This is a genomic window from Caballeronia sp. KNU42 (assembly GCF_053760385.1).
This window is the reverse complement of record NZ_CM132390.1, coordinates 1-230686: the sequence shown is the minus strand read 5'-3', so window position 1 is coordinate 230686 and position 230686 is coordinate 1. Positions and strand designations below refer to the sequence as shown.

Annotated in this window: 211 protein-coding genes (1 of these 211 cut by a window edge); 148 read left to right on the top strand and 63 right to left on the bottom strand. The window is 60.0% G+C overall.

Annotation, left to right across the window (positions count from 1 at the left end; all coding sequences use genetic code 11):
* Positions 1–780: the 3' portion of an SDR family NAD(P)-dependent oxidoreductase gene (locus ACSOSP_RS32495; protein WP_455314770.1), read on the top strand. It extends 3 nt beyond the left edge of the window; the window shows 780 of its 783 coding nt (coding positions 4–783); its start codon lies off the left edge, out of view; it ends in the stop codon at positions 778–780.
* 2 nt (positions 781–782) lie between these two features.
* Here the strand turns inward: ACSOSP_RS32495 and ACSOSP_RS32490 are convergent, their stop codons facing one another.
* A complete protein-coding gene (locus tag ACSOSP_RS32490; protein ID WP_455314769.1) occupies positions 783–1730 on the bottom strand; it encodes a LysR family transcriptional regulator in 948 nt (315 codons plus the stop codon).
* Between the two features lie 148 nt (positions 1731–1878).
* Here ACSOSP_RS32490 and rhaM point away from each other — a divergent pair, with 148 nt between their 5' ends.
* The 6 genes from rhaM (at position 1879) to rhaS (ending at position 7799) form a co-directional block, all read left to right on the top strand.
* Complete coding sequence (rhaM, locus tag ACSOSP_RS32485) at positions 1879–2193, top strand: L-rhamnose mutarotase (protein WP_455314768.1); 315 nt, start codon at positions 1879–1881, stop codon at positions 2191–2193.
* A 38-nt stretch (positions 2194–2231) separates the two neighbouring features.
* Positions 2232–3122, top strand: a complete 891-nt coding sequence (locus ACSOSP_RS32480) for an amidohydrolase family protein (protein WP_455314767.1) — start codon at positions 2232–2234, stop codon at positions 3120–3122.
* A gap of 10 nt (positions 3123–3132) precedes the next feature.
* Positions 3133–4656: a sugar ABC transporter ATP-binding protein gene (locus ACSOSP_RS32475; protein WP_455314766.1), complete on the top strand. Its 1524-nt coding sequence runs from the start codon at positions 3133–3135 to the stop codon at positions 4654–4656.
* Positions 4656–5696, top strand: a complete 1041-nt coding sequence (locus tag ACSOSP_RS32470; RefSeq protein ID WP_455315397.1) for an ABC transporter permease — start codon at positions 4656–4658, stop codon at positions 5694–5696. The genes ACSOSP_RS32475 and ACSOSP_RS32470 overlap by 1 nt, the downstream gene beginning before the upstream one ends.
* Positions 5689–6693: an ABC transporter permease gene (locus ACSOSP_RS32465; RefSeq protein WP_455314765.1), complete on the top strand. Its 1005-nt coding sequence runs from the start codon at positions 5689–5691 to the stop codon at positions 6691–6693. Before ACSOSP_RS32470 ends, ACSOSP_RS32465 begins: the two co-directional genes overlap by 8 nt.
* Positions 6694–6773: 80 nt before the next feature.
* On the top strand, positions 6774–7799 hold the full coding sequence (rhaS, locus tag ACSOSP_RS32460; RefSeq protein ID WP_455314764.1) for a rhamnose ABC transporter substrate-binding protein: 1026 nt from the start codon (positions 6774–6776) through the stop codon (positions 7797–7799).
* Positions 7800–7911: 112 nt separating this feature from the next.
* Here rhaS and ACSOSP_RS32455 read toward each other — a convergent pair whose 3' ends face one another.
* Together ACSOSP_RS32455 and ACSOSP_RS32450 are read right to left on the bottom strand one after the other, a co-directional pair.
* The gene (locus tag ACSOSP_RS32455) at positions 7912–8304 is read right to left on the bottom strand and encodes a RidA family protein (RefSeq protein WP_455314763.1); all 393 of its coding nucleotides are present in this window, start codon (positions 8302–8304) and stop codon (positions 7912–7914) included.
* Between the two features lie 338 nt (positions 8305–8642).
* Positions 8643–9245, bottom strand: coding sequence for a helix-turn-helix domain-containing protein (locus ACSOSP_RS32450; protein ID WP_158934667.1), 603 nt, complete (start codon positions 9243–9245; stop codon positions 8643–8645).
* 223 nt (positions 9246–9468) lie between these two features.
* On the opposite strand from ACSOSP_RS32450, the gene glnT reads away from it, so the two are divergent.
* Genes glnT through ACSOSP_RS32430 form a run of 4 tightly spaced genes read left to right on the top strand, consistent with a single transcriptional unit; the run spans position 9469 to position 13851 of the window.
* Positions 9469–10869 carry a type III glutamate--ammonia ligase gene (gene glnT / locus ACSOSP_RS32445; RefSeq protein ID WP_455314762.1) on the top strand — a complete coding sequence of 467 codons (1401 nt, stop codon included), beginning with the start codon at positions 9469–9471 and terminating at the stop codon, positions 10867–10869.
* Positions 10870–10880: 11 nt separating this feature from the next.
* Positions 10881–11789: an amidophosphoribosyltransferase gene (locus ACSOSP_RS32440; protein ID WP_455314761.1), complete on the top strand. Its 909-nt coding sequence runs from the start codon at positions 10881–10883 to the stop codon at positions 11787–11789.
* The gene (locus tag ACSOSP_RS32435) at positions 11777–12466 is read left to right on the top strand and encodes a GltB/FmdC/FwdC-like GXGXG domain-containing protein (RefSeq protein ID WP_455314760.1); all 690 of its coding nucleotides are present in this window, start codon (positions 11777–11779) and stop codon (positions 12464–12466) included. The genes ACSOSP_RS32440 and ACSOSP_RS32435 overlap by 13 nt, the downstream gene beginning before the upstream one ends.
* Before the next feature lie 26 nt (positions 12467–12492).
* Complete coding sequence (locus ACSOSP_RS32430; RefSeq protein WP_455314759.1) at positions 12493–13851, top strand: FMN-binding glutamate synthase family protein; 1359 nt, start codon at positions 12493–12495, stop codon at positions 13849–13851.
* Between the two features lie 9 nt (positions 13852–13860).
* Here ACSOSP_RS32430 and ACSOSP_RS32425 read toward each other — a convergent pair whose 3' ends face one another.
* Positions 13861–14766, bottom strand: a complete 906-nt coding sequence (locus ACSOSP_RS32425; protein WP_455314758.1) for a LysR family transcriptional regulator — start codon at positions 14764–14766, stop codon at positions 13861–13863.
* A 173-nt stretch (positions 14767–14939) separates the two neighbouring features.
* Between ACSOSP_RS32425 and ACSOSP_RS32420 the strand changes: the two genes are divergently transcribed.
* The 4 genes from ACSOSP_RS32420 (at position 14940) to ACSOSP_RS32405 (ending at position 19842) form a co-directional block, all read left to right on the top strand.
* On the top strand, positions 14940–16364 hold the full coding sequence (locus ACSOSP_RS32420; protein ID WP_455314757.1) for a M20 family metallopeptidase: 1425 nt from the start codon (positions 14940–14942) through the stop codon (positions 16362–16364).
* A complete protein-coding gene (locus ACSOSP_RS32415) occupies positions 16361–17647 on the top strand; it encodes an MFS transporter (RefSeq protein WP_455314756.1) in 1287 nt (428 codons plus the stop codon). The genes ACSOSP_RS32420 and ACSOSP_RS32415 overlap by 4 nt, the downstream gene beginning before the upstream one ends.
* 22 nt (positions 17648–17669) lie before the next feature.
* Complete coding sequence (locus tag ACSOSP_RS32410; RefSeq protein WP_455314755.1) at positions 17670–18752, top strand: serine hydrolase domain-containing protein; 1083 nt, start codon at positions 17670–17672, stop codon at positions 18750–18752.
* A 106-nt stretch (positions 18753–18858) separates the two neighbouring features.
* Positions 18859–19842, top strand: coding sequence for an alpha/beta hydrolase family protein (locus tag ACSOSP_RS32405; RefSeq protein WP_455314754.1), 984 nt, complete (start codon positions 18859–18861; stop codon positions 19840–19842).
* Positions 19843–19952: 110 nt separating this feature from the next.
* Here ACSOSP_RS32405 and ACSOSP_RS32400 read toward each other — a convergent pair whose 3' ends face one another.
* The 3 genes from ACSOSP_RS32400 to ACSOSP_RS32390 all read right to left on the bottom strand — a co-directional run bounded on the left by ACSOSP_RS32400 (position 19953) and on the right by ACSOSP_RS32390 (position 21524).
* The gene (locus tag ACSOSP_RS32400) at positions 19953–20240 is read right to left on the bottom strand and encodes a DUF1330 domain-containing protein (RefSeq protein ID WP_455314753.1); all 288 of its coding nucleotides are present in this window, start codon (positions 20238–20240) and stop codon (positions 19953–19955) included.
* A gap of 540 nt (positions 20241–20780) precedes the next feature.
* Positions 20781–21074 carry a hypothetical protein gene (locus ACSOSP_RS32395; RefSeq protein ID WP_455314752.1) on the bottom strand — a complete coding sequence of 98 codons (294 nt, stop codon included), beginning with the start codon at positions 21072–21074 and terminating at the stop codon, positions 20781–20783.
* A gap of 123 nt (positions 21075–21197) precedes the next feature.
* Positions 21198–21524 carry a hypothetical protein gene (locus ACSOSP_RS32390; RefSeq protein ID WP_455315439.1) on the bottom strand — a complete coding sequence of 109 codons (327 nt, stop codon included), beginning with the start codon at positions 21522–21524 and terminating at the stop codon, positions 21198–21200.
* Between ACSOSP_RS32390 and ACSOSP_RS32385 the strand changes: the two genes are divergently transcribed.
* Complete coding sequence (locus tag ACSOSP_RS32385; protein ID WP_455314751.1) at positions 21415–22926, top strand: sensor domain-containing diguanylate cyclase; 1512 nt, start codon at positions 21415–21417, stop codon at positions 22924–22926. The genes ACSOSP_RS32390 and ACSOSP_RS32385 overlap by 110 nt on opposite strands.
* A 378-nt stretch (positions 22927–23304) precedes the next feature.
* Here the strand turns inward: ACSOSP_RS32385 and ACSOSP_RS32380 are convergent, their stop codons facing one another.
* The 4 genes from ACSOSP_RS32380 to ACSOSP_RS32365 all read right to left on the bottom strand — a co-directional run bounded on the left by ACSOSP_RS32380 (position 23305) and on the right by ACSOSP_RS32365 (position 27809).
* Complete coding sequence (locus ACSOSP_RS32380; protein ID WP_455314750.1) at positions 23305–24834, bottom strand: serine hydrolase; 1530 nt, start codon at positions 24832–24834, stop codon at positions 23305–23307.
* Between the two features lie 485 nt (positions 24835–25319).
* A complete protein-coding gene (locus ACSOSP_RS32375) occupies positions 25320–25574 on the bottom strand; it encodes a hypothetical protein (protein ID WP_455314749.1) in 255 nt (84 codons plus the stop codon).
* Positions 25575–26042: 468 nt separating this feature from the next.
* Complete coding sequence (locus tag ACSOSP_RS32370) at positions 26043–26252, bottom strand: hypothetical protein (RefSeq protein WP_455314748.1); 210 nt, start codon at positions 26250–26252, stop codon at positions 26043–26045.
* Positions 26253–26918: 666 nt separating this feature from the next.
* Positions 26919–27809 carry a LysR substrate-binding domain-containing protein gene (locus ACSOSP_RS32365; protein WP_455314747.1) on the bottom strand — a complete coding sequence of 297 codons (891 nt, stop codon included), beginning with the start codon at positions 27807–27809 and terminating at the stop codon, positions 26919–26921.
* Between the two features lie 197 nt (positions 27810–28006).
* On the opposite strand from ACSOSP_RS32365, the gene argH reads away from it, so the two are divergent.
* From argH to hutH, 12 genes are all read left to right on the top strand, one after another.
* On the top strand, positions 28007–29434 hold the full coding sequence (argH, locus tag ACSOSP_RS32360; RefSeq protein WP_455314746.1) for an argininosuccinate lyase: 1428 nt from the start codon (positions 28007–28009) through the stop codon (positions 29432–29434).
* Positions 29428–30303 (top strand): amino acid ABC transporter permease, encoded by an 876-nt coding sequence (locus tag ACSOSP_RS32355; protein WP_455314745.1) that lies wholly within the window; start codon positions 29428–29430, stop codon positions 30301–30303. Before argH ends, ACSOSP_RS32355 begins: the two co-directional genes overlap by 7 nt.
* Before the next feature lie 29 nt (positions 30304–30332).
* On the top strand, positions 30333–31106 hold the full coding sequence (locus tag ACSOSP_RS32350) for an amino acid ABC transporter ATP-binding protein (RefSeq protein WP_455314744.1): 774 nt from the start codon (positions 30333–30335) through the stop codon (positions 31104–31106).
* Positions 31107–31170: 64 nt separating this feature from the next.
* A complete protein-coding gene (locus ACSOSP_RS32345; RefSeq protein ID WP_455314743.1) occupies positions 31171–31299 on the top strand; it encodes a hypothetical protein in 129 nt (42 codons plus the stop codon).
* A complete protein-coding gene (locus tag ACSOSP_RS32340; RefSeq protein WP_455314742.1) occupies positions 31286–32167 on the top strand; it encodes a polysaccharide deacetylase family protein in 882 nt (293 codons plus the stop codon). Before ACSOSP_RS32345 ends, ACSOSP_RS32340 begins: the two co-directional genes overlap by 14 nt.
* Complete coding sequence (locus ACSOSP_RS32335) at positions 32164–33072, top strand: polysaccharide deacetylase family protein (RefSeq protein WP_455314741.1); 909 nt, start codon at positions 32164–32166, stop codon at positions 33070–33072. The genes ACSOSP_RS32340 and ACSOSP_RS32335 overlap by 4 nt, the downstream gene beginning before the upstream one ends.
* Entirely contained in the window at positions 33069–34469 is a 1401-nt protein-coding gene (locus ACSOSP_RS32330; RefSeq protein WP_455314740.1) for an MmgE/PrpD family protein, read from the top strand. Before ACSOSP_RS32335 ends, ACSOSP_RS32330 begins: the two co-directional genes overlap by 4 nt.
* An 84-nt stretch (positions 34470–34553) precedes the next feature.
* Complete coding sequence (locus ACSOSP_RS32325; protein WP_455314739.1) at positions 34554–35411, top strand: ABC transporter substrate-binding protein; 858 nt, start codon at positions 34554–34556, stop codon at positions 35409–35411.
* Between the two features lie 77 nt (positions 35412–35488).
* Positions 35489–36184: a helix-turn-helix transcriptional regulator gene (locus ACSOSP_RS32320; protein ID WP_455314738.1), complete on the top strand. Its 696-nt coding sequence runs from the start codon at positions 35489–35491 to the stop codon at positions 36182–36184.
* A 269-nt stretch (positions 36185–36453) separates the two neighbouring features.
* Positions 36454–37305, top strand: coding sequence for a class I SAM-dependent methyltransferase (locus ACSOSP_RS32315; RefSeq protein WP_455314737.1), 852 nt, complete (start codon positions 36454–36456; stop codon positions 37303–37305).
* A 201-nt stretch (positions 37306–37506) separates the two neighbouring features.
* Entirely contained in the window at positions 37507–38145 is a 639-nt protein-coding gene (locus ACSOSP_RS32310) for a LysE family translocator (RefSeq protein WP_455314736.1), read from the top strand.
* A 387-nt stretch (positions 38146–38532) separates the two neighbouring features.
* Positions 38533–40062, top strand: a complete 1530-nt coding sequence (gene hutH / locus ACSOSP_RS32305) for a histidine ammonia-lyase (protein ID WP_455314735.1) — start codon at positions 38533–38535, stop codon at positions 40060–40062.
* Between the two features lie 40 nt (positions 40063–40102).
* Here the strand turns inward: hutH and hutC are convergent, their stop codons facing one another.
* From hutC to ACSOSP_RS32280, 5 genes are all read right to left on the bottom strand, one after another.
* Positions 40103–40864, bottom strand: coding sequence for a histidine utilization repressor (gene hutC, locus ACSOSP_RS32300; RefSeq protein ID WP_455314734.1), 762 nt, complete (start codon positions 40862–40864; stop codon positions 40103–40105).
* A gap of 18 nt (positions 40865–40882) precedes the next feature.
* The gene (locus ACSOSP_RS32295) at positions 40883–41776 is read right to left on the bottom strand and encodes an amino acid ABC transporter ATP-binding protein (protein WP_455314733.1); all 894 of its coding nucleotides are present in this window, start codon (positions 41774–41776) and stop codon (positions 40883–40885) included.
* A gap of 60 nt (positions 41777–41836) precedes the next feature.
* Positions 41837–42505 (bottom strand): amino acid ABC transporter permease, encoded by a 669-nt coding sequence (locus ACSOSP_RS32290; RefSeq protein WP_455314732.1) that lies wholly within the window; start codon positions 42503–42505, stop codon positions 41837–41839.
* A gap of 3 nt (positions 42506–42508) precedes the next feature.
* Positions 42509–43159 (bottom strand): amino acid ABC transporter permease, encoded by a 651-nt coding sequence (locus tag ACSOSP_RS32285; RefSeq protein WP_455314731.1) that lies wholly within the window; start codon positions 43157–43159, stop codon positions 42509–42511.
* A gap of 87 nt (positions 43160–43246) precedes the next feature.
* Complete coding sequence (locus tag ACSOSP_RS32280) at positions 43247–44074, bottom strand: transporter substrate-binding domain-containing protein (protein ID WP_455314730.1); 828 nt, start codon at positions 44072–44074, stop codon at positions 43247–43249.
* Between the two features lie 454 nt (positions 44075–44528).
* Between ACSOSP_RS32280 and ACSOSP_RS32275 the strand changes: the two genes are divergently transcribed.
* The 3 genes from ACSOSP_RS32275 to ACSOSP_RS32265 are packed head-to-tail and all read left to right on the top strand — an operon-like array spanning position 44529 to position 48050.
* The gene (locus ACSOSP_RS32275) at positions 44529–45500 is read left to right on the top strand and encodes an isopenicillin N synthase family dioxygenase (protein ID WP_455314729.1); all 972 of its coding nucleotides are present in this window, start codon (positions 44529–44531) and stop codon (positions 45498–45500) included.
* The gene (locus tag ACSOSP_RS32270) at positions 45493–46929 is read left to right on the top strand and encodes an FAD-binding oxidoreductase (protein ID WP_455314728.1); all 1437 of its coding nucleotides are present in this window, start codon (positions 45493–45495) and stop codon (positions 46927–46929) included. Before ACSOSP_RS32275 ends, ACSOSP_RS32270 begins: the two co-directional genes overlap by 8 nt.
* The gene (locus tag ACSOSP_RS32265; RefSeq protein ID WP_455314727.1) at positions 46926–48050 is read left to right on the top strand and encodes an aminotransferase class I/II-fold pyridoxal phosphate-dependent enzyme; all 1125 of its coding nucleotides are present in this window, start codon (positions 46926–46928) and stop codon (positions 48048–48050) included. The genes ACSOSP_RS32270 and ACSOSP_RS32265 overlap by 4 nt, the downstream gene beginning before the upstream one ends.
* A 60-nt stretch (positions 48051–48110) precedes the next feature.
* Here ACSOSP_RS32265 and ACSOSP_RS32260 read toward each other — a convergent pair whose 3' ends face one another.
* Positions 48111–49652, bottom strand: coding sequence for an amino acid permease (locus ACSOSP_RS32260; RefSeq protein WP_455314726.1), 1542 nt, complete (start codon positions 49650–49652; stop codon positions 48111–48113).
* Positions 49653–49711: 59 nt separating this feature from the next.
* Complete coding sequence (locus tag ACSOSP_RS32255; RefSeq protein ID WP_455314725.1) at positions 49712–50497, bottom strand: SDR family NAD(P)-dependent oxidoreductase; 786 nt, start codon at positions 50495–50497, stop codon at positions 49712–49714.
* Between the two features lie 289 nt (positions 50498–50786).
* Here ACSOSP_RS32255 and ACSOSP_RS32250 point away from each other — a divergent pair, with 289 nt between their 5' ends.
* The 4 genes from ACSOSP_RS32250 to ACSOSP_RS32235 all read left to right on the top strand — a co-directional run bounded on the left by ACSOSP_RS32250 (position 50787) and on the right by ACSOSP_RS32235 (position 55103).
* Positions 50787–51764, top strand: a complete 978-nt coding sequence (locus ACSOSP_RS32250; RefSeq protein WP_455314724.1) for a helix-turn-helix domain-containing protein — start codon at positions 50787–50789, stop codon at positions 51762–51764.
* Positions 51765–51855: 91 nt separating this feature from the next.
* Positions 51856–52932: an alpha/beta fold hydrolase gene (locus tag ACSOSP_RS32245; protein ID WP_455314723.1), complete on the top strand. Its 1077-nt coding sequence runs from the start codon at positions 51856–51858 to the stop codon at positions 52930–52932.
* Between the two features lie 68 nt (positions 52933–53000).
* Positions 53001–53627 (top strand): TetR/AcrR family transcriptional regulator, encoded by a 627-nt coding sequence (locus ACSOSP_RS32240; RefSeq protein WP_455314722.1) that lies wholly within the window; start codon positions 53001–53003, stop codon positions 53625–53627.
* A 30-nt stretch (positions 53628–53657) separates the two neighbouring features.
* Positions 53658–55103 (top strand): MFS transporter, encoded by a 1446-nt coding sequence (locus ACSOSP_RS32235; RefSeq protein ID WP_455314721.1) that lies wholly within the window; start codon positions 53658–53660, stop codon positions 55101–55103.
* A 33-nt stretch (positions 55104–55136) separates the two neighbouring features.
* Here the strand turns inward: ACSOSP_RS32235 and ACSOSP_RS32230 are convergent, their stop codons facing one another.
* Positions 55137–55910, bottom strand: coding sequence for an IclR family transcriptional regulator domain-containing protein (locus ACSOSP_RS32230; protein WP_455314720.1), 774 nt, complete (start codon positions 55908–55910; stop codon positions 55137–55139).
* A 137-nt stretch (positions 55911–56047) separates the two neighbouring features.
* Between ACSOSP_RS32230 and ACSOSP_RS32225 the strand changes: the two genes are divergently transcribed.
* The 16 genes from ACSOSP_RS32225 (at position 56048) to ACSOSP_RS32150 (ending at position 73685) form a co-directional block, all read left to right on the top strand.
* Positions 56048–56968, top strand: a complete 921-nt coding sequence (locus tag ACSOSP_RS32225; protein ID WP_455314719.1) for a shikimate dehydrogenase family protein — start codon at positions 56048–56050, stop codon at positions 56966–56968.
* A gap of 193 nt (positions 56969–57161) precedes the next feature.
* Entirely contained in the window at positions 57162–58469 is a 1308-nt protein-coding gene (shiA, locus tag ACSOSP_RS32220; protein WP_455314718.1) for a shikimate transporter, read from the top strand.
* A gap of 61 nt (positions 58470–58530) precedes the next feature.
* Entirely contained in the window at positions 58531–59361 is an 831-nt protein-coding gene (locus tag ACSOSP_RS32215) for a 3-keto-5-aminohexanoate cleavage protein (protein WP_455314717.1), read from the top strand.
* A 110-nt stretch (positions 59362–59471) separates the two neighbouring features.
* Complete coding sequence (locus ACSOSP_RS32210; protein ID WP_455314716.1) at positions 59472–61364, top strand: bifunctional sugar phosphate isomerase/epimerase/4-hydroxyphenylpyruvate dioxygenase family protein; 1893 nt, start codon at positions 59472–59474, stop codon at positions 61362–61364.
* 162 nt (positions 61365–61526) lie between these two features.
* Positions 61527–62645 carry a 4-hydroxyphenylpyruvate dioxygenase family protein gene (locus ACSOSP_RS32205; protein ID WP_455314715.1) on the top strand — a complete coding sequence of 373 codons (1119 nt, stop codon included), beginning with the start codon at positions 61527–61529 and terminating at the stop codon, positions 62643–62645.
* A gap of 31 nt (positions 62646–62676) precedes the next feature.
* Positions 62677–62892, top strand: coding sequence for a hypothetical protein (locus tag ACSOSP_RS32200; RefSeq protein WP_455314714.1), 216 nt, complete (start codon positions 62677–62679; stop codon positions 62890–62892).
* A 337-nt stretch (positions 62893–63229) separates the two neighbouring features.
* Positions 63230–64441, top strand: coding sequence for a porin (locus tag ACSOSP_RS32195; RefSeq protein ID WP_455314713.1), 1212 nt, complete (start codon positions 63230–63232; stop codon positions 64439–64441).
* 168 nt (positions 64442–64609) lie between these two features.
* Complete coding sequence (locus tag ACSOSP_RS32190) at positions 64610–65932, top strand: MFS transporter (protein WP_455314712.1); 1323 nt, start codon at positions 64610–64612, stop codon at positions 65930–65932.
* Positions 65933–65959: 27 nt separating this feature from the next.
* Positions 65960–66793, top strand: coding sequence for a shikimate dehydrogenase family protein (locus ACSOSP_RS32185; protein WP_455314711.1), 834 nt, complete (start codon positions 65960–65962; stop codon positions 66791–66793).
* A 12-nt stretch (positions 66794–66805) separates the two neighbouring features.
* Positions 66806–67261 carry a type II 3-dehydroquinate dehydratase gene (gene aroQ / locus ACSOSP_RS32180; protein ID WP_455314710.1) on the top strand — a complete coding sequence of 152 codons (456 nt, stop codon included), beginning with the start codon at positions 66806–66808 and terminating at the stop codon, positions 67259–67261.
* A gap of 465 nt (positions 67262–67726) precedes the next feature.
* Positions 67727–69076 carry an MFS transporter gene (locus tag ACSOSP_RS32175; protein WP_455314709.1) on the top strand — a complete coding sequence of 450 codons (1350 nt, stop codon included), beginning with the start codon at positions 67727–67729 and terminating at the stop codon, positions 69074–69076.
* Positions 69077–69772: 696 nt separating this feature from the next.
* Positions 69773–70606 (top strand): ABC transporter substrate-binding protein, encoded by an 834-nt coding sequence (locus ACSOSP_RS32170; RefSeq protein ID WP_031365050.1) that lies wholly within the window; start codon positions 69773–69775, stop codon positions 70604–70606.
* A 46-nt stretch (positions 70607–70652) separates the two neighbouring features.
* Positions 70653–71378, top strand: coding sequence for an amino acid ABC transporter permease (locus ACSOSP_RS32165; protein ID WP_455314708.1), 726 nt, complete (start codon positions 70653–70655; stop codon positions 71376–71378).
* Between the two features lie 2 nt (positions 71379–71380).
* On the top strand, positions 71381–72031 hold the full coding sequence (locus tag ACSOSP_RS32160) for an amino acid ABC transporter permease (RefSeq protein ID WP_165103612.1): 651 nt from the start codon (positions 71381–71383) through the stop codon (positions 72029–72031).
* The gene (locus ACSOSP_RS32155) at positions 72028–72780 is read left to right on the top strand and encodes an amino acid ABC transporter ATP-binding protein (RefSeq protein ID WP_455314707.1); all 753 of its coding nucleotides are present in this window, start codon (positions 72028–72030) and stop codon (positions 72778–72780) included. The genes ACSOSP_RS32160 and ACSOSP_RS32155 overlap by 4 nt, the downstream gene beginning before the upstream one ends.
* A 125-nt stretch (positions 72781–72905) precedes the next feature.
* Complete coding sequence (locus tag ACSOSP_RS32150) at positions 72906–73685, top strand: IclR family transcriptional regulator (protein WP_455314706.1); 780 nt, start codon at positions 72906–72908, stop codon at positions 73683–73685.
* An 8-nt stretch (positions 73686–73693) separates the two neighbouring features.
* On the opposite strand, the gene ACSOSP_RS32145 is transcribed toward ACSOSP_RS32150, so the two are convergent.
* Together ACSOSP_RS32145 and ACSOSP_RS32140 are read right to left on the bottom strand one after the other, a co-directional pair.
* Entirely contained in the window at positions 73694–74665 is a 972-nt protein-coding gene (locus ACSOSP_RS32145; protein WP_455314705.1) for a threonine/serine dehydratase, read from the bottom strand.
* Entirely contained in the window at positions 74662–75378 is a 717-nt protein-coding gene (locus ACSOSP_RS32140; RefSeq protein ID WP_455314704.1) for a helix-turn-helix transcriptional regulator, read from the bottom strand. The genes ACSOSP_RS32145 and ACSOSP_RS32140 overlap by 4 nt, the downstream gene beginning before the upstream one ends.
* 254 nt (positions 75379–75632) lie before the next feature.
* Between ACSOSP_RS32140 and ACSOSP_RS32135 the strand changes: the two genes are divergently transcribed.
* The 9 genes from ACSOSP_RS32135 (at position 75633) to ACSOSP_RS32095 (ending at position 86179) form a co-directional block, all read left to right on the top strand.
* On the top strand, positions 75633–76760 hold the full coding sequence (locus ACSOSP_RS32135) for an aminotransferase (protein ID WP_455314703.1): 1128 nt from the start codon (positions 75633–75635) through the stop codon (positions 76758–76760).
* Positions 76761–77069: 309 nt separating this feature from the next.
* On the top strand, positions 77070–77369 hold the full coding sequence (locus ACSOSP_RS32130; protein WP_455314702.1) for a superinfection immunity protein: 300 nt from the start codon (positions 77070–77072) through the stop codon (positions 77367–77369).
* A gap of 473 nt (positions 77370–77842) precedes the next feature.
* Positions 77843–79459 carry an efflux transporter outer membrane subunit gene (locus ACSOSP_RS32125; protein WP_455314701.1) on the top strand — a complete coding sequence of 539 codons (1617 nt, stop codon included), beginning with the start codon at positions 77843–77845 and terminating at the stop codon, positions 79457–79459.
* Between the two features lie 72 nt (positions 79460–79531).
* The gene (locus tag ACSOSP_RS32120) at positions 79532–80782 is read left to right on the top strand and encodes an efflux RND transporter periplasmic adaptor subunit (protein ID WP_455314700.1); all 1251 of its coding nucleotides are present in this window, start codon (positions 79532–79534) and stop codon (positions 80780–80782) included.
* Positions 80783–80792: 10 nt separating this feature from the next.
* A complete protein-coding gene (locus tag ACSOSP_RS32115; protein ID WP_455314699.1) occupies positions 80793–84128 on the top strand; it encodes an efflux RND transporter permease subunit in 3336 nt (1111 codons plus the stop codon).
* Between the two features lie 60 nt (positions 84129–84188).
* A complete protein-coding gene (locus ACSOSP_RS32110) occupies positions 84189–84320 on the top strand; it encodes a hypothetical protein (RefSeq protein WP_455314698.1) in 132 nt (43 codons plus the stop codon).
* A gap of 111 nt (positions 84321–84431) precedes the next feature.
* Complete coding sequence (locus ACSOSP_RS32105) at positions 84432–84842, top strand: cupin domain-containing protein (protein ID WP_455314697.1); 411 nt, start codon at positions 84432–84434, stop codon at positions 84840–84842.
* A 396-nt stretch (positions 84843–85238) separates the two neighbouring features.
* Positions 85239–85799 carry a c-type cytochrome gene (locus tag ACSOSP_RS32100; protein WP_455314696.1) on the top strand — a complete coding sequence of 187 codons (561 nt, stop codon included), beginning with the start codon at positions 85239–85241 and terminating at the stop codon, positions 85797–85799.
* 116 nt (positions 85800–85915) lie between these two features.
* A complete protein-coding gene (locus ACSOSP_RS32095; protein WP_455314695.1) occupies positions 85916–86179 on the top strand; it encodes a hypothetical protein in 264 nt (87 codons plus the stop codon).
* 79 nt (positions 86180–86258) lie between these two features.
* Here the strand turns inward: ACSOSP_RS32095 and ACSOSP_RS32090 are convergent, their stop codons facing one another.
* A complete protein-coding gene (locus ACSOSP_RS32090; protein WP_455314694.1) occupies positions 86259–87188 on the bottom strand; it encodes a LysR family transcriptional regulator in 930 nt (309 codons plus the stop codon).
* 362 nt (positions 87189–87550) lie between these two features.
* Here ACSOSP_RS32090 and ACSOSP_RS32085 point away from each other — a divergent pair, with 362 nt between their 5' ends.
* Together ACSOSP_RS32085 and ACSOSP_RS32080 are read left to right on the top strand one after the other, a co-directional pair.
* The gene (locus ACSOSP_RS32085) at positions 87551–87862 is read left to right on the top strand and encodes a DUF4148 domain-containing protein (protein WP_455314693.1); all 312 of its coding nucleotides are present in this window, start codon (positions 87551–87553) and stop codon (positions 87860–87862) included.
* A gap of 147 nt (positions 87863–88009) precedes the next feature.
* Positions 88010–88864: an SDR family NAD(P)-dependent oxidoreductase gene (locus ACSOSP_RS32080; protein WP_455314692.1), complete on the top strand. Its 855-nt coding sequence runs from the start codon at positions 88010–88012 to the stop codon at positions 88862–88864.
* 150 nt (positions 88865–89014) lie between these two features.
* Here the strand turns inward: ACSOSP_RS32080 and ACSOSP_RS32075 are convergent, their stop codons facing one another.
* Positions 89015–90070 carry an aldo/keto reductase gene (locus ACSOSP_RS32075; protein ID WP_455314691.1) on the bottom strand — a complete coding sequence of 352 codons (1056 nt, stop codon included), beginning with the start codon at positions 90068–90070 and terminating at the stop codon, positions 89015–89017.
* A 746-nt stretch (positions 90071–90816) separates the two neighbouring features.
* Between ACSOSP_RS32075 and ACSOSP_RS32070 the strand changes: the two genes are divergently transcribed.
* A complete protein-coding gene (locus ACSOSP_RS32070) occupies positions 90817–91137 on the top strand; it encodes a hypothetical protein (RefSeq protein WP_455314690.1) in 321 nt (106 codons plus the stop codon).
* 140 nt (positions 91138–91277) lie between these two features.
* Positions 91278–92669: a hypothetical protein gene (locus tag ACSOSP_RS32065; RefSeq protein ID WP_455314689.1), complete on the top strand. Its 1392-nt coding sequence runs from the start codon at positions 91278–91280 to the stop codon at positions 92667–92669.
* A gap of 447 nt (positions 92670–93116) precedes the next feature.
* On the opposite strand, the gene ACSOSP_RS32060 is transcribed toward ACSOSP_RS32065, so the two are convergent.
* Positions 93117–94001, bottom strand: a complete 885-nt coding sequence (locus ACSOSP_RS32060; RefSeq protein ID WP_455314688.1) for a cupin-like domain-containing protein — start codon at positions 93999–94001, stop codon at positions 93117–93119.
* Positions 94002–94846: 845 nt separating this feature from the next.
* Between ACSOSP_RS32060 and ACSOSP_RS32055 the strand changes: the two genes are divergently transcribed.
* From ACSOSP_RS32055 to ACSOSP_RS32025, 7 genes are all read left to right on the top strand, one after another.
* A complete protein-coding gene (locus ACSOSP_RS32055; protein WP_455314687.1) occupies positions 94847–95671 on the top strand; it encodes a helix-turn-helix domain-containing protein in 825 nt (274 codons plus the stop codon).
* A gap of 82 nt (positions 95672–95753) precedes the next feature.
* Positions 95754–97391, top strand: coding sequence for a hypothetical protein (locus ACSOSP_RS32050; RefSeq protein WP_455314686.1), 1638 nt, complete (start codon positions 95754–95756; stop codon positions 97389–97391).
* A gap of 247 nt (positions 97392–97638) precedes the next feature.
* Positions 97639–100047 (top strand): S53 family peptidase, encoded by a 2409-nt coding sequence (locus tag ACSOSP_RS32045; RefSeq protein WP_455314685.1) that lies wholly within the window; start codon positions 97639–97641, stop codon positions 100045–100047.
* Positions 100048–100143: 96 nt separating this feature from the next.
* Positions 100144–101715, top strand: coding sequence for a S53 family peptidase (locus tag ACSOSP_RS32040; protein ID WP_455314684.1), 1572 nt, complete (start codon positions 100144–100146; stop codon positions 101713–101715).
* 326 nt (positions 101716–102041) lie between these two features.
* Entirely contained in the window at positions 102042–102374 is a 333-nt protein-coding gene (locus ACSOSP_RS32035) for a helix-turn-helix domain-containing protein (protein WP_455314683.1), read from the top strand.
* Positions 102364–103626 carry a type II toxin-antitoxin system HipA family toxin gene (locus tag ACSOSP_RS32030; RefSeq protein WP_455314682.1) on the top strand — a complete coding sequence of 421 codons (1263 nt, stop codon included), beginning with the start codon at positions 102364–102366 and terminating at the stop codon, positions 103624–103626. The genes ACSOSP_RS32035 and ACSOSP_RS32030 overlap by 11 nt, the downstream gene beginning before the upstream one ends.
* Before the next feature lie 159 nt (positions 103627–103785).
* A complete protein-coding gene (locus tag ACSOSP_RS32025) occupies positions 103786–104250 on the top strand; it encodes a hypothetical protein (RefSeq protein ID WP_455314681.1) in 465 nt (154 codons plus the stop codon).
* Positions 104251–104351: 101 nt separating this feature from the next.
* On the opposite strand, the gene ACSOSP_RS32020 is transcribed toward ACSOSP_RS32025, so the two are convergent.
* Both ACSOSP_RS32020 and ACSOSP_RS32015 read right to left on the bottom strand, forming a co-directional pair.
* A complete protein-coding gene (locus ACSOSP_RS32020; protein WP_455314680.1) occupies positions 104352–105194 on the bottom strand; it encodes an EamA family transporter in 843 nt (280 codons plus the stop codon).
* Between the two features lie 293 nt (positions 105195–105487).
* Entirely contained in the window at positions 105488–105673 is a 186-nt protein-coding gene (locus ACSOSP_RS32015; RefSeq protein WP_455314679.1) for a hypothetical protein, read from the bottom strand.
* A gap of 79 nt (positions 105674–105752) precedes the next feature.
* On the opposite strand from ACSOSP_RS32015, the gene ACSOSP_RS32010 reads away from it, so the two are divergent.
* Both ACSOSP_RS32010 and ACSOSP_RS32005 read left to right on the top strand, forming a co-directional pair.
* Entirely contained in the window at positions 105753–106274 is a 522-nt protein-coding gene (locus ACSOSP_RS32010; protein WP_455314678.1) for a hypothetical protein, read from the top strand.
* A gap of 200 nt (positions 106275–106474) precedes the next feature.
* Positions 106475–107299, top strand: coding sequence for a TSUP family transporter (locus ACSOSP_RS32005; RefSeq protein WP_455314677.1), 825 nt, complete (start codon positions 106475–106477; stop codon positions 107297–107299).
* A 147-nt stretch (positions 107300–107446) separates the two neighbouring features.
* Here ACSOSP_RS32005 and ACSOSP_RS32000 read toward each other — a convergent pair whose 3' ends face one another.
* From ACSOSP_RS32000 to ACSOSP_RS31990, 3 genes are all read right to left on the bottom strand, one after another.
* Positions 107447–108448 (bottom strand): NADP-dependent oxidoreductase, encoded by a 1002-nt coding sequence (locus ACSOSP_RS32000; RefSeq protein WP_455315396.1) that lies wholly within the window; start codon positions 108446–108448, stop codon positions 107447–107449.
* A gap of 58 nt (positions 108449–108506) precedes the next feature.
* The gene (locus tag ACSOSP_RS31995; RefSeq protein WP_455314676.1) at positions 108507–109316 is read right to left on the bottom strand and encodes an oxidoreductase; all 810 of its coding nucleotides are present in this window, start codon (positions 109314–109316) and stop codon (positions 108507–108509) included.
* A gap of 121 nt (positions 109317–109437) precedes the next feature.
* Entirely contained in the window at positions 109438–110043 is a 606-nt protein-coding gene (locus ACSOSP_RS31990; protein ID WP_455315395.1) for a TetR/AcrR family transcriptional regulator, read from the bottom strand.
* Positions 110044–110229: 186 nt separating this feature from the next.
* Between ACSOSP_RS31990 and ACSOSP_RS31985 the strand changes: the two genes are divergently transcribed.
* Entirely contained in the window at positions 110230–110703 is a 474-nt protein-coding gene (locus tag ACSOSP_RS31985; protein WP_455314675.1) for a VOC family protein, read from the top strand.
* 38 nt (positions 110704–110741) lie between these two features.
* Here ACSOSP_RS31985 and ACSOSP_RS31980 read toward each other — a convergent pair whose 3' ends face one another.
* Positions 110742–112163 (bottom strand): TAXI family TRAP transporter solute-binding subunit, encoded by a 1422-nt coding sequence (locus ACSOSP_RS31980; protein WP_455314674.1) that lies wholly within the window; start codon positions 112161–112163, stop codon positions 110742–110744.
* A 477-nt stretch (positions 112164–112640) separates the two neighbouring features.
* Here ACSOSP_RS31980 and ACSOSP_RS31975 point away from each other — a divergent pair, with 477 nt between their 5' ends.
* From ACSOSP_RS31975 to ACSOSP_RS31965, 3 genes are read left to right on the top strand one after another with little or no spacing between them, the layout of a single operon-like run.
* A complete protein-coding gene (locus ACSOSP_RS31975; protein ID WP_455314673.1) occupies positions 112641–113852 on the top strand; it encodes a serine hydrolase domain-containing protein in 1212 nt (403 codons plus the stop codon).
* A 51-nt stretch (positions 113853–113903) separates the two neighbouring features.
* Positions 113904–115553 (top strand): D-alanyl-D-alanine carboxypeptidase/D-alanyl-D-alanine-endopeptidase, encoded by a 1650-nt coding sequence (locus tag ACSOSP_RS31970; protein ID WP_455314672.1) that lies wholly within the window; start codon positions 113904–113906, stop codon positions 115551–115553.
* A 45-nt stretch (positions 115554–115598) separates the two neighbouring features.
* Positions 115599–117224, top strand: coding sequence for a D-alanyl-D-alanine carboxypeptidase/D-alanyl-D-alanine-endopeptidase (locus ACSOSP_RS31965; protein WP_455314671.1), 1626 nt, complete (start codon positions 115599–115601; stop codon positions 117222–117224).
* Positions 117225–117227: 3 nt separating this feature from the next.
* Here the strand turns inward: ACSOSP_RS31965 and ACSOSP_RS31960 are convergent, their stop codons facing one another.
* On the bottom strand, positions 117228–118172 hold the full coding sequence (locus ACSOSP_RS31960) for a LysR substrate-binding domain-containing protein (protein WP_455314670.1): 945 nt from the start codon (positions 118170–118172) through the stop codon (positions 117228–117230).
* A 229-nt stretch (positions 118173–118401) separates the two neighbouring features.
* On the opposite strand from ACSOSP_RS31960, the gene ACSOSP_RS31955 reads away from it, so the two are divergent.
* The 5 genes from ACSOSP_RS31955 (at position 118402) to ACSOSP_RS31935 (ending at position 123981) form a co-directional block, all read left to right on the top strand.
* Positions 118402–119169: an SDR family NAD(P)-dependent oxidoreductase gene (locus tag ACSOSP_RS31955; protein WP_455314669.1), complete on the top strand. Its 768-nt coding sequence runs from the start codon at positions 118402–118404 to the stop codon at positions 119167–119169.
* Between the two features lie 42 nt (positions 119170–119211).
* Positions 119212–119829, top strand: coding sequence for a glutathione S-transferase family protein (locus ACSOSP_RS31950; RefSeq protein WP_455314668.1), 618 nt, complete (start codon positions 119212–119214; stop codon positions 119827–119829).
* Positions 119830–120112: 283 nt separating this feature from the next.
* The gene (locus ACSOSP_RS31945) at positions 120113–121501 is read left to right on the top strand and encodes an MFS transporter (protein WP_455314667.1); all 1389 of its coding nucleotides are present in this window, start codon (positions 120113–120115) and stop codon (positions 121499–121501) included.
* Between the two features lie 79 nt (positions 121502–121580).
* On the top strand, positions 121581–122564 hold the full coding sequence (locus ACSOSP_RS31940) for a LysR family transcriptional regulator (RefSeq protein ID WP_455314666.1): 984 nt from the start codon (positions 121581–121583) through the stop codon (positions 122562–122564).
* Positions 122557–123981 (top strand): aspartate ammonia-lyase, encoded by a 1425-nt coding sequence (locus tag ACSOSP_RS31935; protein WP_455314665.1) that lies wholly within the window; start codon positions 122557–122559, stop codon positions 123979–123981. The genes ACSOSP_RS31940 and ACSOSP_RS31935 overlap by 8 nt, the downstream gene beginning before the upstream one ends.
* A 30-nt stretch (positions 123982–124011) precedes the next feature.
* Here ACSOSP_RS31935 and ACSOSP_RS31930 read toward each other — a convergent pair whose 3' ends face one another.
* The 3 genes from ACSOSP_RS31930 to ACSOSP_RS31920 all read right to left on the bottom strand — a co-directional run bounded on the left by ACSOSP_RS31930 (position 124012) and on the right by ACSOSP_RS31920 (position 127639).
* On the bottom strand, positions 124012–125079 hold the full coding sequence (locus tag ACSOSP_RS31930; protein ID WP_455314664.1) for a threonine aldolase family protein: 1068 nt from the start codon (positions 125077–125079) through the stop codon (positions 124012–124014).
* Positions 125080–125091: 12 nt separating this feature from the next.
* Positions 125092–126126, bottom strand: a complete 1035-nt coding sequence (locus tag ACSOSP_RS31925) for a carbon-nitrogen hydrolase family protein (RefSeq protein WP_455314663.1) — start codon at positions 126124–126126, stop codon at positions 125092–125094.
* Positions 126127–126223: 97 nt separating this feature from the next.
* A complete protein-coding gene (locus tag ACSOSP_RS31920) occupies positions 126224–127639 on the bottom strand; it encodes an aminotransferase-like domain-containing protein (protein WP_455314662.1) in 1416 nt (471 codons plus the stop codon).
* Positions 127640–127992: 353 nt separating this feature from the next.
* On the opposite strand from ACSOSP_RS31920, the gene ACSOSP_RS31915 reads away from it, so the two are divergent.
* The 19 genes from ACSOSP_RS31915 to ACSOSP_RS31825 all read left to right on the top strand — a co-directional run bounded on the left by ACSOSP_RS31915 (position 127993) and on the right by ACSOSP_RS31825 (position 150189).
* Entirely contained in the window at positions 127993–128997 is a 1005-nt protein-coding gene (locus ACSOSP_RS31915; RefSeq protein WP_455314661.1) for a helix-turn-helix domain-containing protein, read from the top strand.
* A 288-nt stretch (positions 128998–129285) separates the two neighbouring features.
* Entirely contained in the window at positions 129286–130344 is a 1059-nt protein-coding gene (locus ACSOSP_RS31910; protein WP_455314660.1) for an ABC transporter substrate-binding protein, read from the top strand.
* 99 nt (positions 130345–130443) lie between these two features.
* On the top strand, positions 130444–131247 hold the full coding sequence (locus ACSOSP_RS31905; RefSeq protein WP_455314659.1) for an ATP-binding cassette domain-containing protein: 804 nt from the start codon (positions 130444–130446) through the stop codon (positions 131245–131247).
* A gap of 14 nt (positions 131248–131261) precedes the next feature.
* Positions 131262–132545, top strand: coding sequence for a sugar ABC transporter permease (locus ACSOSP_RS31900; RefSeq protein WP_455314658.1), 1284 nt, complete (start codon positions 131262–131264; stop codon positions 132543–132545).
* 24 nt (positions 132546–132569) lie between these two features.
* Positions 132570–133298: an SDR family oxidoreductase gene (locus ACSOSP_RS31895; RefSeq protein WP_455314657.1), complete on the top strand. Its 729-nt coding sequence runs from the start codon at positions 132570–132572 to the stop codon at positions 133296–133298.
* A gap of 63 nt (positions 133299–133361) precedes the next feature.
* Positions 133362–135002: an FGGY-family carbohydrate kinase gene (locus ACSOSP_RS31890; RefSeq protein ID WP_455314656.1), complete on the top strand. Its 1641-nt coding sequence runs from the start codon at positions 133362–133364 to the stop codon at positions 135000–135002.
* Positions 135003–135454: 452 nt separating this feature from the next.
* Complete coding sequence (locus tag ACSOSP_RS31885) at positions 135455–136498, top strand: NAD(P)-dependent alcohol dehydrogenase (protein WP_455314655.1); 1044 nt, start codon at positions 135455–135457, stop codon at positions 136496–136498.
* Positions 136499–136523: 25 nt separating this feature from the next.
* Positions 136524–136841 carry a hypothetical protein gene (locus ACSOSP_RS31880; protein WP_455314654.1) on the top strand — a complete coding sequence of 106 codons (318 nt, stop codon included), beginning with the start codon at positions 136524–136526 and terminating at the stop codon, positions 136839–136841.
* The gene (locus tag ACSOSP_RS31875) at positions 136838–137842 is read left to right on the top strand and encodes a CobW family GTP-binding protein (RefSeq protein WP_455314653.1); all 1005 of its coding nucleotides are present in this window, start codon (positions 136838–136840) and stop codon (positions 137840–137842) included. The genes ACSOSP_RS31880 and ACSOSP_RS31875 overlap by 4 nt, the downstream gene beginning before the upstream one ends.
* Entirely contained in the window at positions 137839–138939 is a 1101-nt protein-coding gene (locus ACSOSP_RS31870) for a WD40 repeat domain-containing protein (RefSeq protein WP_455314652.1), read from the top strand. The genes ACSOSP_RS31875 and ACSOSP_RS31870 overlap by 4 nt, the downstream gene beginning before the upstream one ends.
* Before the next feature lie 37 nt (positions 138940–138976).
* A complete protein-coding gene (locus tag ACSOSP_RS31865; RefSeq protein ID WP_455314651.1) occupies positions 138977–139180 on the top strand; it encodes a hypothetical protein in 204 nt (67 codons plus the stop codon).
* A gap of 539 nt (positions 139181–139719) precedes the next feature.
* Positions 139720–141390 carry an aromatic/alkene/methane monooxygenase hydroxylase/oxygenase subunit alpha gene (locus ACSOSP_RS31860; RefSeq protein ID WP_455314650.1) on the top strand — a complete coding sequence of 557 codons (1671 nt, stop codon included), beginning with the start codon at positions 139720–139722 and terminating at the stop codon, positions 141388–141390.
* Positions 141391–141481: 91 nt separating this feature from the next.
* Positions 141482–142543 carry an FAD-binding oxidoreductase gene (locus tag ACSOSP_RS31855; RefSeq protein WP_455314649.1) on the top strand — a complete coding sequence of 354 codons (1062 nt, stop codon included), beginning with the start codon at positions 141482–141484 and terminating at the stop codon, positions 142541–142543.
* Between the two features lie 62 nt (positions 142544–142605).
* The gene (locus ACSOSP_RS31850; protein WP_455314648.1) at positions 142606–143691 is read left to right on the top strand and encodes an aromatic/alkene monooxygenase hydroxylase subunit beta; all 1086 of its coding nucleotides are present in this window, start codon (positions 142606–142608) and stop codon (positions 143689–143691) included.
* Positions 143692–143746: 55 nt separating this feature from the next.
* Positions 143747–144100: an MmoB/DmpM family protein gene (locus ACSOSP_RS31845; protein WP_455314647.1), complete on the top strand. Its 354-nt coding sequence runs from the start codon at positions 143747–143749 to the stop codon at positions 144098–144100.
* An 82-nt stretch (positions 144101–144182) separates the two neighbouring features.
* On the top strand, positions 144183–145202 hold the full coding sequence (locus tag ACSOSP_RS31840) for an amidohydrolase family protein (RefSeq protein WP_455314646.1): 1020 nt from the start codon (positions 144183–144185) through the stop codon (positions 145200–145202).
* Between the two features lie 5 nt (positions 145203–145207).
* Positions 145208–145981, top strand: a complete 774-nt coding sequence (locus ACSOSP_RS31835; protein ID WP_455314645.1) for a metal-sulfur cluster assembly factor — start codon at positions 145208–145210, stop codon at positions 145979–145981.
* A gap of 44 nt (positions 145982–146025) precedes the next feature.
* The gene (gene groEL, locus ACSOSP_RS31830; RefSeq protein WP_455314644.1) at positions 146026–147663 is read left to right on the top strand and encodes a chaperonin GroEL; all 1638 of its coding nucleotides are present in this window, start codon (positions 146026–146028) and stop codon (positions 147661–147663) included.
* A 462-nt stretch (positions 147664–148125) separates the two neighbouring features.
* Positions 148126–150189: a sigma-54-dependent Fis family transcriptional regulator gene (locus ACSOSP_RS31825; RefSeq protein WP_455314643.1), complete on the top strand. Its 2064-nt coding sequence runs from the start codon at positions 148126–148128 to the stop codon at positions 150187–150189.
* Between the two features lie 264 nt (positions 150190–150453).
* Here ACSOSP_RS31825 and ACSOSP_RS31820 read toward each other — a convergent pair whose 3' ends face one another.
* Positions 150454–150741 carry a hypothetical protein gene (locus ACSOSP_RS31820; protein WP_455314642.1) on the bottom strand — a complete coding sequence of 96 codons (288 nt, stop codon included), beginning with the start codon at positions 150739–150741 and terminating at the stop codon, positions 150454–150456.
* On the bottom strand, positions 150741–151646 hold the full coding sequence (locus tag ACSOSP_RS31815; RefSeq protein WP_455314641.1) for a hypothetical protein: 906 nt from the start codon (positions 151644–151646) through the stop codon (positions 150741–150743). The genes ACSOSP_RS31820 and ACSOSP_RS31815 overlap by 1 nt, the downstream gene beginning before the upstream one ends.
* Positions 151647–151918: 272 nt before the next feature.
* Between ACSOSP_RS31815 and ACSOSP_RS31810 the strand changes: the two genes are divergently transcribed.
* The 14 genes from ACSOSP_RS31810 to ACSOSP_RS31745 all read left to right on the top strand — a co-directional run bounded on the left by ACSOSP_RS31810 (position 151919) and on the right by ACSOSP_RS31745 (position 164923).
* Positions 151919–153331, top strand: coding sequence for an MFS transporter (locus ACSOSP_RS31810; protein WP_455315394.1), 1413 nt, complete (start codon positions 151919–151921; stop codon positions 153329–153331).
* A gap of 48 nt (positions 153332–153379) precedes the next feature.
* Positions 153380–154177 (top strand): N-acyl homoserine lactonase family protein, encoded by a 798-nt coding sequence (locus ACSOSP_RS31805; RefSeq protein WP_455314640.1) that lies wholly within the window; start codon positions 153380–153382, stop codon positions 154175–154177.
* Between the two features lie 41 nt (positions 154178–154218).
* Positions 154219–154545, top strand: a complete 327-nt coding sequence (locus ACSOSP_RS31800; RefSeq protein ID WP_455314639.1) for an NIPSNAP family protein — start codon at positions 154219–154221, stop codon at positions 154543–154545.
* 129 nt (positions 154546–154674) lie between these two features.
* Positions 154675–155559, top strand: a complete 885-nt coding sequence (locus tag ACSOSP_RS31795) for an NAD(P)-dependent oxidoreductase (protein ID WP_455314638.1) — start codon at positions 154675–154677, stop codon at positions 155557–155559.
* A gap of 23 nt (positions 155560–155582) precedes the next feature.
* Entirely contained in the window at positions 155583–157013 is a 1431-nt protein-coding gene (locus tag ACSOSP_RS31790; RefSeq protein ID WP_455315393.1) for an aldehyde dehydrogenase family protein, read from the top strand.
* Between the two features lie 38 nt (positions 157014–157051).
* Positions 157052–157450, top strand: a complete 399-nt coding sequence (locus ACSOSP_RS31785; RefSeq protein WP_455314637.1) for a carboxymuconolactone decarboxylase family protein — start codon at positions 157052–157054, stop codon at positions 157448–157450.
* Positions 157451–157508: 58 nt separating this feature from the next.
* Positions 157509–158852, top strand: a complete 1344-nt coding sequence (locus tag ACSOSP_RS31780; RefSeq protein ID WP_455314636.1) for an MFS transporter — start codon at positions 157509–157511, stop codon at positions 158850–158852.
* 16 nt (positions 158853–158868) lie between these two features.
* Positions 158869–159786: an NAD(P)-dependent oxidoreductase gene (locus ACSOSP_RS31775; RefSeq protein WP_455314635.1), complete on the top strand. Its 918-nt coding sequence runs from the start codon at positions 158869–158871 to the stop codon at positions 159784–159786.
* Positions 159786–160175: a cupin domain-containing protein gene (locus ACSOSP_RS31770; RefSeq protein ID WP_455314634.1), complete on the top strand. Its 390-nt coding sequence runs from the start codon at positions 159786–159788 to the stop codon at positions 160173–160175. Before ACSOSP_RS31775 ends, ACSOSP_RS31770 begins: the two co-directional genes overlap by 1 nt.
* A 4-nt stretch (positions 160176–160179) precedes the next feature.
* Positions 160180–160953, top strand: a complete 774-nt coding sequence (locus ACSOSP_RS31765; RefSeq protein WP_455314633.1) for a carboxymuconolactone decarboxylase family protein — start codon at positions 160180–160182, stop codon at positions 160951–160953.
* A gap of 97 nt (positions 160954–161050) precedes the next feature.
* Positions 161051–161725: a GntR family transcriptional regulator gene (locus ACSOSP_RS31760; protein WP_455314632.1), complete on the top strand. Its 675-nt coding sequence runs from the start codon at positions 161051–161053 to the stop codon at positions 161723–161725.
* A gap of 84 nt (positions 161726–161809) precedes the next feature.
* The gene (locus tag ACSOSP_RS31755) at positions 161810–162589 is read left to right on the top strand and encodes an SDR family oxidoreductase (RefSeq protein WP_455314631.1); all 780 of its coding nucleotides are present in this window, start codon (positions 161810–161812) and stop codon (positions 162587–162589) included.
* A 34-nt stretch (positions 162590–162623) separates the two neighbouring features.
* A complete protein-coding gene (locus ACSOSP_RS31750) occupies positions 162624–163967 on the top strand; it encodes an MmgE/PrpD family protein (protein ID WP_455314630.1) in 1344 nt (447 codons plus the stop codon).
* Between the two features lie 56 nt (positions 163968–164023).
* Positions 164024–164923, top strand: coding sequence for an NAD(P)-dependent oxidoreductase (locus tag ACSOSP_RS31745; protein ID WP_455314629.1), 900 nt, complete (start codon positions 164024–164026; stop codon positions 164921–164923).
* A gap of 161 nt (positions 164924–165084) precedes the next feature.
* On the opposite strand, the gene ACSOSP_RS31740 is transcribed toward ACSOSP_RS31745, so the two are convergent.
* Complete coding sequence (locus tag ACSOSP_RS31740) at positions 165085–165258, bottom strand: hypothetical protein (protein ID WP_455314628.1); 174 nt, start codon at positions 165256–165258, stop codon at positions 165085–165087.
* 421 nt (positions 165259–165679) lie between these two features.
* Between ACSOSP_RS31740 and ACSOSP_RS31735 the strand changes: the two genes are divergently transcribed.
* Entirely contained in the window at positions 165680–167092 is a 1413-nt protein-coding gene (locus ACSOSP_RS31735) for an FAD-binding oxidoreductase (RefSeq protein WP_455314627.1), read from the top strand.
* A 13-nt stretch (positions 167093–167105) separates the two neighbouring features.
* On the opposite strand, the gene ACSOSP_RS31730 is transcribed toward ACSOSP_RS31735, so the two are convergent.
* A complete protein-coding gene (locus ACSOSP_RS31730; protein ID WP_455314626.1) occupies positions 167106–168356 on the bottom strand; it encodes a D-amino acid dehydrogenase in 1251 nt (416 codons plus the stop codon).
* A gap of 105 nt (positions 168357–168461) precedes the next feature.
* Complete coding sequence (locus ACSOSP_RS31725; RefSeq protein ID WP_455314625.1) at positions 168462–169364, bottom strand: LysR family transcriptional regulator; 903 nt, start codon at positions 169362–169364, stop codon at positions 168462–168464.
* A 249-nt stretch (positions 169365–169613) separates the two neighbouring features.
* Between ACSOSP_RS31725 and ACSOSP_RS31720 the strand changes: the two genes are divergently transcribed.
* From ACSOSP_RS31720 to ACSOSP_RS31710, 3 genes are read left to right on the top strand one after another with little or no spacing between them, the layout of a single operon-like run.
* On the top strand, positions 169614–170843 hold the full coding sequence (locus tag ACSOSP_RS31720; RefSeq protein WP_455314624.1) for an MFS transporter: 1230 nt from the start codon (positions 169614–169616) through the stop codon (positions 170841–170843).
* A gap of 17 nt (positions 170844–170860) precedes the next feature.
* Entirely contained in the window at positions 170861–172321 is a 1461-nt protein-coding gene (locus ACSOSP_RS31715) for a M81 family metallopeptidase (protein ID WP_455314623.1), read from the top strand.
* Positions 172322–172342: 21 nt separating this feature from the next.
* Positions 172343–173812: an N-acyl-D-amino-acid deacylase family protein gene (locus ACSOSP_RS31710; protein ID WP_455314622.1), complete on the top strand. Its 1470-nt coding sequence runs from the start codon at positions 172343–172345 to the stop codon at positions 173810–173812.
* A gap of 146 nt (positions 173813–173958) precedes the next feature.
* On the opposite strand, the gene ACSOSP_RS31705 is transcribed toward ACSOSP_RS31710, so the two are convergent.
* Complete coding sequence (locus ACSOSP_RS31705) at positions 173959–174195, bottom strand: tautomerase family protein (RefSeq protein WP_455314621.1); 237 nt, start codon at positions 174193–174195, stop codon at positions 173959–173961.
* A gap of 61 nt (positions 174196–174256) precedes the next feature.
* Positions 174257–174967, bottom strand: a complete 711-nt coding sequence (locus ACSOSP_RS31700) for an SDR family NAD(P)-dependent oxidoreductase (protein ID WP_031365145.1) — start codon at positions 174965–174967, stop codon at positions 174257–174259.
* A 345-nt stretch (positions 174968–175312) separates the two neighbouring features.
* Between ACSOSP_RS31700 and ACSOSP_RS31695 the strand changes: the two genes are divergently transcribed.
* Positions 175313–176224 (top strand): LysR substrate-binding domain-containing protein, encoded by a 912-nt coding sequence (locus tag ACSOSP_RS31695; RefSeq protein ID WP_455314620.1) that lies wholly within the window; start codon positions 175313–175315, stop codon positions 176222–176224.
* Between the two features lie 82 nt (positions 176225–176306).
* On the opposite strand, the gene ACSOSP_RS31690 is transcribed toward ACSOSP_RS31695, so the two are convergent.
* Positions 176307–176696, bottom strand: a complete 390-nt coding sequence (locus ACSOSP_RS31690) for a tautomerase family protein (RefSeq protein WP_455314619.1) — start codon at positions 176694–176696, stop codon at positions 176307–176309.
* A gap of 302 nt (positions 176697–176998) precedes the next feature.
* Here ACSOSP_RS31690 and ACSOSP_RS31685 point away from each other — a divergent pair, with 302 nt between their 5' ends.
* Positions 176999–178411, top strand: coding sequence for an MmgE/PrpD family protein (locus ACSOSP_RS31685; RefSeq protein WP_455314618.1), 1413 nt, complete (start codon positions 176999–177001; stop codon positions 178409–178411).
* Positions 178412–178477: 66 nt separating this feature from the next.
* Complete coding sequence (locus ACSOSP_RS31680; RefSeq protein ID WP_455314617.1) at positions 178478–178657, top strand: hypothetical protein; 180 nt, start codon at positions 178478–178480, stop codon at positions 178655–178657.
* Positions 178658–178754: 97 nt separating this feature from the next.
* Here ACSOSP_RS31680 and ACSOSP_RS31675 read toward each other — a convergent pair whose 3' ends face one another.
* Positions 178755–179546 (bottom strand): alpha/beta fold hydrolase, encoded by a 792-nt coding sequence (locus ACSOSP_RS31675; protein ID WP_455314616.1) that lies wholly within the window; start codon positions 179544–179546, stop codon positions 178755–178757.
* Between the two features lie 151 nt (positions 179547–179697).
* Between ACSOSP_RS31675 and ACSOSP_RS31670 the strand changes: the two genes are divergently transcribed.
* The 7 genes from ACSOSP_RS31670 (at position 179698) to ACSOSP_RS31640 (ending at position 185116) form a co-directional block, all read left to right on the top strand.
* Positions 179698–181179, top strand: coding sequence for an HD domain-containing phosphohydrolase (locus ACSOSP_RS31670; protein ID WP_455314615.1), 1482 nt, complete (start codon positions 179698–179700; stop codon positions 181177–181179).
* 184 nt (positions 181180–181363) lie between these two features.
* The gene (locus ACSOSP_RS31665) at positions 181364–181753 is read left to right on the top strand and encodes a thioredoxin family protein (RefSeq protein WP_455314614.1); all 390 of its coding nucleotides are present in this window, start codon (positions 181364–181366) and stop codon (positions 181751–181753) included.
* A complete protein-coding gene (locus ACSOSP_RS31660) occupies positions 181753–182481 on the top strand; it encodes a cytochrome c biogenesis CcdA family protein (RefSeq protein ID WP_455314613.1) in 729 nt (242 codons plus the stop codon). Before ACSOSP_RS31665 ends, ACSOSP_RS31660 begins: the two co-directional genes overlap by 1 nt.
* Before the next feature lie 211 nt (positions 182482–182692).
* Positions 182693–182971 (top strand): BufA1 family periplasmic bufferin-type metallophore, encoded by a 279-nt coding sequence (locus ACSOSP_RS31655; protein WP_455314612.1) that lies wholly within the window; start codon positions 182693–182695, stop codon positions 182969–182971.
* Between the two features lie 20 nt (positions 182972–182991).
* A complete protein-coding gene (gene bufB, locus ACSOSP_RS31650) occupies positions 182992–183846 on the top strand; it encodes an MNIO family bufferin maturase (RefSeq protein WP_455314611.1) in 855 nt (284 codons plus the stop codon).
* Positions 183843–184616 carry an HvfC/BufC family peptide modification chaperone gene (locus tag ACSOSP_RS31645; RefSeq protein WP_455314610.1) on the top strand — a complete coding sequence of 258 codons (774 nt, stop codon included), beginning with the start codon at positions 183843–183845 and terminating at the stop codon, positions 184614–184616. Before bufB ends, ACSOSP_RS31645 begins: the two co-directional genes overlap by 4 nt.
* 11 nt (positions 184617–184627) lie before the next feature.
* Entirely contained in the window at positions 184628–185116 is a 489-nt protein-coding gene (locus tag ACSOSP_RS31640; protein ID WP_455314609.1) for a DoxX family protein, read from the top strand.
* 142 nt (positions 185117–185258) lie between these two features.
* Here ACSOSP_RS31640 and ACSOSP_RS31635 read toward each other — a convergent pair whose 3' ends face one another.
* From ACSOSP_RS31635 to nadC, 5 genes are all read right to left on the bottom strand, one after another.
* On the bottom strand, positions 185259–186896 hold the full coding sequence (locus ACSOSP_RS31635; RefSeq protein ID WP_455314608.1) for a methyl-accepting chemotaxis protein: 1638 nt from the start codon (positions 186894–186896) through the stop codon (positions 185259–185261).
* Positions 186897–186996: 100 nt separating this feature from the next.
* Positions 186997–188274, bottom strand: coding sequence for an MFS transporter (locus ACSOSP_RS31630; protein WP_455314607.1), 1278 nt, complete (start codon positions 188272–188274; stop codon positions 186997–186999).
* 321 nt (positions 188275–188595) lie between these two features.
* Positions 188596–189957 carry an MFS transporter gene (locus ACSOSP_RS31625; RefSeq protein WP_455314606.1) on the bottom strand — a complete coding sequence of 454 codons (1362 nt, stop codon included), beginning with the start codon at positions 189955–189957 and terminating at the stop codon, positions 188596–188598.
* Between the two features lie 96 nt (positions 189958–190053).
* Entirely contained in the window at positions 190054–191859 is a 1806-nt protein-coding gene (gene phnN, locus ACSOSP_RS31620; protein WP_455314605.1) for a phosphonate metabolism protein/1,5-bisphosphokinase (PRPP-forming) PhnN, read from the bottom strand.
* Positions 191860–191866: 7 nt separating this feature from the next.
* Entirely contained in the window at positions 191867–192703 is an 837-nt protein-coding gene (gene nadC, locus ACSOSP_RS31615) for a carboxylating nicotinate-nucleotide diphosphorylase (protein ID WP_455314604.1), read from the bottom strand.
* A 604-nt stretch (positions 192704–193307) separates the two neighbouring features.
* Here nadC and ACSOSP_RS31610 point away from each other — a divergent pair.
* Entirely contained in the window at positions 193308–194855 is a 1548-nt protein-coding gene (locus ACSOSP_RS31610; RefSeq protein ID WP_455314603.1) for a methyl-accepting chemotaxis protein, read from the top strand.
* Positions 194856–194924: 69 nt separating this feature from the next.
* Here ACSOSP_RS31610 and ACSOSP_RS31605 read toward each other — a convergent pair whose 3' ends face one another.
* Positions 194925–195872, bottom strand: a complete 948-nt coding sequence (locus tag ACSOSP_RS31605) for a LysR family transcriptional regulator (protein ID WP_455314602.1) — start codon at positions 195870–195872, stop codon at positions 194925–194927.
* A gap of 299 nt (positions 195873–196171) precedes the next feature.
* Here ACSOSP_RS31605 and ACSOSP_RS31600 point away from each other — a divergent pair, with 299 nt between their 5' ends.
* A complete protein-coding gene (locus ACSOSP_RS31600) occupies positions 196172–198139 on the top strand; it encodes an oxidoreductase (protein WP_455314601.1) in 1968 nt (655 codons plus the stop codon).
* Between the two features lie 138 nt (positions 198140–198277).
* Entirely contained in the window at positions 198278–198775 is a 498-nt protein-coding gene (locus ACSOSP_RS31595; protein ID WP_455314600.1) for an Lrp/AsnC family transcriptional regulator, read from the top strand.
* Positions 198776–198822: 47 nt separating this feature from the next.
* On the opposite strand, the gene ACSOSP_RS31590 is transcribed toward ACSOSP_RS31595, so the two are convergent.
* Positions 198823–199887, bottom strand: coding sequence for a LacI family DNA-binding transcriptional regulator (locus ACSOSP_RS31590; RefSeq protein WP_455314599.1), 1065 nt, complete (start codon positions 199885–199887; stop codon positions 198823–198825).
* A gap of 265 nt (positions 199888–200152) precedes the next feature.
* Between ACSOSP_RS31590 and ACSOSP_RS31585 the strand changes: the two genes are divergently transcribed.
* From ACSOSP_RS31585 to ACSOSP_RS31565, 5 genes are all read left to right on the top strand, one after another.
* Complete coding sequence (locus ACSOSP_RS31585; protein WP_455314598.1) at positions 200153–201700, top strand: UxaA family hydrolase; 1548 nt, start codon at positions 200153–200155, stop codon at positions 201698–201700.
* Positions 201701–201730: 30 nt separating this feature from the next.
* Positions 201731–203074: an MFS transporter gene (locus ACSOSP_RS31580; RefSeq protein WP_455314597.1), complete on the top strand. Its 1344-nt coding sequence runs from the start codon at positions 201731–201733 to the stop codon at positions 203072–203074.
* On the top strand, positions 203043–203831 hold the full coding sequence (gene hpaI, locus ACSOSP_RS31575) for a 4-hydroxy-2-oxoheptanedioate aldolase (protein WP_455314596.1): 789 nt from the start codon (positions 203043–203045) through the stop codon (positions 203829–203831). The genes ACSOSP_RS31580 and hpaI overlap by 32 nt, the downstream gene beginning before the upstream one ends.
* Before the next feature lie 121 nt (positions 203832–203952).
* Complete coding sequence (locus ACSOSP_RS31570) at positions 203953–205221, top strand: MFS transporter (protein WP_455314595.1); 1269 nt, start codon at positions 203953–203955, stop codon at positions 205219–205221.
* A 16-nt stretch (positions 205222–205237) separates the two neighbouring features.
* Complete coding sequence (locus ACSOSP_RS31565) at positions 205238–206290, top strand: cyclase family protein (protein WP_455314594.1); 1053 nt, start codon at positions 205238–205240, stop codon at positions 206288–206290.
* Positions 206291–206319: 29 nt separating this feature from the next.
* On the opposite strand, the gene ACSOSP_RS31560 is transcribed toward ACSOSP_RS31565, so the two are convergent.
* Both ACSOSP_RS31560 and ACSOSP_RS31555 read right to left on the bottom strand, forming a co-directional pair.
* Positions 206320–207228, bottom strand: coding sequence for a cation diffusion facilitator family transporter (locus ACSOSP_RS31560; protein WP_455314593.1), 909 nt, complete (start codon positions 207226–207228; stop codon positions 206320–206322).
* Positions 207229–207504: 276 nt separating this feature from the next.
* Positions 207505–207741 (bottom strand): hypothetical protein, encoded by a 237-nt coding sequence (locus ACSOSP_RS31555; RefSeq protein ID WP_455314592.1) that lies wholly within the window; start codon positions 207739–207741, stop codon positions 207505–207507.
* A 473-nt stretch (positions 207742–208214) separates the two neighbouring features.
* Here ACSOSP_RS31555 and ACSOSP_RS31550 point away from each other — a divergent pair, with 473 nt between their 5' ends.
* Entirely contained in the window at positions 208215–208535 is a 321-nt protein-coding gene (locus ACSOSP_RS31550) for a hypothetical protein (protein WP_455314591.1), read from the top strand.
* Between the two features lie 157 nt (positions 208536–208692).
* Entirely contained in the window at positions 208693–209241 is a 549-nt protein-coding gene (locus ACSOSP_RS31545; protein ID WP_455314590.1) for a hypothetical protein, read from the top strand.
* A 139-nt stretch (positions 209242–209380) separates the two neighbouring features.
* Here ACSOSP_RS31545 and ACSOSP_RS31540 read toward each other — a convergent pair whose 3' ends face one another.
* From ACSOSP_RS31540 to ACSOSP_RS31520, 5 genes are all read right to left on the bottom strand, one after another.
* Positions 209381–210511 (bottom strand): porin, encoded by a 1131-nt coding sequence (locus tag ACSOSP_RS31540; RefSeq protein WP_455314589.1) that lies wholly within the window; start codon positions 210509–210511, stop codon positions 209381–209383.
* A 45-nt stretch (positions 210512–210556) separates the two neighbouring features.
* Complete coding sequence (locus tag ACSOSP_RS31535) at positions 210557–211102, bottom strand: hypothetical protein (RefSeq protein WP_455314588.1); 546 nt, start codon at positions 211100–211102, stop codon at positions 210557–210559.
* A gap of 97 nt (positions 211103–211199) precedes the next feature.
* The gene (locus ACSOSP_RS31530; RefSeq protein ID WP_455314587.1) at positions 211200–212543 is read right to left on the bottom strand and encodes an MFS transporter; all 1344 of its coding nucleotides are present in this window, start codon (positions 212541–212543) and stop codon (positions 211200–211202) included.
* Between the two features lie 119 nt (positions 212544–212662).
* Positions 212663–213022 (bottom strand): protocatechuate 3,4-dioxygenase, encoded by a 360-nt coding sequence (locus tag ACSOSP_RS31525; protein WP_455314586.1) that lies wholly within the window; start codon positions 213020–213022, stop codon positions 212663–212665.
* Positions 213019–213864 carry a gallate dioxygenase gene (locus ACSOSP_RS31520; protein WP_455314585.1) on the bottom strand — a complete coding sequence of 282 codons (846 nt, stop codon included), beginning with the start codon at positions 213862–213864 and terminating at the stop codon, positions 213019–213021. Before ACSOSP_RS31520 ends, ACSOSP_RS31525 begins: the two co-directional genes overlap by 4 nt.
* A gap of 406 nt (positions 213865–214270) precedes the next feature.
* Here ACSOSP_RS31520 and ACSOSP_RS31515 point away from each other — a divergent pair, with 406 nt between their 5' ends.
* Together ACSOSP_RS31515 and ACSOSP_RS31510 are read left to right on the top strand one after the other, a co-directional pair.
* Complete coding sequence (locus ACSOSP_RS31515; protein WP_455314584.1) at positions 214271–214972, top strand: GntR family transcriptional regulator; 702 nt, start codon at positions 214271–214273, stop codon at positions 214970–214972.
* 43 nt (positions 214973–215015) lie between these two features.
* A complete protein-coding gene (locus tag ACSOSP_RS31510) occupies positions 215016–216293 on the top strand; it encodes a LysR family transcriptional regulator (protein WP_455314583.1) in 1278 nt (425 codons plus the stop codon).
* Positions 216294–216312: 19 nt separating this feature from the next.
* On the opposite strand, the gene ACSOSP_RS31505 is transcribed toward ACSOSP_RS31510, so the two are convergent.
* The 3 genes from ACSOSP_RS31505 to ACSOSP_RS31495 form a co-directional block, all read right to left on the bottom strand.
* On the bottom strand, positions 216313–217164 hold the full coding sequence (locus tag ACSOSP_RS31505; protein WP_455314582.1) for a helix-turn-helix domain-containing protein: 852 nt from the start codon (positions 217162–217164) through the stop codon (positions 216313–216315).
* A gap of 273 nt (positions 217165–217437) precedes the next feature.
* On the bottom strand, positions 217438–217932 hold the full coding sequence (locus tag ACSOSP_RS31500; protein WP_455314581.1) for a carboxymuconolactone decarboxylase family protein: 495 nt from the start codon (positions 217930–217932) through the stop codon (positions 217438–217440).
* Positions 217933–218253: 321 nt separating this feature from the next.
* Entirely contained in the window at positions 218254–218679 is a 426-nt protein-coding gene (locus ACSOSP_RS31495) for a phasin family protein (RefSeq protein ID WP_455314580.1), read from the bottom strand.
* Positions 218680–218876: 197 nt separating this feature from the next.
* On the opposite strand from ACSOSP_RS31495, the gene ACSOSP_RS31490 reads away from it, so the two are divergent.
* On the top strand, positions 218877–219221 hold the full coding sequence (locus ACSOSP_RS31490; protein ID WP_455314579.1) for a hypothetical protein: 345 nt from the start codon (positions 218877–218879) through the stop codon (positions 219219–219221).
* Between the two features lie 224 nt (positions 219222–219445).
* A complete protein-coding gene (locus ACSOSP_RS31485; RefSeq protein ID WP_455314578.1) occupies positions 219446–220828 on the top strand; it encodes a sigma 54-interacting transcriptional regulator in 1383 nt (460 codons plus the stop codon).
* Positions 220829–220936: 108 nt separating this feature from the next.
* Here ACSOSP_RS31485 and ACSOSP_RS31480 read toward each other — a convergent pair whose 3' ends face one another.
* On the bottom strand, positions 220937–222220 hold the full coding sequence (locus ACSOSP_RS31480; RefSeq protein WP_455314577.1) for a tetratricopeptide repeat protein: 1284 nt from the start codon (positions 222218–222220) through the stop codon (positions 220937–220939).
* A 221-nt stretch (positions 222221–222441) separates the two neighbouring features.
* Between ACSOSP_RS31480 and ACSOSP_RS31475 the strand changes: the two genes are divergently transcribed.
* A complete protein-coding gene (locus ACSOSP_RS31475) occupies positions 222442–223221 on the top strand; it encodes an alpha/beta hydrolase (protein WP_455314576.1) in 780 nt (259 codons plus the stop codon).
* Between the two features lie 144 nt (positions 223222–223365).
* Here ACSOSP_RS31475 and gcvA read toward each other — a convergent pair whose 3' ends face one another.
* Positions 223366–224256, bottom strand: a complete 891-nt coding sequence (gcvA, locus tag ACSOSP_RS31470) for a transcriptional regulator GcvA (protein WP_455314575.1) — start codon at positions 224254–224256, stop codon at positions 223366–223368.
* Between the two features lie 657 nt (positions 224257–224913).
* Here gcvA and ACSOSP_RS31465 point away from each other — a divergent pair.
* The 3 genes from ACSOSP_RS31465 to ACSOSP_RS31455 all read left to right on the top strand — a co-directional run bounded on the left by ACSOSP_RS31465 (position 224914) and on the right by ACSOSP_RS31455 (position 229062).
* Entirely contained in the window at positions 224914–226599 is a 1686-nt protein-coding gene (locus ACSOSP_RS31465) for a SulP family inorganic anion transporter (protein WP_455314574.1), read from the top strand.
* Positions 226600–227141: 542 nt separating this feature from the next.
* Positions 227142–227333, top strand: coding sequence for a YqaE/Pmp3 family membrane protein (locus tag ACSOSP_RS31460; protein ID WP_455314573.1), 192 nt, complete (start codon positions 227142–227144; stop codon positions 227331–227333).
* Positions 227334–227907: 574 nt separating this feature from the next.
* Positions 227908–229062 (top strand): porin, encoded by a 1155-nt coding sequence (locus tag ACSOSP_RS31455; RefSeq protein WP_455314572.1) that lies wholly within the window; start codon positions 227908–227910, stop codon positions 229060–229062.
* A gap of 50 nt (positions 229063–229112) precedes the next feature.
* Here ACSOSP_RS31455 and ACSOSP_RS31450 read toward each other — a convergent pair whose 3' ends face one another.
* Complete coding sequence (locus ACSOSP_RS31450) at positions 229113–229835, bottom strand: hypothetical protein (RefSeq protein WP_455314571.1); 723 nt, start codon at positions 229833–229835, stop codon at positions 229113–229115.
* Between the two features lie 136 nt (positions 229836–229971).
* Between ACSOSP_RS31450 and ACSOSP_RS31445 the strand changes: the two genes are divergently transcribed.
* Entirely contained in the window at positions 229972–230307 is a 336-nt protein-coding gene (locus tag ACSOSP_RS31445) for a hypothetical protein (protein WP_455315438.1), read from the top strand.
* Positions 230308–230686: the final 379 nt, after the last annotated feature.

The following is a 230686-nucleotide window of genomic DNA, read 5'->3' as shown; positions in this document are numbered from 1 at the left end:
CTGCTCGACAAGAAGGTGGTGATTGTCACAGGCGGATCGCGAGGCATTGGCCGCGCGATCGCCGTGGCTTGCGCGAAGGAAGGCGCGGACGTCGTACTGAACTATTGGGGCGATAACGACCGCTCGTATGGACGTTTGTCGGCCGTGCAAGAAGTGGTCGGCGAGATAGAGACGCTGGGTAGGCGAGTGATCGCCGTCGAAGGAAACGTCGCGTTGCGTGAGACGGGGCTTGAACTCGTCAAGCAGGCAGTCGACGCATTCGGTCATGTGGACGTCCTTGCCAGCAACGCCGGCATCTGTCCATTTCACTCGTTCCTCGACATGCCGGCGTCGGTGTACGAAGCGACCATCGGCGTCAACCTGAACGGTGCGTTCTATGTGACGCAGGCCGTCGCGAACCAGATGAAGCTGCAAGGAACGGGAGGCTCGATCGTGGCAACCAGTTCGATCAGTGCGCTCGTTGGCGGCGGCATGCAGACGCATTACACGCCGACCAAGGCAGGTGTTCATTCACTGATGCAATCGTGTGCGATCGCGCTGGGACCTTATGGCATCCGCTGCAATTCGGTGATGCCCGGCACGATCGCGACCGACCTGAACGCAGAGGATCTCGCCGATACCGAGAAGCGTGCGTACTTCGAAAAGCGCATTCCGCTAGGACGCCTGGGCGAACCGGATGATGTCGCGCAGTGCGTGACATTTCTCGCATCGGATCGCGCGCGTTATGTGACGGGCGCATCGCTGCTGGTGGACGGCGGCCTGTTCGTCAACCTTCAGTGAACTCACTCAGTGAACGAACCGGCCGAGTACTTGCGTAGCAACGCGATGCAGTATTCGGCCGGCTCGCTGAGCGTTTCATGTTTGCGCCGTAATAAGCCGAAGCCTGAGAGGCTCTTGCCGATCTCGATGGGTAGTTCGATCAGCAACTGCGCTCGCAGGTAATCGCGGACGACGGACTCCGGCAGCATGGCGACGGCGTCGCTGTTTTGCAAAAGCTGAAGCGTGGCGAAGATCGATGCGCACTCGACCACGTTGGAGGGCGAAGCAAGCCCGGCCCGCGCAAGCTCTTCTTCGAACAACGCGCGCGCGGGGCTGGTGATCGGTTGCAGGATCCAGGGCCAGGAAATCAGCGCGTCGAGTGAGAGCGTGGTTTCATGGGCGAGCGGATGCGCTGCGCGCACGACCAGGCGCATGGCCTCGCGCGAGAGCGGTTCGAAGTCGAAGTCGTTGTGCTGGAGCGGCGTGGTGAGACGGCCGAGCGCAAGATCCACTTCGCGGCGGTGCAGCAATTGCACCACCTGGTCGCTGGTCTCGCCAAGAATGCGGACGTTGAGCAGAGGGCGTTCGCTTTTAAGTTCGGCAATGGCCATGGCGAGCACGTCAGGCGCTGCGCCCATGATTGCGCCGACGGTCAGTTGACCGTGGCCGCCGCGCCGCTTGCTTTCGAGGTCGGCGGCGAAGCGCGTGAGGTCGGCAAGCGAGCGGCGCGCATAGGCGAGCGTGGCGACACCGAGCGGCGTGGGCTGCATGCCGCGGGCGTTGCGCTCGAACAGGAGGAAGCCGAACGCTTCTTCTATGTCGCTCAGCATTCGGCTTGCGCTCGGCTGGGCAACGTTGATGGCTTCGGCGGCCTGGTGCAGGTTGCGGGCGTCGTCGAGGGCGACGAGCAGCGCGAGATGCTTGAATTTCAGGCGATTGACGAGGGCAATCTGGGAGACGTTCTGGTTCATCTGGCGTCCTCGTGCGTCCATTGTGCGATTCGGTTTTGCGATCGGCTGATCCTGACTTCGGATTGTCATGTTATCAGTCGGCGAATTATAGTCGTAACGCATAAGCCGGGATTCAACCGGTTTCAACACCTATAAAAGGCAAGCCGCAATGGAGACGATTGCGTTCAGGATGACCCTCAAACCGGGCCAACGCGATGAATACGAGCGGCGTCATCGCGACATATGGCCCGAGCTGGCCGAGGCGTTACGTCACGCCGGAATCCGCGACTACTGGATTTTCCTCGACGAAACCACGGGGCACCTCTTTGCCACGCTCAAGCGTGAGCGCGATCACACGATGGACGCGTTGCCCGATCTGCCCATCATGCGCAAATGGTGGGACAGCATGGCCGACCTGATGGAAACCAACCCCGACCGCTCGCCGGTGCAAACCGCGCTCGCGCCGGTCTTCCATCTACCCTGACGCGTTTGCTTTAGCCTTTGCGGCACGAGGACATATCCATGCAGGTTGTCGATCCGCACATTCACCTTTGGGATTTGAAGACGCATCACTATCCGTGGCTGGCGAACCCGGGTAAGTCGTTCGTCGGCGACGCACGCGAGCTGAAGCATGACTACCTGATCGGTGATTTGCTGCGCGATGCCGGTCCGCTCCAGGTGCTCAAGCTCGTACACGTGGACGCCAATCACGATCCCGCCGATCCGGTGGAAGAAACGCGCTGGCTGCAGCAGGTTGCCGACAACGAAGGCCACGGGTTGCCGAACGCGATCGTGGCGGGCGCGGATTTATCGGCGGATAACGCGCAGGAAGTGCTCGAAGGGCACGCCGCATTCGCCAATACGCGCGGCATTCGGCAGATACTCAACGTGCACGCGAATCCACTCTATGACTACGTGGGCCGGCACTACATGCGTGAACCGCAATGGCGCAAGAACTTCGCCTTGCTCAAGCGCTATTCGATGTCGTTCGACCTGCAGCTCTACCCGTCGCAGATGAAGGAAGCGGCTGAGCTTGCACAGGAACATCCTGACACGCAGTTCATCGTGAATCATGCCGGCATGTTCGTCGATCGGTCTTCAGTGGAGGGGTTTCGTGCATGGCGTGACGGCTTGCGTGCGTTGGCCGCATGTCCGAATGTGGCGGTGAAGATCAGCGGGCTCGCCATGTTCGATCATCAATGGAGCATCGAAAGTTTTCGGCCGTATGTGCTCGAGACCATCGATACGTTTGGTTGCGAGCGCGCGATGTTTGCATCGAACTTTCCAGTGGACCGCTTGTTCGCCACGTATGAAGGATTGTGGAACGCGTATGCGTCGATCGTGAAAGACCTGAGAGACATAGAAAAAGAAGCTCTTTTCAAAAGCAACGCAGAACGTATCTATCGCATCTGAAGGAGACAGTATGGGCAATAACAATCCGCCTCGGCTTGAGCTAAGGCACGCGAGCAAGTCGTTTGGCCGCGTGCGTGCGCTCGGCGACGGCAGCCTCGCGTTGTGGCCGGGTGAAGTGCATGCGTTGCTCGGCGAGAACGGCGCGGGCAAGTCGACGCTAGTCAAGCTGCTTGCCGGCGTGTATCAGCCGGACTCGGGCGAATTGCTGGTGGACGGACAGGCACGTACGTTTGCGAATCCCGCTGAGGCGCGTGACGCGGGTCTCGCCGTGATCTATCAGGAACCTACGTTGTTTGCGGATCTTTCCATCGCGGAAAACATCTACATGGGGCGTCAGCCGCGCGACCGGCTCGGCCGGATTCGCTATGACGAAATGAATCGCGAAGTGGATGCGCTGTTGCAATCGCTTGGCGTCAACTTGCGCGCGGAACGCCTGGTGCGCGGTTTGTCCATCGCGGATCAGCAAGTGGTTGAAATTGCGAAAGCGCTTTCGCTGAACGCGAATGTGCTCATCATGGACGAGCCGACTGCGGCGTTGTCGTTGACTGAAGTGGAACGTCTGTTCTCGATCGTGCGCGCATTGCGTGAACGCGATGCCGCCATTCTTTTCATCACGCACCGGCTGGACGAAGTGTTCGCGCTGACGCAGCGCCTCACCATCATGCGCGACGGCCTGAAGGTCTTCGACGGCATGACCGCCGACATGACCATCGACTCAATCGTCAGCAAGATGGTCGGACGCGACCTTGATACCTTCTATCCGAAAGCCGATGTTGCGCCCGGCGAGGTCCGTCTGTCAGTGCGTAATTTGACGCGCGATGGTGTGTTCAAGAACGTCTCGTTCGAAGTTCGCGCAGGCGAGATCGTGGCGCTCGCGGGGCTGGTTGGCGCAGGGCGCAGCGAAGTGGCGCGCGCGATCTTCGGCATCGACGCGGTCGATGGAGGAGAAGTGCATATCTCGGGCAAACCCTTGCAACTGGGCCGGCCGCAAGCGGCAGTGCGCGCAGGGCTCGCGCTGGTGCCCGAGGACCGCCGTGCGCAAGGTCTGGCGCTGGAGCTGAGCATTGCGCGCAACGCGTCGTTGACGGTGCTGGGACGTCTGGTCAAACATGGGTTGATCTCGTCACGCAGCGAGAATTCGCTCGCCGCCGACTGGGGCAAACGCCTGCGGCTCAAAGCGAGCGATCTGGACGCGCCCGTAGGTACGCTGTCGGGCGGCAACCAGCAAAAAGTCGTACTCGGAAAGTGGCTGGCGACAGGTCCCAAAGTGCTGATCATCGATGAACCGACCCGTGGTATCGACGTAGGCGCCAAGGCGGAGGTGTATCGAACGCTCGCCGAACTCGTGCGTGAAGGCATGGCAGTCCTGATGATTTCAAGCGAGCTGCCCGAAGTGCTCGGCATGGCCGATCGCATTCTTGTCATGCACGAAGGGCGCATCAGCGCCGACATCGCCCGCGCCGATGCAAACGAAGAACGCGTGATGAGCGCCGCACTCGGCGCATCGCCATCCATGTTGGGGAAGGCGGCATGATGACACGACATTCTCCCGCCATGCCCGCTGTGCACGAGCCCAAATCCAAACGCCGCAACCTGCTGGCGGACCTCGTTCGCAGCCGCGAGGCGACCTTATTTGTCGTCCTGATCGCGCTGATCGCGGCCACCGCCGCGGTGAAACCCGAGTTCCTGAACCTGCAGAATCTGCGCGACGTCCTGCTCAATGTATCGATCATCGGCTTGCTCACGGCGGGCATGACGGTGGTGATGCTGATGCGGCATATCGATCTGTCGGTAGCGTCCGTTGTCGGTGTCAGCGCGTATTCGGTCGGCAGTCTCTTCGTGATGTTTCCGCACATGCCGATCGCGGTGGCGATGCTCGCCGGCATAACCATCGGCCTGGCGATTGGTGCGGTGAACGGCACGCTGATCACGTTCGGGCGCGTGCCTTCGTTAGTGGCGACTTTGTCGACGCTGTATATCGTTCGCGGCGCCGATTACGCCTGGGTCCATGGCGGCCAGATCAATGCGACCAGCCTTCCCGATGCGTTCTCGCGCATCGCCACGGGTTCACTGCTTGGCTTGCCGAACCTGGTGCTGATAGCAGTAGTCGTGCTGTTCGCGATCGGCGTTTATCTGAAGCAATATCGCGGCGGGCGTGAGCATTACGCGATCGGGTCGAATCCCGAAGCCGCACGGCTTGCAGGTATTCGCGTAGAGCGTCGCGTGATGATCGGCTTCCTGTTGTCCGGCGCGATTGCGGGCCTCGCGGGCGTGCTGTGGCTGGCGCGTTTCGGTACGGTGGAGGCGAGCACCGCGAAGGGCATCGAACTACAGGTGGTGGCAGCCGCCGTGGTGGGCAGCGTGGCGATCACGGGCGGCGTGGGCACCATCCTTGGCGCGACGCTTGGCGCGCTCGTGCTTGGCGTGATCAACATTGCGCTGGTGGTGTTGCGCGTATCGCCGTTCTGGCAGCAGGCCATTCAGGGAGCGCTGATCGTTGCGGCGATCACGCTCGACACACTGCTGGCGCGCTCGGTCGCGCGCCGCATGATGAGGAAACGCGATCATGGCTAAACCCGATTCCGCACTTGCTTTGACCAAGCGTCGGCATCTCTCGTGGGAAACCATGCTGGTGGTGGTGCTCGTGCTGGGACTGATTCTCGGACGCGTGTTGTCGCCCGTGTTCCTCTCGAGCGCCAACCTCTCGAACATGCTGGCCGACTTCACCGAGATCGCGCTGATCGCCTTGCCGATGACGCTGATCATCGTCGCGGCTGAAATCGATTTGTCGGTGGCGTCGGTGCTCGGCGCGTCGAGTGCGCTGATGGGCGTGCTCTGGCACATGGGCCTGCCCATGCCGCTCGTGATTGCGATCGTGCTGGTTGCCGGAACGCTTGCGGGCCTGTTCAACGGGCTCGTGATCGTGCGCTTCAATCTCCCCTCGCTTGCTGTCACCATCGGCACCCTGGCTCTGTTTCGCGGCCTGGCGTACGTGCTGCTCGGCGACCAGGCTGTCGCAGATTTTCCCGCGTCCTATACGGCGTTCGGAATGGATACGATTGCCGCCTTCCTGCCCATGCCGTTTGTCCTTGTCGTCATTGGGGCGGTCGTTTTCACGGTGCTGCTGCAAGCGACACCGTTCGGACGCAGCCTCTACGCGATCGGTGCGAATCCGGTTGCCGCGCAGTTTTCCGGCATCGGCGTGGCGCGCACGAAACTCAAGCTCTTCATGCTGTCTGGCGCGATGAGCGCGCTCGCGGGCGTGGTCTATACGTTGCGCTTCACGAGCGCTCGCGGAGATAACGGCGAGGGGTTCGAGTTGTCGGTGATCGCAGCGGTGCTGTTCGGGGGCGTGAGCATCTTCGGTGGACGCGGGTCAATGATCGGCGTGCTGCTGTCGTTGCTGATCATCGGCGTGTTGCGCAACGCGTTGACGCTCTCGGATGTATCGAGCGAGACGCTGACCATTGTTACCGGTGGCTTGTTGTTGTCGTCAGTGCTGATTCCGAATCTTGTTGCACGTTGGCGTGTCATGCGTGAAAAACGCATGATGACGCAGACGCTTTCATGAAGCTTGGCTTTTTAAAACCAGCGTGAAGACTCCGGCCATTCATTGAACCGGAGCAGCGCGCGACATCAGGAGACACAAGCATGTTCAAACCCTTCAAGTCCATTCGCGGTCCGGCGCTATGCGCCGCGCTGATCGCGGTGTCCGCGGCGGCCATGATTCCGGCCGGCGCGAGTGCCGCGGATCTGAAAAAAGACCTGAAAATAGCGTTCCTGCCCAAGCAGATCAACAACCCCTACGAGGTGATTGCCGACGACGGCGGCCTGGCGGCAATCAAGGAGATGGGCGGTCAGGGCAAGGTGGTGGGGCCGTCGGATGCGGGCGCATCGTCACAGGTCCAGTACATCAACACGCTGATCACGCAACGCCAGGATGCAATCGTGATTGCCGCGAACGATGCCAATGCAGTCGTGCCATACCTGAAGAAAGCGATGGCGCAGGGCGTGAAGGTCGTGACCTTCGACTCGGATACCGCACCCGATGGCCGCCAGATCTTCGTCAATCAGGCGAACTCGGAAGGCATCGGCCGGGGGCAGGTGCAGTTGATGTCGAAGCTGATTGGCGGCGAGGGTGAGTTCGCGATCCTCTCGGCTACTCCAAACGCCACGAACCAGAACACCTGGATCAAGTGGATGGAGGAGGAGCTGAAGAAGCCGGAATATTCGAAGATGAAGCTGGTGAAGATCGCTTACGGTAACGACGACGACCAGAAATCGTTCGTCGAAACGCAGGGCTTGTTGCAAGCGTATCCGAACCTGAAGGGCATCATCTCCCCGACGACCGTGGGTATTGCGGCGGCGGCGCGTTATATCTCGACATCGCCGGCCAAGGGCAAGGTCGAGGTGACCGGGCTGGGCACGCCGAACCAGATGCGCGCGTTCATCAAGAACGGCACCGTGAAGGCGTTCCAGTTGTGGGATCCGGGTCAACTCGGCTACCTCGCGGCGTACGCGGCAGCTAACCTCGCTTCAGGCACGATCACGGGCAAGGAAGGCGACAGCTTCGACGCAGGCAAGCTGGGCAAGCGCACTGTGGGCAAGAGCGGCGAAGTCGTGCTTGGACCGCCGACCACGTTTGACTCTTCAAATATCGACAACTTCAATTTCTAGGGCGAAGTCGGCTGAAGAATCAAAGTGTTGTAGCGAAGGACAGCGTAGTTGAAGGCCGGTGCCCAATCCTGGATTGGGCACCGGCTTTTTTTCGCACTGTTGAACCAGGTATTCAAACGGCTGCGATGCAATCGATCTCGATGTCGAACTTCCCCGCCCATGCGGGAACGCAGACGAAGATTCGAGCTGGCGGGTCGTGGGGAAAGTAGCGTTCGTAGACGGCATTGATGGCCGCAAACTTCTCGACCGACGTGCAATACACATTGCACTTCAAAACGTTATCCAGCGACGACCCCGCTGTCTCGAGGCAAAGCTTCATTTGTTCGAGAACAATTTCGGCCTGACGCTCGACCGGCGCGTTGACGACCTCGCCCGTTTCAGGATCGAACGGAGGAAGGCCCGAGAGATACAACATATCGCCATGTCGCGTCATGACAGAGGCCGGCGCTTTCCAACTTTCCAGATACGACGAAAGCGGCTCGACGCGGATGATTTGCCTTTTCATTTGGAACGCTCCTGTGGTGGGGGCCGGAATGAAAGCAGATTAACCCCGACCAGGCGAACAACGTTTCAGCCCGTAATGAAACGAGCATTACGGGCAGAGCGTGTTGAGCCAATTTGCATAAGCGCTGGTAATGGACTTCATAAGGGGGCCACCCGGTGGCGTGCGTCGATGCACCAGACAAGGCACGCATCGCACCGCGTTAAGGCGGGCGCGCGTCCCGCACTGCCATCCAGAAGACATCCAATGCTTGCCGGATGGTTTCCTATCATGAACTTTTAGTTCTCAAAGGGAAACTTGGCACGATCGTTGCATTGCTATGCCGAGGAGTGTTCGAGCCTTCATTCCGCTGCGGCCGGCGGGTACAGGATGATCGACAGAAATTGAATCGGCATCTTGATGAGTTTCTCCGGACCGTGGGGAACATCGCCCTGGAACGTGAGGGTGTCGCCCGGATGGAGGACATAGGTTTGCTGGCCGTGCCGGTATTCAATCACGCCTTTCAGCATGTGGATGAACTCGGTGCCGGGATGCTCGAAGATCGGAAATCTTTCCGCTTCGTCATCCATCGTGATGAGAAACGGTTCGAAGATTTTCCTGGGGCCCTGGTCGTAGGCAAGCAGATGGTAGGTATGGCCGCGTTTCGTTCCCTTGCGGACCACTTCCATGCCGGCCCCTTTTTTGACGAACTGGGCGCCGCCGTCGGGAGTGTCGTAATTGCGAAACAGGGCCGACATTGATACGCCGAGAGCCTGGGCGATCCGGTTGAGAACATCGAGTCCGGTCGACGTCTGGGCATTTTCGATCTTCGAGAGCATGCCGCGACTGATGCCGGCCTGTTCGCAAACCTGGGCAATGGTCAAGCCATGGCGCTGGCGAAGTTCGCGAATGGTCGCGCCAAGGTAATGCTCAAGCGGATTCTTGCGGTCATCCTCGGTTTGCATCGCACGCCTCATGAGAAAACGGCAGGTTAGCAGATCAGTAGGGGCAGGGTTGCGTCAGATGTTTCATGGCATGAATTATTGTTGCATATCAATAAATTCATGCACATACTGCGAACTTGCTTGGCAGATTGCCGGGACGGGTGATTTTCGAGCGGGTCGTAGTCGGGCCATGCAAAAAGGGCATGGCTTTTTCAACCAACGATAGACGATGCAAGGAGTCACGATGAACCTGAACGATGGCGGCAACGCGCCCGTCGCGGAGCTTGGCACCGAGCTTGGCCACGTCCCGCGCTTTGAATCCGCGCAGGATGCGCAAAGCTGGCTCGTGCAACAAGGCGTGAAATACGTGCTGGCGCAGTTCGTCGATATTCACGGCGTGGCCAAGGCCAAGTCGGTGCCGGTTGCACACCTCAACAGCATCCTCACCGCGGGCGCCGGGTTCGCGGGTTTCGCGATCTGGGGCGTGGGCATCGAGCCGAACGGCCCGGACTTCATGGCGGTCGGCGATCTCTCTACCCTCACCACCGTGCCCTGGCAAAGCGGTACGGCGCGCATTGTCTGCGAGGGCCATGTCAAGGGCGAACCCTGGGCTTATGACGCGCGCGTGACGCTTAAAAAGCAGATAACCCGCCTGACAGATCGCGGATGGACCTTGTTTACAGGGCTTGAACCGGAGTTCTCCCTGCTCAAGCGGTCGGTGACGGGGGTTATCGAACCATGCGATGCAAGCGATACGCTCGCCAAACCCTGCTACGACTACAAGGGTTTGTCGCGTACCCGGGCGTTCCTGGAAAAGCTCACCGAGTCGATGCGCGCGGCGGGAATCGATGTCTATCAGATCGATCACGAGGACGCGAACGGTCAGTTCGAGATCAACTATACGTACACGGATTGCCTGACCTCCTGCGATCACTATGTGTTCTTCAAGATGGCGGCCTCCGAGATCGCGAACGAGATGGGCCTGATCTGCTCGTTCATGCCGAAGCCATTCGCGAACCGGCCGGGCAACGGCATGCATATGCACATGTCGATTGGCGACGGCGTGAGTAATCTTTTTTCAGACAAAAGCGATTCGTCGGGTATGGGCCTGTCGAAACTTGCCTATCAATTTACGGCCGGTTTGCTGGCCCACGCGCCGGCGCTCACGGCGCTGTGTAACCCGACCGTGAACTCATACAAGCGGCTGGTGGTTGGCCGTTCGCTGACGGGCGCAACCTGGGCGCCCGCATACATCAGCTATGGCGACAACAACCGCTCGACCATGGTGCGCGTGCCGGGCGAACGCATTGAACTACGCCTGCCCGATGGCGCGTGCAATCCGTATCTGGCGACGGCCGCAGTCATTGCAGCGGGTCTGGACGGCGTGGACCGCGAGCTGTCGCCCGGCGCACCGGCGAATGAAAACCTCTACGAGTGGTCGCCGGCGAAGCTGCGCGAGCATGGCATCGGCGTATTGCCGCAGAACCTCGAGCACGCGCTGGATGCACTCGAAAGCGACCGGCTGATCTGCGACGCGCTCGGTCCTGTCGCCGATGAATTCCTCAAGCTCAAGCGGATGGAATGGCTCGAATACATGCGGCATGTATCGGATTGGGAAATGAAAAGTTATCTGGAATTTTTCTGAGGAGAAGCACGATGTGCGGAATCGTAGGTTTGCTGGTGAAAACACCGGCACTGCGCGAGCAGCTTGGGGCATTGATGGTGCCAATGCTGATCGGCATGACCGAGCGCGGCCCGGACTCGGCCGGCCTGGCGGTGTTCAGCCAGCCGCTGGACGCGGCCAAGCGAAAACTCAGCCTGTATTCGGGGTTCACGCCCGAGGGCGACCGGTTCGACTGGAGCGGACTTGCCACCGTATTGAACGGCGTCATGAACGTGGATGCTGAAGTGGACGCGCAAGGCAATCACGCGGTCCTGACTTTGCGCGGTGATCCGGAGGCCGTGAAGGCGTGGTTGCGCGCAACGTTTCCGAAGGTGTACCTGCTCTCCACGGGACGTTCGATCGATCTATACAAGGACATTGGTACGCCCGCGCAGGTTGCGGCGCGTTATGACTTCGCGAACCTGAAGGGCTCGCATCTTGTGGGCCATACACGCATGGCCACCGAGTCGGCGGTGACACCCGATCGCGCGCATCCGTTCACGGCCGGCGAAGATTTTTGCCTGGTGCATAACGGCTCGCTGTCGAATCCCTATGGCGTGCGCCGCATGCTCGAACCGCAGGGCATTCACTTCGATACCGACAACGACACCGAAGCCGCGTGCCGTTTCCTCGAATGGCGGCTGCGCGAAGGCGATGAGTTGCCGGTCGCGCTGCAAAAGGGCTTCGAGGAGCTCGACGGTTTCTACACCTTCCTGATGGGGACATCGACGGAACTGGCCTTGATTCGTGATCCCTTTGCCTGCAAGCCGGCGGTCGTGGCCGAGACCGATGACTACGTCGCGATTGCATCGGAATTCCGGTCGCTCGCGCACTTGCCCGATATCAAGCATGCCAAAGTGTTTGAACCTGCACCCGAGGAGATGTATGTATGGAAAGCGTGATCTTTGACCTGGAGAGTGCGACTGTCCGCGAGGTCAACCAGTTTCTTCATGGCGCGCCCGAGACGCTCGAAGGGCTGCAGGTGACGGTCGCGTCGCCCAACGGTGCGCACAATCTGGCGGTCGGCGTGGATGCCTCGGTGCAGGTGCTGATCGACGGACACGCCGGCTACTACGCAGGCGGAATGAACAAACACGCGACGATTATCGTGGACGGCAGCGCAGGCACGGGCGTCGCGGAAAACATGATGAGCGGCAAGGTCCACGTGAAGGGTTTCGCGTCGAATGGCGCGGGGGCATCGGCGCATGGCGGCCTGCTCGTGATCGACGGCGACGCCGGCCTGCGTTGCGGAATCTCACTTAAAGGCGGCGACATTGTGGTCGGCGGCTCGGTCGGCAGCTTCTCGGCGTTCATGGCGCAGGCGGGCCGCATGGTGATCTGCGGCGACGCGGGTGATGCGCTGGGTGACTCGCTTTATGAAGCCGTGCTGTATGTACGTGGCTCGGTGAAGTCGCTAGGCGCCGACGCGCAGTACGAAGAGATGACCGACGCCGATGTCTCGGCCGTTCGCGATCTGCTGAAAGCCGCGGGACTGAATCACGATCCGATATCGTTCAAACGCATTGCATCGGCGCGCACCCTCTACCACTGGAACGCCGACGCGAACCAGGAATATTGACATTCCGTTCTTCAGAGAAGGTCCCCATGGAAGCCAAACCGGTTCATTTCGCCCGGCTGCAGCAAGAAGAGTCAGCAGGTTATGACCGCAGCACGATCGACTATATCCACACCGCGGCACAGCGCGGCCTCTACGAGATTCGCGGCCTTGGCGCGAAACGTAAAGTCCCGCACTTCGATGACCTGCTGTTTCTCGGCGCATCGCTTTCGCGTTATCCGCTCGAAGGCTATCGCGAGAAATGCGCGACAAGGACGGTGCTTGGAACGCGCTTTGCAAAGAAACCTGTCGTGCTGGATATCCCGATCACCATTGCAGGGATGAGTTTCGGCGCGCTCTCGGCTAACGTGAAAGAAGCGCTCGGGCAGGCTGCGACCGCGATGGGCACATCGACCACGACCGGCGATGGCGGCATGACGCAGGAAGAGCGCCGCTCGTCCAAGACGCTGGTCTATCAGTGCTTGCCATCGCGCTATGGCTGGAATCCCGACGACGTACGCCGCGCCGATGCGATTGAAGTGGTGATCGGGCAGGGCGCGAAGCCGGGCGGCGGCGGCATGCTGCTCGGGCAGAAGGTCAACCCGCGCGTGGCGGCCATGCGTACGCTCCCGGCCGGTATCGACCAGCGTTCGGCTAGCCGTCATCCTGACTGGACCGGTCCCGATGACCTCGCGATCAAGATCCAGGAACTGCGTGAGATCACGGATTGGGAAAAGCCGATCTACGTGAAGGTGGGCGCAACGCGCACGTTCAACGACGTGAAGCTTGCCGTCCATGCAGGCGCCGATGTGGTCGTGATCGACGGCATGCAAGGGGGCACGGCCGCGACCCAGACGTGCTTTATAGAGAACGTCGGCATTCCGACATTGGCGGCCGTCCGTCAGGCGGTGGACGCGCTTGAAGATCTCAACATGAAGGGGCAAGTGCAGTTGATCGTGTCGGGCGGGATTCGCACGGGCGCGGACATTGCAAAGGCGCTGGCAATGGGCGCGGACGCCGTGGCGATCGGGCAAGGCATGTTGATGGCGCTCGGCTGCAACAGCGATACGTATTTCCAGCACGGTGGCTTGCATTCGGCGGCGGCGGACTATGCGGCGCTGGGTACATCGGCGGGTTTTTGCCATCACTGCCACACAGGAAAATGCCCGGTCGGCGTCACGACCCAGGACACGTTGCTTGAACAGCGCGTGCAGCCGGAAGAAGGCTCACGCCGGGTGCGCAATTATCTTAAGACGCTGAACATGGAGCTGACGACAATCGCTCGGGCTTGCGGCAAGCAGAATGTCCATCATCTCGAGCCTGAGGATCTGGTTGCGTTGACGGTTGAAGCAGCGGCCATGGCGCGAGTGCCATTGGCCGGCACTTCATGGATTCCGGGTTTGACGTGAACCGCAACATCAGTCGAGACACGAAGGATCTTGAATCGCTGCGATCAGCAGTTCAAGAAACGCGTTCACGGCCTTGGGTAACGTACGCCCCGCCATGGTCTGAACCTGAAGTGTCCGCTGATGCAACTCGGGATTGCTGATGGCCACAGCCGCCAGATTGTCGACCTTGAGGCGGCTGCGCGCGGTCAGGTGACCGACCAGCGTGAACGCCTTCGTTCGCTGCACGAAGGTCTGCAGCGCGCTGCCATAGTTGCTGACGAACACGGCCTCGAAGGTGAGGCCTTCAAGGCTGCAGGCAATATCGAATAATTGTCTGACGGTTATGCCCTCTTCATAGGTCGCCAGCGGCCATGACTTCAGGTCGGCAAGCGAGACGGATTTGCGCCGCGCTAACGGATGGTCTTGCGCGACCAGCGCGAAGATCGGCGCACGCTGTGCGTAATGCACGTTGACGTCCTTTTCCGGCGCGATGCTGAAGCACACGGCAACGTCCGCGGTGCCGTCGCGTACCTGCTGCGTGGCGTGCGTCGGCGTATCCACATCGAGTTGGAAATGCGTGGCCGGCCACGTCTTCAGGAAGTGTACGAAGACCTGCGGCAAGAAATCCCGGGCAACCCCTTCGGAACTCGACACGCGGATCGTGGCGCGCCGATCCGTCGTCAGGCCGCGAATCTCCTCGGTCACCCGATCTTGCTCCATCAGGCTGCGATGCGCATGCGCGGCCAGCAGCCGGCCCGCCTCGCTCAGCACCATGCCTCGCGGCCGCCGCTCAAATAGCGGCACGCCCATCTCGTCCTCCAGCTTGGCAATCTGCCGGCTCAGTGCCGATACGGCGACGAACAGCCGCTCGGACGCTTTGCTTAGCGACCCGCTTCGGGCGACTTCCAGGAAATACCGCAGTGCGGTGGTTTGCATGATGCATGCCTCAAGAAGCTTTGGGAGCTTTGCCGTTTCGGCAACGGAATCTGCCAAATATTGTCATTGTCCATAAATATCGGCGGTATCAAGATCGGGTCATCGCTTTCCCTGACGAGAAGACCCAACCCCTGACCCAACACCCTTTGACGAGCTTCATCGGAGATCAATAAGTGACACGCGAGTCTGCTATTCAAGCTGCGGCCGATCTGTACGATTCCGGCATTTTTCTCGAAGACCTGCGTCGCCGCGTGGCGATGCGCACCGAAAGCCAGGAGCCTGAAAGCGGTCCGTTGCTCAGCGCGTATCTCAACGAGGAGATCGCCCCAGCGCTGGCCGAACTCGGCTTCACTTCCCGGCTGGTCGACAATCCCGCGAAGGGCGCGGGGCCGTTCCTGGTCGCTCATCGTCACGAAAGCGATGACGTGCCGACGGTCCTGACCTACGGGCATGGCGACGTCGTACGGGGCTACGACGCCCAGTGGCGCGATGGCATGTCGCCGTGGCAAGTCACCGTTGCCGGCGATCACTGGTATGGACGCGGCACCGCGGACAACAAAGGCCAGCACAGCATCAACCTGGCTGCGCTCAAGGCTGTACTTAACGCACGGGGCGGAAGGCTCGGCTTCAACCTGAAGCTGCTGGTCGAAACCGGCGAAGAGGTGGGCTCGCCCGGCTTACATGCCGTGTGCGAAATGCTTCGCGACGAATTGAGCGCTGACGTATTGATTGCGTCCGACGGGCCGCGTTTGGGCGCAGCTCACCCGACCGTCTTCCTCGGCTCCCGCGGGGTCGTGAATTTCAAGCTCGATATCAACCTGCGCGAAGGCGGCCATCATTCGGGCAACTGGGGCGGCCTGTTGCGCAATCCCGCCGTGGTGCTGGCCAGCGCGATTGCGTCGATGGTCGATGCCAACGGACGCATCCTCGTTGAAGGCCTCCGGCCACCGGAAGTGCCGCAAGCGGTGCGACGCGCGCTCGAGGGCATTACCGTCGGCGGCAATCCGGGCGAGCCGGAAGTCGACACGGGTTATGGCGAACCCGGCCTCACGCCGGCTGAACGCGTATTCGGCTGGAACAACATGGAGGTGCTGGCGTTCCGGACCGGCAATCCCGAGAAGCCCGTCAATGCGATCCCGCCGCACGCATTCGCGTACATGCAGATCCGCTTCGTGGTCGGAACGGACTGGAAGAATCTCGAGCAGATCGTGCGTCGTCACCTAGATGAGCGAGGCTTCGAGAGCGTCACCGTCGAGGTGGACCGGGGCACGCCCGCCACGCGCGTGGACCCCGACAACGCCTGGGTCCAATGGGCCGTGCGCTCGCTCAGGCAGACCACCGGCCGGGCGCCTGTGCTGCTGCCGAACCTGGGCGGCACGCTGCCCAATGATGTCTTCGCGGAGATCCTCGGCATGCCCACGTTATGGGTGCCGCATTCGTATCCCGGTTGCTCGCAGCATGCGCCCGATGAGCATTTGCTTGGGCCCGTTGTCCGAGAGGGGCTGCGCATCATGGCGGGGTTGTTCTGGGATCTCGGTCAACCCGCCCAACCCGGCGCGCTTGAGCGCCCCGCCTTCGATCGGAGGAGCGCCCGATGAGCACTGATTCCGCCACCACCGTTTTGCCGGCAGCACGGCAGCATGCCAGCATCTACAAGCTGATTGTCGCGACATCGATAGGCAACGCGCTCGAGTTCTACGATCTCGTGGTCTACGGTTACTTTGCATCGACGTTATCGAAACTGTTCTTTCCGACCACCGATAAAACCGTGTCGTTGCTGCTGACGCTCGGTACCTTTGCTTTGTCGTATCTTGCGCGGCCGGTGGGTGCGTTCGTGCTGGGGTCGTACAGCGACCGCCGGGGCCGCAAGGCGTCGCTAACACTTTCCATCGGGATGATGACGCTCGGCACCGGCATGGTCGCGCTGATGCCCGGCTACGCGACCATCGGCATTCTGGCGCCCATCGGCATCTTCGCGTCGCGGCTGCTGCAGGGGTTCTCGGCGGGCGGTGAGTTCGGCAGTTCGACGGCTTTCCTCACCGAGCATGCGCCCGCGCGCAGCGGCTTCATGGCGAGCTGGCAGTTCGCGAGCCAGGGAGCAAGCGTACTGGTTGCATCGGCGTTCGGCGCCGTGCTGACGAGCGCGCTGACGCCGGCGCAACTTGAAGGCTGGGGCTGGCGTATCCCATTTCTGTTCGGCATCCTGATCGGTCCGGTGGGTTGGTATATCCGCCGGCATGTCGATGAAACCCCGGAGTTCGAACGCACGGAACGCTCCGCTTCGCCCATTCGCGAAGTGATGGCTACACAGAAGGAACGCATGCTGATTTGTATTGGCTCGCTGGTGCTGACGACTACCGCCAACTACATGCTGCTCTATATGCCGACGTATGCAAGCAGGCAGCTTGGGCTCGCGCCGTCGTATGGATTTATCGCGACGCTGGCGGCGGGTTTCATTGTCATGGTGCTGACGCCGATGGTCGGCCATTGGTCCGACAAAGTAGGCCGCACTCGCATCATGCTGGGTGCAGGATCGGTGTTTTTCGTGACCATCTATCCGGCGTTCATGTTCATGAATGCGCATCCATCGCTCATCACATTGCTGGCTGCGGTCATGTGGGTCGCGGTACTCAAGGCCATCTATTTCGCGCCGATTCCCGCGTTGATGTCGGACCTGTTTCCGGTCCGCACGCGTACCACCGGCATGGCGGTGGGCTACAACGTGGGCACCACGGTCTTCGGCGGTTTCACCCCGCTCGCGGTAGCGTCGCTGATCGCGGTGACCGGCAATAACCTGGCGCCCGGCTTCTACCTGATGCTCGCGGCCATCATCAGTCTCTTCACGCTGCTGTGGGCGCGAACGCGCCTGAAAGTGCATTGAACCGTTGGACGAACTACCGGACATGACCGACATGAAGGATTTGCAGCAAGCCATACAGTTCTCGATAGATCATGAATCGCTCTGGGACCGCAATGTGGATGGTGCGTGGGGCGTGCACGTGAACGACCCGCCGCCGTGGAACCGGCTGCTGGGTCCCGTGCATGATCGCGGTCCGGTTTCCGGTGCGGTTTCTGTCGATGGCAAGGTTCTCACGACGTGGGGCGAGCCTGATCGAGCCGACCTGACGTTCAGCATTGCCAAGACCTACCTCGCGTTGCTGGCGGGCGTGGCGTTTGATCGCGGCTTGCTGCCGAATGTGAGCGAGCCGGTGCATATTCGCGTCCCCGGTATCGGTTTCGACGATGAGCACAATGCCCGCATCACCTGGGCGCATCTGCTTCAGCAGACGAGCGAATGGCGCGGCGAGTGTTTCGGGTTGTCGGACCAGGCGGACCACTTTCGCGCAGTGACGTTCGGCCGTGCGCCCGATGGCAAGAAGGGTGACCTGCGGCAGGTGCAGGCGCCTGGAACGTACTGGGAATACAACGATGTCCGCATCAACCAGTTCTCGCTGGCGCTGCTGCATTTGTTCGGCCGGCCGCTGCCGGAGGTGTTTCGCGAGGCGATCATGCAACCGCTTGGCGCCAGTGAAGATTGGCAATGGGTGGGATATGACAACGCCTGGATTGAACTCAACGGGCGACGCATGCAGTCGGTTCCGGGCGGGACGCACTGGGGCGGCGGGCTGTCGATCAGCGCGAACGATCAGCTGAAGGTGGCGCGTCTTTTTGTCGATGACGGGATAGTGGATGGGCGCCGGATCATCTCGCGTGAATGGCTCGCGCGCATGAAAACGCCTTGTGCGCTTGCGCCGTATTACGGTTATCTCGTGTGGCTCAATCACGAACGCCGCGTGTTTCCGAGCGTGCCTGCATCGAGCTATTTTGCAATTGGCGCGGGTAGCGCGTTCACGTGGATTGAACCGGAGCGCAAGATGGCGGTGGTGGTCCGCTGGCTGAATTCCGCTTACGCCGATGAGTTTTTCGGGCTGGTGTTGAAGGGGGTTGATGAGGTCGTGAGGGGTCGTGGGGCGTTGAACATTTAGCGATCGTGGCGAAGGGCGCGTGCAATCCGGGAAGATCGCCGTCGCACTTCGTCCACTGCTCACGCGGTATCGTACGATCTGGGCGACGACAACAGAGGAGATAGCCTTGAGACTCGTAGCCGTGATCGTTACCCTTTTTGCACTGCTCGCCGCGCCGGCTTTCGCCGCCGAGGTCGGCTTCCAGGAGGTCAAGATAGCGAATGGCGAGGAGCCACCGCTAACGGCCGGGATCTGGTATCCGACCAGCGCACCGGCGACGCCGCATTCCTTGGGAGATTCCACCCAGACCGTGGCGCCGAACGGTCCGGTTGCTGGCCGTCGCCTGCCGCTTATCGTGATGTCGCATGGCGGGGGCGGGTGGTACGACGGCCATTACGACACGGCGCTCGCCCTGGCTCATGCGGGTTTCGTGGTGGCGGCGGTGAGTCATGCCGGCGATACTTTCAATGACCAAAGCCGGGTCTTGCAGCTGTGGCGCCGTCCTGCCCAGCTTCGCCAACTGGTGGACTACATGCTCGGCGAATGGCCTTCGCATGCGCGGCTGGATGCGGCCCGCGTCGGCGCATTCGGCTTTTCCAACGGCGGATTCACGGTGCTCGTGGCCGCAGGGGGGACGCCGGACCTGTCGAAGATCGCACCGTATTGCGAGGCGCATCCGGATCATGACCTGTGCGAGGCGCTGAAGCATGCCGGCGTCGTTCCTCATGCCGGCTCGGAGATTCCTGCCGGCGCCTGGATCCATGATCCGCGGATCAAGGCCGTGGTCGTCGCCGCGCCGGCGTTCGGTTTCGCCTTCGGTCGCGCGGGATTAAGCCGCGTGCACGCCCCGGTCCAGCTCTGGCGAGCAGCCGATGATCGTCATCAGCCGAATCCCTACTATGAGGAGGCGGTACGCGACGACCTGCCTGAAGCGCCCGACTATCACGTGGTCGCCAATGCGGGTCACTATGACTTCCTGCCACCGTGCAATGCCCGCCTGTCGAAAAAAATGCCTGACGTCTGCAACAGTCAGCCAGGGTTCGATCGTGCGGCGTTCCATGAACAATTCAACGCCGACGTGGTACGGTTTTTCGAAGCAAAGCTGCGATAGAAAGCGCTCGTCTGTCATGGGCTGGCACCCGGAGGACAGACGCACACCTGCCGCGTCAGTTGCAAGCCGGTTCCGGCTGAGTTCAAGCGCCCGATCATCGCCGCTTTTCGTCACACGCCTTCGACGAGAACGGCGCGATACTTCGCGCCCTTGAACCGGTGCTGCGCGACCTCTTGATATGCCGGGCCGTCGTACCACGCACGCGCGGCCGCTGTCGACGGGAACTCCACGATCACAACGCCCTCAGGCGCGTCGCCCTCGAGGACCTGCTGAGGTCCGTAGGCTGCGAGAATCTTGACAGGATGACCTTTGAAGGTCTCGCCCACCTTGCTTTGGTAGATGTCGAGCTCACCCTGATCCTCGGTGCTTTCCTTTGTGAAGACAATATAAGTCGCCATGGCGTACGCTCCTGCAGTGGTGTGAAGGTGCACACGATAATGCCATGAAACCGGAGTGGACTTCGGTATGCAGCGTCGGCGCATGGTCGGCAATAGAACCGTCCAGTCCTCGGAAAGAGGTATTCGCGAGGCGATCGTAGCGGGCAGTTTTGAAGCGGGTAGTTTTGAATTGCCGCTTCTGACCCTGTATAGGGGCCTTCAACATTCTTCAAAGCGGTCGTTCGAGGTGACGGTACGCTGCGTAGTTCTGGAATAAACCGGTTTGGAATTGGATTGTCAGTTGCCCGAAGTACTCAATGCTCACAGCATTCCCAGTTACTAGCAGTCCGTGGAAGGCGCGGTGCGTGTCCAACATTTGGCGCGCCCCGATTCGGCCGCTCAGCGCCGCGCATACACGATACGAGGTTGGCGGGTCCTCTTGCACTCACCCGTGAAGAACCGCCAGCGTTCCTTTTGCCAATCCGTAAAGAGCGGTTACCCTCTCCCCACGAATCTGGCGGCGTTGACAATTTCGCGGCTGATCGCCATCGCCAACAACTGTTATTGACCGGCAGCCGGCGACACTACGCTCGGTCGCGCCAGCGAATTGTTGTTTGGCCAAACCGTGGGCGCAGGCGTCCCGCCATTCGCGCTATTTGACATCCCCGAGTTTGATGACGCAGCGGGCTTTCCACTGTCCGAGTTGGTCGTGCCTGGCGTGCCGTAGCCGCCTGCTGCACTGACCGGCGACGTTACGCTCGGTCGCGCCAGCGAGTTGTTGTTCTGTGCATAAGCGCCGCCTGACAACGTGAGTGCAGCGACGGCCGCGATTAATGTACTGGTTGCCTTGTTCATGACCCCGTCTCCTTGATTGAAATGCAATGTCGATGTAAACGATGCATTCGTATTGTAGGAAAGCGGTCGCTTTTGATTAAGCGCATTCTCCGCAAGGATGAATTTCTATTTTTGGGGTTATCCCTAGAGGTCGAAGAACGAAAACGGATGGTGGTGCAGAGCCACGATGACTGGGCGAGTGTCGCGACGGGTATTTAAAAAGGAGGTCTTTGGCTTTCCAGTAATATACTCAAATAATGATTTTGTCAGATCCCGCGCGGCGACAATCGGACTCATTTGAGGTTTGGTGCGCCGCGACGTTTGTTCAGACCGTGCGTATGAATTTGTCTCATGAGGCTCCATGCGTTCGTCACTGTCGCTTTCTGTGCGCCAATATGTTTCGTCAGCCGCTTCGCGGGCGTTGTCGCCATCTGGTGTGATCGTTTGCGGCGTTCTGCTGATGCTGTTCACGTGCAGCCTTTGCGCGTGGGTGCTTTTCGAGTCGCGTAGCGATGCCTACAACCACGCCGAGGAAAACGCACGGAACCTGATGCTGGTCATCGAGCGGGACATCGCCCGCAATGTCGAACTCTACGACCTTTCCTTGCAGGCGGTAGCGGACGGGGTGGTAGATCCACAGGTAATGGTCCTTTCCCCGAAGCTGCGAAGCGAAGTGTTGTTCGACCGCGCCGCTTCGGGCAAGTACCTTGGCTCCATCTTCGTGATCAATGAGCGCGGCGACATCATCATAGACTCGCGATTCATACCGGCGCGTACAGGAAACTTCGCTGACCGTGACTATTTCACGTTTCACCGCGATAACAGCAATGGCGGCCTCTACATCAGCAAACCCTACGCGTCACGGCTGCGAGACGGGGCGCTCACGATTGCCTTGAGTCGCCGGATTACGCGCGCAGACGGCTCCTTTGGTGGTGTCGTGGTCGGGACGTTGAGCATCGACTATTTTCGTGCCTTGCTGGACGGCCTTTCTGTAGGACAGCGCGGCACGGCGGCAGTCATCGAGACTAACGGATCCATGATCACCCGATTGCCCTACGACCCGGAGGTAGTTGGACGCAACATCCAGAGCGCCGCCGTGTTCATCCAGGCGATGGCGACCAACGAAGGTGCGTTCGCCGGCACGGCCTCTATCGACGGGATCCGTAGGCTCTACGTGTACAAGCACTTATCCGGACTGCCGATCATCGTTGATGTGGCGCCTGCAGAGAGCGACATATACGCTGAATGGCAACGTCGGGCAATCCGGCTCGGGATCGTGATGGCGGTGTTCAGCATGATCCTCGGAGCCGGATCATTGCTGCTGTCGCGGGAATTGCAGCGGCGACAGCTTGCGGAATCGAAACTGCAGCATCTGGCGCGCACGGACGCCCTTACGGGACTGAATAACCGGGGGACATTCGACGATACGCTGCAGAAAGAATGGCAACGGGCCAATCGCAGCGGCCTTCCGCTCTCGTTGCTGTTCGTCGACATCGATCAGTTCAAGGCGTACAACGACTACTATGGTCATCAGGCTGGAGACGAGGTGCTAAGAGCTGTTGCTCAATGCGTGGCTCTCTGCGTACGCCGCCCGGGCGACCACGTGGCCCGGTATGGCGGCGAAGAGTTCGTCGTGACCCTTCCAGATACCGACGCGGCTGGCGCCACGAACGTCGCGGAGACCATTCGGCACGCCGTATTCGACCTCAATATTGAACACGTCCAAAGCCGGTATGGCTGTGTCACCGCGAGCATCGGCGTGGTGACGTCCCAAGGGCGCGCGGTCCATGATGGCGCGGTTCTGGTGAAGATGGCTGACTCGGCTCTGTACGAAGCAAAGTCGACGGGCCGTAATCGGGTTTGCGAGGCGTAGGGAGCGTATGTTTGGGCCGGAGTCGGGGAGCATGGGAGCGCTGATAGATCGCGGTTGTCTAACCGTGTGTGGCGTTCGGCACGTTAGGCGATCAGTGCGTTTTCACCCGTCGTCTCGGTTAGTTTGAGACGTTCGATAGAGTCGGCTAGATCGTTGACACCCATTAGCGGGCTCGTTGTCAAGTGAGCGTCGAGCCACCGTGGTCGCCACTCGGATTCGGAAATTTGCGCACGTTGGGGAAGCTTCAGAAAACGGAAAATAAAGCACGATAGCAAGAGCGATCGTCGCTGTCCGACCCTCACCCGCCCTTCGAGTCCCCTGACAGCGGTCGTTCAAAATCGAACTACATTAAATCTCTGCAGCGCATCGCCTTCGCCACTATTGGGCGCGATCGAAATGCCCGTAGTCGGTCGTGAAGGCATTCGGCACCCTGCTGCCTGCAAAACTGGTGGCGTGCGGATCGCCTTCCTTGAAAGCAAATGTGAGGAGGCCCGGCGGTATATCGGGATTCTCGAACGTGATCAGGAACGAGTCGGCCGACCAATGCGTCAACCTCCCTGGATAGTCATGTGCGCCGATTTTCACTGCAAGGCTTTCGCCGTCGCGTATCACGGTAAGCGACTCGTACAGCGGACTGACAAAGTTGCCCGTGAAGGCATTGAGGTCGCGCGCGAGCGGCTTGGCATCGGCCGGAGGCTTGGGTACATCGAGAAGCGCAATCCAGCCTTGTTGCTGCTCGTGAATCTCCCTTTGCAAGTCCTGCCCTGACGGCGCGAGCACACGCTCGAGAAACTCCGCTCGGACGGCCTCCGGAAATACGGTCACCTGCTTGTTGGCAAAGATTGCGATGCCAAGGCCACGCTCCGGAATCAGTGTGACGATGGTGCGCATGCCGTTCAACGCGCCATTTTTCTCGATCACGCGCCAGCGAAGGAAGTGATAGCTCTCGCAGCCCAGCCCGGACGAGTCATTGGGATCGTTCAGCGGACCACCAACGCCTTGCACCATGCTCGCCGCGAAGATTTCCGTCACGGTTTCCTTGCTCAGAATCGGCTTGCCGTCGAGTGTGCCTTGCCCGAGCAACATCGTCATCCAGCGTCCGATGTCGCGGCCTGTCGAAACTATGGCGCCCGCACCGCTGAAGCGGTCGACGTTCTCGTACGGCATGATCGAGCCGTCGATGTTGTGAGCCGTGGCGCGATTATCGTCCTTGAAAAGTTCCGCCTGTACCGGACCACTACGCGTCATGCCGAGCGGCACGAGCATCGTGCTCGACAGCAATTGCGGTGGGCTCATCCCGGCAGCCCGCGCTGCGCTGTACTGCCCGAGAAAGATGCCGTAGTTCGAATAGGCCCACCGCGAGCGGAAGCTATGGTCGAATTGCTGGAAGCGCGCGCGGTGCAGCAGGTCGTCGGGGCCGTAGTCGAGTTGGGTGAGCAGGTCGTCTGTGTAGGCCGGCAGCCCGGTGCGATGTGCAAAAAAATCGCGCAATGTGACGTTCTGCGTGGCGTACGGTTCAGCGAGTACGGTGTCAGGCGAAAAAGTCCTGACAGGTGCGTCCCAGGAAACCACGCCCCGATCGACGAGTGCTCCAACCGACGTCGCGGCGATGAACTTGCTCATGGACGCGATCTGAAATCGCGTATCCCCGTCGACGGGCGCCGTTTCGCCACGACGACGCACGCCGTACCCCTTCAGGAACTCAGTGCCCTTGTCGCTCACCACGACGACAACCGCTCCGGGTACCCCATAGTCCTCAAGCGTCTTCTGTATGAACTGGTCGAACGTAAGCCCGTTCACTTCGCCAAGGGGAGCTTCCGCGTGGGCGGGCTGCAGCGGCGCCAGCGTCGACGCCAGGAGCAGCAGCATCGCGAACCAGCGCGATCGGATTACAGTTGTCGCGGTCATCGCCATCTCCCGAGTCGGCTGCGTTCTTCCTTACGTTGGCGGAACCTTTCGTCGTGTGACGATGCCGCGGCGTCAAGGTTGACATTAAATGTAGGAACTCGCGATCGTCGAAAAAATTAGGGTATTCCGCGATTCAGCAGCGCAGATCAATCGCAACACCGATCACCAATGCTCTGACTTGACGCTTCGTACAGGACTCTGCCTGTCTCGAGAACAGCAAAATTCGAATCGCTGCGCTTGCTCGCGCTCAAAAAAGCGCGACGAAGAGGCGTTCGACATTTGGCCTGTGGCCAATGGCCGTGGGGAGATGCACGATCCTTGTCGCTTGTTTAGCTCACGCGGTAACGTCTTTGAAGACGGAGCCGTTGCGATTATCGATCTGGCGGGCGGCGGACAGGCGGCTCCTGGCCGGACACGGTCCGATGTTTAATTTCCGTAGCCGACCCGTTTCAGACAATCGGACTCGCCGCAAGCGGCCACTCAACTTACTCGACGGCACGCTGTATGTGGCTGATCAAGGCCGCCAAGTCTGGGTTGTCGCCCCACATGTCGAGTTCTCGGGTTGCGATCAAACTCATCGTCAGCGGTCCCTGCTTCGGTTCCGATGGTTCTCCGATGACCTGTGCGCGACACCACAGAAGTTGACGATGAATGCTGTGCATGCTGGTACCCCCGCCGACCATCAATGCTTCAACATCGGACAAGGCCGAGTTAATTTTCTCTAGGAGTTCCGCGTTCATTGTTTTCGGTCACAGTCCCGGAGTGGCGTCACCCTTGACGGCTCCCGGTAACTAGTTCGAGATATTTTGGCGTATGGATGTGAAATTCCGCGGCTCCCAATATCCACCACTACCGTGGTACGTCTCCGCATGTAACCAGAACTCCTCGCCACAATGCAGACAGCGGAAATGATACTCGCTGTAATCGTCCCACGCGGCACCGTTCGCGAGTTCGCTAAAGGTGATAGAGCACAGCATCGAGTCGGCAACGACTTCGACGAGCGTCTTGTCCGCGATATTTTGTGCGGCAATCTGTATCGCATTCCGCAACTCGCGAGGATGGCGAATCGAATAACGCACGCATAGATCAGAGCATTGCTCACAGGTCACCCACATCTCCCTAGAAAATGGTTACGAGTCTGACTGAAAAGCGGGTACGAGTTCGGCTTGCACCGACTCTCGATTATCACGGCCCGATCGAGGTGCGAGTCAGCAAAAGTGAAAAGCGATGTCGCCGACCGTCTTTGCGTCAATGTCCTTGATCACCCCCGAAAGAAACGGAGTTAAGCCAACCAAAATAGCCTTCGTAGGGATATCAGGCTGATTCATCAGGTCCAGCAAGTGCTCAGTAGCCGCTGGGTCTGTGACATAGTCGTTGATCAGCCTAGTCAAATGATCGCGCAATTCGTCAATCGTCATCTTCGGACATACCAAAGGGTTGGATGATTCGCCGCTGCATGCGGGCCGAGACGCCTCACGGTACGCCGATTGTCGACGATCCTTGCTGCAAAGCCGAGCGCCCGCTCCTGGCCGGGCCTTGCCTCATGCACTAACCCGGTTTTCTGTTCCGCTGCATTTCAAACCCCAAGTTTCTTACTGATACCCGTTAGCGTGAGCGCTCGTCACACAGTTATCAAATCTAGACTTCCCAAGCGAAGAGGAAATCAAACCCGCGCCCACTTGCTTGCACGTTATTTCCCCGCCGTTAGCATTTTTAAGGGTCTGGTCTTGGACGGGCACTAAGGCACATCCGGCAAGGACGAGCGCAAGCACCCCGAAGAAACCGATCTTTTTCATTGTTGCGTCTCCTGTTTGCCTAAATGATCGCAGTCGCAGTTTGGCACCCTGTATATGACGGCCGAATCCATCCCAACTTGAATCGCACGCCTTTAGGGTGTGCCCTCAAGATTCGGATTTTTCCGTTCTCTATTCGTCCCCTAGTCGATTGGAATCGTACTGCTGCAGTTTCGCACGCCCAGCTTGTTGACGATCTAGCCTCCGACATCGGGTGCCTGAACCTGGCCGGCTCCTTCCAGCCGCCAACTGCTGACAAAGGTCCAACGTGTCCATCACCGAAGCATGGCCTCACCTCGACGCAATCCCCAACAGCCACGCAAGCAGCGGTTTCAATTTCTCGCGATACTCGTTACGCGGCGGATGCACGAGGTAATACCCTGAACCCGTTTCAAGCACGCGTTCGAACGGCGCCACGAGCGCGCCGCTCGCCAGGTTCTCCTGCACCAGGTTCAAGTCTCCCAGCGCCACGCCATGACCTCGCACCGCCGCGCCAAACGCGAGATCGAGCGTGTCGAACACTTGCTCGCGATACGTATGCGACGCCAGTTCATCGCTTTCCTGCTGCAGCCATAACATCCACCCGCGCCTGCCAAAACTGGAGTGCAGCAGCGTGTGTTGCTTCAGATCGGCAGGCCGCGTCAACGGATGCGGCCCATGCGCCGTCTGCGGCGAACACACCGGCGTCAATCGTTCGCGCATGAGGCGGGTCGCCTCGAGTCCTTCCCATCGTCCATTGCCGAAGAGGATCGCCGCGTCGAGCGTGCCTTCGCCGAAATTGGTCGGCAGGAACCAGGCGGTGTCGATGTTCAACTGCGTGCCCGGCACCTCCGCATAGAAGTCGGGAAGGCGCGGCAGCAGCCAGCGTGCAGCTAACGTGGGCGTGACTCGCAGCGTGATCGTCTGGCCGCCGGTGCTGATGATATGCATCGACCGGCGCGCCGTCGCAAGCAGCTCCTCCACGATAGGCACGAGCCGCTGGCACTCCGCCGTCGGCACCACCATCCGCGTGTGCCGCACGAATAATGCGCAGCCGAAATACTCCTCGATCTGCTGGATATGCCGGCTCACTGCGCTTTGGCTGAGGAACAACTGCTGCGATGCCGCCGTGAAATTACCGCATCGGGCGACCACCAGCAGCGACTGCAGCACATTGAACGGCGGATAGCGTTCGATTTTCATTTATGCAAGTTGTGCATGGTAACCATGAGATTTTACCGTTTGTCGCTTAAAAATTGGCGTTCATAAAATCGGCTCGAAAGTTAAGGCCTCTTGCTTGCTCGAAAGCGCAAGAAGCCTTCTGACGAGCAGGGCCCGCCTGGCGACATACCCTCTCAACAGGTGCGCATTCAAACCATCCACTTCCAGGGAGTTTTTGCATGACCCAACATTCAGACCGGCTGTGGGGTGGACGCTTCAAGACAGGCCCGGCGCCCGCACTGACCGCGCTGTCGCGCTCCGACCCGAGCTTCTTCCGGCTGGCGCCCTATGACCTCGCGGGCTCACGCGCGCATGCGCAGGAGCTCAGACGCGCCGAAATCCTGACGGCTGACGAACTGCAGCAACTGCTGGGCGAAATGGATCGGCTGGAAGCGCAATTCCTCGCAGGCGAGGTCAGCCCGACGCTCGACGATGAAGACGTGCATACCTTCCTCGAACGGGAACTGACGCAACGCCTGGGCGCAACCGGCGGCAAATTGCGCGCCGGCCGTTCGCGCAACGATCAGGCGGCGAACGACTTGCGCCTCTTTCTGCGCGACAGGGCGCGCACGCTGGCGCAAGCGGTCATCGATTTGCAGAATGCATTAATCGAACAGGCGAACGCGCACGTGCATAGCGTGAGCGCGGGGTTCACGCATTTGCAGCCGGCGCAACCGATCGTGTTCGCCCATCACTTGCTCGCGCATGCGCAGTCGATTTACCGCGATGTCGACCGGTTGCTGGACTGGGATCGCCGCAGTTCACGTTCGCCATTGGGTGCAGCGGCGCTGGCCGGATCGGCGATATGCAGGCGGCCGGAGTTGTCGGCGGCGGAACTCGGCTACGACGGTCCTTGTGAAAACTCCATCGATGCCGTCGCCTCGCGCGACCATGTTGCCGAGTTCGTGTTCATCGCGAGCATGTTGTCGGTGAACCTGTCGCGACTCTCGGAAGAAGTCATTCTCTGGACCTCGCGCCAGTTCGGCTGGGTCGTACTCGACGACGGTTATGCAACCGGCAGCTCGATCATGCCGCAGAAGAAGAACTCTGATATCGCCGAGCTGACCCGTGGCAAAGCGGGCCGCTTGATCGGCAATTTGAGCGGCTTGCTCGCTACGCTCAAGTCGCTGCCGCTCGCCTATAACCGCGATCTCGCGGAAGACAAGATCGCGGCGTTTGATTGCATCGATACCCTCGAACTCGTGCTGCCCGCCATGGCCGGCATGATCCGCACGATGCGCGTGAACGTGGATGAAATGCGCCGTCAGGCGCCGCTCGGATTCACGCTCGCCACCGAAGTTGCCGACTGGCTCGCGCTGCGCGGCGTGCCATTCAGCGAAGCGCACGAGATCACCGGCGCGTTGGTGCAGGTCTGCGAGGAGCAGGGCATTGAGCTCTCCGAAGTATCGGCATCAACGCTCGCAAAGGTCGACGCAAGGCTGGAACCCGCGGTGCTGGACCACGTGACCCTCGACGCAGCCGTGGCCGCGCGCAGCGGTTTCGGCGGCACTGCACCCGTGCGCGTGGCCGAGCAGATCACGCGTTTGCAGACGGCGCTCGATAAGCAATTGGCATGGGCCACTTCATACGGTGGACCGACATGCTGAGCGCTTCCCAGGACATCACACCGGGCGATGCGATCGAAGCAGATTCCACGCAACTGGAATACGTGCGTCGACGTCATTTTGGGCGATACATTGCGTCAGCCGTGATCCTCGCGATCGTGGTTTATATCGGGCTAGCGTTCGCGCATGGGCAGATCGAATGGCGTTATGTCGCGCGCTTCCTCACCGCTAAATCGATCCTCACCGGCCTCGCCAACACTATCGTCATGACGGTGCTTGCGATGGCGTTGGGCGTCGCTCTGGGTGTCGTCACCGCGATCATGCGGCTGTCGACCAATCCGGTGCTGCAGGCGCTCGCGCAAACCTACGTATGGTTGTTTCGCGGCACGCCGGTGATCCTGCAATTGCTGCTGTGGTTCAACCTCGCGCTGGTGTTTCCGTCGATAGGCATACCCGGTCTCTTCGAGTTTCGCACCGTCGATGTCATGACGCCTTTCCTCGCCGCGTTGCTTGGGCTCGGTATCAACCAGGGCGCGTATACATCGGAAGTGGTGCGCGCAGGGCTGCTCTCCGTCGACACTGGCCAGTACGAAGCGGCGAAGTCTATCGGCATGCCAAGGCTGCAGGCGCTGCGCCGCGTGATCCTGCCGCAGGCCATGCGCGTGATCGTGCCGCCTATCGGCAATGAACTGGTCGGCATGGTCAAGCTCACTTCGCTCGCGAGCGTGATCCAGTACGCGGAGATGCTGCACAACGCGGAGAACATCTACTATGCCAACGCCCGGGTGATCGAGCTGTTGATGGTCGCAGGCATCTGGTATCTCGTGGTGGTGACGGTGCTGTCGTTCATGCAGTCGCGCGTGGAGCGGTTTTACGCACGCGGCGCGGGCCGGCCGTCGGGCCGGCAATGAACCCGGCGATTGAAAAGGAAAGCCTTCCCATGAGTTCAATCGATGCAATCGTTCGCGCCGTCGACGTGCGCAAGTCCTACGGCGATTTCAAGGCGCTGCAAGGCATCACGCTCGACATTCCAAAGGGCGAAGTGCTGTGCGTGATCGGACCGTCGGGTTCGGGCAAGAGCACGTTCCTGCGCTGCATCAACCAGCTCGAAGAGATCAACGATGGCGCGTTGTGGGTCAACGGCGAACGAGTAGGTTACCGGCGCGTGGGCAACAAGCTGCATGCATTGTCGGAGAAGCAGGTCGCGCGTCAGCGGCTGGCGACGGGCATGGTGTTCCAGCGCTTCAACCTGTTCCCGCACAAGACCGTGCTGGAGAACGTAATTGAAGGGCCGGTTCAGGTGCTCAAGCGGCGTCGCTCCGAGGCGATCGAAGAGGCGCGTGCGCTGCTGGAAAGAGTAGGCCTTGCTCACAAGTGCGATGCGTTCCCGGTGGAACTATCGGGCGGGCAGCAGCAGCGCGTGGCCATAGCACGAGCGCTCGCCATGCATCCGCAACTCATGCTCTTCGATGAACCCACCTCCGCGCTCGACCCGGAACTCGTCGGCGAAGTGCTTGCCGTGATGCGCGACCTCGCGAAGAGCGGCATGACGATGATCGTGGTCACGCATGAACTCGGCTTCGCGCGTGAAGTGGCCAATCGCATTGTGTTCATGGATCAGGGGCAGGTGGTGGAGAGCGGCACGCCGGATCAGGTGCTGTTGAATCCCCAGCATCGACGCACCCAGGATTTCATTTCCGCCGTGCTGTCCTGATTTTTTTATATAGGGTTCCAGAGTGGCTGGAACCTAGTCTGATTTTTACCTTCAGCGAGTTTCCATGAATGTTTCCCTTCGCTTTCGCCAGCTTGCCGCGCTCGTTGCCGATAGTACCTATCAGAAGATCCCGGTGAAGTGGGGTCTGCAGGAACACGCAGTTCAAAAGGCGCTGATCGATGCCAGCAACTGACATTCAACAGGCTGCCCCGCGCTGGCCTGAGGGCAAGCGCTCCTGCGTCGCGCTGGCTTTCGACCTCGACGGCCCGACCGGTGACGCCATGCTCGACGGCTCGATCTGGAGCAACCCTTCATATTTCACGCTGGGCAGCTATGGCCCCTGGCGCGCGCTGGGACGCTTGCTAGACATGCTCGGCGACAAGAAGGTGCCAGCGACGTTCTTCGTGCCCGCATGGGTCATCGAAAACTGGCCGGAGCAGTGCGCCGCGATCGTGGCGCGCGGTCATGAAATCGGCTACCACGGCTATAAACATGAAGCCTTCTGGACGCTCGATGCCGACGGCCAGCGCGCGGTGATGGAGCGCTCGGCGCGAGTATTCGACGAGTACCTCGGCATGCGCCCGGTCGGCTTTCGCACGCCGTCGGGCGACTGGGGACCGGACACGATTCGCGTATTGATGGAAGCAGGCGTGCGTTATTCGAGTTCCATGCGTGGCGACGATCGTCCGTATCTGCTGCATGCACCGGGCATCGTCGAACCCATGGTCGAGATCCCCGGCCGCTGGGAAATGGACGATTACGCGTCGCTCGCGTATCACCGCAATCCGAATTTTCCGGCGAGCCTGGATCGCATTGCGAGCTACGACACGACGCTCGATAACTGGCGGCGCGAGTTCGATGGTTCACATCGCGACGGTCTTTGCCTGACGACGCTGTTTCATCCGAAGGTGTCGGGCAAGCCAGGCAGGATCGCGTTGCTGGAAAGCCTGATCGATCACATGCATGCGCAGGGCGGCGTGTGGTTCGCTACGTGTCGCGACGTCGCGCAATGGTGGCGTGACAACAATGTCTCACCGACCCCGCAGGAAGCTCGCAAATGAACTCTTTACGCTGGCCGCAGAACGCGCGATGCGCGGTCGTTGTCACAGTCGACTTCAACGACGAACACGGCATCCTTACGCAAGAGCCCCGGATCGCGGGGCGCGAGAAATCTCTATCGGTGTGGCGCTATGGGGCGAAGCGCGGGGTGGATCGCGTGCTCGATGCGCTCGAGGAATACGAGGTGCGTTCAAGCTGGTTCGTGCCCGGTCGCGTGGCTGAAACGCACGCGGATCTGGTGAAGCGCGTCAGTACGCAAAGGCATGAGATAGCCAACAGCGGGTACGTCTGCGAGGACTTCGATACGCTCACGCTCGACGCGCAAAAAGACGCGTTCAGCAAGGGACAAGATGCGCTCGCTCAAGTGCTCGGACGGCGTACGCAAGGGTTCCGTTCGTTCACCGGCAATTGGGCGCCGGGCTTCGCGGACTTCCTGCGCGATGAAGGCGTGACGTGGTCGTCATCATGGCGCGGCGACGACCTGCCGTACTTTCACCTGCCGGATACGGATACGGATGCGCCGCTCGCAGCGCCTCGTCTGGTCGAATTGCCGCTGCACTACGAGCTGGAAGACGAGCCGTACTTCGCTTATAACCTTTCGCCGGCGGTCCCGGTCGGGCAGCCGCGCATTCCTTCCTATCGCGAAGTGCTGCGGAACTGGAAGCATGACTTCGCGGCGTTTCATCGATTCGGATTGTGCTTCGTGCTGAGGCTGCATCCGGAGATTATCGGCACGGCGGGGCGCATCGACGTGCTGCGCGAACTGCTCGCCGATATCCGCTCACGTAACGACGTGTGGTTCGCTACAGGCTCGGAAATGGCTGCATGGTGGCAGCAGAACGTGGAAGCCAACGAGCCCGGGCATCCGGTCGAAGTGTATGCGCGGCATCGGCGGGAGGAAGTGTGAACGCTTTATCTTTATCGTCGTCCTTATCTCAGCGCCTGGCGACGTTCGTTGCCGAGACCCCCGCCGACTCGCTTCCCGCACCTGTCGCGCACAAGGCGAAGCGCCATATCCTCGATACCCTCGGTGCTTCGTTGGGCGGTGCGACAGGTGTAGAGGCTCGCAGCGCCCGCGCGGTGATGTCCATGGGCAGTAACGGTGACGTAACCGCATGGGGCACGTCACAGGTGTTCAACGCCCGCGATGCGGCCTTCGTCAACGGCGTGGCGGCGCACGCGCTTGAACTCGATGACGCCGGCGGCTGCGATCATTCCGGCGCGGTGGTGCTGCCCGCTGCATTCGCGGCTCTTGCGTGCACGCAGCGGCCCGTATCGGGCCGCGAGTTCCTGATGGCGGTCGTGCTCGGCTACGACGTCGGCCGTCGCGTGCTGGAAGCGTGCGGCGGTTATTCGCCTCATAACAACTACGGCTGGCATTCGACCATGACATGCGGTGTGTTCGGCGCGGCCGCCGCCAGCGCGCGCCTGCTCGGTCTCGATGCCGCGCAGACCGCGGCAGCGTTCGGCCACGCGGCAAGTTTCAGCGGTGGGTTATGGGGTTTTATCCACGATGCATCGCAGACCAAACGGATGCATACGGGTCGCGCAGCTGAAGGCGGCTTGCTCGCCGCGTTGCTCGCGCAGCAGGGCGTGAGTGGCCCGACGCAGGTGTTCGAGGACGTGTGGGGCGGTTTCTTCAACGCGTTTGCACGAGACACGCAAACGCCGGATGCGTTGCTGGCGGACCTGGGTGTTGTGTGGAAACTCATGCGTTGCTCGATCAAGCCGCACGCGGCATGCCGCAGCACCCACGCGGCCGTGGATGCCACGCTTGACCTGCTGCAAGGACGCGCGGTGGATCTCGACAAACTCGTTGGCGTGCACGTCAGGCTCAGCGCCTTCGTGAACCAGATGTGCGGCGGCCGTGACTTGGGCACGCTTGCTTCCGCTCAAATGAGTCTGCCTTACGCGATTGCCACCGTGCTGGTGAACGGCCATGCAGGAATCAGTGCCTATCTCGACGCGCAGCGTCACGACCCGCGCATCGCGGCCGCAATGCAACGCGTCACGCTCGAGATCGATCCGTCGATGTCCGACCTCGACGAGCCGGTCATCACGCTCGCATTGACCGATGCCGAACCGCGTTCGCAGCAGGTCAACGTGCCGCTTGGCGACCCGCGCAATCCGGTTTCCGATGCAGATCTCGCCGATAAATACCGCACGCTGGCCGCCATGACGATCCCGCAAGCGTCAGTGAACGCGCTTGAATTCGCCGTACTCGATCTGGACAGTCTCGCCGATGTGCGAACCCTGACGCAATGGCTGCAAGGCGACGCTGACACAAGACCCGTAGTGCGTTAATCGACAACACGATAACCCGCCCCCCCACCCCCCCGCCCCCCCGACCCTGACCTTCAACAAGACCGTTATAAAGGTGCGTCTTCCATGAATAAGCTCAACCCGATCCGTGCCGTTTCCAGCCTGATGGCGCTCTGCCTGTCGACGTTTCTCTTCGCGAGCGGCGCGCATGCGCAGGCCTTGCCCGATGCCATCGCCAAATCGAAAGTGATCAAGGTCGCGGTAAATTCCATCTATCCGCCGATGGAATACAAGGACCCGGAAAGCGGCGACCTGGTCGGCTTCGATATCGATCTGGGCAACGCGATCGCCAAGGAACTGGGCGTGAAACTGGACTGGCAGGAGTCGGCGTTCGAGCAGTTGTTGCCGTCGCTGGCAACGGGCCGTGTCGATATGATCCTGAGCGGGATGAGCGATGTCCCGGGCCGCCGTGACACTGCCGATTTTCTCGACTACCTGAATTCGGGCGCGCAGTTTTATATCATCGCGTCGCGTGCGAACGAGATCAGGCAAGCGGCGGATCTCTGCGGCAAGTCGGTTGGCACGAGCCGCAGTACGTCCTTCCCGGCCGACACGGCGGCATGGAGTGCACAAAATTGCGAGGCGGCCGGCAAGCCCGCCATTACGGTGTCCGGGACCGAAGATACCTCCGCTGCACGCATGCAGTTAAAGCAAGGGCGGATTATGGCGGGCGTGCAAGGCAGCGAGACGCTGCCGTATGCAATGAAGCTCGAACCGAATACCTACAAGCCTATTGGCGTGCCGTTCGCGACGTCGCCCGAAGCCATTGCGTTCGCGAAGTCGAATCCGAAGTTGCGCGATGCGGTGCTCGGGGCGTTGAATAAACTGATCGCGAACGGGACCTATGCGGCGATCGTCGCCAAGTGGAACCTGCAATCCAGCGCGGTCAAGCAGGTGACGATGAACGCAGCGCCGGTGCATTAATCCGGCAGTCAGCCATCGAAGGAAAGGGTGAAGTTCATGGTACGTTTAGCTCCTGTCGAATTTTGCCAGGAGCCAGGGTGTCCCGAACCGCTCGTTTATTGACCTTGCTGGAGAGGCTGCGCGCGAACCGTGTGCCGGTGACTGCGTCCGAACTCGCGTCGGACCTGGCCGTGTCCGAGCGCACGCTGTATCGCGACATCGCGACGCTGATTGAACAAGGCGCACCGATCCACGGCGAAGCGGGCATAGGGTATGTGCTCAGGCCGGGTTTGTTCCTGCCGCCGCTGATGTTGAGCGAGGACGAGATCGATGCCGTGGTGCTGGGTCTGCGCTATGTGGACCAGCGTGGCGATGACGTTTTGCGTAAGGCCGCCGCTCAGGCGCTAGCGAAGATCGATGCGGTATTGAACGCGTCGGGCAAGGATGCCATGCGTGCCCCGACGGTCCATTCCGGTCCTCCTGTGCAAGACTTCCCCGTCAATGCCGTGCCGCTCACGAGCCTGCGCGCGGCTATTCGTGGCCAGTGCAAACTGCGGATTGCTTATTTCGACGGGCAAGGCGAGCCGTCGGAGCGTGTGGTCTGGCCGGTCGTGCTGGGCTTTCTCGACAACGTCCGAATTCTTGGCGCGTGGTGCGAAAAGCGCCAGGATTTCCGTAGTTTTCGCACTGACAGGATCACGTCCGCCGATGAAACCGGCGAGCGGTATCCAGGGGCGAGAGCGGTGTTATTGAGCCGGTACCGGACGCATCTGGCGAAGTCGACGCCTTGGTAGTCGTGAAGGAGCCAGCTTCGTACGGTGACGCTGATCCGGTTGATCGATGATTGCTGTTCGTCAGGCGCAGATTGTGATGATCTGATTCAGTTGCTCGCAGACCGCCGAAAATACTTCATCTGAGACAGATACTCCGCCGAGAATAAAACGCTCCGTGGGGTCAGCGCGCCTGAGTGTGGTATGTCCTGTACTCGGCAATGCGCAGGCACGAGGACAATCCAGCAACAATCCTTGTCTCCCACGAATACGAGAACGAACGACAACAAAAAATGGCAAACGAATTTCACGAGAAAAACCGTCTTTCCTGGGACGCCGCCACGGTCGCGCATAACAGTCACAAGGGCGATCAGGTTGCATTTTTCCGCAACGGCGGTTCAACGCTGTTCCCTGAGGAAATCGAGTTGCTTGGCGGTGTAGATGGTCTGGACCTGCTTCATCTGCAATGCAATTCGGGGCAGGACACCTTGAGTCTTGCACGTTTGGGCGCCAACGTGACCGGTGTCGATATCTCGGACGAAGCCATTCGCTTCGCGCGAAACCTGTCCGCGCAAACAAACATCCCGGCGACATTCCACCGCGCCGACTTGCTGACCTATTTCGCCGAACAGGCCAGCATGCCGGGCCGGTTTGACCGCGTGTTTGCTTCCTATGGAACACTTGGCTGGCTCTCCGATATCGACGCATGGGCGCAAGGCGTGGCGCACTCCCTGAAGCCCGGCGGACGTTTCGTCCTCGTCGAATTCCATCCCTTCGCCATGATCTTCGATGAGCAATGGACAATGCGCTACGACTACTTCGACCAGACACCCATCGTTAGCGACGGCGTCAACGACTACGTCGCGCTGTCCGGCGAAGGACTGGCGCCTGACGGCTACGAGGTGGGCTTCGAGAGCTTCGTGAACCCGCATCCGAGCGTCGAGTTCTTTTGGGGAGTCGGAGACGTTGTTTCGGCGTTGGCCAAAAGTGGGCTGGTCATCGAGCAACTTCGCGAGTATCCGTACGCAAACGGGTGGAAGGGCTTTGACGGCATGCGCGACAGTGGCGGGCGGCGCATGGTGCCTCCGCAAGACATGGTGCGGTTGCCGCTGATGTATGGCATCGCGGCGAGAAGACCGGGGTAATGAACGAATGACGGGAGCGTTTTGGCACCGTGGCTTAGTCTTGGCGAACCCCGCATGCGCGTGGCGCCCGGTCTAAAGAGTTGCGCACGCAAGTCATGACCGGCACTTAACAATCCGCTTCATTTAGAAATATGGCGCCGGGCCGCCCGTGTTATTTTTCTGGAAAGTGCATCTTGTAACCCTACTTCCAGGAGAACGCCAATGACCGCCTTAGCCGCCGTTGCCGCCATACTTGCCGCGCTATTAATGGGGGCAATGAGCCCCGGTCCGAGCTTCGTGCTGGTTGCACGCAACGCGATTGGTCTTTCGCGCACGGACGGATTGGCAACCGCACTCGGCATGGGCGTGGGCGGCGTTTTCTTCAGCGGCATCGCGCTTGCCGGGCTCTATACGCTGCTGTCGGCGGTTGAGTGGCTGTATGTCGGCTTGAAGGTCGCCGGGGGGCTTTACCTGATCTATATCGCGTCGAAGATCTGGCGCGGAGCGTCCAGTCCGCTGGTCGTGGAAGACGGGAGCGTTGCGCTTAACGTTAATCCGCGCAAATCATTCTGGATTGGCCTCACGACGCAACTCAGCAACCCGAAGACTGCCATCTGGTACGGCAGTATCTTTGCCGCCCTGTTGCCGCAACATCCGCCGCTTTGGTGTTACCTCATCCTGCCCCCGATGATCTTCGCGATCGAAGCCGGGTGGTACACCGTTGTCGCCTTGTGTTTCTCCAGCCGCCGTCCGCGCGAGGTCTACCTGCGCGCGAAGAAATGGATCGATCGTATTGCGGCTGGCGCCATTACCGCGCTAGGCCTGCGATTGATCTTCACCGCGCATAAAGCGGGTATCTGACGGCAATGCAACAACAGCCACTGGCGAGCCCTCGTCGTGCGGGCACGTTGCGTGGCTGCTCATTCATGTCCGGTCAGCGGATCGCGCGCAGGGGTACGGGCTTTAGGTGATGCTGTGGTATAGACAGGATAAAGCGGTGGCTTCTTTAGGCTTCAGCTCCCATTCGTAGCCCTGAAATTTCAGGGTTAACCACAATATAGCCGACCTGTAAGCCCGATTATCCCAATACTTCCGCTTGTTTTTCAGAACGCGGCGCCTGCCATCTAAAACCATCGTTCCTCATCCGGACCCTAAAAAACCTCTTGTATATACCGATTTTGTTGTCCTAGACTCGAGGCTATTCTCTTGTATAGACAAGACGAAGGCCAAAGCTAAAAGGACGAATCGATGATCAAGCTCACTCCTGGCAATCTCACACTGCCCCAACTGCGCCGCATCGCGCGGGAACGCGTCCATCTGACGCTGGATCCTGCAAGCCACGCAGCTATCGATGCCTGTGCGAAAGCGGTGGAAGACATCGCTGCGAAGGGTCTGCCGGCCTACGGCATTAACACGGGTTTCGGGCGGCTGGCGAACACGCACATTCCCGCCGATCAGCTTGAGCTCCTGCAGCGCAACCTCGTGTTGTCTCACGCGGTAGGCGTAGGTGAGCCGATGTCGCCGCCCGTCGTTCGCCTGCTGATGGCGTTGAAACTGTCGAGCCTCGGGCGCGGCCACTCGGGGATCAGGCGCGTTGTCATGGACGCCATGATCACGTTATTCAACGCGGATATCCTGCCGGTCATTCCCGTGAAAGGTTCTGTGGGCGCATCGGGCGACCTCGCGCCGCTCGCGCATATGTCGGGCGTGTTGCTGGGCATTGGCGAGGTGTTTATCGAAGGCAAGCAGGTTCCTGCCGTCGATGGACTGAAAGCCGCCGGCCTCGCACCGCTGACGTTGCAGGCCAAGGAAGGTCTCGCGCTGCTCAATGGCACGCAGGCTTCAACGGCGCTCGCTCTGTACAACATGTTCGCGATCGAAGACTTGTACCGCACGGGACTGGTGTCGGGCGCGCTGTCGGTCGATGCCGCCGAAGGTTCAGTCAAGCCCTTCGACGCCCGCATCCACGCGCTGCGTGGACACGCCGGACAGATCGATGCGGCGGCTGCCTATCGCACGTTGCTGGAAGGTTCCGCTATCAACATCTCGCACGCAGGTTGCGACAAGGTGCAGGACCCGTACAGCCTGCGTTGCCAGCCGCAAGTCATGGGCGCGTGCCTCGACCAGATGCGTCACGCAGCCGATGTCCTGTTGATCGAAGCGAATGCTGTATCGGACAACCCGCTGATCTTCCCGGACACGGGTGAAGTGCTCTCAGGCGGCAACTTTCACGCGGAGCCCGTTGCTTTCGCCGCCGATAACCTCGCCATCGCTGCCGCCGAAATTGGCGCGTTGGCAGAGCGCCGGATCGCATTGCTGATCGATGCAACGCTCTCGGGTTTGCCACCGTTTCTCGTTCGCGATGGCGGCGTGAATTCGGGCTTCATGATCGCGCATGTGACGGCTGCCGCGCTCGCGTCGGAGAACAAGACCTACGCGCATCCGGCGTCCGTCGACTCGTTGCCGACATCGGCGAATCAGGAAGATCACGTCTCCATGGCGACGTTCGCGGCCCGCAAGCTTGGTTATATTGCGGAGAACGTGGCGCATATTCTCGCCATCGAATTGCTCGCGGCCGCACAAGGCGTCGACCTGCGCGCGCCGCATCAGACGAGTCCGCGTCTGCAACCGGTCATGCAATCGATTCGCGCGGACGTCGAACATTACGCGCTCGATCATTACTTCGCACCGGACATCGTGTCAGTGGCGAAGCAGGTGACAAGCGGAATGATTGCCGCATTCTGCCCGCTGCATTTCGCCTCGGAAGGGGTGGCTTAAACTCAAACTTACGCTCAAGCACGTGCGGTCGCAGCGGCAATCAACTCTGCCGCTGCATGTTGTCAGCGCTGAACCTGCATCCCAGCCGATACCGCGTCCCCGGATGCACGAAGCGCGCGAACGTCACCGCTACGTTATTCGCCCACGTCCGTCGCACGAGCGTCAGACACGGCTGGTCCGGGCCGATCTCAAGGAGTTTCGCATCCGCACGCGAGGGCAGCACGGCGTCGACGACGTGCTCGACCTCGTGCGCCGGCACGGTATTGAACAGATACTCCGAGGGCCGCACCGTCGCGAAATCCTGCTCGAGGAAAAGCGGCGCGACATCGGGGTTCACGTAACGATCTTCGAGCTGCACCGGCACGCCATTCTCGCGATGCACGCACACCACATGAAATACCGACGCGCCCGGCGCGAGTCCGAGTGCTGCCGATACATCACTGGCCGCAGCCTCACGCGCAGCATGCACGATCGCATAACCGTACTCGTGTCCGCGCGCGCGAATTTCATCGCCTATGTGCGCGATCATGAGCAAGGTGGACTGCGGTTTTTCTTCCGCGATAAACGTCCCCACGCCTGAGAAGCGCGTCAGCACGCCTTGCTCGGTGAGCTCGCGCAGCGCGCGATTGATCGTCATGCGCGATACGCCCAGCTCGCCCACCAGAGTCATCTCCGATGGAATCCGGTCGCCGGGTCGCCACTCGCCGGAGAGGATGCGCGTGCGGATATGTTCCTTCACACGCTCGTAGCGCGCGAGCGGCGCGGTGGCGGATGCCGGGTTCGAAAGGCTGGTTGTATTCATGTCTCGCTCATGTTCCGCTTATGTTGCTTGATATCCTGCCGATTCAGTACTCACGTGAACCGCACTCGCCGATGGTTCCTCCGGTTCCCGTCGCGCCCAGAAAGCGTTCCGGTCGAGATAGTTCTGGAGAAACTGTTTGAGCCTCGGCTGCTGTGCGTTGTGAAACACGTCCTCGGGAGATCCTTGCGCCTCGATTTTGCCATGATCGATGAAGACGACCGTATCCGCGACCTGCGCGGCGAAGCCCATTTCATGCGTGACGATCACCATCGTCATGCCGTCGTTCGCGAGGTTCTTCATCACTTGCAGCACTTCGCCGACCAGCTCGGGATCGAGCGCGGAGGTAGGTTCGTCGAACAGCATGATGTGCGGTTCCATCGCCAGCGCCCGCGCAATGGCCACACGTTGCTGCTGCCCGCCGGAGAGCCGCGCCGGATGATTGTCCGCGCGCTCGGCGAGACCGACCTTGTCGAGCATGGCCAGCGCCCGCTTGCGAGCCTCGGCCTTGGAGAGCTTGCGCACGCGCACCAGCGCCTCGGCCACGTTTTCAACGGCCGTCATATGAGGCCACAGGTTGAACTGCTGGAACACCATGCCCACGTTGCGCCGCACGCGATTGATCTCCGCCTGCGGCGCGCGCACGCGCCGGCCGTTGCGGTCGGTGACGTAGCCGATCAATTCGCCTTCGATATAGATCTCGCCCTCGCTGTATTCCTCGAGGAATGCAAGCGAACGCAGCAGGGTGCTTTTCCCCGAACCCGATGGTCCGATGATGCAGGTCACCTCCGACTTGCGCACGGCGAGCGAGACATCGTCCAGCACTTTCAGCGCGCCGAAATGCTTGCCGACATGCCGTGCATCGACAAGATATTCGGCGGGCGTCAGCGTGTTGCCAGAATTCGGTTTCTTCATGATTCAGCGCTCAGTTTGAGGGGAGCCAACGCGCGGTCAACGCATGAGTCAACGCATGAGTCAACGCGTGAGGAAGCGGCCTACGCGGATTTCGACCCACTGTCCGGCTCGCGACGCCACTTCGACGAGCACGAGATAACACACGCACAACGCGAGCAAGGTTTCGACGAACGCAAACCGCTCCGAGCCAATACCGGTCAGCACGAACGTCAGCTCCGGCACGGTGACGACCGACAGCACTGCGGTTTCCTTGCTCAGCACAATGATCAGGTTGGTCAGCGCCGGCACGATGATGACCAGCATCTGCGGCAACTGTACGCGCATGATGACCTGCAGCCGCGTGAAGCCGAGGCACTCGGCGGCTTCTATATGACCTCGCGGCACCGACGTAAAGCCGGAACGGAACGCTTCCGCGAAATACGCGCTGCCATAGAGCCCCAGTCCGACGATGCCGGCTGTCAGCGGTTCAAGCGAAAGCCCGAGTGAAGGCCCACCGTAATACAGCACGAAAAGCTGCACGAGAAACGGCGTTCCCCGGAACACTTCTATGTACGCACGCAAGAACCCGCGTATCCATTTGCCGCAGAAGATCTGCAGCAACGCGACGGCGAAACCGATCGCCATGCCGATCATCACGCCGCCGATCCACACGCCGATAGTTGTCGCAAACCCTTCGGTGAGGGCGGGCAGGGAGTCGGTCAGAACCGTGGGGTCGAATTGAATGGCCATGGCTTATGCGCGCTCCATGCGGCGTTCGGCGCGATGCCCGGCCAGCGACAACGCCCCGTTGATCACCAGGTACACCAGACCGGCGGCAACATATGCCTCCAGCGGGCGATACGTGCTCGCGGCAATGTTCTGCGCGGTGCGCGTGATATCGGCGACACCGACGACCGAGATCAGCGACGACGCCTTCACCAGCATCACCATCTCGTTGACGAGCGAGGGCATGGTCGTGCGTAGCGCCTGGGGCACCTCTATCCGCACGACGGCATGCAACCGCGATAAACCAAGCAACTGCGCGGCTTCAAGCTGCCCATGCGGAATGCCGATAAAACCACCCCGCAGGATCTCCGCGAGATAAGCGGCTTCGCACAAGGAAACGGCAGCGGCCGCGGCCACGAGCGGGGGCACGTTGATGCCGAGGAAGGGCAGGAAATAGTAGGTCAGAAGAAGCTGCACGAGCAGCGGCACGCCGCGAAAGAAGCCGACATAAGCACCTCCGAGCTTTGAGACGAAGAGGTTCTTCGAAAGCCGGGCGCTGCACACGGCGATGGCAATAATGAAGCCGACAACCAACCCCACGAGCGAAATCAGGACCGTGGCTTGCGCGGCCTTGATCAGATAGGGAAGAGCATCGAGCAACGCGTGAAGGCTGAACATGAGCTGTCCGGCAAGGATCAAGACAAGAAGCAAGGCGCTAAAGCCAAAGCGCCTTGCAGGGCATCAATGGTTCGCTGATCCAACCGTTCAATAGTTGGGCACCGGCATGGTGGTGGGCGTGTCCATGGCGACACCGAACCACTTCTTCTGCAGCGCAGCGAGACGGCCATCGCCGTGCATCTTGACGATCGACTGATTGATCGCATCGAGAAGCGGCTTGCTGTCCGCGTCCTTGCGGCCGAGGAAAGCGAAATACACCTTCGTGCCGAACGGTGGCTGAACGACCGCGAACGTGTCCGGACGCTGGCGCGCTACATACGCGATATTCGGCAGCGAATTGCCCACGGCGACAATCCGGCCGGCGGCAAGATCCGCATAGGCCTGGTTATTGTCGATGTACTCACGCACGCTGGTCTTGCCCGGCAGCGTGGCGACGTACTGCTTCAACTGGTCGAGTTGGGCGGTGGCCTTGCCGCCGCCGACAGTCTTGCCGGCGACGTCCGCGTTCGTCTTGATGCTGGTGTCGTTCGCGCGCTTGAGGAGAGCAACCGTGCCGTCGGCAATTGGCAGGGTGAACTCATAACGTTCCATGCGCGCCTTCGTGATGGTCACCGGACCGCTGACAATATCGAACTTGCCGGCTTCGAGTCCCGGCAACACGCTCGGCCACGGCAAGTCGATGGAGCGCACCTTCACGCCGAGGTCCTTCGAGAGCTCGGCGAAGAAATCCTTGTTGAAACCTTGTTGCTGTCCGTTTTCCAGGAAGTCGAACGGTGCGAACTGCATCTCGGTTCCGACCACCAGTTCACCGGCCTTCTTGACCTTCGCCAACTGGTCTTCCGCATGCGCCGAAACCGCCGTCGCGACCAGCGCGGCCACGAGCAGACGACCCTTCCACTTCGAGACAAAATTCATTGTTGGACTCCCTTAGTTAAAAGAACACCCAAGAACACCCGGCTTGGGGCAAAGGTGCGAACCGGTGCGCCGACCTGCTTGTGGTGCGATTCAGTATATACCGTCAATTTGCATTGCCAAGCGTGTCAAAAATACTTTTGACCGCACCATGTCGAGGCTTACGAACATCGCGCAAACGCCGGGTTGCACTTCGCTAATTGGCGGTATATACAGACACTTGATGTGGATTCTGACGGGCGCTGATGGCTTATCCGCAGACGCTTGCGGCCAGGTCCAGGCAGAGCGATGCCGGTCGTGACCGGTCGCCTGCAGAGATGGCATGGCGCCGCGCAGTGAAACGGTTTTTGGATTGGCCGCGCGCTTAGCGCCGGTTCGGCATGTTGTCCGCCGCAAACGTGCAGAGGCTCATTCGGCCCGCACGGTATAGACGGCGATAAAACTTCGGAGCACCTGGATGACCTCGACTTCTCACATCCCCGTCGTCGATCTGGCGGCCGTTCGTGCGCTGGATCCCGCTGGCTTGCGCGAGGCCGCCGCGGCGATCCGCGACGCGTGCACGAGCATCGGTTTTTTCTACATCAGCAATCACGGCGTGCCAACCGATGTACTCGAAGGCGCGGTGAAAGCGGCGCGCGAATTCTTTGCTTATCCGGCAGATGTGAAGCGGCGGGCCGCGGTGAATCATCGGCATCGCGGCTTTAATGCGCTAGGCGACGCCGTCATGTATCAGGCCACCAAACCTGACTACAAGGAATTTTTCAGCATTGGCCTGGAGTTGCCGGAAGACGATCCGAGCGTGCTGGCAGGCGAAGCGCTGCGTGGCCCGAACAACTGGCCTGACTTCATGCCTTCGCTGCAACCGGCGCTTTATGGGTACTACGAAGCGATTGGCGCATGCGGCGCGGATTTGTTGCGTGCGGTGGCGGTGAGCCTGGACATCGATGAAATGTTTTTCGTGAGCAAATACACGAAGCGCATGCAGCGCACGCAGATGGTCTATTACCCGCCGCAAGCGCCCAAGTCCGACGCGGATCAGTTCGGCGTCGCGCCGCACACGGACTACGGCTGCATCACGCTGCTGTGGCAGGACAACGTGGGCGGTTTGCAGGTGAAGGAGCTTGCAACCGATAGCTGGATCGACGCGCCGCCCATTCCGGGGACGCTGGTGGTGAACGTGGGTGACTTGCTTGCGCGCTGGTCGAACGATCGTTTTCGGTCGACGTTGCATCGCGTCATCAATGCATCCGGGCAGGAGCGATATTCGATCGCGACCTTCTACGATCCAACCTATGGCGCAAGCGTGGACCCGCGCGATCTGGGTCTTGAGGGCGTGCAGCCGTTGTACGAACCGGTGGCTGCGGGTGACTACATCCTGGGGCGGATCAACGATTCCATGGGTTATCGAAAGAAGCGCGCGAATGGCTGAGCAGACGATGAAGCACATAGTAGAGACGCTGATTGATGCGCTCGGCACGGAGTCCGTGCGATTTGGCGATGCCATTGAACCGCGCTATCTGGGCGACTGGAGTGGTCGCTCGCCGGTGCCGCCGGTGGCGGTAGTGCTGCCGCGTTCGACCGCCGAAGTGGCCACTGTGCTGCGCCTTTGCAACGAAGCGCGCCAAAGTGTTGTCCCGCAGGGCGGCATGACCGGGCTGGCGGGCGGCGCCATTCCTTGCGGCGGGGATATCTGCCTGTCGCTCGAACGGCTGGTTGGTATCGAAGAGCTCGATCGTGCGGCTGCGACCATGACGGTACTCGCTGGCACCACATTGCAAACCGTGCAGGACGCCGCGCAGGAAGCGGGTTTTGAATTTGCATTGGATCTTGGTGCGCGCGGCTCGTGTCAGATCGGCGGCAACCTCGCGACCAACGCAGGCGGCGTGCGCGTGCTGCAGTCGGGCACGGCGCGGGACCAGGTGCTCGGACTCGAAGCGGTGCTCGCTGATGGCAGCGTGCTCAGTTCATTGAACAAGATGGTCAAGAACAATACGGGCTACGACCTGCGCAACTTGTTCATCGGTTCGGAGGGAACGCTTGGGGTTATCACGCGGGCGGTATTGCGTTTGAAACCACGCCGCGCCGCGCGCAACACTGCGCTGTGCGCTTTGAAAGATTACGACGATGCGGTCGCGCTGCTGCGCTCACTGCAGGCCACGTTCGGCGATGAAATCGGCGCGTTCGAAATCATGTGGCCGGAGTTCTACGATTTCGGTGTAGGGCTGACACGCTCCCGGCAATCGCCGCTCGGTCAGGCGTATCCGCTCTATGCGTTGATCGAACAAGCCGGGTTCTCCGACGATCATGGCGAGCGGTTCGCCGCGGCGCTCAACACGCGGCTTGAAGCGGGCGTGGTGCTGGACGCGGTTGTCGCGCAGTCACAAGCGGAAACTCAAGCGCTGTGGGCGATTCGCGAGGCGACGGCCGAGTTGCCGGTGAAGATCGAGCCGATCAATTTCGATGTGAGCTTGCCGATAGGCGAGATCGGTCATTTCGTCGATGCCTGCCGCAAGGACTTCGCTGCACGCTGGCCGACGCATTACGGTTTGTATTTCGGCCACATAGGCGACTCGAACCTGCATGTCACGATCGATGCGCGATCAGTCCCCGGCGTGACGGTGGAAGAGGTCGACCTCGCGCTGTACGGCATGGTGCGCGACTACGGCGGGTCGATCTCTGCGGAACACGGGATCGGTGTGCTTAAACGGCCTTTTCTTGGCTATTCGCGCAGCCCCGCCGAACTTGCCTGCATGCAGGCGATCAAGCATGCCCTCGATCCGCACGGCATCCTCAATCCCGGCAAGGTGCTGCCTGCCGTGGGCGATCGAGACGCTCGAAACGAACAAGGAACTCCATGAGCGTGACTGCTTTTATAGAAAGCCTGCGTGCTGAAGTGCGCGGCCTGCCTGCTTACAACGCGGGGTTATCGGGGGAATTCGTGCGGGCGCATTATGGCGTCTCGCATGTCGCCAAGCTCGGCAGCAATGAAAATCCGCGCGGGGCGAGCGCGGCCGTGCTTGCGCATCTTGCCCAATTCACGACGGCCGGCACGCTTGCTCTTTATCCCGATCCTTCATGCAGCGCGTTGCGTGCGCTGATTGCTGAGAGGCTTGCCGTCGATCCGGAGCAGTTGCTGTTCGGCAACGGTTCCGAGGACTTGCTGGCGATTGCCGCCCATACGTTCCTTGGCGCCGGCGATGAAGTGGTCACGGGAATCCCGTCGTTTGGCTTGCACATCATCTATCCGCAAAGTGTTGGCGCGAAGGTTACGACCGTGCCGATGCGCTCCGACTTCGAATTCGATGTGGACGCGTTGATCGACGCAATTTCGCCGCGTACGCGCATGTTGATTATCAGTAATCCTAGTAATCCAGTGGGTTGCGCGATGGATACCGCTGAAATGCGCCGCCTGTTGAGTGCGGTTTCGCCGGGCACGCTGGTGTTGTGGGACGAGGCCTATTTCGAATACGCAGCCGACGAAGACGGTTACCCGGACAGTCTCGCTGTTCTGCGTGAATCAGGTTTGCCGTGGCTGTTGCTGCGCACTTTTTCGAAGGCTTACGGATTGGCCGCGTTACGGGTGGGCTACGGCGTGGCGTCGGCGCCTGAACTCGCGGGGCTGATGAATCGCGTGCGTACGCCATTCAATATCAATCAGATTGCGCAGCAGGCTGCGGCTGTGGCGTTCGGCGATCAGGAGCATGTTGCAGCGAGCGTGGCGGATGCTCGCTCCGGTCGCGAATGGATGCGCGCTGCATTAGTTGGCCTGGGTGTGAAGCCTGCGCGTTCGCGGGCGAACTTCCTGTTCTTCGATTGCGGCGAGGACGCGGCCAGGCTCGCTGGCCGGATGCTGGAAGATGGGGTGATTGTGAAGCCTTGGCGCGAGCAGGGTTATGAAACCTGCATGCGCGTCAGCGTTGGAAGCGCCTCGGATAACGCTTTGTTTATCCAGTCGTTTGAACGGCGACGGGGCGACTAGAGGGTTCGCATGGGTTCGCGCCGGCAGAACCTCAATCGGTTCACCGGCGCGCTCCACAACCTACTCCACGTTCTCTTCCAACTGCGCTTCAAGCCCGACAATCTTCTCCTGCCGCTCCTTCGACAGATTGCCTACTGGCGGCCCGGCGAAACTCTTGCGCACGCCTGCGCCGTACCAGATCAGCATCAGCACCGCGAGCAAGCCGACAATCACATAGATCACTTTTTCGTTCGGCGGCTGGATACCCACATAAGCCAAAATCAGCGCACCGATAACGGCCGCAACAGCAAACGGCTTCGACCAGATGCCCAACTGGAAGGGTCCTTTCTCGGTCCACGTCTTGCCTTCCGCGAAGATCCCGGCAGCTACCGGCATCGCATACGAGATGAACAGGAACACCGCGCTGCCTGCGCTCAACACCGAGAAGGCATCGCCGTACAACGTGATGACAATGGCCAGCACGGCAGACACCCAGATCGCCGTGCCCGGCGTCCGATGTGCATTCACCTTGCGCAGGAACTTCGACCCCGGCAGGCCGCCGTCACGAGCGAACGCGAACATCATTCGTGACGTCGATGTCACCGCGGCAAGTCCGCAAACATAGTTGATGAAGAACAGCAGCAACTCGATCACGATTCGCAGCGGTCCGGGGATCGGCGCGAGGATGGCTTCAAAGAATCCGGTGCCCTGCTTGATCGCCGCGCCAATGTCCGGCATCACCAGCACGAACGAGCAGACCAGCACATATCCAAACAACGTCGACCACAGAACCGACTTGACGATCCCGCGCGGCACGTTGCGCGCAGCATCGTGAGTTTCCTCCGATGTGTGCGCAGAGGCATCGAAACCGGTGATCGTATAGGCGGTCAGCAGCAGCCCCGAAAGGAACGCCATGGCCATGGTTTGCGCGGGCCATTGTCCGCCATCCACACCCGTGAAATTCTTGAAAGTCACGAGCCGCGCAAAATCCACCTTGACCGGCGAGTAGATCACCAGCGAAGCCACCAGGATCACTGTCACGACGAAGATCAGGTAGCCCGAGACATCGGTGATCTTGCTGGCGATCCGGATGCCACGATGATTCAGGAAAGCCTGTGACGCGGTAATCAATGTAAGAAATATGGTCTGATGCCACCAGCCTAGTGCCTCAGGCTTGACGCCGAACATCGGGGCGATGAGGGTGCGGAAGAACGGGTCCCACGTACCGAAGTTGATGGCCGCGACCACGAACACGAGTCCGAGCAGATTGAACCAGGCTGTAAGCCAGCCCCAGGTCTTGCCGCCCAGGATCGAACTCCAGTGATACAGGCCACCGGCCGTCGGATAAGACGACGCGATCTGCGCCATCGCGGCGGCAACCACGAGCGCGAAGACAGACCCGAGCGGCCAGCCCAGTCCGATCGACGCTCCGCCGGCCGCGCTGAGTCCAAGCTGGAACGAGGTGATTCCGCCAGAGAGGATGCAGATGAGCGAGAACGATACGGCGAAGTTGGAGAACGCCCCCATGCGGCGGGAGAGCTCCTGCGCATACCCCATTTTGTGCAGCAATGAAACGTCGCTATCCGCGCTCGCGGGCGGCGGAACTGCCGTATTGATGTCCATGATGACGGGTCCTTATGGCTGACGTTGCTGAATGAAGCCGCGCAAACAGAGTTGTAAACTCACGCGGCGGTAAAGCAGTTATCGACGTAGAGGTGCGCGCCGTTGATGAAACTGGCGTCGTCGCTGGCAAGAAAAAGCGCTGCCTTGGCGACTTCCTCGGGCGCGCACAGACGGCCCTGCTGAAGCGAGAGCGCTGCTTCGCTTGCATCGAAACCGTATTGCGCGAGCGCTGCGATTTCACGCTGCCCGTGCGGGGTATCGATGAAACCCGGGCACACCGCATTGCAACGAATCCCGCGCTCGCGATACTCCACGGCAATCGCCCGCGCGAACATCGCGCATGCGCCCTTGGTGGTGCAATACAGCACTTCGAGCGGTGTGGCCGCCGTCGACGAGATCGACGCCGTGCAGACAATCGAGCCGCCGCCCGCGCGAAGCATGTGCGGCAGCACGGCACGGGTCATCGTGAACATACTCTTGACATTGACGTCCATAAGCCATTGGTAGTCCTCGTCTGTGGTATCGAGGAACGGTTTGACGACAATGCTGCCTGCGTGATTGAACAGCACGTCGATCGTGCCGAAGCGCTCGGCGATCCGTGCCACGGCGGTTTCAACCTGATCGGTCTTTGCGACATCGGCCCTGAAGAACTCGGCCACGCCACCGCGCTCGCGAATCTGCGCGGCGACCTGCGTGCCGGCATCGGCGTTGATATCGACAATCGCGACCTGCGCGCCTTCCCTGGCGAACAACACGGAGGCAGCACCGCCGCAACCGGTGGCCCCCCCCGATACGATCGCGATCTTGCCCGCGAGTTTTCCGCCAGCAGACTCGAATTTGCCCATTCCTGACCTCTCGTTGTTTATGCTTTATTTAGGCTAGGCGCGACACAATTTACGCACTATCCAAAATTGGCAATGAAGCGGAATAGACGGCAGAAAATCTGCAAACGGCGTCATACGAACGCTCGAAGGCCGGCCGGGCAGGGTTTTCAGCGATGGGCGCAGGCATGCGCAACGCTTACCGTGGCGCACGATACAAGGCCGGCGGCGTCAGAATCAGGCGTAGGGATTTTTGCTCCGCCTTTTAATCGTTTACACTTTTTTGACGCGTACCGTCCGCCAGGGAGTTCTTATGCAAGCGGTCCAACCGGTGCGTCCGGCCGTCGATATCCATTGCTGCCGGAGCATTGACGAGCAGGCCGGGCTGCTCGAAAGCTGGAACCAGACCTACTGCCAGATCTCGCGGGGCGCTTTCGACGGCTCGGTCAGCTCCGTGCATGCGGGCGCCGTGCGAATTCTCGTTGAGCGCATGAACCGGACGGTGTACCAGCGCGGCTGCGTGGATGGTTCGCGGATCGCCGTGGGCATTCCGTTCCAGCTCGAAGGCCATGCGTTGTTGTGCGGGCAGGTGAGTCATCTTGACGGCTTGCATCTCTTCTCCGGTCCCGGAGGCTTTGAATTTCTATCGCCCGACAAGCATGTGGTCGTGAATCTGGAGATAGCGCCTCTGGAGTTGTCCGACCCGCTGCTTCGCCTCGCGATGGACAACGTTCAGCAAGCGCTTGGCAACCAGCCCGGCGTGCTCAACGCCGATCCGCTCCGTTTGCAGGCGTTCAGGGGCACGCTGGCGGCTCTCCTGGACGCGGTTACGTCCAGCCCATCGACGCTCGCCGACCCGAGCGTGTGCGCGAGTTTTGAACGTACTGTGATCGTGGGGCTATCCGGCTTGCTGGCCGATGTCGGCGATACCGACACGCGTACCGGAGCATCACGCAACTGGAAGCTGGTGGGCGCCGTGCGTGAACTGGTGGAAGCGTCGGCGGACTGCCCGCTGTCGGTTGCTGACCTGTGCTTGCGGCTGGGCGTCAGCCGGCGCACGGTCCAGTATGCATTCGATGAAATCCTCGGCACGAATCCGGCTTCGTACCTGCGAGCAGTGCGGCTCGATCGCGTCCGCAAGGACCTGCTGCTCGCCGGCTCCGTCACCGACGCGGCGACCCGTTGGGGCTTCTGGCACTTCGGCCATTTCTCCAACGACTATCGCGAGCAGTTTGGCGAATTGCCGTCGCAGACATTGCGGCGCTTGCGTAACGGGGCGGGGCGCGCTTAAGCGTTCGAGTTTGCCCCGACGTCGAAATACGCCTATGCCGGTGAGGATCGGCCTAAACTAAAAGATCAGATCTCAATCAAGCGAGGAGACCATGCGCTCCCTCCTGCTCGCACTTGCTTTGGCGTGTTTCGTCTCTCATGCCGGTGCGCAACAGCCTCCGTTATACGAACAATCCGGCGACTTCGTTGCTACCGGTTTTCACTTCGAAGACGGCTCTTCGCTGCCCCAGGTCAAGCTCCATTACGTCACGCTCGGCGTACCCCATTGCGACGGCAACGGGCACTTCACCAACGTCGTCTTGCTGCTGCACGGTACGACCGACACCGGCCGCGCATTCCTTACGGCAGCTATGCGCCAAGAACTGTTCGGCCCCGGCCAGCCGCTCGATATAAGCCGTTATTTCATCATCATTCCGGACGGGCTGGGTCGGGGCGGCTCAAGCAAACCCAGCGACGGGCTGCGGGCGAAGTTTCCAGAATACGGATACAACGACGTCGTTCAGGCGCAGTACCTGCTCGTCACGCAAGGACTGGGCATCGACCATGTGCGCCTGGTGCTTGGTACGTCGATGGGCGGAATGCAGACGTGGCTTTGGGGCGAACGCTACCCGGACATGATGGACGGCCTCATGCCGATCGCGAGCCAACCGGTTGCGCTCACGGGACGCAATGGTTTTTGGCGGCAAATGATTATCGACGCCATCCGTCGGGATCCCGAATGGAACGACGGCAACTACCTGCACCAGCCAATTCAATGGTTGCGCGCCATGCCGGTCTTTACGCTGATCACGAGGAACCCCGCACGCATGCAAGCGTTATCGCCTACTCCCGGCACCGCCCGATGGTCCTATGACGCCGCCGTCTACAGCGGCCGTCAGTACGACGCCAACGACGTGATGTACTGGTTCGAGTCTTCGTGGGACTACAACCCCGAAGCGGCGCTTGGGGCGATCAAGGCGCCACTCTTCGCCCTGAACTTTTCCGATGACCTGTTGAACCCGACCGATCTTGGAACCATGCAGCGTCTCGTACCGCAAGTACCGCATGGACACTTTGTCGAGATGCCCGAGAGCGAGCGCTCTTACGGCAATGAAACGATTGACCATCCCGAGGTGTGGAAAAGCTATGTCGCGGAGTTTCTCCAGAGCTTGCCGCCGCAGAAGCAGTGAAGTGGATCGAGCTTAGCTTCTCGGCAAATCATCTTGATTTATTGACCACGCAGTCATAAACTCACGGCATGAGTTCCTATTCCAGTCCGAAGAAGGCGGCATCTGCCATGCAGCGTGGGAGACCGCGCGAGTTCGACGTTGCTTCGGTGTCCGAGGCCGCCGGTCGCGTGTTCTGGGAGCGTGGCTATCACGCGACCTCGCTGGACGATCTTACCGAGGCAACGGGTCTGCTTCGCGGTAGTCTTTACAGCGCTTTTGGCGACAAGCGCGGCATGTTGCTGGCCGCGCTGGACTACTACGCCGAAGGGGCGGTGGCGAGGTTGTCAGAACGGTTGAATTCGGGTCTTCCTCCTCACGAAGCGTTACGTGAAGCCTTGCTTCACCATACCCGCGTGGTCTCCGCGCTGACCGGCATACCCGGCTGCTTCATTACCAATACCACCCTTGAGATGGTCCCTAGCGACCCCGACGTGACCTGGCGGATCGAGTCGATCATGCGGCGGATATCAACATTGCTCGCGGCGGCCGTCATTCGCGGACAAGCGGAAGGGGTCTTCAATCCGGGACTCAATGAAAAAGCGGTAGGTGACTTCCTGCTGTGCATGACGCAGGGCTTGAGGGTGCTCGGCAAGGTCGTGCATGAAGAGGAGCGGCTGACTGCAGCCGTCGATATCGCCATGCGCGCATTGAGCTGATTTTTTTATTTATTTATTGACTATATAGTCATGAAATCAGATAAATTTCTGCAGGATCCATCAGTCGGCATGCATTCGGTGTCGACCCGGTCGGGCGCTCTTGCTTTGCTCGTGCTCCTCACAGGCGCGTTCCTGTCACCGCTCGACTACTTCATCGTCAATCTCGCGTTGCCGGCCATTCGCTCAGGGCTGCACGCAAGTTCGGCGGAACTGCAATTGATCGTATCCGTGTATACGGCGGCGTTCGCTGTCTTCCTGGTGACGGGCGGGCGGCTGGGCGACATGTTCGGACGCAAGCGGATATTCATGCTCGGCATGGCGGGTTTTGTGGTGTCGTCGGCGTTGTGCGCGGGGGCGCCGAATGCCACAGTGTTGGTGATCGGGAGAATGCTTCAGGGCGCGTCGGCTTCGGTGATGGTGCCGCAGATCCTTGCCACCATCAGGACCGTATTCCCAAAGGAACAGCAAACGAAAGTCATGAGCTTGTACGGATTCATCTTCGGCTTCGCTTCAGTCGTGGGGCAGATAGGCGGCGGGGCGTTGATCACGCTCCGCCCGTTCGGGCTTGGCTGGCAATCGATCTTCCTGATCAACCTGCCTGTCGGATTGCTGGCTTTAATCGGCGCGTGGCGCTTCGTGCCGGAAAATCGTCCAGCCCGAAGCGCAGGTATCGATGCAGCGGGCCTCGTGCTTTTGTCGGTGTTCATGGCCCTCGTGATCTACCCGCTAACGCAAGGCCGGGAGGCCGGATGGCCTGCGTGGACGTTCATTTCACTTTCTGCAAGCGTGCCGGTTTTCGCCGTATTCCTGTTGCTGGAATACCGGCTGAAACTGAAGGGCGGGGATCCGCTTGTTGATCTTGAACTATTCAGGAATCCTGTTTTCTCAATCGGATTGGTGCTGGCTTTTTGCTTCTATTGCGACAGCGTTTTTTTCCTGACTTACGGTATCTATCTGCAGAACGGTTTGCGTTTTTCGTCGCTTGCCGCTGGCATTGCGATTTTTCCTTTCGGCGCAGGCTCCATCCTTGGACCCTTAATGTCGCCGCTATTGGTGCGACGAGTCGGCAACCGTATTCTCGTCATTGGCTTTGCGTTGCTCGCTATCGGATTTGCAATGACCGGCGGCGCGCTGTTTCAACGTGTTGACCCAGGGCCGCTGTTTTATACCGGTTTGCTGCTTGCCGGAATGGGGCACGGCATCGTGCTGCCGTCGGTGGTTCGGATCGTGATCGGGGAGGTCGGACCGGCGCAAGCCGGGCTTGCATCGAGTGTGGTCACGTCCATGTTGCAGATCGGGTCGGCGTTCGGCGCGACCGCTATCAGCGGGGCCTTCTTTTCGGTGCTGTCGACGGGAACATTGGCCGCGGATTATGCGCACGCATATCAGGTGAGCATTGCGATTGTGTCGGTGCTGTTCGCCGGCTGCGTCGGGCTTTCATTGGTATTGGCGAGGACGCGAACGAAACCCGCTTGAAATGCTGAACCGAGACCGCAGAAAGCGATTGCTCTAAAGCACATTCAGCATGGCCAATGCGGTCTCCTGCAAGTGATGCACTACGCGGTTAATCGCGGCCTCAGTCGTCTCCCTGCCCATCGGCATGTTCGTGCTCAACGCGGCGACCACCTCACCGTGCCGGTCCTTCATGGGCACTGCAATACCGCGCACGCCCACCTGCAACTGCTGTTCGATGACCGCAAACCCATCGGCCCGGGCTTGCCGGATTTTCTCCGCAAGACGCACCGTGTTCGTCAGCGTATGAGGCGTAAATGGCGTCAGCACGGTCGTGTTCAGCCATTGATGCACGGCTTCCTCGTCGGGCTTGTAAGCAAGCAGCACGACTCCCGGCGAAGTGAGCGGCGCAGGCACCCGGGCGCCCAGCACGAACCCCGTGGTCATGACTCGCGAGGTCCCGTTGCGTGCAATGAAGACCAGCTCCCATTCATCGAGCACGCTGATATAAACCGACTCATTGAGCGTCGCACTCAGTTGCTGCAAGTAGGGTTGCACGAGTTTCGGCAATCGCGCGGAATCGAAATACGACCAGCCGACCCGCAGCACGCGCGGCGTCAGCCCGAACAATTTGCCGTCGCTTTCTACATAACCAAGACTCTCCAGCGTCAGCAAATATCGACGCGCAGCGGTCCGGGTCATGCCCGTGCGGGCGCCTGCTTGCGTGGGGGTCATGCGCGCGTGCTCGCTGTCGAATGCCTCGAGCACCGCCAAGCCTTTTTCGAGCCCCGCGATCCAGTCGCGCTTATCTAACGGCGGTCGCTTGGTCATAAGCATTAACCCTCATTCCGTGCGATCAGTGAAGATAGGTGAGCGATTATCGCGCACATTGCGCAAACAGTGCTTAGTGTTCGCCAGGCAGATCCCTATCCTTCATTCCACTAGTTCAAGGAACGGAGAGGGACATCATGAGAATCACCGGCTCGACCCGGATTTTTTATTGCATTGCCGATCCGGTGGATCAGGTGCGTGCGCCGGAGGTCTTTAACGCTGTGTTTGCCCGGCATGAAGTCGACGCCGTGATGGTGCCCCTGCGCGTCACAGCGGGTCATCTTGCGGCTACGTTGCGTTGCCTCCTCGCGTCTCCATCAGTGGGTGGCGTATCGCTCTCCATCCCGCACAAGGCGGCAGCGGCGGCGACGGTGGACCACTGTTCCCGCGCTGCGCTGGCCGCCAATGCGGTGAATGCGGTCAGGCGCAATCCGGATGGCGAACTCGAAGGGGACCTGTTCGATGGCGTAGGTTTCACCCGCTCGATGGACCGTGCGGGCGTGGCTTACGCGGGCCGCCGGATCCTCATGCTGGGCGCAGGCGGCGCGGCTTCGGCGGTGGCGACTGCGCTCGCCGAAGCCGGCGTGGCCGAGCTCGCGCTCTTCGATCCCGACCACGGTAAAGCGCAGCATCTTGCCGCTGTGTTGAGGCGCGACTTCCATATCAAGGCTAGCGATGTGCCGACCAATGATCCTTACGATTATGACGTGGTCATCAACGCGTCCCCGCTTGGTTTGAAGGATAGCGACGCGCTTCCTGTCGATGTCGGGGCGATTCGAGCAGATGCGGTCGTTTGCGACATCCTGATGAAGAACCAGCCCACGCCGCTGTTGCGCGCGGCCCGCTCAAGGGGGCTGATTGCCGAACCCGGCTTCGACATGCTCATCCAGCAGACGCCGCTTTATCTTGAGTTTTTTGGTTATCCGGAGCTTGCCAAGTCCGTGCGTTCGGACGATGGCTATCTGCTGGACCTGATCACGCCGGATGCACTGCGTCGCCGTTCGGACGGCTCGGCAGATGCGCAAACCATCGCTCAAACGATCGACACTCCAGCTTAGTGCAAACCCCGAAAACGATCGTTAATCGCACATCGGCGTCCGATAATCGTTTTCATTTTCGCGGCAAGCATTGATTGGGCGTAGCCGCCGCCCTATGCTCCATTCACCGCAGCGCGCCATGCGCGCTTACTTGCCAAGCAACCTGCCGGACACGTCCTGCAGCTCAACATCAATACATATCAGAGACAAGGTTATGACTATCGCTATTCAGTCTTCGGACGTTGCAGCAGTCGACCGGGAGAAGAGCCGGGCACGCAAGGCGGCGCTTGGCAGTTTTGTCGGAGCAGTGGTCGACTGGTATGACTTCCTGCTCTACGGCATCATCGCCGCGATCGTTTTCAACACCGAATTTTTCCCGAAGGTCAGCCCTGCAATGGGCACACTGGCCGCGTTCGGAACCTTCGGCGTAGGCTTTTTGTTTCGCCCGCTGGGTGGCTTCGTGTTCGGTCACTACGGCGACCGCTTGGGCCGCAAGCGCATGCTTGTACTGACCGTGATGATGATGGGCCTCTCGACCGCGATGATCGGCTTGCTGCCCACGTTCGCGACCATCGGCTGGTGGGCGCCGGTCCTGCTCATAGCGTTGCGTGCGATCCAGGGCTTCGCGGTCGGCGGCGAATGGGGCGGTGCGGCGTTGATGGCGGTGGAGAGCGCGCCCGGCACAAAGAAAGCGTTCTATAGCAGCGGCGTGCAGGTCGGTTACGGCGTGGGTCTCGTGCTTGCAACGGGCATTGTCTCGATCCTCAGCCAGACCATGGACGACGCCACCTTCAAGACCTGGGGCTGGCGCATCCCGTTCGTGTTCAGCGTGGTGCTGGTCCTGATCGGACTGTGGGTGCGATCGAGCATGGAAGAGTCGCAGGAGTTCGTCAAGAAGGTGATCGAGAAGGGCAAGCAAAGCGCTCGCCTGCCGATCTTCGAAGCCTTGCGTCAGCATCCGAAGGCATTCTTGCTGATCATCGCGCTGCGCCTCGCTGAACTCTTCACGATGTACATCGTCACCGCCTTTGCTCTCAGCTATTCAACGACGAACCTCGGCATGCCGCGCCAGTTTTTCCTGAACGTCGGCTTGCTCGTCGGAGCGGTCAGCATCATCACCATTCCGTGTTTCGCGATGCTCGCCGACCGGTTTGGACGCCGCCGTATCTACATGATCGGCGCAGTGGTCGGCATGCTCAGCGCCATTCCATTCTTCCTCGCACTCGATGCACGCTCGACCGTCTGGATTGTGATCTTCTCGGTGATGCTGGCGAACATCGCGCATGACATGGTGGTCAGCGTCCAGCAACCCATGTTCACCGAACTCTTCGGCACTGAATATAGATACAGCGGCGCAGGCGTGGGTTATCAGGTGGCGAGTGTGGTCGGCGGTGGCTTCACGCCGTTCATTGCCGTGGCGCTGGTGAGCTTCGCGGGCGGTTCGTGGCATCCGGTTGCGGCTTACCTCGCTATTGGCTGCCTGATCTCCGTGCTGGTTGCAGGCGGCATGAAACGGACCTGAGAGCAGGGCTTTCAATCAGCACGCCGCACGGCAGCATCCCTCATTCAATGGAAGGTAAATCATGACTGATCCCTGCATCATCTCGGTTGCAATCACAGGCTCCGTGCCGCGCAAGAAAGACAATCCGGCCGTACCCATCTCGATCAGCGAGCAGGTGGAAAGCACACACGCTGCGTACGATGCGGGCGCATCGCTCGTGCATCTGCATGTGCGCGACGAGCAGGAGAATTCCAGCTCGGACCGCTCGCGATTCGAGGCGCTTCAGGATGGCATCCGGCAGCATTGCCCGGACATCATCATCCAGTTTTCCACCGGCGGACGCGGACGTTCTTTCGAGCAGCGCGGCGCGATGCTCGACCTGGCGCCGGACATGGCTTCGCTCGCCACGGGGTCGGTCAACTTCCCGACTACGGTCTACGAAAATCCGCCAGACTTCGTGCGCTCGCTCGCGAAGTCGATGCTCGATCACGGCGTCAAACCCGAGATAGAAATCTTCGACCTGGCCATGCTCTACAGCACCGTCGACCTGGTCAAGCAGGGGCTGCTGGCGTCTCCGGTTCATGTCCAGTTCGTGATGGGCGTGAAGAACGCGTTGCCGGCCAAGCGCGAAATTCTCGCGTTCGAGGTCGAGCGGCTGCGCGCCGAGTTACCCGATGCAACCTGGACCGCTGCAGGCATCGGCCGGCATCAGCTTGAGGTGAACCACTGGACGCTTGAGATGGGCGGTCATTGCCGGACCGGTCTTGAAGACAACATTCGCTGGGACAAGGACACGCTTGCGACCAGCAACGCGCAACTGGTGGCCCGCGTGGCCGCGCTGTGCGGTGAATATGGACGTCCGGTCGCCACCGCGGCGCAGGCCCGGGAACTGCTGCATCTGCCGGCGCTTTGATCTTTCGCCATCGACCGGCTTAGAGACCGGCTTAGAGACCGATATAGCGACAGGAATACGGCGGCGCCCCGCATACCGGCGGTGGCCCGCCTGTTGAAAGAGAACTTACGATGCTACGTTCAATTGCCACTGTCTCAATCAGCGGCACGCTGGTCGAGAAGCTCAAGGCTATCAGCCGCGCCGGGTTCGATGGCGTCGAGATCTTCGAAAATGACCTGCTGTACTTCGATGGCTCACCCGCCGACGTCAAGCATATCTGTGCCGACCTCGGGCTCCAGATCATGCTGTTCCAGCCCTTCCGGGACTTCGAGGGGGTATCGCCGGAGCGGCTGGTTCGCAACCTTGAACGCGCGCGGCGCAAGTTCGAACTGATGCACGAACTCGGCACCGATCGCGTGCTGGTCTGCAGCAATGCGTCGGCGGATTCAATTGGCGGTGATGCATTGCTCGTCGATCAGCTCGGTCAGTTTGCCGACCTCGCGCGTTCGGAAGGCGTGATGGCGGGTTATGAAGCGCTCGCCTGGGGGCGTCACGTCAACTCGTACAAACATGCATGGCGGCTGGTCGACACGCTCGATCATCCTAACCTTGGCTTGATTCTCGATAGCTTCCATACGCTTTCCATCGGCGATTCAGTCGATGAAATCGCCAGCATTCCGGCGGACCGGATCACGTTCGTGCAGATCGCGGATGCGCCGAAGATGGCAATGGATGTGCTTGAATGGAGCCGGCATTACCGTTGTTTCCCCGGGCAAGGCGATCTCGACGTGGCTGGCTTTGCGCGTCAGGTGCTGGCGTCTGGGTACGCGGGGCCGCTATCACTGGAAATATTCAACGATGGCTTTCGCGCAGCGCCCAATGCGGCGACGGCGGTCGACGGTTATCGCTCGCTGCTGTTCCTGGAGGAGCAATGCGCGGGCGCTTTAAAGGCCACGTCGCATGAGACGCTATTCGATCCGCCCGCAGCACCCGCGCACACTGGTTTTCAATTCCTCGAATTCGCCGTCGATCCGGCTGGTGGTTTAACGCTTGCCCAATGGCTCGAACGCCTGGGCTTTCGCGCGGCGGGACGGCATCGTTCAAAGGATGTCACGCTGTACGCCCAAGGCGACGCATGCATTCTTCTTAATGGCGAAACCGATTCCTTCGCTAGCGCGTTTCATCAGGCGCATGGCTTGTCGGTGTGCGCATCGGCGTATCGCGTCGAGAACGCCGCGCAAGCGTTCGAGCGTGCAGCCGCATTCGGCTATGCGCCTTTTTCGGGCAAGGTCGGCCCCAACGAGCGCGTGGTGCCGAGCGTGCAGGCGCCGGATAACAGCCTGCAATACTTCGTCGACGAGGCGCCAGGCGAGCCCACGCTCTACGAAACCGATTTCAACCTGACCGATACCGGCAAGCAGGACCGAGGCGATATCCTGCGCCGCATCGACCATGTGTGCCTGAACCTGCCGGCCGACACGCTGGATACGTGGGTGCTTTTTTTCAAGGCGACGTTTGGTTTCGATGCCGAGCCGTCAGTCCTCTTGCCGGACCCGTACGGCCTGGTGAGAAGCCGTGCGGTGCGCAGCCGGGACGGTTCCGTGAGGATCGTGCTCAACGCGTCGGCGGACCGGCATACGGCGGTGGTGGAGTCGCTATCGACCTACCGCGGTTCCGGGCTGAATCACGTTGCGTTCGCGACCGATGACATCTTCGCGGCCGTTGCGCAGCTGCGCGAGCGGGGCGTGCCGCTCCTGCACATTCCGCGCAACTACTACGACGATCTCGAGGCGCGCTACGATTTCGACCCGGCCCAGCTCGCGCAAATGCGCGACGGCGGCATCCTGTATGACCGCGACAACGCGGGCGGCGAGTTTTTCCAGGTCTATACGGAGCAATTCGCAGAGCGGTTTTTCCTGGAGGTCGTGCAACGCAAGGGCGCCTACGACGGTTATGGCGCGGTGAACGCGCCGGTTCGGCTCGCGGCGCACGCGCAGCGACGCCATCAGGAGGTCGCACAGTGAAGAACCGGCGCTCCGGGCTCATGAGACGGTACGAGACAGTTTGACGCGTTGATGCCAGAGACGATAATCTGTCTCGGCGTCAGAGCAGCCAAGCGGGCCGCGGCGAGCGGCGCATGGGTGTACAGACAGAGACAGACCGGACTTTCCCAGAGGTGACTTTCAATGACCATCGATGCTTCCCTGCCCGGCGCCGCCTCGGCGCAATCCCTGCAGGACAGCGACAATCCGCTGGGCGTCGCCGGGCTTGAATTCGTGGAATTCTCCAGTCCGGACCCGGCGCGGTTGCGGACGCTTTTCGAGCAGCTTGGCTTTACGCAAGTGGCTCGCCACGTCAGCAAAAACGTCACGCTGTTTCGCCAGGGCAGCATGAATTTCCTCATCAACGCCGACGATGATTCGTTTGCCGCGCGCTTCGCGGTCAATCACGGGGTGGGCATCTGCGCGATCGGGCTAAGGGTGTTCGATGCGCAGACTGCGCATGAGCGTGCCGTCGAATTCGGGGCGTGGGATTTCGAGGGCGAGCGCATTGGACCGAACGAATTGCTGATACCCGCGATCCAGGGTATCGGGGATTCGCATATTTACTTCGTGGACCATTGGGAAGGCCGGCAGGCGCCAGCCGAAAAGGCCCGGTCCATCTACGATATTGATTTTGCCTGGCTCGACCCGCAGGAAACACGCGCGGCGCTACATTCCAACGATGCGGGTTTAAGCAAGGTCGATCATTTCACGCAGACGGTTGGTGCGGGGCGGCTCGCGGACTGGCTCGAGTTTTATCTGCAGGTCCTTCATTTCAAGGAGATCCATGCGGTTCATCCGGACTGGAAGGTGGCGCAGGATCTGCCTGTCATCGTGTCGCCTTGCCAGACGTTGAGCATTCCCGTTTATGAGGAAGGGACTTACCGCACGAGCCTGATGCAGGACTATCTGCCGGATCATACGGGCGAGGGGGTCCAGCATATCGCGCTGGTCGCGAAGGATATCTTTGCGTCGGTCGATATCTTGCGGTCGCGGGGCATTCGTTTCGTGCAGCCGCCGGCGCGGTATTACGAGCAACTCGATGAACGTTTGCCCGGACATGGCCTGGACGTCGATGCGCTGCGTTCGAGGGGCATTCTGGTGGATGGGACGATTGCCAAAGATGGCAGTGCGCGGCTCTTCCTGCAAACCTTTATTCAACGCGATCGCGGCGATATGTTTTTTGAAATCGTGGAGAGGCGTGGCGACCACGGGTTTGGGGAAGGCAACTTGATTGCGCTTGGTAAAGCGCGGGAGGGTTAAGGATTGCACTCGCGCTCCTTAGAGCCGCGAGTTGAAACCGGTTCTGATGCGACCTGAATTTCCCCTCGACTTCCGGCTCCTCCCGCAACCCCACGCCATCGGCGCGCAGCGCCGCGGTGATTTCCTGTTCAAGTCCATGCACCGGCGCGGCCGGGCAAAAAAATCATCCGTTCTTTTCCAGACGATGAAGGGTGACCCGCTCCTTCCCGCACGGCGGACGACCCTTGTGAACCGCGACCGGGAATGATTCAAGCTGATGTCGCGTCACCGCAATGTCACATGCACGGTCTCAGTGCTAACCCCAATAATGCGCGATTATCGAACACCTGCGTTCGATAATCGATTTCTTTTTGGCGCAAAACATTGCCCACGATCGCACATCACTTTATCGTGAGGACGTGCTGATTCAACACCTCAAGCGCGGCACACATGCAGTCAGTAGCGAGCCTTATTTTTTGCTGAACCCATTCCTTTAGTACCAGAACTTTCCAACCGTCCTTGCCAGGCATCGGTATAGGTTAGGAAAGCTTAGTAAAAATGCCTGCAGCATTGATCCCAACCGAGCATCAAGGAGGAGACGTTAGATGAAGCAATCCAGACAAGCGGGAGCCGCGGTCGCCATCACGGTCGCAATGGCTACTTCCGCACATGCGCAAACCAGCGTGACGCTGTACGGTATTGTCGATAACTCCATGACTTACCAAAGCAGCCAGACGACCCTGGGCAAGACCTCGGGCGGTAGTTCGAACATCAAGATGTCCTCGGGCGTATGGGCGGGCAGCCGCTTCGGCCTGAAAGGCGCCGAGGATCTCGGCGGCGGCACCAAGGCGATCTTCCAACTCGAGTCGGGTTTCAACAGTGCGTCCGGCGCACAGCAGTACACCAACGCGGAATTCGGCCGGCTGGCATTCGTGGGCGCGACGAATCCCACCTACGGAACGTTGACGGCCGGACGCCAGTACACGTCGTACTACACGCTGCTCTCGCCGTATAGCCCGACCAACTGGCTGACCGGTTTCTATGGCGCTCACCCGGGCGACCTCGATCAGATGGACACCATCTATCGTGCGAACAACTCGCTGGTCTATACGTCGCCCAAGCTCTACGGATTCACGTTCAGCGGTTCGTATTCGTTCGCGGGCGTGCCGGGCAGCGTGAACCAGGGTTCGACATGGAGCGGCGCGGTCCAGTACACCAACGGGCCGTTCGGGATCGCGGCGGGCATCACGCGCCTGAATAACTCGACCCCGGGCGGCGGCGCGTTCGGCACGGACTCAACCACGAATTCGAACGGCCAATCAGGCGTGTCGGCGGTGACCAACGGATACCAGACGGCGCAGGCGCAGCAACGGATCGCTGTCGGCACGGGTTATACGTTCAACAGTGCGTGGGATATATCGGCGACGTACTCGAATGTGCAATACATTCCCGGTATTCACTCGCTGTTCCGCGATACCGCAATCTTCAACACGGGCGGCGCCGTGCTTCACTGGCACGCATCGCCTTCGCTCGATTTCGGCACCGGCTACAGTTATACGCGTGCGACGAGAGCGAATGGCATAGACAGCGTCGCTCAATATCACCAGTTCAATTTGTCACAGTATTACGCGTTGTCAAAACGGACCGGCCTGTATGCACTGCAAGCGTATCAGCGCGCGAAGGGCAAGACGCTGGGGACGCCGGGCGAGTCCAGCATCATCAATGCAACGGCTACGCTCGGCGATGGATTCCAGACGTCGCCTTCTTCGTCGCAAAGCCAGTTCGCGGCAGGCGTGGGTATCATCCACCGCTTCTGATTCGGGCGCTTGCCACGCGCATCGGGGCCCGGGTGTTTACCCGGGCCAGCCCCGGCGGAATTCAATGCTGTGCTAGGTTTATTCGCCAGGATCGCCACTCCAATAACACTGCTCGCGAAACACGTTCGCAGGGTGGGAATATCATTCCTTTGAGTCAGGAGACGCCTCATGCAAGACGTTCATAATTCTCCGGCGGTGCAAGCCGGCGCTGCGGTCCGCACGCGCTCGCGCACCCGCTTCGTGATCCTCGCGCTGCTCGCCGTGGGCACCATGATCAACTACCTGGACCGCACGGTGCTGGGTATTGCGGCGCCGACGATGACCAAGGAACTCGGTATCGACGCGGCCGTGATGGGGCTGGTCTTCTCGGCGTTCTCATGGACCTATGCGCTTGCCCAGATACCGGGCGGCGTCTTCCTCGACCGCTTCGGCAGCAAGGTCACGTATTTCCTCGCCTTGACGTTCTGGTCGCTCTTTACGTTGTTCCAAGGGTTCGCTGTCGGCCTCAAATCATTGCTGCTGTTTCGCTTTGGTCTGGGCGTCAGCGAGGCGCCCTGTTTTCCAGTGAACAGCCGCGTGGTTGCCACATGGTTCCCGCAACATGAGCGCGCCCGGGCGACCGGGATTTATACGGTCGGCGAATATCTCGGACTCGCATGTTTTGCGCCGGCGCTGTTCTGGATCATGGGCAACTTCGGCTGGCGCGCCTTGTTCATTGCGGTCGGCGTTCTCGGCATTACGTTTGCGATTGTGTGGTGGCTCTTTTATCGCGAGCCGCATGATTCAAAAACGGTGAATCAAGCCGAGCTCGACTACATTGCTGCCGGCGGCGGACTTGAGCCGGCCGGCGGCCAGCAGACGCTGGCGTTCTCGTGGAGCAACGTCGGCCAGTTGCTCAAGCGCCGCCAGATCGCGGGCGCATGCCTCGGCCAGTTCGCGGGCAACACCACGCTGGTCTTTTTCCTGACCTGGTTCCCGACCTACCTTGCCACCGAGCGCCACATGGGCTGGCTCAAGGTGGGTTTCTTCGCCGTCATGCCGTTCCTCGCGGCAGCGGTCGGCGTGATGTTCGGCGGCTGGGTGTCCGACCTTCTGCTCAAGCGAACCGGCTCGGCCAACATTGCCCGCAAGCTGCCGATCATCGTTGGTTTGCTGGGGGCATCCACCATCATCTCGGCGAACTTCGTCAGCAGCGACGCGCTGGTCATCACCATCCTCTCGATCGCGTTCTTTGGGCAAGGCATGGTCGGGCTCGGCTGGACGCTGATCTCGGACGTCGCGCCGAAGAACCTGATGGGCCTGACCGGCGGCATCTTCAACTTTTGCGCGAACCTGGCGGGCATCGTGACACCGCTGGTGATCGGCGTGATCGTGGCGAAGACCGGCTCGTTCTTCTACGCACTGGCTTACGTCGGGGCGGCCGCGCTGGTGGGCGCGCTCTCGTATGTGTTTATTGTCGGCGATGTACGCCGCGTGGAATTGACGGACTGAGCGACAAACTTCTTGAGGCATGCAGCCATGATTAGCGGAAAAACCACCCTGATTGCCCACCTCGGTTATCCGACGGAGGGATTCAAGGCGCCCATGATCTACAACCCCTGGTTCGAGCAGAACGGCATTGACGCAGTGGTGATGCCGATGGGCGTGAAGACCGAGGACTATGCGAGCGTGCTTCAATCGCTGTTCCGGTTGACCAACATTCGCGGCGCGCTGGTGACCATGCCGCATAAGGTCACGACTACGAGTCTCGTCGATGAAATGACGCCGACAGCTCGCATTGCCGGCGCGTGCAACGCCATTCTTCGGCGCCCCGATGGCACGCTGCTCGGCGATCAGTTCGACGGCGAGGGGTTCACGCGCGGCGTCGAACGCAAGGGCCGGTCACTGAAGGGGTCGCGTGCGTTCGTACTCGGCAGCGGCGGTGTGGGCTCGGCTATTGCGGCATCGCTGGCGGCGGCGGGCGTGGCGGACCTCGCCCTGTTCGATACCAACACCGCAGCAGTTGAAGCGCTCGCTGAGCGCTTGCGCAAGCACTATTCGCAGCTTGTGGTCACGACAGGGTCCAGGGACCCCGCAGGTTATGACGTGGTGGTGAATGCAACGCCGCTCGGCATGAACGAGGGCGACCCGCTGCCGTTCGACATCGACCGCATCTCGCCCAGCACGTTCGTTGGCGAAGTCGTCATGATGTCCGAATACACACCGTTGCTGCGCGCGGCCAAGGAGAAGGGCTGCACGGTGCAGGTCGGCACCGACATGCTCTTCGAAATGATTCCGGCCTACCTGGAATTCTTTGGTTTCGGCACGGCTACGCCCGAACAACTGCGCGCGGTTTCGCAGATCAAATATTGATGAGGTGATGTCATGAAGAAGGTGCTCGTTCTCAACGGACCCAACCTGAACCTGCTCGGTCAGCGCGAACCCACGCAGTATGGGTCCGACACCCTCGCCACGGTCGAGACGCTTTGCAAGGAAGCCGGCGAGCGGCTCGGAGTCGAGGTGGAGTGCCGGCAGTCGAATCACGAAGGTGTGCTGATCGACTGGATCCACGAGGCGGGCCGCGAGATCGCGGCGGGCAACATGCTCGGCGTCGTGATGAACCCGGGTGCTTTCACGCACACGTCGATCGCGTTGCACGACGCCATCAAGGGCGCGAGCGTTACGCTAATCGAGCTGCATATCTCTAACGTCCACGCGCGGGAATCGTTTCGTCACCACTCGTATATTTCGCCGGCGGCGCGTGGGATCATCGTCGGTCTGGGTGTCAAGGGTTATGCCCTTGCCATCGATGCGTTGGTGCAGGTGTCGGAAGTCAGGTAGACAGAGCAGGCTAGGTCGTCGCCGAGCCTCAATTCACTTATTCGTTTCGCGCGTCCCGCGCTTCTGACCGATCAATCTGGGCCCTTCCGGTTTGCACCGCGCAAACGAAGGGTCTTTCGTCTGACATTTCACTTTGACAATGCATCCTGCTGCACGGCTGATGATCCCATCCGGCACGTGCGCCCTGGCTCGCCCGGATTTTTCAATTGACAATTGAAGGTCGAATAAGGGTTAACGTAAATTCACTATTGGGAAACGGATTGTACAATTCGTAATTCCTGAAGCGCGGTGCGATGGTGCATCTGGCGTCGTCGGCCGCATGGCGCGGGTTTGCTGCCAAGCGTGAAATCACAGGTCAATGCGGCGTTGATCTTCTCCTTTAGAACCGAATCAGGCGGCATCGATACACCGCGCGAAGCGATTTGTTCGCCTGCTCCGGTGTGAGCGCACAAGCGAGGACCATTCATGAATTCCGACGTGATCGAAGTAGAGCGGGTGCTCGACGAAACACACCGGCCGATGTTCCACTTCGTGTTGCTTTTGCTGTGTGGCTTATGCCTCGTGATCGACGGTTTCGACGCCCAGGCGATGGGCTACGTGGCCCCGAGCGTTATCGGCGAATGGCATGTTTCGAAGGCGTCACTCGGTCCCGTGTTCAGCGCAAGTCTGTTAGGCATGCTGATTGGTGCGCTGGGTCTCTCGGTACTCGCCGACAAGATCGGGCGGCGGCCGGTATTGATCCTGTCGATGCTTTGCTTCGGCTTGCTGATGCTGGCAACCCCCTTCGTCACCACGATCCCCGAGTTGATTGCGGTGCGCTTTGTCACGGGTATCGGCCTGGGTTGCATCATGCCGAACGCCATGGCGCTCGTCGGTGAGTTTAGTCCGCAAGCGCATCGCGTGAAGCGGATGATGCTTGTTTCATGCGGATTTACGCTCGGGGCCGCGCTGGGCGGCTTTGTCAGCGCATGGCTGATCCCGAACTACGGCTGGCGCTCGGTGTTCTATCTGGGCGGCGTGGTGCCGCTTCTGCTTGTGGTCGCCATGACGATGACCTTGCCCGAGTCCCTGCAATTCCTGGTGCTGAAGGGTCACAAGGAACGTGCACGGGCATGGCTCGCTCGCTTCGATCCCACATTGCGGATTGGCGCAACGGCGGTCATCGTGGTCCGGGAAAAGAACACCGGTGGCGCGCCTGTTGCCGAGTTGTTCCGCGGGGGCCGTACTGCGGTGACGCTGATTTTGTGGTCGATCAGCTTCATGAACCTGATCGACCTGTACTTCCTGTCGAACTGGCTGCCGACCGTCATGCGCGATGCCGGCTATTCACCGGGAACCGCGGTGATTGTCGGTACGGCACTGCAGACGGGCGGCGTGCTCGGCACCTTGCTGCTTGGCTGGTTCATCGAGCGCTTTGGCTTTGTCCGGGTGCTGTTCGTATGCTTCTTCTTCGCGGCCATCTTCGTTGGCATGATCGGTACCGTGGCGCATGCATTGCCGTGGTTACTGATCGTCGTATTCGCGGGCGGCTTCTGCGTGGTCGGAGGCCAGCCGGCGGTCAATGCACTTGCCGGGCATTATTACCCGACGTCGGTGCGCTCGACGGGAATCGGCTGGAGCCTGGGCATCGGGCGTATTGGCTCGGTGATCGGGCCGCTGGTCGGCGGTCAATTGATCGCGCTGAACTGGTCCAATGCGTCGCTGTTTCATGCGGCGTCCGTGCCGGTATTGTGTTCCGCCTTGTTCGTGTTGCTGCTCGCGCTGAAGACCCGGAATATTGATTCGGCAACTTCCGGCGCGGCACGGACAGCTTGATAGACGGCTAGCCGTGCAGCTTTGGATGAGCCTGTCAAAGACTCAAGTCTCACGGCCGGCGCTTCGTTTGCCGCTCACGCGGCTTGCGAAGAAGTCCGCTTTGAGGCGCCACGTCTGCCTCTGAACCTGCGATCCAGGCGACGCTCCAAAAACCTCGAAGTACTTATCATATTGTCCAGAATAGAGTCGTCTGGTACTGGCGCTCGCCGGGATGAAACCGTTCTTCTTGTAGTTGTCGCCGTTCACACGCGTGGTCGTTGAGGCGCCGAGTTCTTCAACTGCGGCGAACCGAAACGACGCGCATCGCCCAGGCTGCGCAGGCCTCGTCACTCGAATTCCGTACGAACAATAACCCCCAGATATTCGCAACGGTTGTGGCGTTAAGCGAAATGCGATGCTGTATTTAGATGCTTAAAACCGTCGTTACGAATCAGCGGCATTCCCCATTGCCACGTGTTTTTTTCTGTGAAAGACTTCAGTCATCTGCTGTGCCGGACATGTTTCCGATATATCAGACAATCAATTTAATTCGCTTTATTCGGCCTGGCCGCGTTTTCACGCGAGGCAGGGCTGTGCGCAACATCGTTTTATGCAGGCCCATGCGCCGGCATGGTTAGGGCGTTGAATCCAGGATCCTCTCTGGCCGCCGCCGTTTGTCCCTGAACTGACATTTTCACTTTCAAGGCTGAGACCCAAATGAGACTTGTCAAAGAAAGCGCTCGTATCGCCTGTTTATTCGCGGTGGCCGGTCTGTTGACGCTGGCCGGTTGCACCAAGGTTGCCACGCCGGCTCAGGATGGCTCGGCTGAGTCCACGCTCAAGGCGGTCTTGCAGCGCGGCACGCTGCGCGTGGGCGACTGCCTGAGCTTCGCGCCCTTCGGTTTTTATAACAAGGATGGGGCGGCTGACGGTTACGACGTCGACCTGGCGAAAGAGCTGGCGAAGCAAATGGGCGTAAAGCTCGAAGTGGTGAATACAACGAGCGCCAACCGTATTCCGAACCTGCAGACCAGCAAGGTCGACGTGGTGTTCTGCAATTTCACGCGCAATCTGGAGCGGGCCAAGGAAATCAGCTTTACCAATCCCTACGTTGTGGCCAGCGAGGCGCTGCTGGTGAAGAAGAGCAGCGGCATCAAGTCGATCAAGGACATGTCCAACCGCACGATTGCCACCGTCAAGGGATCGACGAACGGCGACGAAGTACGCGCGCTGAACATGCAGGTGAAGATCCAGGAATTCGACAGTTCGCAGGCGGCCATTCTGGCAGTCAAGCAGGGCCAGGCCGACGCGATGATCGAAGACAACAACTTCCTCGCGTATCAGGCTTCGCTCGACCCTGAGCTGACCGTGACCGACGAAGCGCTGGTTCCGCTTGAATACAACGCGTTCGGCGTGAAGGCGGGCGATCAGGTCTGGCTCGATTACCTGAACCTGTTCCTGTTCCAGGTCAACGCGTCGAAGCAGAATGCCCAGCTCTACAAGAAGTGGTTCGGCGCCGATCCGCGTTTCCCGCTGAATCCGCAGTATTGAAGCGCTCACGCAGCATGCAACGCGCACAGCTTGCGATGGAGGAGCAATGAGCTATCAATGGGTGACCCTGTCGGGCTATCTGAACGATTTTGTCCGGGCGGCGTGGCTGACGCTTCAGGTCACGTTGCTGGCCTTCGTCGTCGCGATGCTGCTCGGTCTGCTGGCCGCGCTCGCCAGCACGTCGCGCGTCGCGGTGCTGCGCGCGATATCGAGTTGTTATATCGAGGTGATCCGCAACACGCCGGTGCTGCTGCAGATCTTCATTGTTTTCTTCGGCTTGCCGTCGATGGGCATTACGCTCGATGCTTATACGGCTGGTGTGATTGCGCTCGGCGTCAACGTTGGTGCGTACCTTGCTGAAGTGTTCCGGGCGGGGATTCAGTCGGTGCCGCGCGGTCAGTTGGAAGCGGCATCCATTCTCGGGCTGGAGCGTTCGCAGATCTTCATCGAGGTGATCATGCCGCAGGCCGCGCGCGCCGTCTATCCCGCGATCGTGAACAACCTGATCCAGCTTCTGCTCGGGACATCGCTGCTGTCGGCTATCGCATTGCCGGAGCTGACGGGCATGGCGACGGTGATCAACTCGCGCACGTTGCTGTATATCCAGACGTTCACGATCACGCTGATCGCATATCTGGTGCTGAGCAACTTCCTGTCGTGGGTTGCCGGGATGCTTGGGGCGCGGCTGTTTCATCCGCCGCTCGTGTTGGCAAAACGCGCGCGCCGGCCATTGTTCATCAGGCGTCGCGTAAGCCCTGGAACAGGAGAGTGACCATGACAAGCGACCTGTTGACGTCCAGCCTTCCCATCCTGCTTCAAGGCCTGCTGACAACGCTCATTCTTTCTGTAGCGGCCATCGTGGGCGGCACGCTTGTGGGGCTGCTGGCCGCCGTCCTACGTACTTTCGGACCCTGGGGTACGCCGCGGCTTGCCCGGCTTTATACCGAGCTGTTTCGTGGCACGCCGGTTCTGATCACGCTGATGTTCATCTATTTCGGCGTGTCGTACTTTGGTTACGCCATCGACGTATTCGCCGCCGGCGTAATAGGACTTAGCGTTTATCAGGGCGCCTATATTGCCGAGGTTTTCCGCTCCGGCATTGAATCGGTCCAGAAGGGGCAGTGGGAAGTCTCGCAGATCCTCGGACTGAGCAAGACGCAGGCGTTCTTCTCGGTGATCCTGCCGCAGACCGGAAAGATCGTGCTGCCGCCGCTGATCGGCCAGTATTTATCGCTCATCAAGGACACGTCGATTGTCAGCATGATCGGCATGTCGGAGTTGATGCATCAGGGCCAGGCGATTGTCGACCGGATCGGCAAGCCGGTGGAAATCTATGGCCTGGTTGCCGTGCTGTATTTCATTGTGTGCTTTCCCCTGTCGCGGTGGGTGCGCCGCCATGATCGAAGAAGGAGCCTGTTGTCATGAACACCGCCAGTTCGTCTAAACCCATCATCAACTTAAGCGGCGTCACCAAGTCGTTCGGCTCGACCCAGGTGCTCAAGCAGATCACGCTGGACGTGCACCAGGGCGAAGTGCTCGTGCTGATAGGCGCGTCGGGTTCCGGCAAGAGCACCGTGCTGCGAATCATGAGCGGCCTTGAAACCGCCGACGCCGGCGAGGTCTGGGTCAACGAAGTACCGCTCCACGACGCGCGCCGCGCACGCGAAATTCGTGGTCACGTGGGCATGGTGTTCCAGCAGTTCAATTTGTTCCCGCACAAGAATGCATTGGGCAATGTCTCGCTGGCCTTGATCAAGGCACGCAAGATGAACCCGGCGGACGCCCGCAAGCGCGCGATGGAGGCACTTGATCGCGTAGGTCTCGCCGACCGCGCCGATCATTACCCGAGCCAGTTGTCGGGCGGCCAGCAGCAACGGGTGGCTATTGCACGCGCGCTGGCCGTGGAGCCTGGCATCATGTTCTTCGACGAAGCCACTTCCGCGCTCGACCCGGAACTGGTCGGCGAGGTCACCGAGGTCATGCGCGGCCTTGCACGCGACGGCATGACCATGGTGGTCGTCACGCATGAAATGGGTTTCGCGCGCAAGACGGCGGACCGCGTGGTGTTCATGGACAAGGGCGTGATAGCAGAACAGGGCGCGCCTGAGCAGATCTTCGTGAACCCACAGAACGAGCGCACGCAGCAGTTCCTGCACCGGGTACTCGACCATTGAGCGTGGCCGGCGCACGCTCAGTATGCAAGTGCGGCATTCGAGTGCAATAAGCCAGCGTCCACGCGCTAAACTCGCGTCAGTCAAAAAACGAAAAAGCGAATCATATTGCCGACGGAGTTTGAGTCATGTCTGTACAGGAATCTTCAAGGGCGCGGGGAGTCGACCGGGTCGTCTCCATCCTCAAGCAACTGCATAGCGTGCGGCGTCCCATGACCATGCGCGAACTGATTGAAGCAACGGGTGCGCCGCGTTCGAGCATCTACGAACTGGTGACGATCCTGACCGAGGCCGGTTGGCTGGAAGCCGGTGCGGACGGCAGCGTGTTCTTCGGCCGGGAGATGCACTATTACGGGTCCGACTATGCGGTGCACAACGACCTGATCAGCCGGGCCCACCAGGCGATCCTCGGCCTGGTGCGCAGTCACGACGAGACCGCGCAGCTCTGCATGCTCGAGGGCAACAAGTACACCGTGGTGCTGTCGGAAAACAGTTCGCGTCCGTTCAACATCAGTTCGGATATAGGCGTGAAAGTCCCCATTCCGTGGACCGCCTCCGGCCGCTTGCTGCTCGGTCACTTGAGTGCGAGCGAGATTCGAGCATTGATTCCGGAAGAAGACTTCGTGCTCGACAACGGCAAGCGAATCGAAGTGCCGGAGTTCCTGGGCGACGTCGAGCGCGCCGCGCAACAAGGGTTTTTCTGCACGGAAGGCCTGTCCCACACGTTTCGATATTGCATGGCGGCGCCCGTGCGAGACAAGAACGGACAAGCGGTTGCGGCGCTGTGCTTCATGACGAGCCGCGACACCGACCCGAACAAGCGCGCGGCCATGCTCGAGGACCTCATCCGCTCGGCGAAAACTTTATCGCAGCCGTATTACGGTACGAGTTTCAGCGCGGCAGGTTGATCGCGGTGTCACTTAACGGCCTCGATGAATTTATCCAGCATGATGTTGCGTCCGCAAAGGATCACGGCTACCGCGCGGCCCTGATACCGGGAGCTGAGTTTCAGCATTGCCGCGAGTGCGACCCCGGCCGCGCCTTCCACCATCCAGCGGTCGGTTTGCGCAAGCAGTCTCATTGCTGCCATGATCTCTTTTTCCGTCACCAGCGCCGTGCCGGTAATGACTTTCCGGCCAATATCGAAGGTCACGGAGCCGGGTTCAACGCCACCTGCGGTGCCGTCTGAAATTGTTTCGCTTTCCTCAACGTCAATGATCTTTCCCGCTTTGAGCGAGCTATACAAAGCAGTCGAATTTTCAGGCCAGCAGCCGATCACGTCTGTTTGTGGAAGCAGCGTTTTAACCGCTGTGCCGATACCGGAAATCAGGCCACCGCCGCCGACAGAGGCGAACACCGCAGCCAGATCGGCGATCGTGCCGCTTGCCTGCTCATGCAACTCCATGCCGATCGTGCCCTGGCCGGCTATGACGTCCAGGTCGTTATAAGGCGACACGAACGCCATGCCCTTGAGCTTCGCTTGCCTCGCGGCTTCCAGTTCAACGGCCAGCGTTGTGTCGTTGAGCGTGACCACCTCGGCGCCCAGCGCACGAATGGCGTCAAGCTTGATTGCCGCTGCGGATGTGGATGCATAGACCGTGACGGGCACGCCCGCAAGCTTGCCCGCAAGCGCGACGCCCTGACCATGATTGCCGCTCGAGACCGTGAGCACGCCGTTGCGGCGGGCATCGGCATCCAGCAGACGCAGCTTGTTGGTCGCGCCGCGAAACTTGAACGAGCCGGTATGCTGCAGATGCTCGCACTTCAGGTACACGTCGCATCCGGTTTGCTTCGACAACATTGGACTGAACGCAAGCGGCGTCACGCCTACCTGCGGTCGAATAGCGCGATGCGCTTGCTCGATGCGCTGAAACAGATCATCCATCATTCGTTGCCCCTCAGTTCCTTCAGGTAATTGAACACCGTCGCGCGGCCGATCGACAGCACCTTCGCCACGTAGTTAGCCGCGCTCTTGCCCTTGAACGCACCTTCCTCATGCAACGCTTCTATGAGCGCGCGCTTGTGCTCGCGCGTCAGCATGGACAGCGCGAGCTTGCGTTCCTGCAGCCAGTGGTTAAGAAAGACATTCACGCGCTCCTGCCAGTCGTCCTGGAACAGCTTCTCGGGCTGCGGTTGCAGCGCCGTGCTTGAGAGGAGCAGGTCGAGCGCCTGTCTGGCCTGTTCCAGCGCTGCAATATGAAAATTGATGCACATGACACCGATCGCCCGGCCTTCGTCACCGCGCACGACGATGCTGACCGAACGAATCTTGCGGCCGTCCCAGCCCAGTTTTTCGTAGGGGCCGATCACGCTCTCGTCCGGATCGAACTCGATGTCGTCGAGCGATGATTCGTCGCCCAGTTCGCGTTTGGACTGGTTGTTCGCCACATGCACCACGGTTTGCGTGTTGAGATCGTGGATGACGACTTCCGTGTACGGCGGAAATAACAGGACGATGCCGTCGGCGATTGCACAGTAGCGAGCGAGCAACTCGGCTGACGGTTGCGGTTCGCTGCGTTTGATCCTGCGCTTGGACGGCGGGTTAGCTGTGAGCTCAGGGGCTCGTCCGGATGCGATTTTCAGATTGCGTGCTTTAGTCATTAGTCGATGTCGATGTCGATGTCGATGTCGATTCGTACGGCCAGTTCCTTCGCGTCGGGAATGTGGTGTCCTGAGCGTCTTGTTGTTTACCGAAATGTACTTATTAGTCTAAGATAGACTTTAAAATACAATCAGTCAAACGAAAAACGAACGGCGTCGTTGTTGGCCGAGTCAGCAGGCGTGACCTGGTCCGGCTGTGTTTTTCGCCCATCATGTCGGCTATCGTCAGAGGTAGCTGACCAACGGAGATTGCAATGAACATCAAGGACTTTCTGGTCGAGCGCTGGATGGACCGGTACGAGCATGAGGCGCGCTATAACCTCGCTGAAACCTGCGTGGAATCGCTGACGGTCGCGCAATTACTCGAACTGACCGGTAAGCGTGACAGCCTGCTTGACGAGCTTCTGCCGATGAAGCTGACCTACGGAGCGATCGAAGGATCCGACCGGTTGCGGGCGAATATTGCGGCTTTATATGAACGGCAGACGCCGAAGAATATTGTCGTGACGCACGGCGCAATTGGTGGCAATGCACTGGTGTACGAGACGTTGATCGAGCCCGGCGACCGTGTGATCGCGGTGTTGCCGACATACCAGCAGCACTACTCGATTCCCGAAAGCTACGGCGCCGACGTGCAGACCATGACGCTGCGCGAAGAGAATGGTTTCCTGCCGGATCTCGACGAGCTTCGCAAACTGGCAGGCACGAAGACGAAGCTCATCGCCATCAACAACCCGAACAACCCGACGGGCTCGCTGATGGATGAAGCCTTTCTCAAGGAAGTCGTGAGCATCGCTCAATCCTGCGGCGCATACCTCTTGTGCGATGAGGTTTATCGGGGCACGGACCAGGATGGCTCGGGGTTCACTGCGTCTGTCGCTGATCTTTATGAGCGGGGTATCAGTACCGGCAGCATGTCGAAGACATGGTCGCTGGCCGGATTGCGGCTGGGATGGATTGCCGGGCCGGTCGAACTGATTCGCGCGGTGTGTATTCATCGGGACTACAACACCATCAGCGTGGGGATGATCGACGATTATCTTGCGTCCATTGCGCTGGAGGCCAAGGACAAGATCCTTGCGCGTAGCCACGGAATTACGCGGACCAATCTCAACGTCCTCGACGACTGGATCGGCAAGGAGCCGCTGGTGTCGTATGTGAAGCCGAAGTCCGCGACGGTCTGTCTGCTCAAGTTTGACGTCGACATGTCGTCGATCGACTTTTGTACATCGCTTATAGAGGCGACGGGCGTGATGTTCACGCCGGGCAGTGCGTTCGATATGGAAGGATATATCCGGGTCGGTTTCGGCAACCCGCTCGATGTCCTTCAAGAGGGGTTGGTGAAGGTTTCCAGCTTCCTTAAGGATATCGAACGGCGGTAGTCATGCGTGGTGGTTAGCGGCGCGCACCCCGGCGCACTCCCCATTTATGGCGGAAACCGCAATCGCCGCAGCGCTTCTTAACCGGCCTGCTCGCGACGGTCGATCGTGGCCTCGCAGTCCGGTCACCGCCGCCCGTCACATCAAGCAGAACAACCCTCATTCAAAAATGGAATCAGGGATTCTTGCGTTCAAGCTAATAATGTTTTCGCTAATCACCTCTTTAAGTTAAATAGCGGCGATCGTAGTATTACCTATGGCTTTTGGATTAATGGCAGCTTTTTGATGTGACAAGTCGAGCAGGAGGTGAGGATGTTTCGCTACCTTTTAGAGGGCGTTGCGGTTACCGCTGCGGTCGTAGTGTATTTCCTGCCAGCTATCCTGGCTGACCGAAAGGGACGACGCAACGTCTTGTTGCTGGCGCTGCTGAACGCATTGTTTGGTTGGACGGTCGTGTGCTGGATCGCAGCGCTTTACTGGGCACTTCATCCCGATAGCCAAGCCCGGGTATTCCGCATCGTCCGGGCCAAGCGGCGCGCGCATGCGCAGGCCACAGTGGCCGCCATTGTCGATCGGGCGCATAGACGCGCGGATGCCGCGCATACGAGATGAAACGCCCGGGTATTGCTCAGACATTAGCCCGCATTAGTTAGGTATGGAAATTACATCGAACTTACGGTTTGAGCAAGGGCGTATTCAGGACGGGTTAAAGATTGCGCATCAAGGGCGCTAGCGCATTGGCGCGCAACCTCCTGACATTTGGCGCAGGAGCCGGCATGCATCGCGCGTGTCTGGTGGAAGCTTGCTCGACGAACTGCAAGTTGATTTTCCAAAGACTTGGGAGTTGATAGAACCCTGGGCTTTATTCCATTCTGCTGAAAGCCGTTAGTCAAAAAAGTAGAAATCGATCGTCATCCGGGTCTGTTTGCTGCCCAAATCTGCAAGGTCTGCGTCGTCTCGCTAGAATACGGTTCATCCCGTAGTCGGACTGCTAATCCGGTATGCAGAACGCGTCTGCATGGGACCGGAGAAAGCGCTAAAGAACCAAAGTAAGCGCGAACTCCGGTCGGCACAGGAGACTTCACTTGAAAGGTGATTGTCGGACCTTGCGCGGTTCTTACGTAAGCGATGCACGCTCCCGATCGTGGAGCGTGGTGAAGAGCGGCGTCGCGCTCATCTTCGCTACGTCCCTCGCTGCGTGCATGGTCGGCCCGGACTATCGCAAGCCCGAGGTCCAGGTGCCGGAAGGCTTCAAGGAAGGCGTCGACTGGCAGCGCGCCGAGGCGAATCCGCAAGCTGCGATCTCGAGCACATGGTGGCGCAGCTATGGCGATGACAAGCTCAACGGTCTCGTCGAACAGGCGTTGCAAGCCAACCAGTCGATCGCGTCGGCGGAAGCTGCCTACCGTGTCGCGCAGGCGACGGTGGAGGAAGACCGGGCGGGCCTGTTCCCGGTCGTCAAGGCAGGTCTGTCAGGTGCGCGTTCCGGGGGCAACATTGGCGCTTTAGCGGCAAGCACCGGCTCGTCATCTGCCGGAGCGGGCAACAGCGTCGCGGCTACCGGGAGCGTCAGTTGGGAACTGGACCTGTGGGGCCAGATACGGCGCCAGCTCGAGCAAGCGAAGGCGAACGCACAATCGTCTGATGCGCAGCTTGCCGGTGAGCGCATTTCGATCGCGGCGAGTGTCGCGAGCGACTACTTTCAACTGCGCCAGGCTGACTTCGACATCCATTCGCTGAAGGAGCAGCAGGACATCGACAGCCGGATTCTCGCGATGGTGCAAACCGCGTTCAGAGAGGGCCAGGCGTCCAACGACGACGTGCTCAACGCGCAGGAGAACCTCGAGACGATCATCGCCGACCTGCAGGTGACCGAAACGACACGCGAGCAGGACGAGCATGCGATTGCCGTTCTGACCGGTGTTCCGCCGGCGTCATTCAACATTGCGTCCGATCCGGACTATCCCTTCCTTACGCCTGCCGTGCCGCCGCCCCTGCCTTCACAACTGCTCGAGCGACGCTACGACGTGGTGAGTGCCGAGCGCACGGCGGCGGCGGCCAACGCGGGCATCGGCGTCGCCGAAGCCGCGTTCTATCCGTCCCTGACGCTCTCGGCCCAAGGTGGTTTCGCGCACAACACGCTGGCGCATCTGTTCACCGTGCCGAGCCGTTTCTGGACGCTCGGCCCCGAGCTTGCGGAAACGATCTTCGACGGCGGTGCACGCACGGCCGCGGTGCGCGGCGCGCGTGCGACCTACGACGAAGATGTCGCAAACTATCGTAATACGGTTCTGACGGCCTTCCAGAGCGTGGAGGACAACCTGTCTTCGATGAATCACCTGAGGGCGCAGGCAAACTCGTTCGCGAAGGTGTACGACAGCAACAGCCGGCTGTTCGCGAGCGAACAGGCGCAGTTCGATGCCGGCGCGGTCAGCCAGCAGAACTTGCTGACGCAACGGCTGACCTTGCTCGAGGCGAAGCAGAATCTGCGCGACACGCAGGCGCTGCTCGCCGAGAGTAACGTGCAACTCGTCAAGAACCTGGGTGGTGGCTGGCAGCGCGACGACGCCGAGGTCGCTCCGGCGCCCACTGCTGCTGCATCATCCGCTTTGTCGCCCGCTTCATCACCCGCTTCGTCGTCCGCTTCGTCGTCCGCTATGCAAACGCCAGCGCGGCCTGCCCCGGAGGCGGTCGCCGACTGACTTAAAAGCTATTCCATACAGTCCGGCACGCGGAGCCCGCGCGGACCGGTCTCAAGCAAGAACGGAGTCCTCATGAAGTCACGTTCTCAGCGCTCGGCGCTGTCGTATCTGTGTCTGATCGTACTCGCCGCCTGCTCGAAAAGTGCGCCGCCGCCTCCACCTGCGCAAGTGGCCGTGGTGAAGGCGCAATCGCAATCGGTCCCGCTGGAACGTCAGTTCGTCGGCCGGCTTTCGCCTTACTACAGCGCGAACGTAACGGCCCGCGTGTCGGGCGTGCTGCTGCGGCGCAACTACACCGAGGGTTCGCAGGTACGCGCGGGGCAGTTGCTGTTCGAGATCGATCCGGTCTTTTACCGCGCGCAGCTCAATAATGACCTCGCGTTGCTGGCCGAGGATCAGGCCACCTACGTCAACGATCACATCACAGCCTTGCGTAACCGCAAGCTGCTGCCGGTGGGATCGGTCTCGCAGCAAACCGTAGACAATTCCGATGCCGCCGAACGCAGCGCCGCCGCCAAGATCAAGGCCGACGAGGCGACCGTCGCGAGCGCACGGGTCTCGCTCAACTACACGCGGGTGACGGCGCCCATTGGCGGTATCGCCGGACAACAACAGGTGACGGCGGGCGCGGTGGTCGGCAGCAGCACGTCGGACACGGGTGGAAGCGGCACGCTGCTCACGACCGTCCAGCAAATCGATCCGATGTACGTGAACTTCACGATCAGCTCGGCTGATCTGGTGACGCTGCAGGACTCCCAGAGCGCAGGTTCAGTCGATCTCTCGCAGCAGAATCACACCACGGTGAAGATCTCGCTGCCTAATCGTGCGTCGTACGGCACTGCGGGCACGCTCGATTTCTCCGATGTATCGGTGAATGCCGCGACCGGCTCGGTCAATTTGCGTGCGCTCGTTGCGAACCCGCAGCGGCGTCTGCTGCCCGGCATGTATGTGACGCTGACGGTCAACTTCGGCACGCAGAAAAACGTTTTCTTGATCCCGCAGCAGGGCGTGCAGCGCGACACGGTCGGCGCGTACGTGCTGGTCGTGAACGCGGATAACAAGGTGGGGCGCAAGGACGTCGTGGCCACCGATAGCCTCGGCAACAACTGGATCGTGACGCAGGGGCTGACGGACGGTGACGAGATCATCGTGACGGGGGTGCAGATGGCGCGGGAGGGCACACAGGTGAAACCCGTCGCGTGGCAGCCGCCTGCGGCGGTGGCTTCCGCAGCACCCGCAGCTCCCATGCCGGTTGCAGTGTCGAGCCCCCCGGCCGCGCCGGTTGCCACTGCGTCAGCGGCTTCGGCCGGCCTGGCGAAGTAGGAGAGCGCACATGCCGAGTTTTTTCATCAACCGCCCCGTCTTCGCCTGGGTGATCGCGATCCTGATCTGTCTGTTCGGCATCATCTCTGTGCACGGCATGGGGATCGATTCGTACCCGGACATCGCGCCCCCGGAGGTGACGGTCACTGCGCAGTATCCAGGCGCAAGCGCCCGGACGATGGAGTCGACGGTGACCCAGGTGATCGAGCAGCAGCTCACGGGCATCGACAATCTGCTGTATTTCAGTTCGAACTCGAGCTCGAATGGCCAGACGCAGATCATCCTCACGTTCGCGACCGGCACCAACCCGGACATCGCCCAGGTGCAGGTGCAGAACAAGGTCACGCTCGCCCAGCCGCTGCTGCCAACTCAAGTCACGCAGCAAGGGGTGGTGGTGGCGAAGGCGAGCCCGGACATCCTGATGTTCGTCGCGCTGCAATCGGATAATCCGGCGATCGATGCAGGGCGTCTCTCCGATATCCTCGCGTCAGAGATCCAGCCAAACATCGGCCGTGTGAACGGGGTCGGCAATACCACGCTGCTGGGCTCCGAGTACGCGGTGCGCATCTGGCTCGACCCCAACAAGCTGCAGAGCTACGGCTTGTCGACGACGCAGGTGCTCAATGCCGTGAACTCGCAGAATGCGCAGTTCGCAGCCGGCTCGCTGGGCGCGGATCCGGCGGTGAAAGGGCAGGTGTTTACGGCGAACGTGACGGGCGACAGCCTCTTTTCGTCGATCAAGCAGTTCCAGGACATCATCATTGTCGCCAACAACAACGGCACCACGGTCAAGCTGAGTGACGTGGCGCGGGTGTCGTTCGGCTCGCAGACCTACGGCTTCGCGCCGGTCTATAACGGCAAGGCGGCGGGGGGGATGGCCGTGTTCCTGCTGCCGGGCGCCAATGCGCTCGCGGTCGCGAAGGCAGTCAAGGCCGAGATGGCGACGCTCGCGAAGGATCTGCCGGAAGGCGTCGTCTGGAGCGTGCCCTACGACACCACACCTTTCATTACCGCGTCGATCGTGGACGTGATCCGCACGCTCATCGAGGCGATCGTGCTGGTGTTCTTCGTGATGCTGATCTTCCTGCAGAACCTGCGGGCCACGATCATCCCGACGCTCGTGATTCCGGTGGCGCTGCTCGGGACCTTCATCGGGCTGTCGGCGCTGCACTACACGCTCAACCAGTTGACGCTGTTCGGCATGGTGCTGGCAATCGGCATCGTGGTGGACGACGCGATCGTCGTGATCGAAAACGTCGAACGCATCATGACCGAGGAGCATCTGGAGCCAAGGGCGGCGACTCGCAAGGCGATGGGCCAGATCACCGGCGCCATCATCGCGATCACGGTAGTGTTGTCCGCCGTGTTCATCCCGTCCGCGCTGCAGCCGGGCGCGACCGGCATCATCTACGCGCAGTTCGCGCTGACGATCGCGGTGTCGATGGGGTTCTCCGCGTTCCTCGCGATGTCGTTCACCCCTTCGCTGTGCGCGGCGATCCTGAAGCCCGAACACGCGACGAAGAAGAATGCGTTCTACCGCTGGTTCGACCGCACTTTCGACTGGACAACTAACAAATATATCGGCCATGCCGGCCGGGCCGTGACCCATGCACCGCGCTGGATGATCGGATTCGTGCTCGTGGTGGTGCTGACGGGTTTCCTGTATACGAAACTGCCGACCAGCTTCGTGCCTGACGAAGACCAGGGCTTCGTGCTCGCACTCATCAACCTGCCACCCGGCTCGACGCTGCAGAGCACGGATCACGTGATGACCGAGGTGCGCGACAAGCTCGCGAACAGTCCGTTCAGCAAGGAAATCGTGGGGATTTTCCAGCCGGAAGGTTTCAGCTTTGTCGGCACAAGCGAAAACGTCGGCATGTCGTTCATCAAGCTGGCGGACTGGAACAAGCGCCATGACACCGCGATGACACTGATTCCGAAGATCAACCAGACCCTGCATGGCATTTCCGATGCGCAGATCTTCGCGGTGAATCTGCCGACCATCCGCGGTCTTAGCCAGTTCGGCGGCATCGACATGTATCTGCAGGCGCGCGAAGGCCAGTCGCGCGCGGAACTCGCCCAGGCCACGGGCACGCTGCTCGGGGGAGCGACGAAGAGCCCGGTGCTGTTCGGGATCCGTCCCAACTCGCTGCCGAGCGCACCGCAACTCGATATCGCGGTGGACCGTACCCAGGCCCAGTCGATGGGCCTGTCGCTGACCGATGTGTACTCCACGCTCCAGATGGAGCTCGCGCCGTTTTACATCGACCAGTTCACTTACGGCGGGCGCGTGAAGCGCGTCTATATCCAGGCGGATGCGCCGTACCGGATGGGGCTCGACGCGCTCCAGCACCTGTATACGCCGAGCCTATTCACGAGCGGCACGAGCGGCACAAACTCTGGCACAACCGCGGGCCAGTCGTCATCGGGCAGCGCGAGCGCGTCGAACGGTTTCACTACAGCCGTCGACCCGTCGCCTGCGAATACGTCGATAAGCCCCTACAACATGGTGCCGCTCGCAAGCGTGGTGAATGCCAGATGGAGCTTTGGGCCGACGGTGCTGCCGCGCTACAACGGCTACTCCGCGATCGAGATCGTCGGCAACTCCGCACCGGGCTACTCGACGGGTCAGGCGATCGATGTGCTGCAGAACATTGTCGACCGGCAATTGCCGGCGGGATTCGCGGCGGACTGGACCGGGCAGTCGTTCCAGGAATTGCTGTCGGGCTCGTCGGCGATAACGCTGCTGTTGCTGTCGATCGTGGTGGTGTTCCTGTGTCTCGCCGCGTTGTATGAAAGCTGGTCGATTCCGGCCGCCGTGCTGCTCGTCGTGCCGCTGGGCATGCTTGGGATGCTCGTGTTCTGCCTATCGTTCGGTGTACCGAATGACATCTACTTCAAGATCGGTCTCGTGACCGTGATCGGACTCGCGGCGAAAAACGCGATCCTGATCGTCGAGTTCGCGGTGGAGGGGCAGCAACAAGGCATGACCCTGCGCGATGCCGTCCTGAGCGCAGCCCGGCTAAGACTGCGCCCGATCCTGATGACCTCGATGGCCTTCATCCTCGGCGTGTTCCCGCTTGTTGTCTCGTCGGGCGCAGGCGCCGCTTCGCGTCACGAGATTGGCACGGGCGTGATCGGCGGCATGTTGTTTGCGACGTTCCTCGGCCTGCTGCTGATTCCGGTGTTCTATGTGGTCGTACGGCGGCTGCTTGGCGACAAGCTCGACGAGGTATCGCACAAGATGCCCCATCACGACGACGACGCGGGCGGCCACGCCGGCGATGCGCCGGGCGGTGGCGGCGCGGGCGGCGCACGCCTTGGCGGGGAGGACACATCAGCCTAGCTGAGCGGCGCGCGCCGGATACGGCGCGCTTCAGTTAGTCATGCACCGGCGTAGCGGCAGATGAAGCGAAGACGGCGACAAGCGCTCGAAACGCTCGACCAGATTCTCGATGCGGCCGACCTGGATACGGTTCGCGTGTCAAATGTCGTGCATGCGTTTCTCGCCAGGGTGTTTTGTGTGACAGGGGATTGATCTCTACTGGTGCTGAATCTATTCAAGCTGTCCTGTTGAATAACCAGGGATGGCGCGACATCATCGAGATCGAGCGGCCTGTCCGGCACGCATCTGACGCAGAGGTAGAAAGTGTTCAATTTTTTCGACGTGAATGAAATCATCAAGGGGTTTCCCGACGAGGCGCTCAGCACCATCGTGGATACCTATCTCACCGACGAGCCCTCAGCAAGCTCGCGAATTTTTCGCGTCTACTATCCAATACCTCGGCACTACCATGAGACATGCGAGGAGCATCTCTATCTCCTGACCGGCAAAGTGAAATTTTCCATCGAGGACGAGGACCCACGCGTGCTCACGGCCGGCCAGCTGGTCACGTTTGAACGAAACACCGTGCACGCAATTACCGAGATTCTGGAGTCTCCCGCCGTATTTTTCACGGTTGATGCACCCCGGCGTGTGCCGTCCGATGTCGTGTACGTGAATCCGGAGGATGCAAGGATACGCCCTTTCGTGACGCAGCTGGACGATCTCGGTCACTAACTCGCCCATTCAGCGCCGGTGCAAATGCGGTCCGGCGCCAGCCATCTACAAGCTCGCGTTCAAGCATCCGTATTTCTTGCGAAAGGGCGGCAAGCGCAGCGTTGAACCATAGCGATTCCCGACGAAGTCACGTTGTTCGACGAAGGTGTGGAACTTTCCACCAAATTTTATCCGTTTTATATTAAGGAATACAAATTATGTATAGATACGCAATGCTTGCTCCGATCTCTATTCCTCGTGCACAACCCGGATGTACCTTCAGGTGCCTGATGAGTCGAGTCATCAACACATCCCTGGTACGTCGGATAACAAAACGGTAATGTTGTTGACGGTGTGGCGCAATGTCGAGATCGCATACTAAAGGCAACTTCCACTGCGGTTCGACGGGTGCATAACATGAGCGTATTGACGAAAAAATCACTTTCAGGACGTGGCAAGGCAGGCCTGGTGCTGATAGGGGGCGCTGTTGCGATTGTTGCTGGCGGACTGGCGTTCATGGAGTCGGGTATCTACGACGTTTCCGCCTCATCCGGACATAACGCCCTGGTCGCTTGGGTTTTGCATGAGACGTATACGCAATCCCTGCATCGGCACGCTAAAAATATAGTGGCGCCAGCCGACCTGGTTAGTGCAGGAAATGTTCGGGCAGGCGCGCGTCTTTACAACTCAACCTGCGTGTACTGCCATGGAGCGCCTGGTCGAGAGCTTAGTTCGATTGGACAGGGAATCCTGCCGCTTGCTCCGTCATTGCTCGATGCTCATCGACGGAATAATCCGAGGCTGATGTTCTGGGTCATCAAGAACGGCGTCAAGATGACTGGCATGCCTTCATTCGGAAAGACGCAGAGTGATCAGGCGATGTGGCAACTCGCTGCGTTCCTGTCAAAAGGGAGGGGAATATCTGCTCAAGACTACGATGCGTTGGCGATAATAGACAGCAGCGCTGAAACGAAATGATGAACGTTAATAAATTAAATGTCGGATTCCTGAATAAAATGGATCTGTGAGAGAAACTTGACACCGAGTGATCTACATCATCATCCGGTAATCAAAACGCACCTTGTCGACATACCATGAACGCTCGTATCGCACTACCTTTGCTGACGCTGGTCACCGCGTTGTCTGGTTTGCCGCCTGTCGAATGCAAGGCAGCAAGCATGTCAATGTCTGGCGGTATTGCCGGAGATGTTACTGTTGCGAGCAGCAGTGACTTTTTGTACGGAAACGGCCAGCACGCCGATAAGAGCGGCAAGCATCAACCGATTCATCCGCAACTGAAGCCCGACTATGCCTGTCAGAATTTGCACGTCAGGGAACCGACTTGTCCGCCAAGGTGAACGACGGTCTGCAGAGCACGGCAACAGCGCTCCAACGCTCGGCGAGGCAGGTGAGCTCGTCCTGAGCTGCAAGAAAAGATCATTGACTCTGATACTGAACCGGGACGCCGCGCTTTGAAATCAGCAGGTCCAGGAAGGTCTTGGTGACACGATGGGATGGTTGTCCGTTATGTCCCTTGAACGCGACAACGAGCTCCCAGCAAGGCGCGGCACTGTCGGATAGTTTGGCCACTGCGATCGGGCTTGCGCGCGCGTCCTTGGCGCGTGCGCGCGCGATTGATTCGGGTACGAGCGCTATGCCCAGGCCCTGGGCGACCAGATCCAGCAGCGTCGATATGTCATTCACTTCAAAAGCGGTCGTACGAGCGCCTGGAAGAGCCGCAAAGCCCCGGTCCAGGAGACGTCTCATTCCCCAGTCGGGCTTGAGGTCAACGAACGTTTCGTCCAGCAGGCTCAACATGTTGGTCGCCGGCCCATCAGCCAATGGATGGCTCGGCGAACAGACAACTACAACGTCCTCGCACGCCAGCATTTTTGTCACCATCCCGGCACCTGTTTCTCCGGGTTGGGTAAAAACGAGATCAAGCCGTCCTTCGTTTACCTCATGAAGCAAAGGCGTTGCACCATCCAGCAGCAACTGGACATCGATTCCAGGAAACCGGTTGCGAAATCGCCCTAGGGAGGCCGGCAAGTCAACGAACGGCGCGAGGCTCTGAATCGAGCCGATGCGCAACTGCCCACGAGCGAGGCCGTGCACCTGGGTGACTGCCAGGCGCGCTTCGCGGGCCGCTGCCAGCACGTGTGCCGCTTCCTTCAACAGAACCTTTCCGGCAGGCGTCAAATCAACTCGGCGCGTGCTGCGAACGAGCAATGGACCGCCGAGGTCATCTTCAAGCATGCGTATGGTTTGTGAAAGACCGGACTGCACGATGTTCAACCGTCGTGCCGCCCTGGTGAAGTGACGTTCTTCGGCTACGGCAATGAAACACTCAAGCTGCTTTAGATCCATTTACTTGTCCTGGATGTGCAGGGTTGGTGCGGTGGGTCGACCGTGCCAATCCAATTTTCATTTGGTTGATGCTCTCAGCCACGTCAGGAACGCGTGTCTGGATCGGTGCTTGCTTTACTGAGGATGACGTATCGTATTGCTAAAACTACGATTGTCTCGGCCAATGTCGTGCCGAGCAGATGAAAGGATCAGCCCCGTCCATATATTGTACGCGGCGTGGCGGATGTCGGCACAGCACAGACTCGGATAACAGATTTGTAATGGAAAAGTTGGGGTGAGGTCATGGTCGGATACGCACAATGCGAATCAGGTGCTGCTCATGGTGAGCAACACCATCCCACCGACATTGAAAGGCAGCCATCATGAAATCACTCATCTGTGCGGTATTTGCCGTCGCTGTTCTCGCCGCTCCCACGCTCTCGTTTGCACAGGCGAGCAACGCACCGGTTACGCGTGCGCAAGTCAAGGCCGATCTCGTGCAGGTCGAGCAGGCCGGCTATAACCCTGCGCGCAAAGACCTGAATTACCCAGCCGATATTCAAGCTGCCGAAGCGCGTATCCACACGTCATCGGCTGCCGACACATCCTATGGCGGGGTATCCAACGGGACAGCATTCGGATCACAAGCACCGGTAGCCGCGCTTCAGAGTCAGGCGCTGTACTCGCATCATTGATAACCGCTCTGGCAGCAAGGATCGCGATAATGAGTCGCGAAGACGGCAGGTGACTTCGGTGCAGGCTTTGAGGAATTGTTGCGAAGTTGAAGATCAGAGATAATCGACAGGGTAGGGTGCCAAGCACTCGTCCAGGAAGGATTATAGATGCCACACTTCGTTTTCACAGCCGGATCCGTCGCCGTTGTCACGGGTGGCGCTGCCGGTATCGGCCTCGCCGCCGCCAGGCGATTCGCGCAACTCGGACTTCGCGTGTGCATCGCGGATCTGGGCGAGGAGCGACTCGCGCATGCAGCGCAGGAAGTCGCTGTTCTGGCGGCCCATGGAGTGGACGATGTCATGGCCATCGAGACGGACGTCAGCCGCGTCGAAGACCTGCAACGACTGGAGGCAGCGGTTCGAGATCGCTTCGGCGGCACCGATATCCTCATGAACAACGCCGGGATTCAACCGGGCAGTTCCATGTTCGGTCCGGCCGCCAACTGGGAGCGGGTGCTCGATGTCAACCTGTGGGGAGCCATTCGCGGCACTCAGGTTTTTGTGCCTGGCATGATTGCGCGCGGCCGCCCGGGTCTGGTGATCAACACCGGCTCCAAGCAAGGTATCACCACGCCGCCCGGCGACCCGGCCTATAACGTGTCGAAAGCCGGGCTGAAGGCGTTCACCGAAGCGCTGCAGCACGAACTGCGCAACACGCCGGATTGCCGGCTGAGCGCTCATTTGCTGATCCCGGGTTTCGTGTTCACGAACCTTGCCGCTCATGGCCGCACCGAGAAGCCGGCCGGCGCCTGGACGGCTGAGCAAACCGTCGATTTCATGATCGAACGCCTGAGTGCCGGCGACTTCTACATTCTCTGCCCCGACAACGACGTGCCCCGCTCCCTCGACGAGCGACGCATCCTGTGGGCGGCGGGAGACGTTGTCGAGAACCGTCCGCCGCTGTCGCGCTGGCATTCGGATTACAAGCAGGCGTTCGAAGCGTTCAGCAAGAAAACCGACTGACTTGCTCCCGGATATGCGCTCGCCTGAGCACTTCGCTCACGGCGACGTCCGGGTTTTCGGCATTGAAAGATGGTGGGTCTTGGGCGCTCTCAACGGCAGCGCGCCCGATTGCGACAGAACGACTTCTTCGGGATGACCGTGAGGATCGGATTACGCCTTCAGATGCGGTCCCAGTAGCGAAAGGTCAGCGGCTCCAAGACGGTCGTGTGCGGTCTGCACCTGATGCCAGTACGGGTAGAGCAGAGGCGGCGCGCTTACCTTGTCGAGCCGCGCGCGCTGGTCGACGGTCAACGTCAGATTCGCCGCGCCGAGGTTGTCACGCAGTTGCGTTTCATTGCGTCCACCGATGATCACCGAGGCGACGGCAGGCCGTCCAAGTGTCCACGCGAGTGCAACCTGTGCGGCTGAGACTTTGTGCTCGCCGGCTATCCCGATGAGTACGTCGACGATCGACCACAGACGTTGCTCATCGCGGATCGGCGGCTCGGTCCATCCGGCGAGTTGTCGTGTGCTCTCGGGCGTCGCGTCGCGGCGGTGTTTGCCTGACAGCAAGCCGCCTGCCAGCGGACTCCAGACCAGGATGCCAAGTCCCTGATCGAGTGCGATTGGCGCAAGCTCATACTCCGCTTCGCGTGCTTCAAGCGTGTAGTGGATCTGCTGGCTCACGAAGCGCGGCAGACGCTCCCGCTCGCTCACGTGCAACGCTTTCATCAGGTGCCAGCCCGAGTAGTTCGAGCAGCCGACGTACCTGATCTTGCCGTGCCGGACCAGCAAGTCGAGCGCCTCAAGCGTCTCTTCAAGCGGCGTGAGCCCATCCCATTCATGAACCTGGTAGAGGTCGATCACATCGGTCCTGAGACGGCGCAGGCTCGCCTCGCACGCCTGGATCAAATGATGCCGCGACAAGCCCCGGTCATTCGGGCCGTCGCCCATCGGAAAGCGTGCCTTGGTGGCGATCAGCACGCCGCCCTTGCGTATTCCGCCGAGGGCCTCGCCGACGATTTCCTCCGACGCGCCATTCGAATAGACATCCGCCGTATCGATCAGGTTGACGCCCGCGTCGATGCACATGTCAATCTGCCTGCGCGCCTCGTCAAGGCCGACTTCGCCGACGTTCGCAAATTTGCCCTTGCCGCCCATCGTCATGGTGCCAAGCGTGATGGTCGACACCTTGAGGCCGGAACGACCGAGTTGACGATATTCCATGATGAAGCAATCTCCTGTGAAAGTTGCAGAGGAGTCGGGACCGGCGCGCGATCATTTCTCATCCGCCTGCGCGGGAAAATCTTGCCTGTTCCTGCGTTGACGCGCCCAACCGTCCGACGATATCGCAGAGTCACTGAGCATTCCAATGGGAATATCTGCTTAGATTAAGCGGCTTTCGTGATTAACGGTGTTTCAAGGCATGAGGGGCGCGGGCCACCGACGGCGGCGCAGTGCGGCTCTTGCGCTCAATGAGCACCACCATGGTTGCGGACATGCACATCAGCGCGGCAACGCCGAGCATCGGGACACGATGGGAGCCGGTGACATTGTGAAGCCAGCCGGTCGCATAAGGTCCGATCCCGCAGCTCGCTGCAGCCGGTACATCGGACCGCGTCCGCTTTTGAGGCTGGTTCGCATGAATCGCCAAACGTTTTTTTCGCCAGGCAGCACACGCTGCGTGTGGAATGACGAAAGAGTTCGACTATCGCGTCAAGCTGCACTAAAAACTCGCATCGCGTTTGCCTGCAAAGTTGCTGCCTGACCCGAGCGCCCCCTCGCGTCAGGAGACGTCGCGGGAGGCAGCTTAGACCGGCTCAATCAAGCGCGCCGCTCTTATATTCGACCGGTACCTCGCGATATGGCTTGCTTCCCTCGTTGCGCGCTTTGTGCGTTGCGAGGACCTTGGCGCCCGCATCGCGCAGGCCGCTTGCGCGAGCCACTGTACCTGGCAGCATCGCTCCATCGCGATGAAGCAATACGCCGCAGCTTCAACCAATCCGCATGCTGGCAGCGCGCCATGCTTCACAAGCATCCCCCTCTTTATTCTCAGCCAGCCGGACGCAGTCGAAAACGGCGCCGGCGGAAAGGCACTGTTGCCATTTTGGATAAATATCGCCTCGGGTAGCGGAAGACGTCCTTCGCACATGATCCTGGCGTTCGGTCAGCTCATGGTCGAGCTTGATTTCAACATGGGGCCGGTTGCCGTCGTTCTCCTCACGCGAGGACGCATGCACGCATGGCATGCCGCGCCTGCCGGCCTGGGCTTCAGACACGATAATGCCGTCTGACAGTAATGCACCGATGTAAGTACCACCCTTTCATCCCGTCCTGCTGTTGAAATGGACTGGCGCCTCCGACTGGCGCCTGCTTTGGGAAGCAGTCTTCTGCGAAGCCAAAGTTAACCATTCACATAGACAGGAATCCAAAAATGAAAGTCCAGCAAATCAACACGCAATCGAACGACCCCAGCTACGCCGGTGTTGCACAAAACGACGACCCGGGTATGCAGTCACAGGTATCGCCCGCGAAATTCGATACATCAAGTGCCGGTGATGCACAGCACAGCAACCATTCCGATGTGAGCTCCGTGCCGGACAGCGCACTGACTCCTCCCGCCCGGGGGGAGCCCGGCACCTCGGTTGAGCAGAAATCGCCCGGCATGGTGACGCATTGGCGGCGGGACGATCAAGGCAAGCCAGTCCTTCAAGAAGTCAATCCGGCGCAGAGGTCCGACGGCTCGCCCGGCAACGTTGCGACTGAGTTCAAGCTGGATCCCAACGGCAAACCTGTCCTCGTTAGTGCCCATCCGGTTGAGCGTCCTATGCACGACACCAGTCAGGACCGCACGGCGGGGGACGTCTTCTGGGACGGCTTCAAGGAAGGGGCCACTCACCCTGGACGATTCTTCGGCAAGCTTGCAGATGAGGCCACGGGCGATACGTCGGGCACTAACCAAAAGAGGGGCGAGGAGGCCGACAAGATTTTAGAAAAGACGCCGGTTGTCGGCACGGCGCTAACCATAACGGGTGGGATTGCCGGAGAACGCAATCCGGATGGGAGCCCAAAACTTGCGACCCCGGACGTTCAGCCGGATGTGCCTGAAAATACATTTGGGGGGCGTCTGGGCATTGGGCGGGCTGGGCAGGAGGCGGAGGTGCCTTTGACGAAAGCATCTCCATCTACGCAAGTGAAACCCGCAGCACGCGATGGTGCACCCGGTACGTCAAAAGAACCACAAACAGGTACTCCCCCTGCTCATGAACCGGGAACCAATGCACCAGTTACGAAAGGTGCGAAATTCGATGTGCCTGAGCAATACGCGCGCAAACCGAGCGGCGACTTGCACGCGGATCCGGACACCAAAGGTGTGTCCAGAGACGATAAGGGCCAAGCTTATATCGACGTGTCCGGCAAGACCTACCCGGTCAGGTACGACAAGGACAATGGCACGTTGCGCGTGTACAACCCCGATGATCCGGCGAAAGTTCAATATCCCGTCAAGCAGGACGAGCATGGGGACTGGCAGGTGCACAACGACGTCGGTCTCAAGGGCGGAGGGAGTACAACCGTCGTCCCGCACAATCTGCTGGCGCGGCGCACGGAGCTGGAAAATCAGCGACAACAACTGCAGCATGAGCAGCACGAGGTGCAAGAACAGATACGGCAATTTCCAGGTCCGCAGCATGCGGGCCGCTCGGGTATGGAACTGGCATACCTCGATCACGCGTTGCGGGGCCGTCTGGCTGACGTGAACAATCGACTGCAGAACGTGCAGCAGCAGTTGCAGGAGGTGCAACACGAGATACAACAATACAACTAGCCGACTAGTGGGAAGGGTGGCCGCACTTTCAAGCTGAACGGTCCCAACGGTCGGGCCGATGCCTGACCGTTTTATTATCGCAACAGCCACGATCTTCCGGCGCTATCCGGCTTCCTCAAATTTCGAGGCTACGTTATCGGATGCGGAACTTCTCTCTCAGCGGATGCAGGCGCTGGCTTCTTTTTGGTGGATTTGAAGAACGGTTGCGAAGTTGAAGATCAGAGATAATCAGCGGGGTAGGGTGCAAGGCACTCGTCCACTGAGGATCATTGATGACACACTTTGCTTTCACAGCCGGATCCGTCGCCGCTGTCGCGCTGGCATCCGGATTACAAGCAGGCGTTCGAAGCGTTCAGCAAGAAAACCGACTGACGTGCTCCCGGATATGCACGTCGCCTGAGCACCTCGCGCACGCAACGGCAGTTTTCACCGATGAACGGCTTCAGCCTATCGAGCGATCAGGGACTTTACCTGCCGCAGGCCTTTCATCGCGGCGAGCTTGGAGCGGTCAGCGAACTGCGAAGTCCCCGGCGGCCGGGGCTTTAGCCCAAGCTTGCGCAAATGATGGTTGGCGCGGTAAGTATCCCCATAGTGCTGCGGGAATTCCATGTTGAGGCTGAGCGAGATGGATACGTTGTCGTGGTTTTGCACCCAATGGGCAGCGTGGGTCGGGATATGCACCGCATCGCCGGGATAGAGCGTGAATTGCCGGGCGACCGTCTCGGCATGCGGTTTATAAGTACCCGCAGTAATCGAGACCGAGTAGTAGCGCTCGATCTCTTCCTCAGTGGTCACGGTGCGGTCCATGGGATCGCATACCCAAAGGTCCTTTGACCCCTGTAGCTGCACCAGGAAATTGACCTCGGAATCGAAGTGATAAGGCGTCTTGCGCCGCGGTGATGTGATGAACACCAGCATTTCGGCGTTGCTCAGGAGTCTTGAACCTTCGGGCCCGGCAACCTCGCGCACGAAGGCCTCGTATTCGTCGAGCAGCGCCTTGTAGGCTGGATTGGCCTCGACATGTTTGAGCACAAGCCATGCGCCCGCAGTTTCGATCCGGTCGATGATCTCGGAGATCGTCATGTCGGGGCTGGGCGTTGTTCCCCATTTGTCGGCAAGCGAGAGATCGCCGGCATCGACATATATGTCGTCCTTGCGCTTCGCCGCCTCCTCAGCCACCTTTGTCAGCGACTCAATGGAGAATAGCGGATGGCCAGCGAGCGGATGATGCGCCGCGAACGCCTCTTTATGAAGCGCACGCCGGCATTCCTCGAGCGGATCGACGGTGCCCCATTGCTTGGTAGCCTGAACAGAGGAGGAACGGGTCAACATGGATTTGCTCCGCACACATGAGATTAGCGCAGGAAAACGCAAGCGGTGAACACTCCGGTCCCGTTGGCCTCCGAGATCCATAGGTTCGCGCCGCCCGGCCCAAAAAACCATGCGAATACTACTTGATGAGCTGTGGGGCAACTGTGCGCAATCGCACCAACAGGCGGCGACCGGTTGACGGGACGTATATATATCTAACCGACGTCTCGTGCATGCAACAGGCAATGCACAAGATGCTTGCGCCGTATGCGCGAGCGTGAACCAACTCGTGCGCAGGCAGTGCCGTGCCGAATGCTTCTTCATGGCCGCCAGGTCGATACCGTCGAGCGGCCAATGCAACTGCTCAACCCCTGCTCGACGCGATGGCGTACCTCCGGAAGAGGGGTGATTTTCCTACCCAATGAGGGTATATCGAGGCCGCGATTTGCCTGATAGTACAGACACACCAAAACCCGTCGCAGATGATTCCCCGGACCGCAGTTTCAGGCCCGGGTTCCTTTCGGGTACCCAGTTAAAGCGGTTCTACATCGGCTTAATAATAAAAACGATTAACAGCCAGATTTAGCCCCGCTTTTAACTGCACCACAAATAAAGATTTAAACGCACACAGAGAGTGGCTTGGTGTCGATTGAAACGACATGAGTTCGTCCTTTCCTATCCGCGTGGAGAGTCACGGCGCACGCATTCGCTGGCGGGAAGACGTGCGCGCGAACAGGCCTTGAGAGACGCCCGGGCGCTGCCGAAAGCCGGGAATCCCCAAAGCATTGCCTCGATGAATGGAACGGCATGGACCTCCTGAAAGACGGCGACACACCGGTCAATAACAATTGAAAGGGACACTTAACATGCGCAATTCATTGAATACATCGAACGTGGCGTGCGGCCCCAGGTTTCTATGGGTCGACCTGAAGCAGAGCGCGGGCGTATCGCTGGTGGATTCGCTTGACCAGACTTTCGACGTACACCGCGTCCGCGAGTCAACGCAGGTTGACCACGCCATCGAAACTCACACGCCTGAGTTCCTGTGCTTCGAGTTCGACGAGCCGGACCCGCAAGGCATCGATGATTTGATGCGCATCGGCCAGGAGCATCCCGGCCTGCCCATTCTCGTGATTACGGACCGAAGCTCCGCGGCTGCCGCTATGTTGTCGCTCCAGCCTCCGGTCTGGGGTCTGCTGATAAAGCCGGCTGCGCCGGCAGAACTGCGCGGGGACATCCTGACGCTTCCATCGTCGGCGCGGGCGAACCGGCCGGAACCGATCCGCCATTCGGACGCCACGCGAGCGGACGTCGTACCGCTATCGCGCGCCGCGGAGCACCACAAGCAGGGCAGGACGCACCCGGCGATCGAATACGCTGCGCAACATCTCGATGGCGCGATCGCGTTGGGTCATGTCGCGGCCCTGTGCAACCTGGGTCCGTCACAGTTTTGCCGCGCCTTCAGGCTGGAGCATGGCGTGAGCTTCGGTCAGCATCTGCTGCGCTTGCGGATAGAACGGGCGTGCGATCGCCTGGGCGACCCGGACGCGCTCGTGAAGGAAGTGGCCTACTCGGTTGGATTCAACGATCTCTCGTACTTCACCCGGGCCTTCAGGCGCGAGATGGGCGTTTGCCCGAGCGCCTATCAGGCCGGCGCAAGATTGTCTTATCGGTTATCACGATCGTCCTAACGCCCGTCCATCAGAGCGCGCTACGCTCGATCTCATCGTGCGCGGCCGCCTGCAGACACCCGCCACCAGAGAGGAGACTGACATGGACAATCATTCGGACTCAAAAGGTTCGCCGAGCGGGCCGGCCAATGACACAAGCTACGATAGCGCAGCGCTTGCCAGGGTCTTGCGGGACGTCGAACGATGCGAAACGCTGATTGCACATGGGGCAAGAACGGCTGCGCCGGTGGAGGACGCCGACATCGAGATCGTGCGTGCGACGCGGCTTGCGGTTCAACAGAAGACCTTGAGCGCAGCTGACGAGGCGGACTTTCGTGCGGCGGTGGGCCGGATCGCCCGGGCCGTGCGGTATCCGGGCGCGCAGATTGCCGAGGACATGGACCGTTGCGGCGATATGGTCTCCTACGCAGGGCAGACGGGCAAGGTCATCCACGAGAGCGACGTCGCCTCCTTGTCGATCGCGCGTGCCGCGCAGCAGGACCTGCTCTGGAATGCGAGGACTGAAGCGCGCTTTTATGCCGGCATGAGCCGCATCGCCCGGTGCGTCGCGCCGGTGATGGCCGGTATGGCGGGCAAGCAAGCGCGCAAGGGCGCGCAGTTCGCGATCAGGATCTATACATGGTCGGCCTTCTCCCTTGCTTTGCTCGTGATATCGCTTTCGTGCCTGTTGTTCGTGGCCAATCAAATTTCCACGGATGTCTCGAAGGTCGTCGAGGCCAACGATTCGGCGGCGCTCACGATGCACAACCTGTTACAGGCTTATCGCGCGAGCATTATCGACGCGAAGGAGAAAAATCCGGAAGCCGTGGGGCAGTTGCAAAACTCCCAGGCCGCGTTGCAGATCAAGGAGTTGCTGCAGAAATTTGCGACCAACAACCGGCAACTCTATGCAGATGTGAAGCGGACCGAGGCAATCAGGAAGTTTCTGCTGGTCGGCGGTGCAGAGAGCCCCTACAAGCCGGTCTGCACCGGCTACTCGCAAACCGGCAAGCGAGCGGACACGTGGAATGTGAACCTGGAAAAGGTCTCCGGTCCGCGAGCGAACCCTGACGCCACGATGCAGACAACCAACTGGAATTGCGATCCCGACAGCCGGCGGCGCGCGCTCGAGGTCGACCTGCCGCTGCTCGCGACCGGGCCGATGGAGCAGGCGAATCAAGTGGACCAAGTGGATCAAGTGGGCATGCACAAGTCATGGCGTCCCGAAGAAGCGGTCGAACAGGGCTTTCAGAAGATCGCGGTCTACCAGGACATTCGCGCAATGGCGACCAATGACCGCGACGTCAATCTCGCTTTCGTGGGGGCCATCACGAGCTTCCTGCTGCCGGTGTTGTACGCATGGCTCGGCGCGTGCGCGGCAATACTCCGGCAATTGAGCGCGGAGTCATCGGCAAGCCTGTTCCATCCGCAACATTCGAAGGTCGCTTACCGGGCTCACATCACCACCGCTGTGATCGTCGGTATTTCCATCGGGCTGTTCAGCGAGCTCCTTCAGGGCGGCAAGGAGTTTTCACCGCTCGCCATCGCGTTCGTCGCCGGCTATGCGTCCGACAAGTTCTTCGCCTTCATCGACCGGATCGTGAGCGCGATCTTTCCCGCCCGCATTGCTGCGCGGCCCGAGACGCCGGTGGTGGGCCCTGCACTGAGCCCTGCGCCGAGCCTTGCGCCGACGAACGTCCCGCCACCCTCCGACCCCGCACCGTCCGGCGCGCACGCGTAACGGTGTCCCCTGCAAGACGGCCGGTGCGCGCACGCCACCGGTCGCGATACCTGAGTTGATACCAAACGCTACCTAACGCTACCTGAGCCGATCCCGATCCCGAGGTTGTCATTCCCAGAGATCCGGCTGGATTCCTGTCGGCCGGTCGTTGCCGGCCGATAGCGTCCTGGCCGCTGTTACCGGTGCATTCAAGTAAGAGAGAGCTTGCCCCGACGTACATCACGTCACCCATCTGAAGGAGCTTCAAATGATTCAAAACTCCGCAACGACGTTTGCCATCCCCCATTCCGAACACAAGCTGGTACCTGGCGCGGTGCCGATCGGCGCCGCCGACCCGAATGCAACGCTCCTTGTCAGCATCCGCGTGCGCCCGCAGGATGGCGCCGCACCATCGGCAGGCCTGGGAGACATGTCCGGCACGCCGCCCAGAGCCCGGCACTACATCTCCCGCGAAGCGTTTGCCGCCCGCTACGGCGCCGCCGCAGCGGACCTCGATAGCGTCGCGGCGTACGCCTCCGGTCATGGACTCAAGGTCGTGCAAAGCGATGCGGCGCGCAGGACCGTGGTCGTCTCCGGCACCGTGCAGGCGATCAACCAGGCTTTCTCGGTCGAGCTGCAGACTTTCCATACGGGCGCTGCGAGCTATCTCGGTCATGCAGGGCCCGCGAGCGTACCGGCCGCGCTCAGCGGCATCGTTGAAAGCGTGCATGGCCTCGACACGCGTCCGCTTGCGCAGCCCATGATGCGACCGGCGGCAAGCGGACAGGCGACAACCGCGCTCCTGCCGGCGCAAGTGGCAAAACTGTACGGGTTTCCTGCCGTTTCCGCGGCAGGCCAGACGGTCGGCATCCTGGAGTTCGGCGGCGGTTACCGCGAGAGCGACGTCCAGGCATGGTTCACGAACACCGCCAGCCTGCCTGTGCCGGCCGTATCGTCAGTCGGCATCGATGGCGCGGCCAATTCGCCGGGCGCCAGCGCGGACACCGAAGTGATCCTGGATATCGCCGTCGCGGGATCGGTCGCACCGGGAGCCAAACTTGTCGTGTATTTCGCGCCAAATACCGACCAGGGATGGGTGGACGCATTTTCGACGGCAATCCACGACGCGACCAACCGTCCTTCAGTACTGTCGATCAGTTGGGGCGGCAACGAAAGCGGCTGGCCGAACATCAGCGCGCTGACAAGCGTGATTGCCGAAGCGCAGGCGCTCGGTGTCACGCTCTTCGCTTCGTCCGGTGACAGCGGCTCGGAAAACCCGGCCGAAGTCAGCTATCCCGCGTCGGACCCAGGCATCACAGCATGCGGGGGCACGACGATCTCCAACGTGTCCGGCACCACGTTCACGCAGACAGCATGGTCGGGCAGCGGTGGCGGCATCAGCAATGTATTTCCGCCGCAGCCATGGCAGTCGTGGGCGAACGTACCCGCGTCGGTCAATCCCAAGGGACACACCGGCCGCGGCGTACCCGATGTCGCCGGAAACGCCGATCCGTCGAGCGGCTACCCGCTGCTGCTGAACGGCCAGTCTATCGGCGTGTGGGGCGGGACCAGCGCGGTCGCGCCGCTCTATGCGGGCCTGAGCGCGGTGCTGCACGCAACGCTCGGCGCACCGCTTGGATTCCTCAATCAAAACCTCTATACGAACGAGGGGCCGTATGTCTTCGACGACGTGACCTCGGGCACGAACGGATCGTATAACGCCGGGCCGGGCTGGGACGCGGTGACGGGTCTGGGCAGTATCAATGGCACGGCGCTCAATACGGCGCTGCTCGGCATCGGGCTGCCACCCGCGCTCGCTGTCTATGACAACAAGCTGTTCATGGCATGGAAGGGCATGGAATTCGACGACCGCATCTTCTTCACCACCGGCAATGGCGCGACGTGGGCGCCTCAAACGCTGGTGCCGGGTGTGGGAACAAGCGCCGGGGTCGCGCTCGCGGCATTCGGCAACCAGCTCTACATGGCATGGAAGGGCGAAGGGTTCGACCAGGGGATCTATTGGTCCAGCTTCAATGGCACGAGTTGGGCGCCGCAGAAGCAGGTCCCCGGAGTCGCCACCAGCTCGGGACCGCGCCTCGCGGTGGAGGGTAACGCGCTCTATATGGCATGGAAAGGCATGGAAGACGATCAGCGCCTGTGGTGGTCGAGTTTCAACGGTTCGGCGTGGGCTGCGCAGCAGGAGATCCCCGGTGTTGCAAGCAGCGTCGGCCCGGCGATCGTGATGTTCGGCAATCAGCTGTTCGCCGCCTGGAAGGGCGAATTCGGCGACCCAGGCCTCTACTACTCGACCTTCAATGGCAGCACCTGGGCGCCGCAGAAGCTGATCGCCGGCACCGGCAGCAGCGAAGGGCCGTCGCTCACCGTGTACGGCCGCCAGCTGTTCGCGACCTGGAAGGGCGAATTCAGCGACCAGACGCTTTGGTACGCAAGCTTCAACGGCACGAGCTGGACGCCGCAGAAACAGATCCCGGGTGTGCTTAGCAGTATCGGTCCGGGCGTTACCACGTTCGGCAACCGGGTGTTTGCCGCCTGGAAGGGGATGACGGGCGACCAGCGGATCTGGTGGTCGGCCTATAACGGCGCGAGCTGGGCTGCGCAGCAGGTAGTCCCGGGAGTTGGAACCAGTACCGACCTGCTCGTCGAGGCTGCAGCCTGACGAAGGGCGCGGCGAGCATGATTTTGCGCCGTCGTTTTGGCGGGGTGAGGGTTCTTGCTCACCTCGTTTTTTTGTTCACCCAAGGAGGTTTAAGCCATGGCAACACATGTACTCAGCGGTAGCGAAAGGGCGCCGTTCGACGGCGCACGGTCCGCCGGTCAGGCCAATCCGGCCGAGCGGCTTGAAGTGACGGTGCTCGTGCGGCGTCGTGCGGTCGATGCCTTCAAGGAGCGAGTCAAAAAGCTCGCGGCCGGCGACAGATCCGATGGTCACGTCAAACGAGAGGATTTCGCGAAACACTTCGAGGCCGATGCTGCCGACATCGCGGCTGTAAGGACTTTCGCAGCGCATCACGCACTCGCGGTCGTCGAGGAACACGCGGCGCGCCGGACCGTGATCCTGTCCGGCACGGTTGCGCAGTTCAATGCGGCGTTTGGAATCGACCTGCAGCAATTCGAGCACGCTGGCGGCTCGTATCGGGGGCGAACGGGATCGATCCAGATACCCGAAGAGCTGGCCGGCGTTGTCGAGGCGGTGCTGGGACTCGACAATCGCCCGCAGGCGCGGCCGCATTTCCGCAGCCGGCTGCCTCACGGCAACGTGCAATGGCGAGCATCAGCGGGCGCCACGACATCCTTCATGCCCACCCAGCTTGCTTCGTTGTACGATTTTCCGGCGGGAACCGGGCAAGGTGAATGTATCGCGCTCATTGAACTCGGCGGTGGATACCGCCCGGCTGATCTCAAGGCTTATTTCGCACAACTCGGTATTGCTGCGCCGAAGGTTTCCGCCATATCCGTCGACCACGGCAGGAATCATCCGACAGGAGACGCGAATGGACCGGATGGCGAAGTGATGCTCGATATAGAAGTAGCCGGTGCGATCGCCCCCGCCGCACATATCGCCGTCTATTTTGCGCCCAATACCGATGCCGGATTCCTTGATGCCGTGACGACCGCCATTCACGATACGACCAACAAGCCGTCGGTGATCTCGATCAGCTGGGGCGGGCCGGAGTCGTCGTGGACCCAGCAGGCGATGACGGCGTTCGACCAGGCGTTCCAGGCGGCTGCCGCGATGGGGATCACCGTGTGCGTCGCGTCGGGTGACAACGGGTCCAGCGATGGCCTCAACGATGGAGCGGATCACGTCGACTTTCCTGCCTCCAGCCCCTACGCGCTTGCATGCGGCGGAACCAGCGTGCACGCGACCAATGGAACCATCGAAAGCGAAACGGTCTGGAACGATGGCGCGAGCGGGGGGGCGAGTGGCGGTGGTGTCAGCAGTTTCTTCGCACTGCCTGCCTGGCAGGCGGGACAGCACGTCACACTGGCTCACGGATTGACCCAGCCGCTGAAGATGAGGGGCGTGCCGGATGTTTCAGGCGACGCGGATCCCGAGACCGGTTATGACGTGCGTGTTGATGGCAACGACATGGTTATCGGCGGAACGAGCGCGGTAGCGCCGCTGTGGGCCGGCCTGATCGCGCGGATCAACACCGGCACGGGCGGTCCCGTCGGCTACATCAATCCAAAGCTCTACAAGATCGCGGCCGATCTGAGCGATATCGCGCAGGGCAATAACGGAGACTTCTTCGCCTCGGTCGGATGGGATGCGTGCACCGGTCTCGGACGTCCAGTCGGGCAAAAGCTTGCAGCTGCACTCTGACGCCCGTTTCGGCTCCAAGCTGAACGCAGCCATCCGGGGCGTGAGCGAGCGCACTGGAACGCCCTTGCCAGGCGCTGGATCGGCTGCGTGTTTTCTCGACGCCTCTTCCCGACGCGCGGATTGATCGCGTCCACGGATGTGTGTTGGCCAGACAGGAGGTCACATTCGCACGGGGACGATGTGAATGTGGTCGCTAGTTTGCCTAAAATATTAGGCGTTGAAGTGATTTGTGCCTATTTAAATAAGCAAAATCGCCAGACGAGATTTGTGTTTTCCTGGAAATTTGCCTAATATACTAGGCATTATCAACTTTAATGCCTAGCAAAATGCGCAATTTTGTTGCACCGATCCACGCCGCCGAGCGGGTTGCCCAGTTGGGGCAGCGTATCCGGATTGCGCGGATCCGGCGCGGCTGGTCGGCAACGGACCTCGCCGGCAAGGCTGGCATCAATCGCAACACGCTCACCGCGCTGGAACTCGGTAAGCCAGGCACGGCGATCGGTGTCTGTTTTACCGTCCTGTGGGCGCTCGGTCTGGAGCAGGCACTCGACGCGCTCGCCGATCCTGACACTGACCTGCACGGCAAGGCGCTTGAAGCGTCGCGCCGCCCAACGCGTGCAGCCAAGCCCAGGAAGGTCAGGGACGACTATGACTTCTGAGCGCGAAGCGTACATCTACATCCAGCTTCCTGGCGCCCTGGAGACGGTGCCCGCGGCGCTGCTGAGGGTGCAGACGCTGTCCGATGGCACGCAGATTGGTCGTTTCCGCTATGGCGATCGCTACCTCCAGAGGCGAGAGGCGGTCTCGCTCGATCCATTCCAGTTGCCGCTCGCCAAACAGGTCTTCGAGTTCACCCAGCTCAAGGGTATCCCCGGTGCGGTGCGAGATGCCGGCCCGGATGCCTGGGGGCGGCGCGTGATCGAGCACAAGCTCGAACGCAGCGCGGCTGACCTCCAGGAAATCGACTACTTGCTGCATGGACCTCAGGACGGTGCGGGGTATTTGAGCTTCGGGCTGAAAGCCGAGCCGCCCGCGCCGAAGCGCCACTACAACCGCACGCATCAGCTGGCTGAACTGGTCGCGGCCACGCAGGCGATCGAGGAAGGGCGGCAGGTGGCCGCGCATCTGCTCGAACAACTCGATCCCGGCACCAGCATGGGCGGTGCCCGGCCGAAGGCCACGATCGAGGATGCGCAAAGCCTTTGGCTCGCCAAGTTTCCCTCGAGAGACGATCGCTTCAACCTGCAACAGGTCGAATTCGCGACGCTCGATCTTGCACGACGCTGCGGCCTGAACGTCACGCAGGCGCGGCTGCAAACGGTCGGCGACAGCGCTGTGCTCATGCTGCAGCGCTTCGACCGGGACCATACCGGTAAAGGTTATCTGCGCTTCGGGCTCGTCAGCGGGCTGACCGTGCTCGACTGCGGTGACAGTCACCTGGACCGTGAGCGCTGGTCCTACCCCCTGCTAGCCGATAACCTGCGCCGCTGGTCCGACAAGCCGGAAGCCGACTGCGCTGAATTGTTCAGGCGAATGGTTTTCAATGCCGCGGTGACCAATAACGACGATCACCCGCGCAACCATGCCTTGCTGCGCAGGCAGAAGGGATGGCGCTTATCGCCCGCCTACGACCTGGTGCCCGCGCCGGTGGTCAGCCTGGAGCGGCGTGACCTGGCGTTGAGCGTTGGCAGCTATGGCCGCACTGCCAGCATCTACAACCTGCTGTCGCAAGCGGGCCGCTTCGGGTTGTCCGTTCAAGCGGCGCACGCGGAGATCGATCGGATCGTCGAGGTGATCCGGAACTGGCGCGACACTTTCTTCGCCTGCGGGGTGTCGGCCAAAGACATCGGCTACATTGCTTCGGCCATGCTGCCTGATTGCTTCTTCTTTGAAATCCCGCCGGATGCATGAGGCGTTAGCATGAGGTGACGGCATGAAAGAGTGTCCGTCGTACACCGGGGAAACAGTTCGAACGCATTCCCGCCTCGGGCATTAAAATGGGTCGACCATTCTCCGTCGGCTTTCTCCGCGTGAGACTCCGTGGCAAATTGATCAAAAACTGGGAGAGATGTGGATATTTTCTATCATTGGAAGGACTTCGCGCTCGACGTGAAGGAAGGCCGCATTGGTACGCTCGGGTCTGATGGAGCTTTGCTCGAGCAATTGAAGGAACGCCTCCCTCGCAAGGTGTGGACGTTTGTGACGCCGAAGGGGAGGAAGGACAGGCTGCAACTCATCGGCTCGTTTTTAATCACTGATTCGAAGCCCGTTTCGTTCGTACCGAAATGGAAACACAACCTGTTTTACGATACGGCGTCGCCTCGATCGGTCCTTTATACCGATTCAGCCAGCCCGGAGAAAATCGATGAGGTGAGCGACTACTTCAATCGGCGATACAACACGACCGGCAAATTTAGTTTGCACGGAGAGAAGGGCATCCGGGAGATGGAAGCGGATGTCGTACGCGGTTTCGAAAATCTGGTGCAGGGCTATGCGACCGTGCAGGTCATGGAAGGATTGCACGGAATGCTCTGACTTTCACATCGGGCGCACCTGGATGGAGACGGTGCGGATAGAAGGTTCTCGTTGTCGGCAAGCGAGGCAACGCGTCGGGCGCGGATCGAAAGCGCGCCGGGTCAAAGCCCCAGGCAAACCGCCCCGGCCGCGACGATCACGCACGCGAGCCAGCGCTTGCCACTGACCGCTTCGCGCAGGAACACCCGCCCGATGAGCACAGCGAACACCACGCTGGTCTCGCGCAACGCCGACACCGAGCCCATTGCGCCCGACTGCAACGCCCAGATCACGATGCCATACGCCGCGATCGACACCAGGCCGCCAACGAGCGATGAACCGACCGCCATTGGCGCGGCCCGTACCGGGGTCCACAGCGCCGCGAGCCCGCGCATCGCGACGAACAGCACCGGCATCAGCCAGTAGAACAGGAACATCCACGCGGTGTAGGCGAGCGCCTGGCCGCCGGATAACCGTACGCCGATGCCGTCGATCACGGTATAGCACGCGATCGTCGCGCCTGTCGTCAGCGCGGCCAGCACACCCGCGCGCGACACGTGACGCCCCTGCAACGCGATCGCAATGATGCCGCCCGATATCATCATGATGCCGAGGACGTGCAAGGGGCTGATCCCCTCATGCGCGAAAAGCGCCGCGCCGAGCGTGACGAGCAGCGGCGAAGAGCCGCGCGCGATCGGGTACGCCTGTGCCAGATCGTTGCGGCGATACGACCGCACGAGGGTCACGTTGTAGACGATATGCACGAGCCCCGATGCAACGATGTACGGCCAGGCCGCATTAGCCGGCCGAGGCGTGAACAGGATCACGAGCGTGGCGAGCGCCGCGATGGCGATGCTCATCCACGTCATGGACAGGAACCGGTCGCGGTTGCCATGCAGCATTGCGTTCCAGCTGGCGTGGAGCAGGGCGGCAAAGAGGACGAGACCGCCGGTAAAACTGAGCATGCGGATTCCAGGCTGGAAGAGGTGTGGGAACTTATGCTCGCGGCGCGGGAGCTCCATCAACCGGCGCGATGCGTTTCCGTGTCCGCTTGCCGCTTACGACCGCTTAAGAGGAAATCGGCGGTGCGCTAAAAGGATATCTATCTTGTGGTTCGCTAACAAACCAGATTAATTGAGCAGTCGAGTTAGATAAACTCCTGTGAGATCGCAGTCCTCGTTCTCATGGGGATGACTGGCCGGTCGCCTACATTCGTGGCTCGGTTCAGATGGGTTAATGGAGCGAAACACGAATTAATTTAGTGATCCGAAGTGAATACGATGGCGAATCGCAAATGCATATGATCTTTTTTGCGCGCTGTCTTGCGTTGTGCCGCGAGGGTATCGGATAAGACGTAAGCAAACAACGCCGAATCTGTCTCTACGGCGCACTTGCGGCGCAAGCTCAACCCTGTACCCGTTACCGGCATGATCGGCTCGATCATTGAACGAGCTCGCGCTCTCAGTGCTATCGGTCCTGCATTTCCGGTGTAGAGTTATGCATCTTCGACTTGAGTCTCACCCATGTCCGAACCTACGCCCGATCAAGCCAGCCAGGAGACCGCCCGTCTCGTGCTTCAGATGGATGCAGCCATTTCGGCATTCAGGGCGGGGCAGAGGTCGGGCGTGCAAGGGCTCGATTCGGCGAGCCATTCGGCGGGCAGCTTCGTCACCCTCGTCTTGCCCTCAAACGGCAACATGCCACCAAGCGGCACGCGCCCGACAGAGCGTGGTGTGCCGCGTCGACCGAACCAGGTGGAACTTGCCGTGCTCACCGCGCTTGCCGACACTTACGGCGCGGAAATGCTGACCAATTCCTCCCTCGGCTACGTTTTGCGCCTCTTTGCGAAATACGGCGGCGTTGTGCTCGTGCAGCGGGTGCTGTTCGGTGAGTCGGCATCAGATCAGCAACTTTCAATGATGCTCACGGCGGCCCGCGTCGCGCTTACCCAAGTCTCGACGATCTTCCCGGATGTGTTCTTCGCGGACGCCAACGCTGTGATCGTGGGCTTCCGGCCGCGGCCGCCGGCTGGATTTTCCACGTAACGCGCAAGTAAATGAGCGGCGCATGCGCGTTCGGGCTTGGGCTTGGGCGTCAACGACACGGCCGTGCAACCTGCATGCTCGCGCCGCTCGCGAGTCAAATCACACAGGCAGTGAAGCCGTGCGCTTGGCGCTAAAATAAGCGCCTTCGACATGCGTCGCCTCGCCAACGCTAAACCCCACGATCCGGTCGTTCATATTGCATGGCGGCCAAGGCATCTCTCAACCTCACGGCGGCTCAAATCAATCTCACTGACGGCGTTCTCGGCGCCAGCCTTCATGCGCTCAATCTGCCCGAAATACTCGGAATCGTTGTCGCGTTGGTGCTTGGCGGTATGGTCAAAGGGATCGTCAGTATCGGCGTGCCGCTTGTCGCAATGCCTATCTTGAGTCAGTTCTTGCCGATCCAGCAGGCCGTGCTTCTTCTTTCGATGCCGATCATTCTCGGCAATATTCCGCAGGCGTTGGAAGGCGGCGAGATGCTGCCAACGGTTCGACGTATTGCGGCGCCTCTCATTGGCACGGTCCTGGGAAATATCGTGGGCGTGACGGTCTTGATTTCACTCGCACCGCATCGCGCGCAGGCGGCTGCCGGCGGCCTGTTGATGCTGGCAGCGCTTTTATTGCTTGCGGCGCCGAAACTCACGCTCTCGCCTGCGTTGGCCAGGCCCGCGGGTTTCGTGTTTGGGTTTGGCGCGGCCATGATGGAAAGTATCGCTTCGGTTCCCGGCCCTTTGCTTGCGATGTATTTGATCGCGACAGGCGCAATCGGCAAGGCATTTACGAAACAGATCGCGATCATTCTGGTCGTGTCGATCCTCACCCTGATCCTCACCTTCAGCGGAGGCGCTCATACGAGCCTGACGGACATCGCTATTTCGACCGCCGCAAGCGTTCCTGTCATTATCGGCATCATGCTTGTGCGACCGCTTCGCGACAAGCTGCCGCCCGGCGCATTCCGGATCCTGGTGCTGCTTTTTGTGCTTGCCGCTGCGTTTCAAATGATCTGGAAGTCACACGTCTTGTGAGATTCGGGTTTTAGGGACTGTCGACCTAGCGACCGAAAGTCTCTCAATGCCGGCGCAGGTACGACACTTTGTCGATCTGAATTGCGTCCATAATTTCTTCGAATTGGACGCAATGAGCTTTCAAGCCGACCTCTGGAAATCCGCCTTCTATCGGACCTTGATGACAACCTTGCCTTTTACACGTCCTGTTTCGACGTAAGTCAAAGCCTCTTTGGTTGACTCGAACGGGAACACCTGATCGATCACGGGCTTTATTGCACCTGCGTCGATGAGCTTGGCGATCTGGCTTAGTTGACCTCCGTCAGCACGCATGAAAACGAATGAGTAGCTGACGCCATGACGTTTCGCTGCTTTTCGAATGCGATAGCTCAGAAAGCGCATCACCGTTTTCAGGAACCAGGAGTCACCCATCGCTTTAGCAAAATCAGGATCAGGCGGACCGGCGATCCCGATGAGTTTGCCACCCGGCTTGAGCACTCGCAGCGACTTCTCCAAGGCTTTTCCGCCTTGCGTATCGAGCACCACGTCGTAGTCCTTGAGGATGGTGGAAAAATCGTCCTTCTTGTAGTCGATGACGATATCCGCACCAAGGCGCTTCACCAGTTCAATATTGCGTGCGCTCGTAGTCGTTGCGACAGTCGCGCCCACATGCTTTGCCAGTTGAATGGCAAACGTACCAACGCCGCCCGAGCCTGCATGGATCAGCACTTTCTGCCCGCTCTTGAGTTGCCCTTTTTCGATCAGCGCCTGCCAGGCAGTCAATCCCACGAGCGGGATTGAAGCCGCTTCCTCCATGGTGAGCGCAGTGGGCTTGAGGGCCACGGCATCTTCTTTGACCGCAATGAATTCCGCGAAAGTGCCGATGTGATCCTTGTGCGGCCGCGCATAGACCTCATCGCCCGGTTTGAATCGTCGTGCGCGCGATCCGGCACGAACAACAACCCCGGCCAGATCGTTGCCCAAGATCAGCGGCAAACGATACGGCAGAATGAGCTTGAACGCTCCGTCCCTGATCTTCGAATCGAGAGGGTTCACGCCAGCGGCGTGAATCTGGATCAATACGTCGTCCTCGCGTGGCTCCGGCATCGGCATATCGCCGGCTCGTATGCCATTCTTGCGTCCATATCGATCGATGACAAATGCCTTCATTACGGGTTCCTTATCAGTTTCTGGTTGCATCAAGTTGTTTCGCTGGCAGCATGCTCATCTACGTTGAGAGCCGCAGATCTTTGCGAATCCCGGCGTCGACCAGGCTGGCGGGCGCAAATCTGCGTAGCAATCGCAGACGGCCGGCGAGTCCACCGGCTGTGTAGCGGAGTTTCGGGCGAGCGGCAATGGCGGCCTGCAGGACGGACTCGGCCACAACCTCCGGACCGTCCGCGCCCTCGACTACCTCTTTCACTCGCTTATCCACGGCCGAGCGTACCTCGCGGTACTCGTCGAGAGGGGAGTCGGGCGCCATGAAGTTCGCGTCGAAAGGCGTCTTGATATATGCCGGTTCAATCACCGATACCCGGATGCCCAGTGTGCGCAACTCATGATCGAGCGACTCCGAATAGCCTGCGACGGCATGCTTGGTGGCGGAGTACAGCGCCATATACGGCATGGGCAGGAAACCGAGCACAGAGCCGATGTTGATGATGCGGCCGCTGCCCTGTCGCCGCATAGGGGGCAGCACGGCACGTGTCATGCGGATAATCCCGAAGAAGTTCGTATCGAAGATTGCCCGGGCCTGGTCGATCGAACTCTCTTCCGCCGCGGCAGGAGCGACGCCGAAACCAGCGTTGTTCACCAGCAGGTCGATGCGGCCGTGCAGGCGCAGTATCTCCTTGACGGCAGCTTCGACTGATTCGTCGCTAGTCACGTCAAGCGGCAGCATTTCGAACGTCCGCTGACCGGCTTGCGCACCGCGACGGCTGGTGCCGTAGACCGTGTATCCGGCCTTCGCAAGCCGCTTGGCCGTCGCTTCACCGATTCCTGACGAGGCGCCCGTGACGAGCGCTATTGCGGTTTCCATGATGTTCTTCCGATATTGATGGATGTCATGACGTGCCTGATCGAGTCTTATTTTTGCCGGAAATATGATGATAATCATATTTCTGATCCGACGAAAACGGCCACCGTGCTGGCAGACCCACTCAATCGATGGGCGCAAGCTTTTCCAATGCGGCTTCAAGAAAACTTTCCGACAGTTTGGCGTCGTCAACGGCGCGCGCCAGCACCATGGTGCCAACCATGGTGGCCACCATCACAAGCGCCCGTTCGTGCGCGCCCGGCTGGCCCCAGTCGGGCAATTGGCGCGCGACAACATCAATCATCTCCTTGATGCGGCGGGTGGCCGCGCGCCGCACGACGGGCGCCTGGCGCGGCATCTCCGAACCGAGCGCGGAGACCGGGCAGCCGGTCTCTATGCCTTCGCAATGCTCCTTCGACAGATACGCGCGCACCATTGACGGCAACGCCTGCTCGGGAGGCACGGAGGCTGCAATATGTTCCGAGAGGGCAACGGCTTCAGCACCGGCGCGGTCGGCAGCTTCGGCAAGCAATACCTCGCGCGACGGGAAGTGGGCGTAGAAGCCGCCATGCGTCAGCCCGGCCTCCTTCATGATGTCCGCCACTCCCGTGCCGTCGTACCCGCTGCGCCGAATGGCTCGCGCGGCAACCTCGACGATGCGCTCGTGCGTGATTTCCTTACGGCTAGCGGTTTTCCGCTTGATTGATGGATTTTTCATGATGACCATCATATAACAGTTCAGCGACATTTGGTGTGCGAAAAAATGTCGATGAGAATCTATGTCCGTCGGCATCGGCCAGGTAAAAGTGAAACTTTTCTTCTCCGCGTGTCGAATTTGATGGGCCTCCTTCGTCGTCTCCATGGCAGCATGCGGTTTGCCTGCGCATTTAGCCCAAACATTGACAGGAGATTTGCCATGACGATTCAAAAGATCACGCCTTTTCTCTGGTACTCCGAGGAAGCTGAAGAGGCCGCTGCGTTCTATGCGGGTATCTTTCCAGACTCGCGCGTCGTTCGGGTTACTGGCGTGCCGAGCGCCGGTTCCACGAAGGTGGTCGAGTTCGTCCTCTTTGGGCAGCCGTTCATCGCCATGAGCTCCGGACGGCCCGACCCGTTCAATCACTCGGTATCGCTAATGGTGAATTGTGACGGCCAGGAGGAACTCGACCGTTATTGGAACGGCCTTCTCGAGAACGGCGGTGCGCCCGATGCATGCGGCTGGCTGAGAGACCGCTTCGGCGTCTCGTGGCAGATCGTTCCAGCCGATCTCATCGCGATGATGGCTGACCCCGATCAGGCAAAGGCGGGGCGCGTTGCCGAGGCCATGATGAAAATGGTGAAGTTCGACATTGCCGCGCTGAAAGCCGCCTATTCGCGAGCGACGGATTGACGAAAGGCCAAACCATGGCCGCCCACGCTCACGCTGACTTATGCTCGCGAGTCGCCACCGCGCCGTAGCGCTGCGATCTGCGAGCGCACATAGCTGATGTGCTCGCGCAACTCGTAGAAATGATCGGCGTAGGCGACCGGCATCTGAAGTTTGTTGAGCCCCTTTTCGATTGCATCGAGCTTCTCGGTGAACTCGACATACTTCTGTTCAGACGGGTCGTCGAGCACGCTGCGCTCGAGTGCGATCAGCTCGCCGTAACGACGGTAGAAGCGCGACTTGACGCGCCACGCGTACAGCGGCGGCACGAAGCGAATCGCGGGTATCAGCACGACGACGATCGGCACGACCAGCACCAGCAGGCGGTCTACGAGGCTCGCTAGCCAGAACGGCATGGTCCGGTAGAGGAAGCTCTTGCCGGACTTGTAGTAGCGCACGGCATCGGGACTCAACGGAAAATCATGCGCAACGGGCGCCGGATACTCGCCGGCGGCGTGCAGCAGGCTGGCGCCGCCGTGAACGTCGCCGGCGGCCTCGACGATCAGATCCGACAGCGCCGGGTGCAGCGTATCGCGCGCGATCAGCTCTACTGTTGTCTCGACGGTGGCCGTGGGTTCGGCAGGCAGGTTGTCGGCCAGATCGAATGCGCCCATTGGCACTTCGAACTGGCTCAGGAACGGGAAGCTGCGCACGTAGGCTTTCGCCTGCGTGAAGCTGAAGAGCCGGATATCGGGCGTGCGGATCATTTTCTCCATCAGCGCGGGGCGCGCCGAATCGGCCGTCAGGAAGGCCACGTCGACTGTGCCCGCCAGCAAGGCGTTCACGGCGTCCTCGCCGACGAGCGGCAGCATCTGCGCGTTGCTTCCGGGCTCAACGCCGTTTGCCCTCAGCAGCAACAGTACGATCTGGCGCGTGCCGCTGCCTTCGCGGCCGATCGCGAGCCGCTTGCCCTTGAATTCCGAGAGCCGGGTGAGTTCGGGGCCGCGATAGAAAACGAAGAGCGGCCAATTGCTGACGCTGCCGAGCGACATCAGGCCTACCTGCCGCGTGTCGGGAGAGACGACGCTCTGGATGCTCGTCAGGCCGCTCTGCACGAAGCCGAGATCAACATGACTGGCGGGATCGGCGAGTCGCACGAGGTTCTCAAGCGTACCTGACGATGTCATCACGCGCAGCGTTACGCCGTTGCGCGCGAGGATCTCCTTGTACTTTTGCGCGGCAAACCAGAAGCGGCTGTATTCGGGACCCGCGGACATGGTCAGGGTAGTGGGTGGTGCGGGCTGGATGACGCGGATGGCCACCCAGATCACCACGGTGCCGACAATCACCGTTATGCCGAGAGAGACGGCCAGGTCGAGCCACGAGACGAAGAAATAATAGGCGGCGTGGCGGGACCCAGGCTCATCCAGGGGGGCTTCGTCCGGATGCTCCGGAGATCGTCTGGCGGGATCGTTGTTATCCATTTTTTTGCGCAGACTGCGAAGTTTCAGGAGATCGCGGCGGATTTTCAGGTTAGCGCAAGAGAAACCGGCGTTATCAAACTAGATAGTAATAAGCAACTCAACCTTTATGACAAATGGGATATGACAGGATTTGCACTCATCTTTTCGTCCTTCTATGGCAGCGGATATCACGAACCCCGCGAGCCGCCTGCGAGCCGTGCAGATTCCCAAGCGTGCGCAGTCAATATCCACTGACCATTCAGGAAGACGCCTCCTCACTCCTGCATCGTCGATCCAGAGGCGCATCTGTCCGGAACCTCATTTTTCCGCGGGAAGTAATAGGCATGCATTCTTGCAAAGCCTGTCCTATCATTTCTCCAGAGTAACCGATTACAACACGTCATTCGCCTGATTCATTGATACGGGCTCCGGTCCAATTTCATCATCGAGCGGCGATCTCTAAAGCATTGCGCGACGACCAATAAGGAAAGCAGAGCAATGATGATCGCCCGCCTGATTGCTCAGACGCAATCCACGTCTCGTTGCCGTGCGTTTGCCTTCGCCCTGGCCATTTCGTTTCTGTTGTGCGGTTGCGGCGGTAACGGTTCACCCGCTGACCCCGCGTACGTCAGCGCCGCGCGGCCGCAAGTCATTCAATTGATGAGCGACATGCAGGCACCGGGCGCCGTTGTCTACGTGCAGTCACCCAAGGGCAACTGGCTCGAATCGTTCGGTACTGCCATACGGGGCACCAATACGCCGATTCCGACGAACGCGTACTTTCGCGTTGGCAGCGTGACGAAGACATGGACTGCCACGGTCATCCTGCAACTGGTGCAGGAGGGCAAGCTAAGCTTGACGGACCCGGTCAGCAAGTACATCGCCAATGTGCCGAACGGCGATGCAATCACGATCCAGCAGCTGCTCGCGATGCGAAGCGGCCTTTACAACTACAGCAAGGACCTCGGGTTCAATCAGACGCTCGATTCGCAACCGGACAGGCTGTGGACACCCGCCGAGGTTCTCGCCATCGCTTATAGCCACGACGAGGAATTCGCGCCGGACACCGCGCTCGGCTACTCGAACACGAACACCATCCTGCTGGGACAGATCATCGAGCAACTTACCGGCATGAGCGCCGCCGATGCAATCAGGACGCGCCTCTTCGCGCCGTTCGGCCTCACTGCTACCTATCTGCCTCCGCAAGACGATACGTCGATGCCTGCGCCGTCCGCGCACGGCTATCTGTGGGGCACGAATGCGGAGACGGCGACCACCCCGGCGCTGTCTCCCGAGCTTCAGGCAGCCGCGAAAAACGGCACGCTGCAGCCGACCGATGTCACCACTGCGTCAGCGTCCTGGGGCTGGACCGCGGGTTCGGGCATATCGACCATCACGGAACTCGCGGCCGTCGTGCAGCGGATGGTAGGCGGCGGCTATCTCAGCGCGGATCTGCAGTCAAAGCGGCTGTCCACCTGCACGCCGCTCGTGGCAGGCAATCCGAACGCGCCGGCGTATTGCCTCGGCATCGTCAAATACGGGACGTACTACGGGCACAACGGCCAGATCAACGGCTTCAACACGTTCATGGTGTATGACCCGGTGACGGTGACGACGGTCGTCATCTGGACCACGACCGCGGAGTCACCCGATGGCCGGCCGCCCGCTGACACGATCGCGCGAATGGTGATCGGCGAACTCGGCAAGTAGTGATTCGAGGCACGGCGCAGACAAAAAAACAGTCGGACCAGGAGAGCTGCAATGAAAGCAACGATCGACCCGAAGTGCAAACGATGGGCAGCGTTTGCGGCGGCCTTCATGCTCGTGTCATGCGGCGGCTCCAGCAACCCGGACACGGCGGTCCCGGATGCGATCATGCAGATCATGCAGAAGCCCGCGTACAACGGCGCGACCTGGGCGATGCAGGTCGTCGATCTCGATACCGGGCGCGTGATCTACGATCTCAATTCCAGTTCGCAGGTGTTCATCGCTTCGGTTCGCAAGCTCTTCTCCACGGGCAACGCGCTCGATGTGCTCGGCGCGCGGCACACGCACGTGACACCCGTGTACAAGCAGGGCACGGTCGATGCAAGCGGCGCGCTCAACGGCAACCTGATCATGGTGGCGAGCGGCGATTTGACGATGGGCGGCCGCGCCAATCCGGACGGCACCGTCGCGATCACCGCGTTTGATCACAACGAAGCCGACGGTCTGGGTAATGCAGTGCTGTCGACACCCGACCCGCTCGCGGGATTCGACGCCATCGCCGCACAGGTGGCCGCTGCAGGCATTAAGACCGTCAATGGCGATGTCGTGATCGACGACCGTCTCTTCGATGCGTTCCCGTACCGCGAAGAAGAGGGCTTCGACGTCACGCCGATGCTGGTCAACGACGACGTCGTCGATATCTCGTTCAGTTCGAGCGCGCAAGGTGCGCTCCTTCCGTTCAACTATCGGCCGATGTCCGCTGGTTTCTCCGTGCAATCGACGCTCGCAACGGCCGCGGCGACGACGGATTTCGCCGTCACGCTCAACCCCGATCCTCCCGCGGTGCCGCTGTGCTTCGGCCAGACGAATTGCGTGGGCGAAGTGAGCGGCACAGTGCCCGCGGGCGTCGCGCCTCCTTTGACCAATGCGTATCCGCTGATCCGCACGTTCCGCGTGAGCGAGCCGTCCACCTATGCGCGCACGGTGTTCATCGAAGCGCTGGCGCGCGCGGGCGTGACGGTGACGGCGGCGTCCGTCGAGCCGAATCCGGTGGCATTGCTGCCCGCGCAAGGCTCGTATTCGAGCGCGCAGCAGGTGGCTCAGCTCACGTCCGCACCCTATGCGCAGGACCTGCGGTTCGTGAACAAAGTCAGCTACAACATTGGCGCGGACATCACCCTGATGCTGTATGGTCTCGCTAAAAACGGCTCGAGGACGATGACCGCTGCGCTTGCGACGGAGCAAAGCGAACTGTCTTCGACGTTCAACATAGCGCCGGACCAGTATCACTTCATCGACGGAAGCGGTGGCGGCGACACCACCGCGAACGCCAAGGCTGTCATCGCGATGCTGCGCGGCATGCAATCGATGCCCGACTATGCGACCTACGTCGCTACGCTGCCCTCGCTCGGCGTCGATGGATCGCTCACGACCGTCACGGACTTCGAAGCCGACCCTACGCTGGCAGGCGCCAAGGGGCAGGTGTACGCGAAGACGGGCACCTATGTCGGCTTGAGCACGACCACGCCCGCAGTACCGCTTCTCAAGGCGCAGGCGCTCGCCGGTTATATCGACGCGAAGAGCGGCCACCGGATCGCCTTCTTCATGGCGATGAACAATGTCATGTTCGAAGGCTTCCCGACCGTTCTGAACGCGTTCCAGGACGAAGGCGAGATTGCAGCGCAACTCTGGAAGCTGCAATGATGTCGCGGCCCCTTGAAGCCGGACAGGCTCGCCGGAAGGAATGACATGCGCGCAGCGTTTCCGGCGGTTCTGGCATTGATCGCTTCGTGCGCGCTCATCGCGAGCTGCGGGAGCGACGACACGGCCGATCCGATCTCGCAGATCATGCACAAGCCACGCTATACGAGCGCGAATTCGCAATGGTCGATGGTCGTGATGGACGCGAACACGGGCCAGGTGCTCGAGACGATGCAACCCGACAAGCTCGTACTCACGGCCTCCGTGCGCAAGTTGTATTCGGTGGCGACTGCGCTCAACGTGGTCGGTGCGAATCACCGCTTCGTCACGCCGGTATATAGCAATGGCGTCGTCGATTCGTCCGGTAAATTGACGGGTAATTTGATTCTCGAGGCGTCCGGCGATCTCACGTTCGGCGGACGGCAGAAGCCCGACGGCACCGTTGATTTCACCGACTTCGATCACAACGACGCGCGCGGTTTTGGCGGTGCGATCCTCACACCGGAAGATCCGCTCACTGCGTTGAACGATCTCGCGCAACAGGTCAGGGCGTCGGGCATTACGTCGGTCGATGGCGACGTGATCATCGACGATCGCCTGTTCGATGCGTTTCGCGTACCGAATGGCAATGTGCTGATCTCGCCGATCGTTATCAACGAGAACGTGATCGACGTGACGCTCTCGCCGGGCGCGTCAGCGGGGCAGGCCGGCGTGCTCGACTGGCGCCCGCGCACCAGCGCAATGACGATGCAAGGCACGTCGCTGACCACGGCGGCCAGCAGCAATGCCGATATCCTCGTGTCCGGGGACGCACTGAATGCCGCGCCGCTGTCCTGCCTCGCCGCGCCCGGCTGCAAGGGCACGCTGTCGAGCAAGGAAAGCCTTTCCTCACCCGCGACGATTCCGCTCGGCTACGTGTCTCCGCTCGTCGGCAACGGCCTCTATGTGAGCATCCTGCGCGTCGAGGATCCGCCGTCGTTTGCGCGCACGGCCTTCATCGATGCGTTGGTCCGGGCAGGCGTGTCCGTATCGGCGCCCGCCGTGCAGCCGAACCAGACAAGCGCGTTGCCGCCGGCGCAAGACTATGCGAGTGCGACGCAGGTCGCGAGCTTCTCGTCGATGCCGTATTCCGAATTCGCCAAGCTCGTGCTGAAAGTGAGCCTGAACACCGGCGCGAATTTGAGTCTGATGTACCAGGGGCTTGCGCAAGGCGTGCGCACTGTCGCAGACGCGCTCACCACCGAGCGCAAATTCCTGACCGGCACGCTCGGCCTCGACGGCGCGGGCTTTAATTTCCCGACCAATGGCAGCGGCACGCCCGACAGCCAGGCTACCGCCCGCACGACCGCGACGCTTTTGACCGCAATGAGCCGCTTGCCTGTCTATCCGGTGTATCGCGATTCGCTGTCGATTCTCGGTGTCGACGGATCGCTTGCGGCGGTCGGCAAGAACGTCGTGGGTAAGGAGCACATCTTCGTCAAGAGCGGCGCGACGGTGGCCAATGACGAGATGGTCGCCATGAACATGGCGGGCTACATTGAAGCGAAGAGCGGTCGAATACTCGCCTATGCACTGTTCGTCAATAACGCGGGCCCCGTCACCGAGCTCACCGACACCCTCGAGGTTTTCGACGACGAAGCGATGATCCTTGGCATCATCTATGGCAAATACTGAGGGTCATGATGGGTCATGATAGGGAGACCGGGTTTCGCTTTTCGCGGTCGATTCATTGCTCGCAAATAGTGCGGCGAGCCAGTCGATGAACACACGAACCTTCGTGCTCAGGTGCCGGTTCGGCTGATACGCGACGAAAACGGGAACGGGATCCGATACCCAGTCGTTCAGGACGGCTTCGAGCGCACCGCTTTGAAGATGCGTTCTGGCGGAAAACGTCAACGCATGGACGACGCCGAGACCGGCCAGGCCCATGGTCAGGCACGCCATGATGTCGTTAGCGGTGAGTCCCCGCCAATTGCGCACCTCCACGCGTTCACGATCTTTCTTGACCACGATGGGGAAGGGCCGGTTGGTCCGCGAAGCGATGGCCCGGATGACGACATGTCCTTGATCGAGGTCCGACGGATGCGAAGGCCGCCCGTGCTCGTCCCAGTACGCCGGTGTCGCACACAGGATCTGCTTGACGGCGCCGATCTGCCGCGCCACGAGCGATTGATCGAAGATCTCCCCCGCGCGCACAACGCAGTCGACGTTCTCTGCAATGAGGTCGACCGGGCGATCGCTGAGTCCGAACTCGAACTCGATGTCCGGATACCGCTCGACGAACGCCGGTAACGCGGGAAGGATCACGGACAGACCTAAGGGCACGGGCATGTCGACGCGCAAGCGTCCTCGAGGGTTGCTCTTCGCACGCGACATCGTGCCCTCGAGCTCCGCGAGATCGCTCATCAACTGGAGCGCGCGCTCGTAGTACGCAGCGCCATCCGCCGTGGTCGAGACCTTGCGTGTCGTACGGTTGAGCAGCTTCGTGCCCAATTCGACTTCGAGCGACACAATCAAGCGGCTGACGGCCGTCTTCGGTAAATCGAGCATCTGCGCGGCCTTGGTGAAGGTCCCGCTTTCGACCACTCGAATGAACGCCTGCATGGCCAGAAACTTGTCCACGATCTGAATCCTCGCATGTCTCATGCTGATCTCTCATGCCGATCTTCATGATTGTTTCACAGAAGAAACAATGTGGAATTGTAGCGACGATTTATCTCTTTGTTCGCACTCGGTATCGTTCACTCATCGCAATCGTTGACGAACTTCAACAGCGCTTCGAACGGCCCACGGGGGCATTCGTGCCGCTTTCGCGGCTGCGCAGAAGGTCATTTCGGAAAGGAAAGTATCCATGTCTATCAGTGTAGAAACGCACGTCCTGGATCGCCCGAAGGCGGTGGTTATAGGGGTGGGGCCGGAGCAAGGGCTCGGCGCGGGCCTGGCTCGCCGATTCGCGGCAGAGGGGCGTCACGTCATCGTTGCGGGGCGCACCGAAGCGAAGATCGAACGGGTACGCGAGAGCATTGTCGAGGCGGGCGGCTCGGCGAGCACGGTCGTCATGGACGTCACGCGCGAAGCGGATGTGATCCGGTTGTTCGACGTCGCGATGCGTGCAGACGGAAATGGCAGCAGCGCCGACCTCGTCGCATACAACGCAGGAAACAATCAGCCTATGGATCTGCGCACGATGGGGGCGGATGTCTTCGAATCGTTCTGGCGGCTCAACTGTTTTGGCGGCTTCCTCGTGGGTCGAGAGGCTGCACGGCGCTTTGCTCCCCTCGGCCGAGGGTCGATTCTTTTCAGCGGGGCGACGGGTGCGCTAAGAGGCATGCCGAACTTTGCCCACTTCGCGTCGAGCAAGGCCGGTTTGCGCATGATCGCTCAAAGCATGGCGCGCGAATTCGGTCCGCTTGGCCTGCACGTCGGCCATGTCGTGATCGACGGGGGCATCGACGGAGAACGGGTGCATACGCGCTTCGCGGAGCACGTCAAGCACAAGGGTGACGACGGACTGCTCGATATCGACGCCATCGCCGATGCATTTTGGTCGCTTCACCGCCAGCACCGCTCGGCGTGGACGCACGAGCTCGACCTGCGTCCTTTCAAGGAAGCGTTCTGATCGTTCGCGAACCCCAACACAGTCAATTTCGAGGAGTCAACAATGAAGCTTATCGGTCCATGGTTTTCCGGCTATACCCGCCGGGTCGGCATTACGTTGAATCTGCTCGGCATATCGTTCGAGCATCTGCCCTATCACGCCTATGAGCAGCAGGAACTCATTCGTCCGTTCAGCCCGATGGTGAAGGTGCCGGCGCTCGTGCTCGACGACGGCACGATTCTCTACGACAGCGGCAGCATCATCGAGTACCTGCACGAAGAGGTCGGCCCCGAACGCGCATTGCTCGCGCCGTCCGGGGTGGATCGGCGCGATGCGTTGCAGTTCATCGGCATTGCATCCGCGATCTACGGGAAGCTCAGCAATATCTTCGACGAGTCGCTCCGTCCGTCCGAGCATCAGATCGCTTCGATTGTCGAATCGTTTCGCCAGCAGGCGTTGGCCGGATTTCAGATGATCGAGTCGAGAGCCGGTAGCGGCTGGCTGGTGGGCGACGCGCTTTCGCAAGCCGACGTGATGGTCGCGATCACCTATCAGACGGCGTCGTTGGCAGTGATGCCCGACGTCGTTCATCCGGTTGCGTTCCCAAGGCTCGCCCGGCTGGCAGCACGCGCGATGGAAATGGAGGAGTTCTCCAGTACGTTGCCTTTCGTGCAACCGTGACTCGTTGTCGGCTACTGCGTAAAGCGGCGTCGCACTATCTGCTATCGGCAAGCCGGAAAGACGCCTGCGTAGCGCTTGCGATTCCGCAAATCACCTGACGCAAAAAGCGGCCCGATTCCGCTCAACAAGGACTCCACGCGCTTAACTTCAGCCGCCGCGTGACATAGTATTAGATTGATTGATACTGCCTTCAGACATGCTGTTTTCTTGAATTTGACTCTCTACACTTGTTTCCGAGGCGACGAACCGCGCGCCGCGATAACAAAAGTCTCAGGAGACAAATGTGAGCAAACAGATATTGCTGGAGGATCTTCCTCTGCGCCGCTTCCATCTGCGAGTGGCGTTCAGCGGAACAGGCGGCCAGTTCAGCGACGGCTTCGTGCTGGGGATCATCGGCATCGCGGTGAGCATGGCATCCCTGTCACTTCATTTGACTCCGCTCTGGATGGGGTTGCTTGGCGCGGCATCCCTGGCAGGCCTGTTTCTCGGGAGCATGTTCGCCGGTCCGGTCGCGGACAAGTACGGCCGGCGCACCATCTTCGCGTTCGACATGCTGTTGTTCGCGGTCATCTCGGCGGCGCAATATTTCGTGACTTCGCCGGTGCAACTGTTGGTCCTTCGCCTGCTGCTGGGACTGATTCTTGGTGCCGACTACGTAGTAAGCAAGTCACTCGTAACCGAGTTCTCGCCACGCCGTTACCGTGGCCGCTTGCTTAGCGTGCTGGCAGCCGCATGGGCTGCGGGCTATGTCGGCGCTTACCTCATCGGGTTCGTCGTCCGTGACCTTGGCCCCGACGCATGGCGAATCATGCTTGCCGCGAGCGGGATCCCGGCACTGCTCATTCTTCCATTCCGACTGGGCGTGCCGGAGTCGCCGATGTGGTTGATGAAACGCGGGCGCGGCGACGAGGCGCTTTCAATCATTCGCCGCAAATTCGGGCCCGAAGTTATCCTCCCTGAACCGTCGGTTATGCCTCAGCAACGGCGCGGCGCATGGTCGGAATTGTTATCGCCGCGCTGGCGCAAGAACACGCTGGTCGGTTGTGTGTTCTACACCTGCCAGGTTGTCCCGTATTTCGCGTTGGGCACGTTTTCTCCGAAGGTGCTTCAGGCCTTGCAGGTCAAGGACCACTTCGTAGGAGGCCTTATCTATAACGTCCTGCTCTTCGCGGGAGCAATCATTGGTCTGTTGATCGTCGACAAGTTGTCGCGCCGTGCATTCCTCATTGGAACTTTCTACCTTGCAGCGGTGGCCCTGGCGGTCCTTGCTTACGCCGGATTCGGGCCGATAGGAACCATGCTCGCGTTCGGTCTCTTCGCCTGCATTCTCTCGGCGGCCGCCAATCTTGAGTTTGTGTATCCGCCCGAACTCTTTCCGACTCACCTGCGTGCATCCGGTGTTGGACTGGCAGTGGCCTCCAGCCGGTTTGGTTCGGCTATCAGCACGTTCCTCCTTCCGGTAGCGGTGCAACACGTTGGCATTCACCCGGCACTCGGCGTGTGCGTCGGTGTATTAGTGTTCGGCGGCGTCTTCTGCCATGTGTTTGCGCCGGAAACGGGCAGTGAAAACCTGTCGGACATGAAGCCCGAACATGGTAATGAAAGCGAGTCTGCAACAGGAGGCGGACGTGGTGTTGCGCTCGCCGCTTCGTCGGACGGCACCAGGAATTAGCCATAGTTGACGCTCCAATGCAATTCGCAAGATGACCTATCCTGCGTGTCGTGCAAGGACCACGTTTGGAAGAGCCCACATGTCGCCGAACAAGCCAATTGATATGCATGCGGTACAAGTATTCGTCGCTGTCGCGGAAGAAGGCAGCATGTCGGGAGCAGCGGCGCGGATGGGCATTTCTCAATCGGGTGTCTCCCAGATCATCCGGCAGCTCGAAGAGGAACTCGGCGTAGTGCTTGTCAATCGAACCACCCGCCCGCTGGCGCTGACGCCGTTCGGCATAGCGCTGCGAAACCGTGGGGCAATACTGAGCGAGGAAATCGCGAACCTGAAGGCGCAGGTCGTAGAAGCAGGGCAGGGGATCAAGCCCGACCTGCGCATTGGACTGGTCGACTCGTTTGCGGCGACTTGCGGGTCGGTCTTCACCAGGCGCCTCCTGGAGAAGGTTTCACAACTGTCCATACGTACGGGATTAAGTCCTCAACAGGGTGAGGCATTGCTACGGCGCGATCTCGATCTCATCGTCACGAGCGACGCGCTGGTGGACGCCAACGACGTGGTGCGGTACCGGCTCTTCTCGGAGCGATACCTTGTCATCACGCCGAAGGACGCGCACAAGTCTGTCCGCACTGTCGAAGACGTTCGAGCGCTGGCTAACTCGCTGCCGATCGTACGCTTTAACCGGAACTCGCAGGTTGGCATGCAGATCGAGCGCTACCTGCGCCGAATCGATCTGCGTATGCCGGTCCGTCTGGAACTCGATAACGCCGATGCCCTGACTTCGATGGTTGCCGAAGGTATCGGGTGGGCGGTGACTTCGCCAATGTGCCTGCTGCAGGGCGCAGCGTATGCGAGCGCGGTTGCCACACATGTGGTGGATAACCTGGGACTTGAACGCTCGCTTTATCTGGTCGCGCGCCGTGACGAATACAGTGCGTTCTTCGAGGACGCATGCGAGACGGCGCGCGAAGTGATCGAAACATCTTTCCTGCCCAGGCTGAAAGCCTTGGGGCGGGGCATTGAAGAACTGATTACTGTTGGTGAAAGGAACTCACATGAATAAGCTTGCTCATACCGAATCACAAACTGAATCACGAACCGAAAGCGACTACGTTGGCGAAGTCAGCATACCTGGCGACAAACTATATGGCGTCAACACGGTAAGGGGTGTTGAAAATCTCAGCGTCTCTGCGCTCAGCATCGCGCACTATCCGCAGTTCCGGGACGCCTTTGCGCAATGCAAGTGGGCTGCCGCGTTGGCGAATCGTGATAACGACGTGCTTGGTGCGCAGCAGTGCGATGCGATCGTGCGCGCGTGTCAGGATGTCATTGCAGGACGGTTCGACGACTCGCTCATCACCGATCTGCTGGAAGGGTCCGGCGGAACCTCCACGAACATGAATTTCAACGAGGTCATCGCCAATCGGGCGCAGCAGCATCTTGGGCATGCACCCGGTTCATACGACGTGATCCATCCCAACGACCACGTCAACCGTTCGCAATCGACGAATGATGTTTATCCGGCTGCCCTGAAGATTGCAACGCACGCGATGCTCGGACCGCTCGTCACGGAAATAAGGCAGCTTGCCGCTCACTTCGACGCCAAGGAGACGGAGTTCGCCGACATCCTCCATCTCGGTCGTACGTGTCTGCAAGATGCGCAGCCGATGCGACTGGGACAGCTCTTTGGCGGCTACGCGTCGCTTGCCCGGCGCCTGGCGGAAGAACTCGCGGCCGTACGCGACAAACTGCGCACGCTCCCGCTTGGCGGTACGGCGATCGGTACGGGTTTTGGCGCACCGGCAGGATATCGATCGGCTGTCTATCAGCATCTCTCAAGCATCGCCGGCGTGGACTATATGGCGCCCTCAAATCCGTTCGACGCAATGCAGAACATGGACGTGTTTTCTCGCATTTCGGGTGAACTGCGGACCTGCGCGGCGTCTTTGGCGAAGATCGCGTCGGATCTCACGGTGCTGTCATCCGGCCCGGTAGGAGGCCTCGGGGAATTGCGCCTTCCTGAAGCTCAGGCCGGCTCGTCGATCATGCCGGGCAAAGTGAATCCGGTCTTGCCAATGGCGATGATCCAGTTGAGTTTTGCGGTCATCGGCAATGACGTTGCAGTCGCGCAGGCGGTTCAGTATGGCGAACTGGAGATCAATCACTTCGAGCCTGTAGTCGCGTCCCGTGTGTTCGACAGCATCATGCTGCTGACCAACGGCATCCAACGGTTCGCGCAGAAGTGCGTTGCCGGTATCACGGCCGATATCGCACGAAACGAGCAACACCTGATGGATTCGATGGCCATGGCAACCGCACTCGTGCCCAAACTCGGATACGCGCGTGTGAGCAAACTGGCTCGCCAGTCAGTTGCGGAAGGCCGCCCGCTGCGCAGCATACTGGACGAGTCCGGGCTGCTCGCGAAAGAGGATATGTTGGCAGTCGTTCACGAGGCCTCTTATCCGGTTTTCGACGTGTAAGCGAGAAGCGCGTCAGGTTGGATTTCTCCTTCATACGCCCGACCGAAGCTCACGCGCAGCGGCCGTCAAGATTGCAGCCGCGGCGGCAATGTCTTCACGTGTGACGCCGAGGTGGGTCGTCGCACGGATTCGCCCATTGGGCAGCGCGCGAATCCGCACGCCTTGCTCGATTGCACGCCGGGCGAAGGTGGCTGCATCGGCCAGCAAGCCCTGCATGCTGAACAGCACGAGGTTCGATTGAGGCGCGAGCGTGGTGAATACGAACGACGGCTCGGCGGATAAAAGTTGCACGAGCAATTTCGCGTTCGCGTGGTCGTCGGCGATTCGTTCGACATGATGGTCGAGCGCATACATCGCAGCCGCCGCCAGCACGCCCGACTGACGCATCGCACCACCCAGACGATATTTCCACACCCACGCGTCACGAATAAAATCGGCGCTTCCGCACAATACCGCGCCAACAGGGCAGCCGAGACCCTTGGTGAAATCGACCCAGGCGCTGTCCCATCCTTGCGTATAGTCGCGCATGGGAATGCCCGTTGCGCACGTCGCGTTGAATAGCCGTGCTCCATCGATGTGCGTCTTGAGACCCGCGCCAAGCGCAGCATCGCGCACCCCGCGCAGCGTATCCAGCGGCCATACGGCGCCGCCGCTGAAGTTGGTAGTCTGCTCGATGCAGACCATGGCTGAGCGTGGTGCAGTGCGCGAAGGAAAACGAATCGCGGTGAGGCATTGATCGGCGGTGAACACGCCGTCTTCGGTGAAAACAGGATTGATCGCTACGCCGGCAATGGCCGCTGCGCCAGCCGCTTCGGTGGTGCAAATGTGAGACTCCGAGTCCGCGATAAGCTCGTCGCCCGGACGCGTATGCACGAGCGTTGCCACGAGGTTGCACATGGTGCCTGAGGGCATGAAGACGGCGGCCGGATAACCCAGGTCACGCGCAACCCTCGCACATAGCGCGAGGGTCGTCGGATCTTCATCGGCTTGCTCGTCGCCCACTTCTGCCGCCGCCATGGCCGCACGCATGCCTTCGGTAGGGACGGTCTTCGTGTCGCTGTATAAATCGATGATGTGCGCTTTCTCGTGCTTCGGCATGGTGGGATAACGTCATTCGATGGCAGGAATATAAGGACCGTACAACGCATCTGCGTCATCCGCAACCGCGCAGGCATCGCTGAATTCCACCGGCGTGAGCGGCCGTCGATTCACATTGAGCTGGAATACGTCGAAGCGGTTGTAGTAGCCCACAACGTCCTGGAACTGCTTGGGGACGACGCATTTTTCAAGCTCGATGTCGGCATACACGATGCCTTCTTCATCGCGCAAGGTGTCGCTGATGACGCGACCGTCGGGGCCGAAGATCATCGATACACTTTTAGGCGACTCTTCCAGCAGTTGCCGCGCGCGGCTGTTGTCGCGGGCAATCAGGTCGATGGCGTCCGGCGGAAGAAAGCCGGACGCGACGATGTTGAACAGTTTCCCTTCGAACGAATGGGCGCCCGCACGAAGGCGGATGGCGGCCTCCAGATCGTATGACGCCTCACCCGGTGGATGAGTGGGCCATCGCGGGGAGAAGGACGATATGTGCACATTCTCGCCTTGAGCCAGGAGCGCAAACCGGGCCAGTGAATTGGTGTTTTCGCCGCAAACGAGTGCACCGATCTTTCCAATGCGGGTATCGACTACACGCAGTCCGCTGCCGTCGCCGTTGGCCCAGGTGAGCTTCTCCCAATAGGTAGGCACCAGTTTCCGGTGACGGTTCAACAACCTGCCATCGTCGCCAATGAGCAGGTTCGTATCCCACACGCAGGCCGGGCTAATGGGCGTTCCTTCGTTGATGCCGATGGAAACAAACACCTCATGGCGACGCGCGGTTTCCTGAATACGCCGCACCTCGGGACCGGGCACTTCGATTGCACTGCCGGCCAGGCTGACGAAGAACTCATGCACATCGACCGGCGCATGGACGCCGGACCAGACAGGAAACGATGAGACAAACGCTTCAGGAAACGCGATGAGTTCGGCGCCATTTCCGGCCGCCTCCGCAATCAGCGCGCAAGCCTTGTCGATGGTGCGGGGAGTATCGAAGTAGTAAGGCGCGACGTGGCACGCCGCGGCCCGGAATGCTGGAAAAGTCTTCATGATGATTTTCGGTCGTTGATGACCGATTATGTGACGGGCTTGGAGCAGCGTCGATATACAGAGCCCGGCGAATTCCCTGGAGCAGTCGCTCAGTGCATCAGGCAAGCGTGCACGCTATTGCCCCCAGCCGGACAAGGGCGTCCGAGCGCGCATGGTCGATTTCTCCGCCGCAATTGAGGCGCATGTAGTTGATGAACCGGTCATCGGGCGCAAACAAATTTCCCGGCGCGATGGTGATGCCTTCGCTCAGCGCAATGCGGTAGACGTCCATGCTCAAAACCGACTCCGGTAATTGAACCCATAGAAGATATCCACCGCTTGGCATCGAGACCTGGGTGCCGACAGGGAAATGCCGCAGCACCAGGTTAGCAGTTTGCTCGACCTGGCTTTGACATTTCTTGCGTAGCTGACGAAGGTGATAGTGATAACCACCGGTGCGTAGATAGGCTGCTACCCCTTCCTGAATGAGCAGCGGCTGCCCGATGCTCATGGTGCGCTTGAGCGACACCAGCGTGTCCTGATGCCTGCCCCCGGCAACCCAGCCGATTCGCAAGCCGGGGGCCAGCGTTTTAGTCAGGGAACTGCAAAGCAGGACGTTTCCCGTCCGGTCGTAGGACTTGGCCGCCCGCTGGACCGCATCAAAATGCAGATCGGAAAACGTCGCGTCTTCTATAAGCGGCACGCCAAGGCGATCCAAAGAATTGACGAGCACCTGCTTGGCCTCGGTCGTCATGCTCAGACCGCTGGGATTGCTCACGCTGGTCGAGACCAGGCATGCACCCACGCGACGCTCGGCGGCAACTCGAGCGATCTCGGCTAGTGCGCGGGTGGGATCGGGAAAGAATGACAACGGCAACGCGATCATGCCGAGCCGTGCAATCGTCGATAAAAATCCGTAGAAGGCGGGGGACTCGACGACGATCACATCGCCCGGCCTGGCGACTGCCTGCAAGCAGAGGCCAAAGGCTTCAACGCAGCCGTTGGTGATCAAGAGGTCGTCGGGCGCAAGCTGGCAGTTCCAGGTGGACGCATGGGAGGCAATGCTCTGGCGCAACGCGTTTGATCCCGGTGAGAATGATACTTCGACCAGCAAATCACGTTGTTTGCGTGCAGTGGCGGCAATACTGCGGCCCAGCGCGTCAACGGGGAACAGGGCCTTTGCGCAAAGCGCTGTGCCAAATGACACGAGTCCAGGCGGCTCGTTCAACAACTGCAACCCTTCGACGGACAAGGACTCGTCTACCCGCTCCGCGCGAAGGATCAAGCTCTCCGGGGCCGTTAGCGGGTGAGCGTTCGAGCACACATAGAAGCCTTTTTGCGGCCGGGCCTCGATCAGCCGGCGGTCTTCCAGCAGGCGATAAGCTGCGAGGACGGTGGTGACGCTTACGCCGTGGGACTTGCCAAGTTGCCGGACCGAGGGCAGGCGCTGTCCACGTGACCACAAGCCGCGCTCGATCTCGGCGCTTAGCGTGGCCGCCAAGGATACATGCAGGAATTCGTCAGTCGAGGACATTAAGATGATCGGTTCTTTATGGCTTGCGACGGGGCTTAAGGATAGTTTTCCACGCATAGTAGCTGCCTCCTTAGCTCACACGCCTTATTTCGCGCCGCATTGAGGGTCGCCCGGAGGCCCGCCACGCGCGTGCTTACATCACATTCAACGGGTTAGTGCGAAACGTTCGCGAAGCTGCTGCGTTGCACAAAAGTTGACTCTTGATACCCTACGGACTTACCCGAATGCAAATTAGTATCAGTTTGCGGTTTCAATTTCAGTGGTGAAATATTCGTGACAGGGCTAACTTGCAGGCATGGCGAGGCGGTTTATGCGAGGCGTCCCAAAACAAAAGCGGGTCAGGAGGAAGACAGATGGACAACATGATGAGTGCGACGGCATGCCGATGCGGAACCTGCGCGGATTGCCGCGCGGCGCGCACAGACGCACGGCGCGCCAACATTGTCCAGCCGGACCTGGAACTGGTCGCCGTGCCGCGCGATGAGTCGTTCAAGGTCTGGTCGCACGGCTATCCGTATCGCACGGTGCGCTGGCACTTCCATCCCGAGTACGAAATCCAGGTCATCACTGCGACGACGGGCAAGTACTTCGTAGGCGACTACATCGGCAACTTTGCGCCCGGCAATCTGGTGATGACAGGCACGAATCTGCCGCACAACTGGGTCAGCAATGTGTCGCCAGGCGAGCGCGTGGACGAACGCTGCCTGATCCTGCAATTCGATGACGAGATGGTCGCTAACGCCATCAAGGTGTTCCCCGAGCTCAAGTGCGTGGAGTCCTTGCTCGATGCATCGCGCTGGGGTGTGCTGTTCACACCGAAAACGGGTACGGCCGCTGAACCGATCATGCGCGAAATGCTGGGCGCGCAAGGCATGCGGCGCCTCACGTTGTTTCTTGAATTGCTGGACCTGCTCGTGCACAGCGCTGAACAGGTCAAGCTCGCGAGCGCCGCTTATCGTGCGGACCCGACGCGCTATGCCGAGACGCGTATCAATCACGTGCTTTCTTATATTGGCAAGAACCTCTCGCAAGAGTTGCGCGAGACCGAGCTGGCCGAACTCGCGGGACAAAGCGCCAGCGCCTTTTCGCGATATTTCCGCCGCCATACCGGCGTGCCGTTCGTGCAGTATGTGAACCGGCTGCGCATTAACCTTGCATGCCAATTGCTGATGTCGGGTGAACTGACTATTACGGATATCTGCTATCAGGTCGGTTTTAATAACCTCTCGAATTTCAACCGGCAGTTCCTGTTGCTGAAGGGCATGTCGCCATCGCGATGGCGCGCGTATCAGCAGCTCAATGCTGCCAGCGCGACTGAATCATCCGATGCTGCGCAAACCCTGGAAGCGGTCGGCTAGCGCGTATTTTTGCCGGTAGACAGCGGAGCACGGGGTTAGCGCATTAGAAACGCTCTGAGATCACCTGAACGAATATATTTGGTACTACAGATCATACAGATTCCGACGCAACGGGTGGCTCGTACCGGTGCGAATTGAACTGCAACGCCCGCACACGATGAGCATGTGGCGACACCGGGATCGCTGGAAAAGCTAACGAAGTTCTACAAGAAGCCGCACCGGCGGCAAGCAAGGCCCAACCACGGCAGCATCAGCGCCGGAATCTTTTTAAAAAAACGGAGACATTCGATGAACAGACTTTCGAACCAACTGATCGGCGCCGGCGTACTGAGCCTTGGCCTTGCAAGCAGCACGGCGGCGCTCGCCGCGCCTAGCGGCACGGTCGCCTTCCTGATGCCCGACCAGGCATCGACGCGCTACGAACAGCATGACTTCCCCGGCTTCAAGGCCGAAATGACCAAGCTCTGCCCCGACTGCAAGGTGCTCTACCAGAACGCCAATGCCGACGTGTCGACGCAGCAGCAGCAGTTCAACTCGGTGATCGCGCAGGGCGCCAAGGTGATCGTCCTCGACCCGGTGGATTCCACTGCCGCCGCGTCTTTGGTCCATATGGCGCAGGGCCAGGGTATCAAGGTGATTGCCTATGACCGGCCCGTGCCTTCGACGCCGGCCAACTACTATGTGTCATTCGACAACGAAGGCATCGGCAAGTCCATCGCGCAGTCACTCGTCCAGCACCTGAAAGCCACGGGCGTGCCGACAACCAAGGGCGGCGTGCTCGAGGTCAATGGTTCACCCACCGACGCTGCGGCGGGGCTGATCAAGAAGGGCATCCATGCCGGCCTGGAGGGCAGCGGCTACAAGACGCTGGCTGAGTACGACACGCCGGACTGGGCGCCGCCGAAGGCTCAGCAGTGGGTCAGCGGGCAGATCACCCGCTTCGGTTCGCAGATTGTCGGCGTCGTGGCCGCGAACGACGGCACGGGCGGCGGGGCCGTCGCGGCCTTCAAGGCCGCCGGCGTCAACCCGGTGCCGCCGGTGACCGGCAACGACGCGACGCTTGCGGGACTCCAGTTGATCATCGCGGGCGATGAGTACAACACGATCCTGAAGCCGAGCGAGATCGTCGCGGCCGCGGCGGCGAAGGTGGCTGTCGGCTTCCTGTCCGGGCAAACCCCGAAGGGTGAAACGACGCTCTTCAACACGCCGTCCCAGCTCTTCAAGCCGGCCGTCATCACGGCGCAGAACCTCAAGGCGGAAGTCGTCGACAAGGGCTTCGCCAACGCCAAGGAGCTGTGCACCGACCGCTATGCCGAAGGGTGCAAGAAGCTGGGTATAACAAACTGAACCCGTGACGAACTGAACTGTAACCAACTCATCCGGCGCGATGCCGGACGGGACCCGGCTCGTGCCGGGTTCCTCTACTCTCAATGAGGTATCCGTCCCATGACTGACGACTCCACAACACGGTCCAGGCGAGGTGAGCTGGTGCTGAGCCTGCGCGGCGTTTCGAAGCACTTCGGAGCGGTCTCGGCCCTGACGGACATCGAGCTCGACGTGCATGCCGGCGAGGTGGTTGCACTGGTGGGCGACAACGGCGCCGGGAAATCGACGCTGGTGAAGGTCCTGGCCGGCGTCCATCAACCCAGCACCGGCACGATCACGTTCGGCGGCAAGGAAGTCACGCTGTCCAATCCGGCCGCGGCGCTCGACCTCGGCATCGCCACGGTATTCCAGGATCTCGCGCTATGCGAAAACCTCGATGTCGTCGCGAACATTTACCTCGGGCGCGAGATGAATCCGCTGCGCCTCGACGAGGTAGCCATGGAAGTCAAGGCCTGGACGCTGCTCAACGAGCTGTCGGCACGCATCCCGAGCGTGCGCGACGTGGTCGCCTCGCTCTCGGGCGGCCAGCGCCAGACGGTCGCGATCGCGCGCTCGCTGCTGCTGGATCCAAAGCTGATCATGCTCGACGAGCCGACGGCGGCGCTGGGCGTGGCCCAGACCGCCGAGGTGCTGAACCTGATCGAGCGGGTGCGCGACCGCGGCCACGCGGTCATCATGATCAGCCACAACATGGAGGACGTGCGCGCCGTGGCCGACAGGATCGTGGTGCTGCGGCTCGGCCGCAACAACGGCATCTTCTATCCCGACTCCTCGAATCAAGAGCTGGTGGCCGCGATTACCGGCGCCACCGAGAACGCCGTGTCACGTCGCGCCGGCCGCCGTCAGGCCGAACAGAGCGTCTAGTCAAAGGAACGATCATGAGCAATGAAATGCAAGGCGCACCGCAGCGTGAAACGCAAGACGCTCCGAAGCCGTCCACGCTGCTCGACCGCAGCGATGTCCGCGTCAAGCACGCGACCGGGGTCCGCGGCGCCGTTGGCGCCGCTGTCGAACGGGTGCGCTCGGGCGATCTGGGGTCGCTGCCGGTTATCGCCGGCCTGGTCATTATCTGGACCGTCTTCACGAGCCTGAACCCGGTGTTCCTCTCGGCCAACAACCTGGTGAATTTGCTGTTCGACTGCTCGACGGTCGGCGTGATCTCGCTGGGTATTGTCTGCGTGCTGATGGTGGGGCAGATCGACCTGTCGGTGGGTTCGATGAGCGGCTTCGCATCAGCCCTGGTAGGCATGCTCTGGGTCAATCACGGCTGGCCGGTGCTGCTGGCCATCATTGTCGCTATCGCGGTTGGCGCGGTGGTCGGCGCCATCTACGCGCTGCTGCTCAACCGCCTCGGCATGCCGAGCTTCGTCGCGACGCTGGCAGGGCTGCTCGCGATCCTCGGCATGCAGTTGTACGTCCTGGGCGCGACCGGATCGATCAACCTGCCCTATGACTCGGCGCTGGTGAACCTCGGGCAGCTCATCATTATCCCCGCCGCCGTTTCGTATCTCCTCGCGCTGGTGCCGGGCGTCGCGATGATGCTGCTCGGGATGCGCACCCGCGAGCGCCGCCGCGCGTCCAATCTCTCCGCGCCCTCGGTGAGCAGCCTGCTCGTGCGCAGCGTGGCCATCACCGTGCTGCTGGAGGTCGTGGTTGCCTACCTCAACCAGGGACGAGGGGTGCCCCTGATGTTCGGTGTCTTCCTGGGTCTCGCGGTTGCGATGGACTACGCACTCAAGAGAACGCGCTGGGGCCGGTCGATGAACGCGGTCGGCGGCAATCACGAAGCCGCGAGACGCGCAGGCATCAATGTCAGCGCCATCTACACCAGCGCCTTCGTGCTGTGCGCCAGTTTCGCCGCGCTCGGCGGCGTGCTGACGGCGGCGCGGCTCGCCTCGGCCAGCCAGCAGGCCGGCAGCGGCGACGTGAACCTGAACGCCATTGCAGCGGCGGTGATTGGCGGTACCAGTCTCTTCGGCGGCCGCGGCAGCGCGTATTCGGCGGTGCTGGGCATCATCGTGATCCAGTCGATCGCGAGCGGCCTGACGCTGCTGAACCTGTCGTCCTCGCTGCGCTTCATGATCACCGGCGCGGTGCTGGCAATTGCGGTGATCGTCGACTCGCTCGCCCGGCAGTCCCGCGTCTCGCATGGCCGCGCGTAATCTACAGCAACTTAGGATGACAAAATGACTGACATGATGAAAGGAAAGGTTGCAGCCATCACCGGTTCGGCATCGGGCATCGGCCTGGAGTGCGCGCGTACGCTGCTCGCGGAAGGCGCGAAGGTCGTCCTCATCGATCGGGCCGCGGACAGGCTCACGCAACTCTGCGCGGAACTGGGGCCGAACGCGTTGCCGCTGACCGTGGATTTGCTGCAGCCGCAGGAAGTCTCTGCAATGTTGCCAAAGATCCTCGACCTCGCCGGCGGCCTCGACATCTTCCATGCGAACGCCGGCGCCTACGTGGGCGGCGAAGTGGTGGAAGGCAATCCGGACGAGTGGGACCGCATGTTGAACCTCAACATCAACGCCGCGTTCCGCTCGGTCCACGCCGTGCTGCCGCATCTGGTCGCGCAGAAGTCCGGCGACATCATCTTTACCAGCTCCATCGCGGGCATGGTCCCAGTCGTGTGGGAGCCGATCTACACCGCCTCCAAGTTCGCGGTGCAAGCCTTCGTTCACACGACCCGGCGCCAGCTCTCCAAACATGGCGTGCGGGTGGGCGCGGTGTTGCCGGGCCCGGTCGTCACCGCGCTGCTCGATGACTGGCCGAAGGCGAAGATGGACGAGGCGCTCGCTTCGGGCAGTCTGATGCAGCCCAAGGAAGTCGCCGACGCGGTACTCTTCATGCTGACGCGGCCGCGCAACGTGACCATCCGCGATCTCGTGATCCTTCCGAACAGCGTTGATCTCTGAAATGCGTGACAGGGGCGAGCCCGGTTTGTGCCCGACACGCCCCTCATAACAGGCAAGTAAGCTATGACATCAGAAAACCCGACCTCCGGCACGACAGGCAACACGCGTTATGTCGTTGGCGTGGACGTAGGCACGGGCAGCGCCCGGGCCGGAATCTTCGACCTGGCCGGCCGCATGGCGGGCGCGGCGAAGCGTGACATCACCCTCTATCAAGCGAGCGGCTCCATCGTCGAGCAGTCGAGCGGCGAGATCTGGAACGCCGTCTGCGATGCCGTGAAGGACGCGCTGTCGCAGGCCGCGGTGTCGCCGGATCAGGTCGCCGGCATCGGGTTCGACGCCACCTGCTCGCTCGTCGTGCTGGGTGAAGGGGGGCAACCGTTGCCCGTGGGACCATCGGAGCAGGCCGAGCGGGACATCATCGTCTGGATGGACCATCGCGCCCTGGCGCAAGCGGAGCGCATCAACGCGACGGGCCATGAGGTGCTGAAATTTGTCGGCGGCAAGATCTCGCCGGAGATGGAGACACCCAAGCTGCTATGGCTCCTCGAGAACAGGCCGAGCGTCTTCGCGGCGGCATGGCAATTCTTCGACCTGACCGACTTCCTGACCTGGCGCGCGACCGGAGACCTGGCCCGATCCACGTGTACGGTTACGTGCAAATGGACCTACCTCGCGCACGAACGGCGCTGGGACGAGAGTTACTTCCGCAGCGTCGGCCTCGGCGTGCTGGCGGACGAGGCCTTTGCACGCATCGGTCAGAGTGTTGTTGACCCGGGAACGCCGTTGGGGAGCGGGCTGACAGCGACTGCCGCCGCGGAGCTCGGCTTACGAGCCGGAACGCCGGTCGCGACAGGCGTGATCGATGCCCATGCAGGCGGAATTGGCACGGTGGGCGCCGATGGTGAAGCGGAGGCCAACCTCGGCTACGTCTTCGGCACCTCATCGTGCACGATGACCACGACCCGGAGCCCGGTCTTCGTACCCGGCGTCTGGGGCCCTTATTTTTCCGCGATGGTGCCCGATGCCTGGCTCAACGAGGGCGGCCAATCGGTGGCGGGCGCTGCGATCGAACAACTGCTTTCGATGCACCCTGCAACGCCCGATGCCCGGCAAAAAGCAGCGCAAGCGGGTCAATCATTGCCGGTGATGCTCGCCACTCTCGCGGAGCAGGCGTCGGGAAGTTTGTCGGAAGCCGTGCTGCTCGCCAAGGGTTTGCATATCGTTCCGGAGTTCTTGGGCAACCGTGCGCCGCTGGCCGATCCGCACGCACGCGCCGTGATCGTGGGCCTTGGAATGGAGAATGACCTGGACAGTCTGGTCGCGCTTTATATCGCCGGCATTTGCAGTATCGGTTACGGCCTTCGCCAGATCATCGAAGCGCAGGCCGTGGCCGGCGCCCCGATTGCGCGGGTGGTCATCAGTGGCGGCGCGGGCAGGCTCGATCTCGTACGGCAACTGCTCGCCGATGCAACAGGGCGGCCCGTGCTGGCCACGCAGGCTGAAGAGCCCGTCCTGCTGGGCGCCGCGATGCTGGGCGCCGTGGCGGGCGGCCAGTTCGACGACGTGCGCTCGGCGATGACCAGGATGTCCCACATCAGCAAGACCTATGAGCCGCATTCAGGCGATATCGCGGCACTGCACGAGGCGCGGTTTCGCGCGTTCACGCAGTTGCAGAGCGTGGCCAGGGAAATCCGCCAGGCCTGAGCGTCAGACCATACCGGCCACGAGGCGGCCGGCTGCAAGTACACGGTTGGCATCGACGGCGCGGGGCTGCTCACGTAGTCGATCGCCACCAACCGGCTTCTGTGACGTGCCACGTCGGCGCAGCGTTCAAATGCGGCCACACTAAAGCCTCCCGCGAGGATGCCGGCAAATCCGCGCCGTACATATGTCCCATTTCGCGACAGCTACGGCGGCCGCCGCTCGATCAAGCGTCCGATTCTGCGACAGTGGTCGAATTCCCAAGCTCGCCATGCGGGCTATCCACCCCATTGATTCCTTTTGTCCATCAGGCGCCCGCGACCTGTGTGGACGGAGCACGCGTTATCGGCATGGACATTGCATGGACCTTGGAGATTGCATGTACGAAGGCTATAAAAACGCGTTGGAAGAACCGGCGAGCCTGCCCGCAACATCCAGACACAAGGAGACGAAACGTGAAAGCTGCAGTGCTGCATGAATACGATGAATCGTTAAGCCGTGACGAGTTCGTGCGTTACGAAGAGGTCGCTGATCCGAAGATCGGGCGGGCCACCGATGTGATCGTGCGCATTGGCGGCGCGGGTGTCTGCCGCACGGACCTGCACGTGGTCGAAGGCATCTGGCGCAGCAAGGTCGACGTTGCCTTGCCCTACATCATGGGGCACGAAAACGCCGGCTGGGTCGAGGCGGTGGGCTCCGCGGTCGAGAGCGTCAAGGTGGGCGATGCGGTGATCTGCCATCCGCTCGTGACAAGCGGTTACTGCCTGGCCTGCCGGCGCGGTGACGACATGCATGCGACCGACAGCAGTTTCCCAGGCATCAATGCCAATGGCGGTTATGCCGAATATCTGCTGACAGGTGAGCGTTCGCTGATCAAGTTGCCGAAGTCGCTGGCGCCCAAGGACGTTGCACCTTACACCGACGCTGGATTGACCGCCTACCGCGCTGCCAAGAAGGCATCGCGCCATTTGCTGCCCGGCCAGTTTGCGGTCGTTATCGGCGCAGGCGGTCTGGGGCACATCGGCATCCAGGTATTGAAGGCGCTTTGCGCAGCGGAAATCATCGTGGTCGACCGCTCGGAAACCGCGTTGCAACTGGCCAAGGAATGTGGCGCGGACCATACGGTCAAGGGCGGCGGTGACGAAGTGCAAAGCGTGCTCGAGCTGACCAGCGGCAATGGTGCGGAGGCAGTTATAGATTTTGTCGGTGAAGGTGATGCGGTCGCCAAAGGCCTGAGCATGACCCGTAATGGCGGGTTCTATTACATCGTCGGCTATGGCGGAAAGATCGAGTTGCCGACCATCGACATGATCACCAGCGAGAAAACCATCGTCGGCAATCTGGTCGGCACCTATCCCGAGCTCGTCGAGTTGATGGCGCTGGCCGATCGTGGACTGGTTCATCTCGCGACGAAGGAATACCGCTTGAGCGAGGCGAACCAGGCGCTCAAGGACCTTCATCACGGCAAGGTCAGGGGCCGTGCGGTGCTGATCCCATAGCGTTCCATCAGACCAGGAGGGCGCCGTGGCGCTGCAGCAAGATTCAATGCCGATTCCCGAACGCGTGCGCCTGGTCATTGCATTGACCGAAGTCAACTCCCGCTATTTGCGGGGTGAAAACCGCTGCGCCGGCGCCGAGATCGAGTTGGCGTGCGCGCTCGCGTGCGAACAGCGCGAAGGCGTTACGCCCGAGCGGACGCGGGACATTGCGGAGTTGCGGGCACGGCTGGACGCATCGGAAAACGAGCTGCTGGCTATTGAAGCCGAGCGTGACTGGCTTGAGAACGAGCTGGCGAATTTCGACACGGCGCAGCCCAGCAAGAAACCCGGGGAGTGGCAATGAATCGAATTCCGGTCACGGTGCTGACGGGGTTTCTCGGCGCAGGCAAAACCACGCTGCTCAATCGCATACTGCGCGAGCAGCACGGCCGGCGTTATGCGGTGATCGTCAACGAATACGGCGAGCTCGGCATCGACGGAGCCCTGGTGGTGGGCGCTGAAGATGAGGTCATCGAATTAAATAACGGCTGCGTATGCTGCAAGGTGCGCGGCGACCTGATCCGCGTGGTGTCGGGACTGATCAAGCGCAAGGGCGGCTTTGACGGCATCCTGATCGAGATGTCGGGACTGGCGGACCCGGCGCCCGTGGTTCAGACATTCTTTATCGACGATGTCATCCGTCAGCGCACGCGGCTCGACAGTGTGATTTGCGTGGCCGATGCGCTGCACCTGCAAGCATGCCTGGCCGATAGCCGTGAGGCTGCGGAGCAGTTGGCGCAGGCGGACACCGTACTGCTCAACAAGACGGATCTTGTGAATGCGACGGGCCTCGCTTCGGTGGAAGCGGCCATCCTGGCGATCAATCCCACTGCGGAGTTGCTGCGCAGCGTGCGCTGCGCGGTGCCGCTGGCTGCGCTGCTCGATCGAGGCGCGTTCGATCTCAAGCGCCTTCATCTTGCCAGCGCGCCGGAGGATGAAGACTCGCACCCCCGCGATGAACGCCCCTTCCGACATATATCCGTCGATCCCGGCCGTCATAGTCACGGCATAGATTGCGTATCGCTGCGCGTTGACAAGCCACTGGAACGCAGTCGCTTTCTATCATGGCTGCAGCAACTGGTGGTCGAGCAGGGACAGGACCTGTTGCGGGCCAAAGGGATCATCGACCTCGCGGGCTCGGACCGGCGATTCGTGTTCCAGGGCGTGCATATGACGATGGACACGGATTTTGACCGGCCATGGCGACAGGACGAAGTACGCGATAGCAGGCTGGTGTTCATCGGCCGTAATCTCGACAGGCGCGGATTGCGGGAGAGTGTCGGGCACTGCGCGAGTGACTCATGAACGCGCCGCCGCCCTTGATGGATCTGCTCGGCGCCCGTTGGGTGACGGAGGCTCCCGTTGTCGCGCTTGCGTGGGACGTGGCGGGTCGCCATGCGGGGTTTGCGCTGGGCGACGGTACGGTGGCACTCGCGACGGCTGAGTGGCCTGGCGGTCCTGCGCTCAAGACTCGGAAGAGCGGTGGAGTCGATTTCGTCCCGGCGCGGGAACCGCCACTACCGGTGGCCCGCTTCAGTGTGCATGAAGGCACCTGCCTGGCGCTTGCTGCCGATCCTGAAGGAGGATTTCTCAGCGGTGGGGACGACGGCCGGCTGGTTCACCTGAAAGTGGATGGTGCGAGCGAGGTCCTCGTCGATGTCGACGGTGAGTGGATCGACCTGGTAGCGACGTGCCCGTCGGGTCGAGCCTATGCAACCGGCCGCCGGGTTCATTGGCTGGGAACGAAGCCGGCCAGTCTCGCGATGGCCGGTTCGGCAACAGATCTCGCTTTCAATGCCGACGGCGATCAGTTGGCGATCGCCCACCATGGCGGAGTGACGTTATGGCCGATCGATACTCATGTTCCGCGCCTGCTTGCATGGCCCGGTTATCACCGCGGCGTTGCGTGGAGTCCCGACGGCCGCTATCTCGTGAGCGGCATGGAGGAGAACGCGCTGCACGGGTGGCGCTTGCCGGACGGCGGGGACATCGAGATGGCCGGTTATGCAGGACAACCGCGGTCTCTATCGTTCACGGCGGACGGCCGCGTGCTCGTCACGAGCGGCGGTCCGCGAGCGGTTTGCTGGCGCTTCGACCCGCCTGGCAGCAAGGACCAGCCCAGCCAGCCGCGAGAATGCGGCATCGCGGGCAAGACACCCGTCACCCAGGTTGCCTGTCATCCCACGCATCCATTGATTGCCGTTGGTTACCACAACGGCGCGGTACTGCTGTGCCAGCCGGGCGGCAGTGATGTGCTGTTCGTCAAAGGGGCTGACGCAAGTCCTGTCAGCGCCATCGCCTGGTCGCCTGACGGCGGACGGCTGGCTATGGGCACCGAGGCCGGCGAGATCGGCCTGGTGTCGTTGCCGGAGGTGCTGTTTCATTTCGGCAGCCCGCGATGAGGGAACGGGCATCATCCATTCCATATTGGAGACAACCATGACCAACGAACACCTCACCAAGGACCAGTTCTTCGAGCGACTGGGCGCCATTGGCGACGAAATGATCGAGGCTTACGGCAAGGACTTCGCGATGGGGGCTCTGGTTCTCGCCGCGCGGTTCATCGCCGAAAAGAAGCCCAATGGCGATGACACCCAGAGCGTGATCTATACCGGGGATCAGCGTGGAGGCCTGGGGCTGTAGATCACCAGAACCGCTGTCACCGTCTTCACAAAAACAATTTGGCATCCTGATTGATAAGAAGAATTTGCACGCCACCGCCGCCGCGTCGTCGATAGACGTCTTCCGAACGGCAACGCATCGCAGCCGGGAGCGTCCCAATATCGGACAGGTGCTCTGAATGCGAATGTCGCATAACAAAACAGAATCTGGTGTAGCTGTCGCTCGGAAATGACGCTATATGCCGCACAGCCTTATGAGGCGGAACATGAGGCTTGTTGGCACGCTAATCGCTCTATGAATACAGATCGAGACCCAGGTGTCGATGATCCGAAGTACAGAAAAACGACAGATGGCAAGGATCGTGAAGACCGGACCGGGAGACCAGTCAGTCCAACATCCCCGCGCCAATTTTTAGTTCGCGACCGTGACCACCGGCCTGTGTGGTTGATTGTTGACTCTGGCCGTGGCATCAACCGGCCCTGCCCGTAGCGCCGCAGTATGACGGTGGAATACGACACTGAAATACGGCGGTGAATCGTGAAATGGAAAAGGAGAGCTCAATGTCTGACGGATTAACCCTCAACAAGATCACGTCCCAGCGCGGGATCAGCATTGGCGAGGCGGCTCGCCGTGTCGCCGATCTCGGCTGGACGCCCAGTTACGTTCAGGAAGCGATGACCTTCCCGACGGACTACAAGATCAGCAAGGCGCCGCGCGACCCGATGAAACAGGTGCTGCGCTCCTATTTTCCGATGCAGGAGGAAAAGGATAACCGCGTCTACGGTGCGCTCGATGCAGCGTTGCGCGGCGACATGTTCCGCAACGTGCAGCCGCGCTGGGTCGAGTGGATGAAGCTGTTCCTGGCGATCATTCCTTTCCCCGAAATTTCGGCGGCGCGTTCAATGGCGATGCTCGGTCGCCTTGCACCCGGTGAGGAACTGCGCACGGGCTTCACCATGCAGATGGTCGACGAGTTCCGCCACTCGACCATCCAGATGAACCTCAAGAAGTGGTACATGGAGAACTACATTGACCCGGCCGGGTTCGATATCACCGAGGCCGCGTTCGGCAAGTGCTACGCGACCACGATCGGCCGTCAGTTTGCCGAAGGTTTCCTGACCGGCGACGCCGTGACAGCGGCGAACGTGTTCCTGCAAGTGGTCGCGGAAACGGCGTTCACCAACACGCTGTTTGTCGCCATGCCGTCCGAAGCCGCGCGCAACGGCGACTATGCATTGCCGACGGTGTTCCTCTCGGTGCAGTCCGACGAAAGCCGGCATATCGGCAATGGCCATTCGCTGGTGATGTCGGTGATCAATGATCCGGACAATCATCTCTTGCTGGAGCGCGATCTTCGCTACGCCTTCTGGCAGAACCACGCCATTGTGGACGCGGCAATTGGCACGTTCATTGAATACGGCACCACCGACCGCGACAAGAACAAGGAATCGTATGTCGAGTTGTGGCATCGGTGGATCTATGAGGATTACTACCGTACCTATATGCTGCCGCTGGAAAAATACGGCATCAAGATTCACCACGATGACGTAGGGGCCGCCTGGGATCGGCTGGTCAAGAAGAATTACGTCCACAAGGTCGCGCAGTTCTTCTCCGTGGGCTGGCCGGTCAACTTCTGGCGTATCGAAGCGCAGACCGAAAAGGACTTCGAGTGGTTCGAGCACAAGTACCCGGGCTGGTACGCCGAATTCGGCGACTACTGGAAGTGGTACGCAAAGAAGAGCATCCCCGGCGAGACCAACATGCTGTTCGATCAGGAGAACGGTTATGTGTACCCGCACCGCTGCTGGAGTTGCCTTGTGCCGTGCCTGATCCGGGAAGACTTCGTAGTCGACGAAGTCGAAGGGCAGTTGTACACCTACTGCTCGGAGCTTTGCAGCTGGACCCACAAGGTAGCGTTCGCCTCGGAATACGAGGGACGGCCGACACCTGCGATGGGACGCTTCAGCGGCCGGCGCGAGTGGGAAGAGTGCTACCACGGCTGGGATCTGGCGGATTGCATCAAGGATCTCGGTTTCGTGCGCAGCGACGGCAAGACTCTCGTGCCGCAGCCGCATCTGCAGTTCGACGACAGGAACATGTGGACGCTCGACCATGTTCGCGGTCATACGATCCAGAGCCCGATCGTTCTGCTGCGGGGGATGACGCCGGAGCAGCGCGAGAAGCACATCGCTGAATACCGGGCCGGTTTCAAGATCAATCCGGTGAATTGAAGAGGGGATGCCGTCCGGGAGCGTATCGCTCCCGGACGGCTCAGGGGACACGATAAGCACGTTGAGCAATACGCAATGGAAGAGGGATGTCATGCCGGAAACAATCGACTACCAGACAGTTCATACAGTGCGATTCGAGCCTGTCGGCGTAGAGATGGAGGTCGCGGAAGGCGAGACCGTGCTGGACGCGGCGTTTCGCCAGGGCATCTCGGTGATGCACGGATGCAAGGAAGGGCAATGCAGCAGTTGCAAGTCCCTGTTGATCGAAGGCGACGTGGAGTTGAAGAAGTACTCGACCTTCGCGCTGCCCGACTATGAGCGTGAGACGAATCACATCTTGCTGTGCCGGACGCTCGCCTTCAGTGACCTGACAGTGGAGCTGCTGAACTACGACGAAGACCTGATGCGCCGCTCGATTGCGGTGAAGGAATTCGGCGCGACGCTGACAAAGATCAGCGCGCTGACGCACGACATCAGGCTGCTCGAAGTGGAGCTCGACCAGCCCCTGCGGTTTTGGGCCGGCCAGTACGTTGACCTGACCATTCCGGGGCTGGACATCACCCGGTCGTTCTCCATGGCAAGCGTACCAAGCGAGCCAGGGGGCCAGACGAGCCTTGCGTTCATCATCAAGAAGTATCCGAACGGCGCATTCTCTTCTCAGCTCGATGACGGCCTCAAGCCGGGCGACCGGCTGGTGGCGAAGGGACCGTACGGCACATGCTTTCGCCGGGAAGAACAGCCGGGGCCAATGGTCCTGGTAGGTGGCGGCTCTGGAATGTCTCCCCTGTGGTCGATCCTCAACGATCTCGTCCAGAGCGGCGAGCAAAGGCCGGTGCGTTTCTTCTACGGCGCGCGTACCCGTCGCGACTTGTTCTATCTCGACGACTTCGCGGCGCTCACTGCAAAGCTGCCTGACTTTCGCTTTATCCCGGCGCTTTCGCATGCGGAAACGGGCGATGGATGGACCGGCGAGACCGGCTTCATTCACGAGGTGCTGGGGCGGACCTTGCGCGAGGAAGCGCTTGCCGGTGAGATCGATGCTTATACGTGTGGTCCGACACCGATGATCGACGCAGTCATGCCCGTGCTGCAAATGGCCGGTGTATCTCCCGAGCGGCTTTATTTCGACAAATTCACCCAGGCCGTCCGCTGACGGGCCCTTGGCAGGGCTTCAGACCGGAAGTTCCGATAAATGAAGGACGAAGGAGGATCGACATGAGCACCACCATAGAGCAACCGGCATCGCTGGCATCAGGCGCGGCCGGCGCGGCCCAGTTCGCTGGCTGGGATAGCCGCAAGTACAACTACTTCGAGCCGAAAGGGCGCAAGGCGTCCCACTACGAGGACATGACCGTCGATGTTCAGCCGGACCCGAAGCGCTACCTGCTGCAGGACTGGATCATCTCGTTCGCTGACGGCACGCCGACCTATTCCGAAACATGGACCGCCGCCAAATGCACGGACTGGCACAAGTTCCGCGCAGTCGATGAGGAATGGGAGCGCACGCACTACCAGCGCCAGTCCACGATCATCGGCATGATCAGCGGCGCTATCAGCAATGCCCGGCGCTCGGGCGCGGTGAAGCGTTTCGACAAGACGTGGCTCAAGCTGCTGGAGCAGCATCTTGGCGCCTACAAGCATGCGGAGTTTGGCCTGGGTACCGCGACCATGCACGCGCAGCGCTATGGGGTGACGCAGATGATCAACAGCGCCATCCTCACGAACGCATCGTACAAGCTGCGCTTTGCGCAAGACCTGACGCTGTACTTGGGAGAGATCGCACTGGACGCGCCGAATCTCGACCTCGACGCCGGCAAGACCCATTGGCTGAACGACCCGATCTGGCAGGAAACGCGCCGGGCAGTGGAGGCTATTGGTGGCGCAACCGACTTCCTCGAAAAGTACTTCGCGGTCAATGTAGTCTTCGAGCCGCTGGTGGCCGACCTGTTTCGCAGCGGCTTCATCATGCAGATGGCGGCATCGCAAAACGATTTCCTGACGCCTACGGTCGTTTCCGCAGCCGAGGGCGACTATGAGCGCAACCTGGCCAACGCGGTCGAACTGTTCCACATGCTTGCCAACGACCCGAAGCATGGGGACGCCAACCGCAAGTTGTTTGGCGAATGGCTTGAAAAGCATGGCACGCTGGCAGCCGAGGCGGCAAAGCACCTCCAGCCGATCTGGTCGATCCCGCATGTCAAGGTGGTCCAGTTCAACGACAGCCTGAACAGTTCGATAGAACGCGCCGAGATGATTGCCCGAGAGATCGGCATTCATTTTCCACTGTCGATCCGGGCCTGAACCATCCCTTGGCAATCCCTTTGTAGTACGACCTAACCGGGAAGAGGAGTACACGATGTCAGTGCATACCGACAACATCTTCAAGTCGATGAAGGACGTTCGTTTCGAGCAGACCATTTCCCATCAATGCGGCGTCACCATGAACGATAGTGTCGAGGCACGCGCCATTGCGGAGTTGATGGCGCACAAACCCGGCATCACGGTGACCTACCTGCCCGCGATGATCCGCATAGACGGGCAGGGGAAGATCGAGTTCAAGATGGCCGAGATCAGCGAGTCGCTTGGCCGCGAGATGACCCCGCATCTGTTCGAGATCTCCACCTCGACCCACTACGGGCGGATGGTGATGATAGACGACGACACCGTCGTGCTGTTCGGCAATATGGACGACGCCATGGCTTACGAGTAACGGCCTGGACCGTATCGCATATCGCGACTGGCTTGGCTTGCCGTGAGGCCGGTCGCTCTCGCACAACCATGGAGACAATGTCATGTATCGGACCGCGGACGGAGAAGAGATCTTCATTATTGACGGGCACGTTCATCTTTGGGACGGCAGCAAGGCCAACCTGAAGAACGTGCACGGCCAGCAGTTCATCGATTGCTTCTATGCCTATCATTCGAACCTGAGTCCCAAGGAATATTTGTGGCCCAAGGAGAAATTCGACAAGTACGGCGAGGAAGCCATGCACGAGGACCTGTTCGTCAAAGGCTACGACGACATGGCGATCTGTCAGCCGACGTACCTGACGGACTTCTATAAAAACGGTTTCAACACGACCGAGGCCAACTATGTGTTGAAGGGCAAATACCCGAACCGGTTTATCGTCAACGGGGCGTTCGACCCCCGCGACGGCGAGGCCGGACTCGATCGCCTGGACGAGTTGTCCGAGCGCTACAAGATCCAGGGCGTCAAGCTCTATACCGCCGAATGGCGAGGTGACAGCAAGGGTTACAAGCTGTCAGACCCGGGCGTGCAGAGATACTTCGAACGCTGCGAAAAACTGGGGATCAAGAACATCCATGTCCACAAGGGCCCGACCATCCTGCCGCTGAACCGCGATGCCTTCGATGTTGCCGACGTCGACGACGCGGCGACCAGCTTCCAGAACCTGAACTTCATTGTCGAGCATTGCGGGTTGCCGCGCCTGGACGATTTCTGCTGGATCGCGACCCAGGAAACCAACGTGTATGGCGGCCTGGCTGTGGTGTTACCGTTCATTCATACGCGCCCCGAGTATTTCGCCCATGTGATTTCAGAGCTGCTTTTCTGGATCGGCGAAGACAAGATCCTGTACGGCAGCGACTACGGTATCTGGTCGCCGAAGTGGCTGATCGAGAAGTTCATGGCGTTCGAGTTGCCTGAATCCGTCAGCAAGGAGACGGGCGTTCAACTTTCGCTGACAGCGAAGAAGAAGATCCTCGGACTCAATGCGGCGCGCTTGTATGGCATCGATATAGAAGCGCAGAAGAAGCTGCTGGCTGACACGCGCCAGACGGCCACGGTATGACCATCATGGCAGCCGTTGCTATGGTTGACCGGAGCGCGGAGGTGTGGACGCGGCTCGAATCCGTCATCGATCCCGAACTCGACGAATCGGTGACGGAGTTGGGTTTCGTCACCCGCGTCGAGGTCGATGCGGACGACCACGTGCGCATCGATTTCCGCTTGCCGACCTACTGGTGCGCCGCCAATTTCGCGTTCCTGATGGCCGACGACATGCGGATTGCGGTGGCGGCTTTACCGTGGGTCAGGAAGGTCACGGTGGGCCTCGGCGAGCACATGTATGCCGACGAGATCAATCGCGGCGTCGCGGCCGGCCAGTCGTTCCAGGATACTTTTGGTAGTGAAGCCAGCGGCGAACTTGAGGAGGTTCGCCGGACCTTCATGATCAAGGCTTTCCAGCGAAGGCAGGAAGCGCTGCTGACTTATCTGCTCGATCATGGGCATGAGTCTGCAGCGTTGCTGCGGCTAACCGTGGTGGAACTAGCCGCGCTGCGTTGCGATGCCGAGGGCGATCGCCTGGTCCTTCGCTATCTGGACCGGCGTGCGGTAGTGGGGTCGGGTGCGAACGAACTGGCCTTCGTCGACCAGGACGGCGCACCGCTCGATGCCGGCCAGATCCACACCTACTTGCGTGCCTTGCGACGGGTCGGCGTCAACGCCGAATTTAACAGCGCACTGTGCCGGGGATTGCTGGCCACTCGATACGGCTCGGGATGCACGCCAGAAGTGGAGGTCAAGCCGGTGCATTTCGTTCGTTCTATCGGCGCGGCCAGATCGATTTGATTTAATTCGTCATACCAATCAATCATAAGAGGAGACACGCAATCATGCCGAACATCATGTTGCACGACGACGAGGCTCGCATGGCGCTCGGCCGCGGCGTGGCCAAGCTTGCGAAGGCCGTACGTGGCACGCTCGGTCCCCGTGGGATGAATGCGATCATCGACCGGCCAATCGGCACGCCGATCATCTCCCGCGATGGCGTGAGCATCGCCAATGAGATCGAACTTGAAGACGTGTTCGAAAACATCGGTGCGCAGGTCGTGAGGGAGGTGTCGAAGCAGACCAATGAAGTCGCCGGCGACGGCACCACCACGGCGACTGTCCTGGCGGATGCACTGGTGCAGGACGGCCTTGCCTGTCTCGCGGAAGGGGCTAACCCTGTCGAGTTGGTCCAGGGCCTCGAAATCGCTGTAACGGAGGTTATCGCGGCGCTTAAACGCACGGCGACTCCGCTAAGCGGAACCGAAGAGGTGCGTGCGGTTGCAATTGTGGCCGCCAACGACGAGGTCACGGGCGCAATGGTGGCGGAGGCGCTGGAGCGGGTCGGTGCCGATGGCATCGTCGACGTCGAATATGGCACGACGGTCGAAACGCGTCTGGAAGTGGTCGACGGCATGGCCTTCGATCGCGGCTACCTGTCTCATCACATGGTCACGGATCTTGAAAGAATGCAGGTGGTGCTCGATAACCCGCTCATCCTGATGACCGATCAGCGGCTGCAGTCGGTGGAGGAGGTGGCGGCCATCCAGGCGCTAATAGCGCCGAGCAAACGCCCGCTGCTGATCATTGCCGAAGAGGTGGCTCCCGCCTGTGTGGTGAGCCTGCTTGCCTGGCGAGATAACGGCGGGGTTCCTGTGGCGGCCATCCATCCGCCCGAATACGGGCACTGGCGCAAGGCGATGCTCGAGGATATCGCCATTGTCACCGGAGGCCGGGTGGTCGCCCGCGACCTGGGCGGAAAACTCGAGACCACGGAACTGAGAGACCTCGGCAGTGCCCGGCAAGTACGCATTTCTGCCAACCAGACCATCATCACGGCCGGTGGCGGCGATCCGGTCGGCATCTCCGCGCGTCGCCAGCAGGTGGCGCGCCAGTACGAGATGGCGCCGGAGAATGTTGAGCGGGACAAGTACCAGGTGCGGCTCGCGAAGCTATCCGGCGGCACCGCGATGATCCTGGCCGGCGGCGCCACGCCGGTCGAGCAGAAGCGCCGGCTTCATTTGATCGAAGATGCGATCAACGCGGCGCGCGCGGCTATTGCCGAGGGAGTCGTGCCGGGAGGCGGGATGGCGTTGCTCCGGGTGTCCTCCGAGCTTGAAGGGATCGTTTCACGAACCCAGGGGAGTGTTCAGCAGGGCGCGAGACTGCTGCAGCGGGCGCTGACAAAACCGCTATTTCATATTGCGACGAACTGCGGACTGAACGGCGAGGCGATCGTGTCGGAGGCGGTGCGATCGAGACCGGGCATGGGACTCGACGCGCGCACGGGTGCTTTCGTGAACCTGGTGGAGGCAGGCATCATCGATCCGGTGAAGGTCAGCTACAGCGCGGTGCGAAATGCCGCATCGGTTGCAGGATTGATCCTGACTACCCAGACGCTGATCGCCAAGAAACCGGAGACGATCGATCCTACGGCTGGTCCTGCGCTTGGCGGAGGGGCAGAAGTGTTTGGCCGAAAATAATCGTGCCGTAACCGGTCGCCTTGCGGAGGCCGGTTACAGCCAATAGAATAATTCGGCGTCCGAATCAATATGTTTCGATTGTGAGAGACCGGCAAACGCGCATTGCCGGATTTTCGCGCTCGCGTGGCCCGCTGACCACGCCTTGTACACCTTGTAATAGCGGGCTATTACATCGATAACTGTTGAGTCATTTTCGCCAGGAATAGCGCTGCATAGGCCCGGAGTATGTCTGTTATGTGTCTCAGAGAAGAATAGTTGGTCATCTTGCATGGGCCGTGTTTTCCCGAGAGCACTTGGTCAAAAGCTAGGCATATACTAGTCCGTGGTGTTGCTGCCAGCTGACAGAATTGAATAGCGAGAAATGAGTCGCGAGAAGCGCCAGCCGCAATACCAGAAAAGCGAGTCGCGACGAAGCCTGCCTTAAAGGGGTTTTGCGTTGACCAATCGCATCGGAGGAGACGCGTGGTGAGACACCAAACTGGGAGTGCATCGGGCCCTGGCAATCAGGCAGTGATGCATGGGCTGATGGCACAGGCGCAGCGCGCCGACATCCTCCACTCTGACCGCGACACCATGCGTGCATGGGAGCGTTTCCTGGCGGGAGAGTCATCAGTATCGGTTCCTTCGGCTCTGATTGAATCCTGGCAACGAAGCCTTGAGTCTGGCGTTAGTCCATCGGCCGGCCTCGCGCCATTTGCGGTGCACGGCGATGCTATAGAGGCTTTGCGTTGGCGTCATCGGGAGTTGCTGGCGGCCTCGGACCGCCTTTTCGCCGCGACCGCGGACCTGTTCGCGGATTCGCATTCCATGCTGCTCCTGACCAACCAGGATGGTGTGATTCTCAAGGCGGCGGGGGACCTGCGCACGTTGACGGCGGGCGAGAAGATCCATTTGACGACAGGCGGCGACTGGCGTGAAGCGATGGCGGGCACCAATGGCATCGGCACCGCGCTCGCTACCGGCAAACCCACTTATATTCATGCGTCGGAGCACTTCTGCGAAGGGATCAAGTCCTGGAGTTGCGCGGCGGCGCCTATTTGCGAACCTGGAACCGGTTCGATCATAGGCGTGCTCGATATTTCCGGGCCGCCTTCGACTTATCAGATCAATAACCTGACGTTGGCAATCACGGCGGCGCGGCAAATAGAAATGGTGCTCGCCGAGCAGTCCGCGCGTCAGCAAATGCGCCTATTGGCCTTTTGCCTGCAACGGGTCACGGCGTCGGACGCAGCGGGGATGATCGCCATCGACCGGCGCGGCCGGCTCGTCCATACGACGGGCAGAATGCCCCTTCCCGTCGGCATAGGGGAGCGCTTCCCCGGAATGGACGAGAACTCGGCCGTGGAGGACTGGGCCCGGCACCTTCCGCAAGGCTTGCGTGCCGAATGGTTCAGCCCGGTCGTGGTGGAAGGCAGCACGATCGGCGCAATGCTCGTCGTTCCTGCGATCCGGTCGCGCTCTTCGGGCAAGCGGATTGCCGAGCGCATTAGTGCGTCAGGGGACGGATCGCGTGGCGAGACCGGGGGCGACGTTGGAAGCGAGGCGGATCCTCAACGCAACTGTTTCGCCCAGATACTCGGGCAGAGCGCTGTCATGCTCGCCGCTGTTAACCGGGGGTGCCAGCTCGCCCGAAGACGTGTACCGGTGTTGATCGAAGGCGAGACCGGGGTCGGCAAGGAACTGTTCGCACGCGCCATACACGGCGAGGAACGCGGCGGCGGAGCGTTCGTCGCGTACAACTGCGGGGCGGCGTCGAAGGAGCTGATCGGCAGCGAGTTGTTTGGCCACGTACATGGCGCATTCACGGGAGCGACTGCAGAGGGACGACCCGGCCGGTTCGAACTGGCGCACGGCGGAACCTTGTGTCTGGATGAAATCGGCGAGTTGCCGCTCGAATTACAACCCGTGCTGTTGCGCGCGCTTGAGGAGGGCGTGGTCTATCGATTGGGAGACACGCAGCCACGGCGCGTCGATGTGCGCCTGTTAGCGATGACCAATCGTAATCTGCATGACGAAGTAAAATCCGGACGGTTCCGTGGTGACCTTTATTACCGGATCAGCGTCACCCGCATTCGAATCCCGCCGTTGCGCGAGCGGGACATCGACATTGATCTCCTGGTCGACCATTTCAACCGGCGACTGGCCCTTCGCCACGCGGTCGCGCCAAGGCGGCTGAACCCCGACGTCATGGCCGCGTTGCGCGCGTATTCATGGCCGGGCAATGTCAGGGAGATGCGGAATATCATTGAAAACTTGCTGTTGACGTCGCGGGACGAGGAGGTCGGGCTCGATGAGTTGCCTGCCGAGTTGCTTGCGGAAACGGCGAGTGTCGGTACGGTTGAGCCGGAGCTGCTTCAGACGACGAGTCTGGAGGAAACGGAGCGTGTAGCCATTGCTCGCGCGGTACATGGCGCTCATGGGAATCTTGCACAGGCTGCCCGTTCGCTTGGTGTTTCCCGTAGCACGTTGTATAGAAAGCTCGAGATCTATCAGCTGGAAGGGATTGTTAAGCCGGCGATGGAGTGAGGGGCGACAGGGTTGCCCGGTGTCGGCGTTAGCGGTCGTGGTGTATGCCGATTGCTGCTTTCGATGTTAGTGACAAGGTGCACAAAGGGCAAAGCACCGGGCACGCCCTATTGCACGTTGCCATCAAGCGGCGATGTCCCGGTCAACCCGCGCGCCGGGCGCGCAAGGTGTTGATTGCGCGACGCGGCAAAAGCCGCGTCGCGCTGCGACGGACGAAGACAGACCCCATGGTTTGGGCTATAGCTTCGATCGCTGGCAACGCGTTCATTCGCGGGCTATCGGTGTCTGCGACGCTGTAATGTCCTGTTTTAATTCCGGGTATGACAATGCCAAAAGATTAAGCATTGCAACGCCAAACCGACGCGCGAATTCATCGTCAAGCTGGTATCTGCCGCCTATTTGGGCTGCTGACTCTTCAAAAAGAATGGGAATTTCGAGCGCATCGGCGATGATGGATTGCGTTTTTTCTCTCTCTACCGGATAGACCAAAAGCCGCGCACCTTCTGCTGAAAAATTTATAATTACGGACCGCTTTGGATGATTTGAAGCCATTAGTAACCCCTGCATTGTTGGTATCTATCAAAGGCGTTTTCACGGCACAGCGCCATGCCCCGAATCAGACCCATTGGATATGCCACGGCACCACACATATCTAACGCACGCTCATACTCTGCGAAGCAATTCGCCTCTTGCGCTTCGCTGACGCCGCGCGCCGCTATCGACAATACATCATCGCCCGTCACACTCTTGACGTACTCAAACGGCGCGGCGTCACCTAGTGGGGTGGTCGCACCGCCAACGTCCGTCACCTCGCCAAGATCGCAAGCCTCTTCGTCACCGGACGATGGGAGCGCTGACGCAACAGCGGATACAACCGATGCCGCAAGCGCGCTTGCCGCCTCTCTGGCGGCGCGAGCGGCAATGTTACGCGCTTGCGCTTCCGCCATCGTTTCAACGTGCCGGAAGGGTTTTTGTAGTGCCCGAGCTTCCCGTGCGATACGCTCGTCGATCTCCTGGTTATACGCCTTCAGGTCATCTCGGTATGCCTTCGACCGGGCCGCGTAGCTGCTGGCGCGTTCGGCAATGTCGCGTTTATACGCGTCATAGTCGAATTCTTGCTTCGGAACAAAACCGTCGTGAGCGATGTAAGCGGGTTCCGCTCGAACAATCACCACGTCCCCGCTGCGCAGTTCCTGACAAAGCGCGTCGATAATGTTCTTCGGGCTTTCACCGTAAGGGCTAGGCCGGTAAGCCGGGAACGAATCGATAAGAAACTTTTGCACCCGCTCCACTAGCTCGGGCTGGCTCGCCCAATGCTCGATATTAGCGGCCTTGAACAGCGCTTTTCCGGCATCTAGCGCTTCCTGCTGCTCTTTCGTTCTCGTGTTTCGTGCGTAGTCCCACTTTTTATAAAGCAGGTAGCGATAGCGGCCATATCGCATCAATTCGGTTGTCATCTCAGTTATTTTGTAGTTGCAACGCCCGTCACGCTAACGCACTTTTCCGCGCGTCCATCTCAATAAGCAGACGGGTGCGCCGTGGCTATCAAGGGTTTGCATAAAGGGTTTTGCGTCAGGGACTTCGCAGCAACACGCGTATAGCATCGACGCGCCAGGAGCCCGATCTACGATCATCTTCTTGACGGATTGTATGACAGACATATAATGAGTTAAAAACCCGTATCCAGAAACCGGGCTGCTCAGCAGGAAAACTCAGGAGACAAATGTCGATGCTAGCTGAAGCAAGTATTGGGTATCGTCTCGACCGGTTGCCGCTTTCGCGCTTTCACTGGCGGCTGCTCGGCCTCGTCGCCGCTGGCATGTTCTTCGATTCGTTCGACATCTACATTGCCGGCTCGGTGCTCGCCGCAATGATCCATAGCGGCGAATCGACCCTGCAGCTCAACGCGGGATTCGTCTCCGCGACCTTCATCGGCATGATGGCCGGGGCGTGGTTGTCGGGCCTGCTGGGCGACCGTTTCGGGCGGCGCTTCTCCTACCAGTTCAACCTCGGCGTGTACGGATTTGCATCGATAGCCGCCGCTCTGTCGCCGAATATCTACTGGCTGATCTTTTTCAGGCTGGTGATGGGCCTCGGCATGGGCGCGGAGATCGTGGTGGGCTACGGCACACTCAGCGAATTCATACCGGCGACATGGCGAGGACGCTTCGGCACGATCCTGAACCTGATCATTAACACGTCGCTGTTCTTCTCCACGTTCATCGGCTGGCTCATCATTCCCCACTACGGCTGGCGGTGGATGTTTGCCATTGCAGGCGTAGGCGCACTGATCGTCTGGTTCCTGCGCAAGTCGATGATGGAGTCGCCGCGCTGGCTTGCATCGCGTGGGCGCACGACGGAAGCCGAGGAGATCGTGACGCGGATCGAGACGGCTTGCGGAGTAAGTGCGGGCTCATCAGACTATCCGCGCGTGCCCGTGGACCTTCTTTCACGTGACACCGCACCCGAGACGCCCGCGCGGCTGGCCGACCTCTTTTCGCGTCGGCTGATCAAACGCACGATCACCGGCATCACCGTGCTGATCGGACTGTTCACGGTCAACTACGCATTCGTCAGCTGGATCCCGACCTTCCTGGTGAAACAGGGACATAGTGTCTCCAACTCGCTGGGCCTGACCACGTTGATGTTCGCGGGCGGTCCGGTGGGCTCGCTGATCGCCTTCGGCCTTGCCGAGCGACTAGGCCGGAAATGGGGCATTGTTGCGTTTTCATTAGTCGGGATCGCATTTGCCGTCGCGTACCCGTTCGCGCAATCGCAGGTCATGATCACGGCATGCGGCTTTGCAATAACTGCGTGCATCTATGTGCTGTCGTCATTCAGCGTGGCGAGCTATGTGCCCGAACTCTTTCCCACGGAACTCCGCTTGCGCGGTTCGGGCCTGTGCAACACGGTCGGCCGTGGCTTCAACATCCTGGTTCCCTATCTCGTCGCCATGGCGTTCGCATCGTTCGGCATAGTCGGCGTGGTGTCGATGATTGCCGGCACCTTGCTGCTGCAAGCGTTGATCGTGGCGGCCATTGGACCGGAAACGAAGAATCGTTCACTCGAAGAGATTGCCGGGGCAGCGACAGTTGAAACCCCACCCGATGCGGACACCAGTCCGGCCACCGCACTCAAGTAGCTTCCATTACAAAGCAACCCGAAATGTGCCTCGCAAGGAATTCCCGCCATGCCAACGCCTGAAAACTATCGCATCTTTGCAGTGAAATACGCGCACCACGCGCGCCGTTCAACCGAGAACTTCATTGGCGGCGACTCGCACGACGTCCCCATGCCACTCGATTATTTCGTGTGGGCGGTCGTGGGCGAGTCCCGCGCATTCATTGTGGATACGGGGTTCGACACCAGCATGGCGCAGCAGCGCGGACGCACTATTACCAACCCGGTTGAAGATGGCCTGAAGCAAATCGGCATCCGGCCGGAGTCGGTGGACGATGTCATCCTCACGCACATGCACTACGACCACGCCGGCAACCGCGCGCTCTTTCCGAAGGCGCGGTACCACGTGCAGGACAAGGAGATGGCTTATTGCACGGGGCGCTGCATGTGTCATCACGCACTGAGTCATCCGTTCGAACCGGAAGACGTCAAGGCGATGGTCGGCCGGGTGTTCGAGGGCCGCGTGGAGTTTCACGATGGAGATTCGCAGCTCACACCCGGCTTGAGCGTGCACTGGGTCGGCGGCCATTCGAATGGCCTGCAGGTCGTGCGCGTTCATACGGAGCGCGGCTGGGTCGTGCTCGCTTCCGACGCTTCTCATTTCTACGCAAACATACGGGAGAACCGCCCGTACCCGGTTGTCTACAACGTCGGCGACATGCTGGAGGGCTTCAACACGGTCAGGCACCTGGCGGACTCGCCCGATCATGTCGTGCCGGGTCACGACCCCGAAGTGCTCAAGGTCTATGCACCGCATGACCGTGAAACCGAAGGCTGGATCGCGCGTCTCGATGTAGCGCCGCGTTGAGCGTCCCGTACTTTGATTCTTAACCAACGGAGAGCAGCACCATGATTGTAGAGATGCGCGTTTATCATTGCCTGCCGGGCCGTCTGCCCGCCCTTCAGGAGCGGTTCAGCACCACGACGCTGGGCTTTTTCGAAAAATACGGCATCCAACAGATCGGTTTTTGGACCACGTTGATCGGCCCCAGCAATCATGCGCTGACCTACCTGTTGAAGTGGCAAAGCCTCGCCGAACGCGAGACCAAATGGAACGCGTTCCAGGCTGATGAGGAATGGATTGCCAAGCGCGCGGCGAGCGAGGCCGAGAAGATGATCGTCGCGCGGATCGAGAACGTCTTTCTCTCGCCGACGGCTTTCTCCGCGTTGAAGTAATGCAGCAAGGGAAAACCCGGATAAATTGACGATCGACTGATTGTCATACAATCGTATAAACTTATCACATAGACGCGGCGAGAGAATTGCCGCCTGTCAATTTTGAGCTGTATCACGAAGGCGACACAGATGACGCGACCGCAACGAATAGGCTTCATCGGGCTGGGAATGATGGGCACGCCCATGGTGCAGTGCCTGGCGAAAGCCGGCTTTGAACTTTATCTCGCGGATGCCGATATGTCTCGCGCGGATGCCCTGGCGAAGGAAGTTGGCGCGGTAGGGCTGGATGCCGCGAACGCGGCGTCACTCGATGCACTGATCACCATGCTGCCAAATTCCGCAATCGTGGAGAGCGTGCTGCTCGATGGCGATGCAAAGGCGTGGGCGCGTCTCCTGCCGAGGGGCGCTGTCGTAATCGACATGAGTTCATCGGAGCCGGAGCGCTCGCGCAAGCTGGGCGCGACGCTCGCGAAGATGGGGCTCGACTATCTCGATGCGCCCGTTTCCGGCGGTGTGAAAAAAGCGAAGGAGGGCACACTCGCCATCCTCGCCGGTGGCGACGCGTCTGTGCTGGACACCTGCAGGCCCGTGCTCGAGGCCATGGGCAAGAGTGTGCTGCATATCGGCACGGCCGGGTCGGGACATGCGGCGAAGGCGTTGAACAATTATGTCTCGGCAGCAGGACTGATGGCGACGGTGGAGGCGCTGCATATCGCGGAGCGTTTCGGTATCGATCCGGCCGCCATGACCGATGTTTTGAATGCATCGACGGGACGCAGCAATACCTCGGAAAACAAGGTGAAACAGTTCATGCTGTCGGGCTCCTATGCATCCGGTTTTGCATTGCAGCTGATGAACAAGGACCTGAAGATTGCACGCGCATTGTCCGAAGCAGTGGGTTATCCGATGAAGCTCGGCATGACATGCACGTCGGTCTGGGACGAGGTCTCGCAACGCTCGACGCCGGCTACGGATCACACCGAGATGTACCGGCTTCTTGCGAGCGACGAATAAACCCGCAAACAGAAAGGATGAACATGTCTCGCGCGGCACAGTTTTATATCGATGGACAATGGACCGACCCGGTCGCGCCGGTCTGGTTCGACCTGATAGATCCGGCAACTGAAGTCAGGATTGATCGGCTGGCGTTGGGCAATGCGGCCGATGTCGATCGCGCAGTAACCGCGGCCCGCCGGGCATTCGTCACTTACTCGGCAACGTCGGTGCGAGAGCGCATCGACTTGCTTCGCCGCATCGTTCAAATCTACGAGCGTCGATACGATGAATTTGCCGAAGCGATGCGTCTGGAAATGGGCGCGCCAATCTCTTTTGCACGCAAGGGGCAGGCAGCCCGCGGTCCGGCGCACTTGAATGCGTTGATCGGCGTGCTCGAGAATTTCGAGTTCGAAGAACAGCGTGGCACCACGCGCGTGCGTCTGGAACCCATAGGTGTTTGCGGACTCATCACGCCCTGGAACTGGCCGATCAATCAGATCGTAGTCAAGATCGCACCTGCGCTGGCGGCGGGTTGCACGATGGTCCTCAAGCCGAGCGAATATTCGGCACTGAGCGCGCTGCTGTTCGCCGAAGTCGCGCATGAAGCGGGGGTTCCGCCGGGCGTGCTGAACGTGGTGAATGGCGACGGACCGGGCGTGGGCGCCGCGATCGCATCGCATCCGGATATCGACATGGTGTCGTTCACCGGTTCGACACGCGCAGGCATCCTGGTCGCCAAGATGGCGGCGGAAACGGTCAAGCGCGTGGCGCAGGAACTCGGCGGCAAGTCCGCGAACATCCTGCTCGACGACGTGAACCTGGACGATGCCGTCACGCGCGGCGTGGCTGCGTGCTTCACCAATTCCGGACAGTCCTGTTCCATCCCCACGCGCATGCTCGTGCCGCGTCACATGATGAACGACGCAGCGCAGATTGCGAAGGCGGCGGCGTCGACCTACAGCGTGGGCGCAACGGACAGCGAGACCACGCAGCTTGGACCGCTTGTCAATCGCAATCAGTTCGAGCGTGTGCAGCGCCTGATCCAGAAGGGAATCGACGAAGGCGCGCGGCTCGTTTCCGGGGGAACGGGGCGGCCGGACGGGTTATCGAAGGGCTATTACGTCAAGCCGACGATCTTCGCGGACGTCGCGCCCGACATGACCATTGCGCGCGAAGAGATCTTCGGGCCGGTGCTCTCCGTCATGGGATATGACAGCGAAGACGAAGCCATCAGGATCGCTAACGGAACGGAATACGGCCTGGCGGCGTACGTACAGTCTGGCGATATCGAGCGCGCCCGAAAAATCGGCCGTCAGCTCCGCGCAGGCGGCGTCCACCTCAACTATCCCGCGGCGGATTTCAACGCGCCATTCGGCGGCTACAAGCACTCGGGAAATGGCCGCGAATGGGGCGAAGCGGGGCTGCGCGAATACCTCGAAATCAAGGCAATGGTCGGCTACGGTCACGCCTGACGCCTACTGAAAATCACGCAACGACAGGGACATACGCTATGGCAGATAACAACGCGCTGTTTGACAAGGGCTTCGAGAACCGCAAGGAAGTGCTGGGGGCATCGCATGTGGAAAAGTCCTGGGCGAACGCGGACGACTTCAATCGGCCGATGCAGAAGCTCGTCACCGAATATGCATGGGGCGAGATCTGGGGCGATCCGACCTTGACGTTCAAGACGCGGAGCATGCTGAACATTGGCATGCTGACCGCGATGAGCCAGCATCACGAACTGTCCGTGCACGTCAAAGGCGCGCTCAAGAACGGCGTTACGAAGGAGGAGATCCGCGCGGTGCTGATGCAGGCCGCCGTGTACTGCGGCGCGCCTCTCGCGCTCGCGGCCTTCCGGGTCGCGACCGACGCAATCAAGGCCTACGAAGCGGACACCGCCCGCGGCTGAAATCCAACGTTGAACAAGCATCCGCGAGCGATGCAATACAACATCAATGGAGACGAGCATGGAAGCAGTCACGACACACGGCGCCGCAAGGGCGGCGACAGGGCAGTCGGTCGATGAGAAACGCCGCAATGCGATCAAGGGGGCGTTCTTCTCCGAATTCATCGACATGTTCGATATTTACCTGCCGGTGGTCGTGCTCGCTCCGGTGCTGTTCTTCTTCCAGCCGCCGCATCTCGCGCCCGGCATGGAGGCGATCCTCGCTTCCCTTGTTTTCATCACCACCTTGCTGGGCCGTCCGATCGGCGCGCTGCTGTTCGGTATGGTCGCGGACCGGGTGGGGCGCCGGCGGGCGTCGATTCTCTCGGTCTCCGGATTCGGCGTCGTCACGCTGTTGATCGCGTTGCTGCCTGGTTACGAAACGCTGGGTATCGGTTCCTACTGGCTGCTCGTGATCCTGCGGTTTATCGACGGCATATTTCTCGGCGGCGGCTACACGGGCGCGATGCCGCTTGCGATCGAATATTCGAAGAAGGAGCAGCGCGGCTTCGTCGGTGGTCTGATCATTGCGGGTTTCCCGGCCGCCTACGTGACGATCAACCTGGTTGCGATGCTGATGTTCGCCGTGTTTCCGCTCAACGGGCTGCATTCGCCGTATGTGCAGTGGGGCTGGCGCATTCCGTTCGTCATTGGCGCGGTGCTGGCCGCCATTCTCGCGATGTATTACGTTCATAAGGTATCCGAATCGGAGATCTGGGAAAGCGAGACTGGCGAAAAGAAACCGGAGAAACTGCCGCTGTCCGATCTGCTGCGCGGCAAGAGCGGACGCAACCTGCTGCAGGTCCTGCTGATGATGTCGGGTTTCTGGCTCACGCAGAACATCATCACGATCTTCATGCCGACGGGCTTGCTTGTGCGTACGCTGCACCTGACCGGTTTCCAGATGTCGCTCACCTTGCTGCTGTCTTATTTCGTGCTGTTCTTCAGCTATATCGGCTCCGGCATGCTCGGACAGAAAATCGGCCGCCGGACGTTCTTCGTGGTGGTGGGTCCATTGATCGCAACGGTCGGCGCCGTCATTCTCTACGTGCTGTCCAATGTGGATGGCCTGTCGTTGCCGGTCATCATGCTGCTGGTCATGCTGCTCTCGGTGCTGGTCACTTCGCCGTGGGGCGTGATCGTGACTTACATCAACGAACGCTTCGTGACCGATGTTCGCGCCACGGGATTTGGCGTGGGCTTCAGCCTGTCGGTGATCATCCCGTCGTTTTATGCGTTCTATATGAACTGGCTGGGCGCGTTCATGCCGTTGCGGCTTACGCCCGTGGTGCTGCTATGCATCGGCGGCGTGATTGGCACGGTCGGCGCGCTGATGGGACCGGAAACGAAGCACGTCGATTTTTGAACCTGGGTAGAGACTCATGAATACGCAACGCATTGGCTTCATCGGTTTGGGCAACATGGGCGGCCGCATGACGCGCCGCCTGGTGGGAGCGGGCATTGAAGTACTGGGCTACGATGCCTCGCCCGAACGCGCGCTCGCCGCTGGCGCACGGGCGGCGACATCGATCGCGGAGGTGATCCGGTTTGCGGATGTCGTGCTGCTGTCGCTGCCGGACAGCAAGGTGGTTGAAGCGGTGGTCGAGGGCACGGATGGCATCCTTGCTTCTTGCCGTGAAGGACAGACTGTGATCGACCTGAGCACAGCCGCCGCGAGTTCCACCATCCGGCTCAATGCGCTATTCAAGGAGCGTGGCGTGCAGTACATAGATGCCGGCATTTCCGGTGGCGCCGCAGCAGCGGAAAAGGGCACGCTCACGCTGATGGTCGGCGGGGACGCCGCCGCTATCGAAGCAATCCAGTGGGTCTTCAAACCGATCGCCACGAAGGTGATCACCATGGGCGAGAGCGGCGCGGGTCATACGACCAAGCTGCTCAACAATTTCCTGAACGCAGTGAGCCTGTCGGCGACCGCCGAGGTGATGGTCGCAGGCAAGAAGGCCGGGCTCGATCTCCATCGTTTGCTCGACGTGCTCAACAGCAGCAGCGGGGTGAACTTCGCCACGCAGAACCGCTTTCCGAAGATTGTCGATGGCGACTACCTGGAGGGCGGCCTGACAGCGAAGCTGATGACGAAGGACGTCGTGCTGTATATCGACCGCGTGCGCGAGTTGGGTGTGTCATCGCTGAATTCATCGGGGCCGCTCGCGAGTTTCGGACTGGCAACGGCGCTGGGATACGGCGACATGATCAGTAACCGCGTGGTGGATGCGATCGGTGACGTGTCGGGCGGCGTACGTCTCAAGGATTCCACGAATTCTTCAACGGGAGAACAGTAATGAAAGTGTTTCGCGGCAGGGCCGAAGGGGCGGTATCGGAGCAACGTTCGGCTACGTTCAGCGGTGTCGTGTGGGCAGACTCGATCATGCCGACGACCGACAAGGTCACCATCGCGAACGTATTCTTTTCACCGGGCGCGCGTACTTTCTGGCACACCCACGAGCAGGGGCAGATTCTGCAGGTGACATCGGGCAGCGGTTTCGTGTGTGTGGATGGCGGCGAGCCGCAGGCAATCCGCACCGGCGACGTGGTATGGATTCCCGCCAATGAGCGGCACTGGCACGGCGCAGGACGCAACAGCTACATGGTCCATACCGCCACGTCGCTCGGCAAGACGATGTGGGAAGAAGAGGTCGCCGAAGCGGTTTATCAGAACTCGGTGGGCTGAAGTCATGACGGCTCCCCTGACGCAGCGGCAGCAACAGGCGAAGGACGCGTTCAAGCATGTGCACGGCACATGGAGCGATAGCTGGGAGAGCCTGTTACGCCTCGATGCCAGCTTCTTCGAGGCTTACGTGGCGTTCTCGGCAGTGCCCTCGAAGAAGAATCATCTCGACGACAAAGTAAAGGCGTTCGTCGCCATCACAGCCTGCACGGCCGCGACTCATCTATACGCGCCGGGCGTGGCGCAGCACATTGACGCTGCGCTTCGCGCGGGCGCCACGCGTGCGGAACTGGTCGAAGTGATCCAGCTCGCGAGCACCGTGGGCATTCATGCTGCGAACGTTGGCGTGCCCGTGCTGATCGAAGTGCTCGAAGAAGGGGGCAAACGCCATGGGCCGGCGCCACTCGATGCCCGCCGTGCCGCGTTAAAGGAAAGCTTTATCGAGAATCGCGGCTATTGGCATTCGTCGTGGGAGGGTTTCCTCGAACTCGATCCCGATCTGTTTGAAACCTACGTGGCATTTTCTTCCGTACCTTGGCGCGAAGGCGTACTGGAGCCCAAGGTCAAGGAGTTCATGTACTGCGCGTTCGATGCTGCGGCAACCCACCTCTACGTGCCGGGCCTGAAACTGCACATGCGCAATGCGCTTCGGTATGGCGCAACGGCTGAGGAGATCATGGAAGTGCTGGAAATTGTAAGCACCATCGGCATACACGGCGCCGTAGTCGCCGCACCGATCCTCGAAGCTGCGCTCGATGAGTTCGAACGCAACAACGTGTAGATATTGTTCGGCGGTGCATAGGCCTGCGCAATGGCGGTTTCAGCCGGAACTTCGAGTATCATGGGTCACTGATAAATCGTCCGACGGGAATACAATCATGGCATCCGAAATGGATTTGATACGACCGGAAACTTTACGGCATCAGGTCGAGACTGTCCTTCGCCAGGCCATCATGTCCGGGCGTTTTGCACCGGGCGCACGCCTGGTGGAACGTGAGTTGTGCGAGTCACTGGGTGTGAGCCGCACATCGATTCGGGAAGCCTTGCGCCGTCTCGAAGCGGAGAAGCTGGTCTGCAGCGTGCCGCACAAGGGACCTATGGTCGCGGTCATGTCGAAGAGCGAAGCGTCGGAGCTGTACGCCATACGCGGTCTGCTCGAGGGGTTTGCAGCCGGGGAGTTTGCGCGGATAGCGAGCGACGCCGCCATCACGCAGTTTGGCGAAGCCGCGAAGGTGTTGAAGGCGAAGGCCATGACGGGCGACCAGGCCGGCGTGCTGGCCGCGAAGACGAATCTGTATGACGTGTTGCTCGATAACTGCGGGAACGGGTTGGTGAAAGAGATCCTGACCAGTCTTTATTCGCGGGTGAACCTGCTGCGCGCAACCTCGCTGATGCACCCGGACCGGTTGCCGTCGAGTCTCAAGGAAATCGACAAGCTGTTCAAAGCGCTGAAGGCGCGAGATGCGCAGGCAGCGGAAGCTGCCGCCCGCTTGCATGTGGCGAATGCGGAGAAGGCGGCCATGCGGATGCTGGACGAAACCGCGAGCGAATAAGAGTTTGCCCGGGCGTTCACCGCCCGGGTTTTGTCGCTGTAAGCCTTGGGCTGGCAGCCTATCATTTCATTAGGATTACTTTTCATGAAAGGAAGGTCTGCGCTGGTTACCGGATCATCGGATGGGCTTGGATTTGCGATGGCTGAAGGCCTCGCTCGTTCGGGCTGCAACGTCGTGCTGCATGGACTCGAATCGCCGGAAAGCGTGCGAGATTCCCTGGCCCGGATCGAGCAGGAATACGCGGTCAAGGCTGCCTATGTTCAGGCGGACCTGACGGACCCCGGTGCCGTCTCCACATTGGTGAGCAAGGCGCGCGAACGCATGGGTGGCATCGATATCCTGATCAACAACGCGGTCGTGCGGCACTTTGCATCTATCGAGGATTTCCCCGCCGACCGATGGAACCAGGCGCTGGCAGTGAACCTGACTGCCGCGTTTCAGGTTATTCAGCTGGTCCTGCCCGATATGCGCACGCGTGGATGGGGTCGCATTTTCAACATGACTTCGGTGTATGGGTCACGCGCCACGCCGAACCGCGTGGACTATGTGACGACCAAGACCGCGCTGCTCGGACTGACGCGCGCCGTTGCAGTCGAGACGGTTGGTCATGGCATTACGTGCAACGCGCTTTGCCCGGGGACGGTGAAGACGCCGAATATCGAAGGCCGGATTGAGCAGTTGATGGAGGAGAAAAGCCTCGGTCACAGTGACGCCGTCAGGCAGTTCCTCACCGGCAAGCAACCCACCGGCGAATTCGTCAGCGCGGCGCATGTCGCGGATCTTGTCGTCTTCCTGTGCTCGGATGCGGGCAGCCAGATAACAGGCGCCATGATGCCGATGGAAGGCGGCTGGCTCGCCGGCTGAGTGCATTGATGCGATACGAAGGGAGGGGACATTCATGAAAGACATCACGCGTACGCTGGCCACGTTCGTGGCGCAGACACAGTGGGAAGACATCCCGCCAAAGGTGCGTCACGAGGCAAAGCGAGCGTTGGTGAATTACTTCGCCGTGGCGCTGGCGGGTTGCTCGGATCCGGGTATCAGTAAAGCCGTGAGCGTGTACTGCCGCTTCAGTTCGGGGCGCGACGCAGGGCTCGTCGGACGCGACGAGAAGACCGACATCCTGAATGCGGCCGCGCTGAACGCAATGAGTGCGAACGTCTTCGATTTTGACGATACCCACGTGCCCACCATCATTCACCCTACCGCCCCGGTGGCCGCGCCGTTGTTCGCGCTTGCGCAGCAGTCGCCGTTGAGCGGCCGGCAGTGGCTGCTGGCGTTTGTACTCGGCGTGGAAGTCGAGTGCCGGTTGGGCAATGCCGTGTCGCCCGGGCATTATCAGCGAGGCTGGCATATCACCTCTACCTGCGGCGTGTTCGGCGCGGCGGCGGCTATTGCGAAAGCCCTGAATCTGGACGCTGCGCAAATCGCCTGGGCCTTCGGCAATGGGTCGGCGCAATCGTCGGGACTGGTTGAAACATTGGGCAGCATGTCGAAGAGCATCGGCGTGGGCAATGCGGCCCGTAACGGGCTGCTCTCCGCGTTGCTGGCGCAAGAAGGGTTCGCCGGACCCGAGCGGCCCATTGAAGGCGAGCGCGGCTTCCTGCGCGTGATGAGCGAGGCCGCCGACGCCGATGTTGACGCAGCATTCGCTACGCTTGGCCGCGAATGGGCGCTGTTATCGAATGCGTATAAACCTTACCCGTGCGGCGTCGTGCTCAATCCGGTCATTGAGGCGTGCCTGGGGCTATCGGCGACTCCGGGTTTTTGTTTCGCCGATGTCGAGCGTGTCACGCTCAGAGGCCACCCGCTGCTGCGCGCACGAACGGACCGGCCGAATATCACGCTTGGCCGCGAGGCGCAGGTCAGCGCGCAACACAGCGTCGCGGTCGCGCTTGCCAGAGGCCGCGCAGGCCTCGCTGAATTCACCGATGAAACCGTGGCCGATCCGCTGTTGCGAGCCTTCGCGAGCCGGCTTGAGTTCGTCGATGACGCCGCGTATTCCGTCGAAGCTGCTCAGGTGACGCTCACATTGCGCTCGGGCGAGACGATGTCGCGCCGTATCGACGCAGCGCGCGGCAGCCTGCAAGCACCGCTCGCGGACACCGACCTGGAAAACAAGCTCAGGGAGCTCGCCAAATACGGCGGATCAGGTTGCAAACCCGCCCCGCTCATCGACGCGCTATGGGCGCTGGAAAGCGCGCCTGATTCGTCCTTGCCCATGCATCTCGCCTGCTTGTAACGCTTTAAGTGCACGCGTGCGACGAGCACACCATTCATCACTGTCGAGGAAGCATCATGTCGGAAGGTACCAAGTTGGGCTTTGTGGGTGTCGGTGTCATGGGGCGTCCCATGGCACGCCGTTTGATTGAGCACGGTCATTCCCTGGTGATCTACGATCGCAACGAACACGCTCTGGCGGAGCTATCGGCCATTGGCGCGCAGGTGGCGAGCAGTGCGCGGGAAGTCGCCGATAGCGCGCAAGTCGTGTTCACCAGTCTTCCCACGCCTGCCATCTTCAAGGAAGTTGCATTGGGTGCGGAAGGTTTGATAGACGGCAGGGCGATCAGGATCCTGGTGGACCTGTCCACTGTCGGCTCGCGCACGGAACAGGAAGTGGCTGCGGGACTACTTGGAAAAGGCATCGAAACCGTTGACGCTCCCATCAGCGGAGGCGCGGCCGGCGCGCAAAAAGGCACGCTCGCCGTGATGGCTGCGGGCAAGCCGGAAGCCATTGCTCAGGTACGCGAACTATTCGATATCTTCGGGAAGGTGTTCATCGTAGGGGAAAAGGCAGGTCAGGCGCAATTGCTCAAGCTGCTGAATAACATGCTTTCGTCGACGGCGTTTGCGATCACCTCCGAAGCTTTCGTAGCCGGAGTGAAGGGCGGGCTGGACCCGGAAGTGATGATGTCGGTGTTTAACGCGGGCAGCGGCAAGAACGGCGCGACGCTCGATAAATTCCCGAAGCAGGTGTTGTCGCGCTCGTTCGATTTCGGTTTTCCGATCGGCAGCGTTTGCAAGGACATCGGACTCGCGGTGGAGGAGTGCCAAGCGCTTGGCGTGCCAATGTGGGTGGGCAACACCGCCCGTCAGGTTTGGAACTACGCGGCGATGCAGGACGGTAAGGCTCGCGACATGACTGAACTCGTCAAGTATGTTGAGAGCTGGTCCGATGGCAAGGGTATCGCCGGCTAACGACAGTTGCACGCGAACGATGGCACGCGGAAGGCGCCGCAAACTCCTGGCGTGCATCGGAAGGGCCGTCTGACCCTTCGCGGCACCGGGTTGTTCCTCGGCCAGGGATGGCGGAGAAGCGGGATATGCCGGCCAACGGGCCGTCCGGGGTTAAAGGGTGTTCAGGACACGGAAGTTGCATGCGGCACGATGACAGCGCCTTGTGGACCGCCACCGCCTGGCCCACCATGTCCGGGACCACCCCAACCGCCGCCTCCCGGCGGCGGTCCCCACCAGCATCCTCCAAGTAACGATGTTGCGGCTGCGAGAGCTGCAATGGCTGCAATCTTTTTCATACTTCTCCTTCGGTTTTGGTGAGCTGCATTCGTCCATGCATTCGTTCACGCACTTGGCATGTCGCATGAACGGCATGACTGTTCCGAACTTATCAGCTTCAGCCAAGGCCATTTGCTACCGCGAGTAACCAAACCTTAACGGCAGCGCTCTCTGCAGGACGGGTCCAGACCCTTGCCGCGGACGCGGATCAACGCGCCATGGCCGCTTGCCCGGCACACCGTGCAGCCGGCGCGCTAACCGGACGATACAAAATGCAATATGGGGTAAGCCCTTGGCGATGGTTCGTAAGCAGCATCGCACCCGGAGTGGCAGGGTGAATCGCACGCGCCTGTGCATTGTTCCTTGGCGGCAATACCATTTGGTGTTCAGAATAGAGGCTGTAGCGGCGCGCCCGAAGCCGTGCATCGAGGGAGACAGGACATGGCAGTGAACGCAGCACAAAGCGCAGCATCAAGCGAAGCAGTCAGCGCGTTGCGGGAAGCGCTCGGCGCCCAGGTTGTGGCTTTACCCGATGAGTTTGGCGATCGCCGTGTCGAGGACTGGAGCGGACTGCCGGGCGCGGTGCCGCTCGCGCTCATCAGGCCACGTGACACCAGCGAGGTCGCAGCGGCACTCGAGATTTGCGCCCGTTACGCCCAACCCGTCGTCACGCAAGGCGGCCTGACGGGGCTCGTGGGCGGCGCCAATCTGCGTGGCGACGAGGTGGCGCTGAGCCTTGATCGCATGAACCGGATTGTGGAGATCGACCCTGTGTCGGGCACCATGACGGTTCAGGCCGGCACGCCGCTGCAAGTCGTACAGGAAGCGGCCAGCGCGGCCGGTTTCTATTTTCCGCTTGACCTGGGGGCACGCGGGAGTTGTTCCATCGGCGGTAATCTCGCCACCAACGCGGGCGGCAACCGGGTCATCAAGTACGGCATGATGCGCGACCAGGTGCTGGGCATCGAGGCCGTGCTGGCGAGCGGCGCGATCGTGGGCGGCCTCAACAAGATGATCAAGGACAACAGCGGCTACGATCTGCGCCACTTGCTGATCGGCAGCGAAGGCACGCTCGCGGTCATCACCCGCGCAGTGCTGCGCCTGCGTCCGAAGCCCACGGCAACGGCTACAGCATGGTGTGGATTGCCCAGCTTCGACGCCGTCACCACGCTGCTGCGACGCGCTCAGGCGGGGCTGGCTCCAGGCGTATCGGCGTTCGAAGTCATGTGGGCCGGGTATCACGACACCGTGCTTGCCAACCTGGATACTCTGCGTGCACCGCTTGACTCGCCCCATCCGTTCTATGTGTTGCTGGAGAGTGTTGGAACCGATCCTATCCGGCATGGCGACGCGTTCGAGGAGTTTCTGGCCTCGATGCTGGAGGAGGGTGTAGTGACCGACGCCGCGCTGGCTTCGAACGAAGCGCATGCGCAGGCGTTCTGGGCGATCCGTGATGCACCCGGTGAATATCAACGCTTCATCCCGAATCACGCGGCTTACGACGTCAGCTTTTCCATCGCGCAGGTGGGCGAGGCGGCGTCACGCTGCGAGGCGCAACTGCGCGCCCGGTGGCCCGATGCCACGATCATGATCTACGGCCATCTTGGCGATGGGAATATCCATATCGTGGTGGACGTACCCGGTTTGCCGAAGCGCGAGCACGACAAAATCGACCAGGTCATCTACGACGTGACGCGGGACTTCCGCGGATCCATTTCCGCGGAGCATGGGATCGGCATCAAGAAGAAACACTTCCTGCACCTGACGCGTTCGGAGGCCGATGTAGCGTCGATGCGCGCGATCAAGCAAGCGCTGGACCCCGCGCGCATTTTGAACCCCGGCAAGATTTTCTAGGGCGTGGTTTTGCTTAGAGTGCAAAACCGTCGAGCGGTACGGCCGGAGGGCGCTTTGCGATCAGGTCGGCAATTGAGCGGCCGCTCGCAAGCGCGAGCGTGAAACCGAGTGCGCCTTGTCCGAGGTTGAGCCAGAGGTTCTCGTAGTGGGTTGAATCGATGATCGGTGTGCTGTGCGGCGTGGCTGGCCGAAGGCCGCACCAGACCGTCGCTTCATCGAAATTGCCTGCGTCCGGAAACGCTGCGGCGGATTCTGCGCGCAGCGTGGCGACGCGAGATGGATCGATATCGGCACGACGACCCGTGACGTCGGCCATGCCGGCAATCCTCAGCCGGTCGCCGAGCCGGGCATAGACTATTTTGCGTTCGAAGTCGGTGATGCTGATATGTGGTGCGTTGCCATGCGGGTCGACCCGAGTGGTCAGGCTATAGCCCTTCAATGGATAAAGCGGAACCCGCACGGCCAGAGGCTTGAGCAGCGCCGCACTGGCGGCGCCGGCTGCCAGCACGATCTGATCTGCATCGATGGTTTTGTCGCCAGCCAGCGCCTCGATCCGGTGCGCGGCGCCCCGCGAGCGACGCAGGGCCGTGACGTTCGTGCCGAGCCGGAATTCCACGCCGCGTGAGCGCAGCAGGCGGGTCATCTCGACACAAAACTGGTAGCAGTCGCCGCTGTCTTCGCTTGGCGTAAAGATGCCTCCTTGCAATTGCCCCGCAAGATGCGCAAGCGCGGGTTCCTTTTGCACACACTCGCTAGTGCTGAGCGCCTGCTGTTCGCAACCGAGTGAGCGTTGGTAATCGAGCAGGCGCAAAGCGGCGTCGAACGAAGCACGCTTGCGATGCACGACCAGCTTGCCGGCATTCGAGTGGCTAAAGCGCAGGTCCGGTTCGCTCGCCTGCAGTTGGCGCATCAAGTCACGGCTCAGGAACGATAGAGCCAACAGTCGCCGGGTGGACAACTCGCTTTTGCGCTGCGTGCACGCGCAGACAAACTGCGCAAGCCAACGCCATTGGTCCGGATCGAGGCGCGGCCGAAAGCGGATCGGCGAGTCACCACGCAACAACCAGGATGGCAGCTTCGACAGTATCCCTGGACCCGCGAGCGGGGCGACATAGCTGTAGGAAAGCTGCCCGCCGTTGGCGAAGCTGGATTCGAGTGCAACGCCCTCATTGCGTTCGACGACAGTGACGGTATGGCCGTCCTCTCGCAGATACCAGGCTGTCGCCAGGCCGGTGACGCCTGCTCCGAGTACGAGCACATGCATGGGATGGGTCGATGGTTGGTTGAGCGAGATGTCATTGTTCTGCAGCTCGCAAACGGCGTCCAATATCGACCAGCGCCCGCGCTATAGCCGTGAGTTATAGCGGATCTAACCGAGCGGGTCCTGTGGCGCGTCCTCGCGCAGGAACTCGATGAGCCGCTCCGCCGATTGTGGCGGTGGCCGCGAGTGTTCGGTCACGGCGTACACCGTCAGGGTCTCGTCGATCGCTAGCGGCCGGATCTGGATGTCCGGATGATGCTGGGGATAATTCGCCGTGAACGAGTCGACTATCGCGATGCCGATGCGCTGCTGCACCAGCGACTTCCCAAGCGGATAGGTCTGCACTGAAAGATTACTGACTGGAGGCTCAGCAGCGTCGGCGAGCCACGCGGAAAGGATTGACCCAAGATAGTCGTCCGGGTCGATGGTGATCAGCGGTTGCCCCGCCAGATCGTCTGCTGTCAGCGGCTGGTCGAGCAGCGCGTCTTCCCACCAGCCGGCCGGCGCAATGGCGCAGAGCGTGCTTTCACAGACAGGCGTCGCAACCAGGTTGGGATGCGAGACGGGCCGCATGGTCAGCCCGAGCTCGATCTCATCGAGCAGCAGCGCATGTTCGATCTCGCGTGTGTGCGCGACGCTCAGTTCGCACTTGGACTGCGGAAACGCGCGGCACCAGCGCGCCATGACCGAGGGCAACGCATGGTGTGCGAGCGCCGGTGTAGCGGCAACCCGCAACGGGCGGTCAGCGCCGTGCGCAAGGCTCGTGACAAGGCGGCGGATGCGCTTCAGTTGTTCATCGAACGGGCCGAGTTCTTCGCGCAGGCGCAGCGCTTCGGGGGTGGGCACCAGCTTTCCCTTGCTGCGCAGGAACAGCGCGAAACCGGCGGACTGCTCGGCATGCTGCAGCATTTTGCTGACCGCGGGCTGCGAGATATGCAGGAGCTTGGCCGCGCCGTTGGTCGACCCGGTCAGCATGATCGCGCTGAAAATTTCGATATGTCGCAAACGCACCTGAGTCTCCCTGGATTGACATCGCCATGCAGCTTACGACACGCTTCGAGCGTTTGGAACAAGGCTTTCGGCTCGGACCGCCCGCTGCTCCCGTCAAGTCCCCTATAACGCAGGGTTATATTTTGGGATTTTATTTTCATTAGACGCGCTCCGCACGCGCCCTCATATTCGGTCTGCTGGCCGGTCCCGCGCCCTGGACAGCAGCGGGGTATTGCGTGCGTCGTAGCGCTAACGTGGTGTGGAGGGCTTATGGAGTCAGCGGGGTATGTGTTTTCCCGGACGCAAAAAATGGTGTGCCTGTCGGGCCTGTTCCTCGCGTGGGCGGTCGGCTACGCGGACCGGATCCTGATGAGCACCGCGATCATCCCCATCAGCCACGAATTCGCGCTCGATACCCGGCAAGCCGGCATGTTGCTGAGCGCGTTCTACGTGAGTTATGCATTCATGCAGCTTGCAGGCGGGTGGCTGTCGGACCGCTTCGGCTCGCGCATCATCGTGGTGTTATGCATCGTCATGTGGTCGGTGTTCACCGGCGCGACGAGTTTGGCGTGGTCGTTCGCCTCGCTGCTGGCTATCCGCTTCATGTTCGGCATGGGCGAGGGCAGCTTCTCACCGGCCAGTTCGGTAACGGTCGCCGAGGTCTTTCCCAAGCCCGAGCGGGCACGCGCCAAGTCGTTCCTGATCTCAACCACCTTCTTGGGCAATGCGGCCGGATCAGGTTTGATCGCGCTCACTGTCGTGCATCTGGGCTGGCGTGGGTCATTCCATATTCTTGCCGGCGCGGGTGTGTGCGTCGCGCTGATCCTGTGGCTCTCGCTGCGTGGCGGTGTCGCGCAGCAAAGGGCGCGCGTCGCGAACCAGCCCCGGCATTTGTGGCGCTCGCTGCTGCGTATCCGGATGGCGTGGAAGCTGACCGCCATCTGGTTCTTCACGAGCATGCTGTATGTCGGCGTACAGTCGTGGATGCCGTCGTATCTGATGAAGACCTACGGTATCGATCTGCTTCACATCAGTCTGGCGGTGACGGTGCCGAACCTGATCGCGTTCGCGGGCACGAACGTGGTCGGCTTGCTGCTCGACAAATACGGCAAAAGCAAGGAACGCATGTTCCTCATGATGGGTGCACTCATGAGCGCAGTGTTTCTGGCCTTGATGATTACGACCACCATGATCTCGCTGCTGTTGATCTACTGGACGTTCTTTTCGCTGTCGTTCAACTTCGTCTATGCAACCGTATTTTCAGCGCCGCTGCGGCATTTCCCCGAGCATTTGGTCGGCAGCGCCACGGGCTTGATGAACTTCGGCGGACAGATTGCAGGATCGATTGCACCCGTGGCCATGGGCACGCTAATCGCAGCGTTCAACGGCTCGTTTTTTGCTGCGTTCTGGCTGCTGCTGATTGCCGCGATCCTGGCGGTGCTGGTGGCGTCGACATGGAGTCCTGCAAGCGAGCCGCCCCTGCCGAGCCTGCAAACCTGATTATCAAAGGAGCACTGATGCGCGTGTTTACCGGCAGCCTCGCGACGGAAACGAACACCTTCGCACCCATCCCGACAGGCCTCGGCGCGTTCCATGATCGCGGCTATTTCCGGGCTGGGCAGCATCCCGACGAAATGACTTTCTTCGGCGGTCCATTATGGGCGGCACGTCAACGCGCCGCGACCTATGGCTGGACCGTAATCGAAGGGCTTGTTGCATCGGCGAATCCCGGCGGCATGGTCACGCGCCTGGCATATGAGACCTTGCGTAACGAGTTGTTGGCGGATCTGCGCGCAGCCATGCCTGTCGATATCGTGTTGCTTGGCCTGCACGGCGCAATGGTGGCTGACGGCTACGACGATTGCGAAGGCGACCTGCTGCGCGAGGTCCGCCAAATTGTCGGCCCCGACACTGTGATCGGCGCGGAGCTGGACCCGCATGCGCACCTGAGCGAAGCGATGGTCAGCCATGCCAACGTGCTCATCATGTTCAAGGAGTACCCGCATACGGACGTGCTGGAGCGGGCGCTGGAACTGGCCGATCTCTGTCAGCGCACAGCGGTGGGCGAGATCGATCCGGTCGCGGCGGTGGTGGATTGCGGCATGGTCGTGCCGATCCACACCACGCGCGAACCCGGCCGCTCGCTGACAGATCGCGCCCAGGCGCTGGAGGGACACGACGGCGTGTTGTCGATCTCGATCGTGCAAGGTTTCGCAACGGGGGACGTCAAGGACATGGGCACCAAGGTCCTGGTCTATGCGGATGGCGACGCGCCCATGGCGCAAACCATTGCGAGGCGTTTCGCCGATGAGGTCATCACCCTGCGCGACGCGTTGCTCGTGCGTTACCTCGATATCGACGCGGCGCTCGACCGCGCGCTGGCGTCCGCCGGCGCGCCGGTGGTGCTGGCGGACCGCTCGGACAATCCGGGCAGCGGCGCGGCGGGCGACTCGACCTTCATCCTGCAGCGCATGCTCGCGCGCGGCATTGGCGATGCTGCGCTCGGGCCGTTATGGGATCCGGTGGCGGTCGGCATCGCCTTCGATGCCGGCGCAGGCGCCACGCTGGATCTGCGGATCGGGGGCAAGATCGGGCCGCAGTCGGGTACGCCGGTCGATGGACGATGCCTGGTGCGCGCCGTGTTCCCCGAGATGACCATGACCGGTCAGGCCGGCACGCCATCTCCGCTCGGCGACTGTGCGCTGGTCGAATTGCAGGGCATTGAGATTGTGCTGTCCACGCGCCGCGCGCAGGCGCTCAACATCGACCTGTTCACGCAGCTTGGGTGCGACCCGGCAAGCAAGAAGATTGTGGTGGTGAAGTCGGCACAGCATTTTCACGCGTCGTTCTCCACGATTGCTCACGAGATCATCTATGTTGGCGCACCCGGTTCCGCCAGTCCTGACTGGTCGGCGTTACCGTATAAAAAGATCAAGCTGCCAAAATGGCCCATTCACAACCGGCCGCCCGCCAAATAATGACGCAATGGACTTTCTCTCATGACTAATCAGGAATCCGAGATATTCGACATCATCATTCGCGGTGGCACGGTGATCGACGGCACGCGTCGGCCGCGCTTTGACGCCGACGTGGGTATTCGCGACGGACGTATCGCAAAGATCGGCGACCTGCGTGCATCTACAGGGGCGAAGATCATCGATGCGGCGGCCAGGATCGTCGCACCGGGCTTCATCGATTCGCACACTCACGACGATGCCGCCGTTCTCTTCGATCCGGAGATGACCTGCAAGATCTCGCAGGGCGTCACCACGGTCGTGACCGGCAACTGCGGTATCAGCCTCGCGCCATTGAGCCCGGATGCACCGCGCCCGATGCCGTTGAGCTTGCTGACCGGGGATGAAAACGCCCCACACGCCAGCTTTTCGCGTTTCGCCGACTATCTCGACGCGGTTCGCCGCTCGCCATCGTCCGTCAACGTAGCCGCTATGGTGGGTCACACCAGCCTGCGTGTGATGACAATGGATTCGCTCGACCGCGCCGCCAATGACCGTGAAATCGAAGCGATGCAGGGCTTGCTGAGCGAAGCGCTGGAAGCTGGTGCAATCGGTATCTCGACGGGCACGTACTATCCACCTGCCTCCGCCGCGCCAATGGAGGAAGTGATCAGCGTATGCCGCCCGTTGACCGGCACCGGTGCGGTCTATGTGACGCACATGCGTAACGAAGCAGACGGCTGTATCGACTCCCTCAACGAAACGTTCGAGATCGGCCGCGCGCTTAACGTGCCAGTCGTGATTTCACATCACAAGCTGCAACGCGAAGCGAACTTCGGCAAGTCGGCGCTCACGTTGCCGCTGATCCGTGCGGCCATGCAGTGCCAGTGCGTTGGGCTCGATTGTTATCCCTACGATGCCAGCTCGACCATGCTCCACACCGATGAAACGAAACTTCAGGGCCGGGTGCGCATTGCGACGAGTGAGGCGCACCCCGAACTGGCGGGACGCGATCTGGGTGAGATTGCAGGAGAGTGGGGCGTAAGCCGCTCCGAGGCGTCCAGACGCTTGCAACCCGCAAGCGCGATCTACTTCAGCATGGACGAGAACGATGTACGTCGCATCCTGGCATTCGAAGAAACCATGATCGGATCGGACGGGCTGGCATTAGGCGAGAAGCCGCATCCGCGCTTGTGGGGTACCTTCCCCCGTGTGCTTGGACACTACAGTCGCGATGTCGGTTTGTTTCCGCTGGAAACCGCGGTGTGGAAGATGAGCGGCCTAACCGCGAAGAACTTTGGCTTGACCGGGCGTGGCACGCTTGAGGTGGGCAATTACGCCGATGTCGTCATATTCGACGCCGCCACGATCAGGGACCGGGCGACCTACGATACGCCGACCGAAGCCGCCGACGGCGTGGAGGCTGTCGTGGTGAACGGGGAGTTGACGTGGTGGCGAGGCGCGCACTGCGGCGCGCGCGCGGGGAAAGTGATTGTCCGATCGGGGCTGAGCTAAGGCATAAAAGCCCCGCGCGCACGGTCACCTAGCGATCCGCGGCTTCGATCGTGTTCAAACAGAGGGCGAAGCACTTTAACTTAAAGTGCTTCGCCACGTCCTGCGCAATGACCCATCCATCTGACGTAAAGCAAACGATCCGGAAGTCACTGCGCTTTCAATGCTCGCTGCTTGCGGAATTCGTTGACCGGTAGTCCGCCCCAGCCCCAGTTCTCGGTATCCACCTCTTCAATCACAACAAAGGTCGCTTCAAGAGGCTTGTTCAGTACGTCGAGCAACACCTGGCTGACTCCCTTGATAAGCTGAGCCTTCTCATCCGCTGTGACCGAGTCACGTCCTGGTGCGGACCCTTCGCGGGTAACTTGAATGGTGACAATAGGCATGACGTTTTCTCCCCTGGTGATTCACCAAAAAAGGCGCCCGCTGAAGGGCGCCCGGAAATACTTAGTGACCAGCGATCTGGCCGCCGTCCACATGCAGGATCTCGCCCGTCACGAAAGGCGCCGAGTCCAGGTACAGGATGGCGTTCACGATATCGCTCATCTCGCCCATATGACCCATGGGATGCAGTGCGCCGAGCGCCGCATGCGTTTCAGGTGCGTGCATCGGCGACTTGATGATGCCCGGCGCGACGGCGTTAGCGCGAATGCCGCTCTTGGCGTACTCGATCGCGAGCGACCGCGTGGCGGCATTCAGGCCGCCCTTCGTCAGCGATGCCAGTACCGACGGCACACCGCTGATGGCCGAGTCGGCCAAGGTGGTCGAGATGCTGACCACGTGACCACTGGAGTTCTTCTCCATTTCGGCAATCGCCAGCTGCGTGATATGGAAGAACCCGGCGAGGTTCACGCTCGTGATAGCGGCGTAGTCTTCCTCGGTGTACTGGGTGAAAGGTTTAGCGATAAAAATGCCGGCGTTGTTGACGAGCGTATCGATGCGGCCAAAGCGTGCCACGCCTTCGCTGATCACGCGACGCGCCGTGTCACGGTCACCGATATCACCCGCCACCGTCAGAACGTTGGCGTCATCCGACGGCTTGATGCTTCGTGCTGTTGCGACAACGCGGTAGTCCCGTTCCCGGAAAGCCTTGACTAGTTCTGCGCCAATTCCTTGCGACGCGCCAGTGATGACCACAACCTTTTGTGACGTGCTCATGGTAAGCCTCTGAATAAGTAGATTAAGCTCTCTTGACCGTCCGGATCGACGGCATCTGGAAGTGCTGAACGCAGTCTAGGCGCGTGCACGTCGAGTTCGAATACCCGCCATGGACAAACAGTCTTGCGCGGCAAGAACAAATCGGGCGCGTGGCCGGCGGCATCGAATGGCGCGTCCGCACCGTGATGTACGATGCAGCGTAAGGGGACGCTTAAAACCTGCGAACCGGTTCGTGGTTGGGAGGTCATGGGTTCATGCCGGTCCGCCTCGCCGGCATTGGCCCGGTTCGAAACGCGATCAAGGCCGCGTCGAAACGAGCACTAATTTTTATGACATCGAGAGACTATGCAGCGTCAATTTGAAGGCGTTCTGTTGGGCAGTATCGAACTGTTCTGCCTGGCTGCCGAGCTGGAAAGTTTCACGGCCGCCGCCGCGGCTGCGAGCGTGAATCCGGCTGCGGTGAGCCGTACGGTAGCGGGCCTTGAGAAACGCCTCGGCGTACAACTGTTCGTCCGGACAACGCGGCAAATCCGGCTGACCGATCCGGGGAAGCGCTACTTCGAGCAGTGCCGGGAAGCGCTGAACCACTTGGTGGATGCGGAGCGGGAAGCGACCGGGCAACAGACGACGCCGGCCGGCGTCCTGCGAATCAGCATGCCGACGCCGTATGCCCACTATCGCGTGCTTCCCCTGCTGGCGGAATTTCGCAAGCGTTATCCCGGCGTCACAGTCGAAACGCACCTCAGTAACCGCAACATCGATTTCGCGGACGAAGGCTTCGACCTGGCGATCCGGGGGCGTGCGCCTCGCGATTCAGGCCTGATCGCGCGCAAGCTCGAGGACTCGGAACTGGTGGTCGTGGCTTCACCGGTCTATTTGCGCAGAGCCAACAAACTGAAGACCCTGGACGATCTGGCGAACCACGAGTGCATCCAGTTCGAGTTGCCAAGCAGCGGCCGCAACATACCGTGGGAGTTCAATCAAGACGGCAACAGCGTGGAAATCTCGACGCTCGGAGGGGTCGGGTCGTCGGGCGATGTGCTTGCCGGCGTGACCCTGGCGCGTCATGGCGCGGGGTTATTCCAGACCTATCGGTTCGTGGTCGAGAAGGACATCGCGGACGGCACACTCATTGAATTGCTTCCCCAATATGGCGGTTGCTCGCGACCGTTCATCCTGCTTTATCCGCATGGCCGGCATCTGGCTTCACGGGTGCGCGGCTTTGTGGACTTCCTGATGGAAAAACTGGGCGAATAGATGACCGGCCACCGGCCGGTACACAATGCTGCGCTGGTTCGTTCAGCGACCTGAAACTGCGCGCTTAGCGCGGGCTGCAGGGTCAAAGATCGCCCGTCAGGTATTGTGCGACTCCGTTTCCAAAACTCCAGTCATCGTCGGAGTTTGAGGTGAAGGAGACGATCACATCGCTCGGCTCAATGTTGCACGCCTCTTTGAGCTCTCGGCAAAGCTCTGCATAAAATACCTGTTTCGACGCCTGCGACCTTGCGCGGCTAACCACCGATACGATCACCAGATTGCTGGTTCTCTCGATCCCCAGGCCGGTATCCTGCGCGATAGCGCGCGACGGCTTATGTTCTGTGACTATCTGGTAGCGATCTCTTTCTGGAACCGCGAAGGCGGTCAGAACGGCTCGATGTGCGGCATCGAGCAAGGTCGTAATCTCGGCGTCTGTTCTTCCTTCAATCATGTCGAAGCGGATTAATGGCATGAGCTTTACTCTCGTAGTAGGAAGCGAAAATTCGCTGATCAACGCGGGTTGCGGATGAAGCTAGTCTAGGACAGCAGGGCGATCCGAGAAATCGTCCTGGTGAAAAATCATTGTTTTCAGTAGCGAACAATCACGCGCCAGGCGCTTTCCCTTCCGGTGAGCTTGAGAGCGCAGGAAGGTATCTGCTGGATAGATAGCCCTATCCCAACCATTCGCTTGATATCCATTGTGATTGGTGAGAATTTGCATCAAGTCCTGTGTATCGATGCCGCTCCACGAGCGCCGCAACTTTTCCTGAGGTCATGATGAGTACACCTACAACCGTTCAACGCATCGGAAAGTTCGCTTATGACGCGCGCGTGAGCCACCTCACGCCGGCGGCGCGGAGCGTGTTCAAGCGAAATATCCTTGATAGCCTGGGCTGCGCAATTGCCGCGTTGCCCGGGACGCAGTTCAAGGCGCTTCGAGAGCAGTTCGACGAGTACGGCCGTTCGGGGTCGTGCTCATTGATCGGAGGCGGCACGACCTCGCCAGACCAGGCCGCGTTGTACAACTCAGGACTTGTGCGTTACGTGGATCTTCTCGACAGTTATATGTCTCCTGGAGGCCTCTGTCATCCGAGTGACAACTTCGGCACGATCCTGGCTGCTGCCGATCACACGAGCGCCAGCGGCGAGGACTTCATGCTCGCCCTCGCCGTGGCCTATGAGATCGGATGCCGCATCACCGCGATTGTCCCGGTGATGGCGAAAGGGTTTAATCACGCGATTCAACTGGCCATCTCAGCTGCTGCAGGGTCGGGCAAACTGCTTGGTCTCGATGCCGATCAGATCGCCCATGCAATCGCAATTGCGACAGTCGATAACGTGTCGTTGACGTGTGTCCACTCCGAGCCGGTTTCGCAGTGGAAGGGTTTTTCGCCGGCCATTACCGGCATGCGGGCTGTCTATTCAGCGTCCCTCGCCAAACGTGGTTTCACGGGCCCGCTGCGTCTCTTCGAAGGACCTAACGGCCTGGTGCGGATGTTTGATCAGCCCATCGACGTGGACTGGGATGACCACCGACTGGAGATCATCCACCAGACGATCATGAAGAAGTACTGCTCGCTTATTCACGGTCAGCCCGTCCTCGAGGCAACGCTTGATCTCAAGCGCAGGCACGGCGTGAAGAGCGATGAGGTCGACGAAGTCCTGTGTGACATCTTCCAGAGCGGCTTCGATATCGCCGGGGGTGGCAGCTTCGGCCCAAAGGATGATCCGCAGACCAAGGAGCAGGCCGACTACAACCTCAAGTATCTGATTGCAGTGGCATTGCTCGATGATCAGGTGGGTCCCGCTCAGCTTGAACCGGCGCGCGTCCAGGCGGCCGACGCGCACGCGCTGCTCGCGAAAGTGACGGTGCGGCCGGATGCGGGATTCTCGGCGCAGTATCCGCAGGCATTGAACGTCAGGGTGACGATCAAATGCAACGACGGCCGTGTTTTCTCCAAGGAGCACGTCGGCTTCGAAGGTGGGCTTGACAAGCCCTTCACGTGGGAACGTGCGGTCGAAAAATTCCATTGGCTGAGCGAGCAATACGCGGATGAGACGCTTCGCGGCCAGATCATTCAGCTGGTCTCAACGATCGATGAACACCCGGTCAAGGAGTTGATGCAACTCCTGGCGGGGGTCAGTCCGGAACCACGGTTCCCGGTGAGACATCCGGGGATTCAATGAGCATAGCAATCCTTAGGAGATTTGAACGGTCGTTGTTTCTTGCGGCATGCGGCATGCGCCACCGTTGTGTCCGCGAACTCGCGCAAAGAGAGTCGTGATGCACACGCCGCCGCTGATTTTCTCGACCGGGACGGCGGCGACTGGCTTCGGCATACATTGTGGTTAAAGCACGTACCTTCTGAGCGAAGTCCGAGGCGCTCGAGACACGAGAGTGCGACCAAGTCATTCGAACGATCGCGATGTTGAAAGTCCGATCAGCCATAAGCGCGCATTCCGGACTAACTCAAGGCGAAGGCTCCCGGCCAGCGATGACCAAGAGCCTCGCCGAAAGCCTCCAACCGACTTATTGCGTCGCACGCGCCGCAGCGATGATCGCCGCAGCGACGTCAGCCGGCTTTGACAGCATCGCGACGTGGCTCGCATCAACCTTCACAACAGTCGCGCCAATCTCCTGCGCCATTGCGCTCTGCAAAGCCGGAGGAATCATGCGGTCCTTTTCCGTCAATACCCACCACGACGGTTTGTTATGCCACGCGGCTTCTGACACCTTGTCATCGGTACAGCCGGCGAACCACGGACCTTGCGTCGCCGCTACGAGCCGGGCTTGTGCAACCGGCAAGTCCTGGGCGAAGTCGTGAATGATCGCATCGGTCGAAAGTGTCAGATACCCGGCCGAATCCTTCTGCAGCGCGGACGCCCATGACGGCGCCGGCTTCCCCTTCAGCACGTCGTTGATCGACTGATCCTTGTCGAGCGCAAAAGCGGCGACATACACCAGCGCTTTCACCTTGTCGTCGTTACCGGCTTGCGTAATGACTGCACCGGCCCATGAATGGCCGACCAGAATGACGGGACCGTTCTGTTGCTCGATCACGCGTTTCGTGGCCGCAGCATCGTCGTCTAGCGACTTGAGTGAATTTTGCACCGCCACCACGTGCAAGCCTTTCGCCTGCAGAATCGGGATAACCTTATCCCAGCTCGATCCATCGGCAAACGCGCCGTGCACCAGCACCACGTTCTTGCCCTTGAGGTCGTCAGGCGCCGACGCGGCGCTGGCCGGGGTGAATGCGGAAAGTGACAGCAGGCCTCCAAGCAGCAGCGTAGCGGCCACGCATTTTTTAAGCAGGGTGTTCATAATGTAAATCCTCTTGGAGAAATCGGCTGGGGACGGAATTCAGTGCGCGGATTGGAGAATGCGCTGATTGGGCGAGCCCTTGTATCGGTCAAATGACCGAGTCCGACCTGACGGGCGCTATACGCGAGCAGCGAAAAATGAGGCGAAACTGATGCAAGACGTATCTCCTATCCGGGTGCTGGACGCCGTCAAGGCGCTTGCATTTGTCGGCGACCTCAGCATGGGGCAGCCAACCGATCATTCAATGCGTACCGGCTGGCTTGCCGCGCGGCTCGCCGCCGACGCCGGCCACGACGACACGCAGTGCGGCGTTGTCAAGGAGGTATCGCTGCTGCGCTGGTCGGGTTGCACGGCGAACGCAGCGGGTTTCTCGGAGTGGCTGGGCGACGACATCGCCAGCCGGTCCGATATGCTTGCGATGCGTCCCGGATGGGCCGGCGACGACGAATCACCGGCACGCTTCGGTGCGGCAATCACGCCGCTTGCGCAGATTCACTGCGAAGTATCGGGCGAGGTCGCGCGCATGCTCGGACTGGGCGGCGCCACTCAGGCGGCGTTGCGGCACATTTTCGAAAGTTGGGATGGCGGCGGTTTTCCGAACCAGACACAAGGCGGCAGCGTGCCCGATGCCGTGTTTCTCGTCGCGTTGGCCGGTGATATCGAGATTTTTAGCCGGATCTATGGAGTGGAGCAGGCGAAAGCGTTGATCACCCAGAAGGCCGGTCATCATTATCCGCACGCGCTCGCGCAACTCGCATTGTCCCGCTCGGCGGAGTGGCTGGACGAACTCGAACAGTGGAGTGCGTCGGCGCCCGACGACGCCCTGCATACCCAGCCGATGCAGCAAACGAGCGCGCCGGAAATCATCGCCGATGTGATCGACCTGAAGCTGCCCTGGATGGCCGGCTATTCACGGCGCGTGGCCGAAGCATCCGCCGCGTGTTGCGCGCGCCTGGGCCTGGGTGAGCCGGCAGAGCGCCGCGTGTACCTCGCGGGTTTGATCCACGGCATGGGGCGCGCAGCCGTGCCGAATGCGATATGGAATACGCCGGGTCGCTTGCCCGCGGCAGCCTGGGAGAAGGTGCGGCTGGTCCCTTACTGGACCGCACGGGCGGGCAAGCAGATCGGCGGCCTCGCTCGCGAATCGGAGATTGCTTCGCTTGCCTATGAGCGTCTGGACGGTTCGGGCTATTTCCGGGGAGCCGCAGGTGAGGGCATTGCTCGTGAAGGGCAAGTGCTTGCTGCCTCCGCAGCCTGGGTCGCGTTGCGCTCGAAGCGTCCCTGGCGTGAGGCCCTTTCCCCCGAGGGTGCCACCACAGTGATGCGTGAGCAGGCGTTGGCAGGGCGCTTCAATGCCGATGCTGTCAGTGCACTGATCTCGAATGAACGTGACGAGTATGACGGCGGCGGAATTTGGGTTAAACCCCGCTCGGTTCAAGGCACGCTGCTGTCGCCTCGTGAATCGGAGGTGCTTCGTCACATCAGCCTGGGCGCCAGTAACAAGGAGGTCGCAAAGGCGCTGGAGTTGAGTCCCAGCACGGTGCGCACGCACGTCGAAAGCGTATTCCGCAAGCTCGAATGCTCGACGCGTGCGGCGGCCACCCTGAAGGCGTCGACGCTTAAACTGATTTGATGTCGAGGCGATTCATTCGGCCGCGCTTGGATTCGCGCCCGTCAACGGGTATCGAAGCAGCGCATCGGTTCCAGATCAGGCGTGAATTTTTTTCTGTTGGGTTGTAACCATCCTCACCTCATCGACGAATTTCCATTTGCTGGCCATTTACCGGCCTTAAAGACGAATCAAACAGGCGGGCGACATGATGAAAACGATCGTTGGACGGGCGGCGCTGGGATCCCTGGTTTTGATGCTGGCGAACATCGCCTTCGCCGGCGAGGCGCCTTACAACAAGACCCAATTCGACCAGCAGGTCGCCGACGGTAAGCCAACGGTCGTGTATTTGCACGCGACGTGGTGCCCGACCTGCAAGATCCAGCAACCGATTGTCGACCGGTTGTCATCGGACGCCGAATTCAAATCACTGACCGTCTTCGAGGCGGATTACGACACGGAGACCGCGTTGAAGAAGGGCCTGCGGATCACTCAGCAGTCGACCTTCGTCGTGTTCAAGGGCGGCCACGAGGTCGCGCGATCCACCGGTCAAACCACTGAACCGGCTATCCGGAAGACCTTCGAATCGGCCCTTTGATGGACTTCGGGCCAGGCACTTATGTGCTCGGATTCGTGGCCGGGGCCGCATCGGTTTTGTCGCCGTGCGTGCTGCCTCTGATCCCGATCCTCATTACATCCGCATTGTCGAAACACCGCTTCGGCACGCTTGCTTTAGCGGGCGGCCTCAGTTTGTCATTCGCGGCTGTAGGCACCGTGCTCGCTAACCTTGGCGCAAATGCGGGGTTTGATCCCGAGCTGTTTCGCCGTGTGGCAGCCGCGCTGATGGCCGTGTTCGGGATTGTCATGTTGTCCAGCCGCCTGTCGGCCGCTTTTGCCGTACTGGGTTCACGAGTGGGCAACGTAGCGCAGGGTGCGCTGAGTTCCTTGAGTGGTGACGGTCTTGCTTCGCAGTTTGGCATTGGACTGTTACTCGGACTGGTCTGGAGCCCGTGCGTCGGACCGACGCTGGGCGCCGCTACGACGCTCGCCGCGCAAGGCACCCACCTGGGGCAGATAGCGTTGCTCATGATTGTCTTTGGCATGGGCGCAGGTGTCCCGCTGCTGGTGCTCGGCAGTGTATCGCGCGCCTCGCTGCTTCGGTCTCGCGGATTGCTTGCGTCGTTGGGAAGGGCATCCAAGACTGCGCTCGGCATGCTGTTTGTCGTGCTGGGCGTCATTATTTTCCTGGGGTATGACAGGAATATAGAGTCGGCGCTGCTGTCGGTCTCGCCGATGTGGCTGACCCGGCTGACGACATCGATATAACCCCGCCGTTCGGATTGAATGAAAGTCTCCGGGTTACGCACGATAATTCGATATCCTTATTATTAAGCCGTCAAGATGCACATCATTTAAAAATTTACGTTCGCTGTTGTAACCCGTTGGTCCTCGCTGTCGAATTACATGATGAATCGATGATCAGCATCGATCCAAACAGGCGTCTCGCCTGATCTCTCAAACACTCTGGAGGTTTCAAATGAACATGCTCAAACTCGGTACCGCTGCTGTCCTGCTCGCTTCGTTCGCATCGGGCGCGGCCATCGCTCAAACCACGGCCACCGCCGGCGCAGTCGAGAAATGCTACGGCGTGTCCATGGCAGGTCACAACGATTGCAAGGCGGGCGCAGGTACCACATGTGCGGGCACAGCGAAAATGGACTACCAGGGCAATTCATGGAAGAACGTGCCCGCCGGCACCTGCACGACGATCAAGACGCCGCACGGAACCGGTTCGCTCTCCCCGATGGAATCGTAATCCCGAGGCGCCGGCTGATCATGACCAGATTCCCTCTATCAGCGTCCAGCATGGGCGGCGGGCTCGGGCTGAAACCCGTCCATTTCGACGCGGCGCGCGATTGCGCGCAAGCGGGTCTCTGGTACGAGGTTCATCCCGAGAACTACATGGTCGCCGGCGGTCCTCGCATGGCCTGGCTCGAAGCCATCAGGGCATCTCATCCCATTTCGCTGCATGGCGTGTCGCTCTCGCTTGCGGCGGATTGCATGCCCGACTCCGAACATTTGAAACGCGTGAAGGCTCTTGCCGATCGCATCGAACCTGCACTGGTTTCGGAGCACCTCGCGTGGTCAGCATGGCGTGGGCAGTACCACCCCGACTTGTTGCCATTCCCGCGCACGAACGAAGCGCTCGCGAGGATCAGCGACAACGTCGCGCGGACACAGGACGCGCTCGGACGCCGGATCGCGGTTGAAAACCCGACCCACTATGCCGTCATCGAAGGACACGAATTCAGCGAGCTCGACTTTCTCGGCGAGCTGAGCCGCAGAACCGGATGCGGACTGCTGCTCGATGTGAACAACGTCCATATCAGCGCGTTCAACCTCGGCTTCGATGCGGCGGATTACCTGGACCGATTCCCCGCAGACGCGGTGATGGAGATTCATCTGGCCGGTCACAGCGCCGACGCCGATCCGTCGAGCCGCTTGCTGATCGATTCTCACGCCGCGCCCGTTGCGGAGCCTGTGTGGTCGCTTTACGAACGGGTTATCGAGCGGATTGGCGCGCGACCGACGCTGATTGAACGCGACGACGAGATACCCGGCTTCGACGTGCTGCTCGAAGAACGTGCGAAGGCGCAGGCATTGCTCGATACCGTGCGGGTGCCGGCATGACTGGCGCGCTCGGCAGGTTCCAGGACGACTTCATCCTCGCGCTTCATGGCGGCGAGGTCCATGACGGTCCGGTCGCGGCACTGGTCAGGCAGCCCGGGTTCGCGGTGTACCGGAACACGATCATGAAGGGGTGTATCGATGCGCTGCAGGCGAACTATCCGTGCATCGAGCGTCTGGTCGGCACTGAATGGTTTCGCGCGGTGGCGGCTGTCTACGTCGACCGGTCGCCGCCGGTTGATTCGCGCTTGCTTGGATATGGCCATGATTTTGCGGACTTCATCGGTGGTTTCGAGCCCGCGAAAGAACTGTCCTATCTGGCGAACGTGGCGCGCCTGGATCGTCTCTGGACCGAAGCGCACATTGCTGCCGACGAACCCTTGCTCGACGCGGCGCTGGTCGCGAGTCTGCCCGCGCACAAGCTCGAGAACATCATCCTTAAACCTCAGGCGGCCTCGCGCTGGGTCTGGTTCCCCGATCAACCTGCTTACACGATCTGGCGCGTCAATCGGGAGCAAGTCCCCATGCCCGACGAACTCGCCTGGACCGGCGAGGGCGCGTTGCTGGTGCGCGTCGATGGTGTCGTCCAGTGGCAAGCCCTCGATGCCGCCGCCTGCGTATTCCTCGACGCCTGCGCGCGAGGCTTATCGCTTGAGGATGCCGTGACTTGCGCACTCGACGTATATCCCGGTACCGATGCAGGCCCGATGCTTTCCGGGCTGCTGTCAGCCGGCGCATTTTCAGCTGAAAGCGCTACTTGCTCACTCACTTGATGGAGAACGAAATGGAAATGGAACGGCTGGACACATCCCCCTTGGAGGCCGAGTCGCTGATCGGCCGCTTGCGCCAACGCTGGAATGCCATTACCGATCTGGCCTCGCGAATCATCGGCCATTCGTTTCTCGCGCTGGTCGCACGGTTTTCCATCGCGGCGATTTTCTTCATGTCGGGCCGCACGAAGGTTTCTGGCATCCTGACGATCACCCCGGGTACCTACACGCTATTTCGCGACGAGTACAAGATTCCCGTGATTCCGCCCGAGATCGCGGCTCATATCTCGGCCTACTCGGAACACTTCTTTCCGATCCTGCTCGTACTGGGCCTTTGCACGCGTCTTTCGGCGCTCGCGTTGCTCGGCATGACGACGGTGATCGAAGTGTTTGTTTACCCGGATGCTTGGCCCACGCATTTATCGTGGGCGGGGCTGATGCTTTACCTGATCGCGCGTGGTGCCGGCACCTTTTCTCTGGATAACAAGCTGGGCATCAAATAACGACCCGATGCATAAGCAAGCGCTTGTGTTCCTGAGCGGCCCTCTTCACAGACGCACAAAGAGGGTGGATGCCGGCGCTATTCTTCGGGCGTGTGACATCGGCATGAGCTGGCCAGGCTCGCGCGCTCATCAGATTCAAGTTTCAGGAATGCGCCAGGCTATGCACGACACGCTCCAGTTCAACGGCACGCCCGTGAGCGCCCGTCGCGTTTGGCGCCCGGGACGTATGCGTGCGGAACACGGCCACCGCCGTCGTGAGCCGACGCGCCTGATCTTCCAGCGAGCCCGCCGCAGCGGCTGCCTGTTCGACGAGCGCGGCGTTCTGTTGCGTGACCTCATCCATCTGAGCGACTGCTATGTTCACCTGATCGATGCCCGAGCTTTGTTCGATCGCCGCCGCAGCGATCTCGCTCATGATCGCGCTGACGCGGGCGATCGCCTTGACGATCTCCGTCATGGTCGAACCGGAGCGTTCGACCAGTTGCGCACCCGACTGGACCCGCGCCGTCGATTCTCCGATCATGCCCTTGATCTCCTTGGCGGCAGCGGCACTGCGCTGCGCGAGCGAACGCACTTCGCTCGCCACCACGGCGAAGCCACGCCCTTGCTCGCCGGCGCGTGCCGCTTCGACCGCCGCGTTGAGCGCGAGGATATTGGTCTGGAATGCAATGCCTTCGATGACGCCGACGATATCCGCCATGCGGTGCGAGTCGTCGACAATCTGATGGATCGTGCCGACCACCTGCTGGGTCAACTCTCCGCCTTCGGCGGCGAGGCTTGACGCGCCTTGTGCCAGCGAACTCGCCTGCCTGGCGTTCTCGGCGGTCTGCTTGACGGTGGAGTTCAGCTCCTCGATGCTCGCAGCGGTCTCTTCCAGCGACGCAGCCTGTTCCTCAGTGCGTTGCGAAAGATCGGTGTTTCCGGATGCAATCTCACGCACGCCCGTGTCGATCGATTCCGTTCCCGCGCGCACCGTGTTCACCGTCGCAATCAGCGAGTCCTGCATCTTGCGCAGCGCGGTCGCGAGCTTGCCCATTTCGTTATCGCTCGTCACGTCGATGCGACCGGTGAGGTCACCACTCGCGATGCGCTCGAATTGCGCGATGGTGGCATCGACCGGGTGAACGATCGCACGCACCAGCACGACGCGTCCGAGCCACGAGAACAGCAGCGCCAGCACCATGCCCACCGCGACGGCCGTACTGATGGCATAGAAGCGGTCGTGTGCGTCCTGATAGCGTTGTGCGCCGTGATCGATTTGCAGTTGCTCCAGCGTGAGCATGGCCTTTTCGTAGCCGTTATAGAGCGATGGGAGCTGGTGTGCCTGCAACTGCTGGAACGCGGTTTTGTCGCCGGCCTTCAGCGCGGCCATGGCCGGTTCGATCCCGTTATGCAGGAACATGTCACGCTTGTCCTGCATGTCCTTGATGAGACGCTGCTCGTCGTCGTCCGTCCCCGCATTGCTCAAATAGTGCCCGAGGCGATCATTCGATACCTTCAGATATTGGTCGAAGCGTTTGAGCACCGCGGCGGCGCCGTCCTGATCGTTGAGATCGACGAGCGACGCGTAGGTCGCAAGCGCCAGGCGCAGACGCAGTAACTGTCCGGCGCTCCCCTCCAGGTCGGCCACGGCGGGTGTATCGACCGTGTACATCTGCTGTAGCGACGCATTGCTTGCGCGCAGCGACAGCAGGCCGGCCGCGGCGCCAAGCAGCAGCACCACGCCGAAGAAGGCAATCATCGCGCTCAGGCAGGCGCGAATCGACAGGTTTCTCAGCATTTTTTCTTCCTTTTTTTGCTGCGCCGATTGGCAAGCTTATCGTTGCGCCACGCACAGATCCGTTGTGTTGTTCGAAGCCGGTTGACCTGGATGTACCCCGTCAGGCGTACCCGGCAGAGGGTTCATCGCTATTCGCTTCCCCCACTAACTGCCGGTCCGGCCGCATCACGAAAGCGAGCAGCGTGCCGCTTAACATCAGCGCCATCGAGACAATGAACGGGAGATTCCAGTTGCCGGTGTGGTCGATGATCCAGCCGCCGACCACCGGGCTGACAATCGCCGCACCCGCCGAACCCATGTTCATGATGCCGCTCGCGGTGCCCGCGTATTGCGGGGCAATGTCCATGGGGACGGCCCACATCGGCCCGATCGTCATCTCGTTGAAGAAGAAGCCCACCGAGAGCGCGAGCGCAGCAAGAGGAATCGACAGCGAGTGGACCAGCATGATCGGCGCAAGCGACAGCAGCGCGAGGAACATGCATGCCGAGACCATGACGTTGCGCGCGAGGCGCAGGTTGCCCGTTCGTCGCATGATGAAATCGGTCAGCTCGCCACCCAGCCAGTCGCCCAGCACGCCGGTCAGGAATACGCCTGATGCGAACAGCGCTGACTTACCGAGTTGCATGTGCTGATGCTGGAAATACTGCGGTACCCAGCCGAGGAAGAGCCACAAGACCCAGCCGTAGCAGAAGTACACCGCAGTCACCGGCAGCATGCGTCGAAGCAGCGCGCGCCAGGGCACGCGGCCGCTTATCTTCGCCAGGTTGTAGGCAGGCAGCCGGTCGGCTTCAGCAGAACTCATCGAGCGATGCTCGCGCGGGTTGTCGCGGAAATACCAGACCCAGATGAGCGCCCACAGCACGCTCACCATGCCGGTAATGACAAATGCGCCACGCCAGTTTGTGGTCAGCATGAGCCACGTCACCAGCGGCGGCGCGGCCGCGTTGCCAATGCGCGAGGCGGCATGGGTGATGCCTTGCGCGAAGCCGCGGCGCTCGAGCGTCGTCCAGTTTGACATTGCACGGGTGGCCGCCGGGAAGGTCGCGCCTTCACCGAGACCCAGCAGCAGCCGGGCGAATACCAGCGACACGAGACCACCGGCCAGGCCCGTCAGCACGGTCGCACCGGCCCAGACGAACGCACAGATGGTCAGCGTCCGGCGCGGACCAAAGCGATCCGCAAGCCAGCCGCCGAAGATCTGGATGACGAGATACGGATACGCAAAGGCTGAAAAAACAAAGCCTATCTGAGTGTGCGAGAGGTCGAATTCCTTACCGAACTGCGCGGCCGCGGTGCTGACGTTCACGCGGTCTATGTACGTAATGCAGTACATGACACACAGGAGGAAAAGTACCTTCGTGGTGACGCGGCGAAACATGGTGTAAGTCCCCACACAACGTGTAGTCACAGGATTGCTGTGTCTACCGGCGGCATCGTTGATGCCTGATGCCAGATTCCCGTCGCGTTCACGCCTTATCCTGCCGGTGTGCCGATGCTTGAATGTTGGGGATGAGGGTGGCCGCGACAATGTCTTAAGTACTGTATTCCTCATACAATATCGACAACCATCGGGGAAACTTGAGCGAAATATCTTGCTGGAGGAGGGGCCGGTCGGAGTTCGCGTTGATACAGCGAAAAAACTTCAAGTCAAACAAATGCCCGGGGAAGCCGCCGACCTGCACCCCCGGGGTAACAGACATCAAGGGCGCGCTTCTTCCGAAGTCAGATCGCTGATCGAGTCGCTGTTGCTTGCCACTTGCTGGGCGTGCTCTTTAGGCGGGGCGGAAACGGGAGCATGCGGCGTGTCAAACAGCGGCTTCTCAGGATGCACAAACAGCCAGAGCACCGTGCCTACCGCTGCCGCCAGTGCGATGACTACCAGGGCGCTTCCCCAGTTACCGGTGAGCTTCACCATGAAAGCGACGGTAACGGGTCCCGCGACATTCGATGCAGCTCCCCACAGGTTGGTCCAGCCGGACATCACGCCGGTAAAGTCTCGCGCCAGGTCCTGGGCTGCGGACCAGACGACGACTTGCACAAAACCTACCGCGGCGAAAGACAGGCACAGGAAACCTACGACGGCCGCAATATTGACGGCCCATGAAGCCATACAGAGGGCGAGGGCGCTAACAAGAAATCCCACCATGGCGACTGGCGCGCGGGCGGCCCAAACCGATTGAGTGCGCTTCAATATCTTGTCGCATACGATCCCCGCTGCAAACACCGCCACGAACACGGCGATCCATGGGAGCGATGCCGCAAAGCCCATGGACTTGAGAGAGAGTCCACGTGCGCGCATGAGATAGGTGGGCAGCCAGGTCGTGTAAAAACTCTGGATCAGGACTAGCAGAAAGTACTGGATGCCAAAAACCCAGAACCGTGGATGCCGGAGACACCTCAGGAATACCCCTTTAGCGACGGCCTCGGGTTCCGACTGCCCCGCAGCGATATACGTCGCTTCATCGGTGGTAATCAGGGGATGCCGCGCGGGCACATCGCGATAACCGAACCACCAGGCAACGCCCAACACGAGGCCGATTGCGCCGAACACATAGAAGACGGAGTGCCAGCCGAACTGCAAAATCATCCAGGCGGTAAGGGGCGCGGAAATGATGGGTCCGAGATAAAGCCCACCCAGGAGGAAGGAGTTTCCCTTCGCGCGTTCACTCTTGGGGAACCAGCGTTTCACCGCAAGCACGCCGCTCGACCAGTCAGCAGATTGTGCACCTCCGAGCAGGGCGCGGCAGCCCACCAGCCAGTTAAAGCCCACGCCGAACGGCGTCACAATCATCATCAAGGACCACAGGGCGCTCGTTCCAAACAAGACCTTCCTGGACCCATGACGCTCTGCCAGTCTTCCGGCAGGGACCTGTCCCAATGCGTACGTCCAGAAATAGATGGTCAGGATCACTGACATATCGACTAATGACAGACCCAGCTCTTTCTGGATCGTCGGTGCAGCGATCGTCATCGCAGCGCGGTCCAGCGTCATGACGAAGGTGATGGGAGCGATCAGCAACGACACTATTCCCCACCGCAAATTGCCGATTCTTTTTGGCATTCTCACTGCTCCAAAGATATTTAACGACGCGCTTTCATGGATTCCCTGCTACCGATGCGGTCCTGCCAATCACGTTCCTTTCGTCCTCGTCATGCGCTAAGCGCAGGGGTGGGGTGCGCTATTCACGCGTTCAACGCAGACATCATGCGTGCGCGTTGTTTGCGCCAGCAAAGCCGCCGCCGAGACAAGCCCTTCGTCAGCGCCATGGATACGAAATAGTCCGTCCCCGGGCTCGACGTACTGACCCACCGTGGCGAGCAGATCCACACCGGCGCCCAGGTCCGCCGGAGCACCGGCTTGTCGCGCGATTCCCGCGATGGCCCAGCCATTGATGCCGGTGATGACACCTCCCTGTTGCGCCACAACCGTATGTACAAACTTGGCCGGAGAAACCGGTGGTACTCGCCGGCCCTGAGTATCCACAATGCTTTCGAACGCACTTCGGGCCCGGCCGGAGGAAAGCAGCGATTCCGCGATCTGGCGGCCCTTGGAAACCGTGCCGACGGCCGGCGCCCAGGCAAGAATCTCCGCCGCGAAACGGAGTGCTTTTTCCCGCAGGTCGGCGGGCGCATCCGGATCATTATCCAAAACTTGCTTCACGTCCCTCACCTCGAGCGCAGGTCCGATGCCTCGCCCGATCGGGCTGCTGCCATCGGTCACCATTGCCTTTACGTGCAAGCCCAGGCCCGCTCCGACAGACTCAAAAAGCTTACCTAAAGTGCGCGCTTCGAGTTCATCCTTTAGCTTGGCGTGCGGGCCGTAAGGAAGATCGATAATGACATGGGTGGATCCTGCGGACCACTTCTTCGACAGAATGGATGCAACAGACCAGCGGTTTGAGTCGAGGCCCAGTGGTCTGGTGAATGCATTGATCCGATCGTCAATCAACGAGTGATTCAACCGTCCGTTCCACGCAATACAAGCGCGCGCCTGACTCACGCAATCACGTACTTCTGCGCTGGTGAGATCGACACGCGCAACCGTCTCCATTGCATCGGCCGTGCCCGCGGCTGAGGTGATCGCTCTCGATGACGTCTTTGGCATTGCAAGCCCGAACGCCGCCACAATAGGTACGACGATCAACGTGATCCGGCTGCCAGGGACGCCACCCATTGAATGCTTGTCAACGAGTATTGGCTCGTCCCAAGCAATGCGTGGCGTCAACTTGCAACGCACCTTGGCCAATGCGAGCACTTCGGTATCGGACAGGTTTTGCGATGCATGCAAAAGGAACGCGTTGATATCCCGGTCCGAATAACGCAGTGCAAGGATATCGTCGAGCACAGCGCCATATTGAGCCTCGTTCAGTACTTCACCGGCGATCTTTGCTTTCAAGGCGTGCATGCTGGGAGGAGCCGGTTGCGTGGCGCGGCCAAGCGCTGCGACGAAACGTTCTATCCCTTGTTCAAGCGTTGAGTCGTTCAGGACCTTCAGGACCTCAACGTCAGCAGAGGTCGCTTCGACCTGACGCGTCACACGTTTTTCAACCTCCTCAGGCGTTTCCCTGCCCCGTGCAAGAATCCTGCCCGCCAGTACGGAGGCGGGCGCGCTCACTTCGACTACAACCAGCCGCGGCACGCGGGTTGAAAGCTCGTCGATCATTGCGCGCGACCCGTTCGCAATGACGTGACGTCCCTGCGAAAGGGCGCCGAGGAGATCACGACGCAAACCGTACCTTAGTCCGTGTGCCGACCAGGTAATAAGGAATTCTCCCTGACGGTCGAGCTGCGTGAACTCAGTTTCATTAAGCGCTTCGTGATCTTCGCCCGGCGAGCCGTGAGGCCGGGTGACCACCCGGCGCGCAAAGACGAAATCGCTGAGAACGTCACGCGCGCCGTCAATGAGAGAGTCTTTGCCGGCGCCGCTCGGGCCGACCACGAAAAAGAAGATTCCATCGGACATGAGGGTTTTACTCCGCCTCGTCCAGACCAATGTCAACGCACACGGAAGCCTGGTTTATCTTGCTCGTGGAGATATAGTCGACGCCCGTCCTGGAGATTGCCCCGATCGTTGCGAGGTTGATGCCGCCAGACGCTTCAAGCTTCGTGCGGCCATTGACCAGCTCCACGGCCTTCGTCATTTCCTCGACGGACATGTTGTCGAGCATGATGACGTCAACGCCGGCTTCCAGTGCCTCTTCGACCTGCTCGATCCGATCGCATTCCACTTCGAGTTTCGTCAACACCGGCAATTGGCGACGAGCACGCTGCACAGCCTTCATGATTCCGCCGCAAACCGCAATGTGATTGTCTTTAATCATCACGCCGTTATCCAGTCCGAGGCGATGGTTCAAGCCGCCGCCGCAGGTCACCGCGTGCTTCTCCAGCATGCGCAAACCGGGTGTCGTCTTGCGTGTGTCAATCAATCGTGCGCGCGTTCCCGCGACTGCCTTGACATATTCCGCGGTGAGGTTGGCGATGCCCGACATGCGCTGCAAGATGTTAAGCGCCGTTCGCTCGGCGGTCAGTACGCTTCGCGCATTCCCCCGTACGTCAAGAAGCACGGCGCCCTTCTTTACGTGGTCACCATCCTTCACGCGTACGGCCACTTCAAGCGTTGGATCGTAGCGCTTGAATACCCGGGCTGCGACGTCGATACCCGCCACGATCAGGTCCTCGCGTGCGTTCATGAAGAATGCCCCGGTTTCGTTCGCTTCGATCATGACCTGTGCGGTGAGGTCACAGTACCCAATGTCCTCGGTCAGCCACATGTCAATCAGGCGATCCGTTTGAAATACGTCGTACATGTCAGTCTCCAAGTGTGTGAAAAAAGTTGGTTCTTTCGACGAGGGCATCGGAAGAAGCGCCTCTGAAGTCGAACATTACAAAAACGTCGGACTACGAAATAGATGCGCGTCCGGCGTCAACCATTCGAGATCCGGTTCGCGCAGCAAGCGTGGGTTGCAGCAACGGCCGCGCAACCTGCCCGGCATGCAAGATATTTGTCATCGGGTCGACTCCTCCGAAGCGCGGCGACAAGTTGCTTTCGATATCTAAAAGTCTAGTGTTCACATTATAATTTGGCAAGATATCTAAGTATATTTTTGTTGGTGCATGAGTGCTTTGGTTTGGTGAAAACCCTGATTAAATGCCTCATTTAAGGGAATACCCCATCAAAAATCACATGTGTGGAACTAGTCTTTTCTGGGAAAAATGCAATGTGTACACTCGTTTGCAACTTAAATAGGCTGCTTGAACAACTGATTGTTGGCGAGCGCCGGACACGAAAGGAGTGAGTCGCGCCCTGCAGCAGCGCTGAGATCTGCAAAACACCAATGAACTCGATGAGACCTATCAAGTATTCGGGTTTCGTGCCGTACACCGCTTGGTACACATCCAATTAAAGACCTCATGAAACGCCTTACATTTCAACAACAGTTGTGGATCCCTTTGGCACTCTCCCTGGTTTGCCTGATCTCTGTAGCGGGCTTTGGGGCTTACCAGACTCGCGAGGTCCGTCTGGAAGAAAGACAGCATTCATTGAAGGATGCCGGAGACATCGCAATGAGCATTACGCGGCGTTACGCGGCGCTGGCCGCGGACGGAACGTTATCGACGCCTGAAGCGAAGAAGCAGGCGCTCGCACAATTACGAGCGATCCGTTATGGCGCTGACGGATACGTATCCATCGTCGATTCAGACTGTCATTCAGTCATGAACCCTTCCAAGCCACAAACCGAGGGCAAGTACTTCGGCGACTATCAGGATTCCAACGGCAAGTACGTGTACCGCGCAATGGCTGAGATCGCGAAGGGTTCCGGCGATGGGTTTGTCGACTATGCTACGCCGCGGCTGGGTTCAACAGAACCCGTACGAAAGCGCAGCCACATCGCTACCTTTAAACCTTGGGACTGGTCGTTCGTGACGGGCGCCTACCTGGACGACATTGACGAGGCATTCAACGCATCGCTGCGTCAGTTGCTCGTGCTCGTCGCCGTCATCGCTGCCATGCTGTCTGGTGTCGTGTACCTGGTGAACCGCAGGCTGAATCGTTCGCTAGGTGGTTCGCCGGAGTATGCGGCACAGGTCGTGGCAGCGACAGCGGGTGGTAACCTCGCTCAACACATAGACCTGCAAGCCGGCGATCGAGGCAGCCTTCTGTTCAAGCTTCAGGAGATGCAGGCGCAATTGCGTAATGCGGTAGTCGCGATCATCGGTGCAGCGCATTCCATTGGAACGTCCACGGATGAGATATCGTCAGGCAACGCGGACCTGTCAAGACGAACCGAGGAGCAGGCCGCGTCGTTGGAAGAAACCGCTGCAAGCATGGAGCAGCTTACGTCGGCGGTCAGGCAGAATGCCGACAATGCGCGGCAAGCTTCGGTGCTCGCCGGCGATGCCTTTTCCATCGCCAATCGCGGCAACGAGGTCGTCTCCGAAGTCGTCGCGACCATGGACGAGATCACCGATAGTACAAAACAGATTGGAGAGATCCTTGGGATGATCGAAGGGATCGCTTTCCAAACCAATATCCTTGCACTCAATGCGGCTGTCGAGGCCGCGCGGGCCGGTGAACACGGCAGGGGATTTGCTGTTGTCGCCTCTGAGGTCCGGAATCTGGCACAGCGTTCCTCGACCGCCTCGAAAGACATCAAGAGACTGATCGATCATTCGAATGATCGCGTTCAGAACGGCGCCGCGCTCGTCGATAACGCCGGCCAGTGCATGAAGGAGATACTGGTTTCAGTGCAACGAGTCACCGCGATCATGAAGGAGATTGCGTCGGCCTCAGAGGAGCAAAGCGACGGGATCGAACAAGTTAATAAGGCAGTAACGCAAATGGACGAAGTCACGCAACGAAACGCGGCGCTTGTGGAGCAGGCGGCAGCGGCTGCAGTCTCGATGCGCGAGCAAGCGCATGGGCTGGTGGAGAGTGTTGCTGCGTTTCAGGTTGCCTGAGCTTACGTTTCCCGCTTTCAGTTCCGCCGCAACAAGCGTTGCGGCGGACTAGCTCAGCGATCTCTCGGCCTAGGTCGCGACCGGTTGATCAAGCGCTCGCGGCGGTTCCGTCTTCCCCAAAAGCGGATACAGCCGCGCGACTTCCTGAAGATCAGCCTCCATCTCGGTGACCAGCCAGTCCTTGACTCGTTCCACGTGCGCTCGTGCGGGCCGTTGACCGCTGATGAGCTCATAGCGGCGCCCCGTCGCGACAACGTGCCGGGAAGCCGGAACCAACTGGCCGGTTCGCAACGCATAGGACACGCCGGACACCCATCCCAGCGCTATGCCACGGCCAATCATTGCGGTCTGGAGCACCAGTGCATAGTCGGAGAAGATGAGCGGGTCGCCGGACACCGCGCCGGCCATGCCTACCCGTTCGTGGAAGTTCTCCCAATTGATCGTTGTCGGCACCAACTCGATAAGGGTGTGCTTCGACAGATCACGTGCGTCGTCGAGCGGTCCGTGGCTCTCGAGATAAGAAGGGCTGCAGACCGGCACGATAACTTCCGGTGTGAAGGTCCAGCTTTGCTGGGATTTACGCCGCTGGTCCGCCGGGCGCAACGCGAGATCGGCTTCATCCGCGCTTCCCTGCAGCACGCCGCTGATGACATGAAAACGCAAGCTGATCTCGGGAAACGCGCTTTGAAAGCGTTGGTATCTGGGCATCAGCCAGTACGCAATGAAAGCGCTGGAGAGTGACAAGGTGACTATTTGCGTGCGCTGCTGCCGCTGCTTGATATCGGTCACGGAGCGCTTGATATGCCCGAAGCCCTCAGTCACGCCGCGTTCGAGCAATAGTCCGTCGTCCGTCAGCACCAGCCCGGAGCGAGAGCGGACGAACAACTGGGTGCCCAGCGCTTTCTCCAGTCTCACGATCATTCGGCTGACAGCGACCTGCGTCACGTTCAGTTCATTCGCCGCGCGGGTAATGCTCTTCTCCCTCGCAACTACCTCAAACACCACCAACGAATTCATTGAAGAGCCGAAGTTGCGCAAGGTATCCATAACATTGTGTTGTGTTCGAAAGAGCAAATGTCATTTGACGGAATTTAATGCACTACCTATGTTCTAGCTATTCAAACGCAGGTAGTGGCAGGTGTCGATAACCATAACATTCTGTCCGGGTTCGCGCAGCGGGTGTTTGAAAAGTGGTGTGCCTGGCGATCCATCCATTCCCCAACCCAAAGGCAAGTCCAATGAACCGTCCTCCACGGAGCCACGACCCGCTGCTGCAACCCCTGCGGATCCGACACCTGGTGCTAAAAAATCGCATCATGAGCACGAGCCACGCAAGCGGTTTGACGGAGGGCGGCTTGCCGCTCGAACGCTACCAGCGTTATCACGAAGAAAAGGCCATTGGCGGTATTGGGCTAAGCATGTTCGGCGGCTCGTCGGTCGTGAGCCGCGACAGTTCCAATGTGTTCGCGCAGATCGACCTGACTGATGACCGGATCATCCCGTGCTTCCAGGCGTTCTCCGAGCGGATGCATCGGCATGGCGCAGCGTTGATGTGCCAGCTCACCCACATGGGCCGGCGGGGAAGTCCCTACACGTCCGACTGGTTGTCGACGATCGCGCCGTCGCGAGTGCGCGAGACGCTGCATCGGAGCATTCCACGCGAGATGGACCGCAGTGATATTGCCAGGACCATCCGCGACTTCGGCCATGCGGCGCGGCGTTGCAGGGAAGGGGGGCTCGACGGCATTGAAACGCTGGCTGGCGGGCACTTGATCGGGCAGTTCCTCAGTCCGATGACTAACCGGAGGACCGATGAGTATGGCGGTTCCATCGAGAATCGATGCCGCTTCGCGCTCGAGGTTCATGAAGAAATCCGCCGGCAGGTTGGCAGCGACTTTATCGTGGGCATTCGCTACGTCATCAATGAGGCGCTGGAAGGGGGCCTGACTTCCGCCGACGCGCTGACGGCCGCCAAAATACTGGAAGCGTCGGGCCTGATCGACTTCTTCAACGTGGTCTACGGGCGCATGGACACGGCGGCGGCACTTGCCGATGACAACATGCCGACGATGTACGCCAGGTCGGCGCCATGGCTATCCGCGGTCGCCTCGTTCAAGCGCGAAGTGTCGTTGCCGGTGTTCCACGCGGCGAAGATCGCCGACCTTGCCAGCGCGCGTTACGCCATATCGGAGAACATGCTCGATCTGGTTGGAATGACGCGGGCGCATATCGCCGATCCGCATATCGTGAGAAAGCTGATCGAAGGCGAAGAGGATCGCATTCGGCCCTGCGTCGGCGCATCCTTTTGCCGGTCTCATCAATCCGCCTGTATTCACAACCCGTCGACGGGTCGTGAGACCTGGATCGCACACGAGGTTGATCCGGCTCATCGGCCCGGCCGCAAGGTAGTGGTGATAGGCGGAGGAGTGGCGGGGCTGGAAGCCGCGCGCGTCGCTGCGCTGCGAGGGCATGACGTGGTGTTGTTCGAAGCGTCGCCCAAGCTGGGCGGTCAGGTGCTGCTTGCGCACATGGGCAGTTGGCGCCGCGACTTGATCGGGATTGTCGACTGGCGTGCGAACGAGCTAAGTCGTCTTGGTGTAGAGGTCAGGACCGGCGCTTATGCCGACGCTTGCGCGGTGCTGGCTGAACATCCCGACGTTGTGATCGTCGCGACCGGTGGGATGCCCGATCTTGATGATCTGCCGGGAAACGAACACTGTACTTCGGCTTTCGATGCCTTGACCATGCACATCCCCACGTCGGGAAGCGCGCTCGTGTACGACGGTACCGGTCGGCATGTGGCCGCGACTTGTACCGAGCGATACGCACAAGCTGGCATCGACGTTGAACTGATCACGCTGGATCGAAGCTTCGGCGAGGAACTGGAGGGACGGGGAGACGACATTGGTTGGCAGCGGCGCTTGAACGAGTTAAAGATTTCCCTGCGGCACGATTTGCGGCTCCAGCGCGTCGAGCGCTTGCCAGGAAACAAACGCCGCGCGTGGTTCACGCATGAGCTGACTTCGGAGGTGGTTTGTCTGGATGCGGACCATGTTGTAGTCGAACGAGGCATGATGCCCGTCGACGAGCTGTTCCATGAGCTGCGCAGCGAGTCCGTGAATGACGGGAAACCCGATCTGGATTGCCTCCTGCTTGGGAAGGCTCAACCGTGGACGACTGCCGAGCCTGCCGGCTACGAACTCTACCGGATCGGCGACGCGGAATCGTCGCGCAACATCCATGCCGCAATCTTCGATGCTTTCCGGCTGGCACGAACCGTGTAGCACCGGTTTTTCTTAGAAAATGCTTCGGATATCGAATTATATGTGAGCCAACAGGCCTTATCGATTGTTAAAAAATTGATCGTTAATTTGCGAAAGCCGTCGCGCTTCGCTCGGCCAATCAATTGGGGAGACGTTTTGATGAGTACACACTTCAAGTTGGACCGGATCGACCTGAGAATTCTCTCTCGTTTGCAGACGCAAGGCCGCATCACGAATGTCGAGCTTGCCGATGCTGTCGGTCTTTCTCCCAGTCCTTGCCTGATTCGCGTGAAGCGCCTTGAGAGTGCCGGTTATATCGCAGGCTATGCCGCGCAGATCCTGCTGGAAAAAATGGGTGACGTCCAGAGCGTGTTCACGCAGGTCACGCTCGCCGATCACCGGCGTGAGGATTCCGCCAGGTTTGTCGCGGCCATTCGCGAGGTGGACGAGATTGTCGAATGCCATCTCGCGAGCGGCGGCTACGACTACTTGCTCAAGTTTGTCACACGCAGCGTCGGGCACTATCAGAGCCTGATTGAAGACTTGCTCGCGCGGAACATTGGTATTGAAAAGTACTCCAGCTACGTCATGATCAAGTCGCCGATCGTGAAGAATGCTTATCCGCTCGAGACTTTGTTTTCCGAGCACTATGTGTAATCGTTTCCGTGCGCCGCGTACGTAGTGGCATCACCATCAACAGCGACTCAACTGGATTCGCGCTCGATCAGCTTGAAACCCACGTCGACTACGCGCCGGTCAACTTCGCCGTCCCTTATCCGCTCGACCAGCAACGATGCAGCCAGTTTGCCGATACGCGTTCCGTCAATCCGGATCGTGGTCAGCGGCGGGTCTGTATCTTTCGCGAAATTCATGTCGCCATAACCGATGACCCGCAACTGCCGGGGAATATCCAGGCCGCGCGCGCGTGCTTCGATCAGCGCACCGAGCGCGAGGATATCCGCGCCGCAGAATACTGCTTCCATAGGGGCATTTTCGTTCAGCAGACCCGCCAGCCCACGCCGCCCATCGCCTAGATTCGCGGGCGAGGGGATGGTGACAACCGGGATCTCGATGGCCGAGCCTTTGGCAAATGCCTTGACGAAGGCTTGTGTTCGAACCTGGGCCCGGCGGTCGCCCGGCGCAATCACCGCGGCCCGGGTGACGCCTTGCGCGAGCAAGTGCAGCGCTGCCGCCTTGCCCACTTTTTCGTGGGAAAAACCCACCAGCATGTCAATCGGCTCCCGTGTGATATCCCAGGTCTCCACCACGGGAACGCCCGACTCACGCAGTTTCTGCCGTGCTTCCCGGGAGTGCATGACACCGGTCAGCACGATCCCGGCAGGGCGCCGTCCGAGGATGGCGTCGATCAACGCGTCCTCGCGGGATTCGTCGTAGCCGCTTTGACCAATCAGCAACTGATAGCCATTTGCGGCGAGTTCGGTGGTCAGCGCCTCGACGGTCTCCTGGAAAACGCTTCCGGCCATGGCCGGGATCAGCGCGACGATCAGGCGGCTGCGATTCGATGCCAGCGACCCGGCGACGAGGTCGGGCGTATAGCCCGTCTGTTGCACAACTGCGCGCACGCGCTCCAGCGTATTCACCGACACGAGTTCAGGGGTGTTCAACGCACGCGATACGGTCACTTTCGTGACACCGATCAGCGCAGCCAGATCGCTCAGCGTCACACGCCCCGTCGTTTTCCGTGCCCGGCGCGAGGCGGGGCGGTCGATCGCGGCGGGAAGGGCAGCGTCTTCGAAAATTCCGGCCATTCCCGCGGTCCTATCCGTTTTCGGCTTGGTCATCGACAACGATATGAGAGTTGAATTAACGTTGATTAGGGAAAACGCGAACATTCATGCAGCGGGAAGCATATTACTATGCACTCAATGTTACCGGTTACATAAACCGGTAACATGAAGCGGTAACACAACGATGAAGCAGGTTGGGATCAGTTTCCTCCTCGTTTCAAGGCGTCAACGCCGGCCGTTGCCGTGATACCCCACGAGACACAATGTGATTGCAGGAGACTTGCTCATGCCGCAGGCCATCGATGCCGCCATGGCCCCCTTGATCCGCCTCAACGGTGCGGACAACGTGCTGATCGCCCGCGAGGCTTTGTCGCTCGGCCGCCAGGTCCAGCTGGGGGACATCGTGGTGCGAATTCGCGCCCAGGTCCCGGCGGGCCACAAGATAGCGGCGAAGGCTATCGCACGCGGTGACACGATTCGCAAATATGACACGGTGATCGGTCGCGCCGCGCGGGACATCGAGGCCGGCGACCATGTGCATACGCATAACATTGAACTGATCGATTTCGAACGCGACCCCGGTTTCGGCCTCGATGTGCGTCCGGTCGATTACGTGCCGCAAGCTGAACGTGCGACGTTCATGGGCATCGTGCGTCCCGATGGACGCGTCGCTACCCGTAATTTCATCGGCATCCTTGCGTCGGTGAATTGCTCGTCTACGGTCATCAAGAATATCGCCGCGTGGTTCACGCCCGAGCGGCTTGCCGCCTATCCGAACGTGGATGGCGTGGTCGCGTTTGCGCAGACCAGCGGGTGCGGAATGTCTTCGCCTAGCGAGCATTTCGACGTGCTGCGCCGGACCATCGCCGGTTACGCGCGCCACCCTAATCTCGCCGGCGTGCTGATCGTGGGACTCGGCTGTGAACGCAATCAGGTATCCGAGCTCGTGAGTTCGCAGGGTCTCGGGACTAACGAGTCAATGCGCACGCTGGTGATGCAGGACAGCGGCGGTACGCGCGCAACGATCGAGGCGGGGATCGCGGCGATCCAGAGCATGCTGCCGGTGGCGAACTGTATCGAACGGCAGAGGGTGAGCGCGAGTCACCTGAAGATCGGCCTGGAGTGCGGCGGCTCCGACGGCTTCTCCGGTATCACCGCCAATCCCGCGCTTGGCGCTGCGATGGATATCCTGGTGCGACATGGCGGCACGGCGATCCTGTCCGAGACGCCGGAAATCCACGGCGTCGAATACATGCTGACGCGGCGCGCGGTGACGCCTGAAGTCGGTCAGAAATTACTCGATCGGCTCGCCTGGTGGGAGCGCTACACACGCGGCCATAACGGTCAGTTCAATGGCGTCGTCGGACCGGGCAACCAGCAGGGCGGGCTGGCGAATATTTTTGAAAAGTCCCTGGGCTCCGCGATGAAAGGCGGCACCACGCCCTTGCAAGCGGTCTATGAATATGCAGAACCGATCGACCAGCCGGGCTTCGTGTTCATGGATTCCCCCGGGTACGATCCGGTGGCGGTGACCGGCCAGATTGCCAGCGGCGCAAACATGATCTGCTTCACGACCGGGCGTGGTTCCATGTTCGGCTCGAAACCCGCCCCGACGATCAAGCTCGCGAGCAACACGCCGATGTTCACGCGTCTGCAGGAGGACATGGATATCAATTGCGGTCTCGTGATCGATGGCGAGCGCTCCGTGCAGGAGATGGGGCAGGACATCTTCGACCATATCCTCCAGGCCGCTTCCGGGCAGCGCACGAAAAGCGAATTGCTGGGTCTGGGCGATCATGAGTTCGTGCCCTGGCATATGGGTATCGTCAGCTAGACCGCCCGATAACAAGAACGGAGACAAGAGATGACTCTCGCGCAGCAAGCGCCACGACCCACACGAATACGCTGGATCGTGGCCGGCATGATGTGGGCGGCGATCGCGATCAACTACATCGATCGAACGGTGTTGTCCGCAGCGGCGCCCCGGATCCAGTCGGACTTTCACCTGAGCGCCGTGGAGATGGGCGTCGTGATGTCCGCCTTCTTCTGGTCGTATGCGCTGCTGCAACTCCCGGCTGGCATGCTTGCGGACCGCTTCGGTCAGAAGAAGATACTGGGCCTAGCGGTCTTCTGGTGGTCGCTCGCGACCGCGGTCACCGGCTTTGCAACGGGCTTCAAATCGCTGGTCGCCCTGCGGGTGATGCTGGGTGTCGGCGAAGCCGGCGCTTATCCGAGCAACGCAGGTATTGCTTCGCGCTGGTTTCCGCGCAATGAACGCGCGACCGTTGCCGGTATCTTTGACAGCGGCTCGAAACTCGGTGGCGCCGTTGCGCTGCCGCTGATCGCCGTCATGCTTGCCGTGTTTGACTGGAAAGTGACGTTTGCGATCACGGGCGCGCTGGGTATCGTGTGGTGCGTCATCTGGCGATTCGTGTTCAGGGATTCGCCGGGTGACCACCCGCGCGTCAATGCCGCGGAACTCGCGCATATCCGTGAGGGCCTTGAGCTCAATGCGGCTGACAGCAAGCGCAATACCGTACCGTGGCGAAAGTTGTTCGCACATCGAAATATCTGGGCAATGTGCATCGGGTTTTTCATGATCAACTACAACTCGTATTTCTTCATCACCTGGCTGCCCACGTATCTGGTTAAGGAGCGGGGCATGGGCTTGATGGAGATGGGCATCATGGCGTCGCTGCCTTTGCTGATCTCGATGTTCACCGAGGTGCTCGCGGGCTGGGCCTCCGACCGGGTCTACAGTTCGGGCCGCCTGTCGTTGACCGCCACCCGCAAGCTGTTCCTGATCGTCGGGCTCGTGATGGCATCGAGTATCGGCCTGGCCGCGTTCGCGCACTCGGCCGTCATGGCGGTCGTGCTGTTGTGCATCGCCAAGTCGGGCATGACGGTCGCCGCGTCGCAAGTCTGGGCCTTGCCGGCCGATGTCGCGCCGAAGAACATGGTGTCGATGGTGGCCGGCGTGCAGAACTCGGTATCGAATATGGGTGGTGTTGTCGGCCCGATCGTGACCGGCGCGATCGTCGGCGCGACCGGATCGTTCGTCGCGGCGCTGGTGTTCTCGGCGGCCCTGATCGTTCTCGCCATCATCAATTATCTTTTCCTGCTGGGTAGAGTCGAACCCATCGAATTTGAAACCCCTCCCATGGAGTTGGAGAATCATGAGCGGAACAACGCAAACGCCCGCGCCTAACCGTTTCAAGGCGGCGCTCGCGAACAAGGAAGCGCAAATTGGTTTCTGGCTGTCGATGGCCGATCCCTACCTCGCCGAAGTCAGCGCGACCGCCGGCTTCGACTGGCTGCTGATCGATAACGAGCATGCACCCAATGATGTACGCACGACCTTGTCGCAACTGCAGGCGCTCGCGCCTTATCGTGGAGAAGCGGTGGTACGGCCGGTCAACGGCGATGTGGCGCTAATCAAACGGCTGCTTGATATCGGCGTGCGCAACCTGCTTGTGCCGATGATCGATACCGAGGAGCAGGCTCGCTTGATGGTGTCCGCCGTTCGTTATCCGCCGCATGGGATTCGCGGAGTGGGCAGTGCGGTCGGCCGTGCATCACGCTGGAGCAGCCGGAAAGATTATCTCGATGTTGCCGATGACGAAATCTGTTTATTGGTGCAGGCGGAAACGGCCACAGCGTTGTCGAACCTGGATGCAATCTGCGGAGTGGATGGCATCGATGGCGTTTTCATCGGGCCGGCTGACCTGGCGGCTTCTATGGGCTATCGCGGTAAAGCCGGTCACCCCGAAGTACAGGCAGCAATAGATGGTGCGATCAGGAAGATCATTGCATCGGGCAAAGCGGCCGGGACGCTTACATCCGATCCCGCGTTGGCGCGGCACTACCTCGAGCTGGGTTGTACGTTCGTCGCAACCGGTATCGACATCCTGATTCTTGCGAACGGCGCTCGCAAGCTGGCAGCGGACTTCGGACGGGGCACGTAGCAGGCAAGCGCCTTCTATCGAATTCGATTCGAAATCCCGCAACCCATAAAAGCGGAGACGCCACCATGCCGATACACGATCGGCATGCCCTGTTGCGCGCTGCCGTTGAAGGAGACAGACCATGAACAGTCACGCCGGCTTGCTCAGGAAGCATTGGCATATCATCTTCGCGGCGACCGCAGGATGGGCGCTCGACGCATTCGATTTCACCATCCTGCTGTTCCTGATCCCGCATCTCGGCAAGGTGTTCAATGTCGGCTTGCCGCAGATGGCGCTGGTGGTGACCGCCACGGGGTTCGCGAAGATCGCGGGAACGATCGGCTGGGGATTTGCCGCTGACCGCTATGGCCGCAAGCTTGCCTTCATGGCGGCCGTGTTGTGGTTCTCCTGCGCGTCGGGACTGAGTGGCCTCGCGTGGAGCTACGCATCCTTCATGGTCATGCGCATCCTGTTCGGAATGGGGTTTGGCGGCGAGTGGACCGCATCCGTTTCGCTCCTGATGGAAACAGTGCCGGAGAAAATTCGGCCGCTTGCGTCCGGCATCATGGTCGCGGGTTACGAATTCGGTTACATGCTGGCCGCGCTCGCATTTCACTTCCTGTTCCCGGTGCTCGGCTGGCGCTGGATGTTCTTCCTGGGCATTGCGCCCGCATTGTTGACGCTGTTCTTGCGGCGCAATGTGAAGGAGTCTGAGGACTGGAAGGAACAGCGGCGGAGCAAAAAAGCGGGGAATGGATCTGGAACCTTCATCTTCAATCCCGCTGTCGCGCAGGCCTGGGCCTTCTCGGCCGGGCTGAACTTCATGCTCTGGGCTGTGCAGGTGCTTTATCCCACGTTCCTGCTTACAGTTCATCATCTCGACTCGGGCACGATCTTTCCGTTCATCATTGCCTACTCGGTCGGCTCCGTAATCGGCAAGCCTTTATCCGGTTATGCCGCGAGCAGGATCGGCGAGCGCGGTACGATTGTCATCTTCCTGACAATCGTCATTCCCACCACAGCGCTCTATACACTCGTCTCCAGTCACTTCCTGATGGGCGTGGGCGCGTTCTGCATGGGCATGTTCGCGAACGGTTTGTTCGGTATCCTGCCTTTGTACCAGGCACGCCGTTTCCCGGTGAAAGGACGGGCGACCGGAATTGGCATCAGCTACGCAATGACCTCCATCAGTGTGATTGCTCCGTATGTGATCGCGCTGGTGACTCCGTCGATGGGGCTCAAGTTCGGGATGGCCTCTTTCATCGCCGGGGGCGCGCTGATCGTCATCGCTATCAGTGTCTTCAACACTGCACGCTGGATGCCAAAGGACCTTGCCGATGACACGGAGGCGGCAGCGTTTCGCGAACGGGCGGGGAGCGACGAGCTGACGGCCGGCAACGCTGCGCATTGATCGACAGGAGAGCATCATGAGCGACACAGCCCGTCGATGGATACAGCGCCCCGAGCATTCGAACTGGGGCGACTTCGGCCCCGACGATCAATTGGGCCGCTTGAACTTGCTGACGCCCGCGAAAGTGCTGGAGGGCGCAAGCGAAGTCAAGACGGGCCGCAATTTTTGTCTGAGCTTGCCGCTGGACTATCCCGGCGGTGTCGCGTTGAACGGCCGACGCCATCCCCCGCAGGTCATCCCGACCATGCGCGGCGACAAGCCCAACATGACCTATCCGCTCTCGCGCGACACGCCCGGCCTGCTCGATGTGATTTGCGACGACACCGTGCATATGGCGCTGCAGTATTCCACGCAGTGGGACAGCCTTGCACATATGGGGCAGTGGTTCGATCTGTCTGGAACAGGCAAGCCGGAGATGGCTTTCTACAATGGCTATCGCGCCGGCGAGGATGTGATCGGCCCGATCGACTTCCGGCATGGCGAAGAGCAAGCCGTCAGCCGTGCGCCCGGCGCGTATCGCCTGGGTATCGAGAACATGGCGGCGTCAGGCGTGCAGGGCCGTGGCGTCATGATTGACCTGAAGCGTCAGTTCGGCACGCAAAAGATCGCGATCGGCTACCGTGAGTTGCAGGCGGCTATGACGGCGCAGGATGTTGTGGTCGAGAGGGGCGATATGGTGTGCCTGCGCACCGGCACTGACGAGGCATTGTTAGAGATGGCGGGTCAGCCCGACATGGATTGGCTGAATGCGCACTTCGCGGCGCTCGATGGGCGGGACGCGGAACTGCAGCAATGGATCGTCGATTCAGGTGTTGTCGCCTTGATTGCTGACAACGCCGCCGTGGAAATGTTGCCGGCACGTCCGGCTGCCACGCATTTCCATGCGTCACATCCTTTGCATGATCTCTGCCTGTTCCGTTTGGGTGTCTATCTCGGCGAGTTGTGGCTGCTGAGTCCGTTGGCGGACTGGCTAGCGGCAAACGGGCGGAATCGTTTTCTATTGACGGCGCCGCCCTTGCGATTGCCGCGCGCAGTCGGTTCGCCTGTCAGCCCGGTCGCGACGGTCTGACCTTTGTCAGGGGCGCTCAAGTGGCGTGATCACTTGACCAAATCGTCCAGGCGCCGATCATCGATACCCGCGGGCTCCAGATGAGCAACCACATCTGCCACCAGGAATATCGATCTCACGGCGTCTTCCGCGTGATCTCCAATGTCGTGGCCCTGTTCAACGGACATGGCGCCATCCACCTCGACATGGAACTCCACGAACACACGGTCGCCACCGTTGCGGGTACGGATGTCATGCACCCCCTGAACACCTTCACAACCGAGCACTGCGGACCGGATCCGTTCACGCTCGGAGGTATCGAGTTCCCGATCGAGTAGCTGATTTAATGCATCCGAAGCCATGTCCCGCGCATTCCATAACATGTAGCAGGAAATGGCCAGTGCACCTATTGCGTCAGCCCGGCTCCACGCAAGGAATCGTTCAAGGGCAAGCGCGACCAGCACGGCAATATTCACCGCAACGTCGGTGACGTAATGCGCGCGGTCCGCCGCGATTGCCGTGGACCCCGTGCGCTTGACGACATAGGTTTGCAATGCGACGAGCCCGCTTGCCGCAATCAGGCTGGCAATGATCACCCACAAGCCGAAGCCCATGTCCGTGAGCGGTTGCGGGACGATCAGACGCTGGACCGATTCAATCCCGAGTCCCACGGCCGCGCCTGTTAGCAACAACGCCTGCACCAGCGCGGCCACGGCTTCCGCTTTGCCATGTCCATACCGATGACCCCGGTCGACAGGGCGACCGGCGTACCGGACGCCCAGGAAGGTGACGAGGGATGCGACGACATCGACCAGGCCGTCGGCCGCGGATGTGAGTAACGAGATCGAGCCGGTCGCAAGCCACGCCCAGGCCTTGACGCCGACGAGGGTGAGGGCGACCGCGAGCGCCATGATCGAGGCGAACCGGCGCAGCTTTTGATTCGACAGGTATTCGGACATGGGCACACGTCTCGCCTGGTAAGCCATCATGCTAAGACAGTCGCATGCAAGCCCTGACCTTGCGTGGCTTGATCGGTGCGCCCGCTTGGCGGGAGTGTGATTGGGCAGTTGAAGCAAGAGCGCCAGATTAATCGGCTTGATCGAGTAGCTTGTTTAACCCCGCTTCATTAACCCGCTTCACGAACCCATCAGTCAGCGGCGGAGCGCTCGATCATCAATTCCAGGAACGACCCAAATTCGGATTTGACCCTCGCTTACGGCAGGCCTTAAGCCGCTTCACTCACCGGTCTGCTTGCTTGTATTCGGCGAAACCCCGGTGTTCAGGATTTTCAGGTTGCGGATCCGCCTGAAGCCAGGGTTGTCATGCAGCAAGCGGGCGGTGATATGCGCCACTGCCGCTTCACCAAGAAGATAGTCCGGCACTCCGGAGACCGTATGGTGAGTCATGTGCTGGTTGTAAGTCTCCGGCGCTTCGGCCGAGCTATAAAAAAAATCGACTTCGTAAGTTGCCAAATTGAACTCCAATGGTGTGATCAATCGTTAAACAACCATTGACCGAACTGATTCTATCAAGAGCTGGCAATAAACGAGCATGAGGGTTCGTCAAGTGATATATCGAATTCGGGTTGCGAGCGTTCGCAATGTCACTCAAGCTTGATATAGGCGCGGCCTGTTCTGGCACACGCGACTGGAAGCGAGTTCGCGCGACGGTTTCCAAGCGCGACACGAGATAGACCCATTCGCGTTCTTTTGCGTGTTTTCGCACTTAAAGTGCCCTCGAAACGCAGGAACCGGCGCGTTTTGCCGCTTCAGTGACTAGCGCATGACCAAGCGCTGATTAATGCAAGAATAAGGTCTTTGAAAAGAATTACCTTTGTTCGCCCGATTTGTGTTCCCCTAAAGAAGGCACCCACTGCGCCGGTATCAGTCGCGGGTGCCGGTCTTGCAGCGTCGCTGTATGACGGCCAAAGGAGAAGTCCGTAGATATGAACCGCCAGATCGTTGAAGAGTTGCTAGCCGGGCACGGAGAAGGGAAGTTGGTTGTAAGCCATCGCATACATGGCACTGACTTTGAAGTCATGGTTTCCCTGTTGCAAGCGTCGGGAAATACATTTGTCCGGGATTATTGTGCGCGTGCGCCGATCCTCGCTGGCACAAAAGGATTGAGCGATGCTGTCGCCAAGACCTTCAAGAGCGTACATACCGCCATCAGCGGCGACCTGAAAGCCAAACCTGCCGGCATGTCGCTGTTTGCATTTGTCTCCGACCCAACCAGGCGCGATGTGTTCGTTCGTCCATTCGACTAAATTGCCGCCACGTTTCGTCGGGTTTGCCGTTCATGCGAGCGCGGGCGCCGAGCATTGCGCCTTCGGCAACCTGCTCGTCCGGATCGGCCTGCCGGAGCCGTTGCAAGCCATGCTTTCGTGAGAACGGTATGCCCCGCCCGGCAACCCAAAGAGGAAAATGATGGATCTTCGAACCGTTAAAGAAATCGCAAAATTGAAGGCTCAGGTCGGGCCTTTGCAAAGGCAATTCGCCGAGCGGCTGAACGCAGCCGTCGTCCAGGCCAGAAGCACGGCGGTCGCCGAATTCAAGAACCACTTTACGAAAAGCGGCTTCACGGCGGCAGGTGAGGCGAAACGATATACAGCGGCCTATGAGGGCATGCAATTTTTGCTGGAGATTGCAGAGACACGGGGAACGCTCTCGCTTTGCGAGTTCCACCTGGTGCCTCCCGCGTTACTCAACGAAGCAACGCTGACCGTACACATGATTCGCAAAAATCCGCCTTCGTCTGCACGGCCTCCGGCCGCGGAAGAGGCGAGCTTGCTTCTCGATGCGGAGCGGAACCTGGCCGACGCACGGGCAGCGCTTTCGTCGGCGGCGCCGGAGTTCTGCTTCATGGTCGTCGAAGAGGAAAATACCGAATTGCCTGCGGTTGACGTAGTGCTCGAAAACAGGACTGTATTCGATACATTCGGTGAGTTTCTGGTGAGCGTTTATCCGCAATAAATAGCGGTAACCGGAAAATGCTTTCCGGCGTCACACTGTCTTTTCGCAAGATGCGGCCGGACGTCATGACCCGGCCCGGGCAGGCATGCGGGCGCGCCAAGCGGTGAAGGTGCTTGGCGCGCAGCGGCGAACGGAGCCGTCAGAACAGGTGGCGAATGCCGAATTGCACGCCGGTCTCGCTTTGACCGCCATCGGGTGTAAGCAACGAGCCTGTCGTGATGCTGGCTCCAGTCATCTTGAACTGGGCCGAGTTGTAGTTGTTCAACCGCGATACAACGGCGTACACGCGCGTCCTCTTTGACACATCGTAGTTCAGGATGGCGCTCATCTGACGGGCATGATTGTCGAGAGAAGAGCTGTCCGTGATGAAGGCATATCCTGCTCCGGCGCTGAGAGAAGGGCTGAACCTGTAGTCGGCGGAGAACGACCAGGTATTGTGATAATTGCCGGCGACATTGCTTACCGGGCCCACTGTCGGATCGTATTTGCCGGCGGGATTGCTCAGCGCGTTGCCGGTGGTCGCGGATATCACTTCGTTCGCCCGGAAAAATGCGACATAGACTCGTCCATGTCCATAGTCGACATTACCCCCCGCCATGATCTCCTGAACCCGGTTGGAGTTCGTCGCGTTGGCCGCATTCAGGTAAGCCGCCGCGAAATAAACCGGGCCTTGCGTCGTTTGCACACCCGCCTGGTACACGGCATTGCCCGCCAATGTCCCGGGCTGCCCACCGACCGAATAATGCAGTTCGACTTGCGTGTTGGCGAATTTTGGCGAGATGTAGCTGATGTCGTTATCGACTCGCGCGAGCCAGTTCGCGAAGTCGTTATAGCCTGAGCCGTAGGTTGCCGCACTGAAGGCGTCCATATTTCCGCTCCACCCGAACATTGGCGTATTCTGACGGCCGAACCTCACTTCACCGTAGGGAGCTGAAACGCCGACCCACGCCTGACGGTCGAAAAAGCGATAGCTATTCTGCTGTTTTCCGGTCCCAGGATCAAAACCGCTTTCCAGCGCAAATGTCGTCTTGTAACCTCCGCCGAGATCCTCCGTTCCCCGCAAGCCCCAGCGGCTCGTGAGTTCCCCGTTGTTGCCAAGCGTATAAAGCGATGTGCTTTTGCCACCCACCTTCGCGGATTGGTAACCCCCAAAAACGTCAAGAATGCCGTACAGGGTCAAGGATGACTGCGCATGAACTTGTCCTGAAGCGACGAGTCCTGCTGTTGAAATGGTTAGTAATGCGATATTTTTATATTTGAAGTATTTCACTTCATCTCCTGTCGTCGCTTTGGTTTAGATTTTGATTTGATTACATCATTGGGCTATTTGAGGCGTCAGCAGCTTTTTCACGACCAAGGCAAGCGGAACGGTAAAGCAGAAGTGAGACATGAAGCCGCCAATGATGACTGCCGGATCGTAGTAGTTCGGATGGTTGGTGGAGGCAATCATGATGGCCACATGCATGACGATCCAGGCCAATATGGCGTAAAACAAGGCCACGAACGTCGCTTCGTATCCGCGTTGACGGAAGTACGGCCAGATAGCGGCAAACAGGATGCCCCATGCCATTGAGAAAATAAAATGGATGCCCGTACCCACGATATACGCCCAGATTCCTATGGCCTCCTGTACCTCCTTGCCGAAGACGAGCCCGGTAGCGTTGCGAGGGATGCCCGCCAGGGGCATCAGGTGTTGCACCCCGACCCAAACCACAGCCTCGTAAATCCAGATGATCAACGCACCGGTTACGCCCCCGATGATGCCCGCGCGGATCGTTGCCGCCAGCCCAGGTTTGTCTGTAATGCCCGACGTCAAACCGCCTTCGATGTGCTTACCGCTTACGCTGATATTGTTGCTCATGTCTTTCTCCTCAAAGCGCGTGATTAAATAATTGGTTTTGGTACACGTACAACCGCAGCGAAGGCACGCGTGCGGGATTCAACTTGTTCCGTCTGGTTCAGGCATCCGCCACAGGGCTGGTGATGAACCGCAGTGCAAGGCGGTTCATGACAATGGCGATCGCGGCAATGATTGCTGGAACAGCGAGTACGGAGAACACGGTCGAAAAGCTGAATCCGAGCGACAGCAATGCGCCTCCGACCAACGAGCCCAGTATCCCGCCGAGACGGCCGAACCCGAGCATCCAGCTCACACCGGTCGCACGCGCACGGGTGGGATAGCAGGTAGGTGCGAGTGCATTAAGACCCGTCTGCGCGCCGCTCATGAAGAAACCGGCGCATGTTACGAGGACTGGCAGCAATGCTGACTTGAGCGTGCCCATTCCGAGCGCGAAGATGAAGACTCCGCCCAGGAGATACGCAGCGCCGATCACCGCGTTACGATCCATGCGATCCATCGCAAAGCCGACAACAATCGCCCCCACCGTCCCGCCCAACTGGAACATTCCGGTAATCGCCGCTGCCCGCTCCACGGGAAGACCTGCGTCCTTGATCAGCGTCGGCAGCCATCCCGTGAGCAAGTAGATGATCAGCAGTCCCATGAAGTAGGTGACCCAAAGCATGAGGGTGCTGAGCGCGTAGCCATCGGCGAATAACATCCGCACCGGCGCTTTGACGGACACCGTAGGCTCGGGCGCCGTAAACCGTACTTCACGATCGAATACGTGGCCGCACACGCGCCCTAGCGTCGTTGCGATACGCGCCATTCCGAGGTTGCGCACCAGCATCAGGCGGGCAGATTCGGGCAGGAGCCAAAGCAAAAGTGGCACGCTCAGGATCGGCACGATCCCGCCGAACATGAATACGGCGCGCCAGCCAAAATGAGGAATGAGGGAGGCGGCCACAAATCCGCCGGCTCCCGACCCGAAGTTGAAGCCGGTGAACATGATGGTTAAGAGCAGCGACCGGCTGCGCGACGGAACGTATTCGGCGAGCAATGTTGTCGAGTTCGGCATGGCGGCGCCGAGTCCGAGGCCGGTCAGGAAACGCAGCACCATGAGTTGCGTCGATGACTCCGCGAATGCGCACATCAGGCTGAAAAGGCCAAAGCAGAACACCGAGCCGATCAGGACTTTCTTCCTTCCCACCCGGTCGGATGCGGGTCCCGCGACCAGCGCGCCAATGGCGAGTCCGACCATCGCTGCGCTCATGACCGGGCCGAACGCGGCACGGCTGACATTCCAGTCATGCATGATGACCGGCGCCACGAAGCCCATGACGGCGGTGTCCAGTCCGTCCATCGTGACGATCAGAAAACATAAGCCAAGTACCAGCCACTGGTACGGGGACATCTTGCGTGCGTCGATAAACGCCTTGATGTCGACTGAGTCCACAGGTTTCATGCATGTCTCCGGATAAAAAAGTGCTTGCTCCGGGTTCCATCGACCCGGAGTTCTGTTCTTGCGCAAACTCGCTAAGCAAGCTTGAGGCGGCTTAAACGTTTGATCGGATTTGAAAAAAATCAGACTGCGTCTGGCACCTGGCGTGTCTTGAGAAATGCTTCGAGCGTTTCCCCCCGCATGCTGGCGTACATACCCAGGTTCGTGATCTTCACCACGCGCGCGAATTTTTCGAGCACGAAGAAGCACACGCCGTAGCGAATCAGTCCAAGCCAGTCGGTGTTATCGACGAGCATTCTCTCTTCCTCGGTCAAGCCCGCCAGGTCATACGCCAACGCGCGGTCTTCAAGCCAGCGCGTTCGCGCCGGTTGCTCGCGCATTTGCCAGAAGAAACGATTCAGGCGCATTGCCTTGACGCTTTGTCGAATGTCGAACGGGTAAGTGCCGGTCAACTCCTCGATGCCAATCAACTGCGGGTTCATTGCGCCACCTCGTCTTCGTAGACGGTGACGGCCATCGCGGTACTGGTCGCCAGGTAATAGCTGCGATGGATCTCGCGGACGTCCGGTCCCAGTGCGCCGCGCATGGCGAGCCACATGATGGTTTCAACGCTTTCGGCGCCACCGAGGCGTACATAGTCGACATGCTTCATTGCTGCGAGTTGCTGAGGGTCGTTGACAATCAGGTCGAGGAATTCCATGTCCCAGTCCGTGTTGTTGAAGCCGCTGCGCTCGCCGTGAACCTGATGTGACAGGCCGCCGGTGCCGACCACCACGACGTCCAGATCCTGCTCATAGGACTCGATGGCGCGACGCAGCGCCTGGCCCAGCCGATAGCAGCGGTTCGCGGTCGGCAGCGGATATTGCAGGACGTTGACTTCAAGCGGTACGAGCGCCATTGGCCACCCGCCCGCGTGCGGCAACATCAGCGACAGCGGCGAGTTGCAGCCGTGATCGAGCGGCCGGTCCTGGAAGATCGTGAGGTCGAACTCGTCTGAAACCAGTTGCTCTGCAACGTGGATCGCGAGATCGGAGTGACCGGCGATATCCGGCAGCGGACGTTTTCCTGCGCCTTCATCGGCGAATTCGTGATTCCCGGATACCCCTAGCGCGAAGGTCGGATAGCAGTCGAAGAAGAAGCTGTTGGCGTGATCGTTGTAGAACATCACCATTACGTCAGGCTTGCGTTGCGCGAGCCATTTCGCGACCGGCTGATAGCCTTCGAAGAGCGGCGCCCATGCGGGGTCGTTTTGTTTGCCCTTGTCATAGGCCATGCCGATCGTGGGTACATGCGAAGTCCCAATCCCACCAATGATCCTTGCCATGATCAAGCCTTGTGTTGCTTCAATCCGTCTATTTTTAAGCGTGGATTGAATAGTTGGTTTTGATCCCTTCATGCACTCGGGGATCCCTTGGGATACAAAGATATCAACAGTGGAACGCTCGTCAAAGCATCGGGTTAACCACGTAAATAGCCTCTTAGCACCGTACGTATTGGCTATACCGGCCTTTGGAATAAAAATGTAAGCCTCCGGAAGCCCGCTGTATAAAGCGCTTTTGGTATCCTAAGTCCTAAGGGCGGTTACATTTTCCCAAGTCTCGGCTAAACAACCAATAAACAAAACAGATGGCAAAAAAACCAGGTCGCAAGCGGGGTCGTATTCAGCCTTTGCCGACGCGATCGCAACGGCTTGTGCGCCGCTATACTTCTTGCAAACAAAGCAGGCAGACATGAACGAAACCACCCAGCAGGCCATTGTCCAAACGCTGCGCGAAAAGATCCTGTCCGGGGAACTGGCGCCGGGGCATCGCCTTGTCGAAGCACAGATTGCGCAATGGCTCGGTGTGTCTCGAACGCCGCTGCGTTATGCGCTGAGCGTGTTGTCGTCAGAGGCATTGCTGGAGCGTTCCGGCGCGCGCGGCTACGTGGTGCGGCGCTTTAGCGTGCGGGACGTACTGAATGCGATCGACGTGCGTGGCGCCCTTGAAGGGCTCGCGGCCCGTACCGTCGCTGAACGGCAGGTCGATGCCGGCCTCGAGAAATCGCTCCAGGAATGCCTGCGCGAGGGCGATGCCATCTTTGGCGCCGGTCGCCTGAGCGAGGGTGATGAGACGCGCTATGCGGCCATGAACAGCCATTTTCATGAACTGATAGTCGATGCCGCCCAGAACTCCGCCATTAGCGCGGCGCTTAGCCTGAACGACAAGATCCCATTCGTGTCACCTTCCACGGTCGTGTTCGATGACTCCGCGAAAGAGCATCAGTTCCTGATGCTCATGTATGCGCACCGTCAACATCACGCTATTGTGGGTGCGCTGCTTAACGGGGAAGGTGCGCGTGTGGAGGCGCTCATGAAGGAGCACACGTACATATCGAAGGAGAGCCTTAATCTGTCCTCCTCCAGATTTCATCTGATTGCGGGGGCCGCTTGATTCTCGTCACGTGCATGCCGCTTTATTTACCGCAATGTCATTCGTGAGCAACGGAGAACTGCTTAACCTCGCTCACCTGCGCGCATTCAAACTCGTCGCAGAGACAGGTAGCGCGACGCGCGCCGCAGCCGCGCTTTTTCGAGCGCAGTCCGCGATTACGCGTTCCATCCAGGAACTTGAGTCAGCGCTGGGCGAGCCCCTGTTCGAGCGCAAGCCTTCTGGCATGTTGCCTACGCCCACTGGCCGTGCAGTGCTCGAGCGTTGCGAGCGGATCATGGCCGAGCTCGAGGAGCTGGCGCAGTGGAGTGCTGCGCAACAGTCGCGCCGGCGTGCCCCAACGGAGGCGTTGCGAGCGTATCTCCTAAACACGCGGCGCCTCCAGATTTTCGTCGCGCTGGCGCGGCATCGGCATATGCCGAGCGCGGCCAATGCCTTTGGCATTAGTCAGCCGGCCGTGAGCAGCGCCGTGCGCGTACTTGAAAGCGGGTCGGGCTTGCGCCTTTTTCATCGCAGCCCGCGCGGCATCCTGCTGACCACAGAGGGTGAAACCTTCTTGCTGCATGTGCGGCGCGCGTTGAATGAGTTGCGTCATGTCCGGGACGATATTGCCGCGTTGCAAGGCAATATCCAGGGCGCGGTGACGGTCGGCGCGCTGCCGCTCGGCCGCACCTTGATCCTTCCGAACGCGATCGCTCGCATGACCGCACGGCATCCGGGCGTGCGCGTGATCACTGACGAAAGCGCTTATGAAACGCTGGTGGCGGGAGTGCGCGCGGGAGACGTCGATTTCATCCTGGGCGCATTGCGCGTCAACGATGCAGCAAGCGGCCTGCAGAACGAGCGGCTGATGTTGGAGGATATGGTGGTGCTGGCGCGTCGTGACCATCCGCTTGCGCATCAGAGCGGACTCAGGATTGCAGACCTTCGCGCCGCCCAATGGATTCTGCCGCGCAGTCACGCTCCGGCCCGGAGTCTCTTCGAATCCCAGTTCAAGCGTGTCAAGCTGAAGCCGCCCATGCCGACAGTGGAAACGGCGGATCTCGCGGTCATCCGCGGATTGCTCTCGCAGACGGACATGCTGGCGGCGCTGTCCGCCCAGCAGCTATTTTACGAATGCGAGTCGGGGCAGTTGAAGGTCCTCGACATCGAGTTGCATAACACGCAGCGTGAAATTGGTTTGACGCTTCGCGCGGAGGGTACACCTTCCCCGGCGGCGCGGGCGTTGATTGATGCAATTCGATTGGCCGTGGCCGATGTCTCGCGCTCAACCGGGGCCGGCAATCGGTTATTCCGGCAAGCGGGACCGCATCAACCCGCTTGAGAAGGCAAACATGATTCCTTCACTCTGCCGCAACCTTGCCTAGCATTGCGATGTGTCGGGTTTCCGTGACGTCGTCCGCAGGAAACAGGCATTCAATACGCAGTTCCTGTGCGGCGACGGTCTGCGGAGTTCCCACTGTGGTGACCATGGAAAAATAACTCAGCACTTCGTCATCTTTGACGAAGCTCATGGGTATGACGGGCAGGGAGCGAGTGGCATCCGTGGCGCTCACGGACCGAGGGGATTTCCAGCCGGGTTGCACATCAGGATAAGCGAGCAGTTCGCCAAGCAATTCCCGGGTTTTATCATCAATGACGTGTCCGACGGATTCACGATAAACACGCTGGACCAGGCTTTTCGCCACGTCTTCCCAATTGGCAATGAATGGGCGCATGCCTGCCGGGTCGAACATGAGATGCAGCATGTTGCGAGGGCTCTTGCGCGCGGACATGTCGATGAAACAATTGAAGAACCGCGGCGCAGATTCATTGGTCATGAGCACGTTCCAGTAGCGATCCATCACCATCGCAGGAAAGGGTTCATGCTGACGCAAGATGCGTCCGAGTGCGTTGGTCACGCTTTGCATCTCGAGCGCGTCCCAAGCGCTTTCCTGAAAGAGGGGAGCGTAGCCGGCCGCCAGCAATAATGTATTGCGTTCCCGAAGCGGAACGTCCAGCGCCTGGGCAATATCCATCAACATCTGACGGCTCGGAACACTGCGCCCGCTTTCGATAAAGCTGATATGCCGTTGCGATACGCCCGCATCAAGAGATAACTCGAACTGACTTCGGCCGCGCACGTCGCGCCATTGGCGCAGCAGCAAACCAAGCTCACTGGCAGGCGGTTTGGTGTTAAGGCGCACGGAATTCATTGGTCTCTCATTCGCGACAGGATTCAGGTGATTGTTCGTGGTTGACCGCGCTGGCATAAGACCATGCCCAGCGTTGGCGGTTTTTCGATCCACCGGACAAGAATACGCTTCAAGAATACGCTTCAAGAATACGCTTCAAGAATACGCTTCAAGAATACGCTTAAGGCAGCAAGTCAGTTGGGCCGGCGGTTGCAGCGACGCTAGTCATCGCGCATGGTTCGGCGCGAACCGAACCATGCGCAATTGTTCCGCTCGGCGGCGGTTCGTTTTTCGTCAGGCAGCCGTCCAGGCCTGAGCCTTGAAGCGCTCTTCAACCGGGGTGCCCGCCATGTTTGTTGTAGTGGCGGCCATGGTGGACACTCCAATGCTGGTAATGACCTCGAAGATCTGAAGCGCTGAATATCCCGCGGAAGTGAAGCTTTCGATATCCTCCTCGGCTATATTGCCGCGCTTTTCGATCAGGGCCCGGGTGATGCCGGACAGCGCCGCGTACTTCGGGTCGTCAGGCAATCTTCCCTCGCGGATCGCCTTGACGTCCGACTCCCTCATGCCGTCCTCAAGCGCAAACGTGGAGTGAGCCGCAACGGTCCAGGGGCACTTGATCGTGACCGCGTTGGTGAGCAGCAGAACCTGCTTCTCGCATTCATCAAGGCTTCCTCCATGAAAACTTGCGAAGCTGCCGGCAAACCCGTTGAGCAGAACGGGGTTTCCTGCCATGGTCGCCATCACGTTTGGCAAAAAGCCGAACTTCTGTTCCAGCGCATGCAATGTTGGTTTGGATTTTTCCGGCGCCGAGTCGATTGTGTGAAGTGTAAAGCTATGCATTCCTAACTCCTTTCCATTGATTGAACGACACTATGTGCGTATCTCCATGCGATGCTTTTTTCAAGCGCTGATACCGCAAGCAGATGACTGCCATCTTAGCGATCGCACGAATACGTTCAATTACCTCGGATGTAATAAGGACTGGTCTAAGCGCGCGGTTGGCTACGGCGCGAGTTCTACCAAGGTGAAAGAAGCGGGAATGAAGCAGGAAGATTGAAGAGAACCGGGAACGGCGGTCTCGTTCCCGGTGAGGTCCAATGAGGGCTACTCCTTGGGTTGCTCCAGGGACGACTTCAATTCCTTGGCCGCTTCTTCAATTCGCTTCGTCACAATGGCATACGCTTCGGTCTGGGCCTGCTGCGTTTTCTGAGCGATATCCTGCATATCGGCAAGCGCCTGGTGCAGTGCCTTTTGAACGACTTCGGTCGGATTGGACGAAGGTTTGGCCGGCGTGGTGGCGTACTGCTGCGCAATGCCCTGGAAGTCATTGAGGGCCCGGCGCAGGATCTCGATCTGTTTATCTCGAAGCGCTTCCATACCGCCGAATGCGACGCGGTTCGCGGCCGCCAGGGCTTCGACGTCTTTTCTGCGGGCATCCAGGATTGCCTGCACGTCGAATCCCGGAAGTTTGTACTGCTGGAACATCGCGGAAAACTGACTGAACGGGTCGCTGTACTCGGGCTTCGTCATGTGCCTCTCCCTAAGATATGTTCACGTTCGCGGAAAACGCGGACGCTCCTCAGGCGAAGAGGGTAGCGCCCAACGCTCTTTCGATAGTACAGGCTAACGATCTTTACTGAATCCAAGGGAAAACGCGCACAGAACGACGCTCTCGCGCCCAGCTGACTGTCAGAAAGGATCGGGCGGCAGGCTTGTTCGGCGCGGCCTTGGCCAATCTCAAGGTTTGTGGCGTCATGCACCGCAAGCGTGAACGCGCCCGCGCCTCGGCCGCCGTGGTTTCGGGCATCGCGTCGTGCCGCGCCGGGCGCAACCCCATGATTTGCTTGAATGCCCGGCTGAAGACGGCGTCAGGGTCGTATTCAAGGGAGTTTGCCAATTCCGCCAACGATGAAGCCGTTTTCTTGCGGCCGCGCGGGCGCCACCTGAATATTCCACCGCGCGGCGTAGTGCATCGCCGCTCCGTCGGCGAGCCCCGTGATGCGCACGGAAAACGCGAGGGTGGCGTGCCGATTGCTCAGGCATCTGGCCCCATGGCTTTCTTTCAACGATGAAACTGTAAGGCGCGTGCCCGAGGCCCAGTGAAGGTCCAGCCGATGCTTGGCCAAGGCTTTCCAATTCTCGTTACGCGCGTTACATAAAGTGACCATGCAGCAACCATTTCTCATCGACGGAAACGCAACTTAACTTTTGGTTTCACCTGTCGTGAATTCGCGCCGCTAGGATCGCGTTAAAACCAAAGATGTAAAGAAGGCTCTACCAGAGAACCGCTCACAACATGGACAGCTCACATCGCACGCTTCTATACGTTGGAGGTAAGCCAAACGAGTCGCTTTTAAGGCGCCTCAATGACTGCGCCTGGCTTGTCGTGCCGGCCATGGGTCATCACACGGAAGCAAAGCTGGCGCATGCGCCCATGGCCGGGTTGCTTGATCTGACAGACGGTATCCACGAGCGCCGGATCGCAAGGGTCGAACAGCTCTCGCGATCCGTGCTGGTGGCATGGGTCGCGCTGGTATCGGAAGAAACGCGAAAGTGGACTGCCGTTCGGGACGTCATCGCAACATATTGCTTCGACTTCGTAACCCTGCCGACATCGTATGAGCGGATCGTGAATGCAGCAGGGCGGGCCATTGGTATGGAGGTTCTTCGTTCAGAGGTGGAGCCGCCTGACCTCAAGGAGGCGTTAAGCCACGGAGTTGTCGGTTCATCTGAGGCCATGCTGGAACTTCACCGGACCATTCGGAAGGTGGCCGCGACCGATGCAACAGTGTTCATTTCGGGCGAGTCGGGAACCGGCAAGGAGCTGACCGCGCAGATGATCCACGCGCAATCGGCGCGCCGCGACAGGCCTTTCGTGGCGGTGAACTGCGGCGCCGTTCCACCTGATCTGCTGCATTCCGAATTGTTCGGCTACGAGCGCGGAGCCTTCACCGGCGCCACGCAGCGCAAGATAGGACGAGTCGAGCAGGCGCATGGCGGAACGTTGTTCCTCGACGAAATTGGCGACCTGCCGCATGAGAGTCAGGCCGCGTTGCTGCGCTTTATCCAGGAGCGCAAGATTGAACGCCTGGGTGGCCTTGAGTCTGTCGATGTGGACGTACGGGTGATCGCGGCAACGCATCAGGACATGCAAGCGGCCGTGCAGGCGGGCAGGTTCAGGGCAGATCTTTTTTTCCGGCTTTGCGTGCTTGAGGTCAGGGAGCCGCCCCTTCGCGTGAGAGGGAAAGACATTACCGCGCTTGCCATGCACGCACTTGAACGGTTCAAGGACGAACGCGCGCGCAAGATACATGGCTTCGCTCCCGACGCAATTGCAGCATTGCATAACTACGGCTGGCCCGGGAACGTTCGGGAACTGATCAATCGTGTGCGTCGCGCGATTGTTTTTTCCGAAGGCAAGTTCATCACCGCTGATGACCTTGAACTGGCGGAGCAGGTTTTGCTCCCGCCGGACTCGCTTCGCGAAGCGCGGGCGTCGGCAGACAGAAGGGCGGTCGATGTCGCGCTATTTGTGCACAAAGGCCGGATTGTCGATGCCGCTCACAGCCTTGGCATTTCGCGCGTGCATTTGCATCGGTTGATGCAGGAGCTGGCAATACCTACGCGTGCAGCCGCTGATGAAGCGCACGATTCGATCGATCCCGGTGACCATGAGTAAACGATCCCCGTGCGATGGGTGGCTGGCAGTGCGTTGCCGCCAATGCAACACACGCGCCAAGCGATCGATGCCTCGATGCGGGCTCACGTGCGGATCAAGCAAGCCCAGCTAGCGGGTGCTCCGCATGATGTTAGCCAGGGCATCCTTCACCTCGTCGATCAGGGCCGGCCACCCCTGCTCGCGCTGGCGAAACAGATACATGTCGTTGGGGTACCAGGGTGACCCGGTCCCCGTCCGATGCCAGCGCCAGTCGACGCCTGTCTGCGGCAACATCAACCAGCACGCAACACCCAATGCACCGGCCACGTGAGCGATTGCTGTATCGACGCAAATGACAAGATTGAGGTGCGCGATGATGGCCGCGGTATCGCCAAAGTCGCGAATCTCCCGTCCGAGGCAAAGAGCGGGTTGCAGCACTTTGCATTCGTCGGCCTGCGTTTCGGCATCACCGACTTGCAGGCTGATAAAGCGAATTCCATTGACGGACCACAGCGGCGCCAGATCGGAGAAATGCCTTAACGACCGTTGTGCATCGTTGTCGTGCTCAGCGTTGCCTTTCCAGACCAACCCCACGCGCAGGCCGTCGCCGGGCAGGCGCGCTTGCCACATCTCGACGCGGTTCGTGAACACACCGACATAGGGAATCTTCGCCGGGATCGACTCGACTGTCGTACCCATGCGTAAGGGCAGGCTCATCAGCGAAGCCCAGTAATCGTGAACGTGAAGCGCCTGAGGGTCGGTTACCAACGCATCGATCCCCTCCACCGTGCGCAGAAGAGGCGCAAGTGCCGGTTTGCAGATCACCGATATTTTTTCCGCACCACGCGCTTTAAGCAGCGGCACGTAACGGATGAATTGTATGGTGTCGCCGTATCCTTGCTCCGGCAAGAGCAGCAGGGTCTTGCCGCTCAGGTCCTCGCCTTTCCATTGAGGGAAGGGCAACTGCCCGTGTTCTCCAAACACATCCGATCGCGCTTCGTAGTATTGCCAGCCTTGCGCATAACGCCCGGCGGACAGAAGAAGCATCCCCAGGTTGAAACGTGCTTCGGCAAAATCCGGCTTCAGTTCGAGCGCACGGCGGTATTCGATCTCGGCCTGTTCGTACTGGTGAAGTCGTTCGAGCGTGCCTGCGCGGTTATTCCTGATCTCCGCGGAATCCGGCATCTGTTCGAGCGCGTGGCAATAGTGCGCTTCGGCTTCAAGGAACCGCCCGCATTGTCGCAAGAGGTTCGCCAGGTTGTTGTGAGCCAGACCATTGCGATCCTCCGTGTCAAGCACGCTGCGGTAAGCGCGTTCTGCCGCCGTCAGGTCGCCCTGTTGCCACGCTTGCCATGCTGACTCCATGAGCAGATGGTCCGTGTGTCCGCGGTCAGAGAGAGTTTTGCGGTTCATGTGGGCTGTCTTGTTCGCAGCAGACGTAGGCAAGCGTTACCGTTCGTGTTTCAGGCGCGGCTTACAAAACGCTGACCGCGAGCGGCTAAGCATATTGGATAAAACATGGCGCGCATTGCGTGCCAAAAGGAAATTCAACAATATTTTATAGCGATGGGAATAGCGGGGTGGATAAGTGTGTTCGTCCCATTGCAAACCGCACACTTCCCTGGAAATAAAAAATGAAACTCCGCCGCACTACGTTATTTTTGTCGATCATTGCCAGTGCGTTCATTTCAGTTGGCGCCATGGCTCAACAGGCTCAACCGGCTAAAGGTCCCGTCAAGAACATTGTGCTCGTCCACGGCGCGTTTGTGGGTGGTTCGGGCTGGAGACCTGTCTACGACATTCTTACCAAGGACGGTTACAACGTGACCCTGGTCCAGGAACCGTTGACATCGTTTGCGGAAGACGTGACTGCCACAAAACGTATTCTCGACCGTCAGGACGGCCCGGCCATTTTGGTTGGCCATAGCTATGGCGGTGCGATCATCACGTCGGCTGGAAACGATCCCCATGTCGCGGGGTTGGTCTACATTGCGGCTCATGCCCTGGATACCGGTGAGACGGAAGTTGGCAACGGCAAGAAGTTTCCAAATTCCGCACACCCGCTCGTGAAGACAGCGGACGGTTTCCTGTTCCTCGATCCCGCCAACTACCCGGGCGACTTCGCCGCGGACCTGCCGCTGAAGCAAGCTCAGTTTGAGGCCCGTGCGCAGATGCCGACTTCGGCTGCGGTTTTCTCAACTGCCATGACCGATCCGGCATGGAAGGTAAAACCTAGCTGGTACATGGTCGCCAAATCGGACAAGATCATCAATCCCGACCTTGAACGGATGTACGCAGCCCGTGCCCATAGCCATACCGTCGAGATTGCCGGCGCGAGTCACTCGGTATATGAATCGCATCCCAGGGAAGTTGCTGCGTTGATTGAACAGGCTGCCGAACATGCGCAGGACTAAGCGCAATATGTAAATTGAAGGGGGCAGGGCATGGATTGCGGGACGAGTGGTCTCTATATAAATAGGAATGCTGATGTTTTGACGCAGTCTTATTTCTCCGCGATCCAGCTCCTGCGGTCGTTTGATAGCTTCGCTACGCGCCGCTTAAATACTGGTTTCTCGTTCCAGCCACGCGCAGAAGGCAAGCACAAGCGTGTCGGTTTCCTTGGCCTCGGGCACATAGGTACAGTAACTGCGGGCGGGAAGAAGCGGGCCGGCGAATGGTGCGACAAGGCGGCCGCATGCCAGGTCATCGGCTATCAGGGCGGTGGGTCCCATCGCCACGCCTATGCCGTCGAGTGCGGCTTGCAGTGTGAGATAGAAATGGTCTAGCGTCAGCGTCGTGGCTGGTTTGAGATCAGCAACACCCGCTTTGGTGAGCCAGTCGCTCCATAGCCTTGGGAGACTTGATGTATGCAGGAGCGTGTGATGGATCAGGTCGCGGGGCGATTTAAGCGGCAGGTGATCGAGCAATGCGGGGCTGCAGACTGGCAGACGTTCCTCCGACAGGAAAGGGCGCATTGAATAGCCGTAGAACGTATCGGGGCCGCCGCGAATGATGATGTCGTAGGTGTCTTGCAGGGCTTCCACGGGCTCATTTGACGTTTCGAGGCTCACCTCGACGCCGGGATGTAGCCTCTGAAAGCCTGCGAGCCTTGGAACGAGCCAGCGCAATGCAAACGTGGCGGGTCCGTTCACTCGCAGCACGCGCGGCGATACACCGCCAACGTGGCCATACCTTGCGGTCGCGGCGGCGACCTGTTCAAACGCGGGCCCGATCTCTGCGAGATAGGCGCGGGCCGCCGGCGTCAGGACGACACGCCGATTGTGCCGCTCAAACAAGGGTGCACCGAGCCACTCCTCCAGGAGACGGACATGCTGGCTCACGGCTCCGTGAGTTACGTGTAATTCGCTTGCGGCTGCCTTGAAGCTGCCTAAGCGGGCAGCTGCTTCGAAGGCGCGTAGCGCGTTGAGTGGAGGAAGGAGAAGCTGCATTCAGGTCAGATTTGCTAACACAAAGGCGGGATTTTCTAGGTGGCGGCGGAGTGTCGCGAGAGATATATTCGCTGGAAACGCTTTCCGAAGCAATCGCTTTGTCAACGAGGTTCGTCGCGCGCCAATGATTTGGTGGATGGTTTTACGCGGATAGCGCGGGGCGCACCTGTGGCAGGTTCAGTCACTGGTGGCGAAGCGTGTGGGTATCGGTGTTCGGAGAAGGAGGGTTTCACACATCCGTCGCTCTTGCGAGCACCGTGCTTTTGGGGTGCCAAAAACTTGGAAACTGCACGCTAGGTCAACTTATGGGCCCGCGTTTTGAAAGCGCTTTCTTTGCTTCGTTTCTTTGTCGCTTTGGACAAAGAAATGACGCGCCGCCACGCGCAGTGGCTAATAGTGATAAAGAGATTAGCAAACCTAAGCAGTCCGCTAGCGCCGAAAGCAGCAACCCGGCATTGACTCAGACCCTAACAGCTAACCGCTAACCGCAAGCGCAGCGCCAAAGCACAAACCGCTCAAATGAGCGCCCACGGCGTCCGACCTTGCAACACTGCCACCAAGAAACCTTGCTTTTCCAAATCAACTTGCGGCACGATGCGCCAATGACCTATTCGTTTTTACCGCACTATCGGGTGCAACATCACGCGGGGATGCGCAATGCGCCTTAAGTTACTAAAGGGCGTGTTGCCGCTTGGCCGCGCTGCCGCGCTCCGCGATCTCCTTGCGGGCGTAAGCCTCGCGACATTGGATATCCCTCAAGTCCTGGGCTACGCGAGGATAGCCGGAATGCCGGCCGTGACCGGCCTCTACACGGCATTTTTGCCGCTGCTCGCATTCGCACTTTTCGGCGCATCCCGCCATCTGGTCGTGGCCGCGGACTCCGCAACGGCCACCATTTTCGCAAGCCACCTGTCGACCATGGCCAAGGTCGCAAGCGCGCAATACATGGCGCTTGCAGGGGTCGTTGCGCTGCTGACGGCCGGGATGCTGCTGCTCGCGCGGATCTTCAAGCTCGGATTCCTGGCTGATTTCCTGTCACGCACGGTCTTGCTCGGTTTCCTGGCCGGCGTCGGCGTTCAGGTCGGCGTCGCGATGCTGGGCGACATGCTCGGTGTGTCCACGGGGTCGTCGCGCACGCTTGTACAGATCGAATCGATAGCGCTTAACCTCGCTCGCGTTTCGCTGCCAACGCTGGGCATATCGGTGGCAGTCGTGAGTTGCATTCTCTTGTTCAAGCGTTTGCTGCCGCGCCTTCCAGTCGCCATGTTCGCTGTGATCGGCGGCATTGCGGCAAGTTATCTCTACAACTTCGCCGGGCACGGAATTGCGGTCGTGGGACCGGTTGCCGGCGGACTGCCCACGCCAGGTTTCCCGCTTGCCACCTGGGAACAGACACTGGAGCTGGTACCCGTGGCCGCCTCGTGCTTCGTGATGATCATCGCGCAGAGCGTTGCGGCGGGCCGGGTGTTTGCAGAGCGTTATCACGAACCCGTGGACGCTGATGCAGACATCCTGGGGATAGCCGCAGCGAACGCAGTCGCGGCGTTAAGCGGAGCGTTCGTGGTCAACGGCAGTCCGACCCAGACCGCCATGGCGGATCGTGCGGGGGCACGCAGCCAGTTCGCGCAAGTGGTTTTTGCGGTCGTGGTCGGTGTGGTGCTGCTGTTCTTCAGCAAGTGGCTGCAGTATCTTCCGCACTGCGTGCTGGCGGGCATTGTGTTCACGATCGCGATCGGGTTGATCGATGTGAAGAGCCTGTACGCCATCCGCCGTGAAAGCCCCGGCGAGCTCACGCTGGCGCTTGTGACGGCACTGGCGGTGGTGGTGATCGGTGTTGAGGACGGGATACTGCTGGCGGTCGCGTTGTCGTTGCTGCGCCATGTGCGTCATAGCTATCATCCGCACACCATGATGCTTGCGCCTGCTCCGGCGGCGGGCGGACGCTGGGCGCCCGTGCCTGCCACGCCGGGCACCGAGACTGCTCCCGGGTTGATCGTGTATCGCTTTGGCGCAGACCTGTTTTTCGCCAACGATCATTTTTTCGTCGATGACGTGCGCCGCCTGCTCGACCGCGCACCCACGCCCGTGCACTGGTTTATCGTCGATGCCGGCGCTATCACGGACCTCGATTTTTCGGCGGCCCGGACATTAGGCGAATTCTGCGAGGGCCTGAAGCAGCGCGGCGTCAACGTGCTGTTTGCACGCGCCAACCAGTATCTGCGAGCCGATATGGACCGTCACGGAATCACCGCCGTGCTGGGAGAATCGAATATCTTCGAGACGCTGCATCAGGCGCTGGTCGCAGCCGGATTCGATCCGTCTGCCGTATCGAATACTCATTGAACATGCATTGGGGCATGCACCGGCCGGGGCATGCAACGTGGCTCAGCCGATCATCTCCAGCGTCGCCTGGAACAACGCTGATTTCGGGTCTGCCAGTCAGGTCCTCGAATGTGGGACGGGTAAGAGATGGGGGCTCTCTAAGCGTCGATGCCGAAGAAGACGCGTGCGTTGCCTGCGCAGATGCGGGCCCGTTGATCGTCGTCGAGCCATTCGCTCGGACTCGGCAACATCGAGGATGCTCAAGAGACCCGGAGCCACGAACTGCTGGGCCGCCGCGCGCGGCATCAGGCCGACGCAGGCTGTCTCCAGCAGCAGGCCGATGTTGCGGAGATCGTCCTCCATACCCGATATCTGCGAGCAACCACGGACTGGGCGCCAGCTACGCGATCGGCTCCTTCAACGGCGGCCTGAATGCCCCGCACGTCGATGCCATAAAGAATGGGCTAAAGTTTTGGAGCGGCGGGCCGTTATAACGCCCTTGTACGACAAGATAACGGGGTCGCCGCTTTTGGTGGCCTTCTTCCAACACGACGGAAAACTCCATGCGCCTCCTGCTTGCCATTTTCTTGCCCTGGCTCCAGTTCTTCACGATCGGCCGGCCGTTCGCCGGGATCATTTGCCTGCTCCTGCAAATCACGCTTCTCGGCTGGATTCCCGCGGCAATCTGGTCGGTCTACGCGCTCAGCGAATACAAGACCGACCGAAAAATCGCACGAGCGGTCGCCGGCCGGTAGCCGAGCGTGGGTTCGCTGGAGGAGTAACCGCACAGGCCGGCCGCACGCCGTTGGGGTCGGGCAATAAAGGTTCAGCCAGCGGATGTATTACTGAATTAATAACCGGGGCAACGAGAAACCGGGAATATTTTCGTTATTCAGTTTCGATTCTCTTAAAACCGAGTACCGGATTGGTGCAGGTTACCATCGATATAAACCGGCTCGATCAACCACCGAAATTACAAACATAAAGCAATCCAGGTCCCGTGCGTTCGCTACGAGACAGTCGGCACCAGAAAACAACATTTGCTCATGTACGTGGTATTGAACTAGTTGTTTTTTTGGAATAGATTAACTTCGGTTCGCGTTTTCTACGAAAGTTGTTGCCAAACATTTTCAGTGCGAGCTTTGAGACCGCGAGCTTGCTTGCGGTCTCTCCTCATTACAGTGCTTTGACGGTCATTTTTCATTTCGTTAATTTTTGAATCTAGTTAGGTATACCAATCAATAAAGGTTGCAGAAACTGAATTGCCTGATATCGCCTGAGTGCGCTGCAAGTGAAGAGCTTTACCCGTGTCCCGGCGTGGAGAAAGAGATGAAGAAGAGTGCTCTTGGCGCAATCTCACTGGCGCTCCTTGGCATGGCAGGGGTAGCGCGGGCGCAGTCCAGCGTTACCCTGTATGGAACTATCGACGCAGGTGTCGGTTATGTCAAAACCAGCGAAGGCGCTCGCTGGGGTCTTATAGATAGCACGTTGTCAGGGGACCGCTGGGGCTTGAAGGGTTCGGAGGATCTTGGCGGTGGCATCAAGGCCATCTTCGATCTGGAAAATGGTTTTGATGTTGGCACAGGCCAGTTAGGCCAGGGTGGCCGGGAATTCGGGCGTCAGGCGTTTGTCGGCTTATCGGGTGAAAGTTGGGGCACCCTGACTCTTGGCCGGCAATACGATCCGCTCGTAGACATGGTTCAACCGCTCACGGCCGACAATTATTTCGGGAGTATTTTTGCGACTCCCGGCGACGTGGACAATTACGACAATAGCTTGCGTGTGTCCAATGCCGTGAAGTATGTGTCTCCCAATTACTCAGGCTTGCAGTTCGAGGGACTGTACGCCTTCAGCGGTCTGGCCGGCCGCACGGGCCAGGGCTATACCTACAGCGGGGCCGTCACATACAACAATGGGCCGCTCGGTATTGCCGCCGGTTATTTCCTTGCCACGAATCCAAGTCCTACGGCGGGCGCATTCCGTGACGGGTGGGATCCGACCTCGACATCAGACGCAATCTTCGAGGGCGCAATCAATAGCGGCTACACGACGGCTAAATCATTGGGCATTGCGCGCGCCGGAATCCAGTACGCACTGGGTCCTGTAACGGTCGGCGGTTCGTATAGCAACGCACAATATAAAAACGACGGTGACTCGACTTTCGCGAGCACCGAGAAGTACAACATTGGCAATGCGTTCGTCAACTACCAGGCCACTCCGGCCATGTTGTTCGCCATAGGCTACTCGTTTGAGAAGGCGAGCGGCAACACGTCGGCTACTTATAACCAGGCTAGCGTCGGCGCGGATTATTCACTGTCGAAACGCACTGATCTTTATGCGGTGGGCGCCTATCAGCACGCTAGCGGCACCCAACTCAATCCGGACGGCACGACCTCGGCAGCACAAGCTTCGATCGGCTCATATGGATTCAATGGCACGGCCAGCCAGGAGATGTTCATCTTCGGCATGCGTCATAAGTTCTGAGGGCGGGGCAGCGGCTTGCGTAGCATCGTCCGTGGCACGGCCCCGCATGCTTAGAAACGGTAGCCGACGCCGGCGAGATAAACATCGCTGTCCTTGTTGTAGCCGGTCAGAACACGGTTCCACGAACCGCGCACGATCCAGTGTCTCGCGAACTGATAGCTCGCCGTCATGGTGACGAGCGCTGAGACCTTATCCGCGGTGTTCGTGCCGCCGGCGACACGGTATGTATCGAGGGCGATGTAGGGTCCTGCGCCTACGGCGAGCCGAAGCCTCTGATTGAAAAATCCGCGGCTGGCCCATAGCTCGGTTGCCGCACCGTTACGCCGGGTGAGTGCAGTCGGTCCCTCATCCAGCCAGGTCAGGGTCGCGTCGACATAAGATCCAAAGCCGTGGCGATACTCAATGCTCTTGGCGAACGCACCCGGCGAATGCAGGCTGTTCACTTCGGTTTTTCCAACGAGCGCGGTCAGCTCGTCCCGACTGCCGGAGGCTTGCGCAAGGTAGTCTGGCATAGCCCGCGAAAGATTGGTGCCGCCAAGTTGATACCCAATGCCGAACAGCACGTTTGTCGTGGTGATGCTGTGGAATGTATTTATTCGGTTCAGACGAACTTGATAGAACCACGGTGTAGTTGTGTACCACGTTGCGCTAAGGCTATAGATCAAGGCCCAGCCATGTACGTCGGCATAACGCTTGCCTTCGTCAGACGCCGTGGTATCGAAATAATTGAACGCGCCCACGCCGCCGGCCAGTGCCAGCCGATCGTTGAACAACCAGAGTCGCCGCCAATACTGGAGTGCGAAACCGTCCGGATGATGATCCGTGTAGTGCCCCTCGTTTATCCACGAGTAGCTGAGCGCATTGTATGAGTCCAGCGGCTGCAGATAAGTGAAACCCCACGAGTTAGGAGTGGACTCACTAAAAAAAAAAAAAAAAAAAAAAAAAAAAAAAAAAAAAAAAAAAAAAAAAAAAAAAAAAAAAAAAAAAAAAAAAAAAAAAAAAAAACAAAAAAAAAAAAAAAAAAAAAAAAAAAAAAAAAAAAAAAAAAAAAAAAAAAAAAAAAAAAAAAAAAAAAAAAAAAAAAAAAAAAAAAAAAAAAAAAAAAAAAAAAAAAAAAAAAAAAAAAAAAAAAAAAAAAAAAAAAAAAAAAAAAAAAAAAAAAAAAAAAAAAAAAAAAAAAAAAAAAAAAAAAAATTTTTTTTTTTTTTTTTTTTTTTTTTTTTTTTTTTTTTTTTTTTTTTTTAAAATAAAAAAAAAAAAAAAAAAAAAAAAAAAAAAAAAAAAAAAAAAAAAAAAAAAAAAAAAAAAAAAAAAAAAAAAAAAAAAAAAAAAAAAAAAAAAAAAAAAAAAAAAAAAAAAAAAAAAAAAAAAAAAAAAAAAAAAAAAAAAAAAAAAAAAAAAAAAAAAAAAAAAAAAAAAAAAAAAAAAAAAAAAAAAAAAAAAAAAAAAAAAAAAAAAAAAAAAAAAAAAAAAAAAAAAAAAAAAAAAAAAAAAAAAAAAAAAAAAAAAAAAAAAAAAAAAAAAAAAAAAAAAAAAAAAAAAAAAAAAAAAAAAAAAAAAAAAAAAAAAAAAAAAAAAATTTTTTTTTTTTTTTTTTTTTTTTTTTTTTTTTTTTTTTTTTTTT

Excerpts from the sequence above, each read along its gene's own strand:
- ACSOSP_RS31785 (WP_455314637.1), top strand. The coding sequence starts at position 157,052 with ATGGCAGATAACAACGCGCTGTTTGACAAGGGCTTCGAGAACCGCAAG.
- ACSOSP_RS32490 (WP_455314769.1), bottom strand. The coding sequence starts at position 1,730 with ATGAACCAGAACGTCTCCCAGATTGCCCTCGTCAATCGCCTGAAATTC.
- ACSOSP_RS31930 (WP_455314664.1), bottom strand. The coding sequence starts at position 125,079 with ATGCCGAAGCACGAGAAAGCGCACATCATCGATTTATACAGCGACACG.
- ACSOSP_RS32365 (WP_455314747.1), bottom strand. The coding sequence starts at position 27,809 with ATGAAAATCGAACGCTATCCGCCGTTCAATGTGCTGCAGTCGCTGCTG.
- ACSOSP_RS31940 (WP_455314666.1), top strand. The coding sequence starts at position 121,581 with ATGTCGCCGAACAAGCCAATTGATATGCATGCGGTACAAGTATTCGTC.
- ACSOSP_RS32270 (WP_455314728.1), top strand. The coding sequence starts at position 45,493 with ATGGCTGAGCAGACGATGAAGCACATAGTAGAGACGCTGATTGATGCG.
- ACSOSP_RS31995 (WP_455314676.1), bottom strand. The coding sequence starts at position 109,316 with ATGGAAACCGCAATAGCGCTCGTCACGGGCGCCTCGTCAGGAATCGGT.
- ACSOSP_RS32120 (WP_455314700.1), top strand. The coding sequence starts at position 79,532 with ATGAAGTCACGTTCTCAGCGCTCGGCGCTGTCGTATCTGTGTCTGATC.
- ACSOSP_RS31675 (WP_455314616.1), bottom strand. The coding sequence starts at position 179,546 with ATGAACACCCTGCTTAAAAAATGCGTGGCCGCTACGCTGCTGCTTGGA.
- ACSOSP_RS32345 (WP_455314743.1), top strand. The coding sequence starts at position 31,171 with ATGAATGTTTCCCTTCGCTTTCGCCAGCTTGCCGCGCTCGTTGCCGAT.
- ACSOSP_RS31465 (WP_455314574.1), top strand. The coding sequence starts at position 224,914 with ATGCGCCTTAAGTTACTAAAGGGCGTGTTGCCGCTTGGCCGCGCTGCC.
- ACSOSP_RS32290 (WP_455314732.1), bottom strand. The coding sequence starts at position 42,505 with ATGGCCATTCAATTCGACCCCACGGTTCTGACCGACTCCCTGCCCGCC.
- ACSOSP_RS31920 (WP_455314662.1), bottom strand. The coding sequence starts at position 127,639 with ATGTCCTCGACTGACGAATTCCTGCATGTATCCTTGGCGGCCACGCTA.
- ACSOSP_RS31895 (WP_455314657.1), top strand. The coding sequence starts at position 132,570 with ATGACTGACATGATGAAAGGAAAGGTTGCAGCCATCACCGGTTCGGCA.
- ACSOSP_RS32050 (WP_455314686.1), top strand. The coding sequence starts at position 95,754 with ATGGACAATCATTCGGACTCAAAAGGTTCGCCGAGCGGGCCGGCCAAT.
- ACSOSP_RS32275 (WP_455314729.1), top strand. The coding sequence starts at position 44,529 with ATGACCTCGACTTCTCACATCCCCGTCGTCGATCTGGCGGCCGTTCGT.
- ACSOSP_RS31815 (WP_455314641.1), bottom strand. The coding sequence starts at position 151,646 with ATGACAACCGAATTGATGCGATATGGCCGCTATCGCTACCTGCTTTAT.
- ACSOSP_RS32185 (WP_455314711.1), top strand. The coding sequence starts at position 65,960 with ATGATTAGCGGAAAAACCACCCTGATTGCCCACCTCGGTTATCCGACG.
- ACSOSP_RS31665 (WP_455314614.1), top strand. The coding sequence starts at position 181,364 with ATGATGAAAACGATCGTTGGACGGGCGGCGCTGGGATCCCTGGTTTTG.
- ACSOSP_RS31925 (WP_455314663.1), bottom strand. The coding sequence starts at position 126,126 with ATGAAGACTTTTCCAGCATTCCGGGCCGCGGCGTGCCACGTCGCGCCT.
- ACSOSP_RS32190 (WP_455314712.1), top strand. The coding sequence starts at position 64,610 with ATGCAAGACGTTCATAATTCTCCGGCGGTGCAAGCCGGCGCTGCGGTC.
- ACSOSP_RS32110 (WP_455314698.1), top strand. The coding sequence starts at position 84,189 with ATGAAGCGAAGACGGCGACAAGCGCTCGAAACGCTCGACCAGATTCTC.
- ACSOSP_RS32215 (WP_455314717.1), top strand. The coding sequence starts at position 58,531 with ATGACTGATCCCTGCATCATCTCGGTTGCAATCACAGGCTCCGTGCCG.
- ACSOSP_RS31990 (WP_455315395.1), bottom strand. The coding sequence starts at position 110,043 with ATGATGGTCATCATGAAAAATCCATCAATCAAGCGGAAAACCGCTAGC.
- ACSOSP_RS31805 (WP_455314640.1), top strand. The coding sequence starts at position 153,380 with ATGCCAACGCCTGAAAACTATCGCATCTTTGCAGTGAAATACGCGCAC.
- ACSOSP_RS31905 (WP_455314659.1), top strand. The coding sequence starts at position 130,444 with ATGACTGACGACTCCACAACACGGTCCAGGCGAGGTGAGCTGGTGCTG.
- aroQ (WP_455314710.1), top strand. The coding sequence starts at position 66,806 with ATGAAGAAGGTGCTCGTTCTCAACGGACCCAACCTGAACCTGCTCGGT.
- ACSOSP_RS32440 (WP_455314761.1), top strand. The coding sequence starts at position 10,881 with ATGTGCGGAATCGTAGGTTTGCTGGTGAAAACACCGGCACTGCGCGAG.
- rhaS (WP_455314764.1), top strand. The coding sequence starts at position 6,774 with ATGTTCAAACCCTTCAAGTCCATTCGCGGTCCGGCGCTATGCGCCGCG.
- ACSOSP_RS31580 (WP_455314597.1), top strand. The coding sequence starts at position 201,731 with ATGACTCTCGCGCAGCAAGCGCCACGACCCACACGAATACGCTGGATC.
- ACSOSP_RS32430 (WP_455314759.1), top strand. The coding sequence starts at position 12,493 with ATGGAAGCCAAACCGGTTCATTTCGCCCGGCTGCAGCAAGAAGAGTCA.
- ACSOSP_RS32475 (WP_455314766.1), top strand. The coding sequence starts at position 3,133 with ATGGGCAATAACAATCCGCCTCGGCTTGAGCTAAGGCACGCGAGCAAG.
- ACSOSP_RS32350 (WP_455314744.1), top strand. The coding sequence starts at position 30,333 with ATGAGTTCAATCGATGCAATCGTTCGCGCCGTCGACGTGCGCAAGTCC.
- ACSOSP_RS31565 (WP_455314594.1), top strand. The coding sequence starts at position 205,238 with ATGAGCGACACAGCCCGTCGATGGATACAGCGCCCCGAGCATTCGAAC.
- ACSOSP_RS32230 (WP_455314720.1), bottom strand. The coding sequence starts at position 55,910 with ATGACCAAGCGACCGCCGTTAGATAAGCGCGACTGGATCGCGGGGCTC.
- ACSOSP_RS31915 (WP_455314661.1), top strand. The coding sequence starts at position 127,993 with ATGGACAACATGATGAGTGCGACGGCATGCCGATGCGGAACCTGCGCG.
- ACSOSP_RS31800 (WP_455314639.1), top strand. The coding sequence starts at position 154,219 with ATGATTGTAGAGATGCGCGTTTATCATTGCCTGCCGGGCCGTCTGCCC.
- ACSOSP_RS31855 (WP_455314649.1), top strand. The coding sequence starts at position 141,482 with ATGCCGGAAACAATCGACTACCAGACAGTTCATACAGTGCGATTCGAG.
- glnT (WP_455314762.1), top strand. The coding sequence starts at position 9,469 with ATGAACCTGAACGATGGCGGCAACGCGCCCGTCGCGGAGCTTGGCACC.
- ACSOSP_RS31625 (WP_455314606.1), bottom strand. The coding sequence starts at position 189,957 with ATGCCAAAAAGAATCGGCAATTTGCGGTGGGGAATAGTGTCGTTGCTG.
- ACSOSP_RS32085 (WP_455314693.1), top strand. The coding sequence starts at position 87,551 with ATGAAATCACTCATCTGTGCGGTATTTGCCGTCGCTGTTCTCGCCGCT.
- ACSOSP_RS32410 (WP_455314755.1), top strand. The coding sequence starts at position 17,670 with ATGACCGACATGAAGGATTTGCAGCAAGCCATACAGTTCTCGATAGAT.
- ACSOSP_RS32195 (WP_455314713.1), top strand. The coding sequence starts at position 63,230 with ATGAAGCAATCCAGACAAGCGGGAGCCGCGGTCGCCATCACGGTCGCA.
- ACSOSP_RS31660 (WP_455314613.1), top strand. The coding sequence starts at position 181,753 with ATGGACTTCGGGCCAGGCACTTATGTGCTCGGATTCGTGGCCGGGGCC.
- ACSOSP_RS32045 (WP_455314685.1), top strand. The coding sequence starts at position 97,639 with ATGATTCAAAACTCCGCAACGACGTTTGCCATCCCCCATTCCGAACAC.
- ACSOSP_RS32335 (WP_455314741.1), top strand. The coding sequence starts at position 32,164 with ATGAACTCTTTACGCTGGCCGCAGAACGCGCGATGCGCGGTCGTTGTC.
- ACSOSP_RS32075 (WP_455314691.1), bottom strand. The coding sequence starts at position 90,070 with ATGGAATATCGTCAACTCGGTCGTTCCGGCCTCAAGGTGTCGACCATC.
- ACSOSP_RS31770 (WP_455314634.1), top strand. The coding sequence starts at position 159,786 with ATGAAAGTGTTTCGCGGCAGGGCCGAAGGGGCGGTATCGGAGCAACGT.
- ACSOSP_RS31745 (WP_455314629.1), top strand. The coding sequence starts at position 164,024 with ATGTCGGAAGGTACCAAGTTGGGCTTTGTGGGTGTCGGTGTCATGGGG.
- ACSOSP_RS32065 (WP_455314689.1), top strand. The coding sequence starts at position 91,278 with ATGAAAGTCCAGCAAATCAACACGCAATCGAACGACCCCAGCTACGCC.
- ACSOSP_RS32005 (WP_455314677.1), top strand. The coding sequence starts at position 106,475 with ATGGCGGCCAAGGCATCTCTCAACCTCACGGCGGCTCAAATCAATCTC.
- ACSOSP_RS32340 (WP_455314742.1), top strand. The coding sequence starts at position 31,286 with ATGCCAGCAACTGACATTCAACAGGCTGCCCCGCGCTGGCCTGAGGGC.
- ACSOSP_RS31570 (WP_455314595.1), top strand. The coding sequence starts at position 203,953 with ATGAACAGTCACGCCGGCTTGCTCAGGAAGCATTGGCATATCATCTTC.
- ACSOSP_RS31845 (WP_455314647.1), top strand. The coding sequence starts at position 143,747 with ATGTCAGTGCATACCGACAACATCTTCAAGTCGATGAAGGACGTTCGT.
- ACSOSP_RS32205 (WP_455314715.1), top strand. The coding sequence starts at position 61,527 with ATGACCATCGATGCTTCCCTGCCCGGCGCCGCCTCGGCGCAATCCCTG.
- ACSOSP_RS31965 (WP_455314671.1), top strand. The coding sequence starts at position 115,599 with ATGCGCGCAGCGTTTCCGGCGGTTCTGGCATTGATCGCTTCGTGCGCG.
- ACSOSP_RS32000 (WP_455315396.1), bottom strand. The coding sequence starts at position 108,448 with ATGAAGGCATTTGTCATCGATCGATATGGACGCAAGAATGGCATACGA.
- ACSOSP_RS31765 (WP_455314633.1), top strand. The coding sequence starts at position 160,180 with ATGACGGCTCCCCTGACGCAGCGGCAGCAACAGGCGAAGGACGCGTTC.
- bufB (WP_455314611.1), top strand. The coding sequence starts at position 182,992 with ATGACCAGATTCCCTCTATCAGCGTCCAGCATGGGCGGCGGGCTCGGG.
- ACSOSP_RS31475 (WP_455314576.1), top strand. The coding sequence starts at position 222,442 with ATGAAACTCCGCCGCACTACGTTATTTTTGTCGATCATTGCCAGTGCG.
- phnN (WP_455314605.1), bottom strand. The coding sequence starts at position 191,859 with ATGTCCGATGGAATCTTCTTTTTCGTGGTCGGCCCGAGCGGCGCCGGC.
- ACSOSP_RS31870 (WP_455314652.1), top strand. The coding sequence starts at position 137,839 with ATGAACGCGCCGCCGCCCTTGATGGATCTGCTCGGCGCCCGTTGGGTG.
- ACSOSP_RS31760 (WP_455314632.1), top strand. The coding sequence starts at position 161,051 with ATGGCATCCGAAATGGATTTGATACGACCGGAAACTTTACGGCATCAG.
- ACSOSP_RS31645 (WP_455314610.1), top strand. The coding sequence starts at position 183,843 with ATGACTGGCGCGCTCGGCAGGTTCCAGGACGACTTCATCCTCGCGCTT.
- ACSOSP_RS31485 (WP_455314578.1), top strand. The coding sequence starts at position 219,446 with ATGGACAGCTCACATCGCACGCTTCTATACGTTGGAGGTAAGCCAAAC.
- ACSOSP_RS32175 (WP_455314709.1), top strand. The coding sequence starts at position 67,727 with ATGAATTCCGACGTGATCGAAGTAGAGCGGGTGCTCGACGAAACACAC.
- ACSOSP_RS31860 (WP_455314650.1), top strand. The coding sequence starts at position 139,720 with ATGTCTGACGGATTAACCCTCAACAAGATCACGTCCCAGCGCGGGATC.
- ACSOSP_RS31600 (WP_455314601.1), top strand. The coding sequence starts at position 196,172 with ATGAGCACGAGCCACGCAAGCGGTTTGACGGAGGGCGGCTTGCCGCTC.
- ACSOSP_RS31710 (WP_455314622.1), top strand. The coding sequence starts at position 172,343 with ATGACTAATCAGGAATCCGAGATATTCGACATCATCATTCGCGGTGGC.
- ACSOSP_RS31545 (WP_455314590.1), top strand. The coding sequence starts at position 208,693 with ATGATGGATCTTCGAACCGTTAAAGAAATCGCAAAATTGAAGGCTCAG.
- ACSOSP_RS32130 (WP_455314702.1), top strand. The coding sequence starts at position 77,070 with ATGTTTCGCTACCTTTTAGAGGGCGTTGCGGTTACCGCTGCGGTCGTA.
- ACSOSP_RS31670 (WP_455314615.1), top strand. The coding sequence starts at position 179,698 with ATGCAAGACGTATCTCCTATCCGGGTGCTGGACGCCGTCAAGGCGCTT.
- argH (WP_455314746.1), top strand. The coding sequence starts at position 28,007 with ATGACCCAACATTCAGACCGGCTGTGGGGTGGACGCTTCAAGACAGGC.
- ACSOSP_RS31695 (WP_455314620.1), top strand. The coding sequence starts at position 175,313 with ATGCAGCGTCAATTTGAAGGCGTTCTGTTGGGCAGTATCGAACTGTTC.
- ACSOSP_RS31480 (WP_455314577.1), bottom strand. The coding sequence starts at position 222,220 with ATGAACCGCAAAACTCTCTCTGACCGCGGACACACGGACCATCTGCTC.
- ACSOSP_RS31850 (WP_455314648.1), top strand. The coding sequence starts at position 142,606 with ATGAGCACCACCATAGAGCAACCGGCATCGCTGGCATCAGGCGCGGCC.
- ACSOSP_RS32160 (WP_165103612.1), top strand. The coding sequence starts at position 71,381 with ATGACAAGCGACCTGTTGACGTCCAGCCTTCCCATCCTGCTTCAAGGC.
- ACSOSP_RS31890 (WP_455314656.1), top strand. The coding sequence starts at position 133,362 with ATGACATCAGAAAACCCGACCTCCGGCACGACAGGCAACACGCGTTAT.
- ACSOSP_RS31840 (WP_455314646.1), top strand. The coding sequence starts at position 144,183 with ATGTATCGGACCGCGGACGGAGAAGAGATCTTCATTATTGACGGGCAC.
- ACSOSP_RS31875 (WP_455314653.1), top strand. The coding sequence starts at position 136,838 with ATGAATCGAATTCCGGTCACGGTGCTGACGGGGTTTCTCGGCGCAGGC.
- ACSOSP_RS31655 (WP_455314612.1), top strand. The coding sequence starts at position 182,693 with ATGAACATGCTCAAACTCGGTACCGCTGCTGTCCTGCTCGCTTCGTTC.
- ACSOSP_RS32415 (WP_455314756.1), top strand. The coding sequence starts at position 16,361 with ATGAGCACTGATTCCGCCACCACCGTTTTGCCGGCAGCACGGCAGCAT.
- shiA (WP_455314718.1), top strand. The coding sequence starts at position 57,162 with ATGACTATCGCTATTCAGTCTTCGGACGTTGCAGCAGTCGACCGGGAG.
- ACSOSP_RS32380 (WP_455314750.1), bottom strand. The coding sequence starts at position 24,834 with ATGACCGCGACAACTGTAATCCGATCGCGCTGGTTCGCGATGCTGCTG.
- ACSOSP_RS32450 (WP_158934667.1), bottom strand. The coding sequence starts at position 9,245 with ATGCAAACCGAGGATGACCGCAAGAATCCGCTTGAGCATTACCTTGGC.
- ACSOSP_RS32035 (WP_455314683.1), top strand. The coding sequence starts at position 102,042 with ATGCGCAATTTTGTTGCACCGATCCACGCCGCCGAGCGGGTTGCCCAG.
- ACSOSP_RS32245 (WP_455314723.1), top strand. The coding sequence starts at position 51,856 with ATGCGCTCCCTCCTGCTCGCACTTGCTTTGGCGTGTTTCGTCTCTCAT.
- ACSOSP_RS32265 (WP_455314727.1), top strand. The coding sequence starts at position 46,926 with ATGAGCGTGACTGCTTTTATAGAAAGCCTGCGTGCTGAAGTGCGCGGC.
- ACSOSP_RS32285 (WP_455314731.1), bottom strand. The coding sequence starts at position 43,159 with ATGTTCAGCCTTCACGCGTTGCTCGATGCTCTTCCCTATCTGATCAAG.
- ACSOSP_RS32135 (WP_455314703.1), top strand. The coding sequence starts at position 75,633 with ATGAACATCAAGGACTTTCTGGTCGAGCGCTGGATGGACCGGTACGAG.
- ACSOSP_RS31550 (WP_455314591.1), top strand. The coding sequence starts at position 208,215 with ATGAACCGCCAGATCGTTGAAGAGTTGCTAGCCGGGCACGGAGAAGGG.
- ACSOSP_RS32370 (WP_455314748.1), bottom strand. The coding sequence starts at position 26,252 with ATGACGATTGACGAATTGCGCGATCATTTGACTAGGCTGATCAACGAC.
- ACSOSP_RS32395 (WP_455314752.1), bottom strand. The coding sequence starts at position 21,074 with ATGAACAAGGCAACCAGTACATTAATCGCGGCCGTCGCTGCACTCACG.
- ACSOSP_RS32255 (WP_455314725.1), bottom strand. The coding sequence starts at position 50,497 with ATGGGCAAATTCGAGTCTGCTGGCGGAAAACTCGCGGGCAAGATCGCG.
- ACSOSP_RS32310 (WP_455314736.1), top strand. The coding sequence starts at position 37,507 with ATGACCGCCTTAGCCGCCGTTGCCGCCATACTTGCCGCGCTATTAATG.
- ACSOSP_RS31705 (WP_455314621.1), bottom strand. The coding sequence starts at position 174,195 with ATGCCTATTGTCACCATTCAAGTTACCCGCGAAGGGTCCGCACCAGGA.
- ACSOSP_RS32435 (WP_455314760.1), top strand. The coding sequence starts at position 11,777 with ATGGAAAGCGTGATCTTTGACCTGGAGAGTGCGACTGTCCGCGAGGTC.
- ACSOSP_RS32455 (WP_455314763.1), bottom strand. The coding sequence starts at position 8,304 with ATGAAAAGGCAAATCATCCGCGTCGAGCCGCTTTCGTCGTATCTGGAA.
- hpaI (WP_455314596.1), top strand. The coding sequence starts at position 203,043 with ATGAGCGGAACAACGCAAACGCCCGCGCCTAACCGTTTCAAGGCGGCG.
- ACSOSP_RS31780 (WP_455314636.1), top strand. The coding sequence starts at position 157,509 with ATGGAAGCAGTCACGACACACGGCGCCGCAAGGGCGGCGACAGGGCAG.
- ACSOSP_RS31985 (WP_455314675.1), top strand. The coding sequence starts at position 110,230 with ATGACGATTCAAAAGATCACGCCTTTTCTCTGGTACTCCGAGGAAGCT.
- ACSOSP_RS32155 (WP_455314707.1), top strand. The coding sequence starts at position 72,028 with ATGAACACCGCCAGTTCGTCTAAACCCATCATCAACTTAAGCGGCGTC.
- ACSOSP_RS31715 (WP_455314623.1), top strand. The coding sequence starts at position 170,861 with ATGCGCGTGTTTACCGGCAGCCTCGCGACGGAAACGAACACCTTCGCA.
- ACSOSP_RS32480 (WP_455314767.1), top strand. The coding sequence starts at position 2,232 with ATGCAGGTTGTCGATCCGCACATTCACCTTTGGGATTTGAAGACGCAT.
- ACSOSP_RS31750 (WP_455314630.1), top strand. The coding sequence starts at position 162,624 with ATGAAAGACATCACGCGTACGCTGGCCACGTTCGTGGCGCAGACACAG.
- ACSOSP_RS31730 (WP_455314626.1), bottom strand. The coding sequence starts at position 168,356 with ATGCATGTGCTCGTACTCGGAGCAGGCGTCACCGGCCTGGCGACAGCC.
- ACSOSP_RS32010 (WP_455314678.1), top strand. The coding sequence starts at position 105,753 with ATGTCCGAACCTACGCCCGATCAAGCCAGCCAGGAGACCGCCCGTCTC.
- ACSOSP_RS32115 (WP_455314699.1), top strand. The coding sequence starts at position 80,793 with ATGCCGAGTTTTTTCATCAACCGCCCCGTCTTCGCCTGGGTGATCGCG.
- ACSOSP_RS32280 (WP_455314730.1), bottom strand. The coding sequence starts at position 44,074 with ATGAATTTTGTCTCGAAGTGGAAGGGTCGTCTGCTCGTGGCCGCGCTG.
- ACSOSP_RS31970 (WP_455314672.1), top strand. The coding sequence starts at position 113,904 with ATGAAAGCAACGATCGACCCGAAGTGCAAACGATGGGCAGCGTTTGCG.
- ACSOSP_RS32015 (WP_455314679.1), bottom strand. The coding sequence starts at position 105,673 with ATGATCGAGCCGATCATGCCGGTAACGGGTACAGGGTTGAGCTTGCGC.
- ACSOSP_RS32250 (WP_455314724.1), top strand. The coding sequence starts at position 50,787 with ATGCAAGCGGTCCAACCGGTGCGTCCGGCCGTCGATATCCATTGCTGC.
- ACSOSP_RS32470 (WP_455315397.1), top strand. The coding sequence starts at position 4,656 with ATGACACGACATTCTCCCGCCATGCCCGCTGTGCACGAGCCCAAATCC.
- ACSOSP_RS31975 (WP_455314673.1), top strand. The coding sequence starts at position 112,641 with ATGATGATCGCCCGCCTGATTGCTCAGACGCAATCCACGTCTCGTTGC.
- nadC (WP_455314604.1), bottom strand. The coding sequence starts at position 192,703 with ATGTACGACGTATTTCAAACGGATCGCCTGATTGACATGTGGCTGACC.
- ACSOSP_RS31685 (WP_455314618.1), top strand. The coding sequence starts at position 176,999 with ATGATGAGTACACCTACAACCGTTCAACGCATCGGAAAGTTCGCTTAT.
- ACSOSP_RS32080 (WP_455314692.1), top strand. The coding sequence starts at position 88,010 with ATGCCACACTTCGTTTTCACAGCCGGATCCGTCGCCGTTGTCACGGGT.
- ACSOSP_RS32375 (WP_455314749.1), bottom strand. The coding sequence starts at position 25,574 with ATGAACGCGGAACTCCTAGAGAAAATTAACTCGGCCTTGTCCGATGTT.
- hutC (WP_455314734.1), bottom strand. The coding sequence starts at position 40,864 with ATGAATACAACCAGCCTTTCGAACCCGGCATCCGCCACCGCGCCGCTC.
- ACSOSP_RS31640 (WP_455314609.1), top strand. The coding sequence starts at position 184,628 with ATGGAAATGGAACGGCTGGACACATCCCCCTTGGAGGCCGAGTCGCTG.
- ACSOSP_RS31955 (WP_455314669.1), top strand. The coding sequence starts at position 118,402 with ATGTCTATCAGTGTAGAAACGCACGTCCTGGATCGCCCGAAGGCGGTG.
- ACSOSP_RS31820 (WP_455314642.1), bottom strand. The coding sequence starts at position 150,741 with ATGGCTTCAAATCATCCAAAGCGGTCCGTAATTATAAATTTTTCAGCA.
- ACSOSP_RS32020 (WP_455314680.1), bottom strand. The coding sequence starts at position 105,194 with ATGCTCAGTTTTACCGGCGGTCTCGTCCTCTTTGCCGCCCTGCTCCAC.
- ACSOSP_RS32240 (WP_455314722.1), top strand. The coding sequence starts at position 53,001 with ATGAGTTCCTATTCCAGTCCGAAGAAGGCGGCATCTGCCATGCAGCGT.
- ACSOSP_RS31635 (WP_455314608.1), bottom strand. The coding sequence starts at position 186,896 with ATGCTGAGAAACCTGTCGATTCGCGCCTGCCTGAGCGCGATGATTGCC.
- ACSOSP_RS31740 (WP_455314628.1), bottom strand. The coding sequence starts at position 165,258 with ATGAAAAAGATTGCAGCCATTGCAGCTCTCGCAGCCGCAACATCGTTA.
- ACSOSP_RS32315 (WP_455314737.1), top strand. The coding sequence starts at position 36,454 with ATGGCAAACGAATTTCACGAGAAAAACCGTCTTTCCTGGGACGCCGCC.
- ACSOSP_RS31690 (WP_455314619.1), bottom strand. The coding sequence starts at position 176,696 with ATGCCATTAATCCGCTTCGACATGATTGAAGGAAGAACAGACGCCGAG.
- gcvA (WP_455314575.1), bottom strand. The coding sequence starts at position 224,256 with ATGCAGCTTCTCCTTCCTCCACTCAACGCGCTACGCGCCTTCGAAGCA.
- ACSOSP_RS32210 (WP_455314716.1), top strand. The coding sequence starts at position 59,472 with ATGCTACGTTCAATTGCCACTGTCTCAATCAGCGGCACGCTGGTCGAG.
- ACSOSP_RS31900 (WP_455314658.1), top strand. The coding sequence starts at position 131,262 with ATGAGCAATGAAATGCAAGGCGCACCGCAGCGTGAAACGCAAGACGCT.
- hutH (WP_455314735.1), top strand. The coding sequence starts at position 38,533 with ATGATCAAGCTCACTCCTGGCAATCTCACACTGCCCCAACTGCGCCGC.
- ACSOSP_RS32060 (WP_455314688.1), bottom strand. The coding sequence starts at position 94,001 with ATGTTGACCCGTTCCTCCTCTGTTCAGGCTACCAAGCAATGGGGCACC.
- ACSOSP_RS31935 (WP_455314665.1), top strand. The coding sequence starts at position 122,557 with ATGAATAAGCTTGCTCATACCGAATCACAAACTGAATCACGAACCGAA.
- ACSOSP_RS32355 (WP_455314745.1), top strand. The coding sequence starts at position 29,428 with ATGCTGAGCGCTTCCCAGGACATCACACCGGGCGATGCGATCGAAGCA.
- ACSOSP_RS32040 (WP_455314684.1), top strand. The coding sequence starts at position 100,144 with ATGGCAACACATGTACTCAGCGGTAGCGAAAGGGCGCCGTTCGACGGC.
- ACSOSP_RS32400 (WP_455314753.1), bottom strand. The coding sequence starts at position 20,240 with ATGGCGACTTATATTGTCTTCACAAAGGAAAGCACCGAGGATCAGGGT.
- ACSOSP_RS32055 (WP_455314687.1), top strand. The coding sequence starts at position 94,847 with ATGCGCAATTCATTGAATACATCGAACGTGGCGTGCGGCCCCAGGTTT.
- ACSOSP_RS31775 (WP_455314635.1), top strand. The coding sequence starts at position 158,869 with ATGAATACGCAACGCATTGGCTTCATCGGTTTGGGCAACATGGGCGGC.
- ACSOSP_RS31535 (WP_455314588.1), bottom strand. The coding sequence starts at position 211,102 with ATGAGCAACAATATCAGCGTAAGCGGTAAGCACATCGAAGGCGGTTTG.
- ACSOSP_RS32170 (WP_031365050.1), top strand. The coding sequence starts at position 69,773 with ATGAGACTTGTCAAAGAAAGCGCTCGTATCGCCTGTTTATTCGCGGTG.
- ACSOSP_RS31515 (WP_455314584.1), top strand. The coding sequence starts at position 214,271 with ATGAACGAAACCACCCAGCAGGCCATTGTCCAAACGCTGCGCGAAAAG.
- ACSOSP_RS31790 (WP_455315393.1), top strand. The coding sequence starts at position 155,583 with ATGTCTCGCGCGGCACAGTTTTATATCGATGGACAATGGACCGACCCG.
- ACSOSP_RS32235 (WP_455314721.1), top strand. The coding sequence starts at position 53,658 with ATGAAATCAGATAAATTTCTGCAGGATCCATCAGTCGGCATGCATTCG.
- ACSOSP_RS31460 (WP_455314573.1), top strand. The coding sequence starts at position 227,142 with ATGCGCCTCCTGCTTGCCATTTTCTTGCCCTGGCTCCAGTTCTTCACG.
- ACSOSP_RS31835 (WP_455314645.1), top strand. The coding sequence starts at position 145,208 with ATGGCAGCCGTTGCTATGGTTGACCGGAGCGCGGAGGTGTGGACGCGG.
- ACSOSP_RS32260 (WP_455314726.1), bottom strand. The coding sequence starts at position 49,652 with ATGGACATCAATACGGCAGTTCCGCCGCCCGCGAGCGCGGATAGCGAC.
- ACSOSP_RS31530 (WP_455314587.1), bottom strand. The coding sequence starts at position 212,543 with ATGAAACCTGTGGACTCAGTCGACATCAAGGCGTTTATCGACGCACGC.
- ACSOSP_RS31795 (WP_455314638.1), top strand. The coding sequence starts at position 154,675 with ATGACGCGACCGCAACGAATAGGCTTCATCGGGCTGGGAATGATGGGC.
- groEL (WP_455314644.1), top strand. The coding sequence starts at position 146,026 with ATGCCGAACATCATGTTGCACGACGACGAGGCTCGCATGGCGCTCGGC.
- ACSOSP_RS31590 (WP_455314599.1), bottom strand. The coding sequence starts at position 199,887 with ATGGCCGGAATTTTCGAAGACGCTGCCCTTCCCGCCGCGATCGACCGC.
- ACSOSP_RS31720 (WP_455314624.1), top strand. The coding sequence starts at position 169,614 with ATGGAGTCAGCGGGGTATGTGTTTTCCCGGACGCAAAAAATGGTGTGC.
- ACSOSP_RS31585 (WP_455314598.1), top strand. The coding sequence starts at position 200,153 with ATGCCGCAGGCCATCGATGCCGCCATGGCCCCCTTGATCCGCCTCAAC.
- ACSOSP_RS31950 (WP_455314668.1), top strand. The coding sequence starts at position 119,212 with ATGAAGCTTATCGGTCCATGGTTTTCCGGCTATACCCGCCGGGTCGGC.
- ACSOSP_RS31910 (WP_455314660.1), top strand. The coding sequence starts at position 129,286 with ATGAACAGACTTTCGAACCAACTGATCGGCGCCGGCGTACTGAGCCTT.
- ACSOSP_RS32385 (WP_455314751.1), top strand. The coding sequence starts at position 21,415 with ATGCGTTCGTCACTGTCGCTTTCTGTGCGCCAATATGTTTCGTCAGCC.
- ACSOSP_RS32425 (WP_455314758.1), bottom strand. The coding sequence starts at position 14,766 with ATGCAAACCACCGCACTGCGGTATTTCCTGGAAGTCGCCCGAAGCGGG.
- ACSOSP_RS31630 (WP_455314607.1), bottom strand. The coding sequence starts at position 188,274 with ATGTTTCGCCGCGTCACCACGAAGGTACTTTTCCTCCTGTGTGTCATG.
- ACSOSP_RS32465 (WP_455314765.1), top strand. The coding sequence starts at position 5,689 with ATGGCTAAACCCGATTCCGCACTTGCTTTGACCAAGCGTCGGCATCTC.
- ACSOSP_RS32165 (WP_455314708.1), top strand. The coding sequence starts at position 70,653 with ATGAGCTATCAATGGGTGACCCTGTCGGGCTATCTGAACGATTTTGTC.
- rhaM (WP_455314768.1), top strand. The coding sequence starts at position 1,879 with ATGGAGACGATTGCGTTCAGGATGACCCTCAAACCGGGCCAACGCGAT.
- ACSOSP_RS31560 (WP_455314593.1), bottom strand. The coding sequence starts at position 207,228 with ATGTCCGAATACCTGTCGAATCAAAAGCTGCGCCGGTTCGCCTCGATC.
- ACSOSP_RS31455 (WP_455314572.1), top strand. The coding sequence starts at position 227,908 with ATGAAGAAGAGTGCTCTTGGCGCAATCTCACTGGCGCTCCTTGGCATG.
- ACSOSP_RS32150 (WP_455314706.1), top strand. The coding sequence starts at position 72,906 with ATGTCTGTACAGGAATCTTCAAGGGCGCGGGGAGTCGACCGGGTCGTC.
- ACSOSP_RS31810 (WP_455315394.1), top strand. The coding sequence starts at position 151,919 with ATGCTAGCTGAAGCAAGTATTGGGTATCGTCTCGACCGGTTGCCGCTT.
- ACSOSP_RS32140 (WP_455314704.1), bottom strand. The coding sequence starts at position 75,378 with ATGACTAAAGCACGCAATCTGAAAATCGCATCCGGACGAGCCCCTGAG.
- ACSOSP_RS31980 (WP_455314674.1), bottom strand. The coding sequence starts at position 112,163 with ATGGATAACAACGATCCCGCCAGACGATCTCCGGAGCATCCGGACGAA.
- ACSOSP_RS31865 (WP_455314651.1), top strand. The coding sequence starts at position 138,977 with ATGACCAACGAACACCTCACCAAGGACCAGTTCTTCGAGCGACTGGGC.
- ACSOSP_RS32070 (WP_455314690.1), top strand. The coding sequence starts at position 90,817 with ATGAAGCAATACGCCGCAGCTTCAACCAATCCGCATGCTGGCAGCGCG.
- ACSOSP_RS31505 (WP_455314582.1), bottom strand. The coding sequence starts at position 217,164 with ATGAATTCCGTGCGCCTTAACACCAAACCGCCTGCCAGTGAGCTTGGT.
- ACSOSP_RS31610 (WP_455314603.1), top strand. The coding sequence starts at position 193,308 with ATGAAACGCCTTACATTTCAACAACAGTTGTGGATCCCTTTGGCACTC.
- ACSOSP_RS31755 (WP_455314631.1), top strand. The coding sequence starts at position 161,810 with ATGAAAGGAAGGTCTGCGCTGGTTACCGGATCATCGGATGGGCTTGGA.
- ACSOSP_RS32100 (WP_455314696.1), top strand. The coding sequence starts at position 85,239 with ATGAGCGTATTGACGAAAAAATCACTTTCAGGACGTGGCAAGGCAGGC.
- ACSOSP_RS31700 (WP_031365145.1), bottom strand. The coding sequence starts at position 174,967 with ATGAGCACGTCACAAAAGGTTGTGGTCATCACTGGCGCGTCGCAAGGA.
- ACSOSP_RS32225 (WP_455314719.1), top strand. The coding sequence starts at position 56,048 with ATGAGAATCACCGGCTCGACCCGGATTTTTTATTGCATTGCCGATCCG.
- ACSOSP_RS32030 (WP_455314682.1), top strand. The coding sequence starts at position 102,364 with ATGACTTCTGAGCGCGAAGCGTACATCTACATCCAGCTTCCTGGCGCC.
- ACSOSP_RS32295 (WP_455314733.1), bottom strand. The coding sequence starts at position 41,776 with ATGAAGAAACCGAATTCTGGCAACACGCTGACGCCCGCCGAATATCTT.
- ACSOSP_RS32145 (WP_455314705.1), bottom strand. The coding sequence starts at position 74,665 with ATGATGGATGATCTGTTTCAGCGCATCGAGCAAGCGCATCGCGCTATT.
- ACSOSP_RS31525 (WP_455314586.1), bottom strand. The coding sequence starts at position 213,022 with ATGAACCCGCAGTTGATTGGCATCGAGGAGTTGACCGGCACTTACCCG.
- ACSOSP_RS32095 (WP_455314695.1), top strand. The coding sequence starts at position 85,916 with ATGAACGCTCGTATCGCACTACCTTTGCTGACGCTGGTCACCGCGTTG.
- ACSOSP_RS31520 (WP_455314585.1), bottom strand. The coding sequence starts at position 213,864 with ATGGCAAGGATCATTGGTGGGATTGGGACTTCGCATGTACCCACGATC.
- ACSOSP_RS31605 (WP_455314602.1), bottom strand. The coding sequence starts at position 195,872 with ATGAATTCGTTGGTGGTGTTTGAGGTAGTTGCGAGGGAGAAGAGCATT.
- ACSOSP_RS31735 (WP_455314627.1), top strand. The coding sequence starts at position 165,680 with ATGGCAGTGAACGCAGCACAAAGCGCAGCATCAAGCGAAGCAGTCAGC.
- ACSOSP_RS31495 (WP_455314580.1), bottom strand. The coding sequence starts at position 218,679 with ATGACGAAGCCCGAGTACAGCGACCCGTTCAGTCAGTTTTCCGCGATG.
- ACSOSP_RS32325 (WP_455314739.1), top strand. The coding sequence starts at position 34,554 with ATGAATAAGCTCAACCCGATCCGTGCCGTTTCCAGCCTGATGGCGCTC.
- ACSOSP_RS32090 (WP_455314694.1), bottom strand. The coding sequence starts at position 87,188 with ATGGATCTAAAGCAGCTTGAGTGTTTCATTGCCGTAGCCGAAGAACGT.
- ACSOSP_RS31595 (WP_455314600.1), top strand. The coding sequence starts at position 198,278 with ATGAGTACACACTTCAAGTTGGACCGGATCGACCTGAGAATTCTCTCT.